At 45.4% G+C, this 230686-nt stretch carries 190 protein-coding genes, 1 other RNA gene and 1 other annotated feature (2 of these 192 cut by a window edge); of the genes, 97 read left to right on the top strand and 94 right to left on the bottom strand.

The annotated features are described in order from the left end of the window. Positions 1-106, bottom strand: the 5' end (the start) of a protein-coding gene (locus RJD38_RS12895) for a hypothetical protein (protein WP_065545399.1). It extends 245 nt beyond the left edge of the window; 106 of the gene's 351 nt are visible here — the first part of the coding sequence; its start codon is at positions 104-106; its stop codon lies off the left edge, out of view. Positions 107-331: 225 nt separating this feature from the next. Here RJD38_RS12895 and RJD38_RS12890 point away from each other — a divergent pair, with 225 nt between their 5' ends. The 4 genes from RJD38_RS12890 to RJD38_RS12875 all read left to right on the top strand — a co-directional run bounded on the left by RJD38_RS12890 (position 332) and on the right by RJD38_RS12875 (position 3807). Next, on the top strand, positions 332-1429 hold the full coding sequence (locus tag RJD38_RS12890; protein WP_197497791.1) for a substrate-binding periplasmic protein: 1098 nt from the start codon (positions 332-334) through the stop codon (positions 1427-1429). Between the two features lie 186 nt (positions 1430-1615). Continuing rightward, complete coding sequence (locus tag RJD38_RS12885; protein ID WP_065545401.1) at positions 1616-1858, top strand: hypothetical protein; 243 nt, start codon at positions 1616-1618, stop codon at positions 1856-1858. Between the two features lie 157 nt (positions 1859-2015). Further along, positions 2016-3224: an IS4 family transposase gene (locus tag RJD38_RS12880; protein WP_032073033.1), complete on the top strand. Its 1209-nt coding sequence runs from the start codon at positions 2016-2018 to the stop codon at positions 3222-3224. Positions 3225-3312: 88 nt separating this feature from the next. Then, positions 3313-3807, top strand: a complete 495-nt coding sequence (locus RJD38_RS12875; RefSeq protein WP_005596542.1) for a YcxB family protein — start codon at positions 3313-3315, stop codon at positions 3805-3807. A gap of 510 nt (positions 3808-4317) precedes the next feature. Here RJD38_RS12875 and RJD38_RS12870 read toward each other — a convergent pair. The 3 genes from RJD38_RS12870 to RJD38_RS12860 all read right to left on the bottom strand — a co-directional run bounded on the left by RJD38_RS12870 (position 4318) and on the right by RJD38_RS12860 (position 6855). After that, complete coding sequence (locus RJD38_RS12870) at positions 4318-4695, bottom strand: hypothetical protein (RefSeq protein ID WP_367971351.1); 378 nt, start codon at positions 4693-4695, stop codon at positions 4318-4320. 71 nt (positions 4696-4766) lie between these two features. Beyond that, a complete protein-coding gene (locus RJD38_RS12865) occupies positions 4767-6203 on the bottom strand; it encodes an ATP-dependent nuclease (RefSeq protein ID WP_367971350.1) in 1437 nt (478 codons plus the stop codon). A gap of 313 nt (positions 6204-6516) precedes the next feature. After that, the gene (locus RJD38_RS12860; RefSeq protein WP_065545976.1) at positions 6517-6855 is read right to left on the bottom strand and encodes a cytosolic protein; all 339 of its coding nucleotides are present in this window, start codon (positions 6853-6855) and stop codon (positions 6517-6519) included. A 941-nt stretch (positions 6856-7796) separates the two neighbouring features. Here RJD38_RS12860 and RJD38_RS12855 point away from each other — a divergent pair. After that, positions 7797-8507, top strand: a complete 711-nt coding sequence (locus RJD38_RS12855) for a hypothetical protein (protein ID WP_065545402.1) — start codon at positions 7797-7799, stop codon at positions 8505-8507. Between the two features lie 125 nt (positions 8508-8632). Here RJD38_RS12855 and RJD38_RS12850 read toward each other — a convergent pair whose 3' ends face one another. The 3 genes from RJD38_RS12850 to RJD38_RS12840 form a co-directional block, all read right to left on the bottom strand. After that, on the bottom strand, positions 8633-9523 hold the full coding sequence (locus tag RJD38_RS12850) for a leucine-rich repeat domain-containing protein (RefSeq protein WP_065545403.1): 891 nt from the start codon (positions 9521-9523) through the stop codon (positions 8633-8635). Positions 9524-9915: 392 nt separating this feature from the next. After that, on the bottom strand, positions 9916-11124 hold the full coding sequence (locus tag RJD38_RS12845) for an IS4 family transposase (protein ID WP_032073033.1): 1209 nt from the start codon (positions 11122-11124) through the stop codon (positions 9916-9918). Between the two features lie 308 nt (positions 11125-11432). Beyond that, positions 11433-12611, bottom strand: coding sequence for a flavohemoglobin expression-modulating QEGLA motif protein (locus RJD38_RS12840; protein ID WP_065545404.1), 1179 nt, complete (start codon positions 12609-12611; stop codon positions 11433-11435). 322 nt (positions 12612-12933) lie between these two features. Between RJD38_RS12840 and RJD38_RS12835 the strand changes: the two genes are divergently transcribed. Next, positions 12934-13668 carry an RNA methyltransferase gene (locus tag RJD38_RS12835; RefSeq protein ID WP_065545405.1) on the top strand — a complete coding sequence of 245 codons (735 nt, stop codon included), beginning with the start codon at positions 12934-12936 and terminating at the stop codon, positions 13666-13668. A gap of 126 nt (positions 13669-13794) precedes the next feature. Here RJD38_RS12835 and fdxA read toward each other — a convergent pair whose 3' ends face one another. Then, a complete protein-coding gene (gene fdxA, locus RJD38_RS12830; protein ID WP_005596535.1) occupies positions 13795-14118 on the bottom strand; it encodes a ferredoxin FdxA in 324 nt (107 codons plus the stop codon). A 242-nt stretch (positions 14119-14360) separates the two neighbouring features. Here fdxA and RJD38_RS12825 point away from each other — a divergent pair, with 242 nt between their 5' ends. The 6 genes from RJD38_RS12825 (at position 14361) to RJD38_RS12800 (ending at position 19358) form a co-directional block, all read left to right on the top strand. Further along, complete coding sequence (locus RJD38_RS12825) at positions 14361-15977, top strand: NAD(P)/FAD-dependent oxidoreductase (RefSeq protein ID WP_009386958.1); 1617 nt, start codon at positions 14361-14363, stop codon at positions 15975-15977. A gap of 180 nt (positions 15978-16157) precedes the next feature. Then, positions 16158-16658, top strand: a complete 501-nt coding sequence (locus tag RJD38_RS12820; RefSeq protein ID WP_065545406.1) for an opioid growth factor receptor-related protein — start codon at positions 16158-16160, stop codon at positions 16656-16658. 202 nt (positions 16659-16860) lie between these two features. Further along, positions 16861-17478, top strand: coding sequence for a tetratricopeptide repeat protein (locus RJD38_RS12815; protein ID WP_231893124.1), 618 nt, complete (start codon positions 16861-16863; stop codon positions 17476-17478). A gap of 207 nt (positions 17479-17685) precedes the next feature. Further along, the gene (gene def / locus RJD38_RS12810) at positions 17686-18189 is read left to right on the top strand and encodes a peptide deformylase (RefSeq protein WP_005596530.1); all 504 of its coding nucleotides are present in this window, start codon (positions 17686-17688) and stop codon (positions 18187-18189) included. 232 nt (positions 18190-18421) lie between these two features. Beyond that, positions 18422-18979 carry a hypothetical protein gene (locus RJD38_RS12805; RefSeq protein ID WP_065545407.1) on the top strand — a complete coding sequence of 186 codons (558 nt, stop codon included), beginning with the start codon at positions 18422-18424 and terminating at the stop codon, positions 18977-18979. A gap of 34 nt (positions 18980-19013) precedes the next feature. Continuing rightward, positions 19014-19358, top strand: a complete 345-nt coding sequence (locus tag RJD38_RS12800; protein WP_005596528.1) for a hypothetical protein — start codon at positions 19014-19016, stop codon at positions 19356-19358. A 44-nt stretch (positions 19359-19402) separates the two neighbouring features. On the opposite strand, the gene RJD38_RS12795 is transcribed toward RJD38_RS12800, so the two are convergent. The 6 genes from RJD38_RS12795 to rnm all read right to left on the bottom strand — a co-directional run bounded on the left by RJD38_RS12795 (position 19403) and on the right by rnm (position 30455). After that, the gene (locus RJD38_RS12795) at positions 19403-20929 is read right to left on the bottom strand and encodes a response regulator (protein ID WP_065545408.1); all 1527 of its coding nucleotides are present in this window, start codon (positions 20927-20929) and stop codon (positions 19403-19405) included. 1 nt (position 20930) lies between these two features. Next, positions 20931-22052: a response regulator gene (locus RJD38_RS12790; RefSeq protein ID WP_005596526.1), complete on the bottom strand. Its 1122-nt coding sequence runs from the start codon at positions 22050-22052 to the stop codon at positions 20931-20933. 87 nt (positions 22053-22139) lie between these two features. Continuing rightward, positions 22140-27590 (bottom strand): response regulator, encoded by a 5451-nt coding sequence (locus RJD38_RS12785; RefSeq protein WP_065545409.1) that lies wholly within the window; start codon positions 27588-27590, stop codon positions 22140-22142. Between the two features lie 257 nt (positions 27591-27847). After that, positions 27848-28816 carry a 23S rRNA pseudouridine(2605) synthase RluB gene (gene rluB / locus RJD38_RS12780; RefSeq protein WP_005596522.1) on the bottom strand — a complete coding sequence of 323 codons (969 nt, stop codon included), beginning with the start codon at positions 28814-28816 and terminating at the stop codon, positions 27848-27850. A gap of 128 nt (positions 28817-28944) precedes the next feature. Continuing rightward, on the bottom strand, positions 28945-29565 hold the full coding sequence (locus tag RJD38_RS12775; protein ID WP_005596520.1) for an L-threonylcarbamoyladenylate synthase: 621 nt from the start codon (positions 29563-29565) through the stop codon (positions 28945-28947). Between the two features lie 23 nt (positions 29566-29588). Further along, on the bottom strand, positions 29589-30455 hold the full coding sequence (gene rnm, locus RJD38_RS12770; protein WP_005596519.1) for an RNase RNM: 867 nt from the start codon (positions 30453-30455) through the stop codon (positions 29589-29591). A 243-nt stretch (positions 30456-30698) separates the two neighbouring features. On the opposite strand from rnm, the gene RJD38_RS12765 reads away from it, so the two are divergent. The 8 genes from RJD38_RS12765 (at position 30699) to RJD38_RS12730 (ending at position 39354) form a co-directional block, all read left to right on the top strand. After that, positions 30699-30824: a hypothetical protein gene (locus RJD38_RS12765; RefSeq protein ID WP_005596518.1), complete on the top strand. Its 126-nt coding sequence runs from the start codon at positions 30699-30701 to the stop codon at positions 30822-30824. Continuing rightward, positions 30771-30886 (top strand) — a sequence feature (Trp leader region). It overlaps the preceding gene by 54 nt. Before the next feature lie 126 nt (positions 30887-31012). Continuing rightward, positions 31013-32602, top strand: coding sequence for an anthranilate synthase component 1 (locus RJD38_RS12760; protein ID WP_065545411.1), 1590 nt, complete (start codon positions 31013-31015; stop codon positions 32600-32602). Between the two features lie 15 nt (positions 32603-32617). Beyond that, a complete protein-coding gene (locus RJD38_RS12755) occupies positions 32618-33208 on the top strand; it encodes an aminodeoxychorismate/anthranilate synthase component II (protein ID WP_065545412.1) in 591 nt (196 codons plus the stop codon). Between the two features lie 11 nt (positions 33209-33219). Further along, positions 33220-34218: an anthranilate phosphoribosyltransferase gene (gene trpD / locus RJD38_RS12750; protein WP_005596515.1), complete on the top strand. Its 999-nt coding sequence runs from the start codon at positions 33220-33222 to the stop codon at positions 34216-34218. Positions 34219-34231: 13 nt separating this feature from the next. Continuing rightward, positions 34232-35659, top strand: a complete 1428-nt coding sequence (trpCF, locus tag RJD38_RS12745; protein WP_065545413.1) for a bifunctional indole-3-glycerol-phosphate synthase TrpC/phosphoribosylanthranilate isomerase TrpF — start codon at positions 34232-34234, stop codon at positions 35657-35659. An 11-nt stretch (positions 35660-35670) separates the two neighbouring features. Then, a complete protein-coding gene (trpB, locus tag RJD38_RS12740; protein WP_065545414.1) occupies positions 35671-36861 on the top strand; it encodes a tryptophan synthase subunit beta in 1191 nt (396 codons plus the stop codon). Continuing rightward, positions 36861-37667 (top strand): tryptophan synthase subunit alpha, encoded by an 807-nt coding sequence (gene trpA, locus RJD38_RS12735; RefSeq protein WP_065545415.1) that lies wholly within the window; start codon positions 36861-36863, stop codon positions 37665-37667. Before trpB ends, trpA begins: the two co-directional genes overlap by 1 nt. A gap of 424 nt (positions 37668-38091) precedes the next feature. After that, positions 38092-39354 carry a dicarboxylate/amino acid:cation symporter gene (locus tag RJD38_RS12730; protein ID WP_009386974.1) on the top strand — a complete coding sequence of 421 codons (1263 nt, stop codon included), beginning with the start codon at positions 38092-38094 and terminating at the stop codon, positions 39352-39354. A gap of 72 nt (positions 39355-39426) precedes the next feature. Here RJD38_RS12730 and RJD38_RS12725 read toward each other — a convergent pair whose 3' ends face one another. The 4 genes from RJD38_RS12725 to RJD38_RS12710 all read right to left on the bottom strand — a co-directional run bounded on the left by RJD38_RS12725 (position 39427) and on the right by RJD38_RS12710 (position 46199). After that, complete coding sequence (locus tag RJD38_RS12725) at positions 39427-39963, bottom strand: RDD family protein (protein WP_367971349.1); 537 nt, start codon at positions 39961-39963, stop codon at positions 39427-39429. Positions 39964-40108: 145 nt separating this feature from the next. Next, positions 40109-40603, bottom strand: a complete 495-nt coding sequence (locus RJD38_RS12720; protein WP_065545417.1) for an outer membrane beta-barrel protein — start codon at positions 40601-40603, stop codon at positions 40109-40111. A 178-nt stretch (positions 40604-40781) separates the two neighbouring features. Then, positions 40782-44711 (bottom strand): ATP-dependent RNA helicase HrpA, encoded by a 3930-nt coding sequence (gene hrpA / locus RJD38_RS12715; RefSeq protein WP_065545418.1) that lies wholly within the window; start codon positions 44709-44711, stop codon positions 40782-40784. A 162-nt stretch (positions 44712-44873) separates the two neighbouring features. Continuing rightward, the gene (locus RJD38_RS12710; protein WP_065545419.1) at positions 44874-46199 is read right to left on the bottom strand and encodes a MipA/OmpV family protein; all 1326 of its coding nucleotides are present in this window, start codon (positions 46197-46199) and stop codon (positions 44874-44876) included. Positions 46200-46296: 97 nt separating this feature from the next. Between RJD38_RS12710 and RJD38_RS12705 the strand changes: the two genes are divergently transcribed. The 3 genes from RJD38_RS12705 to RJD38_RS12695 all read left to right on the top strand — a co-directional run bounded on the left by RJD38_RS12705 (position 46297) and on the right by RJD38_RS12695 (position 49246). Then, complete coding sequence (locus RJD38_RS12705) at positions 46297-46686, top strand: hypothetical protein (RefSeq protein ID WP_009386979.1); 390 nt, start codon at positions 46297-46299, stop codon at positions 46684-46686. Between the two features lie 44 nt (positions 46687-46730). Next, positions 46731-48644, top strand: a complete 1914-nt coding sequence (locus tag RJD38_RS12700; RefSeq protein WP_065545420.1) for a hypothetical protein — start codon at positions 46731-46733, stop codon at positions 48642-48644. A 149-nt stretch (positions 48645-48793) separates the two neighbouring features. Next, a complete protein-coding gene (locus RJD38_RS12695) occupies positions 48794-49246 on the top strand; it encodes a TerB family tellurite resistance protein (RefSeq protein ID WP_005594787.1) in 453 nt (150 codons plus the stop codon). 80 nt (positions 49247-49326) lie between these two features. On the opposite strand, the gene RJD38_RS12690 is transcribed toward RJD38_RS12695, so the two are convergent. Together RJD38_RS12690 and RJD38_RS12685 are read right to left on the bottom strand one after the other, a co-directional pair. Then, the gene (locus tag RJD38_RS12690) at positions 49327-49857 is read right to left on the bottom strand and encodes a 3'-5' exonuclease (protein WP_005594785.1); all 531 of its coding nucleotides are present in this window, start codon (positions 49855-49857) and stop codon (positions 49327-49329) included. 96 nt (positions 49858-49953) lie between these two features. Continuing rightward, complete coding sequence (locus RJD38_RS12685; protein WP_065545421.1) at positions 49954-51483, bottom strand: sensor domain-containing diguanylate cyclase; 1530 nt, start codon at positions 51481-51483, stop codon at positions 49954-49956. 290 nt (positions 51484-51773) lie between these two features. Here RJD38_RS12685 and RJD38_RS12680 point away from each other — a divergent pair, with 290 nt between their 5' ends. The 7 genes from RJD38_RS12680 to RJD38_RS12650 all read left to right on the top strand — a co-directional run bounded on the left by RJD38_RS12680 (position 51774) and on the right by RJD38_RS12650 (position 59850). Then, positions 51774-52406: a DUF2760 domain-containing protein gene (locus tag RJD38_RS12680; RefSeq protein WP_005594782.1), complete on the top strand. Its 633-nt coding sequence runs from the start codon at positions 51774-51776 to the stop codon at positions 52404-52406. Beyond that, entirely contained in the window at positions 52406-54370 is a 1965-nt protein-coding gene (locus RJD38_RS12675) for an Hsp70 family protein (protein ID WP_005594780.1), read from the top strand. Before RJD38_RS12680 ends, RJD38_RS12675 begins: the two co-directional genes overlap by 1 nt. Positions 54371-54559: 189 nt before the next feature. Next, positions 54560-57385, top strand: coding sequence for an Hsp70 family protein (locus tag RJD38_RS12670; RefSeq protein ID WP_065545422.1), 2826 nt, complete (start codon positions 54560-54562; stop codon positions 57383-57385). A 155-nt stretch (positions 57386-57540) separates the two neighbouring features. After that, complete coding sequence (locus RJD38_RS12665) at positions 57541-57906, top strand: hypothetical protein (protein ID WP_065545977.1); 366 nt, start codon at positions 57541-57543, stop codon at positions 57904-57906. A gap of 90 nt (positions 57907-57996) precedes the next feature. Further along, complete coding sequence (locus tag RJD38_RS12660; protein ID WP_065545423.1) at positions 57997-58617, top strand: thiol:disulfide interchange protein DsbA/DsbL; 621 nt, start codon at positions 57997-57999, stop codon at positions 58615-58617. Between the two features lie 90 nt (positions 58618-58707). After that, positions 58708-59403, top strand: coding sequence for a DNA-3-methyladenine glycosylase I (locus RJD38_RS12655; RefSeq protein ID WP_065545978.1), 696 nt, complete (start codon positions 58708-58710; stop codon positions 59401-59403). Between the two features lie 186 nt (positions 59404-59589). Continuing rightward, positions 59590-59850 (top strand): hypothetical protein, encoded by a 261-nt coding sequence (locus tag RJD38_RS12650; protein ID WP_005594772.1) that lies wholly within the window; start codon positions 59590-59592, stop codon positions 59848-59850. Positions 59851-59906: 56 nt separating this feature from the next. On the opposite strand, the gene RJD38_RS12645 is transcribed toward RJD38_RS12650, so the two are convergent. The 3 genes from RJD38_RS12645 to RJD38_RS12635 form a co-directional block, all read right to left on the bottom strand. Further along, complete coding sequence (locus RJD38_RS12645; protein ID WP_005594771.1) at positions 59907-60149, bottom strand: DUF6868 family protein; 243 nt, start codon at positions 60147-60149, stop codon at positions 59907-59909. Positions 60150-60287: 138 nt separating this feature from the next. Continuing rightward, the gene (locus RJD38_RS12640) at positions 60288-60716 is read right to left on the bottom strand and encodes a hypothetical protein (protein WP_065545424.1); all 429 of its coding nucleotides are present in this window, start codon (positions 60714-60716) and stop codon (positions 60288-60290) included. Between the two features lie 188 nt (positions 60717-60904). Continuing rightward, complete coding sequence (locus tag RJD38_RS12635) at positions 60905-61492, bottom strand: hypothetical protein (RefSeq protein WP_065545425.1); 588 nt, start codon at positions 61490-61492, stop codon at positions 60905-60907. Between the two features lie 237 nt (positions 61493-61729). Here RJD38_RS12635 and RJD38_RS12630 point away from each other — a divergent pair, with 237 nt between their 5' ends. From RJD38_RS12630 to RJD38_RS12600, 7 genes are read left to right on the top strand one after another with little or no spacing between them, the layout of a single operon-like run. After that, a complete protein-coding gene (locus tag RJD38_RS12630; RefSeq protein ID WP_005594767.1) occupies positions 61730-62380 on the top strand; it encodes a hypothetical protein in 651 nt (216 codons plus the stop codon). Between the two features lie 10 nt (positions 62381-62390). Further along, positions 62391-63089, top strand: a complete 699-nt coding sequence (locus tag RJD38_RS12625) for an ABC transporter ATP-binding protein (protein WP_065545426.1) — start codon at positions 62391-62393, stop codon at positions 63087-63089. Then, on the top strand, positions 63077-64342 hold the full coding sequence (locus RJD38_RS12620) for an ABC transporter permease (RefSeq protein ID WP_065545427.1): 1266 nt from the start codon (positions 63077-63079) through the stop codon (positions 64340-64342). Before RJD38_RS12625 ends, RJD38_RS12620 begins: the two co-directional genes overlap by 13 nt. Next, complete coding sequence (locus RJD38_RS12615) at positions 64335-65114, top strand: outer membrane lipoprotein-sorting protein (RefSeq protein WP_065545428.1); 780 nt, start codon at positions 64335-64337, stop codon at positions 65112-65114. The genes RJD38_RS12620 and RJD38_RS12615 overlap by 8 nt, the downstream gene beginning before the upstream one ends. Further along, entirely contained in the window at positions 65114-66397 is a 1284-nt protein-coding gene (locus tag RJD38_RS12610; protein WP_065545429.1) for a hypothetical protein, read from the top strand. The genes RJD38_RS12615 and RJD38_RS12610 overlap by 1 nt, the downstream gene beginning before the upstream one ends. After that, entirely contained in the window at positions 66397-67452 is a 1056-nt protein-coding gene (locus RJD38_RS12605) for a sensor histidine kinase (RefSeq protein WP_005594758.1), read from the top strand. Before RJD38_RS12610 ends, RJD38_RS12605 begins: the two co-directional genes overlap by 1 nt. Continuing rightward, positions 67449-68291: a LytR/AlgR family response regulator transcription factor gene (locus tag RJD38_RS12600; RefSeq protein WP_065545430.1), complete on the top strand. Its 843-nt coding sequence runs from the start codon at positions 67449-67451 to the stop codon at positions 68289-68291. Before RJD38_RS12605 ends, RJD38_RS12600 begins: the two co-directional genes overlap by 4 nt. A gap of 69 nt (positions 68292-68360) precedes the next feature. On the opposite strand, the gene RJD38_RS12595 is transcribed toward RJD38_RS12600, so the two are convergent. The 4 genes from RJD38_RS12595 to RJD38_RS12580 form a co-directional block, all read right to left on the bottom strand. Further along, complete coding sequence (locus RJD38_RS12595) at positions 68361-69038, bottom strand: ABC transporter permease (RefSeq protein ID WP_005594756.1); 678 nt, start codon at positions 69036-69038, stop codon at positions 68361-68363. A gap of 3 nt (positions 69039-69041) precedes the next feature. Beyond that, positions 69042-69782, bottom strand: a complete 741-nt coding sequence (locus RJD38_RS12590) for an ABC transporter permease (protein ID WP_005594755.1) — start codon at positions 69780-69782, stop codon at positions 69042-69044. A gap of 141 nt (positions 69783-69923) precedes the next feature. After that, complete coding sequence (locus RJD38_RS12585; RefSeq protein ID WP_005594754.1) at positions 69924-70691, bottom strand: ABC transporter substrate-binding protein; 768 nt, start codon at positions 70689-70691, stop codon at positions 69924-69926. 153 nt (positions 70692-70844) lie between these two features. Beyond that, positions 70845-71615 carry an ABC transporter ATP-binding protein gene (locus RJD38_RS12580; RefSeq protein WP_005594753.1) on the bottom strand — a complete coding sequence of 257 codons (771 nt, stop codon included), beginning with the start codon at positions 71613-71615 and terminating at the stop codon, positions 70845-70847. A 654-nt stretch (positions 71616-72269) separates the two neighbouring features. Between RJD38_RS12580 and RJD38_RS12575 the strand changes: the two genes are divergently transcribed. The 4 genes from RJD38_RS12575 (at position 72270) to pflA (ending at position 78596) form a co-directional block, all read left to right on the top strand. Continuing rightward, the gene (locus RJD38_RS12575; protein ID WP_005594752.1) at positions 72270-73817 is read left to right on the top strand and encodes a DUF3360 family protein; all 1548 of its coding nucleotides are present in this window, start codon (positions 72270-72272) and stop codon (positions 73815-73817) included. 301 nt (positions 73818-74118) lie between these two features. Further along, complete coding sequence (pflB, locus tag RJD38_RS12570; protein WP_009387010.1) at positions 74119-76395, top strand: formate C-acetyltransferase; 2277 nt, start codon at positions 74119-74121, stop codon at positions 76393-76395. A 259-nt stretch (positions 76396-76654) separates the two neighbouring features. Continuing rightward, positions 76655-77650, top strand: coding sequence for a lipid A deacylase LpxR family protein (locus RJD38_RS12565; RefSeq protein ID WP_065545431.1), 996 nt, complete (start codon positions 76655-76657; stop codon positions 77648-77650). A gap of 205 nt (positions 77651-77855) precedes the next feature. Beyond that, positions 77856-78596: a pyruvate formate lyase 1-activating protein gene (gene pflA, locus RJD38_RS12560; RefSeq protein WP_005594749.1), complete on the top strand. Its 741-nt coding sequence runs from the start codon at positions 77856-77858 to the stop codon at positions 78594-78596. A gap of 73 nt (positions 78597-78669) precedes the next feature. On the opposite strand, the gene RJD38_RS12555 is transcribed toward pflA, so the two are convergent. Further along, the gene (locus RJD38_RS12555) at positions 78670-79758 is read right to left on the bottom strand and encodes a linear amide C-N hydrolase (RefSeq protein ID WP_367971348.1); all 1089 of its coding nucleotides are present in this window, start codon (positions 79756-79758) and stop codon (positions 78670-78672) included. Positions 79759-80055: 297 nt separating this feature from the next. On the opposite strand from RJD38_RS12555, the gene RJD38_RS12550 reads away from it, so the two are divergent. Next, a complete protein-coding gene (locus RJD38_RS12550; protein ID WP_005594746.1) occupies positions 80056-80556 on the top strand; it encodes a YfbU family protein in 501 nt (166 codons plus the stop codon). A gap of 62 nt (positions 80557-80618) precedes the next feature. On the opposite strand, the gene RJD38_RS12545 is transcribed toward RJD38_RS12550, so the two are convergent. Further along, positions 80619-81347, bottom strand: coding sequence for a MipA/OmpV family protein (locus tag RJD38_RS12545; RefSeq protein WP_065545432.1), 729 nt, complete (start codon positions 81345-81347; stop codon positions 80619-80621). 358 nt (positions 81348-81705) lie between these two features. On the opposite strand from RJD38_RS12545, the gene RJD38_RS12540 reads away from it, so the two are divergent. The 3 genes from RJD38_RS12540 (at position 81706) to RJD38_RS12530 (ending at position 86555) form a co-directional block, all read left to right on the top strand. After that, on the top strand, positions 81706-83640 hold the full coding sequence (locus tag RJD38_RS12540; protein ID WP_005594744.1) for a PrkA family serine protein kinase: 1935 nt from the start codon (positions 81706-81708) through the stop codon (positions 83638-83640). Between the two features lie 95 nt (positions 83641-83735). After that, positions 83736-85007, top strand: coding sequence for a YeaH/YhbH family protein (locus tag RJD38_RS12535; RefSeq protein WP_005594743.1), 1272 nt, complete (start codon positions 83736-83738; stop codon positions 85005-85007). Between the two features lie 9 nt (positions 85008-85016). Further along, complete coding sequence (locus tag RJD38_RS12530; protein ID WP_065545433.1) at positions 85017-86555, top strand: SpoVR family protein; 1539 nt, start codon at positions 85017-85019, stop codon at positions 86553-86555. Positions 86556-86616: 61 nt separating this feature from the next. On the opposite strand, the gene kdsB is transcribed toward RJD38_RS12530, so the two are convergent. From kdsB to RJD38_RS12505, 5 genes are read right to left on the bottom strand one after another with little or no spacing between them, the layout of a single operon-like run. Then, positions 86617-87366: a 3-deoxy-manno-octulosonate cytidylyltransferase gene (gene kdsB / locus RJD38_RS12525; RefSeq protein ID WP_065545434.1), complete on the bottom strand. Its 750-nt coding sequence runs from the start codon at positions 87364-87366 to the stop codon at positions 86617-86619. After that, complete coding sequence (locus tag RJD38_RS12520; RefSeq protein ID WP_005594740.1) at positions 87366-87545, bottom strand: Trm112 family protein; 180 nt, start codon at positions 87543-87545, stop codon at positions 87366-87368. The genes kdsB and RJD38_RS12520 overlap by 1 nt, the downstream gene beginning before the upstream one ends. Beyond that, positions 87526-88533, bottom strand: coding sequence for a tetraacyldisaccharide 4'-kinase (gene lpxK / locus RJD38_RS12515; protein ID WP_065545435.1), 1008 nt, complete (start codon positions 88531-88533; stop codon positions 87526-87528). Before lpxK ends, RJD38_RS12520 begins: the two co-directional genes overlap by 20 nt. A 3-nt stretch (positions 88534-88536) precedes the next feature. Then, positions 88537-90288 (bottom strand): lipid A ABC transporter ATP-binding protein/permease MsbA, encoded by a 1752-nt coding sequence (msbA, locus tag RJD38_RS12510; RefSeq protein WP_065545436.1) that lies wholly within the window; start codon positions 90286-90288, stop codon positions 88537-88539. A gap of 32 nt (positions 90289-90320) precedes the next feature. Continuing rightward, a complete protein-coding gene (locus RJD38_RS12505; RefSeq protein ID WP_367971451.1) occupies positions 90321-92546 on the bottom strand; it encodes a DNA internalization-related competence protein ComEC/Rec2 in 2226 nt (741 codons plus the stop codon). A gap of 95 nt (positions 92547-92641) precedes the next feature. Here RJD38_RS12505 and RJD38_RS12500 point away from each other — a divergent pair, with 95 nt between their 5' ends. Further along, positions 92642-93169 (top strand): DUF2062 domain-containing protein, encoded by a 528-nt coding sequence (locus RJD38_RS12500; RefSeq protein ID WP_065430167.1) that lies wholly within the window; start codon positions 92642-92644, stop codon positions 93167-93169. Positions 93170-93362: 193 nt separating this feature from the next. On the opposite strand, the gene lolE is transcribed toward RJD38_RS12500, so the two are convergent. The 3 genes from lolE to lolC are packed head-to-tail and all read right to left on the bottom strand — an operon-like array spanning position 93363 to position 96494. Continuing rightward, positions 93363-94607, bottom strand: a complete 1245-nt coding sequence (lolE, locus tag RJD38_RS12495; protein WP_065545437.1) for a lipoprotein-releasing ABC transporter permease subunit LolE — start codon at positions 94605-94607, stop codon at positions 93363-93365. Next, positions 94607-95293 (bottom strand): lipoprotein-releasing ABC transporter ATP-binding protein LolD, encoded by a 687-nt coding sequence (gene lolD / locus RJD38_RS12490; RefSeq protein ID WP_005594731.1) that lies wholly within the window; start codon positions 95291-95293, stop codon positions 94607-94609. Before lolD ends, lolE begins: the two co-directional genes overlap by 1 nt. After that, the gene (gene lolC, locus RJD38_RS12485) at positions 95286-96494 is read right to left on the bottom strand and encodes a lipoprotein-releasing ABC transporter permease subunit LolC (protein WP_065545438.1); all 1209 of its coding nucleotides are present in this window, start codon (positions 96492-96494) and stop codon (positions 95286-95288) included. Before lolC ends, lolD begins: the two co-directional genes overlap by 8 nt. A 176-nt stretch (positions 96495-96670) precedes the next feature. Here lolC and RJD38_RS12480 point away from each other — a divergent pair, with 176 nt between their 5' ends. The 4 genes from RJD38_RS12480 to RJD38_RS12465 all read left to right on the top strand — a co-directional run bounded on the left by RJD38_RS12480 (position 96671) and on the right by RJD38_RS12465 (position 102242). Then, the gene (locus tag RJD38_RS12480; RefSeq protein WP_005594728.1) at positions 96671-97237 is read left to right on the top strand and encodes a hypothetical protein; all 567 of its coding nucleotides are present in this window, start codon (positions 96671-96673) and stop codon (positions 97235-97237) included. Between the two features lie 9 nt (positions 97238-97246). Next, positions 97247-100711, top strand: a complete 3465-nt coding sequence (gene mfd / locus RJD38_RS12475) for a transcription-repair coupling factor (RefSeq protein WP_005594727.1) — start codon at positions 97247-97249, stop codon at positions 100709-100711. A 36-nt stretch (positions 100712-100747) separates the two neighbouring features. After that, entirely contained in the window at positions 100748-101515 is a 768-nt protein-coding gene (locus tag RJD38_RS12470; protein ID WP_005594726.1) for a peptidoglycan binding protein CsiV, read from the top strand. A 187-nt stretch (positions 101516-101702) separates the two neighbouring features. Further along, complete coding sequence (locus tag RJD38_RS12465) at positions 101703-102242, top strand: GNAT family N-acetyltransferase (RefSeq protein ID WP_065545439.1); 540 nt, start codon at positions 101703-101705, stop codon at positions 102240-102242. Between the two features lie 65 nt (positions 102243-102307). Here the strand turns inward: RJD38_RS12465 and RJD38_RS12460 are convergent, their stop codons facing one another. The 7 genes from RJD38_RS12460 to hinT all read right to left on the bottom strand — a co-directional run bounded on the left by RJD38_RS12460 (position 102308) and on the right by hinT (position 108542). Continuing rightward, positions 102308-103597, bottom strand: coding sequence for an NAD(P)/FAD-dependent oxidoreductase (locus tag RJD38_RS12460; RefSeq protein WP_005594723.1), 1290 nt, complete (start codon positions 103595-103597; stop codon positions 102308-102310). Positions 103598-104064: 467 nt separating this feature from the next. Beyond that, positions 104065-104604, bottom strand: a complete 540-nt coding sequence (gene ycfP / locus RJD38_RS12455) for an alpha/beta hydrolase YcfP (RefSeq protein ID WP_005594721.1) — start codon at positions 104602-104604, stop codon at positions 104065-104067. 167 nt (positions 104605-104771) lie between these two features. After that, positions 104772-105623 (bottom strand): phosphotransferase, encoded by an 852-nt coding sequence (locus RJD38_RS12450; protein WP_065545440.1) that lies wholly within the window; start codon positions 105621-105623, stop codon positions 104772-104774. A gap of 45 nt (positions 105624-105668) precedes the next feature. Beyond that, positions 105669-106259, bottom strand: a complete 591-nt coding sequence (lpoB, locus tag RJD38_RS12445; protein WP_005594719.1) for a penicillin-binding protein activator LpoB — start codon at positions 106257-106259, stop codon at positions 105669-105671. A gap of 62 nt (positions 106260-106321) precedes the next feature. Continuing rightward, on the bottom strand, positions 106322-106711 hold the full coding sequence (locus RJD38_RS12440; protein ID WP_005594718.1) for a YcfL family protein: 390 nt from the start codon (positions 106709-106711) through the stop codon (positions 106322-106324). Further along, entirely contained in the window at positions 106711-108081 is a 1371-nt protein-coding gene (locus RJD38_RS12435) for a COG3014 family protein (protein ID WP_174269639.1), read from the bottom strand. Before RJD38_RS12435 ends, RJD38_RS12440 begins: the two co-directional genes overlap by 1 nt. A gap of 110 nt (positions 108082-108191) precedes the next feature. Further along, the gene (gene hinT, locus RJD38_RS12430; protein WP_005594716.1) at positions 108192-108542 is read right to left on the bottom strand and encodes a purine nucleoside phosphoramidase; all 351 of its coding nucleotides are present in this window, start codon (positions 108540-108542) and stop codon (positions 108192-108194) included. 221 nt (positions 108543-108763) lie between these two features. Here hinT and RJD38_RS12425 point away from each other — a divergent pair, with 221 nt between their 5' ends. The 5 genes from RJD38_RS12425 (at position 108764) to RJD38_RS12405 (ending at position 116903) form a co-directional block, all read left to right on the top strand. Further along, complete coding sequence (locus RJD38_RS12425; protein ID WP_065545441.1) at positions 108764-110755, top strand: HAMP domain-containing methyl-accepting chemotaxis protein; 1992 nt, start codon at positions 108764-108766, stop codon at positions 110753-110755. A gap of 150 nt (positions 110756-110905) precedes the next feature. Then, complete coding sequence (locus RJD38_RS12420) at positions 110906-112075, top strand: DUF1887 family protein (protein ID WP_009387029.1); 1170 nt, start codon at positions 110906-110908, stop codon at positions 112073-112075. Between the two features lie 163 nt (positions 112076-112238). After that, positions 112239-113798: a nitric oxide reductase transcriptional regulator NorR gene (norR, locus tag RJD38_RS12415; RefSeq protein ID WP_065545442.1), complete on the top strand. Its 1560-nt coding sequence runs from the start codon at positions 112239-112241 to the stop codon at positions 113796-113798. 206 nt (positions 113799-114004) lie between these two features. Continuing rightward, positions 114005-115666, top strand: a complete 1662-nt coding sequence (gene hcp / locus RJD38_RS12410; RefSeq protein WP_065545443.1) for a hydroxylamine reductase — start codon at positions 114005-114007, stop codon at positions 115664-115666. 160 nt (positions 115667-115826) lie between these two features. After that, positions 115827-116903, top strand: coding sequence for a hybrid-cluster NAD(P)-dependent oxidoreductase (locus tag RJD38_RS12405; RefSeq protein WP_065545444.1), 1077 nt, complete (start codon positions 115827-115829; stop codon positions 116901-116903). 83 nt (positions 116904-116986) lie between these two features. Here the strand turns inward: RJD38_RS12405 and fadR are convergent, their stop codons facing one another. Continuing rightward, positions 116987-117826, bottom strand: coding sequence for a fatty acid metabolism transcriptional regulator FadR (gene fadR / locus RJD38_RS12400; protein WP_367971339.1), 840 nt, complete (start codon positions 117824-117826; stop codon positions 116987-116989). A 636-nt stretch (positions 117827-118462) separates the two neighbouring features. Between fadR and nhaB the strand changes: the two genes are divergently transcribed. After that, on the top strand, positions 118463-120049 hold the full coding sequence (gene nhaB / locus RJD38_RS12395) for a Na(+)/H(+) antiporter NhaB (protein WP_005594710.1): 1587 nt from the start codon (positions 118463-118465) through the stop codon (positions 120047-120049). Positions 120050-120131: 82 nt separating this feature from the next. Then, positions 120132-120653 carry a disulfide bond formation protein DsbB gene (dsbB, locus tag RJD38_RS12390; protein ID WP_005594708.1) on the top strand — a complete coding sequence of 174 codons (522 nt, stop codon included), beginning with the start codon at positions 120132-120134 and terminating at the stop codon, positions 120651-120653. Positions 120654-121072: 419 nt separating this feature from the next. Here the strand turns inward: dsbB and RJD38_RS12385 are convergent, their stop codons facing one another. Both RJD38_RS12385 and lrp read right to left on the bottom strand, forming a co-directional pair. Continuing rightward, complete coding sequence (locus RJD38_RS12385; protein WP_065545445.1) at positions 121073-124114, bottom strand: DNA translocase FtsK 4TM domain-containing protein; 3042 nt, start codon at positions 124112-124114, stop codon at positions 121073-121075. A gap of 243 nt (positions 124115-124357) precedes the next feature. Continuing rightward, the gene (gene lrp / locus RJD38_RS12380) at positions 124358-124852 is read right to left on the bottom strand and encodes a leucine-responsive transcriptional regulator Lrp (RefSeq protein WP_006710825.1); all 495 of its coding nucleotides are present in this window, start codon (positions 124850-124852) and stop codon (positions 124358-124360) included. Between the two features lie 156 nt (positions 124853-125008). Here lrp and ald point away from each other — a divergent pair, with 156 nt between their 5' ends. Then, the gene (gene ald, locus RJD38_RS12375; protein WP_065545446.1) at positions 125009-126133 is read left to right on the top strand and encodes an alanine dehydrogenase; all 1125 of its coding nucleotides are present in this window, start codon (positions 125009-125011) and stop codon (positions 126131-126133) included. Positions 126134-126413: 280 nt separating this feature from the next. Here the strand turns inward: ald and yfbV are convergent, their stop codons facing one another. Next, positions 126414-126866: a terminus macrodomain insulation protein YfbV gene (gene yfbV, locus RJD38_RS12370; protein WP_005594701.1), complete on the bottom strand. Its 453-nt coding sequence runs from the start codon at positions 126864-126866 to the stop codon at positions 126414-126416. 362 nt (positions 126867-127228) lie between these two features. Between yfbV and RJD38_RS12365 the strand changes: the two genes are divergently transcribed. The 3 genes from RJD38_RS12365 (at position 127229) to RJD38_RS12355 (ending at position 131247) form a co-directional block, all read left to right on the top strand. Beyond that, positions 127229-128425: an acetate kinase gene (locus RJD38_RS12365; RefSeq protein WP_005594698.1), complete on the top strand. Its 1197-nt coding sequence runs from the start codon at positions 127229-127231 to the stop codon at positions 128423-128425. Positions 128426-128560: 135 nt separating this feature from the next. Further along, the gene (gene pta / locus RJD38_RS12360) at positions 128561-130714 is read left to right on the top strand and encodes a phosphate acetyltransferase (RefSeq protein WP_005594696.1); all 2154 of its coding nucleotides are present in this window, start codon (positions 128561-128563) and stop codon (positions 130712-130714) included. Positions 130715-130995: 281 nt separating this feature from the next. After that, complete coding sequence (locus RJD38_RS12355) at positions 130996-131247, top strand: DUF3081 family protein (protein ID WP_005594694.1); 252 nt, start codon at positions 130996-130998, stop codon at positions 131245-131247. Positions 131248-131352: 105 nt separating this feature from the next. Here the strand turns inward: RJD38_RS12355 and RJD38_RS12350 are convergent, their stop codons facing one another. The 3 genes from RJD38_RS12350 to RJD38_RS12340 are packed head-to-tail and all read right to left on the bottom strand — an operon-like array spanning position 131353 to position 135271. Beyond that, the gene (locus RJD38_RS12350; protein WP_065545447.1) at positions 131353-132198 is read right to left on the bottom strand and encodes a DmsC/YnfH family molybdoenzyme membrane anchor subunit; all 846 of its coding nucleotides are present in this window, start codon (positions 132196-132198) and stop codon (positions 131353-131355) included. A 1-nt stretch (position 132199) separates the two neighbouring features. After that, the gene (locus RJD38_RS12345; RefSeq protein ID WP_005594692.1) at positions 132200-132817 is read right to left on the bottom strand and encodes a DMSO/selenate family reductase complex B subunit; all 618 of its coding nucleotides are present in this window, start codon (positions 132815-132817) and stop codon (positions 132200-132202) included. A 9-nt stretch (positions 132818-132826) separates the two neighbouring features. Next, the gene (locus RJD38_RS12340; protein WP_065545448.1) at positions 132827-135271 is read right to left on the bottom strand and encodes a DmsA/YnfE/YnfF family dimethyl sulfoxide reductase; all 2445 of its coding nucleotides are present in this window, start codon (positions 135269-135271) and stop codon (positions 132827-132829) included. A gap of 308 nt (positions 135272-135579) precedes the next feature. On the opposite strand from RJD38_RS12340, the gene RJD38_RS12335 reads away from it, so the two are divergent. Together RJD38_RS12335 and napF are read left to right on the top strand one after the other, a co-directional pair. Continuing rightward, on the top strand, positions 135580-136164 hold the full coding sequence (locus RJD38_RS12335; RefSeq protein WP_065545449.1) for a TorD/DmsD family molecular chaperone: 585 nt from the start codon (positions 135580-135582) through the stop codon (positions 136162-136164). Then, a complete protein-coding gene (gene napF, locus RJD38_RS12330) occupies positions 136165-136704 on the top strand; it encodes a ferredoxin-type protein NapF (RefSeq protein WP_065545450.1) in 540 nt (179 codons plus the stop codon). It abuts the gene before it with no gap. A gap of 93 nt (positions 136705-136797) precedes the next feature. Here napF and RJD38_RS12325 read toward each other — a convergent pair whose 3' ends face one another. Both RJD38_RS12325 and RJD38_RS12320 read right to left on the bottom strand, forming a co-directional pair. Beyond that, on the bottom strand, positions 136798-139848 hold the full coding sequence (locus tag RJD38_RS12325; protein WP_005594686.1) for an efflux RND transporter permease subunit: 3051 nt from the start codon (positions 139846-139848) through the stop codon (positions 136798-136800). Then, the gene (locus RJD38_RS12320; protein WP_009387039.1) at positions 139848-140963 is read right to left on the bottom strand and encodes an efflux RND transporter periplasmic adaptor subunit; all 1116 of its coding nucleotides are present in this window, start codon (positions 140961-140963) and stop codon (positions 139848-139850) included. Before RJD38_RS12320 ends, RJD38_RS12325 begins: the two co-directional genes overlap by 1 nt. A gap of 188 nt (positions 140964-141151) precedes the next feature. On the opposite strand from RJD38_RS12320, the gene RJD38_RS12315 reads away from it, so the two are divergent. Further along, positions 141152-141745, top strand: a complete 594-nt coding sequence (locus RJD38_RS12315; RefSeq protein WP_005594683.1) for a TetR/AcrR family transcriptional regulator — start codon at positions 141152-141154, stop codon at positions 141743-141745. A 141-nt stretch (positions 141746-141886) separates the two neighbouring features. Here the strand turns inward: RJD38_RS12315 and RJD38_RS12310 are convergent, their stop codons facing one another. The 14 genes from RJD38_RS12310 to RJD38_RS12245 all read right to left on the bottom strand — a co-directional run bounded on the left by RJD38_RS12310 (position 141887) and on the right by RJD38_RS12245 (position 161792). Next, positions 141887-148786 carry a DUF6701 domain-containing protein gene (locus tag RJD38_RS12310; RefSeq protein WP_065545451.1) on the bottom strand — a complete coding sequence of 2300 codons (6900 nt, stop codon included), beginning with the start codon at positions 148784-148786 and terminating at the stop codon, positions 141887-141889. Next, positions 148783-149157 (bottom strand): MSHA biogenesis protein MshP, encoded by a 375-nt coding sequence (locus RJD38_RS12305; protein WP_367971336.1) that lies wholly within the window; start codon positions 149155-149157, stop codon positions 148783-148785. Before RJD38_RS12305 ends, RJD38_RS12310 begins: the two co-directional genes overlap by 4 nt. After that, the gene (locus RJD38_RS12300) at positions 149147-149995 is read right to left on the bottom strand and encodes a prepilin-type N-terminal cleavage/methylation domain-containing protein (RefSeq protein WP_065545452.1); all 849 of its coding nucleotides are present in this window, start codon (positions 149993-149995) and stop codon (positions 149147-149149) included. The genes RJD38_RS12305 and RJD38_RS12300 overlap by 11 nt, the downstream gene beginning before the upstream one ends. Further along, positions 149995-150453, bottom strand: coding sequence for a pili assembly chaperone (locus RJD38_RS12295; protein WP_231893127.1), 459 nt, complete (start codon positions 150451-150453; stop codon positions 149995-149997). The genes RJD38_RS12300 and RJD38_RS12295 overlap by 1 nt, the downstream gene beginning before the upstream one ends. Positions 150454-150547: 94 nt before the next feature. After that, a complete protein-coding gene (locus RJD38_RS12290; protein WP_231893128.1) occupies positions 150548-151048 on the bottom strand; it encodes a pilus assembly FimT family protein in 501 nt (166 codons plus the stop codon). A gap of 386 nt (positions 151049-151434) precedes the next feature. Next, positions 151435-152379: a glutathione S-transferase family protein gene (locus RJD38_RS12285; RefSeq protein ID WP_065545454.1), complete on the bottom strand. Its 945-nt coding sequence runs from the start codon at positions 152377-152379 to the stop codon at positions 151435-151437. Positions 152380-152570: 191 nt separating this feature from the next. Beyond that, positions 152571-153614 (bottom strand): histone deacetylase family protein, encoded by a 1044-nt coding sequence (locus RJD38_RS12280; RefSeq protein WP_005596062.1) that lies wholly within the window; start codon positions 153612-153614, stop codon positions 152571-152573. Next, complete coding sequence (locus RJD38_RS12275; RefSeq protein ID WP_065545455.1) at positions 153614-154642, bottom strand: ABC transporter substrate-binding protein; 1029 nt, start codon at positions 154640-154642, stop codon at positions 153614-153616. Before RJD38_RS12275 ends, RJD38_RS12280 begins: the two co-directional genes overlap by 1 nt. Positions 154643-154900: 258 nt before the next feature. Beyond that, a complete protein-coding gene (gene oppF / locus RJD38_RS12270; RefSeq protein ID WP_005596060.1) occupies positions 154901-155893 on the bottom strand; it encodes a murein tripeptide/oligopeptide ABC transporter ATP binding protein OppF in 993 nt (330 codons plus the stop codon). Next, positions 155890-156861, bottom strand: coding sequence for an ABC transporter ATP-binding protein (locus tag RJD38_RS12265; RefSeq protein WP_005596059.1), 972 nt, complete (start codon positions 156859-156861; stop codon positions 155890-155892). The genes oppF and RJD38_RS12265 overlap by 4 nt, the downstream gene beginning before the upstream one ends. A 29-nt stretch (positions 156862-156890) precedes the next feature. Then, a complete protein-coding gene (oppC, locus tag RJD38_RS12260; RefSeq protein ID WP_005596058.1) occupies positions 156891-157793 on the bottom strand; it encodes an oligopeptide ABC transporter permease OppC in 903 nt (300 codons plus the stop codon). A 15-nt stretch (positions 157794-157808) separates the two neighbouring features. Beyond that, the gene (oppB, locus tag RJD38_RS12255) at positions 157809-158729 is read right to left on the bottom strand and encodes an oligopeptide ABC transporter permease OppB (protein WP_005596057.1); all 921 of its coding nucleotides are present in this window, start codon (positions 158727-158729) and stop codon (positions 157809-157811) included. Between the two features lie 165 nt (positions 158730-158894). After that, a complete protein-coding gene (locus tag RJD38_RS12250) occupies positions 158895-160523 on the bottom strand; it encodes an ABC transporter substrate-binding protein (protein WP_065545456.1) in 1629 nt (542 codons plus the stop codon). Between the two features lie 549 nt (positions 160524-161072). Next, on the bottom strand, positions 161073-161792 hold the full coding sequence (locus RJD38_RS12245; protein WP_005596055.1) for an SDR family oxidoreductase: 720 nt from the start codon (positions 161790-161792) through the stop codon (positions 161073-161075). 257 nt (positions 161793-162049) lie between these two features. Between RJD38_RS12245 and RJD38_RS12240 the strand changes: the two genes are divergently transcribed. From RJD38_RS12240 to RJD38_RS12220, 5 genes are all read left to right on the top strand, one after another. Further along, positions 162050-162940, top strand: a complete 891-nt coding sequence (locus RJD38_RS12240; RefSeq protein ID WP_065545979.1) for a LysR family transcriptional regulator — start codon at positions 162050-162052, stop codon at positions 162938-162940. Positions 162941-163227: 287 nt separating this feature from the next. Next, the gene (locus RJD38_RS12235) at positions 163228-166677 is read left to right on the top strand and encodes an ATP-binding protein (RefSeq protein WP_065545457.1); all 3450 of its coding nucleotides are present in this window, start codon (positions 163228-163230) and stop codon (positions 166675-166677) included. Positions 166678-166679: 2 nt separating this feature from the next. Further along, entirely contained in the window at positions 166680-168419 is a 1740-nt protein-coding gene (locus RJD38_RS12230) for an EAL domain-containing protein (protein ID WP_065545458.1), read from the top strand. A 6-nt stretch (positions 168420-168425) separates the two neighbouring features. Beyond that, complete coding sequence (locus tag RJD38_RS12225; protein ID WP_367971331.1) at positions 168426-170042, top strand: response regulator; 1617 nt, start codon at positions 168426-168428, stop codon at positions 170040-170042. Between the two features lie 428 nt (positions 170043-170470). Then, entirely contained in the window at positions 170471-174898 is a 4428-nt protein-coding gene (locus RJD38_RS12220) for an SslE/AcfD family lipoprotein zinc metalloprotease (RefSeq protein WP_065545460.1), read from the top strand. 111 nt (positions 174899-175009) lie between these two features. Here the strand turns inward: RJD38_RS12220 and RJD38_RS12215 are convergent, their stop codons facing one another. From RJD38_RS12215 to RJD38_RS12200, 4 genes are all read right to left on the bottom strand, one after another. Further along, complete coding sequence (locus tag RJD38_RS12215; protein ID WP_065545461.1) at positions 175010-176065, bottom strand: leucine-rich repeat domain-containing protein; 1056 nt, start codon at positions 176063-176065, stop codon at positions 175010-175012. Positions 176066-176297: 232 nt separating this feature from the next. Then, positions 176298-176394: signal recognition particle sRNA small type (gene ffs, locus RJD38_RS12210), an RNA gene on the bottom strand. 156 nt (positions 176395-176550) lie between these two features. Further along, positions 176551-178590, bottom strand: coding sequence for a GGDEF domain-containing protein (locus tag RJD38_RS12205; RefSeq protein ID WP_406852543.1), 2040 nt, complete (start codon positions 178588-178590; stop codon positions 176551-176553). A gap of 157 nt (positions 178591-178747) precedes the next feature. Then, the gene (locus tag RJD38_RS12200; protein ID WP_065430128.1) at positions 178748-179488 is read right to left on the bottom strand and encodes a hypothetical protein; all 741 of its coding nucleotides are present in this window, start codon (positions 179486-179488) and stop codon (positions 178748-178750) included. A gap of 125 nt (positions 179489-179613) precedes the next feature. On the opposite strand from RJD38_RS12200, the gene RJD38_RS12195 reads away from it, so the two are divergent. Further along, positions 179614-179916, top strand: coding sequence for a DNA base-flipping protein (locus tag RJD38_RS12195; protein WP_065545463.1), 303 nt, complete (start codon positions 179614-179616; stop codon positions 179914-179916). Between the two features lie 41 nt (positions 179917-179957). On the opposite strand, the gene RJD38_RS12190 is transcribed toward RJD38_RS12195, so the two are convergent. Then, a complete protein-coding gene (locus RJD38_RS12190) occupies positions 179958-180389 on the bottom strand; it encodes a YbaY family lipoprotein (RefSeq protein ID WP_065545464.1) in 432 nt (143 codons plus the stop codon). Positions 180390-180614: 225 nt separating this feature from the next. On the opposite strand from RJD38_RS12190, the gene tesB reads away from it, so the two are divergent. Beyond that, positions 180615-181475: an acyl-CoA thioesterase II gene (tesB, locus tag RJD38_RS12185; protein ID WP_065545980.1), complete on the top strand. Its 861-nt coding sequence runs from the start codon at positions 180615-180617 to the stop codon at positions 181473-181475. A gap of 31 nt (positions 181476-181506) precedes the next feature. Here tesB and RJD38_RS12180 read toward each other — a convergent pair whose 3' ends face one another. Continuing rightward, positions 181507-181965 (bottom strand): Lrp/AsnC family transcriptional regulator, encoded by a 459-nt coding sequence (locus tag RJD38_RS12180; RefSeq protein WP_005596043.1) that lies wholly within the window; start codon positions 181963-181965, stop codon positions 181507-181509. Positions 181966-182091: 126 nt separating this feature from the next. Here RJD38_RS12180 and RJD38_RS12175 point away from each other — a divergent pair, with 126 nt between their 5' ends. Continuing rightward, on the top strand, positions 182092-183159 hold the full coding sequence (locus tag RJD38_RS12175) for a PLP-dependent cysteine synthase family protein (RefSeq protein WP_005596042.1): 1068 nt from the start codon (positions 182092-182094) through the stop codon (positions 183157-183159). Positions 183160-183291: 132 nt separating this feature from the next. Here RJD38_RS12175 and RJD38_RS12170 read toward each other — a convergent pair whose 3' ends face one another. Then, positions 183292-183612, bottom strand: coding sequence for a DUF1244 domain-containing protein (locus tag RJD38_RS12170; protein WP_005596041.1), 321 nt, complete (start codon positions 183610-183612; stop codon positions 183292-183294). A 114-nt stretch (positions 183613-183726) separates the two neighbouring features. Further along, entirely contained in the window at positions 183727-184605 is an 879-nt protein-coding gene (locus RJD38_RS12165; protein WP_005596040.1) for a Tim44 domain-containing protein, read from the bottom strand. A 208-nt stretch (positions 184606-184813) separates the two neighbouring features. Here RJD38_RS12165 and RJD38_RS12160 point away from each other — a divergent pair, with 208 nt between their 5' ends. The 3 genes from RJD38_RS12160 (at position 184814) to RJD38_RS12150 (ending at position 188374) form a co-directional block, all read left to right on the top strand. Next, positions 184814-185404 (top strand): TetR/AcrR family transcriptional regulator, encoded by a 591-nt coding sequence (locus tag RJD38_RS12160; RefSeq protein ID WP_005596039.1) that lies wholly within the window; start codon positions 184814-184816, stop codon positions 185402-185404. Positions 185405-185420: 16 nt separating this feature from the next. Continuing rightward, on the top strand, positions 185421-187295 hold the full coding sequence (locus RJD38_RS12155; protein WP_065545465.1) for an MFS transporter: 1875 nt from the start codon (positions 185421-185423) through the stop codon (positions 187293-187295). A gap of 155 nt (positions 187296-187450) precedes the next feature. Next, on the top strand, positions 187451-188374 hold the full coding sequence (locus tag RJD38_RS12150; RefSeq protein ID WP_065545466.1) for a YeiH family protein: 924 nt from the start codon (positions 187451-187453) through the stop codon (positions 188372-188374). A gap of 20 nt (positions 188375-188394) precedes the next feature. Here the strand turns inward: RJD38_RS12150 and RJD38_RS12145 are convergent, their stop codons facing one another. Beyond that, the gene (locus tag RJD38_RS12145; protein WP_005596034.1) at positions 188395-188568 is read right to left on the bottom strand and encodes a hypothetical protein; all 174 of its coding nucleotides are present in this window, start codon (positions 188566-188568) and stop codon (positions 188395-188397) included. A 90-nt stretch (positions 188569-188658) separates the two neighbouring features. Further along, the gene (locus RJD38_RS12140) at positions 188659-189537 is read right to left on the bottom strand and encodes a LysR substrate-binding domain-containing protein (protein WP_367971328.1); all 879 of its coding nucleotides are present in this window, start codon (positions 189535-189537) and stop codon (positions 188659-188661) included. Positions 189538-189745: 208 nt separating this feature from the next. Between RJD38_RS12140 and nagE the strand changes: the two genes are divergently transcribed. Further along, entirely contained in the window at positions 189746-191194 is a 1449-nt protein-coding gene (gene nagE, locus RJD38_RS12135) for an N-acetylglucosamine-specific PTS transporter subunit IIBC (RefSeq protein ID WP_175422486.1), read from the top strand. 197 nt (positions 191195-191391) lie between these two features. Here the strand turns inward: nagE and menE are convergent, their stop codons facing one another. The 6 genes from menE to RJD38_RS12105 form a co-directional block, all read right to left on the bottom strand. Beyond that, positions 191392-192801, bottom strand: coding sequence for an o-succinylbenzoate--CoA ligase (gene menE / locus RJD38_RS12130; protein ID WP_065545469.1), 1410 nt, complete (start codon positions 192799-192801; stop codon positions 191392-191394). After that, a complete protein-coding gene (gene menC / locus RJD38_RS12125) occupies positions 192801-193790 on the bottom strand; it encodes an o-succinylbenzoate synthase (protein ID WP_065545470.1) in 990 nt (329 codons plus the stop codon). The genes menE and menC overlap by 1 nt, the downstream gene beginning before the upstream one ends. A 173-nt stretch (positions 193791-193963) precedes the next feature. After that, positions 193964-194830 carry a 1,4-dihydroxy-2-naphthoyl-CoA synthase gene (gene menB / locus RJD38_RS12120; protein WP_005596027.1) on the bottom strand — a complete coding sequence of 289 codons (867 nt, stop codon included), beginning with the start codon at positions 194828-194830 and terminating at the stop codon, positions 193964-193966. Between the two features lie 21 nt (positions 194831-194851). Next, the gene (gene menH / locus RJD38_RS12115; RefSeq protein ID WP_065545471.1) at positions 194852-195643 is read right to left on the bottom strand and encodes a 2-succinyl-6-hydroxy-2,4-cyclohexadiene-1-carboxylate synthase; all 792 of its coding nucleotides are present in this window, start codon (positions 195641-195643) and stop codon (positions 194852-194854) included. Then, positions 195630-197369: a 2-succinyl-5-enolpyruvyl-6-hydroxy-3-cyclohexene-1-carboxylic-acid synthase gene (gene menD, locus RJD38_RS12110; protein WP_065545472.1), complete on the bottom strand. Its 1740-nt coding sequence runs from the start codon at positions 197367-197369 to the stop codon at positions 195630-195632. The genes menH and menD overlap by 14 nt, the downstream gene beginning before the upstream one ends. After that, positions 197366-198673, bottom strand: coding sequence for an isochorismate synthase (locus tag RJD38_RS12105; protein ID WP_065545473.1), 1308 nt, complete (start codon positions 198671-198673; stop codon positions 197366-197368). Before RJD38_RS12105 ends, menD begins: the two co-directional genes overlap by 4 nt. Positions 198674-199144: 471 nt before the next feature. Here RJD38_RS12105 and RJD38_RS12100 point away from each other — a divergent pair, with 471 nt between their 5' ends. The 3 genes from RJD38_RS12100 to RJD38_RS12090 all read left to right on the top strand — a co-directional run bounded on the left by RJD38_RS12100 (position 199145) and on the right by RJD38_RS12090 (position 202395). Continuing rightward, positions 199145-200359 carry a pyridoxal phosphate-dependent aminotransferase gene (locus tag RJD38_RS12100; protein WP_005596023.1) on the top strand — a complete coding sequence of 405 codons (1215 nt, stop codon included), beginning with the start codon at positions 199145-199147 and terminating at the stop codon, positions 200357-200359. Positions 200360-200451: 92 nt separating this feature from the next. Then, positions 200452-201036, top strand: coding sequence for a 5'-deoxynucleotidase (yfbR, locus tag RJD38_RS12095; protein ID WP_005596022.1), 585 nt, complete (start codon positions 200452-200454; stop codon positions 201034-201036). A 42-nt stretch (positions 201037-201078) separates the two neighbouring features. Then, positions 201079-202395 carry an anti-phage deoxyguanosine triphosphatase gene (locus RJD38_RS12090; protein ID WP_065545474.1) on the top strand — a complete coding sequence of 439 codons (1317 nt, stop codon included), beginning with the start codon at positions 201079-201081 and terminating at the stop codon, positions 202393-202395. Positions 202396-202460: 65 nt separating this feature from the next. Here the strand turns inward: RJD38_RS12090 and RJD38_RS12085 are convergent, their stop codons facing one another. Next, positions 202461-203066 carry a tRNA-uridine aminocarboxypropyltransferase gene (locus RJD38_RS12085; RefSeq protein WP_009387198.1) on the bottom strand — a complete coding sequence of 202 codons (606 nt, stop codon included), beginning with the start codon at positions 203064-203066 and terminating at the stop codon, positions 202461-202463. Between the two features lie 24 nt (positions 203067-203090). On the opposite strand from RJD38_RS12085, the gene rrtA reads away from it, so the two are divergent. Both rrtA and agaR (RJD38_RS12075) read left to right on the top strand, forming a co-directional pair. Next, the gene (rrtA, locus tag RJD38_RS12080; protein WP_190275921.1) at positions 203091-203618 is read left to right on the top strand and encodes a rhombosortase; all 528 of its coding nucleotides are present in this window, start codon (positions 203091-203093) and stop codon (positions 203616-203618) included. Positions 203619-203717: 99 nt separating this feature from the next. Beyond that, positions 203718-204491: a transcriptional repressor AgaR gene (gene agaR / locus RJD38_RS12075; RefSeq protein WP_005596016.1), complete on the top strand. Its 774-nt coding sequence runs from the start codon at positions 203718-203720 to the stop codon at positions 204489-204491. 56 nt (positions 204492-204547) lie between these two features. Here the strand turns inward: agaR (RJD38_RS12075) and RJD38_RS12070 are convergent, their stop codons facing one another. Continuing rightward, positions 204548-204757: a hypothetical protein gene (locus RJD38_RS12070; RefSeq protein WP_009387200.1), complete on the bottom strand. Its 210-nt coding sequence runs from the start codon at positions 204755-204757 to the stop codon at positions 204548-204550. Between the two features lie 512 nt (positions 204758-205269). Beyond that, positions 205270-205482 (bottom strand): cold-shock protein, encoded by a 213-nt coding sequence (locus RJD38_RS12065; RefSeq protein ID WP_005596011.1) that lies wholly within the window; start codon positions 205480-205482, stop codon positions 205270-205272. Positions 205483-206279: 797 nt separating this feature from the next. Between RJD38_RS12065 and agaR (RJD38_RS12060) the strand changes: the two genes are divergently transcribed. From agaR (RJD38_RS12060) to RJD38_RS12020, 9 genes are all read left to right on the top strand, one after another. Then, entirely contained in the window at positions 206280-207056 is a 777-nt protein-coding gene (agaR, locus tag RJD38_RS12060; RefSeq protein ID WP_065545475.1) for a transcriptional repressor AgaR, read from the top strand. An 8-nt stretch (positions 207057-207064) separates the two neighbouring features. Beyond that, complete coding sequence (locus RJD38_RS12055) at positions 207065-208372, top strand: D-tagatose-bisphosphate aldolase, class II, non-catalytic subunit (RefSeq protein ID WP_065545476.1); 1308 nt, start codon at positions 207065-207067, stop codon at positions 208370-208372. After that, positions 208372-209529 (top strand): SIS domain-containing protein, encoded by a 1158-nt coding sequence (locus RJD38_RS12050; protein WP_065545477.1) that lies wholly within the window; start codon positions 208372-208374, stop codon positions 209527-209529. Before RJD38_RS12055 ends, RJD38_RS12050 begins: the two co-directional genes overlap by 1 nt. A 22-nt stretch (positions 209530-209551) precedes the next feature. Next, entirely contained in the window at positions 209552-210025 is a 474-nt protein-coding gene (agaV, locus tag RJD38_RS12045; protein WP_065545478.1) for a PTS N-acetylgalactosamine transporter subunit IIB, read from the top strand. A 17-nt stretch (positions 210026-210042) separates the two neighbouring features. Further along, positions 210043-210825 carry a PTS N-acetylgalactosamine transporter subunit IIC gene (gene agaW, locus RJD38_RS12040; protein ID WP_009387204.1) on the top strand — a complete coding sequence of 261 codons (783 nt, stop codon included), beginning with the start codon at positions 210043-210045 and terminating at the stop codon, positions 210823-210825. Beyond that, positions 210815-211699, top strand: coding sequence for a PTS N-acetylgalactosamine transporter subunit IID (agaE, locus tag RJD38_RS12035; protein WP_005596001.1), 885 nt, complete (start codon positions 210815-210817; stop codon positions 211697-211699). Before agaW ends, agaE begins: the two co-directional genes overlap by 11 nt. A gap of 78 nt (positions 211700-211777) precedes the next feature. After that, positions 211778-212218 carry a PTS galactosamine/N-acetylgalactosamine transporter subunit IIA gene (gene agaF, locus RJD38_RS12030; RefSeq protein WP_009387205.1) on the top strand — a complete coding sequence of 147 codons (441 nt, stop codon included), beginning with the start codon at positions 211778-211780 and terminating at the stop codon, positions 212216-212218. Then, the gene (gene nagA, locus RJD38_RS12025) at positions 212208-213401 is read left to right on the top strand and encodes an N-acetylglucosamine-6-phosphate deacetylase (RefSeq protein ID WP_065545479.1); all 1194 of its coding nucleotides are present in this window, start codon (positions 212208-212210) and stop codon (positions 213399-213401) included. The genes agaF and nagA overlap by 11 nt, the downstream gene beginning before the upstream one ends. Continuing rightward, a complete protein-coding gene (locus RJD38_RS12020; protein WP_065545480.1) occupies positions 213392-214246 on the top strand; it encodes a tagatose bisphosphate family class II aldolase in 855 nt (284 codons plus the stop codon). The genes nagA and RJD38_RS12020 overlap by 10 nt, the downstream gene beginning before the upstream one ends. 191 nt (positions 214247-214437) lie before the next feature. Here RJD38_RS12020 and sohB read toward each other — a convergent pair whose 3' ends face one another. Next, positions 214438-215499, bottom strand: coding sequence for a protease SohB (sohB, locus tag RJD38_RS12015; RefSeq protein ID WP_065545481.1), 1062 nt, complete (start codon positions 215497-215499; stop codon positions 214438-214440). Positions 215500-215589: 90 nt separating this feature from the next. Between sohB and RJD38_RS12010 the strand changes: the two genes are divergently transcribed. The 4 genes from RJD38_RS12010 (at position 215590) to RJD38_RS11995 (ending at position 221641) form a co-directional block, all read left to right on the top strand. Beyond that, complete coding sequence (locus tag RJD38_RS12010) at positions 215590-216333, top strand: YciK family oxidoreductase (protein ID WP_005595996.1); 744 nt, start codon at positions 215590-215592, stop codon at positions 216331-216333. 121 nt (positions 216334-216454) lie between these two features. Continuing rightward, a complete protein-coding gene (gene imuA, locus RJD38_RS12005; RefSeq protein WP_065545482.1) occupies positions 216455-217132 on the top strand; it encodes a translesion DNA synthesis-associated protein ImuA in 678 nt (225 codons plus the stop codon). A 3-nt stretch (positions 217133-217135) separates the two neighbouring features. Beyond that, positions 217136-218542 carry a Y-family DNA polymerase gene (locus tag RJD38_RS12000; protein ID WP_065545483.1) on the top strand — a complete coding sequence of 469 codons (1407 nt, stop codon included), beginning with the start codon at positions 217136-217138 and terminating at the stop codon, positions 218540-218542. A 12-nt stretch (positions 218543-218554) separates the two neighbouring features. Continuing rightward, the gene (locus RJD38_RS11995; protein WP_065545484.1) at positions 218555-221641 is read left to right on the top strand and encodes an error-prone DNA polymerase; all 3087 of its coding nucleotides are present in this window, start codon (positions 218555-218557) and stop codon (positions 221639-221641) included. 310 nt (positions 221642-221951) lie between these two features. On the opposite strand, the gene RJD38_RS11990 is transcribed toward RJD38_RS11995, so the two are convergent. The 4 genes from RJD38_RS11990 to RJD38_RS11975 form a co-directional block, all read right to left on the bottom strand. Then, positions 221952-222899 (bottom strand): chemotaxis protein CheV, encoded by a 948-nt coding sequence (locus RJD38_RS11990; RefSeq protein ID WP_065545485.1) that lies wholly within the window; start codon positions 222897-222899, stop codon positions 221952-221954. A gap of 90 nt (positions 222900-222989) precedes the next feature. Next, the gene (locus tag RJD38_RS11985; protein ID WP_065545486.1) at positions 222990-224207 is read right to left on the bottom strand and encodes an ROK family protein; all 1218 of its coding nucleotides are present in this window, start codon (positions 224205-224207) and stop codon (positions 222990-222992) included. Positions 224208-224460: 253 nt separating this feature from the next. Next, positions 224461-225621, bottom strand: a complete 1161-nt coding sequence (locus tag RJD38_RS11980; RefSeq protein ID WP_065545487.1) for a patatin-like phospholipase family protein — start codon at positions 225619-225621, stop codon at positions 224461-224463. 12 nt (positions 225622-225633) lie between these two features. Continuing rightward, the gene (locus RJD38_RS11975; protein WP_005595986.1) at positions 225634-225726 is read right to left on the bottom strand and encodes a YnhF family membrane protein; all 93 of its coding nucleotides are present in this window, start codon (positions 225724-225726) and stop codon (positions 225634-225636) included. Positions 225727-225855: 129 nt separating this feature from the next. Here RJD38_RS11975 and RJD38_RS11970 point away from each other — a divergent pair, with 129 nt between their 5' ends. Then, a complete protein-coding gene (locus RJD38_RS11970) occupies positions 225856-226452 on the top strand; it encodes an outer membrane protein (protein ID WP_065545981.1) in 597 nt (198 codons plus the stop codon). A gap of 39 nt (positions 226453-226491) precedes the next feature. Here RJD38_RS11970 and RJD38_RS11965 read toward each other — a convergent pair whose 3' ends face one another. Continuing rightward, positions 226492-227013, bottom strand: coding sequence for a type II secretion system protein (locus RJD38_RS11965; protein ID WP_065545488.1), 522 nt, complete (start codon positions 227011-227013; stop codon positions 226492-226494). Between the two features lie 627 nt (positions 227014-227640). Here RJD38_RS11965 and RJD38_RS11960 point away from each other — a divergent pair. Both RJD38_RS11960 and RJD38_RS11955 read left to right on the top strand, forming a co-directional pair. Continuing rightward, the gene (locus RJD38_RS11960) at positions 227641-229107 is read left to right on the top strand and encodes a sodium-dependent transporter (protein ID WP_005595984.1); all 1467 of its coding nucleotides are present in this window, start codon (positions 227641-227643) and stop codon (positions 229105-229107) included. A 2-nt stretch (positions 229108-229109) separates the two neighbouring features. After that, the gene (locus tag RJD38_RS11955; protein WP_005595982.1) at positions 229110-229205 is read left to right on the top strand and encodes a MetS family NSS transporter small subunit; all 96 of its coding nucleotides are present in this window, start codon (positions 229110-229112) and stop codon (positions 229203-229205) included. Positions 229206-229315: 110 nt separating this feature from the next. On the opposite strand, the gene RJD38_RS11950 is transcribed toward RJD38_RS11955, so the two are convergent. Together RJD38_RS11950 and ptsG are read right to left on the bottom strand one after the other, a co-directional pair. Continuing rightward, complete coding sequence (locus tag RJD38_RS11950) at positions 229316-229735, bottom strand: hypothetical protein (RefSeq protein WP_065545489.1); 420 nt, start codon at positions 229733-229735, stop codon at positions 229316-229318. Positions 229736-230136: 401 nt separating this feature from the next. Further along, positions 230137-230686, bottom strand: partial view of a PTS glucose transporter subunit IIBC gene (gene ptsG / locus RJD38_RS11945; protein WP_005595976.1) — the 3' end only. Its footprint extends 878 nt past the window's final position; the window shows 550 of its 1428 coding nt (coding positions 879-1428); its start codon lies beyond the right edge, outside the window; the stop codon is at positions 230137-230139.

The following is a 230686-nucleotide window of genomic DNA, read 5'->3' as shown; positions in this document are numbered from 1 at the left end:
GAGTATGCTGAGCATGATCAATCATCGTAGAACCCGCCATTAGATTGTCCATCAGATCATCGGCGATCTGCCACACTCGCTCGTCTGACATGTGCGCAAAATTCATTCTCACGTCTCTGTTTTGGGATTTTCGCCAAGCCTGCCACTGTCGTGGAATAAGCACAACTCGCAAGTGAACGTCATTGACGAAAATAGTCAGCAATGCGCGAAGAGTCACAAAGGCTAAGCTATCGACAAAGCCAAAGCACAGCTGAGGTCGACGCCAGCGTAAGCAAAAGTACCGCTATACTGATAAGAAACAAAGTAAATAAGGAGCGATTGAGGCGTGATGATGAAAACAATAACAACCGCTAAACTCAGTTTGCTGCTTACGTTCCTCATGGTTTTCTCGGCCGCACCATCCATGGCAGAAAACAACACACTCGCCAACATTAATGTCGGGACATACAGTTGCCCACCCTTTGTGATCATAGAGGGAGATGGCAGTTACTCTGGATTAAGTCTGTTTTTGTGGCAAGAGATCGCCTTAGATCTCGGCGTAAGCTACAACATCACCGATCACGGCCTGAGCGAATTGATCGATGATGTTGCCAACGGCTCATTGAATGTCGGTGTATCCTGCTTGTCCATCACGCCACAAAGAGAAGAAATCCTCGATTTCTCCCATTCATTTTACGAAACCCATTTAGCCATCGCCGTTAAGCAGCAAGGCTACCTCGCTTCTATCGGTAACATTTTCACCAACACCAAACTGCTCTATATCATCGGTTTTGTGTTTGTGCTTGCCGCGATCGTTGGGGTTATTTACTACTTACTCGAACACCGGATTAACGACAAGCTCTACTCCATGCCGGGTAAAAAAGCGCAAATGGTCGAAGGCTTTATCCTTGGCTTATTGTTTATTACCAAAGGCCCCTTTAACTATTTTGAATTTAAGACCCTACCAGGGCGAATACTCACCGTCTTTCTGGCAATTTTTACCACCTTCTTTATTGCTAGCGTGACCGCCGTGCTCGCCAGTACCTTCACCTTGGGTCTGCTTAATAGCGACATCAAAAACGTTAACGATTTGGCCAACATGTCTGTCGGCGCGAAAAAATCGTCGACCTCTTCGGAGTACCTGATCTCTCAAGCGATTGTGCATCGTACTTACGCAGATATAGACCAACTTTTACAAGCACTCGACGGGAATGAAGTCGATGCCATCGTTGCCGACGACGCGGTGCTCAAATACCTGATTAAGCAAGCCAAAGAACAAGGCCAATACGAACAATTAACGGTGCTACCGTATCGATTTGAAAAGCAAAACTATGGCCTCGCGATTGAAAACAACAGCCCATATCGAGAACAGATTAATCGTGCGCTGCTCAAAATCCGTCACAGCCCAGAATGGCGACAAGTACTGCATGAATACTTTGCTGAAGAATGAAGATGACCACGAATTTAGCCATTTGCAGTTTGAGCGCTCCTTCCTTGCGTCATTCGTCCCGATGACAGACCATTGGATTGCTGTATTTACATTCACTTTTTATGGTTATAATGCCTGATTGGAAATAACGATAAATGCTTGCGAGCTTTGCCATAGAGACTCGCCATTCACACTAAAAGACTGACTATGAATTTTGATATCGATGCACTAAAACACCACCAACTGGTCGAAGATGGTCAACTAGAGGGGTGTTACATTCATCAGCCTGTACAGGGCAGTCAACCAAACGACGAAGCGGTTGTGGCAGAGCGCCAAGCGTTGGAGAAGATGGGGCACAAGGTAATGCAGGTTCAAACCAAAGGCGGCACAACAACGTTTGCCGAGGCAATGCAACAATTTGCGAAGAAGACAGGCCACCAGCCCCGCTAATTGTCCCAACATAGAATCAACCTTGTTAATGATAAGCTCGGCGCTGCGCGCTGAGGAATCCCCTAATGATTTTGATAAAAATCATAAATTTAAGGTAGATGCACATCTTGTCATGTGATCAAATGGTTCTGAGAAAAATCAATAACCAGACAACAAGATGTGCGAACTCGATATTTTACACGACTCTCTTTACCAATTCTGCCCTGAATTGCACTTAAAACGACTCAACAGTTTAACGCTGGCTTGCCACGCATTACTTGAATGTAAAACGCTCACTCTTACCGAACTTGGTCGTAACCTGCCAACGAAAGCCAGAACAAAACATAACATCAAACGAATCGACAGATTGTTAGGTAATCGTCACTTGCACAAAGAGCGACTCGCTGTATACCGTTGGCATGCCAGCTTTATCTGTTCAGGTAATTCGATGCCCATTGTTCTTGTTGACTGGTCTGATATTCGTGAGCAAAAACGGCTTATGGTATTGCGGGCTTCGGTGGCACTACATGGTCGTTCTATTACTCTTTATGAGAAAGCCTTTCCGCTTTCAGAGCAATGTTCAAAGAAGGCTCATGACCAATTTCTAGCCGACCTTGCAAGCATTCTACCGAGTAACACTACACCGCTCATTGTCAGTGATGCTGGCTTTAAAGTGCCATGGTATAAATCCGTTGAAAAGCTAGGTTGGTACTGGTTAAGTCGAGTCAGAGGGAAAGTGCAATATGCAGATTTAGGTGCGGAAAACTGGCAACCTATCAGCAACTTACATAGCATATCCTCAAGTCGCTCAAAGACTTTAGGCTATAAGAGGTTGACTAAGAGCAACCCAATTTCATGTCAAATTGCACTGTATAAATCACGTCCTAAAGGCCGAAAAAATCAGCGTTCGACACGGACTAATTGTCATCATCCGTCACCTAAAATCTACTCCGCTTCGACAAAAGAACCATGGGTTTTAGCGACTAACTTGCCCGTTGAAATCCGAACACCAAAGCAACTTGTTAGGCTCTACTCGAAGCGTATGCAAATTGAAGAAACCTTCCGAGACTTGAAAAGCCCAGCCTACGGTTTAGGCCTCCGTCATAGCCGAACTAGCAGCTCAGAGCGCTTTGATATCATGCTGCTAATCGCCCTAATGCTTCAACTGACATTTTGGCTTGCTGGAGTTCATGGTCAGAAACAAGGTTGGGATAAGCACTTCCAAGCTAACACTGTCAAAAATCGAAATGTACTCTCAACAGTGCGCTTAGGGATGGAAGTTTTGCGGCATTCTGGCTACACAATAACGAGGGAAGACTTGCTCGCGGCTGCAACCCTGCTTGCTCAAAATCTATTCAAACATGGTTGTGCTTTGGGGAAATTATGAGGGGATCCCTCAGCGCTGCGCGACCATGCCCATGTTGAACGCTCGCAACATGGAAAACTCATTCACAGAAACCTAGAAGTAATCATAGATGTCTAAAGATTTCGATTTCACTACAGAATATACGCTCGACAAGCCTTTCTTTGCTGAGTGTTATGATCAAACAAGCCAACCCGTTAAATTCCCACACGCGTATTTAAAAGGACTGCTCTTTCTTATTTTTGGTGTGGTTTTATTAGAGTTTGAGCTATTACCTAACGGTTATGTTGGTTGGTTCTTTATCGTATTGAGTGTTATTGAAGCCTTCAGTGTTTATTGCAAGCGCACATGGTGGTTATGGCGACAAACCATAAGCTCGAGCCGCATGAGAAAAGTGCAGCTGCAAGTGAACGCTGATGGTGTGACTTATAAAAGTGGTAAAATCAACCGCAAACTCGGCTGGAGTGAAATCGACCAACTTGAACAAACCGATTTAGGTTTCATCCTGCATATCGGTAAACAACGTCAATACGTGAGTAAATCTTGCTTAAATGAAGAAGTAATTGCGTTCATGGTTGAGCAGCACGCCGCATCTCAATCCAAGTAACCTTATTGCGCCTCGCGATAAGCTAGTATCTCAAAGCAAGTCATCACTTTCTCAGTAAACAAGGCGAATCGATTGGTTCGCCTTGTTTGATCTTGGGCTTGGTGAATTAAGAGAGGCTATCCCGCTGACTGACTTTATGGTTTTCTTTAGCCTTGTGAAAGCGAGAATCTAAGCCCCCTGAGGGCCTGTAACCCTCCCCATTCACCGTCATTCCCGCGAAGGCGGGAATCTAGTGCGTATCGAGTTATTGTTAGGCGAATGATTATTTAGGAAACACTAAAACCAAAAGCGAGATTCCCTTTTTCAAGGGAATGACAAACGAGGATCATATGAGTATTGATTGGTCTTCGTCTAACTCGTTAGGCACCGAAGTACGTTAAGGCGACCTAAAACCAGTTCTTGAATATCAATGTTTTCGATACTTAAACTAATCGAGGCAAAAAGAAAGACCAGATCCTGTTTGTTAAATTAATTCGAACGCCAAAATGTCAATAAGCATTGAGGCTATCTCTATGGTAAAATCTCAGATTCTTGACTCTCAAAATCGCCACCCTCTGCATTAATAGGTATTGTTATCTTTAATTTACCCATTATTAAGTCAATAACTGGTTGGAATGCTTCCAATAACCGGCACTCAACAAGTTGCTGATCAGTCATGCTCTCAATATAATTACTGACACGTCGCTTTCCGTCATGTGAGAATGAGTAATCTACGATGAACCGTTGATATTGACTCAAGTCATTCTTGTATTCAGACGGAGTTATATCATTATTAAGAAATTCATTACGCTTATTTTCAGTGAATTTTTTTTCTTCACCATCAATTAATTCGATCCAAGATTGCTGATGCGAGTGAGCCCAAATACATTCAGGATACAGATGTTCCAATTCAACTTTCCATACATAACCTTTATCTTTAAGTTGCTTAGGAATATCGTGAGGAGGATAAGTCGCAGCGCCTACAGAAGATTTCTGACCAGAAAAAAATCCGTAAGTTGCTTCTTAGCTTCCTTACCCGCATCATCATCATCTAGTAATAGTAACCCTAATATTTTATCTTTTTCGTGCTTTTGCAATAAATAGAAAGCTTTCGCTCGATCACTAGCAGCGTTTGCTCCATTGTGAGCGTCTTCAGGTGTATCAATAAAAACTTGGCTGTCTAAATCGTGATAACGCAGAATACGGGATATGACTACCTTATCGCTTATTCCTTCCAGAAATAAACGTGGCTTTGAAGATTCTGCTAATTGGCATGTTAAATCTTGTACTATTTGGTTGTACTGGATCTCGCGATCGCTCCACTCTTTGCGATGCTCTTCAATCATAGGCGTAACTAGGTTTAGAAAACCAGTATTACCATGTAACTCTTGTTCACTACATGAGATAATTTTCGTATCGTAACCTTGTTTTTCTACATAGTAGCTTGTACTTTTTATCCCTGCCGGGAGGGTATCATTAAATGATAGTGAATAAATTGCCGGAGAATGCGTAGTAATAAAGATTTGAGTATGCTTTTTGGCTGCCTCTATTAACTGATTATTAAGTTCAAAGCATGTTGAGAACTCAACGTTATTCTCTGGTTCTTCAAACCCCCATATTTGAGGTCGGATCGTAACTCTAGCACCAGCACCAGCATTTTGTTGTTTAAGAGCGATGAAAGAAAGCATCATAGGGATGTGTCTGATCTTTATTCCATCACCTCTACGAGACAAAGGTATGTTGTCCGCACTAAACTCTAATGCACCAAATATATTTCTGAGATTTTTAGGCAACTTAACTTCGTTATTACTATTGGCAAATGTCGCATCAATTTCACTCATTAACTCATTGATATGATTGCTAATTTCTTGCTCAAAACTATTTGCAGAAGCATGCAAACCTTGATCTGAAGCTGTTGCCAATACATCATATAATTGCCCCTGTAAATCTCTAAAGAAATTTGCGTCTTTGATAGCTGGAATATAAATGTAGTTAATGCTTTTTAATAGATATGGAATTCTGCTGCTCTTAGTAAAGTCAGTTTTGTTCTTAATACGACCATTACTTATGACACAATATTGTTGAACTTCATCATGATAACCTTCGGCTCGCCATGTTCTACTCCAATAAACGGTGTCAGGCTTGTTCGGCCTGCGATAGCTTCGAGGAAGTTTAAGAACAAGTTCAACTTTAATTTCCTTGGCTTTACGTTGCTGAATGGTTGCATTTATGTTGAAATCAGAATTAAAATTAAAATCACTCTCCGCATCTGTTTTGTTATTAAAGAAAAGATTTAATGCTCGGAGTAGATTCGATTTTCCTGCATCATTTTTACCAACAAAAGAGGTAATTTCTTCAGTTGAAACAATCTCTTTTCGTATCGAGCGAAAGTTTGTAATCGTAATTTGTCTAATCATAAATCATGCTATCGTTGATGTATCTCAGCTTATTGTATGGACCTTTATTAATTAAGCTATATTTTGTTACGATCCTATTTATTTCTGTGATGTGGGTCTTTTAGAGTAGAGGAACAATCAAATTTGGTGGGGGCGTGTCTTATCTTTTTCCTATCAAGGTTTCCCATACTTGAGATATTCCATAGAAGACTAAATTAGCAAAGCGCCTGACACACAACTGACCAGAACCTTCACCGCTGGCAGTTCGTAACTTCGAAGTGCCCTTGCCTTGTTAGAGATGCCAATTCGTCGATTTCAACTTACCGAATAATTTTCAGTCCATTCGAGTAATAAAAGTTTGCTCGTCATCGACAAAAGCGACAAAGCCGCCATGGTAGATAAACACCCGACCACGCCCCTCAACTAGGCAAGCAAGCTGTGGGTCTAAATCTTCTTCGTTATTCTTGCTTTGAAATGTGCCGACATCGGTGATTACGCCGCTGAGTGTCGGCAAATATCCATAACTGCGCTTGGCTTGATCAATCAGGCTCAATTCACTGCTGCTAGAGAAGCAAGACGGGATCGCCCCTGCATCTTCGATAAACATCGTTTTCAGTTCTTCAAAAGCGGTAATCACCAGCCAGTCGATGCCGTTAACATGATGGATAAACATAGGGTTTCTCAGTAATTCTTTTGCGGCGATTTTATCACTATCAGCGGCGAACGTCGTAAAGATTTCTTGGCTAAAATTGGTCATGAAGTGCCACCTTAGGATGTTCACTCCAGCCAACTTAAAACAGCTTATTGTTCCTTTTAGCGTTAGGCCTCGAAATGTGAATTCAGATAGTCAGCAATTTTAGACCTCCCAAAAGTAATGACTATTTAGGACACATAAAAAGCAAAAGCGAGATTCCCTTCTTCAAGGGAATGACTATTTAGAGCACACTAAAAGCAAAAGCGAGATCCCCTTTTTCAAGGGAATGACCAAGTCGCGTCGTAAGCTCTAATGCCCACAATAGCCATTCATTCACAGAACGGAAAACCTTCCCTTACGTCATTCTCGCGAAGGCGGGAATCTAGTGCGCATCGACTTATTGTTAAGCGAATGACTGTTTAGGACACACTAAAAGATTCCCTTTTCAAGGGAATGACCAACGGGAGCATATGAGTAGAGATTGATCTTCATCTAACTCGTTTGTGCCCCATTCCTTGTTTCGACTGATTCAACAACCACTCGACCAGAGTAAGGATTGACTCACTTTTCCTCATCTAACGCGGCCAAATTTACTACCCCACTACAATGGAATCCCTTGATCTTTTGCTGTTTGTTCTTAGAACTATCACGCTGATGGGGGCGGTATGGATGATTAGGTCGCCTTTAGAAAACTGTGCTCTCTTTCGTGCATTCATATGTGTCAAATGTAAGGGAGCTCTGCTTAACCCTCACCTGAGTAAATTTGATTTCTCAAAGCGTGATTTTCGGCGCATTTGAATACGCCAATTTACGCTAACAAGAGCGTATACTGGCATCAATAATCTATGAGTCGCTTGTGTAAAGTATTTGCGAATCAGCAATTTAACCTATTAATAATAAAAAGGAATGTGTTGTAAAATATGGCGTTTGTAATTAAAGATACCAAATTGAATGTAGCTGAAATAGATATTTTCCATGATGAAGCTGGTTATGCTGCATTTCCAACGGCTGAGTCTGTGGCTTTTGACCGTGAGAAATTAATTCCAATAGGGTTGTTGTCATTCAATATGTTTGCTGCAAGCGTTGACGACAAAATACTCATTGCACTTCCTAATCTGCAAGGCATTCCCGATGGTGATTATGGCCCAATCACCTATTCGTATATTGGCGAGCAACAAGGCTGGTGCTTAGATGACGAGTACGCCAATGATGATACGCTTGAAGAGCAAGACGAATACTTAGACAACTATCAGCAAGCGCAGGACGAATTTTCTGCCAATCAGTGTTTGATGCGTCGTGGCAAAAAGTTGCCATTAATCACTTTGGGCGGCCAACCTAGATTTGGCCAGAACTGGGCTTCATGTTTATATAATGAACTGGCAAAGAATCCAGAGCTGGATCATTACTATGAAGTGACCTGCAGCCTTAATCATCCTGAATTTGAACATATGAGCACTCGCGATATTGTTTATGTGGATGAGAAAGACAATAAAGAATATACCTTCATAGGCAGCTTTAAAGATGAAGCTTACTTGGTTAGAGATAGTGAGTATTTGGGCTTTGCCGGTGAGTTTATGGTGTTTTACCAGCCACAGTTAAAGAAAGTCATGCTCGTTGCTGAATACGATTAACTCGAAGCTATTTAGGCTATATAAAAGGGGAGTACAGTTACTTCTCTGCTGTAAACCTTGTGAGCAGTAAGCTCACAAGGTTACGCGCAATCAGATGTTAGATGTGCGCGCAGCAATGCTTTAGCTTATAAGTCACCAAAGACTTCGAGCCACTCTTCGTCAGTGAGCTCTCTGGGCGGCTTTTTCTCGCCAAAGCCTTTAATGATCCTGCCCCTTAATGGGTTATCGGTAAAAGCGCCATTACCCATGTAAGTGACCGAAGTCGGAATGAATACACTGGTTATAGCATTGTCTGCAAACGCTTCAGAGTCTATGTCAGTTACCGAGTCTGGAATTGTGATGCTTTGAAGTGCATTTCCCCTAAATGCGCCTAAGCCGATTTCAGTCACGGAATCAGGAATAGTGATGCTGGCTAACGCATTAAATTGAAACACTCGCTCATTAATTTTAGTCAATGAATTTGGCAGGCTCAGCTGAGTTAATGCATTGTTAGCAAATGCACTCTCAGCAATTTCAGTCACTGAATCTGGAATATCAACGCTGGTAAGTGCGTTTTCAGCAAAGGCCTTGTAACCAATACGAGTCACAGAGCTTGGAATCACTATCTCGGTAAGGGCGTTACGCTGAAAGGCACCTTCGCCAATTTCGGTGACAGTATTAGGGATCACCACGCTGGCTATTGGGTTCTGTGGGACCTCTTCGAATTCTTCGCTTAAGTCCTCAACCTCTGAAAAAGCATAATCCCAGATCTCGGTGACGGGGATCCCGTCAAAATTATCAGGGATGACAATGTGTTTATGCTTGCCCTTGTAAACATCAATCCTGCCTTGTTTTTTATCAAATGAGACGTCATCTAATGTCAGGGTATGTGGCTGGCTCACGGCTAATTCTCTTTTTGTTGTAGTTGTATTAGTTGCAGCTTTAAGTGCGAGGCTTGGGAGGAATTCGGTTTGCTGCGCTGAGCTTTCTATTATAGCAAGCCCAAACAGCGTGGCAAGGATAGCACCAGTTAACATGGGAGGTAAGTTGGTGCTAAAGCGATTAATAATGCTGATATTAAGCAGCTTATATTATGCCTTAATCGTAAGGTATGTTGCGTATTTGTTTGTATTTTTTAAATTGAGATACAACTATGACTTAAATAATAACAAGCTAACTAACGTTAATATGTCATATGAGACCCTTATCAGTGCGTCATTTTGGCTAGTTATATATCTAGTAATTGAGGTTATACAATCGATAATAGAACAAACTTACTCTAACCCTTCTATATATGATGCGATCTTGTATATCTGTTCATGGTGCAACTTCTCATACACATAAGTGATAACAATCAAATACATAAATCAAGAGCATTAATTTAGTCCAGTGCAGGAGTCAAAATGGTATTGAGCTCTGAGGGATCCCCTCATAATTTCCCCAAAGCACAACCATGTTTGAATAGATTTTGAGCAAGCAGGGTTGCAGCCGCGAGCAAGTCTTCCCTCGTTATTGTGTAGCCAGAATGCCGCAAAACTTCCATCCCTAAGCGCACTGTTGAGAGTACATTTCGATTTTTGACAGTGTTAGCTTGGAAGTGCTTATCCCAACCTTGTTTCTGACCATGAACTCCAGCAAGCCAAAATGTCAGTTGAAGCATTAGGGCGATTAGCAGCATGATATCAAAGCGCTCTGAGCTGCTAGTTCGGCTATGACGGAGGCCTAAACCGTAGGCTGGGCTTTTCAAGTCTCGGAAGGTTTCTTCAATTTGCATACGCTTCGAGTAGAGCCTAACAAGTTGCTTTGGTGTTCGGATTTCAACGGGCAAGTTAGTCGCTAAAACCCATGGTTCTTTTGTCGAAGCGGAGTAGATTTTAGGTGACGGATGATGACAATTAGTCCGTGTCGAACGCTGATTTTTTCGGCCTTTAGGACGTGATTTATACAGTGCAATTTGACATGAAATTGGGTTGCTCTTAGTCAACCTCTTATAGCCTAAAGTCTTTGAGCGACTTGAGGATATGCTATGTAAGTTGCTGATAGGTTGCCAGTTTTCCGCACCTAAATCTGCATATTGCACTTTCCCTCTGACTCGACTTAACCAGTACCAACCTAGCTTTTCAACGGATTTATACCATGGCACTTTAAAGCCAGCATCACTGACAATGAGCGGTGTAGTGTTACTCGGTAGAATGCTTGCAAGGTCGGCTAGAAATTGGTCATGAGCCTTCTTTGAACATTGCTCTGAAAGCGGAAAGGCTTTCTCATAAAGAGTAATAGAACGACCATGTAGTGCCACCGAAGCCCGCAATACCATAAGCCGTTTTTGCTCACGAATATCAGACCAGTCAACAAGAACAATGGGCATCGAATTACCTGAACAGATAAAGCTGGCATGCCAACGGTATACAGCGAGTCGCTCTTTGTGCAAGTGACGATTACCTAACAATCTGTCGATTCGTTTGATGTTATGTTTTGTTCTGGCTTTCGTTGGCAGGTTACGACCAAGTTCGGTAAGAGTGAGCGTTTTACATTCAAGTAATGCGTGGCAAGCCAGCGTTAAACTGTTGAGTCGTTTTAAGTGCAATTCAGGGCAGAATTGGTAAAGAGAGTCGTGTAAAATATCGAGTTCGCACATCTTGTTGTCTGGTTATTGATTTTTCTCAGAACCATTTGATCACATGACAAGATGTGCATCTACCTTAAATTTATGATTTTTATCAAAATCATTAGGGGATTCCTCAGTATTGAGCTGGTTCAGTCAAATTGGACATTTTACTACGCGACTTTTCTATACTAAAGGTTATCTGTATTTTCTAAATTAAATTAATATTCTAAGAAGGTTTTGTCCAAAAACTCACTAGATAACGCCTACTCTTTTGCTCCCAATCCTCCACCAACAAAAAAGCAGCCATTGGCTGCTTTTGTTCAATATCATCAGTGGCGTTACTTAATCGCGTGGGTAATAAAACGGCGCACATCATCGTTATCGGTTGGATTAACAAACGATGGCGTGATCTTAATTGGGGGATTGAATATCCCCTTCTCCACCAAACGATTAATTTGCGGTAAATGCATCAGCGCGGTTTTGCCGCAAAGTAGATTCAAGAACCCTTCTTGCTCTTCATAAGCGTGCAACACTTCGTGGAATCCACGCAAATACAAGTAATCTTTAGTAAAGCCACCGCCACGATAAACACGCGCAGTAATGGTGAAAGCGAGGTTCTTCTCTACTCCGAGTTGCTCTTTAAGCATCATAAACGTGGTGCGGAAGGACTTGTCTTTGATCATCGATTCTACGGCCAGCACACGCAGTGCAAGAATTTTGAGTCGCTTAATCGTCAGATGGCCTGCCAAATATTCACTTAAGATCGCCATGCCTTCTTGAGTCATGGTATTGACTGGGCAACCGAGTGACAGAACATGGAATGGCTGATTCATTGCGTTGATGGTAGTCGCAAGGTGCACACCCAATTCATGGTGCGCAAGAGCATGTGCTTCAATCTCTGGCACACTTGCCGCACTGTTGATCTTAACGGTGGTTTTGTTCACCAGCGCATTGGCGATCATGTCGTCGTCAATCACCAAATCGTATTGGTAGTCTTCCTGTTTGGCGAATTCAGCCATGATGGCTTGAATACCTTGAGCATCGATCAGCTTTTGATCATCTTCATCTGAATCCGGTAAGTGGAGGATAAAAGTCGCGTTGCGAATATCCTTCTCCGTTGGTTCACCGAAGTAACGTAAAGAGTTATAGAGAAAGTCTTGCGTGCCAATGGTTTGCAACTGATCGATTTTATCAACATAAGAAAGAATGACATCTTCATAAATTCTATGCAGATCCGCATCTTCTACCGACTCAAGCGGTAAATTGAACAGTTGGCGCTTTAACTGAAACGGGTTGTGAATGTTCTCTTTGTAGCGAAATTCAGGCTCAATAGAAAAGTGACGTTTAAAGAACTCGCTTTTCTGTTGATTATAATTGGTCGGCCCAACCGCACTGAGGATTTCAATTCCATTGACCAACTCAAACAAGGATTTATCCAGTGCTTTGGCGTGGCGAAGTTCGCTGTTATGTTGCGCTGTAAATTCATGATTATTCAAACGGCTTACCTCTTTCAACATTCCCTATCCTCTTTGCTTTGTCCTTTGAACTGACACCAAGATTGCTTGCGAATCCGTCGCGCATCGCTATGGGCATAATGAGCATTGCGAATCGCTCTCATGCACCTTGCTTGCTGCCTCTCTCGAATATGCGCTGCTTTAATAAAGGCAACAATTATCGATAAGTGCCTCATTCTCACTTAATGAGAAGAACAAGTGCATTGGTGGGAATTCAAACAACCGCAATACTCAAGCGCATAAAGGCATAAACGGAATTACGCTGTACGTAGCATCGAGTGACGACTGCGGTTATAATCGCTGCGTTTTCATCTGGGATAAAATAATGATTTCTAAAAACCAACTAAAACTGCTGCGTGCTTTAGGCCAAAAGAAACAGCGTAAAGCACTCGGCTTATTCCTAGTTCAGGGTGAAAAAAACGTACTTGAACTGGCAAGTAGTACGTTAACGGTAAAACACGTTTTCGCAACCGCCGACTTTTTGGAGCAGAATCAAGCGACGCTTGAGCGCTTTGAATGCATCGAAGCATCACTGGATGACCTAACCAAAGCCAGCACCTTGGTGAGCAATAACGCGGCGATTGCCGTGGTTGAGATCCCAACCTTTGAGGCGCCTGTTGCCCAAGGCATGATGATTGCGCTCGATGGCGTTCAAGATCCGGGTAACCTTGGTACGATTATTCGCGTCGCCGATTGGTATGGCATTAAGCACATTGTCGCCAGCCAAGATTGTGCCGATCCATACAACCCAAAAACCATCAGTGCCACCATGGGCAGCTTTGGCCGTGTGCAAGTACACCAATTGGATCTACCTAACTATCTTGAGCAAGCGAGTCTACCGGTTTACGGCGCGTTCCTTGAAGGTGAAAGCGTACATAAAACTGAATTTGCGGCTGAAGGTATTTTGTTGATGGGCAGTGAATCTCACGGCATTCGCGCTCAAGCAGCCGCGTTTGTGACCGATAAAATCACCATTCCAGCATTTGGTGGTGCAGAGTCACTCAACGTTGCGATGGCAACAGGCATCATCCTCGATAATATGCGTCGTCAGCACAGCTAATTCAGCGCTTGCGGAAGCGCTCCTGAAATTAAGCACGACATAGCGAACAATAAAAAAGCGTAACGACTGATTCAATCGTTACGCTTTTTTTAATGCTACCTATTGGTGTTACGGCCTAATCTGGTCTTAACGCTCTAACTTGTCGAGTTTATTTGGCACGCCATTCCACTGCTCAGCATCATCCATAGCAGGCTTAACTTCTGTTTGTACTGGCCAGATCTCAGCCAATTCCGCATTGAGCTCAATGAACACTTGTTGGTCGTCAGTAAGCTCATCTTCTTGAAAGATCGCCTGCGCTGCACATTCGTCCACGCATAAGCCGCAATCTATACACTCAATCGGGTTGATCACCATAAAATTTGGCCCTTCATGGAAGGCATCGGCTGGGCATACCGCGACACAGTCAGTGTATTTACATTGGATACAGTTATCCGTTACGACAAACGCCATGACAATCAACTCTTAATTTGGTCAAAAATAAGATGGGGATAATACTCATCCCAAATCAAAATTCAACATTATGCGCGGTTAATCTTCGGCAAAATGCTCTCCTATTCCTGATTTAGTATGACAGACAATTCAATTTCTCGTAAAATGCGCGCCATTGTGAGCGAGTCAACCGTCCTCAAACGACTGAGTGATGGCAAAGCTGGCTAAGACACCTACTGCAACATAAGTAACGAGATATCACTATGATACGTTTAACTGAAATTAAACTGCCTCTAAATCATGAGGAAGGCGCGATCTTAGACGCCATTACTAAAAAACTTGGCATCGCTGCTGACCAAGTTCTTTCTTTTAATCTGTTTAAACGTGGCTACGATGCTCGTAAAAAAGCCAACATCCAACTGATCTACACACTTGATGTTGAAGTGGCAAACCAAGCTGAAATGCTTGAAGCTTTTATTAGCGATCCACATGTCAAAGAAACGCCTGACATGGAATACAAATTTGTGGCTCAAGCACCAGCAAACCAAACTGAGCGCCCTGTGGTGATCGGTTTTGGCCCATGTGGTCTGTTTGCGGGCCTAGTTTTGGCACAAATGGGCTTCAACCCAATCATTGTTGAGCGTGGTAAAGAAGTTCGCGAACGTACTAAAGATACGTTTGGTTTCTGGCGTAAGCGTGCGCTAAACCCTGAATCAAACGTACAGTTTGGTGAAGGTGGCGCGGGTACTTTCTCTGATGGCAAACTTTACAGCCAAATCAAAGATCCAAATTTCTACGGCCGCAAAGTAACCACTGAATTCGTTGCTGCGGGCGCTCCAGAAGAGATCATGTACGTAAGCAAACCGCACATCGGTACGTTCAAGCTTGTAACGATGATCGAAAAAATGCGTGCAAAAATCATCGAACTAGGCGGCGAGATCCGCTTTAGTACTCGTGTTGACGATATCCATATGGAAGACGGTCAAATCACCGGTGTAACGCTTTCAAATGGCGAAGAAATCAAATCTCGCTATGTTGTATTGTCTGTTGGTCACTCTGCACGTGATACGTTTGAAATGCTGAACGAGCGCGGCGTTTACATGGAAGCAAAACCGTTCTCGGTTGGTTTCCGTATCGAGCACAAGCAATCAATGATTGATGAAGCGCGTTTTGGTAAAAACGCTGGTCACCCAATCCTTGGCGCAGCCGATTACAAGCTGGTTCACCACTGTAAAAATGGCCGCACGGTTTACAGCTTCTGTATGTGCCCAGGCGGTACTGTGGTTGCGGCAACATCAGAAGAAGGTCGCGTTGTGACTAACGGTATGAGCCAATACTCTCGTGCTGAGCGCAACGCAAACAGTGCTATCGTGGTCGGTATCGACCCTGAGCGCGATTACCCAGGTGACGCACTCGCCGGTATTCGTCTGCAACGTGAACTTGAATCTGGCGCTTACGTGTTAGGCGGCGAGAACTACGATGCACCAGCACAAAAAATTGGTGACTTCCTGAAAGGTCGCGATCCAAGTGCGATTGGCGATGTAGAGCCATCATTCACGCCGGGTATCAAGCTAACCGATATTTCTAAAGCGCTACCCGATTTTGCAATCGAAGCGATCCGTGAAGCAATCCCTGCCTTTGATAAGAAAATCAAAGGTTTTGCCTCTGAAGATGGCCTACTAACGGGTGTTGAAACTCGTACCTCTTCTCCAGTGTGCATCAAGCGTGGTAAAGATTACCAAAGCATCAACCTTAAAGGCTTCTACCCTGCGGGTGAAGGTGCTGGTTATGCGGGCGGTATCCTATCTGCTGGTATTGATGGTATCAAGGTCGCTGAAGCCGTGGCACTTGCTATGGTTGCAGACGCAGAAAACCGCTAATCACTGTGCTTTAAGCACCGAAACAGCGATTAATTTAGAGCCAGTTAACGAGTGTTGACTGGCTTTTTTATTGATTTCACTTCACGCTATCTAGCAGAAAATAAATATAATCAATCATTTAAACTATCTCGTATAAACTAAACTCGCCAAGATAGTCACAACAAATAAATGGAAACCATCATGAGTGATATCGCTAGCTTTATGCTAGGAGAAAAAGCCGATAGCTTAGGGCGACATATTGAACAGTTCTTAGCCTACAATCATTTCTGGTTAGAGCATGATCATAAATACATCCAAGTCTTATTTCCCATCGACCAAGGCACCAAATTCAATCGACATGCACCGCTCGTGACCGCAGCGGATCGCGCACTATTTAGCAGCGACCCTCGTTTACCCGCTGCGCATTTAAACGTGCTCGATTTAATGTTGCCGTTTTGGGGATTGACTCGCGATGGTGAGCAGATCAAATCTGACCTCCCTCTCAGCGCCAATAACCACGTCTGGTTAAGACACCAAGATCATAACCAACTGCGAATCACCCGTGCGATACGCAGCCTCGCACTATTAGGTAATCAGAACATTGCGCTCAATTTGGCTCAGTTTGTGGTCGAACACTCACAAGATTTCGATGCCGTTTCTGAAACGACACGCCAGTATTGGCAGCAAGCGCCGGTGGTATAGCGTTCGCCGCCCCTTGATTATTCGTTAAAATAATCAAGGCCACCCATGTTAAACGATCAAAGTCATGCTATTCTACGCCACCGAATTTGACCGAAAAACGGATCGATTCGGCTGTAGTGATCTTATTTATCCTTAACCACGTAATGCCATGAATCGCTTAAAAACTTTCCTTCACTTGTTAAAATCCTCTCCAACAGACTCGATGGCTTTATCAAGGCTTGAACAGCTAAATGCCATGATTGAATCCCACCCAGATTCGGCGAGTGCCTACTATCAACGCGGGATTTTATTGGCGGGCGATTATATGCTACCCGCTCAAGTTCATGGCAGAAGCGAACAGAACGATGTTCCACAAGCGATTGACGATTTTAATACCGCGATTGACTTAGATCCCAGCTTGGTTGACGCCTATTACCAACTCGCAAACCTCTATTTTGCACTCAGTATCGATGACCGTACTGCACAAGAACTGCTGGAGAAGGCATTGAATCTCGCTCCCAATAACATCGATTGCTTACTGCTGTACGCCGATCTTATTTGCTGCGAAGGTGTCAATGCGTACGCTATCGAAATATTGGATCGCGTCATCAGTGAGGACCCAAGTGCCAAACACTTTTTCTACAAAGCGAGAACCTTGATGGACAACGGTGAGATCGCGTGGAACGCCGACAACTTTGTGCAAGGCGGCAACTTATTCCAAGCTGCGATTGAGATTTTTCAGCAAGTCACTCTCATGGAAGATAATGACCTATATTTCCCTGAAGCTCAGGAATACATTAACCATTGTCAGAACGTTTTAAGCAGTCACGTTTGCCATTGATGGCTTGTGTTATCCATGGGAAGTATTCATAGCTCAATGGAACTCAAACTACCGATAAGTTCGCTGAGCAAATAATTATCACGCAACCAAACATCTCATACCAAGTTCGGTATATAATACCGCGCGCTATTTGAGGCGAGCTCAAACTTCAGATCGCAGCACCATTGCAACATCATTCAGCATGACCAATAAAATTAGAAGGTAATTATGGCCGTTTTAGACATTCTCACTGCTCCAGATCCAAGACTTAAAATCCCAGCAACAAAAGTGAGTGATATTGAATCAGTCCAAACGCTTATTGATGATATGTTGGATACCCTTTACGCAACGGATAACGGTATTGGCTTGGCATCAACGCAAGTCGGTAGCAAAGAAGCGATCATCATTATCGATCTATCGGAAGAACGTAATGACCCTCTTATTCTGATTAACCCTGAGATCGTAAGTGGCTCAGACAAAGCAATGGGGCAAGAAGGCTGCTTGTCAGTACCTGAGTACTATGCTGATGTAGAACGTTACACCTCTGTGGTTGTGACTGGACTCGATCGCCAAGGTAACCCTGTCACTATCGAAAACGATGAGTTTCTTGCCATTGCCCTGCAACATGAGATTGACCATCTAGCAGGTAACCTTTTCATTGATTATCTTTCGCCACTTAAGCGCAATATGGCACTGAAAAAAGTGAAGAAGCACCTAAAGCAAACCGCATAATTATTGATGCGTGAGCGCGGCGTGACAAGATAACTAATCAAGTTGAGTCTACGCCGCCTATTCTAAATTTCTCCTCTTTTTCCACCCATCGATATTTAATCACCTCCCTCACTATCGGTAAAAACATGAACTAAAACGGGTTTTTACGTCATGATTTGAGGTACTTTACTCTGCTTATTTCACTGATAGATTCGTCTAGCAACTCAGCACATCTTGATAAGAACCAAACACCATGTTTAGTAAGCTGCATTTTTATTGGCAACAACGCAAAGTGCTCTATAGTGGCAAAGAAGACATTACCCCAGCTCTTGGGCAAAAACTCTTTGCCAAGCTCAATACCGGCTATTACAGCGCGGATGAAGAAGCACTGATCCTGCGGCTGCTGATCAAAAAATCTTTCCTCAATAAGCGTCATGGTCAGTATGAATTCAGCAAAAAAGTGCCTGCTTACGTTGCCAATGAAATACCGCGACAAATGCGCAATTTATGGGCAGGTTTAGCGACGCTAATCATCATCTATGCCAGTCATGGATTAATCAATGGTGAGATTTATATTCCGGGTAAACGCAGTGACGGGATCACTTTTTCCGGTGCGCCTGTCGTGGTGGTATTCGCAGCTTGCTTCTGCCTTGCGCTAGCGCTGTTAGTGACCGTTATTGATCATTACGATAAACGGGACAACGAATATCTCTATAACATTGCAGAGAAGCTGTTGTGGGCCATGAGTTGTGGCTTATTTACTTGGGCGTGTGTTTGGGATTGGGCACAGAAATCTATCCTGCTTAACTGAAACGCCGACAATTCATCATGAAAAAGAGCCTTGAATGAACACCAGCAGATATCTGAAATGCAGTTTAATGAGTATTAGCATCCTGCTGAGCAGTGCGGCTTATGCGGATAATATGGCAAACACGTCCACTCAAGATGAGGGAGCGCCAAATCTTCCTCCGCCTGTCGCTTGGTACGATCAAAATGGTCAGCAAGTATCACAACAACGGCTCGAAAAAATCAGCACTGAGTGTCAGTTGGATAACGCAGCTGATGACATTGCCAATGCCACCAGCGAAACGTTTGAAAAGGCCTATCAAGATTTTTTACAAGCTGTCGCGTGTTTTAATCAATACAATTTCACCAGCAAACCACTCTCGCCTTCCTCCAGCGATGAATGACGTGAAACATTTTGAATTAAAACCGTCAACCTAAGCACGGTTCTTTACCCCTTCGCTTGCATCGATAGCGTGATGGTTGTGCCTTCTCCACCTTGCAAGTCCAGCTTGATATCACCTTGTTGCGCCTGGGCGCATAGCTTAGCCGAATACGCACCAATGCCTGTACCTCCTTGCTTTCCTGACGTCACAAACTTATCGAAGAATCTCTCACGAATTTCCTCAGGCACCTCGCCATCATTGTGCACGGTGATCAGCAACTCTTGTTCGATCTTACTCGCTTGAATGGTAATAGCAGAAGATACCGGAGCGGCATCAATGGCATTGGAAAACAGATTACAGAACAGGGTATAGCTGAGTAGCTCATCCCCCGTGTAACTCAGCGCGGGATCGACATCGAGGCTAAATCGCACTTGCTTTTGCTCCGCTTGCGCTTGGTAATTATCGATCACTTTCTGCATCACACTCTGCGCTGACACTGACGTTAATGATTGAGAATATTGCCCTTGCTCTAATTGCTTCAGCAAGCGATAGCTATCAATCATCTGCGCCAACATCATGGTGTTGCTTTTCACCACCTGAATATCTTGGTCTTCCGCTTTGAGCTGTTCCAGCGTGGTTTGAATCGCCGTTAATGGATTTTTCAGATCGTGGATGAACATTTGGTCGGCTTGATCTTGATCTCGCGATGACTCAATCAACTGATCGATCTGTTTAACCAACTTTTCTCTTTGAATCACGGCGTTAATGTGTGTTTCGACCCGCGCTAATACGATTTCAGGGATCACCGGCTTCATAATGTAATCCAGCGCCCCTAATTTAAGCCCTTTCACCACATCGTCCGTTTGCGATAATGCCGACACAAAGATGATTGGTATAAACTCTGTGTCCGGATCTGATTTAAGCGCCTTACACACCGCCAAACCATCCATCTCGGGCATCATTATATCGAGTAGAATCAAGTCTGGCTTATCGGCTTTACTGCAAATATCAATCGCTTGTGCGCCACTGCGGCAGGCTTTGATTTTATAAATCGGCTTCAACAGTTCGCCAAGCACTTGTAAGTTCGAAGGCTCATCATCGACTACCAAAATCGTACGTTTCACCTCAACATCAAGCTGCAGATCTTTATCGCTTGAACGATTAGATGAATGACTTCGAATCGGCGACACAAACGCTTTATGCACTCTTTCGCTCAAGGTAACTTTGGAAAAAGGCTTAACCAGATACTCAGAGACTCCCGCTTCAATGGCTTCCACTACATCACTTTGATGTAAGTTACCGGTCAGCATGATAAATGGCACACTCTTGTGTGCTTTGGATTGGCGAACTTTTTTCAGTAACTCTAAGCCCGTCATTTTCGGCATTTTCCAATCTGAGACAATGATATCAACCGAGTTGCGCTCTAAACTCTGCCACGCTTCACGCCCATCGCGCGCTTGATATATGGTCTTAAAGCCAAGTTGTTCGAAGGCGCTACATAGCGTGCGAGTAATAGCTTCAAAGTCATCGACGATAAGAACCGACATCCCTTTATAAGGTGAGTCATAAGCAACCCGCTTAAAATTGTCCATGCTATGCTCCTCCATGTAAAAGCGTTGTATTGTTTGAGGCGTCTTTGTACGTTTCGGCAATATCACGGATATGCTCGGCAATATCGAGGAAGACATCGACTAGCAGAGGTTCAAAGTGCGACCCTTTGTTTTCCAGAATAATTTGCAGCGATTTTTCATGACTAAAGGCTGGCTTGTATACCCTTTCAGAGATCAGCGCATCGTAAACATCCGCTAGCGCCATGATTCTTGCCGAGAGTGGGATTTCTTCACCAATGAGCCCTTCGGGATAACCGCTGCCATCCCATTTTTCATGGTGGGAATAGGTGATCTCTTTGGCAAATTCGAGAAAGTTGTCCGCAAATCCCAATGAGCCTTCCGCCGCTTCCACCGCATCACGCCCATAGGCTGCATGCAGCTTCATCTGATCAAACTCTTGCTCGGTTAATTTGCCCGGCTTGAGTAGGATGCTGTCAACGACACCAACTTTACCAATATCATGCAGTGGGGCTGATTTAGCCATCGCCGCGATGACATCGGGCGTTAAGTAGTCACGATATTTATCATGATTTGCCAGCTCTTGTGCCAACACTTCCACGTACTTTTGTGTTCGGCGAATGTGGTTGCCGGTCTCTGGATCTCGCGACTCCGCCAGCGCTCCCATCGCCACCAGCACCACGTTTTGCATATCATCAAGCTGCTGGGTACGCTGTTTAACTTTGTGCTCTAAAATTTCGTTTTGCTGAGCAAGCTGATCTCGCGCTGATTTGAGCAGCAAATGGTTTTTCACCCGCACTTTTAAGATGGCAGGGCTGATCGGTTTAGTGATGTAATCCACCGCGCCAAGAGAGAGGCCTTTTCTCTCGTCCTCTTCTTGAGACTTTGCGGTAAGAAAAATCACCGGTATATCTTTTGTCTCTGGAGATGCTTTCAATTGGCGGCACATTTCGTAACCATCCACTTCTGGCATCATGACATCAAGCAAAATTAAATCCGGCTTACGTTTATCAATAATTTTCATCGCCATTGGCGCACTGAGCGCCGCCTGAACCAAATACTCTTCTGACAACACACCTTTGACGACCTCAATATTGATCGGGGTATCATCCACCGCCAATATGATCGCTCTGTTATTTGTATCCATACGCGCATCTCTCTTTTCTATGCGTTCACTTGTGCTTTATTTATCTTCATTACTGTTGGTAAATTGATGATTCAGCCCTAGCTCCGTTCAATCCATTTCTTGTTTAAGTTGCTTAATGATTTCGGCCCCTTTATCAAAGTCGTAACTGCTTAATGGCTCCCGTAATTGTTCTAGGCGAGCTTTTAGCCAATCATCAATATCGCTCTCTAATACCTCATCAAGGCTATCCACCACCGTTGAATCAAATAGGTCTATCTTCTCCTTCATTGTGTTCAACCATTCGGTAAGATCAGGCTGTACAGACTGAGCTGATGACGGTTGTGATGAAGACGGCGACTGCGGTGAAGACAATGCTTGTTCCATCCGCTGAATAAATTCTTCTAACAACGGCAGTGCTGCATCAAAGTCATAATTCGAAATCGCAGTTGAGATTTGATTGGCTAAACTCTTATCGAGCTTGTCGCCGACAGATAGAAGCATCTCTTCAAAGGTATCAACCGCGGCGCTGTCAAAGTCATCGAGTTGCTGGCTAAGTTGGTGTGCCAGCTCTCTAAATCGATCGACATCAATTACTGTCACTTCTTTAGCACTATTGGCTTCGCTCTTTGCCAACGCGCTTGCAATGGCGTGAATCATTTTTTCGACCAAGGATGCGACTTCCGCGAGCATTTGCTGTTCCACTGAGCCTAATTCACAACGCGATTGGGTTTGCTGTTCAGCCAAAGCATGCTCGAGTTTCTCAGCAGGGGCTCGCAGATAATTCGCACCGATATTGCCAGCGATCCCTTTGAGGGAATGGACTGCAATGACGGCAGTGTTGATATCTTGTTGCGCTATCGCTTCGTTAACTCTTGTCACAACATCAGCTTCGCTATGCATCACGTTCGCCAGCGTCTTTTTGTAGGCTTTAAGATTGCCCCCCATCCGAGCGATTGCTCCCTCTGTATCAAAATCTTCTATCTCGATGGTGAGGACTTCATCTTCAATCATGACCGAAACGGATTCTCCGGTCGGTTCGATCCAATCCACCAGCGCTTGAAATACTTGGTTAGGATTGATCGGCTTAGGCAAGTGATCATTCATCCCTGCCGCTAAGCATTTTTCTTTATCGCCCGACATTGCATTGGCGGTCATGGCGATAATCGGCAGATCATCATATTGACCTGTATTACGAATCGCTTGTGTGGCTTGATAGCCATCCATTACCGGCATTTGAATATCCATTAACACCAAGTCAAAATCTTGCGAGCCGACCAAATCTACGGCCTCTTGACCATTGTTGGCGGTGGTGACATCCATTCCGACCATTTGCAGTAGCTCAGTGGCGATTTCTTGGTTAATCGCATTATCTTCCACCAAAAGGATGCGCGCTCCCGCAATGCCTTGCGCGATTGAGGTATCCAGCTTATTACTGGTGTTGGTCTTGCTCGTGATCCCCTCTTTGGTCATTACTCTTGATAGGGTATCGAGTAAGGTTGAAGAGCTGACTGGTTTGGTCATCGAGGCAACAATGTTCACCCCTTGGCGATTCGCCAGCATGTCATCCTTGTCGTAAGCCGTCACCATGACAAAATGAGGCAGTGTTGCTATCTCTTTGCTTTGGTGCATCAATTCAATTTGCTGTCCAAGCGCAATACCATCCATCTGTGGCATCTTCCAATCAGACAAAATGACATCAAAGTGCTGTTCATTGTTCTCGGCATGACGAATTTTCTCTAGCGCTTCTGCGCCAGAGCTCGCCACATCAGCGTTAAACTTCAGGCTTTGACATAAACTGAATAGAATTTCACGGGCAGCAACACTGTCGTCGACAATCAGTACCGACACTTCTTTCATACTTTCAGGCGCTAAAACGGGCTGCTGTGGAATCTCGCTCGATAGACCAAATTGCGCGGTAAAGAAGAAGGTACTGCCTTGGCCACTTTCGCTTTCAACCCAAATCGAGCCTTCCATCATTTCAGCCAACGTTTTACTGATCGTCAGGCCTAGCCCCGTCCCACCATACTTGCGCGTGGTTGACGCATCGGCTTGACTGAATGATTGGAATAAGCGCGCCATTTGCTCTTTGGTCATACCGATGCCGGTGTCACTGACGGAAAAACGCGCCTCTAGCTTGTCATCGCTTTGCTCGATGAGTTCCGCTTTGACAATAATTTCCCCTTGGTCGGTAAACTTAATCGCATTGTTGGCAAGGTTTAGTAGGATTTGCCCTAAACGCAGTGGGTCGCCAATTAGATGGGTCGGAAGTTGCGGGTCGAGATCGACCAACAGTTCCAGATCTTTCTCCTGAGTTCGCTGCGATACCACTTGGACTAGGTTGTCGATGGTGCTTTCTAAATCAAACTCCGTCTGCTCTAAATCCAGCTTACCTGCTTCTATTTTTGAGAAATCGAGAATGTCATTAATGATGCCTAAAAGTGACTCGGCTGAGGTTTGGATCTTATTAACATAGTCGGCTTGTTTTTTATTTAGGTCCGTTTGCATCGCCAAGTAACTCATACCTATGATGGCATTCATTGGCGTGCGGATTTCATGGCTCATGTTAGCCAGAAAATCACTCTTCGCTTGAGTGGCTTCCTCTGCTTTTTGTTTCGCGAGCATGAGTTCGCGTTCCGCTTCTTTTCGCTCCGTTGCGTCACGAACGATACCAGTAAACAACTGCTCACCAGAAATTTTCGCTTCACTAATTGCTATTTCAAGATCGACCTCTTCACCTGTCTTCTTATACCCAACAAATTCCATCAGTACATTGGTGTCGGTGTCACCTCTCTCTTGCATATCAAGGTAGACTTGGTGATACGGTTGAGACATCAAAGTGTCAATTTGTGTCGCTTCTAGAAGCACTTCTTTAGCTTGATAGCCAAAAATCTTCTCCGCTGCCGGGCTAAACTCAACCAGCGTGCCGTGGCTATTGACCACAATGATGCCATCAGAAGCATTATCAATAATGGTGCGAGTACGTTCTGCATTGATTTTTAGCTCAGAGGTGCGTTCTGCGACTTGTGTTTCAAGCTCGGCTTGTGAGCGTGCTAATGCTCTGGTTGCACGAGTCCCTAGCCTCAAGGTAAATAAGCTCGTGCCCATCATTAGCACCAGAGCAACGCCCAAGATCGACCATACGGTGAACTTAAAGGTGCGCAATAAAGCGAACGCTTCACCGCTATCCATTTCAGCGGCAATCCCCATATGCAATGTCTCATCCCACACCCAGTTACCGACGACCGGCACACCACGATAATCGTTATAACCCGACAAGTTTCTGCCTGATTTTCTTTCACTGATATTGCTCGCCATATAGGTCAACTGCCAATTCGGATCTGCTTCTACTTGACGTTTGGATATATCAGAACCTGGGTTGGCAATCCGCATGTTGAGTGATGAACGTTGCTCATCGGCTAACAAACCGATTTGCTTGAGTTGATCTTCAAAACGAACATTCGACAGTAACAAACCAGAACGGTCTAGGGCGTAGGTTTCTCCACTTTTGCCAATAAAACCGGCCGACAAAACCGAAGAGAACACCCCTTCAAAATTAACCCGTTTGGTTAAAATCGCAATCACCTCACCAGCACTGTTTTCAATAGGTGCGGCGAAAAACATCGTGGGAGGATTACGCTCTCCACCTTGTGTTTCAAGCATGACATCAGACTCAATCGGTGGAACAAAAACGCCATTGCCGTTTAAGACCTCTTGCATTAAATCAGGGCGTTCTAACTGGATAAGATTAAGACTACCGATGTTGGTATCACGGCGCGATGAAAGGCTGATCATGTCGGGAGATATAATAAAGAAACCAAACGAACCTGAGATCCCAGAATGGCCTTCTATAAACTCTCTTATCTGTGGCTGTAGAGGCGAGTTTTTTAAGGCTTGAGGCGTTCTGGCGACCTCAAGCAACTCTTCGGTCAAGCTAACTAACTGTGGATTGCGCCCCAATTGTTTGAGGTTATCGAGTTCTAAATCAACCCAACCGACAATGCGCTTGTGCGCGGATGCAAGTAAGGTTGATAAACTATCGTTAATAGACTCGACACTTTGCCGTTCGGCGTAGCGAGTGACGTTGAGCGCGGTGGCAATGAGAGCCACACATAAACCAACTTGTACGATAATGATGGAGCGCTTGAAGCTGACACTGCTGAATTTTTGCGCCAGCTCTTTATCGCTTGCTTTAAATACCCGTGAAATCATTAACATCAACAGAATAAGCAAAACAAAAACAGCGATAATCACATACTGTAAGGTTTGATTGAGGTTTATACTGCCACCATCAGTAAATACGGGTAACTGCTGTTGTTGATACCAATCATTCTTGGTCAAGATGAGGTTTCGTAAATCTAAGGTATCGAGCCCTTTCTGCATGATCGAACCCAGCAAAGGCACTTGATTACTTGTCCAGAGATGCAGCGATGAAGGCGTAACCACATCTTCATTGATAGAATGTAGCCCTGAGATTTGGTTTTGCACCAACCAGTTGTTAACGACTGTTTCAGCATCCAAGACCGCATCAGCACGACCATCCAATACAGCATGGATTGCTTCATCGATGCCTGACGTCTGTAGTACCTTAATTTTTGGGTAGAGCTTTTTAACCTTGTCTATCGTGGTATAACCAGCAGAAATGGCGACGGTGGCCTCGGCAAGATCGGCCGCTACACGAAATTGTTCATCTTGGTCTTTAACAAAGAACAGCTCGCGCACTAAAAAATAAGGCGTGGAAAACTCTCCAAATTGCAATCGCGATTCGTTTTTATACGCATGAGGTAATAAGTCAATGTCGCCATTTTCAAACTGGCGCAACAACTCACTCCATTCCCCTTCAACGATTTGAATCTTCAGCCCAGTTTTGGTAACAATTTGATTGACGATTTCACCCGATAATCCACCCATTTTTCCCAATTCATCGCGATATAACATTGGTGGCCAGTGCTCGATGCCCACTTTAACAACACGTTCGTTCAGCCATTGACGCTCGTCATCACTTAACGCTAAAGCGCCTGTGGTTTGACTTTGTGTCGCTCGCTGTTCAATACGTTCAGCCAGCTTGACCAATGCCGACATATATTGATTCTTATAGTAGTGATATTGCTCTTGGTTAATCAGATCCATTGCCGCGCGGCGCTGATCTTCTTGAACTAAATCGATGGCCTGCATATCAAGCACCGCAAGTTCAAAATGGGCACTTTCCATTTGTTCAACCAAGGTTAAATCGGTATTTGCTTGGCTCGCCAGTAGCGCATTAATTAACTCTGTTAGGCGAGGTTCATTTTCTAGATAGCGTTCGAGCCATTTGTCATCTCCCGAAAAGGCATAGCTCAGCACTGATGAGGTCAGCACCTCATCAAGGTATTTCAGTTCGACGGCAATATTTTTAGCTTGGGATTGGGTTAATTGACCTTGTAAGGAAGGAGGTAAGCCATTCAGGCTGGCTGAAGCAATAAAAGGAGAAAGGAAAAGAAGAGGATATAACAACGCGACACAAAATTTAGCTATAACTCTAGGCAATAATTGCCGCACCAAACCCAACCCTAAACTTATCATTTGCACTTCCTTGCATATACTACGATAGGTTTAACGTAGGATAGCCTCTAGAGTTCAGCAAGTTATTGGGTAGATTAGTTTTACACTTTGTGTGGATAAGCGTTATTTGCTTTCTTTGCTGTGAGCTTAGTTAAACTTTAGTACTAAAAAAGATTTTGTTGCAATCAATTTGGTTACTGCTCGCACGACCCTGATTACGAACGGCAAGTCACCGTGTTCAAGCAATAAAAAAGCAGCCCGTAGGCTGCTTTCTCGTTTTATTTTTTCGCAGGGCGGCTTGGGCGGCTCACTTGCGTTTTGGCACGAGCACCTTGCTCACCAGCCGCTTTTTTCGGCTTACGGCGACTTGGGTTGTTGCTGCGGCCTTTTGGCGCGCTTACACGCTCTTCGTGACGCTTAACTGCGCGACGAATCTTTTGGCTGCGTGAACGCTCACGACTACGTGATGTTGAATCCTTGCTTTCGTCTAGCATGGTTTCACGTTCTGGTTTCAATTCAACCAGTTCACGTAAGTAGTTAACGTCTTTCAGTTGCAGTTCCATCCAACCACCACGAGGCAGTTTCTTATCTAAGTAGATGTCACCGTAACGAACACGTTTCAAGCGGCTTACTGTTGTCTCTTGTGATTCCCACAAACGACGAACTTCGCGGTTACGACCTTCGTTAATCGCAACGTAGAAGGTGTGGTTCATACCTTCACCACCTGCGTACACGATGTCTTCAAAACGAGCCATGCCGTCTTCAAGTTGTACGCCGCGTACTAGGTTTTTCACTTTCTGTTCGTTTACTTCACCAAATACACGTACTAGGTATTCACGTTCTACTTGGCGGCTTGGGTGCATTAGGCGGTTAGCCAACTCACCATCGGTAGTAAACAGTAGTAGGCCAGATGTGTTCGCATCTAGACGACCAACAGAAATCCAACGAGACCCACGGATTTTAGGTAGACGGTCAAATACGGTACGACGACCTTCTGGATCGTGACGAGTACACAATTCACCTTCAGGCTTGTAGTAAGCCAATACACGACAGACCACTTCTTCATCTGCTTTAACAGACACAGTGTGTCCATCAATACGAACGATCGCGGTTTCATCTTCTAGGCGCTCACCTAGTTTTGCCACCATGCCGTTCACACTCACGCGTCCTGCTTTAATCAACGTCTCTAATTCACGTCGAGAGCCATGACCCGCTCGAGCCAATACTTTCTGAAGTTTTTCGTTCATCTAACTACCTATGTGTCGTCTTCGCAGACGTCGAATGAAATATGCGACCTAAATTCGCGGTCGCATAATATATCAAATATTAGCGGTGAAGACAGCTAATTTTGTGATCTCAGCACACCGATTGTTGGTTATTCAAATGGGGCAGGATCGCCCGCACCTAAACGCACCAACTCGGCTTCACCTTCACTAAAGTCAATCACAGTGGTTGGTTGTTCACCAAGATAACCACCATTTAAAATCACATCCACTGCATGTTCTAGCTTATCGCGGATATCTTCTGGATCCGATTCGGTCACTTCGTTGCCCGGCAAAATCAACGATGTTGACATCATCGGTTCGCCTAGAGCTTCTAATAAGTCTAGCGCAATACGGTTATCGGGCACGCGAATCCCAATCGTTTTACGCTTAGCATTCATTAAACGACGCGGCACTTCCTTGGTCCCTTTAAAGATAAAGGTGTAAGGCCCCGGCGTATTGTTTTTTAGCAAACGAAACGCGGCGTTATCAACACGCGCGTACAATGAAATCTCAGATAAATCACGACACAATAAAGTAAAATTATGTTTATCGTTAAGACGACGAATCTGACAAATACGCTCTAGCGCTTGCTTGTTTTCTAGCTGGCAGCCAAGTGCGTAACCGGAATCTGTTGGGTAAACAACGACTCCACCGTTACGAATGATTGCTACCGCTTGAGTGATCAAGCGAGCCTGCGGGTTTTCAGGATGCACGTAAAAAAACTGGCTCATGGTAATTCCTCATTAATCGAGCTTTATTCGCTCTCAGGAGTATCGGAATGTGAAGGCTCGATACCCCAATCTTTCCAAACTGGTTCAACGCCGGATGGCAACCAGAGGTTACGTCCCAGTTCCATCCATGGTGACGGATAGTGAAAGTCGCTGCCTTGGGACGCTAATAGGTTGTATTGTATCGCATAATCCGCCAAGTTGCGTCTTTCTTGTTGTGCTTGTTGTGGCTGAGCAACTTCCATTGCATCACCGTTCGCTTCAACAAACGCTGCCAGTAGACGCTTTATCCACTTCGCCGTCAAACCATAACGCGCTGGGTGAGCAAGTACCGCCTTACCACCAGCGGCATGAATCGCCGCCACCGCTTCCGACATTGAGCACCAGTTTGGTGGCACATAACCGGGGTTATTACGCGTTAAATATTTTTTAAACACTTGCTGCATCGTCTTAGCATAGCCATTGGCGACCAGCCATGCTGCAAAATGTGCACGGGTTAAAGGCGCACCATCGGCAATCGCTCTCACTTCTTCGAGCACGCCCTCTCGGGTGGCTTTTTCCAGACGAGCAGCCATGAGTTCTGCACGAACTTCACGGCGCTGCTTTTGCTCGGTGATCAAGCTTTGTAGCGCTGGATGTTCTGGATCTAAATTCAGCCCAACGATATGAATGTCTTTATTTTCCCATACCGTCGAAATCTCAATGCCATTGATAATGTGCAAATCAATATTGTTATCAGCAACATATTGCTTGGCTGGCGCAAGTCCATTCACGGTATCGTGATCGGTAATCGCCAGTACTTTTACATCAAAACCTACCGCGCGATCGACTAAGTCTTGGGGGCTAAATCTGCCATCTGAAGCCGTGGTATGGCTGTGTAGGTCTATTTTCATATCTATTTCTTTGTACCAATTATTTTGTTCATTCTCGGCTGCATATCTTCACCCACCACACTTAAATTCATGGTTAAAAACACGTTCTATGAGTCAATGACGTCTGTGGTGACTGGGCTTGTTAACCGTTATTCGGCGCAACTCAATAAAAAGATATTGATTAGTGTAGGTCGAAAGGTTGACACCAAGTTAAAATACTAGTTAACTAGTACGCAATTACAGGCGAGAATGTGAAGACAGGCTATGTTACAAGAATTTAACCAAAAGCAGAAAACAAAAGTGACTTTGCACTCACCTAAGCGTGAGCAAGCAGAGTTATCTTGGTGGCGCACTTGGAATAGTTCTTGGTGGGCTAGCGTGTATTTCTAAACTATCGACAGATTGAAAAAGAAGTCACTCGTAAAGCCCGCTAAGTTAGCGGGCTTTTTGTTTTGTTGTGCAGCTCACACCCAACTGTTTAAAGAATAAACAAATAACTGCCATCGCAGTTTGGGAGAACGTTTGCTTTGTGCGAGACTGTACGACAGGAAGGATACCGATAATAAAAAGGAGGTCTTGTGAACAAGGCCATTAAAATTAACGCACTGGCTAGTGTCGATGTGATCCATACTCAAGTACCGTATGCTCAAGACCCAACACGTCTTTTCCATACTTTATGCGAAAACAAGACAGACAGCTTGTTACTTGAGTCTGCTGAAATCGATTCGAAGCAGAATCTAAAAAGCCTACTGATCGTGGACTCTGCGGTACGCATTGTTTGTTACGGCCATCAAGTCACTATGACGGCACTCACCGACAACGGCCAAGCACTCCTTCGTCATCTCGTCAAAAATATCGCGCCGAGTATTGAGTTTGAGCTACTCGATAACTGCTTAACCCTGACTTATTCTGAACCCAATAATCAACTAGACGAAGATTCTCGCTTACGTGAAGCCTCATCATTTGATGCACTGCGCTTGATCCAACATAGCTTTTATCTCGCTAATCACGATAAATATGCGTTGTTTTTGGGTGGTTTATTTGCCTATGACTTAGTGGCAAACTTTGAACCACTTGGCGATGCCCAAGCCACCAATCAATGCCCTGATTACGTTTTCTACGTGGCTGAAACACTCTTAATTGTCGATCACCAAGAACAAACCTGCTTATTACAAGCCACTCGTTTTGATTCGTCTAGCAGCTCGGCAACCATCGAAAAGCGCTTAGTGGAAATTGCGTACGCATGTGGCGATCCGAAAACGCTACCTATGGCAACGCAACTTGACGAGGTCACGGTAACCCCGAGCGTGTCCGATCAAGATTTTTGCCAAACAGTGCGAGACTTAAAACAGTTCGTCATTAAAGGTGACGTTTTCCAAGTAGTGCCGTCACGCCGTTTTACTCTGCCATGCCCTTCTCCATTATCCGCCTATAAAGAGCTTAAAGTAAGTAACCCGAGCCCTTACATGTTCTACATGCAAGATGAGCTATTTACTCTGTTTGGTGCTTCTCCAGAAAGCGCGTTGAAGTATGAAACTGACACCAACCAAGTTGAGATTTACCCGATTGCCGGTACTCGACGTCGTGGTAAGCGTGCTAACGGTGAAATTGATTTCGATCTCGATAGCCGTATTGAACTAGAGCTACGTACTGACGGCAAAGAAAATGCGGAGCATATGATGCTGGTTGACTTGGCTCGTAATGATGTTGCTCGTATTGCCGAAGCGGGTACCCGCCATGTCGCCGATCTTCTCAAGGTCGATCGCTACAGCCATGTGATGCACCTTGTCTCGCGTGTTGTTGGACAATTACGCAATGATCTAGACGCGTTACATGCTTATCAAGCGTGTATGAATATGGGCACGTTAACGGGTGCGCCAAAGATTCGGGCAATGCAACTGATTCGCGATGTTGAGCAAGCAAGACGTGGCAGTTACGGTGGCGCTGTCGGCTACTTAACAGGTGAAGGCACGTTAGATACTTGTATCGTGATTCGTTCAGCGTATGTCGAAAACGGCATTGCTCAAGTGCAAGCTGGCGCAGGTGTGGTGTTTGACTCTGAACCACAAGCGGAAGCCGATGAGACTCGAGGTAAAGCGCAAGCGGTTATCTCAGCGATTCAAGCCGCCCATCAGCGTCATCCTCAAAACCATTCTCACAACGGGTAAGGGAGCAAGATTATCATGGCAAACATCGTCTTTATCGATAACTTCGATTCATTTACCTACAACTTGGTTGATCAATTTCGTACGCTTGGTCACCACGTGATCATCTATCGCAACCACATTGCTGCCGCCACGATTGAACAGGCTATCGAACAATTAGACAACCCGGTCGTACTACTATCACCGGGCCCTGGTGAACCCTCACAAGCAGGCTGCATGCCCGAGCTAATCTTACGCCTCAAAGGCAAAGTGCCGATGATTGGCATTTGTCTTGGTCATCAAGCGATTGTTGAAGCTTATGGCGGCAAAGTCTCTGGCGCAGGTGATATTGTGCATGGCAAGGTATCAATGATGGCGCATCAAAATCACGCCATTTATGCCAACCTGCCGTCACCACTTGCCATCGCGCGCTACCACTCGTTGGTCGCTAGCCATGTTTCTGCAGAGCTAACGGTGACCGCAGAGGTGGATGATTTAGTGATGTCAGTGGTTCAAGAACAAGACAAGGTGTGCGGCTTTCAATTTCACCCAGAGTCCATTATGACCACCTACGGGGCGACATTACTCGCCAATGCCATTGAATGGGCGTTAGAGCGAAGCAAAGGATAAGGAATATAATCATGGAACAGATTATTAATAAGCTTTACGAGCAACAAGCATTAACCGAACAAGAAAGCCAAGCGCTTTTCGACATCATCATTCGTGGTGAACTCGATCCCGTGCTGATGGCCTCCGCGCTAACCGCGTTAAAAATCAAAGGCGAAACGCCAGCCGAAATTGCCGGCGCCGCCAAAGCCTTACTCGCGAATGCGAACGCCTTCCCTCGCCCTGATTATGATTTTGCTGATATCGTTGGTACCGGTGGCGATGGGCACGATACCATCAATATCTCGACCACCGCCGCCTTTGTTGCTGCCGCTTGTGGCTTAAAAATCGCCAAACATGGTAACCGCAGCGTATCGAGTAAATCTGGCTCTTCAGACTTGCTTGATTCATTCGGCATTAATCTCGCCATGAGCGCACAAGACACGCGAGACGCCGTCGATGAACTTGGCGTCGCCTTTCTGTTTGCGCCGCAATATCACGGTGGTGTTCGCCATGCGATGCCGGTGCGTCAAACTATGAAAACCCGCACCATTTTCAATATTCTCGGTCCTCTGATTAACCCTGCACGACCTAATATCGAATTAATGGGCGTATACAGCGAAGAGCTCGTACGTCCTATTGCTGAAACAATGTTAAAAATGGGCATGAAGCGCGCCGCAGTCGTGCATGGCAGCGGTTTAGATGAAGTGGCGATTCATGGCGAAACCACTGTTGCTGAAATCAAAGAGGGTCAGATCCACGAATACACCTTAACGCCGGAAGATTTTGGTGTTACTCGCTTTCCACTAGAGGCGATCAAAGGCGGCGATCCGCAAGAAAATAAAGCCATCATCACCAATATTTTGACTGGCAAAGGCACTGAAGCACAGCTGGGTGCGGTTGCGGTAAACGTGGCTCTGCTCATGCGCTTGTTCGGCCATGAAGATTTAAAAGCCAATACACAACAAGCCATCGAGGCCATGAATTCAGGTAAAGCGTATCAGTTAGTTGAACAACTGGCAGCGCGTGGATAATTAAGGGATCACCATGACACAAGTATCCGACAATTTATCGCAGCATGTCTCACGTAAAGAGGCACAGATGGCGGAAGTACTGGCGAAAATAGTACGTGATAAATTCGAATGGGTTGCAGCGCGTAAAGCCACGCAACCGCTGGCAGAATTTCAATCGTCACTGACGCCCTCTGAGCGAAACTTCTACCAAGCGCTCAGTGGCAACAAAACCGCTTTTATCTTGGAATGCAAAAAAGCATCACCATCAAAAGGGTTGATTCGCGACGACTTTGATCTCGATTACATCGCCTCAGTGTATAACAACCATGCTGATGCTATCTCTGTACTGACCGATGAAAAGTACTTTCAAGGCAGCTTTGATTTTCTTCCACAAGTCAGCCGTCAGGTTCGCCAGCCGGTATTGTGTAAAGACTTCATGATTGACCCTTATCAAGTTTATTTGGCACGCCACTACCAAGCTGATGCCATTCTGCTGATGTTGTCAGTGCTTGACGACGAAGACTATCAACAGCTTGCTGAGGTTGCCCACTCACTTAACATGGGCGTGTTGACTGAGGTCAGTAACGATGAAGAACTGCATCGCGCGGTAAATCTTGGCGCGAAAGTGATTGGCATCAACAACCGTAATTTGCGCGATCTCAGCACCGATTTGAATCGTACCAAGCAGCTTGCTCCGACCCTGCGTGAACTGGCGCCGGACGCAACGATTATTTCTGAATCCGGCATTTACACCCACCAGCAAGTGCGTGATTTAAGTACCTATGCCGATGGCTTTTTGATTGGCAGCTCTTTGATGGCGGAAAGTAATATCGAACTGGCCGTGCGCAAGGTAACACTGGGGCAGAATAAAGTATGCGGACTGACCCATTGTGATGAAGCCGCCAAAGCCTATCAATCCGGTGCGGTGTATGGCGGTTTGATTTTCGTTGAGGCCTCTAAACGCTATGTGACACCAGAACACGCTCGCTTGGTGATGAGTGGCGCACCACTTAACTATGTTGGTGTGTTTCAGAACCACCCCGCCGAAATCGTCGCTGAAATTGCAGACCAGCTACACCTAACTGCTATCCAGTTACACGGTAACGAGTCGCAAGAGTACGTGGATGCCTTACGCATTCAATTGCCCGCAGAGATCGAAATCTGGAAAGCCTATGGCGTGAGTGATCAAACCGCCATTCGCCTGAGTCGCCATGTCGACCGTCACCTTCTCGATACCAAGGTTGGCAACCAAAGTGGTGGCACAGGGCAAGTATTTGATTGGTCGCTGATTGGCAACACTGAACAAGTGATGTTGGCCGGTGGTATTAGCGCCGATAACGCACAACAAGCAAGTCAACTTGGCTGCTTAGGATTAGACCTTAACTCAGGTGTGGAAAGCGCACCGGGTAAGAAAGATTTAGTGAAGTTGCAACAAGCGTTTGCTGCAATTCGACAATATTAAGGAAGAGAGCAATGGCAAAGTTAGATGCCTATTTTGGCGAGTACGGCGGTCAATACGTTCCGCAAATATTAGTGCCTGCGCTTGAGCAGTTAGAGCAAGCGTTTATTGATGCACAAGAAGACCCTGAATTTCGCAGTGAGTTCATGACCCTATTACAAGAGTACGCAGGTCGCCCAACGGCGCTTACTTTGACACGTAACCTCACTAAGGGCACCAAAACTAAGTTATACCTTAAACGTGAAGATTTGTTGCATGGTGGCGCGCACAAAACCAACCAAGTACTCGGTCAAGCTTTGCTGGCAAAACGCATGGGCAAAAACGAAATCATTGCAGAAACTGGCGCAGGTCAACATGGTGTTGCAACCGCACTAGCGTGTGCACTATTAGGCTTAAAATGCCGTGTTTATATGGGGGCAAAAGATGTTGAGCGTCAAAGCCCGAACGTTTTCCGCATGAAGCTGATGGGCGCGGAAGTGATCCCTGTTCATTCAGGCTCAGCAACATTAAAAGATGCCTGTAACGAAGCTTTGCGTGATTGGTCTGGCAGCTACGAAACCGCCCACTACCTTTTAGGTACGGCAGCAGGCCCTCACCCATTCCCAACCATCGTACGTGAATTCCAACGTATGATTGGCGAAGAAACCAAGAATCAAATTTTGGCGCGCGAAGGCCGCTTGCCTGATGCGGTGATCGCCTGTGTCGGTGGCGGTTCCAATGCCATTGGTATGTTTGCTGATTTTATTGAGGAAGAGAGCGTACGCCTGATCGGGGTTGAGCCTGCTGGTAAAGGGATTGACACCGACCAACATGGTGCACCGTTGAAGCATGGCAAAACGGGTATCTTCTTTGGTATGAAAGCACCATTAATGCAAGATCCTAATGGCCAAGTAGAAGAGTCTTACTCCGTCTCTGCTGGCCTTGATTTCCCATCCGTTGGTCCACAACACGCACACCTTAACGCAATTGGTCGCGCGGAATACGACAACATTACCGATGACGAAGCATTAGACGCGTTCCAAGAGCTGGCTCGTAGCGAAGGAATTATTCCTGCGCTTGAGTCCTCTCATGCACTTGCACACGCTCTGCATATGGCACGCAACAACCCTGAAAAAGAACAGCTACTGGTGGTCAACCTATCCGGTCGTGGTGACAAAGACATCTTTACCGTCCACGCCATTCTTGAAGAAAAAGGAGTGTTTTAATGGACCGTTATCAACTGATGTTTGAACGCCTAGACGAAGTCAAACAAGGCGCGTTTGTGCCATTTGTCACCATCTGCGATCCTAACCCTGAGCAGTCACTAGAGATCATGCGAACGCTGGTTAAGTCTGGTGCTGATGCACTCGAATTAGGCATGCCCTTCTCCGATCCTCTTGCGGATGGACCAACCATTCAAGGGGCCAATATTCGTGCATTAGATTCTGGTGCGACACCGGATATTTGCTTCGAGTTGATCAGTAAAATTCGTCAAGAGTATCCTGAACTGCCAATTGGTTTGCTGATGTATGCCAACCTTGTCTTCTCGCGCGGCATTGAAGACTTTTATCAACGCTGTGCCAAGGCTGGTGTTGATTCGGTACTGATTGCTGATGTCCCAACCAATGAGAGCGCTGAGTTTGTTGCGGCGGCAGAAAAATTTGGTATCCACCCAATCTTTATCGCGCCACCAACCGCCAGTGACGAAACATTACAGGCCGTTGCACAGCTAGGCGGTGGTTATACTTATCTACTCTCGCGCGCAGGCGTGACGGGCGCGGAAACCAAAGCGAATATGCCCGTCGGCGATCTACTGGCTCGCCTTAATCAATTTGATGCGCCTCCTGCGCTACTTGGCTTTGGTATCTCAGAACCAGCACAAGTTAAAGAAGCGATTGATGCGGGTGCCGCAGGGGCAATCTCTGGCTCTGCGGTGGTGAAAATCATTGAGTCAAATATTGACCAGCCAGCACTCATGCTGCAGTCACTTGGTCAATTCATCACAACGATGAAAGCAGCCACGCAAAAGTAGCTTTTTCAGCCTAAATGTGGGGTTATTGTTTTAATAGCCCCTACTTCCTTGCTGCGCCTATCGACACCTTGTGTGTTTGCGATCTCTCTTTACCCTCACAGCAACAACGTAACCATTCAGCCCAATTATCAATCAAGCTCATCACTTACAGCAATGCAACTAACTGGCATTAAATTATCAACAAACCGTCATATTCAACCCACTCGCTGTCACTCTTAACGCATCAGCCGCACAAGCAAACGTTTGCTCTTGAACAAAAATCACACTTCAACCGCAAAAAGTGACTTTTGTCGGCCGTTTTTAACGTGTTGCTTATTGCCAATTGTGAAAATTACGTGTACAAATTCACTCGAATTATTATCCATTCGTTGCAATATGCGCAGTGGTTAATACTAGGATTTTCAAATTTAATAGCACAGAGGTTATGGAAGTGTTAAAAGAAAAGAGTTTGCTAAGCAACATTGGTATTCAAGTTGTCATCGCAATGATCGTTGGTACTGCCGTTGGTGCCATGATGGGTCAAAGCGCGGTGATGTTCGCCCCACTTGGTGCTATTTTTATCAATCTAATCAAAATGTTGGTGATTCCATTAGTTGCCGTTGCACTGATTTCAGGTGCAGCAGGCCTAGGAAATAGCCAATCTGCAGGTAAAGTCGGCACCGTTACGCTCGGGTTTTTCGCGCTAACATCTGCGCTGGCTGTTGCACTTGCTCTCGTCATGGGTGCGGTCTTCCAACCAGGTATTGGTATCGACTTATCGGGTGTCGAAGGCATGTTCTCTGCTGAGTATGCTTCTAAAGGTGAACTACCTACTTTCTGGGCAACCATCACTGGTATGATCCCAACCAACGTTTTCCAATCACTGAACGAAGCAAACATCCTCCAAATTTTGGTTTTCTGCCTATTCTTTGGCATTGCACTGTCAAAGCAATCAGAAGAACGCCGCACGCCAATTATTAACGGCGTAAACTGCATCGTTGATTCTATGGTATGGATGATCAACAAAGTGATGATCATCGCCCCTATCGGTGTGTTTGGCTTGATGGCTGAAGCTGTAGGTACCTTTGGTTTTGGTGCACTGATGGTGGTATTCAAGCTATTCCTTGTTTACACCGCAGCAATCCTGATCTTCGGCTTTGTGGTTTACCCAGCGATGATCCACGTCTTCACTAAGACGTCAGCGAAGCAGTTTATTAGTGCGATGAAAAAGCCTCAAGCTGTGGCACTCTCAACCGCTTCATCAATGGCGACACTGCCTGTAACCATGGATACGGTTGAGCACGAGCTGAAAGTACGTAACTCTACAGCTTCTTTCGTATTGCCATTAGGCGCAACCATCAACATGTCAGGTAATGCAATCTACTATGGCCTAGTCGCTATCTTCTTTGCTCAGCTGTTCAATATTGATCTTGGAATGGGTGCTTACATCGCGATCATCGTAACATCAACCCTTGGTGCTGTAGGTCAAGCTGGTGTACCAGGTCCATCATTCCTCGTGGTTGCCGTTCTTCTTGCCGCTGGTATTCCAATTGAAGGTTTACCACTGTTGTTCGCACTTGACCGTATTTTCGACATGATTCGTACTGCACTGAACATCACTGGCGATGCAGCTTGTGCTGTTATCGTTGATGCGCTGATTGAAGATGAAGTAGCAGAACAAGTTGAGCTTGAGAAACAGCAAGCTTAATTAAAACGTTTAATTCTAAAATAGCCAAAGCCACTCAATTGAGTGGCTTTTTGTTACCGCTTACAGACCATTCTACTTATAAACTATCACCACGACAGTGCTGCCCAAATAGTCATGTAAGGTGCGCTTTTTCTCTGTCATTACCAAGGTAAAGAACGAAATCACAAACCACACACAAGACGCGATCATGACGTAAGACGACCAGCTTGGCACCCGACTCTGCACGATTTCATCACGTACATACCATTCTAAATGGGCATATTGGTCAGCAGGGATAGATTGAAAACCGATAATTTCCCAGTAACTGAAGATCATTGCGAAAACGAGATAAAAGCTGCCACGTAATAGCGCGGAACGGAAATTGATTTCTCGCTCATAGTATTCATCCACAACGCGTAAGCTTAATAAGCGCTTACCAACGGTTGCCCCATAACGCCAATGCATGATGATGTAATAGCTTGAAAACAGTAATGCGGCAGGAAGAGAGAGCCATATGCCCATCTCTTTCGAGAAGCCTTGCGCGTAAATTAGCAGTGCGGTGAAAGGTAACAAAACTAAACCATCAATTAGCGACGCGGCTGACCGACGCCAAAAACCTCCGTATCTCATAGGCAATCTCCTAAATAAAAGAACACAGCCTAACATTGGTCATAAAACCATCTGCGTACGCGCGCCAATTTTCAGATCGATTTCAAAAATGGCGGATAAAAAAACCCAGCACATTGGCTGGGTTCTTAAAATTAGGTATCGCGTATTACAAGAAGTGGAACGTCGCGTTGATAGAGAAGTTCTTCACGTCGTCTTCTTTCATAGAGAAAACATTGTAGCTCGCGCCTAGAGAAATAGGACCCATAACGAAGTATTCAGCGCCGATGCCGTACATTGTGTCGAATTCGTCTTCTTTGAAGTTAGTACCCTTCAACTCGTATGAGTGTACGCCCGCTTTTGCGTAAACGTGTAAAGGACCAAAATCAATGCTTGGTTTCGCAGCAAAGTAAACTGCTGAGCCGTTAACATCGAGGATAGTCTTGTTACCGTATTGAGTTGTGCCGAAATCACCAAAGTTTTGGTAACCCGCTTCTAGGCCGATGAAGGGTAGAATGCCGGTGCCAACGTGAACATTGTATGAAGTTGCAGACTCATTACCTAAATCCGCTTGGCCTGCGCTCGCGCCACCGTAGATCCATGAATCAGCTGAAGCGGTCGCAGATGCACCTAAAAGTGCTAGAGCGAGTAATGTCTTTTTCATAATTAACCTTCTCTTATAATTTTGTGAGCTCGGCAATGCTCTGCCGGATCTCTGACAGTTCTGCCATTGGGCTAAAATAATGCAAATTACATACCGTTGTGTAAACGGTAAGTAAAATAAGACCCACCAGAGCGAAATTCTCTAGTGGGCTTAATGGTTTACCTTGCTATTTTGTTGGCTAACAAGCGTTGATTGCGTTGATCACTCGCTTGTCAGAAACCGGATACGGCGTACCCAACTGCTGAGCAAACAAGCTAACACGTAGCTCTTCTATCATCCAACGGATTTCTTTAACGTTGTCCGGTACTGCCATGCCTTTCGGGATCTTGTTCAATAGTTCTTTGTAATCACTCACTACTGATTCAATTTTTAGCATATGTAATCGGTCTTTATTTGGATCGATTGGCAGTTTTTCCATGCGACGTTCAATCGCTCTCATGTAGCGTAAAATATCCGGTAGACGCTTCCAGCCACATTCGGTCGCGAAGCCTTTGAAAATCAAACCTTCGATTTGCGCCTTGATGTCTGACAAAGCAAACGCCATGGTAAAATCGATACGTCCTTTCAGTTTCTTATTGATGTTGAACGCAGTAGTTAGAATGGTTTCTACCTGCTGAGCAACATCAACCACCGTGTCACCGAGCTCTGCACGAATATGCTCTTTCATCTTTTCAAACTGAGCCGACTCCCAAACCAAACCGCCCTGCTCTTCGATTAACTTATCGATACCACAAGCAATACAGTCATCAATCAAGTCCATCACTTTACCGTAAGGGTTAAAGTAAAGACCCAATTTAGATTTGTTAGGCAAGTTCGAGTGCAAGTATTTCACCGGCGACGGCACGTTAAGTAGCACAAGACGACGCTGACCTGCGCGCATCGCTGCTACTTGCTCTTGCTCGGTTTCGTAGAGTTTGATCTCAACACTGTCTTTGTTATCAACAATCGCTGGGTACGCTTTTACTTCGTAGCCGCCACGTTTTTGTTGATAGACTTTAGGCAGTTCGCCGAAGCTCCAAGTATGCAGACCTTGTTGCTCAATATCTGAGTCCGCCACTTTAGATAAGGTTTCTTGTACTTTATCTTTGAGGCTTTCTTTTAGCTCATGCAGGTCTTTGTGCTCTTTTAGCTTGCGATTACGATGGTCGACCGCACGGAAAGTCACCTTCAAATGCTCTGGCACTTGTTCTAGTTTCCAATCTTCGCGGTACAACTCAACGCCCGTCATGCGACGCAACTCTTTTTCCAGCGCATCAAGCAGCGGCATTTCCATCGCAGTCACACGAGCAAGGAAAGCGTCAGCGTAATTTGGCGCAGGCACAAAGTTCTTACGCAATGTTTTTGGTAGTGACTTAATTAAGCTCATCACCAATTCATGGCGCAGACCTGGGATCTGCCAGTCAAAGCCTGCCATCTCGATCTGGTTTAAGATCGGTAACGGAATGTGTACCGTCACACCATCGTTATCATCACCCGGTTCAAATTGGTAACTCAGCTTCAACTTGAGGCCATTTTGATACCAGAAGTTCGGGTAATCCAAATCGGTTACGTGGCTCGCATCCCCTCTGAACAGCATCTCTTTTTCAAAATTAAGCAGTTCAGGGTTTTGTTTTGACGCTTTTTTCCACCAAGTATCGAAATGACGACCAGAGACCACTTCGGTGCCAACACGCTGATCGTAGAAATCAAACAGCTCGTCGTCATCGACCAAAATGTCGCGACGACGTGATTTATGCTCAAGCTCTTCAACTTCTTGCAGCAATTTACGGTTTTGCTTGAAGAAGGCGTGTTTGGTTTCCCAATCTCCTTCTACCAATGCGCTACGGATGAAGATTTCACGGCTAATGGTGGCATCAATACGCTCATAATTGACTAAGCGTTTTGGTACGATTGGCACTCCGTACAGCATCACTTTCTCGTGTGCCATGACCGCAGCGCGCTTCTTCGACCAATGTGGTTCGCTGTAGCTGCGCTTAATCAAATGTCCGGCTAACGGCTCGATCCACTCTGGTTGGATCTTAGCAATGATGCGTCCCCAAAGCTTCGAGGTTTCCACCAGCTCTGCCGACATAATCCACTTAGGCTGTTTCTTAAACAAACCAGAAGCTGGGAAAATGTGGAAGCGTGCATTACGCGCACCTTGATAGTCACTCTTCTCTTGGTCTTTGATACCAATATGCGACAGCAAGCCAACCAAAATCGCGCTGTGGACACTTTGGTAATTCGCCGGTTCAGAATTAAGCTTAAACTCCATTTCACGCATTGATTGGTGAATTTGGAAGTAAACATCCTGCCATTCTCTTACGCGTAAGTAGTTGAGATAATCAAGCTTACACTGCTTACGGAATTGGTTGCCTGACAGCTCTTTCTGCTGCTTTTGAATATAATCCCACAGGTTCACAAACGTCAGGAAGTCAGAATCTTCATGGAAAAAGCGGCGATGCTTATCATCGGAAGATTGTTTCTTATCACTTGGACGTTCACGCGGATCTTGAATCGACAGTGCTGCCGCAACGATCATCACTTCTTTTAGCGCACCATACTTTGGCGCTTCAAGCACCATACGCGCTAAACGTGGATCAATCGGTAAACGAGCAAGCTGGCGCCCTGTATTTGTAAGACGTTTTTTAGCCTCTTTAACATCACCATTCAGCGCACCTAGCTCTTCAAGCAGGCGTACACCATCTTGCACGTTACGTTTATCTGGCGCTTCGACAAATGGGAAGGCTTCTATATCGCCGAGGCCCAGAGCGGTCATCTGCAAGATAACTGAGGCTAAGTTAGTGCGAAGGATTTCTGGATCAGTAAATTCAGGACGGGAGTTAAAATCCTCTTCTGAATACAAACGAATACAGATACCTTCTTCAACACGACCACAACGACCTTTACGCTGGTTAGCACTCGCTTGAGAAACCGGTTCAATCGGCAAGCGCTGAACTTTGGTACGATAGCTATAACGACTAATGCGGGCAGTACCCGGATCGATGACGTACTTAATACCCGGAACGGTTAACGAGGTCTCAGCGACGTTGGTCGCCAGTACAATTCGACGACCAGCATGTGGCTGGAAGATACGGTTCTGTTCACTCGCAGACAATCGAGCGTACAGCGGTACGATTTCGGTGCCCTTTAAGTTACGTTTGCTCAGTGCATCTGCGGTGTCGCGAATTTCACGTTCACCGTTCATAAAGATCAAGATGTCGCCTAAGCCTTCATCACACAGTTCATCGACCGCTTCAAAGATGCCTTCTAGCTGATCACGATCGACATCATCGTAACCACTTAATGGGCGGTAACGAGTATCAACCGGATAGGTGCGGCCAGAAACTTCAATGATCGGTGCATTGCTGAAGTGTTTTGAGAAACGCTCAGGGTCAATCGTTGCAGAGGTGATGATGATCTTGAGATCAGGACGACGCGGCAACAACTCTTTGAGGTAGCCTAAGATAAAGTCGATGTTTAAGCTGCGCTCATGCGCTTCATCGATAATGATGGTGTCGTACTGATTAAGGAATCGGTCGTGTTGAATTTCAGCCAGCAAAATACCGTCTGTCATCAACTTGATTTGAGTATTCTCTGAAATTTGATCGTTAAATCGAACTTTATAGCCGACAAACTCACCCAGTTGGGTCTGCATTTCTTCAGCAATACGGTTTGCGACCGAACGTGCCGCTAATCGACGTGGTTGAGTATGACCAATCAGGCCAAATTTTCCACGACCAAGCTCGGCACAGATTTTTGGTAGCTGAGTGGTTTTACCTGAGCCAGTTTCACCAGCAACGATCACCACTTGGTGCTCAGCGATCGCTTTGGCGATGTCATCTTTCTTTTGGCTAACAGGCAGGATTTCAGGATAGTCAATGGTAATTCGCTGCGCGTGTCGCTGCTCGACTTCCATCATTGATTTGGCGATATCCAGTGCAATTTCATCGAACACCGCATTACGCGATGCTTCTTTATTGATTTTGCTTGCACCAGAAATACGCTTACTCAAACGGAAGCGATCTCGAATCATACATTGTTCAAGGGCCTTACGCAGAGACGCGGCATTGTTTGCATGCACTGCGGTCTCGCTAGGCTGAGATTTTTTCGGCTGTGACGAGGTCAAAGCGTGTCCTATTCTTTTTACTTATCAAAACTGCGCGAATTGTATCACAGAATAGCCCTAAGTAACTTGCCGTTGAGGACTGGGCTAATAAACAAATCAATAAGGCGAATCTGTTCTGCTTTCGCTTGAATAAACATAGTCGGAATTAGCCTGCAACACCGACTAAAAATCGAACTGTAAATAAACCGTATTGTAGTTACTGCCCCCCTTAATGCGGCCAAACTGAGAGGCTTTTTCAAAAATGGCACTACGATGATGCAAGGAGTAGCCAAACCAAACATGCTGCCATGAAGGTTGATTGACTAAGTCACCCACATTGATATCGAAGGAAAAATCCAAGTAGTTCAGTAGATGACTCGGCGTATAGCCTTTTCGGTCCATTTCGCTTTGTTCGATATAACTGATGTTATCGATGTAAGAGAGCCCTTCTGCGACACCAAAACGCCAGCGCGTTGGCCACTCGACCGTCACATAGGCTTTAATTGCCGCCACCCATTCAGTACTGGCATTTTGCACATCGGAAGACCAATGATGCACGATTCCGGGCGTGAAATAGAGATCGACTGGGTAGCCAAACAATTCATCGGTTAATGGATGGCCATAAAACAACGAAGTCAATTGGTTGTTGTACGGGTCTTTTTCGCGGTTAAGGGCAAAAATATCGCCAATATTAGACGGCGTCGCCCAGCCATGCGCCACTCTTAAATAACGTGAATTGGTTAACTGTGTTTTTTTAGGCGCACTGCTGTCATTAAAAAAGCCAAACCCAACAAACACTTCTCCCTGATAACGCTCTTCCACCGCTTGGGCATGATAAGCGTTATGATCTAAACGCGTGACGCTAGTCGAACCGAGTAAATACAAATTTGAGGCGACATGATAGCGAGCATCAACGCCGATATTAACATCCACTCCCGCACCTATTTTTTGCGCGGTATACTCACTAAATGCATAGTATTGACTATTAAAATCGGCGTCTTTGTAACGCAATGTCGCACTTGGCTTGAGGTTCCAGTCGCCCCATTGATATTCGGCACTAGCACGAAGGTTAGTATGAAAGCGAAAATCTTCATCGCTCATGACTTCCCAGTCTAGATGCCATTCATCATTCAATGATTGGCGTAGTTGCAAACCAAAATCGGCGCTATCACCTTGGTTAGCGTTTTGAATAGAAGCGGGAATATCCACAAAACGCATCCGCGTTAACGCATTCAACTGCAAGCTATCATCTTGCCATTGAGTCAGGTGAACGCCCCCTTCAAGACCGTCAATAAAGACCCAATCGTTGCTGAAATACATTAAGGGAACAAACGTCCCTACCGTTTGATCGCCACTTTCGGTTGCAAATGGCACACTGGCAATACGATACATTGCCGCCAACCCCCAATCTTGTTCTGCGATCGGTTCTGCTTGTTTCGCCACCACCAGAGAGGTGAAACTGGAGCTGATTATTGCGATAAAAATTGGTAGCCGGTTGTGAATTGTCATTTTTTTAACCAAAAGAAAATTAATTTACCCAGATCAGCGACTTTGCTCTTATGTTTCACTGACATTCGCCGTTAAAATAGAATGATACGATCTCTCGATGCTAAAAATTGTGAAAGTTTCTGAACTCAAGAATGTACTTAATGCCCTTCCAGCCGATTGCGACTTAAATGTCGTCACGGGTGATGAATGGTTACCAGAGCAATTAGTCGCTACTTCAACGGTAGACGATATGCTGTTTTTACAGTTTGACAATGCACCCGAAGATATTCAAGGTGAAGAAGCTCGCGGCTTCGTCGATCATGAAATTGACATGATTCGTCAGCGGTTTGAGCAAATTATTGCTGAAGATTCCGATAACAGCAGTAAAGCGGATGCGCTCTTGGCGCTATTTCTCATCGGCCACGAACAAAGCAGCGGCGAAGTAATTGAAATTTTAGAAAGCGCTGAGTATGAACAACAAGCATTTGAAGAATCAGTCAGCGAATAGCCTGTCAGCGAATAACTAAACGAGACCATATCATCGAATACCCTATGAGCGACACCCAATCTTTGCCGCTTATTCTAGCCGGCCCTATTTTGAGAAAAACCACACCGTCTGAATTAGTGCTGTGGTATGTAACCAGTCAACCGGTTTCCGGTGAATTTCAACTCTATGCTGACGCTGACAACGCGCTCATTTATCAAGCCCCGCTTAACGACTGCCAGTCATTGAAAGTCGGTGAACGCGCCTATGTCGTTTGTGCTCAATTCAAAGGGACGTTTCCGGCGAATGTCGCCTTAAGCTACGACCTGAAGACCTCACAAGGTAGCCTTGCTGAATTAATGCCTGACTTACTCTATGAGGATGAGATTAGGCCCACTTTCCGCATCAGCACCCAAGCCGATTATTTGCTTCATGGCTCGTGCCGTAATCCTCATCACGCGAGTAAAGATGCCTTAGTTCAAGCGGACTTAAAAGTCTCAACCCAAGCGCTTGAAGAACGTCCCGACCTATTGATGATGAGTGGCGATCAGATCTACGCTGATCACGTTGCTGGCCCAATGCTGGATGCGATTCATCAGGTCTGTGATCTGCTCGGTCTCAAACAAGAACGTTTCGTCGATGCTCCAATCCAAACCAGCCAAGCATTGTTTGAACACCCAAATTGCTACTACCAACGCGATCGACTTCTGCCAAACTATCTTGACCACAGCCACTGGCTCAACCGTTGGCTACACGCCAAATACAGCCCAATATTCAGTTCACGTGACTGTGAAAACCATCTGATTAGCTTTGGCGAATTCATCGCGATGTATTTATTGGTTTGGTCGCCGACGCTTTGGTCGCACGTTAATCTTAATCGGTTAGCAGAACAGGATTTTCAACACGCAGGAAACCGATTGGCGGCGGTGGACATCAAACAATGGCACCAAGAAAAAAACCATATTGAACAATTTGTTGCTGGTTTAAGCCACATACGGCGCTTAATTGCCCACATTCCCACTTACATGATTTTCGATGATCACGATGTTACCGATGATTGGAATCTCACCGTTGGTTGGGAAAAAGCGGCCTACGATAATGTGTTTGCCAAACGTATCATCGGGAATGGTTTGATCAGCTACTGGTTATGTCAAGGATGGGGGAATGAACCCGATAGCTTCCCACTTGAATTACTTACCTTAGCGCAACGATTCAGTGCTAGTGAACAAGCACAAGCGCAAGATGATTTAATTCAATACCTGTATAGCTTTGAACAGTGGCACTACACCATTCATAGCTCACCAAAAGTCGTGGTGTTGGATACGCGTACTCGCCGCTGGCGCTCAGAATCACGGATGAACAAACCATCCGGACTAATGGATTGGGAAGCTCTGATCGAATTTCAGCAGCAACTCATGCATCAAGATAAGGTGATCGTGATTTCGGCAGCGCCAATGTTCGGCGTCAAATTCATCGAAGCGTTACAAAAAAGCATGACATTATTGGGCCAACCGCTTTTAATCGATGCCGAAAACTGGATGGCGCACCCCGGCAGTGCCAATACCTTGCTGAGTATTTTTACTCACACTAAGACACCAACTAATTTCGTTATTTTGTCGGGAGATGTGCACTATTCCTTCGCCTACGACATCAAACTAAGATTCAGAAAGTCGAGCCCAAACATCTACCAAATCACCTGTAGCGGGTTTAAAAACCAATTCCCAGAGCCGTTATTAGCGATTTGTGACCGTTTTGACCGAGCGCTTTATTCGCCGCGCTCGCCGTTAAACTTTTTTACCAAGCGTAAACGGTTGAAAGTGTTTAAGCGCGACCCTGATATCAAAGGTTCTCGCCGCTTGGTCAATGCCAGTGCAGTGGGTGAATTAAAGCTCGATAGCCACGGAAAACCCAGTGAAATTGCGATTTTAACCGCAGAAGGTAAAACGGTTCGTTTTCCACCAACCGACCAAGAAAGCTTGTGATCTGAATGGAAAGCCACTATCTATAAAAAGAGAGCGCGATCAAACGAGAGCGATAGAGAAAAACCAAAACGCTGCAAAAGTGCGATAGGCACAAAAGAACTCGAAACGCTCTAAAATCAGTCACAACAGAACCAAGCAAGGCAACGAAGATGCTCAATTCAATCAGTAAACTATTTAAACAACTCTTAGAAGGTCATGACCTTAGTAACCAAAATAAAGCCGACCCAAACTTGGCTATTGCCTGCTTATTGTGCGAAGTGGCGGGCGCTGATCACCAAATAGAGCAAAGTGAAGTAGAAGCAAAGCAACAACTGATTGCCCGTCTGCTAGGGCTCGATGCAACTCAAGCTCAAACCTTACTAAGCCGTGCAGAAGCTAAAGTAAAAGACGCCGCCTCTTTGTACGAGTTCACCACCCAATTGCGAGAGTTAAGCCAAGAGACACGCTATAACTTGATCAAAGCCATGTGGGAAGTGGCCCATGCCGATGGGGAAATCGACCCACAAGAAGACGCGGTGATCCGTAAATCAGCCGAACTGCTCTATGTTGACCATCGTGATTTCATTCGCGCAAAAATTTCGGTGACCGATCAGAAAAAATAGCGTGGTGAATCGGCCTAGCACGACATCAGATAACAAAAAAGCGAGCTTATAAGCTCGCTTTCAACCGGTATGAACATTGATTACAGCATGGTTAGCGCCAGTTTCGCCAAGTTGTAGGCATCAACATAACCGGAATGCTGACGGCCTTCCCACTCAATGCCTTTCGCTTCTTGTGCGGCCTTGTGACCAATACGTTTTTCTTTTAAGCGGTTTTGAATGCGGTAAATAGTGGCGAGGTTCACATACTCTTTAAACGGCATTTCAATGCCTTTGTCTGCGCACTCTTTCGCTAACACCAAATCATCACGTCCCCATGCAGCGTAAATTTTGTTGTTGCCCCCAAAATTCTTGATCATCGATTTGATCACTTCCGCTAATGGTCGCCCTTGTTTTTCCACTTTACGTGGTGTGATGCCCGTTAACTCTGCACAAAATAGGGAAACTTCATCGTGCTCGGGCTTAACGTAATACTGAGCACGCTTGACGATTTCGCCTTTAACCAAATCAATCTCTGCTAAGCCAATCTCGATAATTTCGCCAGTCGTGCCGACGCCATCGATATTCCAGCAGCACATTTCTAGGTCAAAACAAACGATACGATTATGATTCATGACTCGCCCAACAAGAGATAACTAAAGCGCGAAATTCTACCGTAAAGCTCGCGCTAACCCAAGTAACCCATCACAACTCGAGTGCTGTTCGCTGAGTTATTCAGCAATCGATACAGTATTTCTACCAGCATTTTTACTTTTATACATTTGTGCGTCAGCAGAATGAATCAGTTGCTCGACCGAATCATGATCTCGAATCGCCGCGCCAATACTTAGAGAACAACAAACCGCCTGCTCTGCTATCTGGATGTTACTGGCAAATACCGTGGAACAAATATGATTGAGATAAGTGTTCAGCGTATCTCGTTCAATCACATTACTAATAATGCCGAACTCATCGCCGCCAAGACGAATAAAGATATCGCCTGGCTCTAAGCACTGCTCTACCGTGCGAGCGACATGAATCAACATTTTGTCGCCCCCTGCGTGACCGAAGTTATCGTTAACTAACTTAAACTTATCAACATCAAAACCAATCAGAGTAAAACGGCGATCTTCTGCCACCATTGCCGCAATAAATTGGTTAAACGCATGGCGACTATAAAGCCCTGTCAATGAGTCATGCTCAACCAAAAACTGTAGTTCTTTGGTGCGCTGAGCCAATTGATGCTCTAGGTTAGATTTGGCTCTGACTTGCAGATACGCGATATAACTCAGCAGACAAGCAATCACAAAACCGCCAAAAAGAATGCCATGCACAATCAACAGGTCATTGGCGGTCACTTTATCCCCAAGCCTGAAATAGATAGCCCATTGTCGATTAGGTAAGTCCAACACTTTGCGTACTTCTAACCCATCCGTCGTCGCCCAGTTATCGCTCTCAAATAGCACTGGATCATCTTCAGCATCGAAACCAAGATCGACCACTTTCACTTCAAGTTTTTGCTCGGCAGCGGTGCGCACCATTAAACCGTCAAAATAGTGTGAGGTGCGGATGACACCAATCACAACACCAATCAAGCGCTGATTCGTCTCCATATCAAACACCGGGTGGTACACCAAGATACCATCGCGTTCTAAGCTACTATCGAGGCCATCTTGAATTAAGCGAACCTTATCTGACAAGCTTGGTTTATGGTGAATGCGCATATTATCCACCACCAATTGGAAGCGTGGACGTGAAGAATAAAAGCCCAATACACTTTCGTTGCTGGCATTGCGTGGGTAGATATCACGCGCAGCAAAAATAGGCTCTTCGGCAGGCATGATGTAGCCGAGGGTTTTCTCGCCGCCTTTTGGAATCGTATAGATTTGATAATTTGGGTATTGAAGACGGGCATTGGCAACAAACTGATCGACTTGCGCTTCTTCGACTCGCTCCATCCACTGCAAAGTGACCAGCGTTTGCGAAGCACCTACTACCTGTCGAGCGAAAATAGGAAAGTGATCCCATTCATCACGATCTGTTGCGTGAAAGAAATTGGCTCCCGCACCAATGTGGTCAAGATCACTGCCAATAAACTCCGCCAAAACTTCAGTTTGTCGCTCAGCTAAGTTCTCAAATAATGTCTGGCTATAGCGCTGCTGGGACAAGTAAGAAAAATACCCCACACACAACGCAATCAGCGCCGTCACGGTAAAGGTGATTAATGGATAGAGCCATTTTTTCTCAAGCGTTAAAGTCATTCAATCATTTATTTTATCGTTCTAGTCTTCTCATACTACTCCTTCTCCCGTTAGGACTAAAACTTTTCTTGCGCACTTATCAGCCTTTTTCATTAGATTAGAGTCCGATTTTTCTGACAGGCACAAAAACCTGCTCAAAAACAGACCAACCAGTAAGGTCTATAATGCTTTACAAGCGTTTTCTACAAGCATCCATACTTGAATGTGATAACATTCATCCCAATTTATTTGAGATTACCCCAAGGGCCGTATCATGCGGAACTTGAACTGAAACCTATAAGAGAATTGTCATGACGTTCGATTTACAAATGATTCCTCACACCTTTGACATGCTGCATGCTGGCCTTGCGGTTTCTAGCATCCTATTACTTCTGATTGCGGTATCGCGTAAATCTAAAGTGATTGAGAAAGTGATCGAAAAACCAGTTGAGAAAATCGTTGAGGTTGAAAAACCGGTCGAAAAGATCGTTGAAGTTGAAAAAATTGTCGAAGTTGAAAAAGTGATTGAGAAGGTGGTTGAAGTTGAATCTAAGCTTGCCACTGCATCAACCGACTCAGCGATGCAACTGCTTTCTATCATGCAACAAGAAGCACGCTTAATCGACTTCCTAAAAGAAGACCTGACTTCATTCTCAGATGAAGAAGTGGGCGCGGCTGCACGTGTTATTCACACTGGCGGTCAGAAAGTATTGGCTGACTACGTAACGCTTGAGCACATCCGTAACGAAGATGAAGAAACTCGCATTACCGTTGAAGCTGGCTTCAACCCTCAAGAGATTCGCCTAACAGGCAATGTAACAGGTCAAGCACCATTTAGCGGTACATTGGTACATAAAGGTTGGAAAGCAACTGACATGACCCTGCCTAAACTGGCTGAGAACTACAATGCATCAGTGATTGCACCAGCTGAGGTAGAGCTGTAATGGAACACCAACAAAGCCAGTCTACAGACGCTACGCTACTAGAAAGCAGCCAACCTGCATTCAGTGTCGGTATCGACTTAGGTACTACTCACTGCGTACTGTCATACCTTGATACCCGTGATGAAAACGCCAAAGTTGAAGTGATGCCAATCGCTCAACTGACCGCGCCAGGCATGGTAGAAACCCGTGATCAGCTTGGTTCATTCCTATACCAACCACATGAAAACGAGATGGATAGCGCATCACGTGTGTTGCCTTGGTCAAGTGAACCTAAAGCATTAGTGGGTGCCATTGCACGTAACTTAGGTGCGAAAACCCCAATTCGTTTGATTGCAAGTGCAAAATCATGGCTTTGCCATGCTGGTGTAAACCGTCGTGATGCTTTCTTACCAGCCGGTAGTCCAGAAGAAGTAGAAAAAGTATCGCCACTGCGTGCTACCGAGTTGTATCTAGAGCACCTAACCGCGGCATGGAACCACACTCATCCAAATGCACCACTGCAAGAGCAAGATGTGACCATCACGGTTCCAGCTTCGTTTGATCCTGCTGCGCGTGATCTAACCGCAGAAGCGGCGCGTAACGTTGGCTTGACACATCTAACCTTGCTAGAAGAACCACAAGCAGCATTGTATAACTGGATTGATAACAGTAACGATGCATGGCGCGATCAAGTAACGGTGGGTGACATCGTACTGGTGGTCGATATTGGTGGTGGTACAACTGACCTTTCTTTAGTTGAAGTGACTGAAGAAGACGGCAACCTAACACTCAACCGCATCGCTGTAGGTGAACACATCCTACTTGGTGGTGACAACATGGATCTCGCGCTTGCTTACCGCCTAAAAATGAAGCTGGCGCAAGAAGGCAAAGAGCTACAGCCATGGCAAGTTCAAGCGATGACTCACGCTTGTCGCGATGCAAAAGAAGCGTTGCTTAACGATGCTGAACTGCAAGCGGTACCGATCGTGGTCCCAAGCCGTGGTTCTAAATTGCTTGGCGCAACACTGAAAACTGAATTGACGCAGCAAGAAGTCCAACAAACTCTGGTTGATGGCTTCTTCCCAAAAGTCGCGGTAACTGAGCACCCTGTACAACGTAACCGTGGTGCATTGACTCAAATGGGTCTGCCTTACGCACAAGATGCGGGCATCACTCGTCATATCGCGGCATTCTTGTCTAAACAAGCGAATGCCCTTGCTGTGTCAGGAAATGGTGGCGCTTCAACGCCAGCACAAGAATACAACCCATTTGCTGGCATGCCAGGCATGGGTGGCGAAACCGTTTCTGCGGATTTCATCAAGCCAACAGCATTACTGTTTAACGGCGGTGTGTTGAAATCAACCCTATTGTCTAATCGTTTAGAAGAGACCATTGGTGAGTGGCTCATTGAAGCAGACGCGGAGCTGCCAACCCGTTTAACCGGTACGGATCTCGATCTTGCGGTAGCAAGTGGCGCATCATACTACGGCTCAGTTCGTCGTGGCCAAGGTGTGCGTATTCGCGGTGGTATCGCATCAAGCTACTATGTGGGCATTGAAAGCGCGATGCCAGCGATTCCGGGTATGGCACCACCAATGGAAGCACTTTGTGTTGCTCCATTTGGTATGGAAGAAGGTTCAAGTGTTGATGTTCCAAGCCAACCATTTGGTTTGATTATCGGCCAACCAGTTAACTTCCAGTTCTTTGGTTCAACAGTACGTCGTGACGATATCGCAGGTACTCACTTAGATTACTGGGCACCAGAAGAACTAGAAGAGCTACCTGAAATTCAAGTCACGCTGCCGGTTTCTGAAGGCCGCCGTGAAGGTGAAGTGGTACCCGTAACCCTCGCCTCTCGCGTCACTGAACTTGGCACGCTTTATCTTGAGGCTATCGCCGCCGACAATGGCCAGAAATGGCATGTTGAATTCGATGTGCGCGAAGATGCGAACAGTGACGCAGACGCAGCAAGCGAAGCAGAATAACTCGTGAGTCAAACGGCATCCAAATGGATGCCGTAATTATATCGTTATGTCCTTCCCTAGCGCGAGGTACGAGCAAGTTAGGGAATTCTATTTTTAACTGCAGTGGCGAGATTCTCGATTCAGTCGTACCTTCTTTTCGAGAACAACAACAATAATAATCCGTCACCTCATAAGCAGCAGAAGGTTTGTATGGCATCTCCTCGTTTTCTTGTTGGTATTGATTTAGGCACCACCAATACTGTGGTGGCTTACTGTGAAATCACCGACAACCTTGAACAATCCCAAGTTTCCCTATTTGAAATAGACCAGTTGATCGGTGCAGGTGAAGTCGTACGCAAACCTCTTTTACCCTCATTCCGTTATCACCCTGCGGCAGGGCAAGTTTCTGCCAATGATCTTACTCTACCATGGCAAAATGAAGCGGTTCCTGGTGACAATAACAACATCATCATCGGCGAATGGGCACGCGAACTGGGGGCAAAAGTAGAAGGTCGACAGGTTTCTAGCGCCAAAAGCTGGCTGTCGCATCAAGCGGTTGACCGCCGTTCGGAGATCTTGCCTTGGGCGGGTGCGAGTGATGTTGAAAAAGTCTCACCGCTGATCGCCAGTGCCAGCTACCTCAACCATATCCGTCAAGCATGGAACTACCGGAACCCTAGTAATAAGCTTGAAGATCAAGACGTCGTGGTCACCGTACCGGCCTCATTCGATGAGACCGCGCGTAAACTGACCTTAGAAGCCGCTGAACTGGCTGGTCTGACTAACATTGTGCTGCTTGAAGAACCACAAGCCGTTTGTTACGACTGGTATGCACGCCACCAGCAAACCGCAGCACAAGAGCTCAAAGCACTGCCATTGATTCTCGTGTGTGATGTGGGCGGTGGTACCACTGACTTGAGCTTGATTGAAGCTCGTTTTACCTCAGAGAATGGCAACACTGACGAGTTAGCGCTCGATCGTATTGGGGTCGGCGAGCACCTAATGCTGGGTGGTGATAACCTTGATTTAGCTTTAGCGCATTTAGCCGAAACGCGCTTTGCCCAATCAAGCCAAAACAAAAAACTCAACGCGGCGAGCCTAACCAAGTTGATCCAACAAACGCGAGCAGCAAAAGAGAGCCTACTATCAGCTAACGCACCTGAGCAGGTAAAAATCACCATGCTAGGCAGCGGCTCTCGACTACTCGGCGGCACTAAAAGTATTGATTTAAGCAAACAAGAAGTACATCAAATTGCGTTAGATGGTTTCTTCCCAATCAGTGAATTTAACGAACTGCCAGATAAGCGCCGCAGCGCTGTGGTTGAATTTGGCCTGCCATACGTTGCTGACCCTGCCGTCAGTAAGCACGTTGCCGAATTTTTAACTCAACACCAGCAAGTCTCACGCGCTGCATTAGGGTTAGACGATGCACAAAATGCGATTCCGGTTGCTTTGCTGCTTAACGGTGGCGTCTTCAATAGTGAACTGATCACCGAACGAGTCACCACGCTATTAGAAAACTGGCGCGGTGGTGAGATCACCGTATTAGATAACCCACACCCAGACTGGTCAGTAGCGCTAGGCGCAGTCGCCTTTGGTAAGGCTCGACGTGGGGCGCAATTAAAAATTGGTGGTGGTGTTGCCCGTTCTTACTTCCTGCATCTACAAGAAAAAAACAAACTTGGTAAAGCCTTATGCCTACTTGCCAAAGGGACAGAGGAAGGCCAAGAAATTCGTTTGAGTGGTCGCCGATTTTCACTCACTCTGGGTGAACCGGTACGCTTTAACTTACTCACCTCAACTCACGATACCTTGCACAATCACACCACGGTACAAAATGGCATGATGGTGGATGTGGATCCGGACCTCTTCCAGCCACTTCCGCCGTATATTTCAACCCTTGATAGTGAGGGAGCGGAGCTGCAAGCCAACCAAAAAGAGCGCGTGGAAGTATTGCTCGCCTGTCAATTGACCGAAGTCGGCACGTTAAAAATGGAGTGCGTATCTAGCCAAGATGACAACAAACGTTGGGCGCTAGAATTTGAAGTTCGCAACCAACAAACCGACCAGCAAGAGCAAAATATCCATCCTCGCTTAGAAGAGTGTAAAGAGCTTGTCAGTCGCATCTATAGCGCCAACAAGAAAAGTGCCGAAGGTAACGAAATAAAAACGCTCGCGAAAGGGTTAGAGAAGCGCCTTGGGCCACGAGATGATTGGGATTTTACCACTCTTCGTCAGTTATTCGATGCCTTTGCAACTGGCCGTAAGCGCCGTCGTCGTTCTGAGCAACACGAGAAAAACTGGCTGCGTTTGGCCGGTTTTGCTCTGCGTCCCGGCTTTGGCGATGCCACTGATGGCTGGCGAATTGAGCAAGTATGGAGCTTATACCAACAGGGGATCCAGTTTAAGAATCACCAAGGCTGGACCGATTGGTGGGTATTCTGGCGTCGTATTGCTGGGGGCTTGAACCAAGAACAACAAGAAACCATCTTGGCTGACATTGCCAAATACTTACACCCAGGAGCGATGAAGAACCCTCAATCGGCTAAAGCCGCCCAAGAGATGGGTTATGAATCTATGGTGCGTCTATCCGCGTCGCTTGAACAACTGGATGTTGAAGATAAGGTGCTGTTAAGCACTTGGTTCCTAAGTAAAGCGATTAACCACAATCAATATCAACAAGCACACTGGTGGGCTTTGGGCCGTCTTGCTTCTCGTACCCCTTTGTATGGCAGCCAACATAATGTGGTTAGCCGTGAGCAAGCTGAACAGTGGTTGCCTAAGTTACTTGAACAAGATTGGCAGAAAGAGCCGATGGTGGCTTTCGCTACTGTGATGATCTGTCGTAAAACTGGGGATCGCCAATTTGATATCTCTGAGGATTATCGTCAGCAAGTACTCGATAAATTGAAACAGAGTAAAGTACCAGATTCATGGTTAGAGTTAGTTGCCGAAGTCAAAGAGCTGTCAGCGAGTGAATCTAAACGTATATTTGGTGACGCACTGCCTCACGGATTAACACTGGTAAAAAGCTAATATTGCCGTTGTTCGCCTAACATCAGTACGACACATTTAGTTTTAGAGCTATAACTGCCCTCTTGCTGTTCCAGCTTGGGGGCATTTTTTAACACTACCCTCTCAATCAAGCTTGGGGTAAGATGATCGGCAATGAGGAAATAGGTAGCCCATTGATGCCACAAACAAATCGTCAATTACTGGTCGCTCTATTCAGTGCTTTTTGCCTACTATGGCTGAGCGCGTTTAATTCCGTACAAGCCAATACTGCCCTTCCTGATCAAACCAACGACAATATTCACCATAATCAAATCGCGGTTTCTGCGGTTGAATGTCCTGATAGCAATCGCTCAGTTAACCTCGATCATCATGCTAAAGTTGAGCATCAGAGCTGTTCGTCATTCTGTGTGATGAAAATGCCTTTTGAGCCGCTCAATTACGCATTACAACTTTCCCCTTCTGCTATTGCGCCGATCGGGCATGATGTAGTGGGTAAAGCAATTAGCCGAACCCAAACACTTTTTCGTCCTCCTATCTCCTAATTTTAGACTTCGTTAATCCGATCAAACGATCGCTCTCGTGCGGTATGCACGCGTATTACGTTTAAAGCGACACCATTAGGAAATAAGAATATGAACAAGATTTTTGCACTTTTCGCCTCATTGATGATGGCATTTTCAGTACAAGCCGCCACTGCCGAGCAACCAAAACCGACCTTTACTGAAGGCGACTACTACACGGTTATCGACGGGCCAAAAGCCGACACTCCCACCGTCACTGAATACTTTTCATTTTATTGCCCACACTGCTACAAGTTTGAATCGATCGTGAAGAACTTAAAACCAGCGCTGGCGGACGATGTGACGTTCGAAAAAGTGCATGTCGGCTTTATGGGCGGTCCAATGGCATCTTCCATGGTGAAAGCCTATGCCACCATGGTGGTACTGCAAGTAGAAGATCGCATGGTTCCTGCGATGTTCGAACAAATCCATATTTTGCGTAAAGCGCCTCAAAGTGAAGCGGAAATTCGCCAGTTATTTATCGATAAAGGCGTCAGCGCTAACGCGTTCGACTTGGCATACAACAGCAAAGCGGTAGAAGCCAAGCTAAAAGAATACGATGAAAAATTCACCAACAGCACACTACGCGGTGTACCTGCGGTGGTGGTGAATGACAAGTACATCGTTGTCGCGAATAAGATCACCAGTTACGCCGAGTACAACCAGTTGGTTAACTACCTACTGACGCTATAGGCGTTACACTCGCCATTTTCCCTACACTCCACTAGCCAGAGCCCATGTTCTGGCTTTTTTATTAGGATTCAAACCATGCCGATTGAAGCGATGAACTTAGAACACTTCACAGCTATCTACCAACGCGCTGCGGAGCGTAAAGGCGGTGAGCAAGCGCTTGAAGCTCTGCTGTCCACGCCTCTCAGCCGCGAAGAGATCGCGGCGATTAGCGATGACCGTTGGCTCTCTGCATTTTCAATGAAGGTATTTCAATGCGGTATGGCATGGAAAGTAGTGCGCAATAAATGGCCTAATTTTGAAGAGCTCTTTTTTGGTTTTAAGATCGATCCATTACTCATGCTCTCTGACGAGCAATGGGAAGCAAAAGCAAGCGACAAACGTATTATTCGTCACCATAGCAAAGTCATGTCGATTGCTGCCAACGCGCAAATGATTCACGAGGCGCGTATTGAGCATGGCTCATTGGGCAAGATGATCGCTAACTGGCCAGCGGAAAACCTCACCGACCTATGGCTCTACCTGAAAAAAAATGGGCAACGTTTGGGTGGTAATACCGGCCCTTATGCACTGCGCCAAATGGGGGTGGATACCTTTATTTTATCCAGTGATGTGGAAGCGTATTTACGTAGCTACAAGATCATCGAAGGCGGTCGAGATACTAAGCGTTCCCTTAGCCAATGCAATCAAGCATTTATGCATTGGCAGCAACAAAGTGGGCGTAGCCTCACTCACATTAGCCAAATCATTGCGTTTAGTTGCGGTGACAATCGTATTGTTAGCGAATAAAGCCACATTTGCACTGTTACTTTATCCTGCTCGTGCAAAAACACACTGATTCTTTTCAAATAAAAACAGCTTGAACGCAATGGATTGCGCTCAAGCTAACTTACTATTTTCAATGATTTTTCTTGCTTACAGAGTGTCATTCCATTAACTTCGCGGCCGAAATATAACTCTATGGATTTACACACTATGTACAAAGGCTTATTCGCTTCAATCATCGCTGTTATGTTAACGGCTTGTTCTGGTGCTAACGTGACCAGCCAAATGCGTGATTTTGACGCGACTAACTCAGAAAAAATGTTTCGTTGCGTAACAGTGGAAACTGGGTCTTCAGATACCAACGAAGAACTTGCGGCTTATGATGGTTGGACAATGGTTTATACGTCAGAATACACAACTGACAACAAATCAACCACTGAGCTAACGGTTTGTTTCGAGAAGAAAAACTAATAAGAATTAGCAGTGGGGCGACGGCCCCACTGCTACCGAATAGTAAACATTCAATCCTAAGCGATAATGTATAGCGCCACATAAGGCACGACATTAAACACTAAAATTAACAGCTTATAGGTTGCTAGGTAACGAAAATACTGCGCTTTTAATTCATCATCAGATAAAGCGATAAATTGACGGTGGATACTCATAATACGTTCTTGACCATTGAACAATGAAAAACCCGCCACGATTAACACCAGCAAATTTAGCACTGAACACCAACCAAAAAACGCTCTCAACACTTCAATATCCATCACACGCTCCTCTGTATTTACCTATCGCATAGCCTATCATTGTAAAACTCATACTAGCGCTAATCTTGGTTACATCTGTGCGCGCTGGCCAGCCAAAATTATCTCTGGCTTTCCCACATTAAATCGCTCAAACACTCACTATGCCTGTTGCTGCGCGTTTACCTTGCGAGTTTTCAAAGAAATATAGGCAAATAAGAACAAATATACCAACAATTGAGCGACAACAATCGTATTGACCAACTGATCAAAACCGAAGGAAATAACAATATGACGAACAATTAAAATTATGGCGAGATAAAGCAATGAGGTTGATAGAAACAACGTTTGCGCTGGTGCAGCCTGCTTGTAATGTGCCGCGACCCTGCCACTAAGAAACAGCACGCAAACAATCCCCGCAATAAACGCGGCGCTGCCTATAGGGGCCTCATCACCGTAGATGTTGAAGACATCCTCACAAAGATAAAAAGTCACAAACCCCATCATCACGGCCATCACATTGAAGATCACCAGTCCAGCAACCGTGATCGCCACCATTTTTAAACCGTCTTTAAACTTACTATTTTGCACGTTAACCTTTCCTTGTCGTATTTCTAATATCTATTGTTGTCAATCATCCTAGATCTTCCCATAAAGCGGTTATATACCGTTATCCTTTCTCACGACACATAAACCAGCATGAGACGCACTCGTGATTTTCTTCATCACAAAAAAAAATCCCTCGATAAATCGAGGGATTTCTAAATACTTCTATTCTTTTAAAAGGTCATTGCTCTGACTTTTTCATCCAAATCAAATAGATGCGCGGCCGCTTCAACGTGCTGCGGATACTCATGAAATTGAGACCGACAACTTTCATTCATTTGATTAAGTTCTTCCGCTAGCATCAATTTCCAATAGAGTGGCGAGGTTCTTAGCATCGCTAATAAAGGTTTAAGCACTTCTTTCTCGTAGGCTTGCATTAACCACTCTAGGACTTCTTCGCGCATCGCTTCACTATCAATTGACTGAGACATCGCGCTTAGTGCTTTCTGATAGCTTAGATTGTTCGCTAAGTCATCCATCACTTGGGTATTCTCTTTGGCAAGTTCATGCAGTGCTTGATCGATAACATTCCGCCAATGAGCTTGGCTAATATCAATCTCACTCAGCGTATCAGGCTCAGTGCGAATACTATTCTCAATCCCTCGCTGTGCTTTCATCACGACAGAGCGCACCGTTTGAAAAGGCAATTGGTACTTTTTACTCAGCTCGACAATCAATGCATAGAAGCCACCATGTGGTAGATGAAGATTCGCTTTGAACGTAGCGAGAGCCGTTTCTTGCTGAGGATTCAGTTCGCTCATAAAAGTTATGTTCCTGTATTTTTGGTCACGTCTACAGCTCAGGATTTACCTCATCACTAAACTGAGCGGCCACTTTATACCAAGCGCAGTACCGAAGCGAGCGAACCTTTTGTCATCACAATTCATCCGAGCCACTGACCATTTATCCCAGTAAATGACCGTTTGTCTCATCAACCAACACCACTTAGTCGTTACGCCTATTCTGTCATCATTCACATAGCGACAGGGATTCACGCAATGACAACATGCAAAATTTTACTTTTAAGCGCAGTTCTGGCCACGTCAATTGGCAGTACTCACCTTTATGCCAACCCAACCGCTGACATTCTAGCCAGCTATTCACAAGCCGCCGATGGCGATGAAGCCATGGTTGAAACCGTCTACGACCAACTCAATTCACTGATTGAACAACAAGGCGCTAAACCACTCACCATGGTCTATTTAGGCAGCACACAAACACTGCAAGGCCGTGATGCCTTTATGCCATGGAACAAAATGAAGTACACCGAGCAAGGATTAGCCACCATGGCGAAAGGGATTGGCTTACTTGATACCTTACCTGAAGATATCAACCAACAAGAGCGCATCCAAGGGTTGCCGGAAGCGTATTTAGCGCAGGCAATGGCAGCGGTCACTTACACCTCCCTACCCGACATGTTCAATCACTTTGAGCGTGGTTATGACATCTACCTTAATCTGCTCAACGACGAGAATTTCGTTCAGCAACCTTTTGCGGCATCGGCATGGATTTATCACACTGGCATCGTTGCGGCGATTAGAGCGGAGGATTTGCCTCAAGCACAAGCTTGGTTAAGCACCATGGAAGATTTTGATGCGAATAATCCACAAACTCAGGCCGCAAAACGCCTTGTCGCAAGCCAAGGTTGAGGGACGCGTTATGCTCATTTTCAACCACATCGAACGTCATTACCAACTGGGTAATCAATCCGTCCCCGCACTCAAAGATGTTTCGGGCGAGATTTTAGCCGGCGAAATGGTCGCGCTGTGCGGCCCCTCAGGAAGCGGTAAGAGCACTTTACTCAACATCTTAGGTTTGCTGGATATGCAATACCAAGGTAGCGTCAGTATGGATGGGATTCCACTTCCCAAAAATGCCAAGCAAGCCGCTATGCTGCGCCGAACCAGTTTAGGCTTTATTTTCCAACGCTTTAATCTAGTTCCTGTCATGAACGCAATGGAGAACGTCGCCTACCCTCTGTTACTTAATGGCTTTAGTCGCAAGGAGCAACACTATAAAGCGGCGCAAATGCTCGAACTCGTTGGGCTTGAGGACTACCACCACCATCGCCCTGATAACCTATCTGGCGGGCAACAACAACGCGTAGCGATTGCGCGAGCGTTAGTCCATCAACCAAGATTGGTGATTGCCGATGAGCCGACCGCCAGCCTCGATAGCCAAACCGCGAATAAAGTTATCGATATTATGAAAAACCTCGGTCATGAAATGAACACTACTTTTGTGGTCGCCACTCATGATGCACGTATGGCCTCTCGTTGTGATCGCACCATTGAGCTCCTCGATGGCAAGTTGCATCAGCTTGAACAAAATAGTGAGGTGATCTCATGGGCAAGTTAATCTCGTTACTGATACCTGATTCAATGCGACTTGCATGGCTCAACTTGCGCCGTAATCAACGCCGTAGTGCCATGTCGATGTTGATTATTAGCATTGCTATCTTTGCGCTCACCGCCACTGGAGGCTTTGGCTTATACACCTATCAAAGCCTAAAAGAATCGACAGCCCGTGACATTGGTCATTTGATAATCTCAACGCCTGATTACTTTCAAAAAGATGAAGAGATGCCACTCTCCAATGGCCTAGAGCAACCCGATGATCTGGTGAAAAAGATCATCGCCCTAGATAGCGTGCGAGGCGTGCAGCCAAATATTGCGTTTACCGGTTTGATTTCCAATGGCAATAAATCTGCGATTTATATCGGTAATGGCGTTAACGAACGCGAATTTGACATGAAAGGCCCGTTCTTAGATGTTCAGCAAGGTAAAACACTCTCTAACCTGCGCTCATCTCGCTATGACCCAGCAGAACCAGAAGTGATGTTGGCGGTTGATCTGGCACGCAATCTCAACGTGACCATTGGTGACTGGGTAACGCTACTCGCCACCACAACCGATGGTGCCCTCAATGCCTACGATTTTAAGGTGCATGGCATCTATTCAACTGGCGTACCCGAAATGGATAAACGCCAACTGTTTGTCCATATCGATAGCGCACAAGACCTACTTTATAGCGAGAAAGTCAGCACCATCTCTGTATTCTTGTTTGATTTAGAGCAGACTGAAGTGGTGTCACAGGCGATTGACCGATTGATCGCCCAGCAAGCTCAGGCACTAGAGATTACACCATGGCACGAACGTGCGTTTTACTATCAAAACGTTAAAAATCTCTATGATCGCATCTTTGGCATCATGGGACTCATCATGGCGTTGGTCGTGTTTGTTGCACTTTTCAATACCATGACAATGTCGGTCACTGAGCGCACCCGCGAAATTGGCACCCTCTCCGCTTTAGGCAATTACCCCAACGAAATCATTGGTGGATTTATGCGTGAGGCGGGATTACTCGCGGTAATCGGCAGTCTATTCGGCGTGCTCGCCACGGGTATTTTGACCCTCTTTTTAATGGTGGTCGATGTGCAAATGCCGCCGCCACCGGGTATGACGCAAGGTTATCCATTGACGATTTATTTCTCGTTTTCATTGGCCGTATGGGCACTGCTTGGCGTACTCGCCATCTGCCTAACCGCTGCGTTTTTCTCCGCCCGTAAAGGGGTAAATAAACCGATCACTGAGGCGCTAATTCATGTCTAATTACAAATCTATATTAACCACATTCGTAATGAGTCTGGCCTTGCTTAGCTTAACGGCACAAGCCCAAGCCTTGAATGATGGCCAAGTCAGCCAACTGGTAAAACAAGCTGACGACTATCGCATGGATGATGTGTCAGCACGTGTTATATCGTTGGTTCACTTATACAAAGGCGGCGAACTGGAGAAAACCCGTCAATACAATGTGTATTCACGTCCTGATCGCGAATCTTTGGTGGTGTTCAAATCTGCTGTCGAAGCGGGGCAAAAAATGCTCATGCTACAAGACAACTTTTGGCTGCAAATGCCAAAAAGTCGCCGTCCTATTCGCATCACTCCAATGCAAAAACTACTCGGTGACGCTTCTGTTGGTGACATCAGCACCCTAACTTGGAGCGAAGATTATCAAGGCCAGTGGTTGAGTGACGAGTCCGTCAATGACGAAAGTCACAACCGATATGCGACACATCTGATTGAGTTAACAGCAAAAACCACTGGGGCAAGCTATCAGAGGATAGAGCTGTGGCTTGAGCAAAAGACTGGATTTCCAATCAAAGCCAACCTTTACCTGCGCTCGGGCAAGTTGGCTAAACAAGCCACTTTCTCGCGCGGAGAGCGTAATGATGCACCAGCAGTCACGGCAATGACATTGGTCGACGCAATACAAACGGATAAGAAAACCGTGATTGAGTATCAATCGATCACGCCATGGCAATTGGAAGACAAGTTTTACAATCCAAGCTTCCTTGCTCGTAATAGCACTTCGGAGCTGTAATGATGCGCCTAATTCCACTCTATGCTCTACTCACTGCGGCCACAACGCTTCCTGCACAAGCTACACAGTGGCAGTTTGATTGGGATTGGGCCGTATCCGCTCAGCACCACCAGCGACAAAGCAGCGATTTTATCCAACCACGTTACGACTCAGCATCCCATCTCGATGGTTTACTTGATGTACAAATTGGCTATGGCCAATGGAGTGGGCTTTTTGCGCTATACAGCCAAGATATTTATCACAGCCAACCGCAGGGCTGGTTTGATGGCGTCGATAATCAATGGATTGTCCGTGAACTTGCATGGCAAGGCGATGTTGATATTGGCCAACATAATGTTGATGTAAGCTTGGGGAAAATTCGTCTCGATTATGGGGTGAGTTACGGCTACCGACCGCTAGATATGTTCAAACCTTACCGACAAAACCCGATTGGCTTAAGTGTCGAAGAAGGCGCAACTGTCGCGACGATTTCACAGTTTGATGGCGATGGAGAATGGAGCTTGATCTACACCAACTCGCACTGGAGTGATGCAAGTATCGATGCGTTTGATGAGGCCAATCAACAACAAGGCGCTGGCCTACGTCACTATGGGCTACTCGCCCAACATGAATATCAGCTCATCGCTTATTACGATGATGTTCGTCGAGGCGCACTTGGTGGGAGTTGGGTCAGTGTAATTGGGGATGCGTGGGAGCTGCATAGTGAAGTGTTGTGGCAACACAAAAGCGTGGGCTATGAACTACCGAACTCTCAGTATCAAGCGGTGGGTATAAAAGAGCAAGGTAATGCATGGCAGGCACTTGCTGGCTTTACTTATACATCGATGACTGGCCATAGCCTAATTGGGGAATATTGGTACGATAGCCGCGCCTGGAGCACCAGTGAGTGGCAAGAGGCGAAAACACGTGCCAACCAACTTCACTCCAATCCAGCCACTGCACCACTCGCAACCTCCTATGCTCAAGGTTTGAGGCACTATAACCTCACCCAACATAGCCTTATGATCCACTGGAGCTGGGACACCCAAGCGTGGTTACAGTGGCAATCTGACACCAACTGGCACTGGCTAAGTAATGTAACACCGAAGCTAGATCTATTAATTGCGCCACAAGATGGCGGCGTCATCGCGACACAATGGCTCACTTATCAATGGATAGATACCGGAGCTGCATCGGTAGATTTGGAATTTACTGCACGATTTTTGACCGGAAAGTCGGATTCTGCTTACGCGCAGATCAACGATCGCCGTACACTAGTCTTTACGATTAAAGGGAAGTTTTAATGACCACCTCACGCGATATCCTCTGCCCAAAGTGGCGCAACTTAATTATCACTAGTCTATTTTGCTTATTGGTTGCACTCACCACGTATACCGTCTGGGGAGGCCCTTGGTATGTACACGTTTTTACCAGTTTAGGGTTTGGTTATTCCGCTCTACTTTCTTCGCTTTTCCTTGAGCACTGTTTCCCTAATATCCCGCGGCTCATGGAAATTACGATTTCACTCACTAGCTCGGTACTGCTTGGGTCGCTAAACGCTTGGTTATGGCTAGATGGGTATTTAGGTGAAAGCTTAAATGACCTGTTGCCCGTCGTCATGTTAGGCGTAATATTTTCCGGTATGTGCTTTTATTATTTCTATAACCGAGAACAACAAGCCATTGCGGGTCAGTTACTTGAAGAAACCAAGCGCAAACAGGCTGAGCAAGAAAAGGCACTGATTCTCAGCCAATTAATGCAGATGCAAAGCCAAATTGAGCCGCACTTCCTCTTCAACACACTCGCCAATATCAGTGCCCTTATGAGCCAAGATGTCACGAAGGCGCGTATGATGCTTGATAAATTAACGGAACTACTGCGCACCACTTTAGCCAACTCGCGTCTAGCCGAGACCACAGTCAATGATGAAATTAGACAGTTGAGCGCCTACCTTGCGATTCAAAAAGTACGTCTCGATGAGCGGCTCAATTTCACTATCAACGTTGATGACAAACTGACTTACGCCTTGATTCCACCCATGCTGATCCAACCTTTAGTCGAAAACGCCATTAAACATGGCATTGAACCCAAAGGCGCTGGCGGTACGATTGATGTCTCACTCTCGCAACATCAACAACAACTTAAAATCCAAGTGAAAGACGACGGTATCGGCTTAAATCAATCAACCGATACAAAAGGACACGGTGTCGGATTAAGCAACATTAAACAGCGAATCAAAGGCCTATATGAGCAACTGGGGAGTGTTGTCATCACTCAACCTCAATGTGGTGGATTTTGTGTCACCATCTCTATCCCAATGAGTCAGTCCTTAAACAACAAGGAGACGCAATTGACATGACCGTTATCACCGCCCTCATCGCCGATGATGAACCTCTACTTCGTCATCATCTTGATCGTAGCCTTGCTGAAGTGTGGCCAGAATTAGAGATTGTGGCTACTTGTGGTGATGGCCAACAAGCGCTGGACCAAATTACCACCTTACAGCCCGATGTGGTCTTTCTTGATATTCGTATGCCCGAACTTGACGGTATGGCTGTGGCGAAAGCGCTTAGCCAGCCACATCCGCAATCAAACAAAAAACCGAGTGTTCTATCAAAACCCCAAAACCGCTACCAGCCATTAGTCGTCTTCGTTACTGCCTACGACGAATATGCCATTAAAGCATTCGAGCACAATGCGGTGGATTATTTACTCAAACCACTCAATGAAGATCGCCTTGCGGCATGTTGTGAAAAGCTAAAACAGCGACTTGAATCTATTCAACAAATCGATAATCACCTCTCCGTCGCCAGCCAAACGCCTGACATCAATCAACTGCTTGCTCATATTAGTCAATTACCCCCAAAACCAAGTCAGTATCTAAGCTGGATCAAAGCCTCACGCGGCGAAGATATCCACCTAATTTCTGTCAATGAGGTGCTTTATTTCAAAGCAGAAGAAAAGTACGTTTCAATTTACACCGACGACAATTGTGAATATCTGATTAGGACGCCAATCAAAGAGCTATTGACTCAACTTGATCCGGAAGAGTTTTGGAAGATTCATCGTTCTACCGTTGTCAGAGTGGCATCGATTGAAAAAGTATCGAAAGACTTTACCGGACGAATGTTTGTCACCATGCAACAACACAAACTGCCAGTAAGCCGCGCTCAACAAAGTTTGTTTAAAGGCATGTAAAACCAAAGAGTCCCATTTTAAGGGACTCTTTTATTAAAAAATAATGCGTGGTTAATTAATAAAAATCGCTCACGATAACGGACGCATGTAGGCCAAAAATCTCTTCTCGGCATTTTTGAACACCCACAAAATAATGAATGTCAGCGCCATATAAAATAGGCCGGCTGTTAAGAAAGATTCAAACGGTGCGTAATAACGCGAGTTCACCAAACGGGCGGCGCCAGTCAAATCCAAGATAGTGACAATGCCTGCGACGGCGCTGCCATGCAGCATAAAGATCACTTCATTACTGTATGCAGGTAATGCTCGGCGCAACGCACTCGGCAATATGATACGTCGGTAGGTTTTAGCAGGGCTCATACCATAGGCTTTCGCCGCTTCAATTTCGCCTTTTGGCAAACCGTTGATCGCGCCACGAATAATTTCAGCGGTATAGGCAGAGGTATTAAGCACAAACGCCACTAACGCACAAAACCATGCATGTTCCCACAAGGTATCTTTAACCGGGAAAAACTGATCCATGCCGTAATAAATTAAATAAAGTTGAACCAGTAGTGGTGTGCCACGGAAAAAATAGATAAACGCCCAACTCGGCGCGATGAGCAAGTAGTTGTGACTATTGCGTGCAATCGCCAGCGGAATCGCAACGCTTAAACCAATGATCAGCGCTAACCCCACTAACCAAGTGGTGGTCCATAGTCCTTCAAAGTAGATCGGTAAGCTTTCAATAATGAGTGAAAAATCCATTCCCTACCTCGCGTGAATACTAAACTTGCGCTCAACTAGCTTAAGTAAGCCTGTCGAAACACTGGTAAAAAACAGAAATATCACCGCGACTGCCATATAAAAGGTAAATGGCATCTTGGTTGATCCCGCAGCTAACGCACTTACACGTACCATGTCCTCAAGGCCAATGATAGAAACTAAAGCCGTGGTCTTAAGTAGCACTAACCAGTTGTTACCAAAGCCGGGTAACGCATGGCGCACCATTTGTGGAAACAAAATACGGCGAAACGCCAACGCTGAGCTCATTCCATAGGCTTTGGCTGCTTCAAGTTCGCCTTTATCCACGGCCATAATTGCACCACGGAAGGTCTCAGCCATATAAGCGCCAAAGATAAATCCAATCGTCAAAACGCCAGCCACAAACGGGCTGACATCAATGTAATCTGGTAAGTAGGCCGTCCACTCATGGTTTGGGTCGCTTGAGGTAAACCACTCATTGAGCCATTCGTTGATGGAATACAAACTGTTGTTAAGAAGAATTTGTCCACCAAAGAAGATAAGCATCATCAGTACGAGATCAGGAATGCCGCGAATGATTGTGGTGTAAAGGGTGGCAATAGCGCGGGCGAAACGATAAGGCGCTAATTTGGCTAATGCGCCAAGCATGCCTAATATCATCGCAAGCAACAGTGATAGTAGCGCGACTTGTATGGTAACCAAGGCCCCATTTAAGATTGAGGCTTCATATCCTTGAAGATCCAGCATAGGTAAGTTCCTGTCCCTAAACTTGAAACCGACCGTTGACTACTTCTAGGAACAAGCCAACGGTCGCTGATACCATTCTCAGTGAACAATGACATTATCTATCATTACTCATCATTGAGAACGGTATGTCTAGACGAGAAATTACTCGCCGTATACATCATAGTTGAAGTACTTAGCGGCAATCTCTTGGTAAATACCTTTTTCACGTAGTGAAAGGATCGCTGCATCAAGCTTTTTGGTTAAGTCTTTATCTTGCTTACGAACCGCAATACCGAAGCCTTCGCCAAACCACTGTGGATCGGTTAATGAAGGGCCAACAAACTCGTAGCCATCACCACCTTTAGCATTCAATACACCTTCTTCAAGCGCTGATGCATCGCCCAATACCGCAGCAATACGACCATTGGCGAGATCTAGGTATGCTTCATCAAATGAACCGTAACGAACAATTTCAACATCTTCGTAGTTATCAGTTAGGTACTTATCGTGCGTCGTTGCACGTTGAACACCGATTTTTACTCCAGCAAGGTTATCGAAGTTCAAACCTGCGTCTTTCTTGGCAATAAAGTTGTTTGGAATAAGTGCGTATTTGCCCGTGAAATCGATTTTCTTTTTACGTTCTTCGGTGATCGACATTGCCGCGATAATCGCGTCGTATTTACGAGCCAATAGTGATGGAATAATGCCATCCCAATCTTGCGGTACAATTTTACATTTCACCGCCATCTCGGTACACAATGCGTTGGCCATATCGACATCAAACCCTTTCAATGAGCCATCCGCTTCAGTCCAGCTAAATGGAGGGTAAGCACCTTCAATACCAAAACGAACGGTTTTCCATTCTTTCGCTTGGGCCATACCAGTCAAGGTTGTAGCTGCCAGTGCTGCTACGACTAACCACTTTTTCATTTCCATACTCCTGTGATTGTTTTACTTGTAGATGTTATGTTGCTTTTTATAGTGTTACTTATGTTGTGTTCACTTTCAGTCTTTAGCACCGAATTCGTCACAACCGAACGGTGGTGTGACGGTTGATGTGGCGCCTTCGGTGTTACTCAACGACTAATAAATTGAAGAGATAAACTGTTTGAGACGCTCTGATTCCGGATTAGTAAACAGATTGTCAGGATTGCCCTGCTCTTCCACCAATCCTTGATGCAAGAACATCACGTGATTAGAAACATCACGAGCAAAAGCCATTTCATGTGTCACGACGAGCATGGTGCGGCCTTCTTCGGCGAGATCACGCATAACCCCCAACACTTCACCCACTAACTCGGGATCAAGCGCAGAAGTGGGTTCATCGAACAACATCACTTCAGGATCAACCGCTAACGCACGTGCAATTGCCGCACGTTGTTGCTGACCACCTGAAAGATGGCCGGGATAATAATCTTTACGCTCATAAAGCCCGACTTTCTTTAAGATCAACTCGGCGTTTTCAATCGCTTGTGCTTTAGGCACACCCAATACATGAATGGGTGCTTCAACCACATTTTCAAGAACAGTCATGTGTGACCAAAGATTAAAACCTTGAAACACCATCGCTAAGCGGGAGCGAATACGTTGTACTTGCTTGTCATTAGCTGGAATCGCTTCACCTGCACGATTGTTTTTCATTTCGATCAATTCGCCATTGACCCAAATCTCGCCAGCGGTTGGCGTTTCAAGAAGGTTAATGCAACGTAGGAAAGTACTTTTACCTGATCCGGAAGAGCCGATGATAGAGATAACATCGCCTTTATGAGCTTCTAAAGATATGCCCTTTAATACTTGGTTTTGACCAAAGGTTTTATGCAGATTTTTGATATTAAGCGCTGGTACATCATTCATGCGCTGTCACTCCCTGTACTTAATTTAACCAAACGCATCACGACACGTTTAGTTACATGGGCTCCTCCCACAATGAACTTGAAACTAGCACTAACACCAAAAACATGCAACAAATTATTAACCTAGATAAGTCCGATATTTAATCAATATGAGTGAGTATTAATGCATCACGCAGTGTAATAAACTTATTTCTTTGCATATTAACCATAAATCAATCAAGCCAACCTCCCGCAAAAAGATTAACAATAACGTCCACAATCTCACTTTTTACTCAGCAACCATCGCAACCACGCTACCTAAATAAAACAATTCAGATACGTCTAGTAAAAATTACATTATGAAACCTATTTTCAGCACTGTGATTTCACTTAGTCAAAGTTTAACCATTCTGCGTAGTTTTCTTTCACATTCTTTCATAAAGTGATCTAAATCAATCACTGCTCAGGATTAGCACGTTAAACTCCCGAGAGATAAAAGCCCCAATAGGATCTTTTGTTCGGATCTTCGTCTATTTTAAAGCACATAGACTTCGTGCTACGTAGGCGGTATAAAGATCTCAATGCAGGAAGCTTAACGTTGTTACGCAGTCGCTTAGAACACAATTAAAGACAAGCGACTTTAAAAAACCATTAACTTTTATTATATGAGGAATCTATGTCAGACGCAGTCAATAAGCCGCACTCTGATTCGGATATCGAGAACAAGAGCTACCAAGAGCTGCACCGTCCAGCTTCGGAGTTCGAAACCCGTTCAGATTACCTAGATCACGAACTACAAATTATGAAGCCTCGTCGCTTCGCTCTAAACCTTCCTGGTCGTGATTTCCGTTTCGAATTAGAAGACCTTGTTCCAGCACTAGCTGGTACAATCGGCATCATCGCGATGTACTCAGCGGTAATGATGTCTTGGGCAGAAGGCTTATCAGCCGCTTGGGATCACGTAAATCTTGGTAAAGAATTCGCGATCGAAGTTGCTCGTGTAGAAATGCTTATCCCAGCATTCTTGTTCTGTGTTCTAGCCTCTGGCTTTATTAACCCGAAAGCGAACCTTGCGGGTAACCACGGTCCAATGATCCCACTAATCGGTACGATCGCTCTTGCCGGTGCACACCCTCTTGCGTTAGCAATTTTGATTGGTATCTTTGGCCTGATTCTTAGCTTCCTTAAAGGTGGCTCAAAACTGGTGAACCTCACCTCAGAAGGTACAGCCGGTGGCTTGCTAATCTTCCTAGGTCTAACAGGTACCATGAGCCAAATCACCTCTATTCAAGAGTGGGCGGTTGGTCTGCAATCTAGCACCGTTGAAGCGGGTAGCATGGGTTATGTTGGTCTGATTGTTCTTGCTGTGACGATTGCTCTTTACGCTTTACTTGCAAAAGTGAACAAGCGTTGGTTGGCAATTCCAGTGTGTGCATTTACCGGTCTTATCATTGCTCTAATCCTAGGCGCAGGTTTCGATATTAAATTCGTAACTGAAACTGGTCTTCCTAACCTAAACCCAGTTTACTGGTGGGGTAGCACAGACGAAGGTTGGATGCTTGGTCTACCAAACACGCAACACTTCATCGCATCTCTACCGTTTGCTATTCTAGCGGTTGCAATGTGGTCACCAGACTTCCTAGGTCACCGTATCTTCCAAGAACTGAACTACCCACGTAAGACTGAAAAAGTACTGATGGACGTTGATGATACAATGACCATGTGTTCTATCCGTCAGATGGTTGGTACTGCTGTTGGTGGTGGTAACATTACTTCTTCTTGGGGTACATACATGATCCCAGCAGCGATTGCTAAACGCCCTATCCCTGGCGGCGCAATCTTGCTAGGTCTATTGGTTATGATCATCGCAATCCTAGGTTTCCCAATGGATATCGCGGTATGGCCACCAGTAATGCGTGTTGCTCTACTTGTAGGTGTATCTCTACCTCTACTTGAAGCAGGTATGCAGATGGTTAAAGACTCTAAAGATTCACAAGCTGCAGGTATCTGTATCTTTGGTTCTGCAGTTGTTAACCCTGTTCTTGCTTGGGCACTAACTATGCTTCTTGATAACAACGGTCTAATCGGTGATAAAGAGCGTGCTGCTCGTCTATCATTCGTGGATAAGATTGTTATCCCTGTAGGTGTTCTTGTAATCTGTTTGGTTGCAATGCTTGCAGTTGGTATGCTTGAAGGTCAATACGGCATCAAGGCATTCCTATAATTTTTAAGCTATAACTGTGGGGGGCAAACATATATGCCCCCTTTTTTATCAACATTTTTTAGGATTTATTGATTTAGTTTAAGGTTTAAAAATTTTTTTAGTGTAACCTTGAAAATGAACTGGTAAGATTCCACATAAAGAGTAGTGACAATATTTATAGGTTTGTGATCGGTTTCAATACCGAAACGGTACAGGCTATACATATTGTTATTAATTAGAGTGTACTGTTCCCGATCCTCGGGATAGCTGGCTCAACAGCGAAACCAGTACGTGTTTTTTCTACTAAAAAGGTAGGTATGTCATGGCAGAGCAATTTGCTAAAGCTTGGGAAGGTTTTGCTGCAGGTGAGTGGCAAAGCGAAGTAAACGTTCGTGATTTCATCCAAAAGAACTACGCTCCATATGAAGGCGACGAATCTTTCCTAGTTTCTGAAGGTACTGAAGCGACTAACACGCTTTGGGCTAAAGTAATGGAAGGTATCAAAATTGAGAACGCAACTAAAGCGCCTCTTGATTTCGATACTGACGTTATTTCTACCATCACTGCTCACGATGCAGGCTACATCGAAAAAGATCTAGAAACTATCGTTGGTCTACAAACTGAGAAACCACTTAAACGTGCAATCATCCCTAACGGTGGTGTACGTATGGTTGAAGGTTCTTGCAAAGCATACGGTGAAACTCTTGACCCTATGATTTCAAAAATCTACTCAGAGTACCGTAAAACTCACAACGCTGGCGTATTCGATATCTACACTCCAGATATCCTAGCTTGTCGTAAGTCCGGTGTTCTGACTGGTCTTCCAGATGCTTACGGCCGTGGTCGTATCATCGGTGACTACCGTCGTGTTGCACTATACGGTATCGACTTCCTAATGAAGGACAAGCTAGCTCAATTCAAATCTCTTCAAGAGCGTTTTGAGAACGGCGAAGACCTAACGGCTACTATGCAACTTCGTGAAGAAATTGCAGAGCAACACCGCGCTCTAGGTCAAATCAAACAAATGGCTGCTAAGTACGGCTACGATATCTCTGAGCCAGCTCAAACTGCTCAAGAAGCTATCCAGTGGACTTACTTCGGCTACCTAGCTGCTGTTAAATCACAAAACGGTGCTGCAATGTCTCTAGGTCGTACTTCGACTTTCCTAGACATCTTCATCGAGCGTGATATCGCTGCTGGCAAGATCACTGAAGTTGAAGCTCAAGAAATGATCGACCACTTCGTAATGAAGCTACGTATGGTTCGTTTCCTACGTACTCCTGAATACGATGAGTTGTTCTCAGGTGACCCTATCTGGGCTACTGAGTCAATGGGTGGTATGAGCCTTGACGGTCGTACACTAGTTACACGTACTAACTTCCGTTTCCTAAACAGCCTATACACAATGGGTCCTTCTCCAGAGCCAAACATCACTGTACTTTGGTCTGAGCAGCTACCTGATGGCTTCAAACGTTTCTGTGCTAAAGTATCTATCGATACTTCTTCTATCCAGTACGAAAACGATGATCTAATGCGTCCTGACCTACAATCTGACGACTACGCAATTGCATGTTGTGTATCTCCAATGATCGTTGGTAAGCAAATGCAGTTCTTTGGCGCTCGTGCTAACCTTGCTAAAACTATGCTTTACGCAATCAACGGCGGCGTTGATGAGAAGCTGAAAATGCAAGTTGGTCCAAAAGAAGCTCCAATGACTGACGCTGTTCTTGATTACGATAAAGTAATGGATCGTCTAGATCACTTCATGGATTGGCTAGCTAAGCAATACGTGACTGCACTAAACAGCATCCACTACATGCACGACAAATACAGCTACGAAGCGTCTCTAATGGCTCTTCATGACCGTGACGTTCGTCGTACTATGGCATGTGGTATCGCAGGTCTATCTGTTGCAGCTGACTCACTATCTGCAATCAAATTCGCAACTGTTAAACCAGTTCGTGACGAAGATGGCATTGCAATCGACTTCGAAATCGAAGGTGATTACCCTAAATTCGGTAACAACGATTCACGCGTAGATGACATCGCATGTGAACTAGTTTCTACGTTTATGGGCAAAATCCGTAAACTTAAGATGTACCGTGATGCAATCCCAACTCAGTCTATCCTTACTATCACTTCAAACGTTGTGTACGGTAAGAAAACTGGTAACACTCCAGACGGTCGTCGTGCTGGCGCTCCTTTCGCTCCTGGTGCAAACCCAATGCACGGTCGTGATGAGAAAGGTGCTGTAGCATCACTAACTTCTGTAGGTAAACTACCGTTTGCTGACGCTCAAGATGGTATCTCTTACACATTCTCTATCGTGCCAAACGCACTAGGTAAAGAAGAAGATAGCCAACGTTCTAACCTTGCAGGCCTAATGGATGGTTACTTCCACCACGAAGCTGGCATCGAAGGTGGTCAACACCTAAACGTGAACGTTCTTAACCGTGAAACTCTAGAAGACGCAGTTAAGCACCCTGAGAAATACCCTCAGCTAACAATCCGTGTATCTGGTTACGCTGTACGCTTTAACTCTCTAACTGCAGAGCAACAAGCTGACGTAATCGCACGTACTTTCACTGAGTCTCTATAATTCTCGGTTGAATGATTGATGAAGCCCCGCTTTTTAGCGGGGCTTTTTTTTGCCTGCATTTCAATCTGCACTCGTGTGTTTATTGCCTATTTCAATACGCAATACCACCACATTTAGCCACTGAATGACTCTGCAAATTAGATCGGATTAAGCGCACAACCTTGACGCTTAATCGCTTCCTATCACCGGGCTTGTAGTAACATAATCTCCTATCTTTATGAGAGCTCTACTCTCGTTGTTTGTGCATGGAAGTTGTCTTATGAAAAGAGTCCACATTGTGTCGATGAACATCGTGACATTGATGTTGTTAACCTCGTCGATTAGCTATGCTTCCGAAAGGTCTACCCTCTCGTTTTCTATTGATAACGATGGTGTCTTCGGTGTCGATCAAGACTACACCAATGGGCTTTTTCTCTCCTACACGTCATCGGCCATCCAACCTAACAGCCTTTTAAAACCTCTCAGCTTATCGTTTTGGGGGGCCTCATCTTTAGATAAATATGAGATGACTCTTGGCCACAAAATGTACACCCCTACCGATATTGAAGCCACAGAACCTCTCGCCGATAACCGCCCTTATGCTGGATTTCTCCATGCCGAGTTAAACTACATCAGCTTGCACCCTCAGCAAGCCCAACGCTTCAATTTCACCTTGGGTACCACGGGAGAAAACTCTCTTGCAGACAAGGCTCAAGACATTGTCCATGGCATTACCGGCTCCGATGATCCGCAAGGTTGGCACTACCAAGTTGGTGATCAAATCGTCGCTAACCTCGGCTATCTCAGTCACTTTAACTGGTATCGCGAACGCATTAGCAGCAATACCGAATTTGAAATTGCCAATGTATCAGAGCTTAATGTGGGTAATTTCCGTAGTGATGTCTCAACTGGCATCATGTTTCGTTGGGGAACGGATTTAGCTGGCAACATGGGAGCGGCCAATATTGATAGCGAAAATCCATTTCGAGCCGGGATGATAGGGGCCTCCAATGGTGGTTGGTTTGTTTACGGTGGCATCGAAGCGCGTTACCGGTTTAACGATATCACCATTGAAGGTGATCGCCCTGGCTTACCAGACCCCGACTTATATGAGGTTTCACTCGCACACAACCAAGCAACAGCTATTGTTGGCGTCGCATGGTACAACGCCTCTTATGGCCTCAGTTTAGCCACCACCATCAAAACCGCCGACTACAAAGACGCTCCTGACGATATCTATGGTACCGGCAGTTTATCGCTGTTCACTTTCTTCTAAACTTCATTCCGATAAACCAATTGAAATCCACCCTGTTCAATTGGTTTAAAGGTGCTTTTCTATACCTATCACGTACACACTTTTATTCTGCTATTCGAATGTCAGTATCTCCGCCATTTATTTGCCCTCACCGACCGCTAACCCCTATTTAAAAAGGTGTTTTTGTAATAAAATAACAGGCAAATAATTTATAAGAGATGAGCTCATGTCTACAACTGGTCGTATTCATTCTTTTGAATCATGTGGCACTGTCGATGGTCCTGGAATTCGCTTTATTGTCTTCCTTCAAGGCTGTTTAATGCGTTGTATGTATTGTCATAACCGTGATACGTGGGATACCCATGACGGTAAAGAAGTGACCGTTGAAGAGATCATCAACGAAGCAAAAAGCTATCGTCACTTCATGAAAGCATCTGGCGGTGGTATTACTTGTTCAGGCGGTGAAGCGATGCTGCAGCCAGAATTTGTCCGTGACTTTTTCCGCGCGGCTCAAGCAGAAGGCATCCACACTTGTCTTGACACCAATGGCTACATTCGCAAACACACCGATGTGGTTGACGAAGTTCTTGAAGCGACCGATCTGGTGATGCTTGACCTTAAGCACATGAAAGATGAAATCCACCAAGAATTTATTGGCGTTTCCAACCGTCGTGTATTGGATTTTGCTCGCTACTTACAAAAAATTGGTCAAAAAACGTGGATCCGTTACGTGGTGGTTCCAGGTTACACCGATGAAGATGAAGCGGCTCACATGCTTGGTGAGTTCATCAAAGATATGGATAACGTAGAGAAAATTGAACTGTTGCCTTATCACAAACTTGGTGCTCATAAATGGGAAGCACTTGGCTTTGACTATCCACTTGACGGCGTACAACCGCCATCAAAAGAGACGATGGAAAACATTCAATCCATCCTCAGCCAATACCACTCAAATGTGAAATACTAATCTATTTCAAGTCGATTTAAAAAGGGCGCTACCCAATGGGAGCGCCCTTTTTGTTACACAACAAAAGCCTTATCTATGGCTTAATCACCACATCTTGATAGCTGAATGAGCCGCTATCCAGTGCCTGTTTGGTTTCTGCTTTGGCATCAAAGTTAAGCGTATTCAAATCCACTCGACGAATGGTGCTATCGTGCATGGTTTTGTAGAACAGTAAGCCGTTACTTTGATCGATAACCGATGTCCATTGTGTGGCACTCGGCAAGTCGGGAATATGTGATTTGTCATTAAACTCACTGCCCAATGGAATATCAAAATTGTTCAGGATATGGAACGCCTGTGATACCGCTTGCTCGCCATTTTTTAACTCCGGAGCTGAGTTAACATAAAACGCAGCACGCACAAAGCGAGACGGAGGCGAGATGTCACCTGGTAAGCCGACAAACGCTGAACCGACCCCAAACGATTGTGCATCAACGCCGTTAAACTTTTGATTTGGACTAGAGCCGGGATGTAAATTAATGTAGTTGTTTAAGTTGGTGACATGCCATGAATAATCTGGCGAGTTAGTCAGAACTTGAGCGGTATTTTTGTGAATATTGATTTTACCGTGATCCATTATTTCAATCACAATACTGTTGCCTTGCTTATCCGACACACGCCAGTGCGCCGTTGGTGACGGATTACCTTGCTGATCAAAATAGACGGTCACAATCTTAATTTTACTCAGCGCAGCTTCAACCTGCTCGACCGTTTCAAACTGGCTCAGCATCCAACGCACAAAGTCCATGTCGGTGATATTGTTGCTGGTGTCTTGCGGGTCATAAGTTGCCAAAGAACCGTAATTGCGGAAATAGAACAATCCCGCGCTCAAGCCCTTTTCATTCACTCCTTCCGCGATAAATTTGTCATCACTAACAGAAATACCCGCAAAACCGTACTTACTCTGCCAACTCAACCCTTGTTTTTGATCTGGCATGGTTGAGGTATAGCGATAATCGCGCGGAGAAACGATCAGCTTACTATTAAGATCACTGTGTCCCCACTCAATCGTACGTGCTTGAATGTAATCATCATTGGTTGTGGAAAGAGAAATGCCCGTACAGGCATTGGCAGCATAACTAAAACAAGATGCGCAAATTAACGCTAGTATCGATTTTTTCATAATTCAATCACACTCGATGTTATCGATTTAAACTCTGCTCGATGGCAGCTTAAGTTGTCTGTTTAAAACTACACCTATCCAGCCAAATAAACAAAGCTATCCGCCACATTTCATAAGCCTCGCCCCCCGATTTCTCGCCTAATTTCGATCTTGATGATACATAAGATTAAATACCGATATATTGAGATAAAAAGTTTTCATTTTTGCTCACAAACCTGTGTTGAGATCATGTTTCATCTCACAACAAAAGGCTAACCTAAGCACAATAAAGATGTATTAGAACTATGAGGCCATCCAATGGAAATGACAAACGCTCAACGTTTGATCCTATCTAACCAGTACTACTTAATGTCGCAAATGGATCCAACAAATGCGGCAAAATACAAACGCTTACAAACGATTGTCGAACGCGGCTACGTAATGCAAATGCGTGAGTTAAATAAAGATTTTGGCTGTATTGAAGAAGATGAATGTCGTGAAATTACTGACATCATGGAAATGTATCATGCGATGCAAGAATCCAACAACATGCTAGAAGAGCACGAACGCAAAGAAGTCGATCAGCGCCGCTTACAGTTCCTTGGCTTTGACTGTGGTACTGAGTGCAAATTAGTACACTACGTCCGTTTCCTAGTGGAATCTGAAGGTCTTTACCCGCAGTTTGAAAAAGGTGAGCACCACTTCAACGCACAGATGCCAATGCTGGAAAAATATCGCCGCATGCTCGCGACATGGCGCAAGTGTCCGCGTCAATACCACTTGTGCGCCAACGAATTAAAGCAAATTTTTAACGCTTAATAATATTACGCTTATCTTAGGGTTGCACTTGCAACCCTTTTTATACGCATCTATCTTCTAGACTAAAATACGTAAGCAATACCGATATTACCCGTGGTGTTAACACCCGATTCAATCAATGGGCTTTTTTCTATCTCACCTTCTAAATTGGTATAACGAATACCACCGGTGACGCGAATGTTCGGTGTTAGGTGCATGAAGGCCGATGCACCAATGAAATACTGACCATCCCAGCTAGGATCAAAGTGGTCAATCCCGGCGCGAGCCGCTTCACTCTTACTCACCCCGTATAAATGCTTATTGATCTTGTCGCTGTTGTAGGCATAACCAATACCCGGCGTGATAGCCCAACCTCGCCCTCTAATGGGTAAGCGCCACGCCGCTTCAGCATATAAGCCGTTGTGCTTACCGCCAATATCACTGCCTGCCGTTGCTTCAAACATACCCACCATGGTAATCAACTGATAGCTTACGCCGCCTAATATGGTGCTTTTACGTTCGTCCATTTGTTGTACAACAGCGTTATCCGAATCTTGTGGCTTGAGCGTTCGAGGATCATAAACAGCGCGAAAAACGATATTGTGTGTAGAACCAATTGGATTCAAACGGTAACCAGCACTAAAGCCGCGCATAAAGAAATGCTCACCTTCATAGCCAATCACAGGAATCACCGCCTTATTGGCCGGCGTATCTTTATACACGGCTGGAGAATAAGAAGCCGCGACACCTAGCGACCATTGTGAAATGTTTGCTAGCACAAGTGTCGGAGACATTGCGTAACATGCAAGCATCGTGACCAATAATTGTTTTTTCACGGTATACCCTAATCTCTGTTCAAAATTCATTCACCGGCACTATACAGAATGATGTTCTATAATTCAAATCATCCACCATGAAGATCAATGCGTTGCGATCAGCTACCTTTCGCAAGGTGGCTCGTTTGATTGCTCAGCGCTTTATTCATCACGTCACATACTCAATATCAGTCACTTATTTCTTCCATTCGTCACTTCATTAATCGCAAATAACGCAAATAAATCCATATTTTTTAAGCAATATTAGAAATCCACACTAGGCTTAATTAATGAGGGATTAGTTATTTATTAGCGAGTTGTATGTCAGTTAGACAGGTTCAGAGGGGAAATCATTATGAGCATTTTCGACCATTTCCAAGCGCGCTATGAAGCGTCTAAGGATGAGGAGCTATCTTTACAAGATTTCTTAGCATTGTGTAAAGATGACAAAAGCGCATACGCAAACGCGGCCGAACGTTTACTCATGGCCATAGGTGAACCAGAAGTCATCGACACGGCTCAAGATCCTCACCTAAGTCGGATCTTTTCAAACCGCGTCATTTCGCGCTATGAAACATTCAAAGACTTTTATGGCATGGAGGATGCGATTGAACAAATCGTCTCTTATCTAAAACATGCAGCTCAAGGATTGGAAGAGCGCAAACAAATTCTCTACCTACTTGGTCCTGTGGGTGGTGGTAAATCATCTTTAGCTGAAAAACTAAAAGCTTTAATGCAACAAGTACCTGTTTATATACTCTCTGCTGATGGCGAACGCAGCCCGGTGAATGACCACCCGTTTTGTTTGTTCGATGTAGCAGAAGATGGCGAATTGCTCAAACAAGAATACGGCATTGAAAAGCGCTATTTGCGGTCAATTATGTCGCCTTGGGCAGCCAAACGATTACATGATTTTGGCGGTGATATTACCAAGTTCAAAGTCGTTAAAGTTCGCCCGTCGATTCTTGATCAGTTAGCGATTGCGAAAACCGAGCCGGGTGACGAAAATAACCAAGATATTTCATCACTTGTGGGTAAAGTCGATATCCGCATGCTAGAGCATTTCTCACAAGACGATCCAGACGCTTACAGCTACTCAGGTGCACTGTGTAAAGCAAACCAAGGTGTCATGGAATTCGTTGAGATGTTTAAAGCACCGCTCAAAGTTTTACACCCGCTATTAACTGCAACGCAAGAAGGTAACTACAACGGTACAGAGGGACTTTCAGCATTGCCATTTGATGGCATGATCCTAGCTCACTCGAATGAGTCGGAATGGCAAACCTTCCGTAACAACAAAAACAACGAAGCATTCCTAGACCGTGTTTATATTGTTAAGGTGCCTTACTGCTTGCGTGTTTCTGAAGAAGTTAAGATTTACCAGAAACTACTCGACCACTCAGAGCTCTCTAATGCGCCCTGCTCACCAAGTACGCTTGAGCTGCTATCGCAATTTAGTATTCTGTCGCGTCTGAAAGAGCCTGAAAACTCGTCGGTTTTCTCAAAAATGCGTGTTTACGATGGTGAAACACTGAAAGATACCGATCCAAAAGCGAAGAGCTATCAGGAATACCGTGATTACGCTGGTGTCGATGAAGGTATGTCAGGGCTTTCTACCCGTTTTGCCTTCAAAATCCTTTCACGTGTGTTTAACTTTGATCAAACCGAAGTGGCTGCGAACCCAGTGCATCTGTTCTACGTTATCGAACAACAAATCGAACGCGAGCAGTTCCCACAAGATGTTTCTGAAAAGTACCTAGAATTTCTGAAAGGTTACCTCGTGCCTCGTTATGTCGAGTTCATTGGTAAAGAGATTCAAACTGCTTACTTAGAGTCCTACTCTGAATACGGACAAAATATCTTTGACCGTTATGTTACCTATGCCGACTTCTGGATTCAGGACCAAGAGTACCGTGATCCTGAGACTGGCCAACTGTTTGACCGCTCAGCCTTGAACAATGAGCTAGAGAAAATTGAGAAAACCGCTGGCATCAGTAATCCGAAAGATTTCCGTAATGAGATCGTCAACTTTGTTTTACGTGCTCGTGCCAACAACAACGGCTCTAATCCGGTATGGACCAGCTACGAGAAGCTTCGTACCGTTATTGAGAAGAAAATGTTCTCGAATACCGAAGAGTTGCTGCCAGTTATCTCATTCAACAGTAAAACCTCTTCTGAAGATCAGAAGAAACATGACGATTTCGTCGCTCGTATGATGGAGAAAGGCTATACCGAGAAACAGGTACGCCTGCTATCTGAATGGTATCTACGCGTTCGTAAGTCCTCATAAGGACGATAACCCGCATTGGCGCTATGTCGCCAATGCGGGCCGTCAATGATTACCATCAACGATGGACGAATAGCATGGTAAATAAGGGGTGAGTCATGGCGCAATTTATCGATAGACGACTGAACGGAAAGAATAAAAGTGCTGTAAATAGACAGCGTTTTATTCGTCGTCATAAAGAGAAAATCAAGGAATCGGTAGCGGATGCCGTCAATCGTCGTTCTATCACCAATACCGAAACAGGCGAAGACGTTGCGATTCCGCATAAAGACATCAATGAGCCTATTTTCCATCAAGGTCAAGGCGGCTTAAAAGAACGTGTGCATCCCGGTAACGACCAATTTATTAAGGGTGATAAGATTGAACGCCCGAAAGGCGGTGGTCAAGGTGGCGGTGCGGGTGAAGGTGAAGCAAGCCCAGATGGCGAAGGGCAAGACGAATTTGTGTTTCAAATCTCTAAAGATGAATATCTGGATATTCTCTTCGAAGACCTCGCTCTACCCAATTTAGAAAAAACACAAGTAAACAAAATCACCGAGTGGAAAACCCATCGTGCGGGTTATCAAACCGCTGGGGTGCCCGCTAATATCGCGATCGTCAAATCACTGCAACAATCTTTAGCACGTCGAACCGCCATGACTGCGGGTAAACGCCGTATGATGCATGAACTCGAAGAAGAGTTAAACCGAATCCAAAACCAAGAGCCTGCGCAACTGATTGAAGAGCGCCGCTTGAAAGAAGAGATCCAAGCGCTACGAAAAAAAATCGACAGCGTTCCGTTTATTGATACGTTCGATTTACGCTTTAAAAACTACGAACGCCGCCCTATCCCATCCAGCCAAGCGGTGATGTTCTGCATCATGGACGTTTCAGGTTCAATGGATCAAGCGACTAAAGATATCGCTAAACGCTTCTACGTATTACTTTACCTATTTCTTACCCGTACGTATGAAAACGTCGAGGTGGTCTTTATTCGTCACCACACACAAGCGAAAGAAGTCGACGAACATGAGTTTTTCTACTCACAAGAAACGGGTGGCACCATCGTATCCAGCGCCCTGCGTCTCATGAACGAAATCGTCGCGGATCGATTCCCTGTCGGACAGTGGAATATCTACGCAGCACAGGCTTCTGATGGGGATAACTGGGCGGATGATTCACCTCGCTGCCGAGAATTGATGCAAGAGTCACTGTTACCGCAGTGCCAGTATTTCTCTTACATCGAAATCACCCGTCGCTCTCATCAAACCTTGTGGCACGAATATGAAAAACTCGAGAGTGCATTTGGTAACTTTGCCATGAAAAACATCCGCAGTGTTGACGATATATTCCCTGTGTTTAGGGAACTATTCAGCAAAGAAAACGCTTAGGGAGGCAATATGACAACAAAGACAAAGCAGCCGACTAACAGCAAGTTACTTCCCGACGGTCCCGATTGGACCTTTAACCTACTTGAACGCTATCACGTTGAAATCAAACGTGTCGCTGAACACTACCGCCTCGATACTTACCCCAATCAAATTGAGGTGATTACCTCCGAACAAATGATGGATGCTTATTCAAGTATTGGCATGCCGATTAACTATAATCACTGGTCATTTGGTAAAAAATTCATTCAAACTGAACAAGGTTATAAGCATGGCCAAATGGGCTTAGCTTACGAGATTGTTATTAATTCTAACCCGTGTATCGCTTATTTAATGGAAGAGAACACGGTCACCATGCAAGCTTTGGTGATGGCACACGCCTGCTACGGGCACAACTCCTTTTTTAAAGGCAATTACCTATTCCAAACTTGGACTGACGCCGGTTCGATTATTGATTATTTGTTGTTTGCTAAAAAATACATTGCTGAATGCGAGGAAAAGTATGGCGTCAATGAAGTGGAAGATTTACTCGACTCCTGCCATGCCCTGATGAACTACGGCGTTGACCGTTATAAACGCCCCGAGAAAATCTCGATTGCCGAAGAAAAGCTACGCCAAGACGAACGTGAAGCTTACTTACAATCTCAGGTTAATGACTTGTGGCGCACTGTACCGAAATCAGCTGAAAAAGAAGAAGATGCCAAGGTACGCTTCCCTTCTGAACCACAAGAAAACATTCTCTATTTTATCGAGAAACACGCACCGCTACTGGAATCATGGCAGCGTGAGATTGTCCGTATCGTGCGCAAAGTAAGCCAGTATTTCTATCCACAAAAGCAAACACAGGTAATGAACGAAGGTTGGGCTACGTTCTGGCACTACACCATTTTGAACCACCTGTATGATGAAGGCGTGGTTTCTGAACGCTTCATTCTAGAGTTTTTACACAGTCACACCGCGGTCGTCGCTCAACCCGCTTACAACAGTCCTTACTTTAGTGGCATCAACCCTTATGCGCTTGGTTTTGCTATGTTCCGCGACATTCGCCGAATTTGTGAAGAACCTACAGATGAAGACCGTGAGTGGTTCCCGAATCTTGCCGATACCGATTGGCTAGAGGCCGCCCATTTTGCGATGAAGAACTTTAAAGATGAAAGCTTTATTAGCCAATATCTGTCACCAAAGTTAATCCGTGATTTTAAGCTGTTTTCAATCGTCGATGATGACCGTAAGAACTATGTTGAGATTAGCCATATTCATGATGACATGGGCTATCGGGCGATACGCGAGAAGTTAGCTGCGCAATACAATCTCAGCAACCTTGAACCGAATATTCAGGTGTTCAATATCGATGTGCGTGGCGATCGCTCAATGACATTGCAGTATGTACCTCATGACCGTATCCCACTACATGAGAGCTCGTCTGAAGTGTTAAAACATCTCTACCGACTATGGGGCTTTGATATTATTCTTGAGGAGCTCAAAGACACAGGCCGCAGAGAAATCATCGGCTCTTGCCCACAGCGCAATAGTTATGATTCTGGTATTTAGCATCAAATAACAAGTAATAAAAAGGGGCTCTGAGAGCCCCTTTTTCTATGCGGTGATCTTATTATCGGTTAGCGATAATATCGCGCACCGCTTGAAGATCTTCTGGTGTATCAACCCCTGCTGCCGGTGCTTCTTTCGCAACGGCAACATGAATTTTTTCACCGTACCACAGCACTCGCAACTGCTCTAAGCACTCAATTTTCTCAAGCGAACTAGGCTGCCAGTTAATGTAGGTATTGATAAAGCCTGCGCGATAAGCATAGATACCGATATGGCGCAGTAATGGCTGAGCAATGGTATTGTTGTTAGCAAAATTGTCGCGATCCCAAGGAATCGTCGCGCGACTGAAATACATCGCGTAACCATCTTTGTCAGTCAGTACTTTAACCGCGTTCGGGTTAAAGACTTCCGCTTCATCGCTAATTTCTACCGCCAAAGTCGACATCGGTGCTTGGCTATTAGCCAAGTTGTCTGCCACTTGAGTGATGATTGATGGCGGGATCAGTGGTTCATCACCTTGAACGTTAACGATGATGTGGTCATCGGCAATGCCCATCAGCTTAACCACTTCTGCCAAACGTTCAGTACCCGACTCATGATTCGGTGACGTCATGCACACTTGCGCACCAAATGCTTTGGCAGCTTGTTCGACACGCTCATCGTCAGTCGCGATGATCACTTGGTCGGCGCCCGCTTGCACCGCTTGCTCATATACCCATTGCACCATCGGCTTACCACCGATATCAGCAAGAGGCTTACCCGGCAAGCGCGTCGATTGATAACGAGCTGGAATAACAACCGTAAATGACATTATCTGCCCTCATCCATACTCATCGAGCGTGCTTCAGGCTCGAGTAGCATTGGAATGCCTTCTTTAATTGGGTAAGCAAGGCGATCCGCTTTACAAATCAACTCTTGTTTATCTTTATCGTAAGTCAGTTTGCTTTTGCACACAGGGCACGCAACGATTTCAAGCAGACGGTGATCCATAATGTTCCTTTATTTGGTTAATTCGTTCTAAGATGCGCATTTCATCATCATGAGAGAAAGTCGCAGATACGGGTAAATACCACCAGTTTTCTTGCGCTTCTTTCGCACATTTGACGGCATCTTTTTCAGTCATAATCAGATGTGTACCGCGAGCGGCTAACTCGTTCAATTGCGCAATCGCAAAATCTTGGTGATCGGCAAAGCCTTGGCAGTGAACTAAATCCGCCCCCAATTGCTCCAGTGTATTGAAGAATCGCGGAGGATGACCAATCCCCGCCATCGCAACCAGCCCCTTGAGTTGGCTCACTGGAATTTGCTCACGAGTTTTCATATTTACGGCTAAGCTCGGTGTTAGCGTCATCGCGGCTTCGCCTTGCTGCGCTTGACCACCGTTAGTCACAATAAAATCGACCTCGCTTAAGCGATCCACACTTTCGCGCAAAGGACCTAGAGGCAATAGCTGTTGATTACCAAAACGGCGTTTACCATCCACGACTGCAAATTCAATATCACGCTCTAAAGCATAATGTTGTAATCCATCATCGGTGATAATAATGTCCACACCCAGTGGCAATAATGCTTTAACGGCATCTGCGCGCACTGGATCAACCGCTACAGCGGCTTGAGTGCGCTTAAAAATCAGTTTCGGTTCATCGCCACAATGAGCGGTGGAAGTCTCCGCGTTAACCACTAACGGGTAACTGGGCGCTTTTGCGCCATAGCCACGTGAAACAACGCCCGGTGTATAGCCTAGCGCTTGCAGCTTTTCCACCAGCCAAATCACCATTGGTGTTTTGCCGTTACCACCTGCGGTAATGTTACCAACTATAATAATCGGCACCGGAGCACGATAAGCACTCTTTTTACCCGATTGATAGTCTTGACGGCGAGAGCGACTAATCCAACCGAATAGCTTACTGAGTGGCCATAATAGCGGCCACAGCAGATACTTAATTGGATGATTCTCAAACCAAAGCTTTTCAATCACAGCTTAACCACCAAATTGAATGCGGTGTAACTGAGAGTATGCACCATCTTTAAGCGCAATAAGCTCTTGGTGGCTACCACGTTCAACAATCTCACCTTCGTCAACCACCAAAATCTGATCGGCTTTTTCAATCGTTGAAAGACGGTGTGCAATCACCAATACGGTCTTATCTTTTTGTAGCTCATCCAGCGCCGCTTGAATCGCTTTTTCAGATTCAGTATCCAGCGCGGAAGTTGCCTCATCAAGAATCAGTACCGGCGCATCACGCAGCAACGCGCGTGCAATCGCAATACGTTGACGCTGACCGCCGGATAGACTGGCACCATTCTCACCGATAACGGTATCAAGCCCTTCATCCATCTTATCGATGAAATCCATCGCATGTGCAAGACGGGCGGCATGTTCAATCTGCTCACGACTGTATTTTTCTGTCGCTGCATAAGCAATATTGTTGGCGATAGTATCGTTAAACAAATGTACGTTTTGCGAAACCAAAGCGAAGTGGCTGCGCAAATTCTTTAGGGTGTAATCGCGCACATCGTGGCCGTCTAGGCTAATCGAGCCTGAGTCCACGTCGTAGAAACGATTGAATAGATTCGCAATGGTACTCTTACCTGAACCAGAACGGCCAACAAGAGCCAATGTTTTACCTTGTGGAATGGTAAACGACACATTCGACAATGCTGGTTTCTCTTTGCCACCGTATGTGAACGTCACGTCTTTTACTTCTACATCACCACGCACATTTTGGCTTTCAAATTTACCGTTATCCTGCTCAGTATCTAAATCAATCAAAGCGAACAAGGTTTGGCTCGCTGCCATACCACGTTGGAATTCAGAGGTTACGTTAGTCAGTGCTTTCAAAGGGCGCATCAAACCAAACATTGCTGAGAATACGACAGTGAATGTACCAGGCGTTAAGGTTTCACGAATCGAATCAACACTTGCAAGAAACAAAACCGTCACCAACGCAATTGACGCGATCAACTGAATCACTGGGTTGGCCACGGCTTGTGCAGAAACTAACTTCATTGATTGTTGACGCATTCTGTTGCTCACGACATCAAAACGCTCACGCTCAACTTCTTGACCGCCATAACTGAGGACTACTTTGTGACCTTTAAGCATTTGCTCTGCAGAAGAAGTGACATGACCCATGGTATCTTGCATGTTTTTCGATACTTTTCTGAAGCGTTTCGAAACCACGCCAATCGCCCACGCCACGACGGGAGCAACCACGATCAGAACCAATGACAGTTCCCAGCTATTCCAAAACATCAGCGTCAAAAGGCCGATAATACTCGCACCTTCACGAACGATGCTCACTAGCGCACGGCTCGTCGCACCGGCAACCTGCTCTGAGTCATAAGTAATACGTGACAACAGGCCACCCGTCGATTCTTTATCAAAGTAAGCGACTGGCATGTGCATGAACTGACTAAAAATAGCACGACGCATTTGCATCACGACGTTGCCCGATACCCAACTCAAACAGTAAGTAGATACGAATCCACTTAAACCACGAACGATCATCATACCAAAAATAATAAATGGCAGAATTTTCAAAAAGTCGGATTCCGTATTGCCAAAGCCTTCATCCAATAAGGGCTTTAACAATGAAACCATATAAGTGTCAGCGACTGCATTAATGATAAGAGCTATAACGGCAACAAATAAACCCTGCTTGTATAAGCGGATATACGCCCACAAACGTTGAAAGGTTTGCCACGTTGTTTCATCTTGATCTAGAGACATAGAAGTGCTTTATTCTTTTTACAATAATCCTTCTATTCTACTCGCTTACGCAGCATCTGCCTATACCATGCCAGACCTTTGCTTGAACGCATTGTTATTAATCGGCGATTTTTTCCGCGATAGAACAACGTTACCTGCCCAGAACTGCCCGTATCAAGCCATTGAGCGTTGGCCGCCAAATAGCGAGCTTTAACGGCAGGGTCGGGCAACTGCCAACGACCTTGAAAAGCACTCGAAGACAGAGCCAACTGAGGCGAGACTCGGTTAATAAAAGCGGTGGAAGAAGACGTTTTGCTGCCGTGATGTGGCACCACGATCACGTCACTGTGTAAAGGCTCTGTTCCTTGCAATAACATCCATTGCGCGACAGCTTCAATATCCCCAGTCAGCAACACCGTATGTCCATATTCTCGATCATGTACACGTACCACACAGGAGTGGGGATTATAAGCACGAGAGGTTAGTTTTGGCGGCCACAATACCTCAAAGTCAATCCCCTGCCATTGCCAACGCTGCCCTTCGATGCATGGCTCATTGACCGTGGTCATTCGATTCTCTGTTTGGCTCGACCAGACTTTAGCCTCAGGCCAACGACGCCTTATTGCCGCTAATCCACCAACATGATCGTTATCGAAATGACTGACAATAACGCCATCGAGCATCACTCCACGACGACTCAACCAAGGGATAATCAACTGCTGCGCATAACTGCCTTGCGATATTCGGTCGTCAACACCATCTTGATTCAAATTGAGGCCAGCCCCCCGGAAGGTGCGCTGCCATGCCGCGCCTGTATCGTAAAGTAATGCCCGATTGTTTTTCTCTATCACCAGCGCAAGCCCGTGGCCTACATCAAGCAAATCCAGCCGCCAAACACGCTCATCTTTGCGCACGTTTAAGGCCAAGATCATGCTTAAGAACACGATCAACAGCGGTTTTCTACGCACGAACAATGCAAGTAGCAACACAAACAGAACCACAATAGGCAACAACACCTGTTGTTCTGATAATTCAAACCATAACCAATGACTGAGTGGTAGTGCCAAACTCAGCGGCAGGAGTAGCAGATCAATAGTGCTTAGTAGCCACTGAATGAGCGGTGGAAAAAAAACGGCGAACACCACGGTAAACAGCAGCAAGGGAATAATGACAAAACTAAACCAAGGCACAAAAATGAGATTGTAGAGCAATGCATGCAAACTCAGACCGTTATAGAGCCATGCCACCAGCAACGCCATCACCACCACCAAACAGAGTTGCATCAGTAGCGCCTTAAGCAGTACAGAGCGCCACGGTAATCTCAACGACAGAAATAAAAAGATAATCGCGACCGCTGTAATCGAAAGCCAAAAGCTGCTGGCATAAGCCGCTTTTGGGTCGGTGAATAGCAAAGCACAAACTACCAACAGCCAAGTAAACCGATAGGAGGTATGCGTACGTGTCAACTGCAGCGCCATCAGTACCGCGACCATCCACATTGCACGCTGTGTCGGAATCGCAAACCCAGCCAACCAAGTGTAAGCCAATGCCCCAACGCCCCCACAGATCACGGGTAAATAGACTTTTTTACAACCGAGTAGAACTAAGCCTAAACCAACAAACCACCCCACTGAAAATGCAATTCCGACATGTAAGCCTGAGATAGCGATCAAGTGACTAAGACCACTTTGCTGCAATGCCTGCCATTGTGACGGTTCAATATGGGCTCGTTCACCAAAACTAAGCGCTAACAGCAAGCCTTGATTCGCCAGAGAATTCGATGCTTGAAACATCCGGTTAAATAAAATTTGTCGGAATGACAACTGACTTTCGATGAAATATGAATGATTGCGGTTAATAGAAACAATGCCCACGACACCTTGGCTCATTGCGTGCTTTTCTCGATCAAACCCCACCTCATTAAGCACGCCAATTACGGGCTTTAATCGAGCTTGTGCGGTTATCTGATCACCCAACTGTAGATTTTTAGGAGCAATTAAGTAGACTTTAGGGCGAGAAAGGTAGTTCAATCTTTCACCATTGATTGATCTAACCGAGGCTATGCCTTGAAAGCCATGGTTACTTGGCTTAAAAAGACTGTCAACTTCGGCATTTATGGTAACATTCGAACCGGCTTGAAACAGGGTGTTTGATTGATGGTGTAGCAGATTGCCGCTAGTCAAAATCACGATTAGTGCCGCGGCAACTCCACAGCCCCATCGAAGCCTTCTACAATAGAAACTAAGCAATAGCCAAACTAGGCAAGGAACTGACCACATCCACGACGGCATATTAGGCCAGTGTGATGCGGTTATGATCAAGGTAGCGAATGACGCTAATGTCCAATAATGAAGAAAGAGAGACATAATTTCCTATGCCAAGAAAATTCATAAAACGCTTTATGCCTGATCATGAGATGATCAAACGTCAAAAGGCACTAAAGGTTTTTGGCAACGTACTTTATAACCCAAACTTATGGTGCCTTAACCGCCGCTCAGCAGCAGGAGCGTTTGCAGTTGGTTTGTTTATGGCTTTTGTGCCATTACCAAGCCAAATGATCATGTCTGCAGGGCTTGCGATTGTCTGCGGTGTTAACCTACCTCTTTCCGTCGCCTTGGTATGGGTAAGCAACCCAATTACCATGCCGGTACTGTTTTACTTTGCCTACAAACTGGGCGCTTTAGTCATGCATGTTCCTCCACAGCCGTTCCACTTTGAGCTATCTTGGGAATTTATCCTGCACCAAATGAGCACCATTGGTCCTCCGTTCCTGTTAGGTTGCATGATCTGCGGTGTCACCTCCGCTATGATCGGCTATTTCGGCATTAAAGGACTTTGGCGTTATTCAGTGGTCCGAAGCTGGCAAAAGCGTCGTTTCCGTTTACCTAAAAAGCTAAGATAGACTCAGACACAACGACAAACGAATAATTTATAGCAATATAAAATGGCCATCATTTCATCAAGAAATTGGTATGTTGCTTGAGTATGAATATTTGCTTTAAAGGCTAAATAATCACACTCACGTTCGAACATAAAAAAAGGACCTTTCGGTCCTTTTTTGTTTTATCACTCGTCATGATTATTGCAGCAAACAACTATTTGGCACTTAATACCGCCGCTGGGTTCAATTGACTGGCACGAGAAGCTGGATACCAAGTCGCAAGCAAACTCAAAACCACCGCCGTACCCGAGACTAACAGCACATCACTCGGCAGCACTTGTGAAGGCAAGAAATCGACAAAGTAGATATCTCCAGAGAGAAATTGATGGCCAATCAGTGCTTCAAGGCTTTTAATGATAGGGGTGAGATTCAGCGCAACCAGCACGCCAACCACACTACCAAAAAGACTGCCTAATACGCCCGAGAAGACGCCCTGCCAAACAAAAATGCGCTTCACTAAACCATCGGTGGCACCCATGGTGCGCAAAATGGCGATCTCTGCGGCGCGGTCTTTTACCGCCATCATCAAGGTAGAGACAATGTTGAAACTGGCAACACCAATCACCAGAACCATCACCAAGTACATAATGGTACGAACTAACTGGATATCACGATAAAGGTAACCATATTTGCTCTGCCAAGAACGTAAATAGACCACTTCATTTAAGGTATTACCCACTTCACGAATGATTGGCAAGGTATCTAATACATCAGTCACGCGTACCGAAACACCCGAAACACCATTGCCTAATTTGGCATAACTTTGCGCGTCCGCGAGCGGGATCAAAGCAAGATTATGGTCTATCTGACCATTCAACTTGAGTAACCCCACCACCTTCACGCGCACGCGTTTCGGTGTTTGTACTTTACTGGCGCTGCCCGACGATGGGATCAGTAGACTAATGTAATCGCCTACTTGCGCATTTAATCGCTCTGCGACACCTTGACCAAGGATCACTTGTTGTTGTCCAGCTTGAAATGCCTGCCAACTCTTTTGATCGATAAACTGACTCAAGTTAGAGACCAAAGACTCTTTATCAGGATCAATACCACGTACTTCAATCGCTTTAAGCTGCTGGCCACGCTCAGCAAGTGCGGTCAGTTTGACATAAGGCGCTGCCGCTTCAATTTGAGGATGTTTTTCTGCTTGGTTCAGCAAGTTCTGCCAGTTTTGAATTGCGCCATGCACCCCTTCAAATTCGCCATGGGGAATCACGGATAAAACGCGATCTTTCAACTCACGTTCAAAGCCATTCATTGCCGATAAACCAATGATGATCACCGCCACGCCTACCGCAATACCAATGGTCGATGAGAGTGAAATAAACGACACCATTTTATTGCGCTGCTTAGCACGGCTAAAACGTCGACCAATAAACAGGGAAAGTGAAGAGAACACTACACGCCCTCCACATCAACCAACAAACCATCTTTCATGTGCAATTGGCGATCCATCTTCCCAGCTAACTCACCATCGTGAGTCACGACTAAAAACGCGGTACCGGACTCCTGATTTAACTCTCGCATCAAATCGTAGATCGCCAGCGCGGTTTTATGGTCAAGATTGCCAGTCGGCTCGTCCGCTAACACTAGGTCAGGGCTATTCACCAAGGCTCGGGCAATCGCGACACGTTGGCGTTCACCACCTGACAATTCCGATGGGCGATGCTCAACGCGATGAGAAAGACCGACTTTATCGAGCAACGCGAGCGCTTTTTGCTTCGCTTCAGCCACTTTCATACCACCAATCAACAAAGGCATTGCGACATTTTCTAACGCGCTAAAATCGGCCAACAAATGATGAAACTGGTAGACGAAGCCTAAGTGCTTATTACGCAACTTGGCTTGTTTATTTGAGCTGAGCTTGGACAATTCTTGCCCTAAGAAAGTCACTTGTCCAGCACTGGTGTCATCTAAAGCGCCTAACACATGCAGTAAGGTACTTTTACCCGAGCCAGAGGTACCAATAATTGAGACCAGTTCGCCGCGTTTCAAATCAAAGCTGACGCCTTTCAAAACTTGAGTTTCCAGCGCCCCTTCATGATAAATCTTGGTTACATCACGACACTGTAGTAAATCACTCATATCTTAATGCCTCAGCAGGTTTAACAGACGATGCTCGATAAGAAGGAAACAGTGTTGCCAGTAGGCTGAGCATCACAGCCAAAGAAACGACAACCAATATTTGCAGCGGATTAATCACCACAGGCAATGAACCACCAAATGAAAACAAAGCAATACCCGCACTCTCTAATAAGCTATTTAGATTTGCCGAGAGGAGCACACCAAGTCCGCCACCAATCACGGCACCGACCACACCACTGCTCGCGCCTTGCACCATAAAAATGGTCATCACTTGGCGATCGGTCATGCCTTGAGTTTTCAAGATAGCCACTTCGGCTTGTTTTTCCATCACCACCATGATGAGTGCAGAAACAATGTTAAATGCTGCGACGCCGACAATCAGGCCAAGCATCAAGCCCATCATGTTTTTCTCCATGCGTACTGCTTGGAACAGTTCACCTCGTTGCGCACGCCAATCTTGCCACTGCCACCCTTCTGGTAGTGGCTGTTTACTCATATCGCTGACCACAAATGGGTCATCAAAGAATAAACGCCATCCCGTCATCGTCTCTTTATTCAAACGCATCAAGCGCGCAGCATCATCCAGATGAGTTAGCATCAACTGACCATCAACATCAGAACCCGTATTGTAAATCCCCGCGACAGTGAAAATACGCTGGCTAGGAATACGGCCAAGAGGGGTAAATTGACTGGCGCTGGTCACCATCAAACGCACTTTATCGCCCAGCGATAAGTCCATTGAACGTGCCAGTGAACTGCCGAGAAAAAGTTGGTACTTACCCGCTTGCAGATCTGAAAGGCGACCTGCAATCAAGTGTTTTTCAATCGGGTCATGTTCGCCAGGCTCAATGCCAATAAGCAAACCTGCGCTAAGTTTTTTAGCACTTTGAATCACCGCTTCACTTTGCACAATCGGCTCTGGATGGCCGGCGCTCGACATCGCTTGAATAAATTCCGGTGCGCTCTCAGTGCGCGGTGTTTTACCACCATCATGAGAAACAATTGCCTGCGGCAGAACACCAAGGATGCGGCCTTTAAGTTGGCCTTCAAAACCATTCATGACCGAGAGCACGGTCACCAAAGACATCACACCAATCGTGATACCGGCCGTCGACATATAAGAAACAAAACGGCTAAACCTATCACCAGAGCGGCCACGTAAGTAGCGCAATCCAATATAGGTCGACACTGGATGAAACATAACAAAAACCAAAGCCAAATAATGACGAATACTGTAACGGTTAATTTAAAGGGCTGATAGCGTTAAATTGCCATTTCACGGTTAAATTTAGCAATTAAGTCGCCGATAACAATGACATACCTTGATTAGTTGCCGTGTATGACGATAATCAGAACATCAATAGAAGGAAAAGTTGCATGTCTGACCAAGAATATTTCTCCGTTCATTATCAAATGATCGCCAACGTCGAAGCCTTGGCAGAAGATGCGCCTTATCCGACCTTCGACCAATTTGAGTCTGAAATCCCCGCACCATTTCTGGTCGCCAGTGAGTTCAGTTTTCTAGACCAACTGAATGATGCCGCTCGTGCAGAACTTAAAAGCAATGATTTTAAGCACGTCATTCAATTGTTAGACACCCAAAATAGTAAGCTCAATCTTCTGCTAACCTTTATGTTATCGCAGCAAGATGATCCTACGCTTCGTCATCAAACATTAACCTTTGGTGCCAGCCAGTTTAGCTATCAAGCCGAAAACGCTTTAAACATCGGCCAGAAGCTGCGCATTAAATTGTTTCTCGACCATCCTGCTGCCGCCATTTATTGTTATGGCTCCGTGACTCAATGTACGCAAGAAAACCAGCAGTATGTGATTTCCGTCAAGTACGACCTACTCCGCGATTTAGACCAAGATTTGTTAATAAAGGCCGCCCTTTATCAACAACAAAAATTGCTAAGACAGCGCTCTCTAAACCGCGAAAAATAGCGTAACAACATGTCAAAACCATCATTACTTAACCTTGTAAATCCACAAGGTGCTGGCGATAAGAAATTCGTTGGCAATTTACCAGGCTCAGCACTGGCTTTAGCCATTGCTGAGTTAGCAGAACAACACGCTGGTCATACGTTGTTAGCGACGCCAGATCCGCAAAGCGCACTAAAACTGCAACAAGAGTTGGAGCAGTTCACTGAGCATACCGTGCGTCTATTCCCTGACTGGGAAACCCTGCCATACGATAATTTTTCTCCTCACCAAGAGATCATCTCTGATCGTATAGCAAGACTCTATCAATTGCCGACCCAAAGTGACGGCATCACCATCGTACCGATTAATACGCTGTTGCAACGCCAATCGCCACGCGATTTCTTAATGCAGCACACATTAATGGTAAAAACCGGTGATCTATTCTCACTTGAAAAGCTGCGTCTACAGTTAGAAAAATCGGGTTACCGCCATGTCGATCAAGTCTTTGGTCCCGGTGAGTATGCTAGCCGAGGTTCAATCATTGATTTGTTCCCGATGGGGTCAAATGATCCCTACCGTATCGACTTCTTCGATGACGAAATTGATACCATTCGCACCTTTGATCCCGAGAATCAACGTTCTATTACTGACGTTAGTGAAATTCGCTTGCTACCTGCTCATGAATTTCCGACCTCTGAAAGCGCGATTGAAGATTTCCGCATTCGTTGGCGTCAGCGATTCGAAGCGCGCCGTGAACCTGAATCTGTCTACATGCAGGTTAGCAAAGGCACTTGGCCTGCAGGCATCGAATATTGGCAACCGTTGTTCTTTGAGCAAACGGAAACTCTGTTTGACTATATCCCCGACAACAGTCAGTTAATAGCGGTAGGCGATATTGAAGCAGCGATCGACCAATTCCTCACTGATGTTGACTATCGCTACGATCAACGCAAAGTCGATCCATTACGTCCATTACTTCCGCCCCATGAATTGTGGCTGAAAAAGGACGAGTTATTCGCCCAATTTAAAGCACTGCCACAAGCACTGCTTAGCGTTGACACGGTTAAGAGAAAACAAGGTCGCCAAAATCCAGACATAACGGCACTACCTGAACTCACCGTTCAACATCAAAATAAAGAGCCAATGGCCACGCTGCGTCAATTTAGTGAAGGCTACAACGGTAAGATTATCTTCTCGGTAGAATCTGAAGGTCGCCGCGAAGCGTTGTTAGAGCTACTACAGCGTATCAAGCTGCGCCCGATTGAATGTGCCAGCTTCTGCGAGGCTCTCGCACACAAAGAGAAATTCACCCTCGTCATTGGTGCTGCCGAACATGGCTTCCTTTATGGCGACAATCAAATTGCCTTCATCTGTGAAAGTGATTTGCTGGGTGATCGCGTTATCCAGCGCCGCCGAAAAGATCGCAAAGCGACCAATAGCGATGCCGTTATTCGCAATCTTGCTGAGCTAAAACCCGGCCAACCTGTGGTACATATTGATCACGGTATCGGCCGTTATCTTGGTTTACAAACGCTTGAAGCGGGCGGCATGATCACCGAATACGTGACGCTTGAGTATCAAAACGAAGCCAAACTGTACGTTCCTGTTGCATCACTGAATCTAATTAGCCGTTATTCCGGAGGGGCTGAAGACAGCGCACCTCTGCATAAACTAGGTGGAGAAGCGTGGACCAAAGCGCGCCGCAAAGCAGCAGAAAAAGTGCGTGATGTAGCGGCCGAACTGCTCGATGTGTATGCCAAACGCGAGCTCAAGCCTGGCTACAAGTTTGCGTTAGATCGAGGCCAATACGCGACCTTTAAAGCCGGCTTCCCCTTTGAGGAGACTGATGACCAAAGCATGGCCATCAATGCTGTGATGTCAGACATGTGCCAAGCCAAAGCCATGGACCGCTTAGTGTGTGGTGATGTTGGTTTTGGTAAAACCGAAGTCGCAATGCGTGCGGCATTTGTCGCCACCGACAACGGCAAACAAGTCGCGGTACTCGTGCCGACCACACTGCTTGCCCAACAGCACTTTGAGAACTTCCGTGACCGCTTTGCCAATTTACCAATTCGCGTCGAAGTACTGTCGCGCTTTAAAAGCGCCAAAGAGCAAAAGCTGGTGTTGCAAGACATTGCGGATGGCAAAGTCGACCTTGTGGTTGGTACACACAAGCTACTGTCCAATGACATCGTCTTTAAAGATCTTGGCCTGCTGATTGTTGACGAAGAACACCGCTTTGGTGTTCGCCAGAAAGAGAAAATGAAAGCGATGCGTGCGGATGTCGACATTCTGACGTTAACCGCAACACCAATCCCACGTACGCTCAACATGGCGATGAGTGGCATGCGCGATCTCTCGATCATCGCCACACCGCCTGCACGCCGTTTAGCGATCAAAACCTTTGTCCGTCAACGTGAGGACACTGTGATCCGCGAAGCTATTTTGCGTGAAATTATGCGTGGTGGCCAAATCTACTTCTTACACAATCAAGTGGAAACCATCGATAAGGTCGCCGAGGATTTAGAGAAGTTAGTCCCAGAAGCTCGTGTCACCGTCGCTCACGGACAAATGCGCGAACGTGAACTAGAAAAAGTGATGAACGATTTCTATCACCAACGCTTTAACTTGCTCGTATGTACCACCATTATCGAGACGGGTATTGATGTACCTACCGCCAACACCATCATTATGGATCGCGCGGACAACCTTGGTTTGGCGCAGTTGCACCAATTGCGCGGCCGTGTAGGACGTTCACACCACCAAGCGTATGCCTATTTGCTCACACCTCATCCTAAAGCGATGACCAAAGACGCAATCAAGCGCCTTGATGCGATTGCTTCATTGGAAGACTTGGGGGCTGGCTTTACTCTGGCAACCCACGATTTAGAAATTCGTGGTGCGGGTGAACTGCTTGGTGACGAACAAAGCGGTCAAATCCAATCGGTCGGTTTTACCCTCTACATGGAAATGCTGGAGCAAGCGGTAGAAGCACTACGTGAAGGCAAAGAGCCGTCACTCGATGACTTACTGCGTGAGCAAACAGAAGTTGAAATGCGCATCCCAGCCTTGCTGCCTGAAGACTATATCCCAGATGTGAACACACGCTTATCAATGTATAAGCAGATCGCAAGTGTGGCTGATAAAGATGATCTCAACAACTTAAAGGTAGAATTGATTGATCGCTTTGGTTTACTGCCCGATGCGGCGAAAAATCTACTCTCCGTTGCTGAGCTTAAACTGGCCGCAGCGCAGCTAAAAGTGAAGAAAATTGAAGCTCATGACAAGGGCGGCTATATTGAGTTCTATCCTGATGCTGACATAAATCCCATGTATTTGGTTAGACTGTTACAATCTCAGCCACAGAAATTCGCAATGGAAGGACCAACTAAGTTCAAGTTTATTGTATCATTAGCGGATAGACGGCAAAGAATTCAATTTGTTACTGACATGCTGGCTGAATTCCAGCAAAATTTATTACCAAAACAAGATTAGATATTTTGGGTAAAGTTACCCAAATACGGAGTTGTGATGAAAAAGCTGATCGCACTGCTTCTCTTCTTTGTTGCTATGCCAAGCTTGGCGCAGCGACAATTTGATGTCGAAGTGATCATATTTAAACGCGCAGTGGATGCAGAGAAAGTTACTGAATCGTGGCCAAACACTCTGCCTGAGATCACTATGGATAAAGTAGGTAGCTTTGGTGACACCAACTACCGCGCTCGTAAAGGCGTTCAGATGCTTTCTCGTGCAAACTATAAGCTCGATGCTCAAGCACAAAAACTGCGTAATCACGCTGGTTTTCAAGTGTTAATGCATAAAGCGTGGCGCCAAGGTGATAAAGGTCGCTTATCAGCCCCGATATTCCATATCACGGCGGGTAAAGACTACTCTGGTCAATTTAATCCTGATGGTTCACCAATTGGCCTAGGCAATGAATCCGTCATTGATGGCGTAACCGAGCACACCATCCCTAAACCGCTTTATGAGCTAGATGGTAAGTTACAGATTTACGTTGAACACTATCTGTATGCTGATGTTCAAATGGACTTAAAAGAGCCAAGTGTACGTGACATCATTCTTGAAGATCGCGAAATTGAGATTGGTGAAACCGCAACTTTTAGCACAGACAACACGGTTCAAGCGGGTTTGATGACTGAGATTACACCGACAGTGCATACCGAAGAGTTTCTTAAAAGCTATCGCATGGATCAAAAACGTCGCATGCGCAGCGGTGAAACCCACTTCCTTGATCACCCATTACTGGGCATGATCATTCAAGTGCGTCGCGTCAACTGATGCAACGACTCTTAGTCGCTTGATCTAACACGCAGTAGCAATATCAAATAACGCCCTCTACCTTAGAGGGCGTTATTATTTTTCCAAAGCGTATAACTTGCGCCAAACACGAACAACGAGCGCTTCACAACACCTCTCTCTATTTCGGTATATACTCACCATTCACTGCGGTTAATTGTGATCACCTATGAGCCCTGACTACCAAATTATTACCACTGAGTTTACGTTACGCTTAATCGATGCCGAAGAGAGCCGCCAGCTTGAGCGACTCATTGTCCGATCCCCAAACCTTCACCACTGGGTGGATTGGTGTCATAGCGATTTTAGCGCCAAAGAAGCAGAACGCTTTCTATTAGCGACGCGTTTAAATTGGGTTAAATCGGATGCGTATGGTTTTGGGATTTTCCGACGCAGTGACGATGTGTTAATTGGAATGGTGGCGATTAATGAGTTTTACCAAACCTTCAATATGGCCAGCCTAGGTTATTGGATTGCAGATGAATTTCAACAGCAGGGCTATGGCCGCAAAGCGCTCGACGCATTGATTGAGTTTTGTTTTGGTATTTTAAAACTGACTCGGCTGGAAGTGGTTTGTGACCCAAATAATCTTGCGAGTCAAAAATTAGCACTTGCCTGCGGTGCCAAATTTGAAACCTATGCTGAGAACCGTTTTATCTTTAATGGCAAACCCAAGTGTGGAGCGGTCTATTCTGTTATACCCAGTTGATCCCCATCATTTAGACATAAAAAAAGAGTGCCATTGGCACTCTTTTTTATGTCTAGAACATCGGCTTAGTGAAGCTTCAAGTTCGGGCGTAACACGCGGTTAATACGGCCCATCAAGATAATCAGGGCGGTTTTAAACACACCGTGCAGCGCCATTTGGTGCATACGATACAGAGAAATATACACCACGCGAGCAATACGTCCCTCGATCATCATCGATCCTTTGGTCAGGTTGCCCATCAGGCTACCCACCGTCGAGAAACGACTTAGTGAGACTAAAGAACCATTATCTTTGTAGACATACGCTTTCAGCTCACGACCGGTTAGTTTAGCGACAATATTGCTAAACGCACGGCTAGCCATTTGGTGCGCAGCTTGAGCGCGTGGCGGTACAAATGAACCATCAGGTTGCGTACATTGCGCTAAATCACCGATAACAAAAATGTTGTCATCACGAGTGGTTTGCAAAGTATCTTTTACCACCAATTGGTTAATACGGTTACTTTCCAGACCACCAATTTCTTTCATGAAATCAGGTGCTTTAATACCAGCAGCCCACACCATGATTTGCGCATGGATCTTTTCACCATCTTTGGTTGTTAAGCCATCTTTGTCCGCTTGAGTTACCATGGTCGCGGTGCGTACATTCACACCAAGCTTCGTTAACTCTTGATGCGCCGCACCAGAGATACGTGGTGGCAATGCAGGAAGGATACGCTCACCGGCTTCCACAAGGCTCACATTTAGTTTGCTTGAATCCAGGTCACCAAAACCGTAAGTGCGTAGCTCTTTCACGGCATTATGTAGTTCAGCCGATAATTCAACACCCGTTGCACCCGCGCCAACAATCGCAATATCCACTGTGCCTTGACCATTTTTGGCGTGCAGCTTAAGGAACTCATTGTTCATGTTTGTACGGAAGCGATGAGCTTGTTCAGGGCTATCTAGGAAGATACAGTTTTCACGGACACCCGGCGTGTTGAAATCATTCGATGTTGAACCGATCGCGAGTACCAAAATATCGTACTCAAGCTCACGGCTTGGCATTAACAACTCACCTTGCTCATCTTTCAATTCAGAAAGGATGATCACTTTGCGCTCGCGATCGATGTCTTGCAGACTACCAAGCTGAAAATCAAAGTGGTGATTTTTCGCATGAGCACGGTAGCTCAATGCATCAACCCCTTCGTCTAACGAACCGGTCGCCACTTCATGCAACAGTGGTTTCCACAAATGGCTCGCCTTACGGTCAACCAAAGTAATGTTCGCACGACCTTTGCGGCCAAGTGTACGGCCTAGTTTGGTCGCAAGCTCTAAACCGCCTGCGCCGCCACCTACTACGATAATTCGTGTCACAGCAACTATCCTCTAAAATAATAAAACTAAGAAATTGAGTCAGTTCGCACTGCAAACTGAAGAAATATTTTTAGCTCGCGCTTACGCCGCGATAGAGGTTCACTCAATGAAACACGTATTTGGATTGAAAGACTGTATCAGTCGCTTGCTCATCGGGCAAAAACACGCCTCAACCAGCAATATTGGGCAAGTTTTTTCACTCGCTCTCAATTTTTTTTGATATTTATCAAATAAATTTTATTTTACTCATTATATAGAGCAAAACGCACTGCGCAACTAGAGAATGAGAAAAACTCACTATAATCTGTATGGTTTTATGTAACGAGGTGCTTAAATTTTACGATTATCATCGCTGAGACGACAATCTGAGGTATCTGGTTAAGGCCTCTTTTTAAGGTATAGAAAAAACAAAAACGACGTTGAAGCAACGTCGTTTGATTCAAGCCAAACTTTAAATAACGGTAGAATCAGCTCTCTTTGAAAGCCTTGATCGCTTGTAAGTGCTGCGAGATTTTACTGAATTTGTGACTCTGTTTTTCATCCCAGATGACATCGTAGTACCCATCCAGCTCTTGCGCTGTAATTTGGTTATTATGAATTTCATCTTCGCGTGACAAAATCACTAAACAGCGTTTGTTATTTTTAACGCGAAACTCTTGCACACATTTGGTCGCAATATCATCATACTCTTCAGGACGATCAATACGGCCTTGCATTGTGCGTTCTGGATGCAAGTTTGGGTTGAAAATGACCTGTTTAATACCGCATAAGAAACCAACGCGTTCAGACCAAAAGCCCCCAAGCCCTACCCCACAAATAATGGGATTTTTATCGTCTGACTGCTCAATCACTTTATGCACTTCTTTGAGTAGATGCTGCATATCATGCTTAGGGTGAAGCGTGCTGTAATTGATGAAACGGACATCATCATCAATAAACTGCAATTGAAGAATTTTTTCGTGGTTACCTGGGCTGGTAGAGTCGAAGCCATGTAAATAGATGATCATGTTATTTCCTTATTCTAATCGGTTTGTTTAAACGCCAGCTCACGAAAAGCTCACTTAAATGCAACAAACGTAATTTAATCTAACACGAAAGCTAAGGTTTTAAAGGGAGAGAAACCATATTCTTGCTTGCCTACTACGAAACAGTGATCTCAACAGCAAAACTGTGGTTAAGCGAACTGCTGTTTAAGGATCTCAGCCTGCTGAAAATAATGCTCATCCCCCCACAATTGATACGCAAGTAAGTACCAAAGCATCGCCATCATGGTCGCACGAGGTCGCCACGCTCTCACGCCTTCAACCCAGTCGTCGATCCCTTCTAGCTCACGTTGCTGGCAATAGCGTTGAATTGCATCCATTTCGTCAACGCCCGCCACATCGATACTTAAAGTAAGATCTAAGCGCGGATCGCCAATCGTCGCGTATTCCCAATCAATGATTTTTGCCCCCTGCTCACTCGCCACCATGTTGTAACCAGCAAGATCAAAATGGCATAAGGTGTGGCCAACATCGGCTAAACTCGGCGCATTGCGCCAGTCACGGTAGATGGTTTGATATACTTCGGTCTTCAACTCTGGTTTCAGTTGCATCCAATAATGATCAACACGAGCGGTAAAACTAAATGGAGCGACAGGAATACGCGTAGTTGATAAGGAATGGACAGCGACAAGGGCGTCAAGTAACTGATCAACGCTGAGTGTATCAGTGAGAGCTTGGCCTTCTAACCATTCAACCAACAGACCTTGGTCATTGATATGGATTGGTTTTGGGCTAATCCCCGCGGACTCGATTGAAGCAAGAATCTGATATTCTTGAAAACGTGAAATTGAAAAAGCTTTAGTTATATGTGTATTTGGCCGCCAAACATAGGCCTTTCCACTATCCTCTACCACTTTCCAACAACGATTGGTTAAGCCCCCTGTTAGGGTTTGCCCATAGTTAGGAGGCATAGCAAAGAAACGATCTAATGACAGCAATGTGCGGTCTAGCTGACAAGCTTCATTCCATGACATTCGTGCCATAAGTCGTTCCTTGCTCTTTTATGCCAATCGTATATTGGCTAGTAACTACAAGCCCAAAAAGCTTTTTGATTCTTGTTTACGGATTTCTGTTTCATCCGCCCATTCAATCAGGCCAGACTCAAGATCCATCAAACGCATGGTCATTTTGTAGTAAACGTCTTTATCACTGCCTGCTGATTTCGCAATGCTTGAGAGGTTGCCATACAGCATGTATTGCGCGCCGACCATTTTACCAAATTGAATCGCATTACTTTGATTGACTAACTCATCGTTGTTTTGGAAGTTTAGTTGGTCACGTACCGCTTCTACACGATCCATGTCGACAAAACGGAATTTACCCGAGTTAAGCATTTTAGTGCTGATACTGTCGGTGATCGACTCAGTATCAATATGCTCACTGGTTTTATTTTTAATACGCTCAACAAATACGATAGGACGCGAATCACGAGTAATCGCAGCAACAGAACCTGAGTTCAGCATGCTATCCACCATTTCTCCAGCGATGGTTTGTAAATCTGTTGAGCCGAAATCGATGGTAGTGGTCTCTACAGCTTGTGCATCACCATAGCTAACTTGGTTTGAACACCCGCCCAACACAACCGCTAAGCCCAACAGTGCAATGACACTTTTTTTCATGATACTTTCCTTCATTATTTTTCAGTTTGACCAAAGCGTTAGCACTTTAGTTCCCACCGTTTTCAATCGTTGTTTCTTCGAATTTGCACGCGAAATTGCGTCGCGTCAGGATTGACCGACACTTCAGATATAGAGCGCGTCTCGGCACCGCGAATAATCAAACGTCGCCAGTTTCCCACCTTGGTATTGACCTCTAAACCTTGATCGTTATACCAATAAAAGCGGTATAGCAGGTCAAGATCGCTACTGAGATTATTCGTTAAACTCACGATACCTTGCGCATGACCATCTACCGTTGTGGTCGTGATGTCATCCACGTTCAAGCTGCGTGACATGGATGAATCAGCAAACAGAACTCTGTGCGAGCCACCATCAATACGCAGACCTGATGTATTAGTAGTACAAGCTGCAATGGCAAACATTGATAAGATCACTAAAACGAATTTCTTCATTACAATCTTCCTAGTTGCTTATGCCACAGTGTGGCGTTATTTCCCTGACGAGACAGCCATACCAACGCCGTTTGTCCTTGCGGCACATTGAAGTTGTATAACTGTCCATTGATATCAAGTTGCTGATCGCCGGCATTTACCACCGTCGAACTGCTATAAACTGAAGCTGGCAAGGTTTGCCAACTGCGCGTATCTGGCTGCTCAGTGAGCGTGTTCCAAACATTGAATATTAAGTTACCCACGTCGTCGCCTTGAGCAGCTTCTTTACGTAATTGATCTTTAGCCACCACACGTAATGCTTGGCGAATCACGATATTTGGCATTCGTTCTGACAAATCACGCTGAGCCATTAAATTCACATCGGTCAGTAAATCTTGTGATAACCCTTGTTGATTCAATCTTGGCGTTACAAAACGTAGCGCATTGTTCGATGGGTAATAAGGTAAAGCCAAAGAATACAGTGCGCCATTACCGCGACTGTCATAAAGCGGTAAAGATAATTTCCAGCCTTGCAGAGCTTCGACCACATCTTGCTCTTGTAAGACGATCACTCTCGCTTGTCCTTTAGCTAAGTTCTGCGCTTTACCATAACGTCTTTCGAGTTGACGTAAATCATCCCGCATCCCTAAACGTTTTGCCACACGCATCGTACCGTCAATCACACTGCGATTATCTGGCATCACAGCCAATGCACGGCGATAATCAACATAGGCGCTATTTAAGTCATTGTCGGCTTCATACAACAGGGCCGACACATACATTAAATAGGCGTTTTGTACTGCCTGTAGCGTTTTGCCCGCATCAGGATAATTCGCTAACACGCTACCAAGATTAGGAGTGAGGCCTTGCGACTTCATCTCTTTTTCCGCTGACTCTAGTGCTCTTTCACGCTCTTTACGCGCCTGCTCTTGCACTTGATTGGCACGGCGCATTTCCACTAGCGCGTCATCAAGTTGATTCGCTTTAACGTAATTTAAACCTAAGTATAGATGGAGAAAGCCTAATTCATAATCAGCAGGTTGGTAGATTTTGAGATTATCGTTGACAGCTAATGAACCGACACTCGACGCCGTGTCCGAGAGTGATATCACCGCTTTGTCCTGCTCAACTCTCACCGCGCGATCACTTAACTCTAAAGCGTCTTGGCTTTGTTGATAATCTTTGTTAAGCAGGTAAACGCGGCCTTTTTCGAAATTATCTAGGATCTCGCCAGCGATATCTTCCGGCAGTTCTTCTTTCGCTTGGAGGTAATCACCGCGCTTAACAGATTGATACACAGATTCATTTTGCGCGCTATAGTGGCTAAATAAATTACCGGCTGAGAAGTTAGCACAAGCGGAAAGCAGAACAGAGCTGCTGATGACCAGCATGAGTCGAACTGGCTTGAGTCGAAAAGTTAGTTTCAATTCGCACTCCATTTTATTAAAAGAAAAAGCACGTCGTTATGTCGTGCTTTTTGGTAGACCACATAAAGTGCAGTTTAGTTCATCAAAAGAGGGCCTAATGGACAACCGCCCACTAAATGCATATGAATGTGATACACCTCTTGACCACCGTGTGAATTGCAATTCACGATTAAACGGTAACCGTCTTGATCGATACCTTCTTCTTTCGCCAATTTTTTAGCCACGGTAAACATTCTACCCATCGCCATTTCATCGTCGGATTCAATATCATTGACCGTTGGGATCAGCTTGTTTGGCACGATTAAAATGTGCTTAGGTGCGCGTGGATTAATATCACGAAACGCCGTCACTAATTCGTCTTGATAAACGACATCGGCAGGAATTTCTTTACGAATAATTTTGCTAAAAATGGTCTCTTCGGCCATGGTGGCTCCATAAACTTACTTAACTAAATAGTCGAATGAGTATGCGCCATGCTTCGCAAAATCACAATAAAAAACAACGTTCATTTAACCTAAACCACTCAAATTTTGTTACCAGAAAATTTTTTTTGTCTTGTGCGTCATAAAATGCGTGTCTCGATATCAATACAAGTGTCCTAAGTCTGATAATTTTCATAATAAATTATTCAAACAAGGAGAGGTCTATGAAAGGTTCAGTGATCAGGAGGATGTACGCTGGCTTTGCATTGATCATTTTGATGTTCGCAGTATCCACCATTTTAGCATTACGTGGAATGGAACAAATTCATCAAAATTTCGCGAGTGTCACCAACACATCTTTGCCGCTGGTTTCAATGTCTAACAGAACCAATGTGGCGTTACTAACAGCTGATAAACTTTTCAAAGACTATTTAACCACGCAGAGCTTTGAACGCATGGACGTCATTCGTGGCGAATTTATCGATGCCAAAGCCCACTTCGATCAAACTTTAATCGATCTTGAACAAGCAAGTGCGACTAGTCCTGAGCTCATCGAACGTATCGAACAAGTAAAAGCGATGGAACAGCGTTACTTTGCTGAAGCGGCGGATGCGATGGACAACTATCGCAATATGTTTGAAGCACAAGAATTAGTTCAACAGTCAACACGTCAATTCCAGCGCCTACATGCCGAGCTTAGCTCAGGAATGAAAGAGTATGTGGATGACCAAGATAAGATCGCTGTTAAGGTAATGGCACGCAGCTATTTTGAAAAATTGAAAGACGCAGAAGTGATTACTTCTGATGCATTGGCAAGCAGTGACACCGAATTTGTGGCCAAAGCCGTCGCGAAAAACAAAAAAGCGGTGACACACCTTAACTATTCATACCGCGGCCTGTTAACCCAACTGCCATCACTGAAAGAGAAGTTTGATGCGCCTGTCAATCAGTTCACTATTGATATTGGCCAAAAAGGTGGCGTACTCGATCAACACAATAACTACCTGCTTTCCCGTCAAGCGCTATACAGCAACATTGCCAACCTAACTAAAGAAGTCGACACCTCTATGGCGCTGTTGAATTCATTCAGTGAAACCGCGCAGAACGGCCTAAATGCTTCTTTGATTGAAGCGGGCAAGGTTTATGACTCAGGCTTAGTTCGTTCCATTTTCCTCTGTCTGGTTGTCGTTGCCCTTGCTGCGGGTATCGGTTACCACATCGCACATAGCGTGCGTACTCCACTCACTCGCATCCTAAAAACGTTAGAAGCGCTTAGCGGTGGAGATATGACTCAACGCATCGAAATTCGTTACAACAACGAGTTTAGCCGTGTTAGCGGTCACATCAATGACTTGGCTGATAACCTGCACAATATACTGGTCCGTTTGAATGAAGCATCTGATGACCTTACTCATACCGCCAATACCAACCAAGAAACACTGACTGGAACACAATCACAACTCAATCAGCAACGTCAGCAAACCGCCAGCGTGGCAACAGCGATGAACCAGATGTCGCACTCGGTTGAAGAAGTGGCTCAGAGCGCTCAAAGCTCACTCGAAATGGTTGGACAAGTGGAACTGGCATCTGAACAAGGTCGCCAAATCATGAGCACCAACATCACCACTATCAACCAATTAGAAACACGCTTAAACCAGTCCGTTGACGCGGTGAAAGAACTACAAAACATGAGTAGCCAGATCGGTTCTATTCTTGATGTCATTCGTAACATCGCAGAACAAACCAATCTGCTGGCCTTGAACGCGGCAATTGAAGCAGCGCGTGCGGGTGAACAAGGCCGTGGTTTTGCCGTGGTGGCTGATGAAGTCCGCGTGCTGGCACAACGAACCACAGAATCCACCTCTGAAATCGAAAACATGATCAGCGCGCTACAAAGCAGTTCAACGTCTGCCAACAGTGTGATTCAAAGCTGTATGGATGATATGACTCTGTCTGTTGATCAAGCTTCTAATGCCAATAGTGCAATGGAAGAGATTCAATCTCTGATTTTGGAAATCAGCCATATGAGTGCGCACATTTCCAGCGCTGCGGTTGAACAAAATCAAACGGCGGCTGAAATCGCGCAAAGCATTGAAGAGATTAACGGCATTGCAGATTCCAGCTATCACGCTATGGCTGAGATTGCGAACACCAGTAGTAGCCTAACCCAATTGGCAAATCAACAAGGCGAATTGGTACACCGATTTAAGGTGTGATTGTAAATTTTTGGCTAAATAACTGAACAAGGGCGATTAAATTGATTAATCGCCCTTGTTTTTTTGAGGCGGCAACATTATATGGTAAGAAGGCTTGCTAGTTTACCCATATTAACTTTCCGTTTCGCAAGCCAAACATGAGGAACAACTATGGCCGTTCATGTTGGCATTATTGACCAGGATCCAATTCGACTAGTCACGCCACTACTCGATAATCGTACTATCAGTCAGCACATCGTTTTTATTGGTGTGAGAACTCAAGAAGAGATGTACCACCGTCTTCATAGCGTGCTGGCTAAACGCAACATCAGCTCAGAATTTTTTGAAATTCCTAATGTCGCTAACGTTGCTAAGATCAAACAAGCTGTTTGCCAACTTGCCAGTGACCTCAAGTCTCGTGGTGAAGAAGTGAAACTGAATGCCAGTTGTGGGCTTCGTCACCGCCTACTCTCGGTATACGAAGTTTTCCGCAGCCTACATTGGCCTATTTTCGTTGTCGAACCAAACAGCGACCGGCTTTGCTGGTTATACCCAGAAGGCAAAGAAGATACTCAAGTTGAAGATCGCATCACCATTGATGATTACCTAACCGTGTTTGGTGCACGTGGTGAGTTCAACGATCATGATCTCCCCCCTCAGCTTGACCAAAAGCTGTACGAACTAGGTGAACGTTGGGCAAGTAATGCATTAGAGTTAGGCCCTGGCCTCGCAACGCTAAACTACCTTGCAACAACTTGTCGTAAAGAGCAGCGCCTGAGCGTTGAGTTATCGGAAAAGCAACAAGGTTACCGTGAGCTCAACATGCTACTCAGCGACTTGGTTGAAGCGGATATCGCCACCTACCAAGCCGGCATTCTAACGTTCGCCAGTGAAGAAGCTCGTCGCTTCTCTAACGGTGAATGGCTAGAGACTTTAGTGCACAGCACGGTACGTCAAATTCAACAAGATATGCCGACCATCCAAGATCACTCACTCAACGTACAAGTTTATCGCCAACTCGGTGAACGTGAAGTACGTAACGAGCTGGATGTCGCTTCAGTGGTCAACAATAAACTCCACATCATTGAATGTAAGACCAAAGGCATGCGTGATGATGGCGATGATACTCTGTATAAATTGGAATCGCTGCGCGACCTACTCGGCGGCCTACAAGCCCGCGCGATGTTGGTGAGCTTTCGTCCGTTACGTTATAACGACATCACCCGCGCAGAAGATCTTGGCCTCGCGCTCATTGGCCCTGAAGAACTCAAAGATCTTAAAACATACCTGACCCAATGGTTTGTGGAAGCTGGCGGCTCAGAAGACTGTTCAGATTGCTAAGCTGAATCGATTTACAATCGTTATGCAACCTCATCAATAGCCTCGATATATTCGAGGCTATTTTTTTGATCGAAATCAAACGTACGCCATCCTTAACATTCGCACGATGTACTTTTGACATCACACCGTTAGCATAGCCGGGTTACTTTATTTGAGCGCCGCTATGTCATCTTTACCTACATCCCCTTTTGCACAAACCCTACTCAACATTGCTTTAAATTTAAGTTCTAACCTAACCAGTGATGAGCAGTATCAGCATCTTGTGGAAGGCGTGAGTACCGTTTTTCCTTGTGATGCTGCGGCGCTGTTTATTCTCGATGAACAAGGCTTTCTTACTCCTGTCGCAGTTAAAGGACTTTCCACCTCAATCCTAGGACGCCGCTTCTACCCTAGCGCCCACCCACGCCTTGAACAAATTATGCATAGCCGTGAACCGGTGCGGTTTGATGCCAATTGCTCACTGCCTGACCCCTTCGATGGAGTACTGCTAACTGAAGAGCAAACCATTGATGTGCATGACTGTCTGGGCTGCAGCTTATATGTAGAAGGCCAATTAGTTGGCGTGTTAACTATGGATGCGCTCACCGTGGGAGCCTTTGATTATTTAGATCCGGTTGAAGTGGCAACCTTTGCTGCCTTAACCGCGGCGACGTTACGTAACATCGCCCAGTTTAAAAGCCTCAAAGCGCAGAACCGTAGACACCGCAGCGTAACACAAACGCTGATCCACCAAGCTCGCTCGCAACAAGGTGAGATGATCGGCCTTAGCCCGCAGTTTGAGCGCCTAAAAACCAATATCGCTACCGTCGCACAATCGGATTTTGCCGTGCTTATTAGTGGTGAAACCGGCACAGGTAAAGAGTTGGTCGCGCACAACCTGCACGCGCAGTCTCACCGCGCGGATAAACCGATGATTTACGTCAACTGTGCTGCATTGCCTGAAGGTTTGGCCGAGAGTGAACTGTTTGGCCATGTAAAAGGGGCATTCACTGGCGCAAACAACCATCGATCTGGTAAATTTGAATTGGCCGATGGCGGGACTATTTTCCTTGATGAGATCGGTGAACTGCCGCTGACCTTGCAAGCCAAGTTACTGCGAGTAATTCAACAAGGAGAACTGCAACGCGTCGGGAGTGATCAGCATTTAACGGTTAATGTCCGTATCGTTGCCGCAACCAACCGCCAGTTGGAACAAGAAGTTGAACAGGGTCGCTTCCGCGCTGATCTCTACCATCGTCTCAACGTTTTTCCAATTCACGTTCCTCCACTTCGTACGCGTGAGGGCGACATAGCGGTGCTGGCTGGTTACCTGCTGGAAAAAGTACGTTTGCAATTTAATTCTCCGAACCTACATGTTCACCCGAAGGCACTACAAGTACTAGAAAACCAAGTTTGGCCAGGCAATATACGTGAGCTTGAACACTGCTTAACACGCGCGGCCTTACATGCCATTCAGCAGGATAAAACCACAATTCAACTCGACCATTTTGACGAATTAAAAAGCCAATTTGATACAGAAGAGAGAGGTGATGTAAAAATCACATCGCGCTATTTTCCTACTGAAAGTCAACCAATGCGATTGTTGGTTGAGCAATACCAACAAGATTTAATTGTGCACGCCTTAAACAAATCGTCGAATACATGGTCACAAGCTGCTGATTTTCTTCAAATGGATCGCGGCAACTTATATCGAATGGGAAAAAAATTCTCGATTAAATCCTAACGATCAGCCACGCCACGTTGTAATAAAGACATCAAGGGCGTTGTCTTTATTACAACAAATCTGATTGGTGAGATTCTATTTATACAATAAAATCAACAAGATAACTTTTGGCACACTCTGTGCTCTATAGGCTTCATACAACAGATGTGTGAGCCAACAATTGCTGACCCACGCAATTATTATTTAGAGTAAACTGGAGAGCCCTTATGTTCTGTATTCAATGTGAACAGACGATTCAAACCCCAACCATCAAAGGCTGCTCATTTGCCCAAGGCATGTGTGGCAAAACCGCTGAGGTCTCTGATCTTCAAGATGTTCTCGTTTACCTACTTCAAGGTGTTTCTTACTGGGCTTCTCAAGCACGTCGTTTTGACATCGTTGACCAAGAAATTGATATGTGGGCACCACGCGCTTTCTTTGCCACATTGACTAACGTAAACTTCGACCCAGAGCGTATTTTGGAGCTAACCAGCCAAGCGGCACTCTACAAAGATCGTCTTAAGCAAAGCACCATAGCGGCGGCAACGCTGGCCAACCAAACCCTTGAATCTGCGCCCCCAGTTGCGAACTTTGAGCTACCTGAAAACGCAGAGCAGATCCTCGCTTTTGCACCTAATGCAGCGGTTAACCGCGGTAAAGAGCAGGTCAACGAAGATGTCGTAGGCTTACGCCTTCTTTGCCTCTATGGCCTCAAAGGCGCGGCGGCTTACATGGAACACGCTCGCGTACTTGGCCAAACAGACACCGCTATTTTTGCGCAGTACCATAAAATCATGGCATGGCTAGGCACTGAACCGACTGATCTTAATGAGCTACTTGAGTGCTCAATGGAAATCGGTTTGATGAACTACAAAGTCATGGAGATGCTTGATCTTGGTGAAACCGAGACTTTTGGTCACCCAACCCCAACCAGTGTGAACGTAAAAACTCGCCAAGGTAAATGTATTTTAGTCTCAGGCCATGACTTGCACGACCTAGAGAAAATTCTGCAACAAACCGAAGGCCAAGGCATCAACGTTTATACCAACGGTGAAATGCTTCCTGCGCACGGTTACCCAGAACTGAACAAATACCCTCATCTTGCAGGTAACTACGGAAGCGCATGGCAAAATCAGCAAAAAGAGTTTGCTAACTTCCCAGGCGCAATCGTGATGACATCAAACTGCCTACTTAACCCAGATGTGGGTCAATATGCTGACCGTCTATTCACACGCAGTATCGTCGGTTGGCCTGGTGTTGCTCATCTTGAAGGTGATGATTTCTCAGCAGTGATTGCATGTGCTCTAAGTCAACCAGGTTTCCAGCACAACGAGATCGAGCAGATGATCACGGTTGGGTTTGGTCGCAATGCGCTTATGAATGCGGCACCTGCCGTTATTGATCAAGTGAAACAAGGTAACATTCGTCACTTCTTCCTAGTTGGCGGCTGTGATGGTGACAAAGCAGAACGCAGTTACTACACCGATTTTACTGCTAGCGCACCAGAAGACACGCTGCTCCTAACGCTTGCTTGTGGTAAGTTCCGCTTCAACAAAAACCAGTTTGGCGACATCAACGGTATTCCTCGTCTACTCGATGTGGGTCAATGTAACGATGCCTATTCAGCGATCCAACTAGCATTAGCCCTGGCGAACGAGTTTGACTGTGGTATCAACGAGCTTCCGCTTACCTTGGTACTTTCGTGGTTTGAACAAAAAGCAATCGTGATCCTACTTACCCTATTCGCTTTAGGTGTAAAAGGCATCTATACCGGTCCAACCGCGCCAGCATTCCTCACCGACAACCTATTGGCCATCATCCAAGAGAAGTTCGATATGCGTTCTATCTCAAACGTTGAAGATGACCTACAAGCGATTCTAGGCGCTTAATCCAGTAGCCTGCCCTCATTCGAGGGTAGGCTTTTTGGTCCAATTTCAATCCATCACACCACTGCGCTTGTCGTTATGCTGCTAATCAGCCATCCGGCCGAGTTTCATTTTAGCCATAACGTTAGCCACCACTACGTGAAAATAGTTAACGAGATCAGATATGTACTTTGAATGGCAGGGAGCTCATCCCGTCCAATTACGTTGCATCGACAAGTATGTTGAAACACCCGATACCATGAGCATTAAACTTGCGCCGCTAGAAAGCCAACTTGCCGCGCTTGACTCCATCCAGTTCGATTTTAAACCCGGCCAATTCATTACGGTTGGTGTAGAAATTGAGCAAAAAATGGAATATCGCGCGTATTCACTTAGTTCGATCGCTGGCGAATCTCATTTACAACTCACCATCAAGCGAGTGGAAGGCGGTAAAGTGTCCAACTATTTACTTGATACTCTTCAAGTCGGTGACTCCCTACTCGCCCTACCGCCAAGTGGTGAATTCAATACGATTGATCATCCACCAGTGCGCATCAATGATAATAAAAAAGCATTACTGCTGAGCGCAGGTTGCGGCATCACGCCCGTCTATGCAATGGCCAAGCAGTGGCTAGCCAATGGTGCTGATGTTGATGTTCAGTTTTTGCATGTCGCGAAGTCGGCTCAACAAACCATCTACTTTGATGCACTTGAGTCAATGGCTGCAACCGAAAAACAGTTCACGTTGTCACTACTACTAAAAGATGCCAGCGGAACAACGCATCCACAAGGTCGTTTAGACAAAGAATGGCTTTTGCAATTGGTGCCAGATTTAATGCAGCGAACAGTCTATCTGTGCGGCCCAAGCCAGTTTATGCAAGATACACACGATAACTTGCAGGCTCTGGGGTTTGATATGAACAATTTCTTTCAAGAAAGTTTTACACCTGTTAGCTCAACAACAGAGTCAGAACGAGACGATCAAGTGGAAGATAAAGCGGTATCCGTTGCTGTCGAAGCGTTCGGCAAAGAAGTCGTTGCCCAGCAAGGCGCGGTGTTAGCTGACACATTAGAGGCTGCAGGACTGCCCCTGATTGTTGCCTGTCGTAGTGGCATTTGTGGTTCATGCAAATGCAAGGTGACATCCGGCTCTGTGCGCAGCACAAGCCTTGAGACATTAAGCGCCGAAGAAATTGAACAGGGCTATGTTCTGGCCTGTTCGTCAACCATTGAAAGCGATCTTGCTGTGCAGATTGGCTAGCAATGCGACTCTTTTGCCATTAAAAAGCCCATCATATTGCTATGATGGGCTTTTTATTCAACTTAATTCGCTAAAGCGACTTACTAGCTGTCATCTTCAGTAAAGTTGGTTGGCAGTGTCGTTTTCATTTGGTGCCAAATGTGGCCACTGTCGATACCATACTGACGAACAATCGCTGGGATCTGTTCACGCTCACCCGTTTCACAAACTTCGTACAAGTCACGGTAAAACTTCAACGCCAACAGTCGCGTTTGTGGGTTTGAGAAGTAGTAACTGCCGACACGATCATAAAGCTTTTTCAGACCATTGAAGATCAGACCGTAAATCTGGTTGCCTGAATGGAAAGCGAGGCGTTGAAATAGCATGTAGTCGTAATAATTGAATGTCTTCGCAATCAAAATAGCTTCACGCTTAAGCGGATCTTTTTCACCGTCATCTTTAATATGTTGACGAATCTTGTCAGCATATTGTGAATCGGTCATAAATGAATCCCATGATTCTGCGGTTGTAAGCGCCTCACAAGATTCAATAACATTTTGCATCGTACGCATTGAGCTTTCTTTATTTACTTTGAAAGCGTAACGCATAAATATCGGGCTGATATTAGTACGTGCTGCAAGCAAATCTTCTACGATAGAAGTCGCATTCTCAGCATCTAAGGTCATCATAGTGTCGAGAATATGCAAACCTGAAGTTTCCATAAACTGGTTTACTTTGGTCGGTTTACCGTGCTGGATTGTCAACCAACCATCTCGTGCAAGTCGCTGAAGTACTTCACGTAGTGTGGTTCGAGTGACACCAATCAGCTCTGAAAGCTCACGCTCAGCAGGAAGAATGGAACCAGGAGGGAAGCGCCCTTTCCAAATACTTTCGATTATGTATTTTTCTGCTAATCCTGCAGGGCTCTTTGCCTTTATGACCATTGAGTTGTTCCAATATTCTATTTATAGGGGGATCAGATAAACTCATCATACCACTACTTATTACGTATCGGAAACAAACAGACTGTAAAGTTCTCGCAAAACAATAATAGAGTAATAACACTAATCCAGGTAAGGCTGGGTCATTATTTCTTTATAACTCTAAACTAAAAAAATAGTACTTTAACCTCTGCTAAAATATCTGAAACGCCCATAAACAAAGGGATTTCTATTAAATCTTATTTTGCAAAAACGCAAAAACCCAGATATATAAGGGGTTATTTCACTTCAATAGAACGTCATATTCTTGGCTTTCGCACGACGTGAGACAGCAAACAGAATTTATCACAACTCGTATGCTAGCCTTACGCCACTTCGCTCGCGTTTTTTACAATTAATTGCCGCGTATTTTGTCAATATAAACATAATGATTGACTAAATAGCGCTGAAGAGTAGAGTGACGACCGAAGTTAAAAGTGCTTGTCTTTCTCAGGGAGTGACTTGGCAAGACCACATGACAGTTTTCGGAGTGTTGTTTTTCTAAGTCGCTGTTTCATCGGTATGCCATAAGTTTACCGACCACGTGAATTCAAGCGTGCGCAGTGTCTATTCGTAACAACATATAAGAGTAATTGAATCATGCCGATGTCACTCGGAAATGCATTTATTAAGAACTTTCTTGGTAAAGCCCCTGATTGGTACAAAGTTGCCATTTTCTCATTTCTTATTATCAACCCGATCGTATTCTTTTTCATCGATCCGTTCGTTGCAGGTTGGCTATTAGTTGCAGAGTTTATTTTTACTCTTGCGATGGCATTAAAGTGCTACCCTCTTCAACCTGGTGGTCTACTGGCAATTGAAGCTGTCGCCATTGGAATGACCAGTGCCGATCAAGTAAAACATGAACTGGTGGCGAACATCGAAGTTCTGCTATTACTCGTTTTCATGGTTGCTGGCATCTACTTCATGAAACAGCTACTGCTGTTCATCTTTACTAAACTGCTGCTTGGTATTCGATCAAAAGTTCTGCTTTCAATGGCATTCTGTTTTGCCGCGGCATTCCTTTCTGCCTTCCTTGATGCACTAACCGTTATTGCGGTTGTAATTAGTGTTGCAGTCGGTTTCTACTCTATCTACCACAAAGTGGCTTCTGGTAACCCAATTGGTGACCATGACCATACTCAAGATGAAACCATTACAGAGCTAACTCGTGATGACCTTGAGAACTACCGCGCATTCCTTCGTTCACTACTGATGCATGCAGGTGTGGGTACCGCCCTTGGTGGTGTAATGACCATGGTAGGCGAACCACAAAACTTGATCATCGCAGACCAAGCTGACTGGTTATTCGCTGAATTCCTAATTCGTATGGCGCCGGTTACCATCCCAGTATTCTTCTGCGGCATGCTCACCTGTGCAATGGTTGAAAAGTTTAAAGTCTTTGGTTACGGTGCAGAGCTGCCTGATAGCGTGCGTCAAATTTTAGTTGATTTCGATAACGAAGAGCGCAAAACGCGTACTAACCAAGATGTAGCAAAACTTTGGGTTCAAGGTGCGATTGCAGTATGGCTAATCGTTGGCCTTGCACTACACGTTGCTGCTGTTGGCCTAATCGGTCTATCCGTGATTATCCTTGCAACCGCATTTACTGGCGTTATCGAAGAGCATTCGATGGGTAAAGCGTTTGAAGAGGCGCTGCCATTTACTGCACTACTTGCCGTGTTCTTTGCGGTTGTGGCTGTAATCATCGACCAAGAGTTATTTAAACCTGTTATCGACGCGGTACTTGCCGTTGAAGACAAAGGTACTCAGTTGGCTCTGTTCTACGTTGCTAACGGTCTGCTATCGATGGTATCGGATAACGTGTTCGTCGGTACGGTTTACATCAACGAAGTGAAATCTGCACTGATCGATGGTCAAATTACTCGCGATCAATTCGACCTACTAGCGGTTGCTATTAACACGGGTACTAACCTACCTTCTGTTGCAACACCAAACGGTCAAGCTGCATTCCTATTCTTGTTAACTTCAGCACTTGCACCGTTAATTCGTCTATCATACGGACGCATGGTTATCATGGCTCTGCCATACACCCTAGTACTAGCACTAGTTGGCCTAGCGGGCATCGTGTTCTTCCTAGAGCCTGCGACTGCGTGGTTCTACGATGCAGGTTGGATCAGCCAACACGTTGGTGAAGTGAGCGCTGCTGTCACAGGCGGTCACTAAATTTCCCTTGATTAGGGAACTGTTACACGTTAAAAAGCTCTGAGTATTCAGAGCTTTTTTATTTCTGTAAAGGACATTACTCGTGAATTTTCTCTCAACACTCAAAACATTCTCGCAAGGGCGACTCTCTTGGTCTCTTTTGTTGCTCGCCATCGTTCTCTTTGAAGCCTGTGCACTCTACTTCCAACATGTTATGGAGTTAGCTCCTTGTGTGATGTGTATTTATGAGCGCGTGGCAATGATGGGTATTGGTGGCGCAGCGATTATTGGCTTAATCGCACCGCAAAATCCGTTCGTCCGCTGGCTGGGTCTTGCGGCATGGGGAGCAACAGCTTACAAGGGCCTAGAGCTTGCTCTACAGCACGTTGAGTACCAGTTTAATCCATCCCCTTTTGCTACTTGCGATCTGTTCGTGACCTTCCCTAGCTGGGCACCACTGAACCAATGGATTCCAGGTATGTTTGAAGCCTACGGTGATTGCGCAGAAGTGGTATGGCAATTCTTAACGCTTTCGATGCCACAATGGCTAGTGGTGATTTTTGCGGGTAATCTGGTTGCACTGGCGTTTATTGTTGTTGCACAGTTTGCTAAGAGCGAGAGCTAGAAGCAAGGGCTAGATGCGAGAGCGCTTTGCTTTGAGAATCGAGAGGTGAAGAGCAAAAGCTAGAACGCTGCGCTTTGAGAATCGAGAGACGAAAAGCAAGAGCTAGAATGCTGCGCTTTGAGAATCGAGAGACGAAAAGCAAGAGCTAGAACGCTGCGCTTTGAGAATCGAGAGGCGAAAAGCTAGAGCTAGAACGCTGCGCTTTGAGAATCGAGAGGCGAAGCTAGAAGCGAAAGCGCTTTGCTTCGAGTATCGAGATTAACGGTCTGCGATGACTGATAGGGTTGGCGATATGCCAGCCCTTTTTTACATCGATAAAAAAGCGCAGGAATAACCTGCGCTTCTGCTATCGTGTACTTTAACTCTCGTCCACATTTTCACTGACGATAGTTAAAAAGCAGACTTTCGCCTGCTTTGTTCTAGTTCATGTCGCGCCCTGGCGCTGGTGCTAACACTTCACGGTTACCATTGTGGCCTGGTGCACTCACGATGCCTTGAGCTTCAAGTTGTTCGACAATACGTGCCGCGCGGTTATAACCAATTTTGAAGCGGCGCTGAACACCTGAAACTGAACCTCGACGTGATTGCACAACATGCTCAACCACTTGGTCAAATAGTGGGTCAGTATCCTCATCCGCTTCCATCGATTCGCCTGGTAACAGGCTTTCAGGCCCCTGTTCACCACTGATGATTTCTTCGATGTAATTTGGCTTACCACGTGCTTTCCAGTTATTCACTACGGCATGCACATCATCATCCGAAGCGAAAGCACCGTGAACACGTTCAGTATGGCTTGAACCTGGCGCTAGGTAGAGCATATCACCCATACCTAACAATGATTCCGCACCGCCTTGATCAAGAATCGTGCGCGAGTCCGTTTTGGTTGAAACGGTAAAGGCAATACGGGTTGGAATGTTCGCTTTAATTAAGCCAGTAATAACATCAACCGAAGGACGCTGAGTAGCCAAAATTAAGTGGACACCGGCTGCACGTGCTTTTTGCGCCAAACGAGCGATCAGTTCTTCAACTTTTTTACCCACCACCATAATAAGGTCGGCAAATTCATCGACCACCACCACGATATAAGGCAATTTTTCTAGCAATGGCGCTTCTTCATCCATGCTATCGCCCGGTTTCCACAATGGGTCATGGATTGGGTGACCAGCATCGGCTGCCATTTTCAGCTTGTCATTGAAGCCTTTGATGTTACGTACACCGAGTGCCGACATCAGCTTATAACGACGCTCCATCTCACCCACACACCAACGCAGTGCATTGGACGCGTCTTTCATGTCAGTAACCACTTCGGACAATAGATGTGGAATACCTTCGTAAATCGACAACTCCAACATTTTCGGGTCGATCATGATAAAACGCAGATCTTCCGGCGATGCTTTATACAGCATGCTTAGAATCATCACGTTTACACCGACCGATTTACCAGAACCGGTTGTACCCGCCACTAATACGTGTGGCATTTTTGCGATATCGGCAATAACCGCTTCACCGGCAATGTCTTGACCAAGGACGACTGTCGTCGGTGACTTAGCATCAATAAAGGTTTGGCTTCCCACTACATCAGAGAAAAATACCGTTTGACGGCTCATGTTCGGCAACTCTAGACCGACATAAGGCTTACCAGGGATCACTTCAACCACACGCACTGCCATCGCAGATAGGGAGCGAGCTAAGTCCATTGAGAGGCTCGAAATACGGCTTACTTTGACACCCGGTGCTAAATCAAGCTCAAAACGGGTGATCACAGGACCTGGGAAAATATCAACCACGGTCGCTTGAATTTTGTAATCAGCCAATTTGGATTCAACCAAACGAGCAATATTTTCTAACGCTTCACGATCGATAAAGTTTTCACGCTTCTCTGGATGGTAAAGCAACTCTAAAGTCGGCAGTGGTTCTGTCGGCTTAGGTAAATTCAGTTCTTGTTGTACTAAGAACGGGTTTTGTTTCGCAACTACCTTCGCTTGAGCATCAGCAACAATTGACTGGAATGCTGAAACATCTTCATCTTGATTGTCATGTTCAAGCGTCACAGGCTCGGTCATTGGCACGTCAACGGCTGCAGGTTTGGCGGTCGGTTGTTCGCTCGGCTCTACGACATCAAACGAGCTAATGGTTGGTTCAATATGGGTAGAATTGGGTTCTACTTGCTGAGTAATTTCATCCAACTGCGTTTGATCAATCTCTGGTGCAGTTTGTGGCTCAACTTGCTGCCAAGGCGCTTCGTTCGGAGCTTGATTATGTTCTGTAGGCTGAATAACAGCAGCACCTGCCGGCAGTGTCTCTTGCTGCCAAGGAGGGATGAACTGTTCGGCCATATCATCCGCTTGAGTCGCATCCTGCTCTAGTTGTTCAATCGTCGCTTCAAGTTGGCGCGTACGCTCAACTTCACCATTCGAAACCGGATCATAGTGAGGGGCTTCTTGCGGAGCGGCTTCCTGTGGGGTGAAATCTTGTTGTGTATATGGTTGATCCTGCTGCTCGTTATAACCCACAGCGCTCGGCGCCTCGTGAGGTTGATACGTTTCATGCAACGGATCTTCCGACACTGTTGACGCTTGAGTCTGATACCCTTCTTGCTCTTGCGGCGAGACAGAAGTACTTTCCGCGGCAATATTCGCAACACCACTTGTTGCTACCGCACTGACCGCTTCTGGCATATGAATATTGTAACGACGTGGCTGCTCATGATCCTGCTCACTGTTCTGATCATGATCCGCTTGAGCCGTTGCTTTAACAGATGCGCGTTCAAACTCATCCGCCTGTTTGAGCTGTGGTTCCATCACTTCATCTTGTTCACCACGAACACGATTAAATAGGCGTGTGAATGCCTTAATCGCAGAATCGCCAAGCCAATCAACTATCGTTAACCATGAAATGCCCGTGAGGAGGGTAAAACCGGCGCCCCAAAGAAACAGTAGTACCAATGTCGTACCGAGGGCATTAAGCGTCGGAAGCGCCAAACTAGTCAGTACATCGCCAATCACACCACCAGAGGAAAAATACCAAATATCATCAAAGTTGATATCGGCAAGAGCGCAACTGGTCAGAACTAAAATCGTGAAGCCAAGGAAACGAGTGCCCCAAAGCATCAAATCAAGTGGATCATCTTCATCACGCTTACGTAAGCAAACCCAAGCGGTGACGACAATTAACAAAGGAATAGTGTAAGCCAGTGATCCAAATGAAAAGAACAGAGTGTCGGCAAACCAGGCACCAATGATACCGCCAGCGTTCGCAATATCTCCCGCCCACGCCGTTTGCGACCAGGATGGATCAGCAGGACTGAAGGTTAATAAGGCAACATAGAGCAAAATAGACGCCAGTACTGCCACAATAAGGCTGCACTCTTTCAGGCGTTCAGGCCCCGATAAACGGGTAGACTGAGGCTCTTCCCCGGTTTTTATAATTGTTTCGACTTTACTGCTGTTCTTTTTGAACATAACTTACTTATCTTTATTAGGAAAAAAATAGCCCGAGCAGCAAAGCTACTCGGACTATAGATTTAACCATATCAAAGCTAAAAACCCAATTGTCTAACGTCAGAATATCGAAAGGGATTCCACCTCTGTCACTCTGCGCACATAACAATCTAGGAGATTGACCAAAAAAGACCCTAGTTAACGGCACCAAAGGCTCACTAACCAAATGTTGTTAGCTTGGTCTCATCTCCTCAATGACTATAATTAGCGGGTTTTGATCACTAGCTGATTAGTTTGTTTTACTTCTTCCATTACTACGTAAGTACGTGTGTCGTTTACACCCGGTAAACGCAGTAATGTATCGCCAAGCAGCTTACGATATGCACCCATATCAGCTACTCGCGTTTTTAATAGATAGTCAAAATCACCTGATACTAGGTGGCACTCTTGAATGTCATCCAGTTTTTGTACCGCGGTATTAAACTGTTCAAACACATCTGGCGCACCACGATTTAACGTAATTTCAACAAACACCAATAGAGACGCATCAAGATACTGTGGGTTAAGTAACGCAGTGTAACCCGTGATGTACCCTTGGCGTTCGAGACGACGAACACGTTCTAAACATGGTGTTGGTGACAAGCCCACACGCTTTGATAATTCTACGTTTGAAATTCGACCATCTTTCTGCAATTCATTAAGAATATTGCGATCGATACGGTCTAGATCCTTGGACGGCTTCTTATTGTTGTCTGCCATTTTTTATTCCACCTTATTACTTCCTTGCAAAAATATATACTACATCTTTTTAATATTTAGTATCAAATGTTAAACATTTGCTCTTATACTAGATATTAATTCGACAATACTACCCTACACACAGTTATTACAACCAAAAAAAAATGAGGAGTCAGGATGATCATTGGCGTACCAAAGGAAATCAAGAACCACGAATATCGCGTCGGCATGATTCCAGCCAGCGTTCGCGAGCTAGTGTCTCAAGGTCACCAAGTTTTTGTTGAAACCCTAGCCGGATCCGGCATTGGATTCTCAGACGATGATTACATCGCTGTAGGCGCATCCATTCTTCCTACTGCTGCTGACGTTTTCTCGACAGCAGAAATGATCGTTAAGGTAAAAGAACCTCAAGCTACCGAGCGTTCAATGCTCCGCGAGGGGCAGATATTATTTACTTATCTACACCTAGCCCCAGATTTTCCACAAACTGATGAGCTAATCAAGAGTAAAGCCGTCTGTATAGCATATGAGACTGTAACAGATAATATGGGTCGCTTGCCACTACTTGCACCAATGTCGGAAGTTGCTGGACGTATGTCGATTCAAGCTGGCGCCCAAACGCTGGAAAAATCCCATGGTGGCAGTGGTTTATTACTTGGCGGTGTTCCAGGGGTCGAACCGGCCAAAATCGTAGTAATTGGTGGGGGTGTGGTCGGTGCGAACGCTGCCAGAATGGCCGTCGGCATGCGTGCCGATGTAACGATTCTCGATCGAAACATTGATGCGCTTCGCAAATTGGACGAAGAGTTCCAAGGGCGCGCAAAAATGGTGTATTCAACTGAAGACGCCATCGAAAAACACGTTCTATCTGCTGATCTTGTTATTGGCGCGGTATTAATTCCAGGCGCTGCGGCACCAAAGTTGGTGACGAAAGCGCACATTGCCAAAATGAAACCCGGCGCTGCCGTTGTTGATGTCGCCATCGACCAAGGCGGTTGTTTTGAAACGTCACATGCTACTACTCACGCCGATCCAACTTATATCGTCGATGATGTCGTGCACTACTGTGTCGCCAACATGCCGGGCGCGGTCGCGCGTACCTCAACCTTTGCACTGAATAATGCAACGCTTCCTTATATAGTCAAATTAGCCAATAAAGGCTACCGCCAAGCTCTGTTGGACGATAAAGGCTTCTTGGAAGGTCTCAATGTGATTCACGGTAAAGTCACTTGTAAGGAAGTGGCCGAAGCATTTGGCCTTGAATACATCGAGCCAGAGCAAGCGATTAAGATGTTTAACTGATTAAAGAGCATCGAGAGTCGAGAAGCGAGAGTTTAAGACTTCTCAACGTTGACCACTAAACACTGGCCAATAAACATTGACGACTGAAAAGACAAAGGGTTGGCGCAATGCCAACCCTTTTTGTTCGTCTTTTTGTTCATATAGCGATTTCAATAACCACTCACTGAAACATCGTTGAACAGTTAAATTTCGTCAACCGCCTTCACGAGTCACAAACTACAGCTATCTCGCCTCTCTATATGGGGCAAAGCTGAAAGCTTTGATGCTAAAAGCTCGTTTTTTAGAACCAACGCTCAAGTGACGTTTTATCTAAGTGACGAAACGCGCGATTTAGAATGCGAGCCAACTCTTTATAGCGAGGCTTCGCTTTTAGTGGTTCTAGAGCATAACCACTTTCAATAATTTTTTGGTGCAACTCACGATACCAGCCAGCAAGCGATGGTGGTAATTGTGTATTAGCGCGATTGCCTAGCCACCACATACCTTGGATTGGCATGCTGATAGCAAACAGAGCCACTATCACCGCTTGCGGTAACGCTTGGTGATTGGTAAAGACCATTTGCGTAAGCACACTAATAGCTGCAACGGCTGGCATTACCTTCATACCAAAACGTGTTGCCTTTATAATGCGCTGCTCTGGAAACAGTGGCGCGAGTTCTTTGCGCACAGGCCAAGTATCCATGTACTTTTGACCATCACGTAAGCTGTGAACGAGACCGACTTTATTATTCATATTACTCTCTCACTTCCGGTACAAGGCACTTAACTTCAAAATAAGTTGAAACTTTCAACTAAACGCGTAAAAAATTGACGAAAGTTAATATTCTTTCAAATTTTTTTTGTTATATTTGTCTATTATCGCTATCCTTGGCACGCCCTCAATCTCATTGTTGCTCTTATTTACAATTTAGGCAACGTTGAGAGATATCTGCAAGGATTGCACAAGTTGCTTTCATGGTAAAGCGACCTCTTTTTATACATGGATTTAAGCGCTTTTTAAGCAAGAATGGTACGCAGTTACACTAGACTCGACTATTCTTGTGGTTAAATTTCATCCTAACTGATTTTTATCAGACGATTAACAGGTAGTCATACATGTCAAAGCTAGTTTTAGTTTTAAACTGCGGTAGTTCTTCTCTTAAGTTTGCAATTGTTGATGCAGAGACTGGTGCTGAGCACCTAACAGGTCTTGCTGAGTGTCTTGGTCTTCCAGAAGCTCGTATGAAGTGGAAACTTGATGGTAAGCACGAAGCTCAACTAGGCGCAGGCGCAGCACACGAAGAAGCACTATCTTTCATGGTAGAAACTATTCTTGCTTCTAAGCCAGAGCTTAAAGCTAACCTAGGCGCGATCGGTCACCGTATCGTTCACGGTGGCGAGCAGTTCACTCAATCAGCACTTATTTGTGATCAAGTTCTTAAGGGCATCCAAGACGCTGCAACTTTTGCACCTCTTCACAACCCAGCTCACCTTATCGGTATCGAAGCTGCTAAACACAACTTCCCTGAGCTACAAAACGTTGCTGTATTCGACACTGCGTTCCACCAAACTATGCCTGAAGAGTCGTTCCTATACGCTCTTCCATACAACCTATACAAAGAGCACGGCATCCGTCGTTACGGCATGCACGGTACTTCACACCTATTCATCACTCGTGAAGTTGCAGGCCTACTAAACAAGCCAGTTGAAGAAGTTAACATCATCAACTGTCACCTAGGTAACGGCGCATCTGTATGTGCAATCAAGAACGGTCAATCTGTAGATACTTCTATGGGTCTAACTCCTCTTGAAGGTCTAGTAATGGGTACTCGTTGTGGCGATATCGACCCTGCGATCATCTTCCACCTACACGACGCACTAGGTTACTCTGTTGAGCAAATCAACAACATGCTAACTAAAGAGTCTGGCCTACAAGGTCTAACTGAAGTGACTTCAGACTGTCGTTTCGTTGAAGACAACTACGGTGAGAAAGAAGAAGCAACTCGCGCAATGGACGTGTTCTGTCACCGTCTAGCTAAATACGTAGCTGGTTACACTGCTTCTCTAGAAGGTCGTCTAGACGCAATCACTTTCACTGGCGGTATCGGCGAGAACTCTGGCCCAATCCGTGAAATGGTTCTTAACCGTCTAGCTATCTTCGGTATCGAAGTAGACAGCGAAGCAAACCTTAAAGCACGTTTCGGTGGTGAAGGTACTATCACTACTGCAAACAGCCGCATCCCAGCAATGGTTATCTCTACTAACGAAGAGCTAGTTATCGCTGAAGACACTGCACGTCTAGCAGGTCTGTAATTGACTCAACTGGCTAGCCTTCGGGCTGGCCAGTTTTTCTATAAATAGAAATTTAGGGGCTCAACTCCTATTCCATGAACTCTTCAGGGAATACGTAATTGAGCTTTTAATCCAATAATGTAAGGTAATTAGTCGATGTCTCGTACTATTATGCTTATCCCTACTAGCGCTGGTGTTGGTCTTACTAGTGTTAGCATGGGTGTTCTGCGCACTATGGAGCGCAAGGGCGTTAAAGTTTCTTTCTACAAGCCTATCGCACAACCACGTTCTGGCGGCGATCAGCCTGATCTGACTTCAACTATCGTTGGCGCGAACAGCGATATGAAGATCGGCACTCCAATGCAAATGTCTGTTGCTGAAAGCCTAATCGGTAACGACAACATGGATGAGCTTCTAGAAACTATCGTTGAACGTTACAACCAAATCAACAAAGATGCGGACGTAACCTTGATCGAAGGTCTAGTACCAACTCGTAAGCACCCATTCGCTAACCAAGTGAACGCGGAAATCGCGGCAACGCTTGGCGCAGAGATCGTACTTGTTGCGACTCCTGGTCTAGACAACCCAGCTCAGCTTAAAGAGCGTATCGAAGTAGCATGTTCTAACTTCGGTGGTACTAAGAACAAAAACATCTCTGGTGTTATCATCAACAAGCTTAACGCTCCTGTAGATGAAGCTGGCCGTACTCGTCCAGACCTATCAGAAATGTTTGACGATGCAGACAGCGCACAAACTAACGAAATGAAAGTGATGGAAATCTTCAACACTTCTCCAATTCGTGTACTTGGTTGTGTGCCTTGGTCAATCGATCTAATCGCAACTCGCGCGATCGATATGGCTCAACACCTAAACGCTGACATCATCAACGCTGGTGATATCAACACTCGTCGCATCAAGAGCATCACGTTCTGTGCACGTTCACTACCAAACATGATTGAGCACTTTAAACCAGGTTCTCTACTTGTTACTTCTGCTGACCGTCCTGACGTTATCGTTGCAGCGGCACTAGCAGCAATGAACGGCGTAGAAATCGGCGCAATCCTATTGACTGGCGGTTACGACATCCCTCAAGAAATTGAAGGTCTATGTAAACCTGCATTCGATACTGGCCTGCCAATCTTCAAAGCACAAGGTAACACTTGGCAGACTTCGCTGAACCTACAAAGCTTCAGCATCGAAGTTCCAGCGGACGATAAAGAGCGCATCGAATTCATTAACGATCACGTTGCAGGTCACATCGACGGCAACTGGATTGAGTCTATGACTGAAGGCACGCAAAAGTCTCGTCGTCTAAGCCCACCAGCATTCCGTTACCAACTTACTGAGTTCGCTCGTAAAGCTGGTAAGCGTATCGTACTTCCTGAAGGTGATGAGCCACGTACAGTTAAAGCTGCGGCTATCTGTGCTGAGCGCGGTATCGCTGAATGTGTGCTGCTAGGTAACCCAGAAGAAATCCGTCGCGTTGCAGCGCAACAAGGCGTTGAACTAGGTGCTGGCGTAACAATCATCGATTCAGATGCAGTTCGTGAAAACTACGTTGCTCGTCTAGTTGAACTACGTGGCGCGAAAGGCATGACTGAAGTTGTGGCTCGTGAGAAGCTACAAGATTCAGTATTCCTAGGCACAATGATGCTTGAGAACAACGAAGTTGACGGTCTAGTTTCTGGTGCGGTTCATACCACAGCAAACACTATCGTTCCTCCGTTCCAAATCATCAAAACTGCGCCTGATGCGTCAATCGTATCTTCTGTGTTCTTCATGCTACTACCTGACCAAGTATTGGTTTACGGTGACTGTGCGATCAACCCAGATCCAACGGCTGAACAGCTTGCTGAAATCGCTATCCAATCTGCTGACTCTGCAGCAGCATTTGGTATCGAACCACGCGTAGCAATGATCTCTTACTCTACTGGTGAATCTGGTAAGGGTGCAGACGTTGATAAAGTACGTGAAGCAACTAAACTCGCTCAAGAGAAACGTCCTGACCTAATCATCGACGGTCCTCTACAGTACGACGCAGCAATCATGGAAAACGTAGCAGCTTCTAAAGCTCCTAACTCTCCAGTAGCTGGTAAAGCGACTGTATTCGTATTCCCAGATCTAAACACTGGTAACACGACTTACAAAGCAGTACAACGTTCAGCTGACCTAGTTTCTATCGGTCCAATGCTGCAGGGTATGCGCAAGCCTGTAAACGACTTGTCTCGTGGCGCGCTAGTAGACGATATCGTGTACACAGTTGCACTAACGGCTATCCAAGCAGATCAAGCTGAGCAAGCGAACAAATAATCGTTACCTAATTCACCGATGAATTAAGTAATTAAAAGCCTCCAACTTTGGGGGCTTTTTTGTACCTGTATTTTCCCCCTTATCCACTGTCACCCTTTTCCCTTCCCACGCAAAACTCAGAGCGGTTTAGCTACGTATAAACTTAGGCCAAGTAAAAGCACCGAGCACTGATATTGCTCGTTAGGCTGGTAGGGTTTGCGCTCGTTAGCCATACTGATTTGAACAGCGAAACATTTATAGTGGCCAACTAAAATTAAATTTAACTTTGTTGGGAGAGCACAATGAAGAACGACCTCGACTCCAATGTGATTTTATTAGCGTATGAATGTGTGATGCGTAACGGTTGTAAAACGGAGCTTGGAAAAAGCTACTTAGGCATCGAAGCATTTTCCGATTACGATGGGTATAACGTCTATCTAAAGGGCAAAGGCGTTGAGCTTTCGATGGGCTTTCACAACACCTATCAGCTCAATTATGACCAAGAAAACCACAAATCATCCTTTCTACGCCAACTTGATATTTTAGCGAAATAAAAAGCCCCGCGAGATTGCTCTGCGGGGCTTTGGGTTCGTGTATATTGTTTTGTGTATATTGTTTAGTGCTTAAAAGCTAATGCGTTAGCTCATCACGGCTCGAGTTTATACGCCAGCGGTGATATGCATGCCGTAAAACACACTACGACCTAGCAGTTCAGCAACCACAATAAGTGCAAAAGCAATCGCCATTGGACCCACGGTCACTGGCTTGCGGCGAATGATTGGTAGTAACCATAGCAACATGCCAATCGAGAGCAACACTAAGCGTGTCGCTTGTACGGCAGCATAATCAGGAAGAACGGCCAATGCTGAGGTTACACTCGTTTGTACTTCTCCAAGATGAACTGACAATTGCATTGCCACAATCACAACCGCAAACAAGCCAATAAGACCAGCTACTGACAGCGCTTTGTCAGCACAATCATTGTCATGCTTTGCAGCCGCTAATAGAGTATGCGCCAGTGCCAAACCGCTCACAACCATGGTCAAGCCAAACGCTGCTGGCGTTAGCCATGTGAACCACGTTGGTACCGTATCAATCATGTACACCATCGTCATTGAGTACATGAAGATCACGCCAACCACCATCGCACCAATCATCAGAGCTTTACGTAGCGCGACACTGCCTTTGTCCAATACGGACAACAGCCAGAACAGACCACCGAGAGCAAAGAACACACTGCCAGACGCGATCTCATTAGATAGCCAAGAGCTGCCCACCATATTCAAAGCGTTCATTGCACGGAAAGGGCTACCAAGGTGCATAACTGAAGCTAAGAAGCCTAAACCCATAATTGCCCATAGGCCAAACATCGCTTTATGTAGACGAGTTTCCGTCGGCTCTGACAAACGCTTAAATAAAAGCATTGCTGCTAACACCAAAAACGCACCTACCGAAGTTTGCGCTAACACCGTAAATACGATGAGCGGCCATTCATGCCATGCCATATTAAACCTCCTTCGGGTTAGCCAAGTGGCCTGTGGTATCCCCACAAGGACGCGCATGGCGGTTTGGTTTGATGATAATGTTTGGTTGCGTTAACGATGCTTTCGGCAGTGGAGCCACTTCAGCAAAGTCACCGTATTTAGCACGCAGCTCGGCAATCGGGCCAAATTCCAGCGCACGCAGTGGGCAAGAGTCAACGCAGATTGGTTGCAAACCCTCAGCGACACGCTCGTAGCAGCCGTCGCACTTAGTCATGTGACCTTTTTCTTTGTTGTATTGCGGAGCGCCATAAGGACACGCCATGCCGCAGTACTGACAGCCGATACACTTCTCAGTGTCTACGACGACAAAGCCATCTTCTGCACGTTTATGCATTGCACCACTTGGGCAAACCTTAGTACACGCAGGTTTCGTACAATGGTTACATGCCATTGATACGTAGTAAGAAAATACGTCCTGACGCCATGTACCGTTATCTTCTACCCAGTTACCGCCAGCGTACTCATATACGCGACGGAAGTTCACACCCACATCGAGATCTTTGTTGTCTTTACAAGAAAGCTGACACGTTTTACAACCGGTGCACTTACTTGAATCAATATAAAAGCCGTATTGTTTCATGATTTAACCTTATGCCTTCTTCACCAGTTGAACGTCTACTAAGTTAGTGTGCTGAGGGTTACCCTTAGCCAGCGGACTCGGACGCTGAGACGTCAAAACGTTAATACAACCACCTTTATCCACTTTATTCTTATCTGGTGCGTACCAAGCCCCCTCGCCTAGCGCAACCACGCCCGGCATCATACGTGGGGTGACTTTAGCCGGAATATGGACTTCGCCACGGTCATTAAAAATACGGATCAAATCACCATTTTCAATGCCACGAGACTGCGCATCTAACGGGTTAATCCACATCTCTTGTCGTGCCGCTTCTTTGATAATATCAACGTTACCGTAAGTTGAGTGACAACGAGCTTTGTAATGGAAACCGGTCAATTGCAGTGGGAAGGTTTGACGCTTTTTAGAGTCCCAACCATCAAAAGTTGACACGTAAATTGGTAGAGGGTGAATCACTTCATCTTCTTGCAATTCCCACGTAGCAGCCAAGTGTGCCAAGCGCTCTGAGTAAATCTCAATTTTGCCTGATGGCGTTGTGAGTGGATTCTGCTCTGGATTTTCACGGAACGCTTTGTAGGCAACAAAGTGGCCATTAGGATCACGACGCTTGTAGATACCCATTTCACGCATGGTTTCAAAATCTGGTAAGGTTGGGTCTTGTTCGCGAGTTAGTGCGTAAAGATGACGCAACCAACCTTCTTGATCACGACCTTCAGTAAACGCTTCCCCCACACCCATTCGCATGGAAATTTCAGAACAGATCTCGTAGATGCCTTTTGCTTCAAACTGAGGCTCAATCGCCTTATCAGCGAAGATAAAGTAAGGCATGTTGGCCGCCTTAGTATCCATACAGAAATCGGCTTGCTCAGATGTTGTTAAGTCAGGCAGAACAATATCAGCGTATTTCGCCGAAGAAGTCATATGGTTATCGATAACAACGATTAGTTCACACGCTTTATCATCTTGCAGAATATCGTGAGTTTTGTTGATATCTGAGTGCTGGTTAATCAAGCAGTTGCCTGCATAGTTCCAGATCATCTTAATTGGCGAGCGTAGCTTCTCAACACCACGAACACCATCACGTAGATCAGTCATTTCCGTGCCGCGAACAATCGCATCTGTCCATAAGAACATCGGGATTGAAGCCGCAACTGGGTTAGTTAAGGTAGGGAAACGAACAAACGGAATATTGTAATCTGACTCACGCGCACCAGTACCACCACCGTGAATACCTACGTTACCAGTCAAGAGCGCTAACATTGCGATAGCACGAGATGCAATCTCACCATTGGCAGTACGTTGAAGGCCCCAGCCTTGAAGCACAGCACAAGGCTTAGTCGAACCAATTTCACGTGCGGTTTTAATGATGGTATCAACTGGGATGCCTGTGATTTTCGCCGCCCACTCTGGTGTCTTTTCTATGCCATCTGGGCCTTCACCTAAAATGTACGACTTGTAATCACTTTTAGCCGGCGCTGATGCTGGTAGGGTTTTCTCATCATAACCAACACAGTATTTATCAAGGAATGGCTGATCAACCAACTCTTCTTTGATCATTACGTAAGCCATCGCAGCAATGAATGCAGCGTCGGTTCCCGGACGAATTGGGATCCATTCATCTTCACGACCACCCGCGGTATCAGTGTAGCGAGGGTCAATCATGATCATACGAGCTTGTGAGCGCTCTTTAGATTCCATCAAATGGTGAATCAGACCGCCGCCCGACATGCGTGTTTCAGCAGGGTTGTTACCGAATTGCACGATAAGCTTGGTATTTTCAAGATCAGAGAATGAGTTACCAGCGCCCCAACCACCATAGGTGTAATTAAGACCTTCTTTGATTTGCGCAGTTGAATAATCACCGTAATGGTTTAAATAGCCGCCGCTTAGGTTCATCATACGCGCGATCAAAGAGCCTGCCGGTGGCCACGACTTAGTGACGGTACCGCCTAGCGTACCCGTGCCGTAGTTTAGGTAAATAGCTTCGTTACCGTGCTCTTTAATGATGCGTTTCATGTTGTTGGCAATTTCATCGTACGCTTCTTCCCAAGTGATGCGCTTGAATTTACCTTCACCACGATTACCAACACGTTTCATCGGGTACTTTAATCGATCCGGATTGTAGACACGACGTCGCATTGAACGACCACGTAGGCACGCACGTACTTGGTGATTACCGTATTCATCATCACCGGTATTATCGGTTTCAACCCATTTAATTTCGCCGTCTACAACATGCATACGTAAAGGACAACGGCTACCACAGTTTACCGTACACGCACTCCACACAATTTTTTCTTCAATCGCGTCGTTAGTAGCGGCAGCAACAGGGCTAGATTTAAAAGGAAGTGAGATTGCACTGGCTGTGGCAGCCAGACCACCAACAGCACTTGAAGACTTGATAAAATCACGTCTCGTCAGGCCACCAGTTATTAATGCTTTCAGTGTTTTTTTCATAGGACAATTTCTCATTGGTTGTGAGAAAAGACTCTTTGGTCTTTGCTGCCCTTCTTTTACCCCTTAAGTAGTAAGGTTAATATTGCGCTTAATCAACTATTTTTGCGTGCTACTCACAAAACATCCCACCCTGATTCAAAAATGAGACCCCGATCATATTTTTGAACTAGTTAACATTTATTGAAACATAATATCGAAATGCTTCGCATTATTAGGAGCAAATTATTGCATTTGATTTATTGATTAAGCGCATTTCATTATGAAGCGTAACTCGCTATTCTCTGCGAAAACACTCAGAAACTTATCCTATGCACAATGAATCAACCCTTTTTCGCTTAATCGGCGGTCTACTTTTTCACTCACCGACTTCAGAAACCGCGCAAAGCATCCTCAATAGCTTCTCAGCTCAAGATGACAAAATATTAAAGAATATTGCAGAGTCATCACAGCAATGTGAGGCCGATTTACTTGAAGCGGATTTTTTTCAACTACTACAAGGTAGTGGTGATATGCCCTCTCCTCCATGGGGATCAGCTTATCTCGATAAAGAGAACGCTTTATTTGGTTCATCGACTTTAGAATTTCGTGAGTTTATTCGCGATAAAGGCCTACAATGTGACACAGGGTTAAGAGAGCCAGAAGACCATATTGGCCTAATGTTCATGTTAACTTCTCTGCTTTTAGAACAAGATGATGTAGCTGGTGCGAACCAAATACTCAGTCAACACCTTATGCCGTTTGCACCTTATATGCTTACAGCCATGCAAAATAATGCCGAAACGGCTTTCTACGCGCAGCTGGCTGAATTCTCATTAGGGTGGTTAGAGTATTACTGTGAAGATCAACAATTGGTGATTGCTGAGCGCCGTAACTACTGGCAAGAGACGGAATAAATGAGCACAAACAGTGACGAGGTAATGGCAGAGAAAAGCGATATTGATACCAGTCGCCGTGGTTTTTTTAGAGCTGCGACTCGCGGCGTCAGCCAAACATTTGAAACACCAGACGCTCCCGCCATTAACGTTGGTCGCCCACTCGGAGCGGTGGAAGAGTCGCTGTTTGACCGTTTATGTAATCAATGTGGCGAGTGTGCAGCGGCTTGTCCTCAAGGCGTGATTAACCTCTCTTCTCGTGGACCAGAATTGGATCTCAGCTTAAATCACTGCACATTTTGCCAAAAGTGTATTCATGCCTGCGACACGCAAGCACTAAATCCTCTCAATACGATTGATACAGGCTTGAGGCCTAAATTCACTAATAGCTGCAATGCCCGATTATTCGGTAATTGTGAAGAGTGCTATGAAGACTGTCCTCGCAGTGCCATTGAGCTGCAGCCAAATCAGTTGCCTACGCTAAATGATAACTGTAACGGCTGTGGGGAATGTGTCTCTAGTTGTTACATCGGGGCAATTTCTCTCTGCGCAAGCCATTAGCCTTGCTAACATAATACCGATTCGTAGCCAAAGAAAAGCCTCCAAATTTGGAGGCTTTTTTATCGAATCTTTTTATAGAAAGATACCGTATGGTTACTCTTGTACGACTTTCACTCTGAAAAACAGGGCGTAGAACAGAGGGATAACAATCAAAGTCAGGATGGTTGCGAACAACAAACCAAACATGATAGTCACCGCCATACTCTTAAAGAACGGGTCAATCAGCAGTGGTGCGACACCGAGAATCGTGGTTAGCGCCCCCAGCAATACAGGACGCGCACGGCTAGTTGCAGCATCAATAATCGCAAAATAGGCTGCTTTGCCTTGGGCGATTTCCACATCCGCTTGATCCACCAAAACAATGGCGTTCTTCACCATCATACCGATAAGGCTCAAGAAGCCGAGAATCGCCATGAACTCAAATGGGGTTTGGAATACGATCAAGCCGACCGTCACACCAATGACGGCAAGCGGCGCAGTTAACCAGATAACCAAAGGTTGACGCACCGCGTTAAACATAAAGATCACCGATAAAATCATCGCCGCAAAACCGTATGGCGCTGAAATCGCAAGACCTTCATTGGCATCTTTTGACGCTTTATATTCACCGTACCAAATCAGCTCATAACCTGCAGGCAGTTCAATCGCTTCAATCTTATCGCGTACGTTATTAAAGGCATCCGACGTGAGTACGCCCGGCGCGGGGTCAGCTTGCACCATAATCGTTGGCATGCGGTTAACACGACGCAAAATGGCATCTTGCCAAGCCACATCAACCGAATCGACTAATTGGCTCACCGGAATGTAACCACCCGCTGTTGCACTATACACTTCAGTATTTTCTACCGCACGTTGGTGGTTACGCTCATTCTGTGGTGAACGCACGACGATTGGGATCAAATCATCCCCTTCACGGTAAACACCCACATTACGGCCAGATAACGTCTGGGCAATCGCTAGGTTGATCTCTTGCGTTGTCAGACCAAAGCGCTGCGCTTTCTCGGCTGAATAAACTGGACGAAGCACAGGTACTTGTTGGCGCCAATCATCTTGCACAGCAATTAGATTGCTGTCAGCTTGCATGATTGCCTTTGCTTGTTCCGCAAGTTGACGTAACACGGTACTGTCTGGCCCTTTAAAGCCCGCTTCAATCTTCTTACCGCCGCCACGACCTAGCATGAATTTCCATACTTTGATCGACGCATCTGGGTATTTCACCGCGAGTTCATCTTGCAGTTCTACTAATAACGGCGCGATCTTTTTATAGTCATCGATATCAATCAATAACTGACCATAGCTGGTATTACGTGCTTCTGGTGAATAGGTCAGCATAAAGCGTAAACCGCCGCCACCAATGAAACTCGCAATATTGGTCACGCCTTCTTTGGCTTTAACGTCTTGTTCAATATTCGCAATCATGCGCTCAACACGGCTGATATCCGAACCTTGCGGCAAGTAAACATCCACCACGAACTGCGGGCGCTGTGAATCAGGCATAAAGCCCGGAGGCACATATTTCAAACTGTAGATCGCCACAGTCATCAAACCCAGCAACATCATCATGCTGGCCAAACGGTGTCTTAGTACCCAAGCCAATAGCGCTTTGTACATCGACATCATACGGCCAACTTTGATTTCCCCTTTGCTCGCTTTTACTTTTAAGAAATCAAAGCAGAGCATTGGCGTAATCGTCACCGCAAACACCCAGCTCAAGAACATTGAGTAAAGAATTACCCAAAACAATGAACCTGCGTATTCACCCATATCCGACGGTGACAAACCAATCGCACTGAACGCACAGATACCCACAACGGTACCACCAAGCAGCGGCCATTTCGTCGCATCCACCACTTCTGAAACGATGGTCTCTTTGTCTTCCTCTGGGTTTTGTTGCAAACGGACTAAAATGCCATCAGTTACCACGATAGCGTTATCTACCAACATACCCAGAGCAATAATCAATGCGCCCAGCGAAATACGCTGCATGGCGATATCTTCGATGAACATGATGCATAACGTGGCGGCAACCGTCAGCAATAATACAAAGCCGATGATGATGCCCGAGCGTACGCCCATAAACAGCAGCAATACGATAAATACAATCGCTACCGCCGCAATCAGGTTATCGATAAAGTTCGCCACTGAAGCACGAACCGAATCTGACTGCATCGAAATAACGTGTAATTCCATTCCCAAAGGACGTTGGTCTTCAAGTTCAGCAAGGCGTACTTTTACCGCGTCGCCCATATCCACCACGTTACCGCCAGTGACATTCGAGATACCAAATCCAACCGCGCGTTGACCGTTATAACGCATCAACATGCTTGCAGGCTCTTGATAGCCACGAGTCACCGTGGCAATGTCGCCTAAGCGCATCACTGTATTGCCTTGGCCGACACCCACTTGCAGATTACGCAGATCATCAAACGAGCGAATATTGGAATCTGGGATCACCGGGATACGCATATCGGTGGTTTCGATCGCACCCGCCACCGTCACCACGTTTTGCTTTTGCAATACTTGGAACACTTGCTGTGCCGAAACGCCAAACTTCGCTAAGCGCTCACTCGAGATCTCAACAAAAATGGTCTCTTGACGCTCAGCTAGCGTCGCCGTTTTTGCGACGCCCGGTACAAGCACCAACTGACGACGTAGGCCATCAACATAATCTTGTAACTGCTTGTCACTGTAACCGTCACCGGTTACCGCAAAGAACAAAGCATAAACATCGGAGAAGTCATCATTAACAATCGACGGCCCTGCTCCTGGAGGTAATTGACGCTGCACATCGGCAATTTTACGTCTTAACTTATCCCACACTTGTTGCAGTTCTGCTGAGCTCTTGGCAAATTCCAATTTGATCTCAACCGTGACTTCCGACATGCCTTGTTTGGAGACTGATTTAACCTCTTTGAGCTCTTGCAGCGATTGCACCGCCCCTTCGATTAAATCGGTCACTTCATCCGAAACTTCTTGCGCTGTCGCGCCTGAGTAAGCGGTATTGATCACGGCTTGGCGAATGACAAATTCAGGGTCTTCAAACCGGCCCAGTTTTAAGTAGCTGATGTAACCACCCAGCAAAATCAGGGCAATCATCACCCACACACTGGTGCGTTTTGCGATGGTATAGCGAGCAATATTCATCAGTGCGCCTCGTTATTGCCTTGGGCATCATTACTCATTGGGCGGATTTCCATTCCCTCTAATAAGCTTGATACGCCAGCGATCACCACTTTATCGCCTAACTCAAGGTGGTCGTTGATCACGACGCGATCACGGCTTAATGCCCCAACCTCAACAAAGCGTTTCTCTACGGTGTTATCGGCTCCAACTAGCCAAACAAACTGCTTGCCTTGGTTATCCGGCACAACCGCGGTAATTGGCAGTGTAATCAAAGGATTCTCAAGATCATTATCTTGCTCGGCAGGTAATACTTTCACCGTCATACCCGGCAATACGCGATAACCATTAAGATTTTTAAACCCTAATACCACGGCGTAAGTTTGCGAGATTGGATCGGCTTGAGTCGCGTAAGAACGTAAACTCAAATCAAATAACTGACTTGGAATCGCACTGATTTCCGCTTTCGCTTCTGTACTACGCAAGCCCGAAAGCATCACGCTATCAGGAATGTGGATGACCACTTCCATATCGCTCAAATCATGCAAAGTGAACACTGGCGCATTTGCTTGGATTTGCATGTGATTATCCACCAGCTTGCGGCCGATAATGCCGGCAAATGGCGCTTCAATACGAGTGTAATCAAGCTGACGTTGCGCTTCATCACGACGGTTTTTCGCCAAGTTATAACGGGTAGTTAGCTCATCGAGACTGCTTTTTGAAATCGCCTTGCTCTTTTCGTATATCGCCTTTGCGCGTTGGTATTCGGCTTCAACGTTATTTAACTCTAAACGAGCTGACGCTAATGCAATCTCCGCATCTCGAGAATCCAAACGGGCTAATAGCTGACCTTGAATGACACGATCACCCTCTTTCACCATGATGTCAGTTAAACGGCCACCAATACGAAACGATAGGTCTGCACGCTCTGCAGCACGGACCACACCATTAAAGCTCAAATTGTCGCCACGACTTGCCGTTACGGTTTCCGTTAATGCCGGCTTAACCGATTTTTTAACCACTGGCGTTTCGGCTTCAGCACCGCAGCCAGTCAACATTACACCAGATAAAGAGATACCTATCGCCAATGCGAGTGATTTTAACTTCGCAGAAGTGGCGGTATTGTGCGCTTTTTTCACGTTGTTCTCCTAAGAGGCAAAGATTGCATCTGCCCTAAATTAGAGCGAATAAATGTAAACTCATGAGTTTATTTTTTGGGATTTTATTGGAGCTTTCAAGCAAAGTAAACTCAAAAGTTTACCTTCGCGGCGCATATTGCTAGACTAGTGATATTGCCCGCGTCACATCGCACTTAAGGAGAAGCTAGATGACCCGTTCAGAACAAAAACGGCTTGCTATCATTGAAGCCGCAAAAGAAGAGTTCATTCAAAATGGGTTTTCAGCCGCGAACATGAACAATGTCTCCGCTGCAGCAGAAGTTTCTAAACGGACTTTATATCGCCACTTCGAAAGCAAAGAACTGTTATTTGAAGAAGTTCTGGTTGATATTCAAGAAAATATCGTGCGCAATGTCGATTATCCATTTGATGAAAACGCACCACTCGAAGAGCAGTTAAGGCTTGTGACATTACGTGAAATTGATGTGATGTATAACACTTATGGTATCGCTCTATCACGTACCATTGTGATGGAATTTTTCCGCCAGCCTGATCTAGCCAAAAGCATTACCCAGCGCCTCTATCGTACTCGCGCAGTCAGCGCCTGGTTTAGCAAAGCACTCGCAAGCGGCAAGCTGGTCGCCGACGATGAACAAACCATTACCAGTGTTTATGTTAGCGTGTTCCAAGGACTGCTTTTTTGGCCTCAAGTTCTCGATATTCTTCCTCGCCCTGAAGCCGAGGAACTGGAACATAAGGTATCAACCATCGTGACCACCATTGTGCGAGCCTTTGCCCCTTAATCAAATGGCTTATTTGTCGCTTATCTAACACTCGAAACTAGCCATGCTGCACAACTAAAAAAGCCCCAAATTTTGGGGCTTTTACTTATAGATTAAATCTCGTTTTTAATCGCTACTTTTTCACCGCTAGATAGCGCTTCACTACTGATATTTTTCCATAAAATAGATCACGTTATTCGAGCCAGCCGATACCCCAAATGTTGCGAGAGCCTCAGGGGCTTGCCAGTAATCCACTTGGCGACGACACTCGCTTGACGCAGATGTCGATGCATCATCAATTAACCAACAATAACCGAGCCATTTTTCAGCGCCGCCACTAAAGGTTAATGGCACGCGAGCGTACCCCGGCGCATTGCCGCCGATATGCGTGGTCACTTGGCCATTACTGATGCTATTTGTCTCCATTGATCCCGCCATGATGACTGGGGCCGCTTGTCCATCTTTGGCTGGAGAGGTTTTTATGTGCTCCATCGTCGGTAAGTTGGCAATACCGCTTTGGCCAATCTGAGACCATTGATCCCACTCATTATTGATAAATCGGCTACCTTGCCAATATTCTGCACGTATCGCCATCGGTAATAACTGATCAATCGGGCCTGACGCGTTATTAACCACTAGGCGACCAAATCGAACATCGACAGATTCACCAAGCGGAATAGTTTCACCACTGAGATCGGTGTCCATATCGCTATTTTGGTAAATGGGAATCGTACGTCCCGCCACATTGCTAGACACTGACGCCTGCAATGCCACATCACTCAACGGCTGCTTACATCCCACATCTCGATAAAACATCGCGGTGTAATCTTTTAGCTGCCACTGGCCCTGACTCCATGACTGAGCGAAATCAAGTGGCTGATTATCCTCATCAACCAACAGTTGTTGATTGCAGCTTGGCATTGCTAAGTTACCGTAATCAAATTTCATACTCGCAAGCAGTGGCTTCTCAGCAGCACTTAGTACACTCGCGTCATAAAAACTCAAATCACGATGATTGGCACTTTTTGCACTAAGCGAAAATGCGAGAGCCACATCCGGCTTACCGAAATATGTCCACGGTTCACCATCGTGCGTCATGGGCACTGAGAATTGACTCGATAGCAACATATAGTCAGGATAAAAATATCCGACTTGGTCGTAATTATCCAACGCGTCACTGGTTTGCTGCGTATCGAGGAAACTGGTTAATCCTGTTTGCCCTGCATAGCGGTCTACCGCCCAATGAGTACTTATCGACCCAACGTTGTCATATTCAAAACGGTTGGTTAATAGCCCGTTGGTAAAAACGCGATTCAATCCATTCGGTGCACTTAATAGTGGTGCGTTGCTCGTTTGGCTCAAGGGCACCACAACACCGCTATCAAACCCTGTTTTACCACTGGCTAGCGAAGCATTGAAATTACGGGTAATCGTGCCATCTTTTGCTACCGCCGCAACCTCAACCATAAAAGGAGTGCCAGCCGAGACAAAAGGCTGCTGAATACCCCTATTTTCCAGTTTGCTCTCGTTAGCACTGTAATTACGTTTTACCACCAGCGCATAAGGATTAACGCTCAAGCTTATATCCGCCGATTTTGGCAACCCTTCTGCTAACTGGTAATCCGCTTCAATATTCAAGCTACCTGATTCTGTGTAGCTTGCTGGCAACACTTCACTCACGCCATTGGAGAACGAAACCGTGCGCTTTTCACCTTTGGCATTGAGCGTTTTACCTTGCATAGACATTTCACCCAGAACAGGCTCAAGGCCTTGGTTATAGCGCCATGTAAATGTTTTATCCCCTTGGTAGTCGGTATCAATCGCGCAACTGGTTTGATCTTCTAGAGCGACTTTACGAGCCAGTTGCAGAGAAAATTCTTGTCCGGCTTTATAATATTGAGGCGCTTGATATGGCACGATCTTAAAGCCCGTTTTACTAAATTGCGCCGAATCTTTATCAAAACCAACATCTTTAGCGCTAGCTTTTAATGTGACCGGACCTAATTCAGAATCGGTCGCGACCCAAATTGAACGATTCAAACTGCCATTCTTGTTGAACAATATTGTTTTGCTGTTACCTGAACATCGAGGATGCGAAGCGGCATCTGCACGGCCAAATGGCGATGCGTCAAACCAGCAGCCACTCGGTGGATTTTCAAAGCTGACATCAACATTGAGATCTTGTGATAACACGCCGCCTTCCACGTCGAGAAGAATACGATATTCCGCCACTTCACAGGTCAGTGGTGAACCGGGCGCGGTCACCTTGATACCTTTAATTGGGTTACCAATCGCAAAACTGATGTCTTCAACTTCACCCGAAGGCGCTTCCCCATAAGGGCTGGAGACAGCACGATCGGCGTAGCGAACACGTAAATAACCTCGAGCTCCAGCATTAAGGGGCACATCTATGCCCTTATTCAAATTGACGCTGTGCCATTGGGTATCATTACCCCAGTTAACCCATGCCGTCGCTTGTCCGCCACCGCGCTTATCAAGCGAAATCGCATAACTTCGCAGTGGCAGCAGTGCTCCGTTCGGCAAACTTATTTCGCTGCCGCTGGTTTTGTCACGAATGATCACACCATCATCGGAAAAATCGGAATCAGCATAGCCATCATGACCCGGGCCTATATCCGCCGACCAGTGATGACCCAGCTTAAGTAATTCACTTGAACCTAAGTGGCGCGCAGGGTTACCGCCTTCAAGCACTTCAGGCACATCACCGTAATCGGCATGAATCGCACAACCACCCGCATCGTTACTGGTCGTCGACTCTTCCACACCTTGTAGCTCAAAACGAATTTCTTGTTTTGCAATATCAATCGAATACAGTGCCGTCGTTGGCGTCTCTCGCTCTGCTGAATCGAGTCGGCCATTTTGGTTAAGATCATGCAAACCGCCATTCGTCATCGCAAAGACAATGCCGCCTTTGTTGATACCAACACCACCAGAAGCTAACTTACCGCTACGATCTTTTATTGGCCATTGCGGATTGTTTACCGATAAACTGGAATTGAGCACTAACGTCAACGGTAAGCGAGAATAGCTGCCCGCTTTTTCACGCGCAGAGATATCGACAATAGCGATTCGATACAGTGACTTGAGGTCCCCCGATAACCCATACACGTAACGGCTGTCGCCGAACTGCGGATTAAACGCAAAATCGGCGCTCCATGGCGTACCTTCTCCCTGTGGAATATCAAGTTGAATGGTATCAAACACACCCGTCTTCAAATCGATACGAACTAAGCTACGCCATACTCCGCGGCCAATCACTAAGTAGCGCCCATCCAGACTGACATCACCGGAATTGGCACGAGATAGTTTTTTCGTGCCATTGTTAGCACTCTTTTGCGTATTAAAGATTTCATCAGCACGGAATGTATAGCGATGCCCCTCTTTATCAAGGATAGTCACACCATCATGTGCCGCACGCAACGGCACTAAATGATGAAACTCAGCAGCCGGATTACGACTTTGGTCTGCAACAAATAAGTGCACTTCACAGCCAGATCGACTACCAGATGTACAACCATAACGGCGATCAGAGCCCACTCCGTAGGTTAAACCATCAATGGGATTTTGCCCTACCACCTTAATTTCATCAGTCGCAAGTGCGGGGTTAATGCTTTCAATCGCTAATTGCCCGCCACTAGCGACCCATTTTGCGTATTGATAACGGCCACGACCTTGTGGATCTTTAACCTGAATAAATCCATCGCAGCGACCCGGTTGTGGCAAGAGATCATCATTTATGAAATAGACCAGGTGATCTTCTACCTCACCATTTCGACGGCGAGAAGAGGAATCTTGTGACAACACTAAGCGTAAGAATGAAGAGTCTTGCGTGGTCCATTTATTTGGGTTGATACCGTTCCAAGTCAAAGTCACGTTTTGCGCGCCATGTTTTGATTGAATCGTATGCGGCGTGGCGCGCTCTTTGTCTTCCATCACCCCATCGCGATTGAAATCAATCCATGCATCAAGTTTGGCGGCTTTCCCAGTGCTGTTGATCACTTTCAAGTCTGCTATTTCTACCTGATGTTGCTTTTTAAGTATTACAGGGCTAGCAAAGGTACGTTCATCGTTAAAGCCCGTTTGATCATCGCCACTAGCAGACTCAGAGATCTGAGCCGCTAATTCGGTATCAGGCGCTTCTTCACCGATATAAAGGTTCGGCACGACTTCATAACGAGTTTGATTTAATTGACCATAACGACCGGGTAAATCACCATAGTCATAGCCAATTTCACAACCAAATTTAGCGTTATCTAAGATATTCCCCGACGATGCCACCGTAGGATAATTAGATCGAAACGCAATACGTGTAACGTACTGACCAGCAGGTACTGTATAAACGCCGGTATATTTAACCCAACGATCTTGACCATCAATCACACGGTCTTCAACCAACTGGCTATTTGGGCTACCAAACAACAGCGAAATCTGGTCATTTTTGCCATCGTTAGGCACTGTGCGGTTAGAGTAATCAAATGACCAACGAATTTTATCACCCGGTTTCGTCACAATATCTTGGTACATCATGGTTGGGTTATAAACGTTCATTTCCGCCACATTAAGACTGCCATCAGACGAAGGTTGCTTCACATAATAGTCATAACGATTAAACTCAATATTGCTCCGGCGCGGTTCGACTGGAAAATAGTCTTGTGGATTGAGTGTCGGATCAAGTTGCTCAATCGACCAACCGGCAACCGAACTTTCTGGTGTATCCCAGCCATTATGTTCTTTCTCAATGAAGAAGTGTTCAAATGAGCCGTTTTGCAGCCCGGCTTCACAGCCTGCAACTTCGAGTGAAGGCGCTGCAATCCAAACACGGTAATCTTCTACCTCACCATCAAGGGCGACACCCGTTGGTTGTGCCACAGCGTTTTGATCGGTCGAGTAACGAATACGCAGCCAACTCTCACCATGTACGTCGTAAGGCGAAAGATAAAGCCCATTAATCACGTTTTCACCGGCGTTAACTGGATAACGGTCAAGTAGCATTTCTGACACTGGACGAGTATTGCGCTCAAATCCTTGCCAACTGCCATCTTGGTTTTTATCTAACCACACCGAGATATAACCAGCCTTCGATGCATTAACCGAAATTTGGTTGTCGACACGTTGCTCACGTCCATCACGATCCAGATAGCCCGTCATAAGAACCGGCATCGCTGCGTTGCTTAATTCGCTGTTATTTGGATTGATTTTTACGCCATCATCTTCTTGATCTGCACTCGCATAACGTGACGGCTGGCCCTCTTTCTCTTCATCCACATGAAATGCGCACTCACTAGCCCCAACGGGTAACAAACACGTATTGGCTTTCACGCGATGTCTGGCGCCATTATCGGCTTTAAGTACTGGAAAACGAGCCTTGCCCCAACCGGTATGCAAATCTTGGTTCGGCGCATCACCGTAATCATAACGACCATCGTCTTCACTGGTGATCACTTGACCCATTTCAGAGGTATTACCGCACTTATCAATCGCGATTGAGGTAATTGGATCACCGGCAGCAAAGCGAGAATGGTCTAAATTACAACCCGCGATAGCGCCTTGGGAATTTAACCGACAAGAGCCTATAAACGCAGTACCTTCAATGGTCGAATCACTTACTTGACCATCAGCTTTATACAGTTCTACCGAAACATCACTGATGGTTTGGCGACACACCGCACTCCCGTCACCAATGTTTCTAAGTGTCACCGTGCCAGATGCGGTGCCATCAAGGTTTACGGCTTGCAACATTGGGTAATCAATCCCGTTATTACTGGCACCTGCAGACCAGTCATAAAGCCCATTATTGCGTGTAATTTGCCCAGCATGCTCGACCGAGCGTAAGTCAATCGCTAACCCGCGGGTATTAGAAAAAGTGTTCTGGCTTATGAGGTTCTTATTGCCGTAGTAAACACGTACCGCTGAAACGTGCCAACGAAATAGGCTGTCCGATTGGTGATCATCACCGGTGTCATAAAACGCATTTCCAGTTACTTGATTTTCTGAGGAATACTCTAAGAAAACGGCGGCCGCCTCTTCCTGATTGGCCTCTTTGTTTACCGTGTCGTTAAACATATTGCGTGAAATGATGTTCTCATCACTGCGTACCAACTTAACACCGGAATCGCGGGTATGATTGAAACTGTTATCGGTAACTTCGACCTCTTCACTATGATCAAGATAAACCGCATCATCAAAATAATTCCAGTTCATTCCTGCAATCCGAAGCTCTTCACTGTTGGTGATTTTTATCCCGTAATCACCTTGTTGAGGTTTGTTTCGACGGTTATTGAGTGTAAGTGGTCGCCCACTTCCTAAACGAACACGAGCATCAACATAAGTGTCTTCGGTATCGTAAATTTCCAGTGGTGATTGCAGAACGATGTCAGCCAGTTGACGAGTAAAAATCGCATTGTCGACCCCACTTGGGTGCCACTCTTGACGCAGATTTTCTTTCTCTAAGCGGGTAGGATGACGCCCAGTGGTTAAGTAACGCGTATTGAGCAAAAACTGACGCAATGAGCCTACGCCGGAGTCGTTATTATTGTTCACCACACTATAGCTAAAACCGATGTTGGCATCGTAAACATTACCACCATTAACGACCACTGTTCGCTGATAGTGATCGCTTACATATGGCCATACCTGAACAGGTAGACACTCATTACAGTCGCCACGCTCAGAATAAATTTGACCATCTTTATCCGCGCCCATCGGGCGAACATAGGGCAACGTTAATATGTACGTTCCATTGGGAATCCGATTAAACCAAAATTGGCCTCGCCAGTCCGTGCGAGCGGTGTAGACTCGATTCTGATTATTGTTGCTGCTCAACCTGACATCGATTGGCGTTCTATCCATCGCCACCATGCCACTAGCTCCGGGGAAAAAGTCACGTGAGTAACCACCAAAATTGTAGTGTTCGAAGACAAAGCCAGAAACTGAATAACCATGAGGATGACGATTACCATTACCTTGATTATGACCATTTTGGGCAGATGCGAATGCGGAGAAAAACAGCGTCAACATCAATAAAAATAGCTTTTTACTCACGGTCTAACCTCTACTTCAAACTTACGGCTCACTCGATACGCCTGCTCAGAACATATGGCGGTAGAGGTAACTATCGTCGCCTCACCATTAGGGGTACAACTCGCCTCAAAACGGCAACTTGGAAATGCTTCTATCTGGTATGAAGGCAAACATGATGCTTTTTTCGTTCCCGCGACGGGGGTAATTTCATACACCAACCTTTCTACCAATGAGCGAGCGCCCCAGTAAGCACGGGTACTAAGCACTTCATAAGTGTTGGCTTGGTTAGATTGTTTGGTTAACTGAAACAACTGCGCGGCAAAGAAGGTGGCGATCACTATCACAAACAAAATCACCAAAAGCGCACTGCCTTGCTGTCGTTTATTGACCATTGAGGATTTGTGCATTTTGCATAAACTCCACTGTTTCTGTGCCTTGATTAACCTTCAACGAAAACTTCATACTCGCGGTGCTCGAATAGGTACCATTAAAGCCGAGAGAAAAAACAGGTTGGCTCCCACTCAACTGCTTGGCAAAGGGCGTCCACTCTTCTGTGTTGACCACACCTTGTCCTGCCTCTTTCAAGGGATAGTTGGGGTAATAACGCATTTGCTGCGCTGTTGCGCACATTTGTCGTGCAAAGGGCTGATAGACAAATAGTCGATTTGAAGGGGTTAACGGCCTTCTCAACATACTTTCATCAACGGTTAAAGACTGATTCCCTACCGACTTTAAAGTGTAAATTTGGTTATCTACGTTCGCTCCAAGATATAGTTCTTGTGATTTTCTCGGATAGATACTGACTAAACAGGGCTGCTTAGCATCAATAAAACACTTCGCGAGCAACGACGCTCGAATAGGATGAGTGAGAGGAATGACCGTTTCAGTGTGCTGAACACTAAGATCTAACTGGTCAGGCAAAAACTCACCCACATAAAGCATGGGGATATATTCAATGCACTCACCTTCACCGAGTATTCTTGGACTCATCGGCACCGAATTGGGCAATTCACGACCAAAACGGGCAAGAAGAAAACGCGCCTCTTCTAATGCTGATAAGCGGTATTTTGAGTCCATATACAAGGTGGAACTAATAACGCCATAATTGATCAGTCCAATACTAATGATGCCAATAATGACCATGCTCACCACCATCTCAATCAGCGTAAAGCCGAAGCTTGGGCGTGTTTGTTTCGTCGTTAACATCGGGGCAATCGTCTGTTTCAGCATTAATAATTACTCCGAAACGCATTAAACGTCAGCGCTTGTCCATCTTGACCGCGTTGAATCGTCAAAGTAACTATTTTGGTCGGCGTGGGAGCACTTCCAAGCGGTAGAGCTTGAAATTGGTCATTTGCATAACGAACCGCTATTGTGACCAAAAAGCCTTGATACGCACCATCAATGTTTAACCCAAACTCGCTAATGGGCATAGCGACACCATGGGTATCGTAATCATCAAAATCATCACGAAGGTTATTCATATCATTGCTGTCTATTCCTACCTCACTAGAGCAGGCAAGAGAATCACTACCACATCGCTCAATATGCTGAATATTGACCTCGTCAAATTCACGCGAATACATCTCTTGTAGCAGCCAAGTAGCAAGTTGTGATGCTCGTTGTTGAGTTAAAGCATCGGCACTTTGCACCGCCGCAGGGGCCAGCAACGAGGAAAAGGCAATCATCAAAAATCCTGCCAAGCAAATCGCGATGACATTCTCAATTAGACTAAACCCGTGCTGATGGGAACGGTGATGACTCTTTAGTGAACAAAGGGGGTTATGAGCAACCATCAACGTATCCTTCTCGGTAGACGATGATTTGCTTACTGGCTTCTCGCGGTGATGAAAGCTCTATTAACGCTTGGTTGTTACTGCTATGAGCGGCACTAACAAAGCGGCCCATGGTATCAAACGAGAATTGTTGTGGTGAAAAGCGAACCCCACGCTGAAGATCTTTCTCACTGATCGCAACCAATCGACTGCAAAATGAACCACTACAGTTTGGACTATCGTTGAGATCAAGGCTCGCATTATGCCAAGTCAATTCAGTGGGTGTGACGATGATTTGATAAGCAGAGCTACTCGCAACATCATTCATCGCTAGGGTTTGCACGCGGCGCACCGCCGACTTCGCCACATGGCAATAGCTTGGTAAGGTAAAACCCGAGATAGACGGAAACCTCGTGTAGGCCACGGCTCCTAGAATTGAGAGGATAATGATGGTCACCACCAGCTCAACAAGAGTAAAGCCAGTGTAATTTCGAGATTTAAGCAGCATAAGCAATAAAAAAGTCAGCAAACTATTTAATTTTTATCACTTTATTCTAACGCTATTTATGTTTTGTTACACAAGTAATTTGGACGCAAATCACACTTTACTGCATGTATTGCATCATTTAAGTGAAAACTTAGATTTATCGATGATTATCTCGCCAATTCAGCCCAATTAACTCACAGAACAACAACAAACGTATAAATGTAATTTCATATATTAGCTCGTGCCGCTTAAATTGCGAATATTTGCTATATCGGCGAAGATCAGCATCTAATCACTGCAAAAAATGCTGTCGAAATAAACCTACTTTAAACCTGAAAAACTTGAGCTCAATTGCGGATTGAGCACGAGAAATTGATTTTATCGCCACTGACAATAAAAGTTTGATCCTACAGATGCATCCGCCCGTGAGGAGATTCCAAATCTAATTGCGGCCCTTGCGGCACAATTTGAGTGGGATTAATACTGGTATGGCTAAAATAATAATGGCGCTTGATGTGGTAAAAGTCTGTCGTCTGCGCGATCCCCTCTACCTGATAGAGCTCTTTAAGGTAGCCATTTAGATTCGGATAGTCTTGGATGCGCTGCTTATTGCATTTGAAATGACCAACATAGACCGCATCGAAACGAATCAATGTGGTGAACAAACGCCAATCCGCTTCGGTTATTTGGTTACCCGCAAGGTAACGATGCGTTTCAAGATGGCGATCAACTCGATCAAGCGCCTCAAACAACTGCTGATACGCTTCTTCATAAGCCTCTTGGGTAGTCGCAAAACCACACCGATACACGCCATTATTAATGGCCGGATAAATATAGTCATTCCACTCATCAATTACGCTACGTAGATGCTGCGGATAGTAATCATCCACATTACCAGTAAGGCGATCAAACTCGCGGTTAAACATGCGGATGATCTCTGATGACTCATTACTCACAATCGTTTGGGTTTTCTTATCCCATAAGACGGGCACCGTCACTCTGCCCGTGTAATCGGCCTTCGCTTGGGTGTAAATTTGATGCAGCCGGGTATGACCAAATAAGGGTTCAGGCAAGCCCATTTGCCAGCCTTCACTGAGCATATCAGGGCAGACAACCGTCACATCGATGTGTGGCTCTAGCCCTTTCAGCATTCGTAAGATAAGCGTGCGGTGAGCCCAAGGGCAAGCAAGGGAAACATAAAGATGGTAGCGACCGGATTCTGGTTGAAACTTGGCTTGTGGGTTGTCCTGCACCCAATCACGAAAACCCGCGTCTTCACGGACAAACTTGCCGCCATTATTTTTGGTGTCATACCAGGTATCGTGCCAAACGCCGTTAACCAATTGTCCCATTTTATTCGCTCCTTAATCGTATTCACTATTAATCAGTATAATCAGCGAATCACGATAGATAAGCGGAAGAAATTGCCGAAGATGGTCAGTTTTTTCAAATGAAGCTAGGACAAATAAATCGTTAGGTCCTCAGGTAAAAAAACGCCCACTTAAAGTGGGCGATTATCATGCATTCCGTATTCAGAACTGACTTACGCTGGAGAGTTCATATAACCATCTAATACTGCGACTGTATTATGGCCAAGGTCATCCACCGCATAACCACCTTCAAATACAAACAAGGTTGGCAATTGCAACTGGCCTAATTGACGACCAATTTCAGCATAGTTATCGCGATTTAGTTTGAAGTAACTGATTGGATCGTGCTCGTAGGTATCCATACCCAAAGAGATCACCAAAGCATCCGCGCCAAACTGTTGGATTTTTTCCAACGCGGTTTGTAATGCTGGGCCATACAACGTCCAGTCGGTTTTACCTTGTGGTAACGGCAGATTGAGGTTATAGCCTTCACCTGCCCCTTCTCCCACTTCATCAGCAAAGCCAATATAGTGCGGGTAATCGTAGTCAGGGTCGCCATGAATCGACACAAACAACACATCATCACGTTCGTAGAAGATGCTTTGCGTACCATTACCATGATGGTAATCAACGTCCAAAATCGCGACTTTCCCTTTGCCTTGACGACGCAGTGATTCAGCAGCAATCGCAGCATTGTTGATGTAGCAGTAACCGCCCATTAAATCAGGCGCTGCATGGTGACCCGGTGGGCGGCACAGTGCGAATACTGCTTGCTCACCTTGCATGATCAAATCAGCAGCGGTTAAAGCACAATCTGTTGCAGACTGAATCGCTTCCCAACTGGTTTTGGTGATCGCAGCCGTCATGTCGAAACTGTAATAGCCCAACTTTCCTTCGATATCTTTCGGGATACGATGGCGCAAATGACGTGGGCTAATAAAACAATAAGGCGAAGCATCGTGTTCGCTACCAAAACGCGCTTCCCACTCTGACCAAGCCGATTGCAGGAACTCAACATAATCAGCGGTATGAACCCACTGCATTGGTTCGGTGCCATAACTATTAGGCGCAATCACACTAAAACCACCATGCTGATCAATCGCGTTTAGCACCATGTCAGCACGTTCAGGTTTTTCAAAGCACGCGGTTGGTTCACCGGAAAGAAACTCATACTTCACTCGGTGTAAACGCTGCTTCTCGCTGTAAATAACTTTCACTACTTTTTGAGCTCCATCCAGTAACGCTCATAAGATCCTACTGCGTCACCGACACTACCAAGAAATTGGCCTTTTTGTTTAACGTCCGCTGGCGGGAAAATGATTTCGCTATCGCGAATTTCTGTCGGCAAATGTGCCAGCGCCTGTAAATTTGGCACAGCATAACCGATCTCTTTTACCACCGTCGCCTGATTTTCTGGCTCAAGTAAGAAGTTAATGAAAGCGTAAGCCGCTTCTTTATTCTGTGCTTTTTCTGGAATCACGATGTTGTCCATCCAGAAAATCGCCCCTTCGCGTGGGTAAACAAAGCGAATCGCTGGATTTTCTTGCTGGGCGCGGTAAGCCGTACCGTTCCACTGCATACCAACATTCACTTCACCGGTGATCAGTGGCACGTGTGGTGCATCAGAGTTAAACACCATAACGTTAGGTTTTAAGCTGGTTAAGCGCTCATACGCTTGTTGCAATTCATCGGCATCTTGGGAGTTCACGCTATGACCGCCTAAGATCAATGCCATGCCCATTACATCACGCACATCATCCGTAAGCAGCAGTTGGCCTGCGTACTCACTGTTCCACAAATCAGCCCAGCCAGTCAGTTGACTACCGTCGACCACTTCAGAATTATAACCGATGGCAGTACTGCCCCACATATAAGGCAAAGAGTAGTTGTTCTGTGGATCAAAGCTTTGATTCATGATGCTTGAATCTAGCTGTGCGAAAGTGTCGATTTTCGATTTATCAATACGATGCAATAGTCCATCGTTCGCCAGTTTGGATACATAGTAGGTCGATGGCACTACGATGTCGTAACCTTCACCATCGATAAGCTTAAGCTTAGCGTACATGGTTTCGTTACTTTCAAACGTAGCGTAATTAACTTTAATACCGGTTTCTTTTGTGAAATCTTCAATGATCGATTGAGGAAGATACTCAGACCAGTTGTAGATATTAAGAGTGGTAGCGGACCAAACAGGAGAAGAAGAAAGAAGGCCGACTAGGGCCGAAGCAACAAGAGTATTTTTCATTTACGTTAACATGCTATCAATGTGTCATAACGCGATATTGCGCGCGCGGATTAAATAGCAGTCTAAGAGTGAGATCAAGCGCACGCCATGCAGTTTATTGATATAGTTCACAATTATAATAAAACCACAATTTAATAGTGGCTTTTAGTGCCAATTTAACGTTTGCATTCTCATCAGATAAAAAAAGCGCGACCTACAAAGAAGCCGCGCCTATGCCTGTCACAGGCGAAATCATCACAATGATTTAATGCAAACCACCTAGACGCTGACGTTCAAACAAGCCACAGCGTGAACATCTGAACCTTGTAATTGTGGCTTTTTCTGCGCACAAATCTCGGTAGCTTGTGGACAACGGGTGCGGAACACACAGCCAGATGGAGGATTGATTGGCGATGGCAAATCACCTTCCAACATTTGTATTGTCTTCTCACGTTCCAATTTTGGATCAGGGATTGGTACGGCCGACATCAAAGCGCGCGTGTAAGGATGCTTAGGATCAGCAAATAGCGCGTCCGATTCACCCAACTCCACTTCATTACCTAAATACATCACCAACACGCGATCAGAGATATGCTTCACCACGGATAAGTCATGGGCAATAAAGACCAGCGACAAGCCAAGCTCTTTTTGCAACTCTTTCAGCAGGTTAACTACCTGAGCTTGGATTGAAACGTCCAGTGCAGATACCGGTTCGTCACAAATGATCATTTTTGGTTTTAAGATCAGTGCTCGTGCGATACCAATACGCTGACATTGACCGCCAGAAAATTCATGCGGATAGCGGTTAATCACGTTCGGTAGTAGGCCAACCTTAGTCATCATCTCTTTTACGCTGTCTTTGACCTGTTGCTTGGACAGCTCTGGGTAGAAGGTTTCTAGTGGCTCAGCAATGATGTCGCCAACGGTCATGCGCGGGTTGAGTGACGCCAGCGGATCTTGGAAGATCATCTGGATTTCTTTGCGCGTTTCACGGCGTTGCACACTGCGCATTTTAGTCAAATCTTGACCTAGCCACACCACTTCGCCTTCCGTCGCTTCAACCAAGCCGATAATGGCGCGAGCAAAGGTGGATTTACCACAGCCGGACTCACCCACAACGCCTAAGGTTTCACCCTCATACAGGCGAACATTGACGCCATCCACCGCTTTCAAGCTGGCCGGTTTAGCCCATGGCCATGCCGATTTAGAGGCAATGCTGAAGTGAACTTTAAGATCTCTAACGTCTAGTAGTAATTTTTTATCTGTGCTCATCGGTTCCAAGCCTCCCAATCAGAAAAACACGCGCGCTGACGATCATCGCCAAATGGCAACAAGATAGGCGCTTCTTTAGAGCAACGCTCGGTAACTCGGTGACAACGCTCTTGATACGGGCAGCCAGTTGGCAAACGTAGTAAGTTTGGCGGGTTACCCGGGATGGTTGGGAGTATTTCACCTTCCGTATCTAAACGCGGGATCGCTCTTAACAGACCTTCCGCATACGGGTGGCTTGGGTTGTAGAAAATATCATCCACCGAGCCATATTCCATGGTACGGCCAGCATACATTACCAGTACTTTGTCACATGAACCGGCAACCACACCCAAGTCGTGCGTGATCATGATAATCGCCGTGTTGAACTCTTGTTTCAGCTCATTAAGCAAATCCATGATTTGCGCTTGAACCGTCACATCCAGTGCGGTGGTTGGTTCATCGGCAATCAGCAACTTAGGGCGACACAGCAGTGCCATTGCAATCATCACACGTTGGCGCATACCGCCTGAAAACTCGTGCGGGTACATGGTGATACGTTTACGCGCTTCAGGGATTTTTACCGCTTCCAGCATGCGTACTGATTCTTCAAACGCTTCTGCTTTCCCCATACCTTTATGCAGCATCAGTACTTCCATAAGCTGGTCACTGACTTTCATGTATGGGTTAAGTGAGGTCATTGGATCTTGGAAAATCATCGCAATTTGCTCAGCACGAACTTTGTTTAGCTCTTTTTCTGGCAAATTAAGAATTTCACGACCTTCAAACTTAGCACTACCGGAAATAATGCCGTTTTTCGCTAGCAGACCCATAATGGCAAACACCGTTTGTGATTTACCAGAGCCTGACTCACCCACAATACCAAGGGTCTCACCTTGATTGAGTGAAAAATTCAAATCGTTAACTGCGGTTACAATACCATCTTGAGTGGTAAACTCGACGCGCAGATCTTTGACATCTAATAAGCTCATCTTCGCTTCCTTATCATCGTTATTATTGATTATCTGTCTTTAGGATCCAGCGCATCGCGCAGGCCATCACCAACGTAGTTGAAGCAGAATAGAGTCACAACCATGAACGAGGCTGGGAACGCCAGCTGCCAGATTGCAATTTCCATCGTTTGCGAGCCTTCTTGTAGCAGCGCGCCCCAACTTGTCATCGGCTCTTGAACACCAAGACCAAGGAATGAAAGGAAAGATTCCGTCAAAATCATACTTGGGATAAGTAAGGTTGAGTAAACCGCTACAATACCCAAAACGTTCGGCACAATATGACGAGTGATGATTTTCCAATTACTGACACCACACACATGCGCCGCTTCGATAAACTCTTTGCTACGTAAACTCAGTGTTTGACCACGTACAATACGCGCCATGTCAAGCCATGCAATCGCACCGATCGCAACGAAAATCAGCACGATATTACGACCAAAGAAAGTAACCAAAACAATCACAAGGAACATGAATGGTACGGCGTACAAAATCTCGAGAATACGCATCATGATGCGGTCCACTTTACCGCCGATAAAACCAGAAGCAGCGCCGTAAAGGGTACCAATCAATACCGCCACAAAAGCGCCCATCACACCGACCATCAAGGAGATGCGACCACCCACTAACGTACGTACGTATAAATCACGGCCTAAACTGTCGGTACCAAACCAGTGTTCAGCATTCGGCCCAACGTGCATCGCATACCAATCAGTATCATCAAAGGCATACGGTGAAAACATTGGCAAAAAGACTACTGCCAATGTCATCAACACTAAAATAAACAAACTCACCATTGCCGCTTTGTTACGCATAAAGCGGATACGAGCGTCTTGCCATAAACTGCGACCTTCAATTTCTAAGTTCTCTGAGAACTTTTCGATCGCTTCAAGGTTTTCTTTTTTCGTCAACATAACCATACATCCCTGCTAGTAGCGAATTTTCGGGTCGATCATTGCTAGTAAAATATCAACGATGGCGTTGAATAAAATAAAGAGGAAACCAATTAAAATGGTGACACCCATTACTAGCGAATAGTCACGGTTGAAGGCAGCATTCACAAACAGCTTACCTATACCTGGCAGACCAAAAATGGTTTCTACCACAACCGAACCGGTGATAATGCCGACAAACGCAGGCCCCATGTATGACACAACAGGTAACAATGCAGGTTTCAGAGCGTGTTTCACCACGATATACGGGTAGCTCAAACCTTTCGCACGTGCGGTACGAATAAAGTTACTGTTTAAGGTTTCAATCATTGAACCACGCGTAATACGAGCGAAGGTTGCAACGTAAAGTAAAGACATGGCGATAACAGGCAGAACGAGATATTCGAAACCACCATCTTGCCACCCACCAGCAGGGAATATTTTCCAATGCAGTGAAAATAGATAGATCAGTGCCGGCGCTAATACAAAGGAGGGCAATACCACCCCAAGCATCGCCGTCGACATAATGGCGTAGTCGACGATGCTATTTTGCCGCAGGGCAGCAAAAGTACCGATCGAGACACCAAGAATAACGGTGAAGATAAAGGCAATCACCCCCACTTTCGCCGAGACAGGCAGTGCATCCGCCATCAACTCGTTAACTGAGTAATCAAGGTATTTAAAAGACGGGCCAAAATCACCTTGGATAACGTTTGTTAGGTAGGTGAAATATTGCTCAGCGACCGGCTTATCTAGGCCGTATTTCGCTTCAATGTTAGCCATGACTTCTGGTGGTAAAGGACGTTCGCTTGAAAATGGGTTACCCGGTGCGAAACGCATGAGAAAGAAAGATACTGTGATCAACACCAACATAGTTGGGATCGCTTCAAATATCCTTTTTGCGATGAATTTAAGCATAAACTCACTCTTTCAGTCTGTGACAGTAAAATGTATGAATGTGTACCTGGCGACAGGCGCAGCTATCCTGCTTAGCCTCTCGATAAACCAAGGTACAATTGGCCACTGCATGCACTTAACGCGTTATGCAGTGGCTCTATTTTTATAGTTCTATCGGGTGAAGAATTACTCGATGATGTACAGATCTTTCGAGTAGATTTTCTCTTCTGGGTTGTTTGCTGGGAAGCCACCAACCTTAGGAGAAAGTAGACGTGATTTCACGTACTGGTAGATAGGAGCGATAGGCATGTCTTTCGCCATCAACTTCTCAGCTTCACTATAAAGGGCTTTACGCTCTTCTTCAGATGTTGAGGTGATCGCGCGTTCCATCAAATCGTCGTACGCTTTGCTATCGTAGTGAATACCACCGGTCGTGTTACCACTCTTCATTAGAGTTAGGAACGAAGACGCTTCGTTGTAGTCACCACACCAGCCAGCACGAGCAATTTCGAAGTTGCCTGAATCTTTAGTTGATAGGTAAGTTTTCCACTCTTGGTTTTCAAGCGTAACATTAAGGCCCAGTGATTTTTTCCACATAGAACCTAATGCGATCGCCACTTTTTTGTGGTTCTCTGACGTGTTGTAAAGCAGAGTGAATTTCAGAGGGTTATCTTTTCCGTAACCCGCTTCTTCCAATAGACGCTTCGCTTCTGCGTTGCGCTCTTGTTGGCTCATCTGACCGTATGCTGGCATTTCAGGATCAAAACCAGCAGTGATTTCAGGTGTTAGGAAATACGCCGGTTTTTGACCTTGTCCCATGATCGCATTCGCAACGATGTTACGGTCGATGGTGTAAGAAACTGCCTGACGAACGCGAACGTCATCAAACGGGGCTTTCTTAGTGTTAAATAGATAGTAGTAAGTACAAAGGTTACCCACGACAGAAACAGACTCTGGGTGCTCTTTGCTTAGGCGTTTGAAATGCTCCAACGGCAGTTCGTTAGTAAAATCAATTTCGCCTGACAAGAAACGGTTCATCTCCGTTACTTGGTTTTCAATTGGCAAGAATGTAACTTGGTTCAGTACGGTCTTATCGTTATCCCAGTATTGTTCGTTACGCTTAAGAACTAGACGCTCATTCACAACCCATTTATCAACGACAAATGCGCCATTACCAACAAAGTTTTCTGGCTTCGTCCATTGATCACCAAACTTTTCAACGGTTGCTTTGTGAACCGGTTTGGTTGTGGTGTGGCCCATCATCATTACGAAGTATGGTACTGGCGAGTCTAACTCAACCACTAAGGTTTGATCATCGAGCGCTTTCACACCTAAGGTGCTCTTATCGGCTTTACCTGCAATAATATCCTTTGCATTCTTCATCTTGGTGTATTCCATATACCAAGAGTAAGGAGATGCGGTCATAGGATCGACAGAACGCTGAAAACTGTAGACAAAATCGTGCGCGGTTACTGGATCACCATTTGACCACTTCGCATCTTTGCGTAGGTGGAAAGTAAAGGTCTTGTTGTCTGCCGTTTCCCAACGATCGGCAACACCAGGAATAATATTACCATTTGCATCTTGACCCACTAGGCCTTCAAGCAAATCAGCGATAACGTGAGACTCTGGTACACCTTGAGATTTATGTGGGTCGATCGTTGCAACTTCAGTCCCGTTACCACGAACCAACTCTTGTACTTGCGCAAGTTTAGTACCAGCAGGAACATCTGCCGCGATTGAAACAGTCGAAGTGGCAGCTACGGCCAGACCAGCGCCTAGAAGAAGGGCTTGGGTGATTTTATTCTTATACATGTGTAAAAACTCCAAGTTTTTTTATTGCATCCATGACTCCTTTGCAAGTCCACCTGAACGATAGTGGTTTAGTTTTAAATAGCTCAATAAACAAGCATAAATAACTAAAACCTTACAAAGGTTGTGGCACACATTAGCAATCCCCAAAGTAATTTTCCATAAAAATGTATTAAAAAATTGAATAATTCCTCACAATTCGTTAATGACCACAACAAACAACCACATTAAACCCAAAAGTAGGCATATAACTCCGACTTACACCGGAGTTACAGCTTGAGGCTCTAAAATCACCTGTTTTGTTGAGATTTTTCGCACAAACCACAACCAAGGTCCAACAGGTATTAACATCAGGCTTACAAGGCATTCATCAATCACCGTCATTTCTTTAAAGTCAGCTAGAATTGGCTGATAAAAACGAAAATAAAACCAAAGTATATAAATCCTATAAATGTATAATTATTTAGATTTAGTCACTAATTACTCACAAACAAAAAAGCCCCTCATATTGAGGGGCTCAATTTTAGATCTCTCATTAACTAGAGCGATCGATTAAGGTTGTTGACGTGTTGGCGCGATAACTACTTCACGTACACACACGCCTTGCGGCTGTGCATAAGCATACTCAACAGCACGGGCAATATCGTCAGCCGCGAGTACACCACCCATCTCTTCTTTCCAGTCACCATAACCATCTTTGATCTGTTGATTACTCGTGTGTGACAGTAGCTCTGTCTCAACCGCTCCTGGAGCGATAGTGGTAACACGTACATCGAAATTAGCCACTTCTTCGCGCACATTTTCAGAGATAGCATGTACTGCAAACTTGGTTCCACAGTAAGCTGCATGATTAGGGAAGGTTTTGCGACCAGCCACAGAGCTAATATTAATAATCGTGCCGCTACGACGTGCTTTCATTGGTGCCAATACCGCTTGCATACCATTCATCAAGCCGATCACGTTCACATCAAACATGCGTTTCCATTCATTAGGATCTTGCACATCTAATTCGCTCAACAGCATCACACCCGCATTATTAACAATACAATCTGCAGGACCAAATTGCGCTTCCGCTTTAGTGATCGCCGCTTCAAATGCAGCTTTATCGAGTACATCGACTTTTTCACACAGAGTATTCGGAAGGTTAAGAGACTCTAAGCGTTCCAAACGACGCGCAATCAACAACAGTGGATGGCCAGCATCGCTCATGCGACGTGCGATTGCTTCACCAATACCAGAACTTGCACCTGTAATAACAACGAGCTTTTTCATGTTGTTCTCCAATGAGTTAAACCATTTTAATAAGAAGTCAGGGCTTATCCCCTGCTGATGGCGCTATATTACGAAAGCCTTTATCGTTGATATATAGCATTTAAGTTCACTCACTGTTGCCACTGTGCAACAATAAGAGAATAACGCTATTAAACGAAAGACTTGCTGAACTGCCTACCGCTGCTATGTGCCCAGTGATAGGCAGCTATTGCTTTGCCATTAAAAGCGTCCGTTACCACTAAATTTAGGCCAATATGATGCTCAATCAAATTAACCTTGCCGATATCCGTTCGTTCGTACTTATTGCGCAGCTTGGCAATTTCACCAAAGCAGCCGATGCCTTGGCTGTTTCGCGCTCACATGTTTCGCGGCAAATTACCGCGCTAGAAAAACAGATGGGAGTAACACTTCTCACACGTACCACGCGGACTTTACGTTTAACACAAGCCGGTGAACGTTTTTATCGTCAATGTGAAACGGCGTTACATCAAATTGATCAAGCCTTAATTGCCGCGATTGACGACACTGAACAAGTGCAAGGCTTATTGCGCGTTAACTGTGTGGGTGGCTATTTAGGAGAAGAAGTGATCGCGGCAGCCATTGCTGATTTTCTCTCGCTCCATCCTCAGGTAACGATAGATTTAGATTTTTCCAGCCATCGGATTGATCTCATTGATGATCAATTTGATATCGCTTTTCGCATGGGCAATTTGGAAGATGCGGGTTTCGTCGCCAAGCATTTAATGGATATCGACATGGTGACACTCGCAAGCCCTGAATACGTCACCAATTACGGTGAACTCACCCATCCTAAACAGCTCCAACAACATCGAACACTTACTGGCTCTGTCACCAAGTGGAGCTTTGTGGACCCTGAATCCACCAATAAATCAGTTGAGATTCACGTTAAAGGAAAGCTGACCTGTAAAAATGGTCGCGCCTTAATTAAGGCGGCCAAAATGGGTAACGGTATTATTCGAGTTCCTAAGGTGTATTGCGAGAAAGAGATTGAAAGTGGCGAACTCATTGAGCTCATGCCAGAGTGGAAAATCGCCTCCGTGCCTTTTTCAGCGATTTTTCATAAAGACCGCTATCAACCTAAACGTTTGCGATCATTCCTCGATTTTATGCGCCACCGATTTCATTAAGAGCAACTTGAAATAAATCTATTCGCTTGCGCAACAAAACAGCAGAACCAGGACGTGTAAGTTAATTCCTACGAACTATAAGTCACTGTTTTTAAAGGTTAAATTTAAGCTTCAATTTTCCTTTGCCCTTGGGGTATTAGCTGATAAAATCGCCGACCGAATTTATCCTGAGTACCCCCCTGAACGTGTTTCGATCTGTCTTAATTTTCTTCACCATTTTATACTCCATCATACTGACTACTCCAAGTTATGCAGACGACGTTAATAGCGATCGTTTGGTAGTTGGCATGCCCGAAGCAAAGTGGGCTCCTTATTGGGGGGGAATCGATAAACCATCAGGGCTATACCATGATTTTCTCATCACTTTAACGGAGGTATTGAATCTCGAGTTGGTCTATCGCGGCTACGATGATTTTGAGCCGCTTTTTAGTGCATTAGATAATCATGAGGTTGATGTCACCATTGGGTTTGCGAGTAGCGAATTACGTCGGAAACACTTCCAATTCTCCGAACCTCTGATCTCCCTCAAGAAAATAATCTGGTTGGCAGATGAAAAACTGCAAGATCAAGACCCAGCTTCGTGGACTTGGGTTTGTGTACGTGGCGGTGAAGATTGTGAAGCATTAGAAAAGTTTGGTGTAACCAAATTCGTTACTTCAAACAAATTAAATGTCGTGGCTCAGATGTTACGCCACAACATGGCCGACGCTACTATTACGACATTGACCGAAGTGAATCAGTACATTCTTGACCCTCGACATTCTAGCGGCCGTATTTTCCTAGATTACAATATGGGCAGTGCTGATATCGGCCTAATGATGGCAAAAGATCGCACAGAATTAAAAAGGACGCTTGATGATGCGATTGAAAATCATCAACTCGCGCTCACTAACATCAAGTTGTCAAACCTCTATGTGCTTAACGAAATAGCCCATTGGCAACTACTACAAAACCAACAAAAAAATTCAACGATTCGCTACACAATTCAAGAGCACAGTTATCCTCTTTCATACCTAGATGAGCAATCAGGTGACATTAGAGGCTATGTGCATGATTTAACCAATCTTTTAGAAAGAAAAACACTCTTTGAGTTTGAATATGTACCGGCTAATGGTCGAAACATAGATGAGATGCTTGAACAAGGTTTGGTCGATGTATTGCCTGGGAAAAATATTTTTAGTGTTGACCTTGAAACACAACTGATGACTGAACAGTACACTGCCGTAGAATACGGCTTAATCAAAGCCAAAAACTCCGGCACCAAAAGAATACTGGCAGTATTAGATCGTACTAATACACTGCAACCGCAAATTGCCGAAATTGAGCGACATGAACCCGTTATCGTTTATTCGAGTGCAGCGGATATGTTGGTTGATTTTAACACCGGTAAAATTACGCATCTTTTGTTAGACCGCGAAATCATAGAAGACTATTTGTACAGCAATGGTACGAGTACAAGTCATCAGTTTGAATCGTTACCAAAACCGAGCTACATGGATTTTGATATTCCATTGGTGATGTCGGTTAGAAAGGACTCCGCGCTACTGCTTAATATGCTATCGCGCATGTTGGTTATTACTGACCAAAGCGAAATTGAAACGCTCAAACAGGGCCATAGTAAGCTATTTGTAAACTATGGATACAGCAAAGATATGGTCAATTACTATGTCGTTTTGGCGTTAGTACTGGTGACTGTCTTTGTCCTCATTGGTATTGCTGTCCTTGGGGTATTGTCAGGCCGCCTTAAACGTACCCAGAAAATTAACCAATTATCACAAAGTGAAATCAGTTGGCTTTCGACGCTACTCGATAATATGCCCAGCATCATTTTCATTACCGATGAGAATGAAGAGATTGTTTTTACTAACTCCGTTTACAGTGACAAAGTAAAAGATTGTCAGATGAACGCCACCAATAGCCCCGTAACACCCTGCGGTTTTACTCGTGATGTACTGAGCACCGAAAGTAACGAAGTTTTGTACTACGACGTGAGCGACGGCTCGTTAAGTGGTCGTTATTTTCATATTCGTCACCAAGCGATTATTCATCCTGAGTTGGGCTCAAACCACCGTATGACGATAGTCGATGATATTACCGTCGAGAAACAGTTCGAAGCTGATCTACAACTCTCAAATCAGCAAGCAATGCAAGCCATCGAAGCAAGAAATCATTTCCTTGCAGTGGTTAGCCACGAACTACGCACACCGATTGCTGCGATGCTCGGATTGATGGAGCTACTGCAATTTAACTTAAAGAAACCACAAGATGCGGAGCTGCTCAAAAACGCCGTTCATTCTGCGCAACGTTTAAAAAGTCAGGTCAACGAGATCCTTGATTTTTCGAAAATCGAAGCTCGACAACTGCAAATCGATGTTCGTAGTCATAACGTTTACCAAGAGCTGTGCCCTTCGCTACGGAGTTTTGAGACCGTCGCAAAAGTGAAAGGCTTAAATTTCGTTTTAGATTGGCACCCATCGGCCATCCATCAAGTTGAAATGGATGCGATGCGCGTCAATCAAGTGCTGGCTAACTTGTTGTCAAATGCTCTCAAGTTTACCAAGTTTGGTTCGATCACTGTCTGCATCAGTAACACTGAAGAACTGATGACGATCAGTATCGCCGATACTGGCTGCGGCATGACCAGCGCACAGCTTGAAACGGTATTTGAACCTTTTGTCCAAGCAGATAAAGATATTTCACGTCGCTATGGTGGTACAGGACTTGGTATGAGTATTACCAAGAACCTGATTGCTCTCATGGGTGGCGAGATAAATATTTACAGTGATTTTGGCATTGGCACTACCGTGATGTGTATGATCCCAATCATCAGTAAGCCAAGCACGATCCATTTGGGTGAAAACTTGCTAGCTGATACAGAGAGAGAAGCACAATGGCTATCAGCCTGGCTAGGCAAACGTGTGAACGCGACTAATGAGCACAAATGTTTGGGTAATATTTATCCTGACCGACTCTTTGAACGCTGGACAGCAATGACACGTCAAGATGATATTGTCGCAACCAAAGCGATCGAAGACGCTCAAGGCTTAATCCTCGTCGCTGATGACGATCTGATCAACCAGATGCTACTGCACAAACAATTGGCGCGGCTTGGGGTTGAGTTCCACATCGTCAGCAATGGCCAAGAAGCTCAGGAATACTTAGAGCAATTTACTGAGCACGTCTCACTAGTATTAACCGATTGTCATATGCCACTGATGAGTGGCTTCGAGCTAGCCAAATCGATTAAAGCGCAGCCTGATAAGTTTGGCTCGCTGCCCATTATTGGATGTACTGCGGAAGATTCTCGAATTATTGCAGAAAAAGCACAGGCTTGCGGTATGAATGATGTACTATATAAGCCATACACGCTCAATGAACTTAGCCAAATATTGACTCAATATATTGTGGCTAAACCGCCTACAGCAGACTCGAGTGAAAATATGAATTGGTTGAATTCTGGCGGCGAAAAAGAACAGATGGAAATGGCTTTGGTGGTTTTTGAAACCTTCCAGAAAGAGATCAAAGCACTAGAAAAAGGAAGCATGGATGACAAAGCGATCATTCATCGAATAAAGGGGTCATCCGCTTTACTTGAGATGAATACGCTTACTGAAGCAGCAAAACAGTACGAAGCAACGGATATTGTAGAAGATAAAGCGGATTTAAAACAAAGCATTATCGAAGAATTACAAGCTATAAATAGCAAAGTAAAATTGTGGCTAGAAACAAGGCAATAACCATGCAAATACTTATAATTGAAGACGACATTATTCAAGCAACTAAGCTTAAGTTGTCACTCATGGCGCTAGGATATCATCACATTGTACTCACTCGTGATGCTCAATCAGCGCTTGAGATCTGTCAGCAACAGAACATCGAATTCATTATTTGTGATATCAACTTGCCAGACATGGATGGTATTCAATTTCTCGCAACGCTCTCTAATCACTCGCTCAATATTGGCATAGCGATCCACAGTGCTATGCGTGAGGATGTGATTGAGTTGACCAGCAACATGTGTATTGCTGCTGGTTTTAAGTTTGTCGATACCATCAATAAGCCCCATTCAGTCTCCGCTTTGCAAGCCATGTTCGAGCGCTACGAAAGCCGTAAGCTACTATCTACTGAAGATGCCAATCATATTTGCTTGAGTGAACAAGAAGTCATTGATGCTTTCGAACAAAATTGGTTCGCTAACTACTATCAACCGCAATTCAGTGTTCATAGCAAACGTATCATCGGTGTAGAGTCACTGATTCGCTGCTTACACCCGCGTTTTGGGGTACTCACCCCTGCCAGTTTCCTAACGACCATTCATAAAATGGGCCTAAGTGACCAATTGTTTTGGCACGTAGCAGAAAAAGCGATCGCTGCTGTGGCACTGCTTCAGCAAGACATCAGCCTATCAATCAATGTTAGCCAATCTAATTTTGAAGATGACATGTGCGACCGCTTACTGGCGTTATGTGAACGATACCAATTCTCGCCAAAACGCCTCGTACTCGAACTAACCGAATACGAAGTGTATGATTACTCACGCAATTCACTGGCCAACTTGGCTCGTTTGCGCATGCATGGCATTTGCTTATCGATCGATGATTTTGGCACTGGCCATGCCTCGCTTAGTCAGTTGGCGTTATTGCCTTTCACCGAACTCAAAATTGATCGTAGCTTTATTAAGGATGTAACGAGTAACTATCGTAATCAACAGTTGACTAGCATGTGTGTGCAATTAGCCAATTCACTTGGCTTACATTGCGTTGTCGAAGGTATTGAAGACGAAGCAACACTGCAATATCTCAACAGTTTAGGGGTCGACAGCTATCAGGGCTTCTTTGCCTGTAAACCACTCCCTATTGCTGCCTTATGGGAGTTTGTCTCGCATTATCAGGACTTTGAACGTGAAGCGGAAGATCTGCAACCATTGCATGATGCCGTGATTCTTAGCCCAAACACCTCATCCTCTCACGCCATTACCAAAGCGATGGGTAAGGATGCGATCTTCGGCCGAATCTTTACTTACAAAGGTATCAATCAATTACTTGAAAATGACGAGATACAAAAAGTCAGCTTATTAGTGATTGATATCGATTTTCTTGATTGTGACGTTAACGAATTACTCGCCAACTTGAACTCCACCAATTTCATTGGTTCTGTATGCTTGTTGGAAGGCAACAACCCCGTTGAAATCACGATCACTAATCACAATTACCATTGCTTTAAAGCTAATAAAAATCCGCGCTACATTCAGACAATCGCATCGATATTAAGCGACCGTGATAAAAGCAGTATTCAGAAAATCTATCAATTACTGTCGACGCAAGAAATCAACGTCGCCAATTTATTGCTAAAAGGCTTTAACAACAAAAAAGTCGCCACCACGCTCGACATCAGCGAGAAGACGGTGAGTACTTATAAAAATAGAATTTTCAAAAAGCTGGAAATTCAATCTATTGTCGAGTTGGCACAGTTTAGATAAGAACCAATGAACCACTTTTCCTCCTTAAAGGTACTGATTGTTGATGATGCCTCAATTGTCGTCGTCACAGTAAAAAGCATGCTACTCAAGCTCGGGTTTCATGACCGCAACATTACTTACTGTTCAAGCGCCAAAGCGAGTATTCAACTCGCTCGCCAAGAGCAATATGATCTGATCTTGTGTGATTACAACTTAGGTCGTGGCATCAACGGCAAACAAGTGTTTGAAGAGATGAAACACTACAATTTACTGCATGAAAAAGCGGTGTTGATCCTAATTACTGGTGAGAGCTCTTCAACTGTCGTCCATTCAATTATCGAATTGAAACCGGATGACTACTTACTCAAGCCGTTTAATATCATGTCGCTTAAAGAGCGTATTCATTCTGCCGTCGCTCGTAAGCATGCCTTATATCAACTCTATACCGCGCAGTTGACCCATCAATATCAAAAAGGCATTGAGCTGTGCGACGAATTATTACCTTTCTACCCTGAATATCACTTTACTATTTGCCGCTTTAAAGGCGATTTTTTAAGCCGTTTGCAGCTACACGAACAATCTAAAGTTCTGTATGAAAACATATTGATCCGTAAAGAATGTGACTGGGCAACGATTGGTTTGGCTAATTCGCTGATGAACTTAGGGGATAAAAAAGCGGCTAACGTAATGATCAATAAGCTATTAGCAACGAAGCCTAATAGCACTTTGGTTCGCACCGCTGCCGCCAGCATCAGCTTAATGAACAGCGAGATACCCACCGCTATTCGCCACTTTGAATTGGCGAGTAAAATGGTGCGAGGCAACTCAGAGCGCGAACTGGTTATTTCCAACCTGTGTATTTCAGTTGGTGACTATCAAAACGCACTGGATCACTATCGTGTCTATATGGAAATCAACAAAGACACCTATCGCAACACTATCTTTGCCAAAATCAACTTGGCTCGCATGATTCTCTACACTTGTTTTAACTGCGAACCAGGGCTTAAAGTCGCCCGACTGAACGAGGCAAAGAGCCTTTATAGCCAAATTATTGGTATGCGAGAGGCGGCGAAACTCGAAGCTGAGTTAGACCTATTGCTCGCGCATATTGCATTGGAAGAAAGCCAGTATGCCTTGGCCGTTAGCAAGCTCAATGAAATTCATCGAGGGGCATCATTTAGCCACTTCTATCCATTGCATCAGTTTGCTTGGATATTAAATCGCATGAATTTTGACAGCGAGTTTGCTCGCCTTATTCCTAAATGTACTGAAGCCATTCATAGCCATCAGCATGAGCATATTTTTTCCAGCCAAGTCACTATGCTAAAACAGATCCAACAAGCAAATATCGAAAAGTTGGAGTGGCTCGAGAGCAAACACAAATACATTCAAGCCAACCGTATGACACTAAGTGAATTAATTAAAATATACATTGAAATTAATCAACGCTGCCCGTTCTTACAATCAGTTTGCATGAGTATTATCAAGCTACTTGCGCGCCGTTGGCCCAAAGATGCTGATATGGAATTTTTACTCAAAGTCGTTCATCAGTGTGACACCGTGATTCGTCAGATGATGGATGAACAAGAGCGTGAAAAAGCCAATTACGAACAGCTCTATCAAAATATTTTGGAAGCAAACTGACACTTTTCGCCCCACTCTCTGTGGGGTGATTTGTATCCCACCTGAATGCTTTTTGAACACCCCACCCAGCATTGTAAAATAATTCCCCACCACCCTCTAAATTTGTCAGTTATTTCCGACAAAACACGCCTACATCGAAATTAATTCATTATCGATACGGCAAATTATATTAATTGGTTAACTGTATTCCACACACTTAATATTCATTAAAATTAGATACTTATTATATTAAATGTCATTGCTGAAAATTGAGCAATACGGACTCAATGATAAGCAATAGAGCCGTCAAACAGCGGATATTTAGCGCTACTTATGTGAGACAAACAACCACCGTTTGCTCTCCAACACTGGCTAATTTCCAACCATCTATCCCACCAACATTTGACCTAAATAAGTATCGCAGCCCTTAAAAAGAGAAACTATAAATAATGAGAAATAAGCTATTTCTAGCGACGATGGTGTCACTTGCACTCGCAGGATGTAATGATGACGAACTAGTGTTAATCGGATCTGATGAGGGAATCGATCCACCAACAGATGTGATTCCACCTACTACGTACTCCGCGATGCTCATTGCATCAAGTAAAACCATTATCGGCGAAGTCGATTGTAATGGTACTCGCATAGAGAATGGGACTTTTGATGTACTACAAGGAACACCTTTTGTTTGTAATTTAGGTCATGTTACTCTTGGGGCGTTCGTTGCACCTACTCCTAAAGAACCAACAAAAAGCATCAATACAGTTCGCCCTAATGCATCATTTGATCTTCTTTCCACAGAACATGGCGAAAATGCAGCTAGGGTTATTCAATCGATAAGTAATTGTAAAGCTGACAATAAAATCTGCTTAAAAGAAATTGATGCACTCGATATCGAAGATATTTACCAAAATCTTGATGATGAAAATGCCGTCACAAGTTTTATCGATGCTAAGCAAGAAGAAGCGACAGATGACGTGGGAAAAGCACCAAGCTCACACGTCGACGATAAAGTTGTCCCAGCCGTTGACCCTGAAGCCGATAGTAATCTCGGCTCTGACTTCGTTTCTGCCAATGCTGAAGCCACTTACGCTTATAAACCAAGTTCTGAAGGTAAGGTTCTTACTCGTAGTACGTTAACCGATGCTAACGGCAATGCCATTTCAGGTATGAGCTTTTTCTCGGCAAACTCGATTGGTACAACAGATGAAAACGGCGAGTTCGAGTACCTATGGGGAGATACCCTAACGTTTGGTATCGATACTTTCGAGTTTGGTAAAGTGACGGGAAATCAAGTTGACTACAAACTAACCGACGTTTCAAATAACCCAATAACAAAAGCAAATATTCAAGCTCTGATTGAACGTTATGCAGAACGTCAAAATAACACATTTATCGTCACCAACGACATTCAGAGTACTTTCGCTCTCTATCCAAACGTAATTAATGAACTGATCAATCTTTCTCTGCCGAACGGTGGCAAGCTTGATGGCTCAGACTTTAGTCTTCCGAATGAATTTGAAGCCCAATTTAGCCAAGGCCTCACCTCGGTGATCGATCAAGAATTACGCCAACCTGCGACTTTTAGCAGCCTAGTACGTCAACCAGCGGTGTTATCTCTGGATAGCGGAAAATACGTCACTGAGTCATTAACGGCAATATTCCGTAACGTAGAAACATTCCACGTATTCAATGATAACGGTAGCTTTTATGGTTCAACTGGCTACACACGCGGTATGCGGGCGCTGAACATATCAAACCGTGCGTTCCCAATCATGATGCCTCGTGCAGATAAAAACCGTGAGATACCTTTCGGTCAGGCACAAGCTTGGACTCGAGAAGGTAAGCCTTACGTAGCTGATTGGCCGGGTATTGATATGCCAGCAATTCCAACTGTTAATGAAGATAATGCCACTTTCGGTTTCCCATTTGTAACCGCAGGGGAAATTGGCGCAGGAAAAGTCGTCTTCATGGGCAACGGGATGTACCCAAGCATTCTTTCATGCCCAGATAATTACTGGAACAACCGCTCTGTCACTATTGATAGCCAAGCTCAAATATGTACGTCATCCAAAATTGAAAACCCTCAGCACGATGACAACGGCAGTATGAAGCTGTTTTTCTCAAACCTATTCCAATGGTTTAACGATAAAGCGCCTACCGCAGGTCTCAAAGTAGCCACCAACATTGATAAAGCCTACTTTGCTCACCATAACTCTCACTCTGGTTTTGAGTATGATTTCTTTGTGAGTCCAGAGTTCGGTTTCGACAAGAATGTTACTCACCTAATGAAAGATGGATTTGATGGCATCAATCCGTCTGACACTCCAATTTTACTACTGCAAGCCTACCCGCCTAAAATCATCGGTGACGGTATGACTCTTAACTTTGTCGCGGATATAGAGAACCCTAACCTAAGTCAAGACGACATCACTGCATTGATAAAATACATCAGCGCAGGTGGTAATGTATTGTTTATGGATGCGATTCAAAGTGCCAATCCAGAACCGATTGGTCGTCTTGCTGATGCAGCTGGCATGTCTGTAGGTGGGCAAAACGTCACACCAACCAATCAAGCGTTTTGTGGCAGTTCCTACTACTGCCAGACTATGTACCCGAACTTACATGTTAGGGGTGGTTCGGATATGGTTGTCCTTGAACGCTTCCAGGATAATCAAGGCGAACAACCTTTTACCGTAAATCAAGACGGTACTGTTGAATGGATTAAAGACGAAACAAAAATTAAATTTGAAATACCACACTATGAGGTCGTAAAACGAGATAGTGAAGGTAACCCTGTCATAGGTGGAGACGGCGCACCTCAAATGGTCACCAAACAAGCTCGCATCTTTGTCAACACCCCAGAAGAGCGTCAAGCGGCTATTGATGAACTAAAAACGGCCTTTGTTGGCACGCCGGTTTGTAACAACGACTATCAGTGGGAGTTTAACTGCATTGAAACTCGTGATGGCCATGGTGAAACCGTTCGTGGTAACTACCATCGTCCTGACTTCGACCGTTATGAAATAAGTCAAACTGTCGTTGATAGTATGGTTAAAGCCGCTAACCTTGGCTCTAATTTCACTGCTCTTTACCATCATGAGCTCTACTACCGCACAAAAGGTACACAAGGCAAACGCCTATCATCAGCAGAACTGAATCAAACGTTTGATAATCTTTCAATTTGGATGTGGAATGACAACCCATATAGATTCGAAACCAATATCCAAGACGAGCTTGGCTTCAAACAAGCAGTACAATTTCTAAACTGTTACACCGACGGTCAACACCAACAAGATACCGAAGAAGCTCTCTGCCCCGTGGACTTAAAGGCATCGCTCATTAGCAACGGGATGATTCATGGGGAAGGTGAACTTAGCGGCCAAATGAACCCGAGTTACCCACTTAACTATATGGAAAAACCATTGACTCGCATCATGCTGGGGCGTTCATTCTGGGATCACGAAATCACTGTAGATACCACCATGTACCCTGGTCGAACACCAGGTAATGGCGAATCAGTTTCGGCTACAATTCAAACCAACGGCCAAGCGGTAAGTTACTCAGCTGGTAACAATCAATCTACCGGTCTTTGGGCCCCTCAACTACAAGAGGTTTCAGTAAGTAAAGGCGTAAAAGCAACAATCACCGTGATGTTTGCTGATGATCTGACCGGAAAACCTAACCACGAAACCAGTTTGAAACGCCCACCGCGTATGCAAACAAGCTACCAATACGACGGTGCAAGCCTAACATTTAAAGTCCCTTACGGCGGTTTAATTTATATTACACCAAAAGAGAAAGGACTTGGTGAGGTGAGCTTTGATCTTTCCGGTGTTGAATATGCCGCTTGGTGGAAGGAAGGACGTTGGATTAATCACCCTAACGATTCAAGCGCACCGATTGCCGAAATTGATACTGGATCATTTATCTACACCACCCCAGTCAATAATATTCAATCAATTGACCTTGTGAAGTTTGCCGCAGACATGAATCGTTTCGCTGACGCTGCCAGTGATTTTTACGGCCGCGATGAAGTCACGGAAGATGGCCAACATCGTCGTTTCACATACTCAGCGCTAAAAGAGTTCCGCCATCGCTTCGTCAATGACGTACAAATCTCGGTTGGTGCTGCTCACTCTGGCTACCCTGTCATGAACTCAAGCTTCAATGCCGACCGCACTAGCGTTCCAACAAACGCGTTAAATGATTGGCTATTATGGCATGAAGTTGGCCACAACCTTGCCTCTGCACCATTCTCTGCGGAAGGCAGTACAGAAGTAACGAATAACTTATTAGCGCTATACATGCAGGAACTGGAAGGACGCAATGACAATCCAGAAATGGACCGTATTAAGATTGATATCCAAAAAGCGCCAATTTGGTTAACTTCAAATAACCAGCATGCTTGGTCACATGGTGATGCAGGTATGCGCCTAGTCATGTTTGGCCAACTAAAAATCTGGGCTAAAGCGCATTTTACTATCGATCGTTGGTATACAGATACAGTAAAACCATCCATCTATGGTGCAGACGAAGGCTGGAACATGTTCAAGCTTATGCACCGTAAAGCTCGTGGTGACAAACAAGGCGACCAAAGCACTAACTACTGTAGTTCAAACGAAACAGGTTTAACTGGTGGAGACTTGCTTATGGTGTGTAGCTCTTACGTATCAGGCTACGACCTAAGTGATTTCTTTACCACTTGGAATGTCGGAGAAACCTCCATGACAAATCCTGACAACACCAAAGTATATAACGGTGGTATCAGTAACCAAGGCTTAAACAAAATGGCAGCGCTAGTCAGTGAGTTAAACCTCGGAAAACCTTACAATAGCCCGCTCAAGGTGAACTCAATCTACTACACCAATGAGTAGCTCAGTGACCCACTAATGATAGCTTGTAGGTAAACAAAAGGCCGATAGATAATTCTATCGGCCTTTTTATATCAATGCTATTGGCGGAGTTTCTTTGGTTATTCACTTAGCCTAGTTAAAAATCCCACTAAACCATGACGTTTCGACAACCTCTACCTCTTCGTCAAACACGTAGCGGCTTTCTTCTATCATCGCTTTTGGTACAGCAACTCGGGTTAACGGATTATCCTTAAATGCAGAAGGATAGATCTCGGTCACCGACTTTGGAATGGTCACAGTGGTGAGCTTGTTTTTATAGAAAGCATACCGACCTATCGTTTCCAGCTTGTCATTCAACATCACGGTTTCTAACTCGTTTTCAGCAAAGACTTCATCTTGGATATAAATAAGCTCATCAGGTAACTCTACGTTAACCAGTTTATTTTGATAAAAAGCGCGAAAACCAATCACTTTCACAGAATCAGGAATCACAACACTCGTGAGATCATTTTCAGAAAAAGTATAATTATGAATATGTGATATCGAGTTAGAGATAGTCACACTGGTGAGCTTATTTTTAGCAAACGCTCGGGTCAGTATCGTCTTAACCGAGTTAGGGATGACCACATGGCTCAGCTTATTTCTCTGAAATGCGTAGTTATCTATCAATTCTACGGAGTCAGGAATAATGACTTCCGTGAGTTCATTGTCAGCCAACATTCCGTGGCTGATCGCACGTAGTGAGTTTGAGAGTTTGATGCTCTTGAGATCATTTTGAATAAAAGCCCCGTCCCCGACAAAAGTGACTGAATCGGGGATATCCAGATGAATAAGATTATTGTTTTGAAACGCTTGATGCCTTATTGATGTTAGAGAATCCGGCAGGATAATATTGGTCAAGTAGTTATTGGCAAAAGCCTCATCATCGATTTTCTTGATCGTCTCAGGCAAAACAACCTTGGTGAGCCCTTGATTTCTGAACGCCCTTTTGCCAATGATCGCCACTGGGACACCGTCCAAATGAGTCGGAATGATGATATCCCGATACTGAGCTAGATACGCCCTTATCGTACCTTTCGACCTATCAAACTTAACATCGTCTATCGTCAGTACCTGTGCTTGCACACTGCCAGTGGCAAACGCGACCATGACTATCAAGAAGCTCCACAAAGAATGAGGCTTTTTCATCTGTTATCCTTAACTCAATCAAATCGAAAGCAAAATTTGCGGCAGTATAGCACTGGCAAGAAAAACTGCGGCCTATCCGCTTGAGTTAATTGAATATATAAGGAATCAGTCGCAAACTGTTGTGGTGAATAACAATAATGGCTAATTGCAAGGTGATAGATTCATGATTAAAAATCATAAATGTCAGATAGCAAAAAGCCGCTCATAGAGAGCGGCTTTTCTAAATTGGGTGGAGACCCAGCCACATCCCGGCACACAAGTCACTCGCTGCGGCTGCTTCCTTCCGGACCTGACCGAGTTCACGAGTTATTGTTGCGGGAGGACCAGGCCTCCATTGAGCATCTCTGTTGTTCCAGAGAGTGCGAGAATTATCAGGCATAGCCGTTAGCTTTGCAACCCTATCTTATTAGAAAACTTCCAATTTCGAGCCAAGTGAACACAGAACAACCAACAACCACCAAAAACGTCGCTTTTACCATCACTTATTATGGTTGAATCATATTGAGTTCTTGTTCTATCTGCTGTTTGGCCACGTTAATCTCACGTTCCGTCACTTTACGCTTATGCGAATACATTGAAAGATCGGCTTGATGCATCACATCTTCTAACGTCATTGCCTCCCGTCTTGGCTTGGAGACCCCAAAAGCAACCGAGACATCTAAAGTGATACGATGATCTTGTGAGGTGAATTGCAGCTTCTGTAAATTCAATAACGCATAACTGAGCGTAACACTGTCGACGGAGCCGATCAGAATAAACTCGTCACCACCAATGCGGTAGCTCTGGCCTTTCCAATAGCGCGATATTTGCTTGGCGATGTGCTTTAACACTTGGTCGCCGATTTCATGGCCAAACGTATCGTTAATCGGTTTGAAGTTATTAACATCTAGGTAGACCAAGGTTAAATGCGGACTGATATCTTTGCTATAGCGACGCTGCAATGCACGGCGATTCTTTAATCTCGTCAAGTTATCTGTATTGGATTGATGGTGCAGATACAAACTGACGAGAATCGAACCAATCAGTCCCAATGCGACCACGGCAATACTTCGACGAGCTAAGCGCTGTTCACTCTGTAAGGCGGCTTTCCAATCAGGTTGAACGTAGTGCGTATTGGTGATTTTTTCCAAATCGAGCATTTTAATCGCGCGATCAAACAGTGGTACGAGAGCTTTACCACGCGCATTCTTGGTAAAGCCAATGGCCACATTAGAAGTATAAAATTCACCAATCAATTTATCTTCAGCCAACGGCAACAAGGTTTTCGATTCACGCAGTATCTTGTTATAGCTTGAGCGAGTGATAATTACATAATCAATTTCTTTTGCCAGTAGCGCAGCAATTTGCTGTTCAGCATTACGGTAGGTAATCAGTGTTTTCTGGGGTAGCAGACTTTCTAATAACTCTTGATAAAAGTCATCTTTTACCACGCCAATACGTTCAACAATTAATTCCGACACATTGCTGTAGACGTTATTTTTATAACCTTCACGCTTGATCATGATTGCCGTGGATTGATAATACGGCACACTGAAATAGGCGAATTGCTTCCGCGGTTCAGATTTCGCAAATGGCGAAATTAGATCAATTTCTTGTGCAAGAAAATCAGCATACATATCTTCCCATGTTTCATCACCACGACTGACCAATTTACAATTAAGCATCAAAATATCACATGCAGAAAAAAGCACATCAGGAGTAATACCAGTGACCTGACCATCGTTATGGTAAGTGGCATATTGACCCGCGTGTTCAATTTTAACTTTTATCGGGCGGTTACGATCAATCCCGCTCTCTAACACCAAATCACGCAACGATTTTTGGCGAATATCAAACTGGTATTGATTCACTGTTTCACGCAATAGCTTTTGCACTGGCGCACTGTGTAAATGCTGCTCGAAGGATTTGAGCTGCGATTGAAACTTGTCTTTGGTACCGATCAAGGATACGGGCTTAATGGATATTTGATGATTAAGGAGTTGTGCATCCAATCCAGCCAACAACATCGGCTTAAGCTGGTTAATGGCATCGACAACACCATCAACCTGACCACTATCAAGGAGATGGCGCGCTTGTTGATGACCGCTATATTCTATTTGAGTTAACGAAGGAAAATACTTCTTGATCAGCTCACCATAAATAGTCCCTTTGGGGATCCCAACTCGCTCAATTGTTTCTAATGTGGCATTGGTATAGCTGTAGAGGTAGGTATATTCGATATTGGTCGGGCTAGAATAATCAAATCGTTCCGCACGCTGCGGTGTATAGGTAACGTTGGCAGCAAAATCACTCTCGCCACTTTCAACTGCCGTGAGAATATCATTAAAGCTTGGGTAGTAGACGTAGGCAATATCTACCTCAAAGCGCTGAGATACGGCATCAAATAAAACGCGAGTGACTACATCATCCGCTTCTATTGCGACTCGATATTGCTCATTCGCATACGCTGACACGCTCAAACAGCAAGTCGCAAATACAGAAACAATCGCGAGAATAAATCCTCGAAGTAATCCTAACCTAACCATAAATTTTTGCTTTTGGTTACCCTGTTGGTATGGTCTTACACTTCTTATTTAAGCCGTCGCCAAAACAGCATAAAGTAAATGCAACATTCCATTGAGCATTAATCAAACAATTCTGTCATATTCTTGTCACCATTCCAATTATTGACAGCAATACGATTCATATTTCTTCGTTATATTCGACGCTCTGCAAGATATAGTCAGTAATCCATGCCGTACCAAGTAAACACAACCAAACCACAAAAACAGGATTGGGGACTTCCACATGAGGACTAATCACCAAGGCAGCAAAGGCGACCGTAGGCAGAGTCCAACACAACAATTTACCCCAACGAAAATCTTTTAGTTTGGATAAATTTTCTAACGCACCCACAATACCAATCACCGCCAATGCAAACAGTACCGCGTAAGCCATTTGGGTAATCCATAATGGTAAGAGCAACAATAATGCCCACCAGCGATGTTGTTTGATTGGCTTCCAATGACTCATTGACCACCAAATCATCACTACCGCGACCGTTTGAATAGCAGTCAACGCAGCATCGCCTTCAAGCTTGCCTGCATTTTGCGTAACCATAATGCCTACTTGTAAGGTGATTACGATCAAGGCAGCAACAAACACGACCCAAAAGTGACTTCGTCGTGAAAACGCGACCATCATGAGTGGAAATAATATCCACACACTGACCGATAAGGTGATGGGTTGATGAGGCAGCGTTAATCCGTACGCCAATACGCTGACGAGAAAAACCGCTGAGGCAAAACCTCGTTGAGGAATAAACCAGAGAACTGGCGCAACCATGGCTATTAGCGGTATATCACCCTCGCTAAAACCAATCACCCGCGCACAGATGACCGCCAATAAAGTCGCAATAAAAAATTGTAAGGTAGAAAATAGCATTCCTGCTCCTTATTCCATCCTGGAATCGACGAGTTAGGATATGATGACCATAAATCACAATTATCGCTGCTGAAAGTCATCCTGCTAACAGCAACTATCGAAAACTAAATTATCAATAAATGAGTATGGACCAGTTTTTAGTGCAAATCTTTGCTGTAATTCACCAAATTCCGCATGGAAAAGTCACAAGTTATGGTGAGATCGCAAAATTAGCCGGTTATCCCGGTTATGCCCGTCACGTTGGAAAAGCGCTTGGCAATTTACCTGAAGGTTCAAAATTACCTTGGCACCGAGTTGTGAACAGCCAAGGGCAAATCTCTCTCAAAGGAGAGGATTTACAAAGACAACGCCGTCAGTTACTGGCGGAAGGAATAGAAGTGAGTGATGGCGGGCGAATTAGCCTCAAGAAACACAAATGGCAGCCCTAGAGCTGCCATTAACTTATCCTAATTATTCTTAGGCTATTTGATTAGCGCGTACCAACCAACATTAGGTTTAGTTGCTGAGTTTGATTCTCGTCGGTAATTACCGCATTCATCGTATCCGTGATGAAACGTAGCTCACCCGCAACTTCAATGCGTGCGCTTACACTGTAACGGTGGCCAGGTTTGATATCGTTTGGATTGTAGCTTAACTCAAACGCAACAGGCACTTGTGCGCCGTTGGTTTCGATCACTTGCTCAGAAATCAGCTTAGCAGGCGCATCCATTAGCGACACATCTTGCAGACGAACCGTTACCACTGCGTTATCAGGCAGCATAATACGTTCGCGGTAAGCGACATTACCGGTAATGGTTTGCTGTGCTTGTACTTGTTCCTGCTGTGCTGCAGGCTCATTTTGACAACCCATTAAAACAGCCCCAAATAAAACCGACGTTGCTAACATCAGTGTCTTTTTCATAACGCCTCACAATGAGAATAGTATAATTAACTTGCTGAATTATAGTCGTAGTTTTGCATACTGTCATGAGAGGGAATTCACTCTTGACCAATTTCTGACGCAACGCCGTTATAATGAGCTTTTACTCTATACTGGTGTTAACCGTGAGTGGCTTTAGCCATGATCATTGCGTGCAATAATGACACTACGTAGAATGCTTAAAGAATTAATTTTGGATAATACATGATGAGTAAACCACTGAACGAGCTGCTAAATCTTCTGAAACTTGAAAAGCTAGAAGAAGGATTGTTTCGCGGCCAAAGTGAAAACCTAGGCTTGCCTCAAGTTTACGGGGGCCAAGTCATTGGCCAAGCGCTCTCTGCAGCGCGTTATACCGTCGACGACGAACGCACCGTCCACTCATTTCATAGCTACTTTCTCTACCCAGGCGATCCGGAAAAGCCGATTATTTATGATGTAGAAAATCTACGTGATGGTCGTAGCTTCAGTACTCGACGCGTTAAAGCGATTCAAAATGGCCGTCCTATTTTCTACCTCACCGCCTCTTATCATGGCGATGCGCCTGGTTTTGAGCACCAAAACACCATGCCAGATATCCCTGGGCCAGAAAATTTCGCATCAGAATCAGAGCTCGCAGCACGCGTTGCCGACTTCTTACCCGAAAAATTACGCCAAACCTTTTGTGGCGAAAAGCCCATTGAAATGCGCCCTGTCGTCGTGGTAAATCCGCTAACACCAGCTAAGACAGAAGCTAAACAATATTTGTGGATCAAAGCGAATGGCGCGTTACCAGACAATCAGTTGATTCATCAATACCTGTTGGCTTATGCGTCAGACTGGGGCTTTTTGACAACTGCACTTCATCCTCACGGCGTATCGCTACTCACGCCTAAATTCCAAGTTGCGACTATTGATCACTCAATCTGGTTCCACCGCCCATTTAAGATGGATGAATGGTTGCTGTATGCGATCGATAGCCCAACCGCAAGCAACACTCGCGGCTTAGTCCGTGGTGAGATTTATGATCGTCAAGGCAACTTGGTGGCCAGCGCAGTACAAGAAGGTGTGATGCGCTTTATTGACTAAATCAGTACCTCGTACCACAGCGTCTACCGGATTAAATCGGTAGCGCTGTGGTGTATTTTAAAGGTTCCATCGCAAACGTCGACGTCACATCCGAAATCCCTTTCACTGAGTTAACCAGTTTTTTGTAAAAACGGTCAAAGCTTTGCATATCTTTCACCAGCACTTTCATCATGTAGTCGTACTCACCCGCCATACGATAAAACTCCATCACCTCAGGGAATTCAGTCGCAGTGGCAACAAATTGGCTATACCACTCATGAGAGTGATCACGCGTTTTTATCATCACAAAAGCATTAAATGATAAGTCGAGTTTATCTGGATTGAGCAACGCTACCCGCTTTTGGATCACCCCGCTCTCTTCCAGCTTTTTGAGCCGCTTCCAACACGGTGTCGTGGTTAGATTCACAGCATCGGCCAGATCACTTAAAGACAAGGTGGCATCACGTTGCAGCAAAGCGAGTATTTTTCGATCAATTCCATCCAATTCCATTTCACAACCCAATCAATTTGGAGAAAATATTTCTCTAATATAAGAAAAATAGAACAAAAAATGCAAAGGTTTTCTCCCTAATTGTAGGTAAATTATCAGCATAACGATATTTAAGGAGATAGCCTAATGTGTACCGATCATGATTGGATTAACAATGCGGTTAGAAAAATCGAAGCCGACTACCAACGCTCAGCAGATACCCACCTAATTAAACTCGACCTACCAAGTGTTGAGGGTATCGACATCTATCTAAAAGATGAAAGCACTCACCCAACCGGTTCACTAAAGCATCGCCTTGCTCGTTCCCTGTTTCTTTATGCCATTTGTAACGGCTGGGTTGGTCCTGAAACAACCATCATTGAATCTTCATCAGGTAGCACGGCCGTTTCTGAAGCCTACTTCGCTCGCTTGTTAGGATTACCGTTTATTGCTGTTATGCCAAAAAGCACGGCATGTAAAAAGATTGAACAGATCGAATTTTACGGCGGTAAAGCGCACTTGGTTGAGCGTTCAGATCAAATTTATGCGGAATCACATCGCCTAGCTGAAGAGCTAAACGGCCACTATATGGATCAGTTTACTTACGCAGAACGCGCAACTGACTGGCGTGGTAACAATAACATTGCCAATTCCATCTTTGACCAAATGCAACTGGAAGATCATCCAGTTCCAGCATGGGTTGTGATGAGCCCTGGTACAGGCGGTACATCGGCAACCATCGGTCGCTTTATTCGCCATCAACAGCACGATACCAAATTATGTGTCGTTGACCCTGAAAACTCAGTGTTCCACGAATTTTATCGTACCGGTAACAAGGCGATCACGGGCGAAAACGGCAGTAAAATTGAAGGTATTGGCCGCCCACGTGTGGAGCCAAGCTTTATCCCTGGGGTAGTGGACGAAATGCGCACCATTGAAGATGCAGCTTCAGTAGCGACGGCCCATTGGCTAGAAAAAATTCTCGGCCGAAAAGTCGGAGCCTCAACAGGTACCAACTTATATGGTGTATTACAACTTGCCGGAGAGATGAAACTGCGCGGCGAGAAAGGGTCAATTGTCACGTTATTGTGTGATAGCGGCGAACGTTACCTAGACACCTACTACAACCCAGAATGGGTACAAACAAACATTGGTGATCTACAACCGTTTATGGCAAGACTTGAGCGCTTTGAGGCTACTGGCCAGCTTGATTAATTGACGCGATATTCCAAGCTCAATTAAACGCAATGCAGCAAGGTGGGCGGGGAAACTAGTACAAAATAAAATGGCACTCACAGGAGTGCCATTTTTTATCTCTGTCGTGCAAACACCGCAGCTATCGGTTAACTACTTTGCTTTTTCACGCGCTTCAAATGCCGCGAGCTGCTCTGGAGTTGCAGCGGGTTGATGGTTCTGTTTCCACTCATCATATGTCATGCCATACACACGCTCACGCGCATCATCAATATCCAGATCTAGCTGCTGATTTTCAGCTTCGGCTTTGTACCATTTACTAAAGCAGTTACGGCAAAAACCCGCCAAAATCATCAAATCGATGTTTTGCACATCTTTATTATCATCAAGATGCGCGAGCAAACGGCGAAAAACCGCGGCATCGAGTTTGTCTTGCTGTTCTTGCGTCAGGTTTTTATGTTTGAATTCAGCCACTTTACTTTCCTTATCTTTCTAATTCTTCAGAGAGCTAGTATACGCGATAGATAAAAAAACGCCCAAGCGTTCGGCTCGGGCGTTTTTGAAAACTGTGCTCTCAGTAACGAAGGATTATCCTTGGATGCCCACAATCAACCATGGTGCATTCTCAACCGTTAGGTCACGCTCTAAGTGCCATACGTCTTCGATATCTTCTTCAATACCTTCCGCAGCATCACGGTAGCGGCCACTAAACTGTAGGCTTAGCTGTGCTTTGTTTGCATCGTAATCAGCACGAACAATTTCTGCATCGACGTACATTACGTCGGTGTGCTGTTCGCCATCCAATTTTGCGCGCTCTTCTTGCAGGTCTTGATACAAGCTCGGAGAAACATACTCTTCGATCGTTTCAAGCTGGTTATGGTTCCACGCACCTTGGATAATACGGTAGTGTTCACGAGAACCGTTTACAAATGCCGCTTGATCAAAGCTTGGTGGAAAGTTATGTGGTACGTCTGTTTGCGCACCAAAACCACCAAAGCCACCTTGGTTTACGTTCTGTGGTTGCTCAAAGTTATGAACATTTGGCTGTTCAAACTTAGGCGCAGAACTACCGAAAGCCGGTTGCTGTCGATGCTGATTCATACTACCCTGCTTCGCCCCCAGCATACCGCGCATGAGTTTGAAGATCACAAAGGCAATAAGGCCGATGATCAGAATATCCATGAACTGGATACCTTCGAATGCGCCACCGCCAAGCAACGAACCAAGTAAACCACCAACCAGCAAACCACCTAGAATGCCACCCATCAAACCTTTTTTGCTTGATGACTGCTTCGCTGCTTGCTCTTTACCAATGGTATTGGTGTTCTGTTTTTGCTGTTTAGGCGCTGGTGCTGTCTTAAAGCTTTTACCGAAAGACTTGCCACCACCAAACTTCTTAGCTTCCGCTACAGGCGTGATGGCTACAGAAACCATCAATAACGCCACTAGAGAAAAAAGTCGTTTCATGTTTTTCCTTTAGGGTACTTTATTTAGTTTAATATCCAGCCCATTGAAGGCTCTGGTTCTTTAATCTTAGCGCTCTCTACAAGAGAAAGATACATCCCACAATCGAATTCATGTATCAGAATATTGCAAATTTGATAATTGAGGTTGTTGACGCTTGAGGTAGTAGCTCATTAGAATATCGAACAATGTTCATTTTTGATTTTCCATTATGGCACGAAGAAACGATCACACACGCGAACAGCTTATCTCACTGACCTTAGAGACGGTAAAGCGTTTTTTGGACGAGCACTCTTATCATGAGCTAAGCTTGCGCAAAATCGCCAACATGATTGGCTATGTACCGAGCACGCTGGTGAATGTGTTCGGGAACTACAACTTATTGCTACTTCATGCCGTAGCACAAACGCTGGATGAACTGTCAGCGGAAGCAAAAGCGGTGGTGACGAAAAGCCAGGATCCGAACCAAGCTCTGTATGAGCTCGCTTATTGCTATCATGAGTTTGCTCAGCGCCATCCACATCGTTGGCAGCTTATTTTTGAGCACAACATGAATGGAGAAGTACTGCCAGAGTGGCAAAGTGCGCGTATTGATAATATGACCGGTATGCTCGAGCATTTATTACGTACCCTCGCCCCTGCGCGCAGCGACACAGAAGTTCTTCAAGCTAGTCGTGTTCTATGGTCGGGTGTGCACGGCATTACTCTGCTCAGTGTCGACGACAAATTTTTCGCCGCGGAACCGATTGATGGTAAAGAGTTGATTGAAAATTTACTGTCGAACTACTTGAAAAACTGGTAACGCACAAGGATCTGCAATGCCACAGCAAAGCCAAACCTCACTGCTGACTCAACGTCGCTTTTTGCCCTATTTTATTACCCAATTTTTTGGCGCATTTAACGACAACATTTTCAAAAATGTCCTGCTGTTGTTTGTTGCGTTCGCAGGCGTTGGGGTTCTGCCCGTTTCAAGCCATCTGTTTATCAATCTGGCTGCTGGTCTGTTCATTTTACCGTTTTTTCTGTTCTCGGCCTCCGCTGGAGTACTGGCCGATAAGTATGAAAAATCGGGCTTTATTCGTAAGGTAAAACTGGCTGAAATTGGCATCATGTTGCTCGGTGCTATTGGCTTTATTACCGAAAGCTATCTGGTACTGTTGGTGCTGCTATTCCTAATGGGCACCCAATCGGCCTTCTTTGGTCCAGTCAAGTACGCCCTCTTGCCACAGCAACTCAAAACTAAAGAGCTAGTCCCAGGCAACGCGCTGGTTGAAACCGGTACTTTTTTGGCCATTTTACTCGGCACGCTAGGCGCAGGGGTGATTGCCTCTGCTGACAATGCTAACTACCTTGCCGCCGGCTGTGTGGTGCTATTCGCCTTGTTGGGTTATTTCGCCAGCCGTTCGATTCCCGAAGCCGCCGCTTCAGCGCCAGAACTAAAATTTCGCTGGCAACCGATTAAGCACACAAAGAAAACCATCGCTATCGCCAAATCGGATCGCATCATATTTCAATCCATCATGGCCATCAGTTGGTTCTGGTTTTTAGGCGCAGCCTACCTCACCCAGTTCCCTAATTTTACGAAGATCTATCTCAATGGTAGTGAAAGTGCCGTTTCCTTTCTATTGGCACTGTTCTCCGTTGGTATCGCCTTTGGCTCATTGGCGTGCGATAAGCTCTCTAATCACCGAATTGAAATCGGCATCGTACCGCTGGGCAGTTTAGGAATCACTATTTTTGGTTGGTTGATGGCCAGCTCAGTACCAGCCTCGTTACCTGCCTTCGACAATTTTAGCGCGTTTATTACCTATCAACCCTTGTGGCCTGTCTTTGCCTACTTGCTGCTACTTGGAGCTTCTGGTGGGATATTTATCGTACCGCTCTACGCCATGATGCAAAAGCGAGCCAAAGTGACTGAACGGGCTCAAGTGGTTGCGGCATTGAACATCTATAACTCATTATTCATGGTTGGCAGTGCCATCTTAGGCATTGTCTGTCTGAGCATCATTGAGTTATCGATACCACAGTTTTTCCTGCTTTTGGCGGCGTTAAACTTATTGGTTGCGTTCTACCTATTTGCTCAAGTACCGATTTTTGTGGTGCGCTTTTTGGTTTGGATCATCACTCACACCATGTATCGCGTCACCCATAAAAACTTACACAACTTACCAGAACAAGGCGGTGCACTGATTGTTTGTAACCATGTCAGCTATATGGATGCACTGCTACTTAGTGGCGCTTATCCACGCTTGATCCGTTTTGTGATGCAAGAAGAGTACGCCAATTTACCGCCAATTCGTCGTTTTTTAAAACGAGCTGGCGTGATCCCTATCTCCTCGACCAATCGTGGTTCGATTCGCCGTGCATTTAATCAAGTAGAACAAGATCTCAATAACGGTCACATCGTATGTATTTTCCCTGAAGGGCACCTCACCAGCAGTGGCGAAATCGAAGAGTTTATGCGCGGAATGGACATTATTTTGCGTCGTAGCCCAGTCCCCGTCATCCCGATGGCGCTTAAAGGCTTATGGGGTAGCTATTTTAGCCGCTACAAAGGTCACGCTTGTAAGGGGCGACCAACACGATTTTGGTCTAAGGTTGAGATTGAAGCGGGAGAGCCCGTCATGCCCGAGCAAGCAACAACTCAAACAATGCATCAAAAGGTCAGCCAGTTGCGTGGCGATTGGCGCTAATCGATAACCAGTGATTGGATAGTTGTTTGGTTTTTCTGAACAGCTGTTCAATTCATTCAGACTTACTGACCGAGCGCGATTATGTAAAATGGCGTTCTTTATAAGTGAGCAATGATGTTCACTGCCCCCTTTAGACGCATAAGCGCACATAAACCATGAAACCATATCAACAAACTGTCCCTTTTATTATTGGCCTGCTTGCCTGCCTAACCCCTTTCGTTACATCACCAACCGCCTTAGTGATTGGCTTTCTATTGGCTTCCTTTGGTTTAGTCCCAAGCCACGTTAATCTCGCAAAAATCACTAAAAAGCTCTTAGCTTATTCGATTGTCGGCCTCGGTTTTGGGATTCACTTTGAAGAAGCTCTCGCGGTTACCTCCGATGGTATTGGCATTATCATTACCACCATTGTCAGCACCTTAGTTGTCGGTTGGTGGCTAACCAAATTATTGAAACTGGATAAGAAGCTCGGCTATTTGATTTCAGCAGGCACAGCCATTTGTGGCGGTAGCGCGATTGCGGCTGTATCGCCCGCGATTCAAGCAGAAGATGAAGAGATTGGCCTCGCTTTAGCAACGGTCTTTGTGCTCAACTCTATCGCTCTGTTTATCTTCCCGGTAATTGGCCATGCGCTTAATTTGGATCAGCACACCTTTGGCACTTGGGCGGCGATTGCTATCCACGATACCTCATCTGTTGTTGGTGCAGCCTCTGCCTATGGTGAAGAAGCACTTACCACCGCGACAACCTTAAAGCTGGCGCGCGCATTGTGGATCATTCCCGTTGCTTTCGTTAGTGCGGTTATCTTCCGTAGCGATTCGAAAAAAATCACCATCCCATTCTTTATTCTTTTTTACTGTCTAGCGATTGGGGTTAGTGACGCTCTACCGCAATTTGAGGCGATCTATAACGTTATTTTTGATGTCGCTAAACGCGCGTTGGTGGTGTGTTTGTTCTTGATTGGTTGCGGGATCTCAGTCAGCAAGCTCAAAGCTGCGGGAGCAAAACCGTTACTCTTTGGTGTGACCTTGTGGGTATTGATCTCGACCAGTTCACTAGCTTGGCTAACACTGGCATAGAAAAAACACTCCCAGAGCCCTTAAATATCTTCAGGCTCAATCGATATTTTTTGGCGTTTCTCTTTGCGGTAATGAATCACTAGCGCTGCCACGAAGAGAAACGCAGATAACTCGGCTAACGCTCGATAGAGTCCTTCTACTTGCGTTGCCGTAGCAATCAGTAACACCGCACCTACTGTCAGTATCAACTTCATTTTTATATCCTTATCGCTATCCATCGGGTTTTATTATGAGTCAGCGTTATAAGGTTGAGAAATTCGGTTTTGTACTATGACATTGCTAAATTAACTAAGTTGGCTTTCCAACCACTTAATGAAGGTGTGCACTTTCGGTCTTTTCTCTGCGCCTAATGGGCATAACACATCATAACTCATCTCAGTTTCCATACTCGGATAAGGTGTCACAAGCTCGCCAGTATCAATGTACTGTTTCACAAACTGATAGCGCCCCATCGCCACACCAACGTCATGCAGTGCACTTTGTACGCCCATATCACGGTGACTTACGCAGTAGAAATGTTTGAATAGATTAACGTCCAGATCAAAGTGCTTAACCCAGCGTTGCCAGACATTCGATTCTAAGGCGTGAATAAAATTCACTCGATGCAGCGAGGCTAATCCATCGTCATAAATCTTAAGCTCTTTCGCATAAGCTGGAGTGCATACCGGAACATATTTCTCGCCAAACAGTCGCTGGCGATACATATCTTTTAACTCACTTTCACCATAGTAAATCGCCACGTCTAAGTGATTTTTATGAAAGTCTTGCTCCTCTTGAGCAAAAATATTGAGATTAAATCTAGGATAACGGCGCTTAAAATCCGCAATCCGAGGTAATAACCAGCCATTGGCAAATGCCGGGCTCATGCCGATGTTTATTTTGCCATGCAATTCCGTGCAATTAATGTCTTCAATTTCGCCAAAAATAGAACTGAGCGACTTCGACAAGGTGTACTGAAAACGTTCGCCTTCAGCGGTTAGCTCCAGCTTGCGAGTGCCGCGCACAAACAAATTAAATCCAAGTTCATTCTCCAACACTTTGATGCGATGACTCACTGCCCCTTGTGTTAAGTGCAGCTCTTTTGCCGCCAAGGTAAAACTCATGCTTTTCGCGGCGACATTAAAAGTATGTAGGTTGCGCAGCAACAGTTGTTGGTTAGCCATTTTAATCCATGCATTAAAAATTTTAATTCATGCTACTAGCCAATTGGTTTGTTTGCAGTAACAAATAAGTTTTAAATATACCCAGTTGCTTAAATTGTTAGCCAGATCAATTAATGACTTACAGTTCGATTTGGCCATTAGATTAAAAATTTTGATTTATTAAACACTTTCTAAATTACTAGGGGCATACATGAATATACTCGGATATATGCAAAAAGTCGGTAAAGCACTGATGGTTCCAGTGGCAACCTTACCTGCCGCTGCGATCCTTATGGGGGTTGGCTACTGGCTCGATCCCGTCGGTTGGGGTTCAGAGAGCATTCTCGCGGCATTTTTGATCAAATCAGGCAGCGCCATCATCGATAACATGGCGGTCTTGTTTGCCGTCGGGGTCGCTTTTGGTTTGAGCCGCGATAAAAATGGTTCTGCGGCGTTGTCAGGCTTTGTGATGTTTCTCGTTGTCACCACGCTACTTGCGCCCGGTTCGGTAGCGCAGTTGATTAACGTGGAGTTAAGTGAGGTGCCAGCCGCTTTTGGTAAGATCAGTAACCAATTTATCGGCATTATCGTCGGTATTATCTCGGCTGAAATTTACAACCGCTACTCAACTGTTGAACTACCACAAGCGTTGGCGTTCTTTAGTGGTAAGCGCTTAGTGCCAATTCTTACCTCGATTGCTGGCATGTTCTTATCGTTTGCGCTGCTTTACGTTTGGCCTGCAGTATACGATGCTCTGATCCTACTCGGCATCAAACTGGAAAGTATGGGCGCCATTGGCGCGGGTCTATTTGGTTTCTTTAACCGCCTATTTTTAGCCGTTGGTATGCACCATGCTCTATACCCTGTGTTCTGGTTTGATGTGGTGGGTATCAATGATATTCCTAATTTCCTTGGTGGCGCACAGTCTATTGCCAACGGTACCGGTATTCCGGGTAAAACAGGCATGTACCAAGCCGGTTTCTTCCCAATCATGATGTTTGGTTTACCGGGTGCGGCATTGGCGATGTACCACTGCTCAGATGCGAAAAACAAGAATCAAGTATTTGCTATTATGTTGGCAGCCGCGATGGCTTCATTCTTCACTGGCATCACTGAGCCACTTGAGTTCAGCTTCATGTTCTTAGCACCACTGCTGTTCCTATTGCACGCAGTACTAACAGGCCTTTCTCTTTACATCGCAGCGAGCATGGAATGGATGGCAGGCTTTGGCTTCTCGGCAGGATTTGTTGACTTAGTCCTATCAAGCCAAAACCCATTGGCGGTGAAATGGTACATGTTGATTGCACAAGGCATTGTCTTCTTTGCGCTTTACTATGCGGTCTTCCGCTTCGCAATTATCAAGTTCAACCTCAAAACGCCAGGGCGTGGTGAAGAGATGGAAGCGGAGAAAAAAGACGCGACACCTGAAGCACTCAATGGCCTGGCTTATGACTATATCGAAGCTGTTGGCGGCGCAGACAATATTCTTGAAGTCGATAACTGTATAACCCGTTTACGCTTGAGCGTTAAAGATTCAGCCAAAGCAGACAGCGCGAAACTAACCCAACTAGGCGCTATGGGTGTGGTGCCGATTGGCAAAGGCGGTTTGCAGGTTATCGTTGGTCTAGGCAAGGTGGATAAAGTGGCTGAGCAAATGAAGAAGGTGCTCGCCAGCTAAAGAAAACAAGTGATGACTCACCATCATCACGCCCCCCCTAAGTGCAGAGCGATTAGTCACCGCATCTGCACTTTTTTTCGTCGCTATGTTTGTCTCAACATTTTTCCGGGGCATATAGCAAGAAGAAAGGTTATATGATCAGCCGTTGCATATGGGGTTATTTAGCAAGCGTTGCCGATTAACCACAGAGATTGAAATTAGCGACTGCCTTTTAGCTGAGTGGCAAGCCAATCTTTAACTTGCTTACGCGAAACTTTAATCCCACTACCTAATAGAGACTCGGGCAGCAGAAAGTACGCGACTGGCCATTTAAATTTCACTAGCTTTTGCTCAAGGTGCTGTTCAATGCGCTTTTGCTCTGGAAGCCCATCAGTTTGCAATACGGCGACTGGCCGTTGACCAAATTCTTCATCGGCAACAGGCACGACAATTGACTGCGTGATCGCCTCCATCTGATTAAGTACCGCTTCAATTTCCTCGCAGTGAACGTTCTCTCCACCAGAGATGAATTGATTGTCTGCCCGTCCTTTGATCACCAGTTCGCCATTAACAAGTTGCTCGCCGAGATCTTTGCTGTCAAACCAGCCCTGTGCATCCACTATTGGGGTTACAACACCTTGTTCAAAGTAACCACTGGCCAGCGTTTCACCACCAATGTAAATTCGCCCGTCTCTTAATTCTAAACGACGATTAGGCAATACCGTTCCAGCACTGTAGGTCGCATCAATTTGCTTTGCGGTCACGGTGGAGGCCGCTTCCGTCATGCCGTAACCGAGCCAAGTTTCAATCCCTTGCTCAGCCGCTTGCTGACTTAACGTCAATGGCACATGGCTACCACCTAACAATACATGGCTTAAATCAAGCGACGTGGCTGAATTCAGTAATCGATCTAATTGAGTAGCAACGAGAGAGGCGTGCGTCACACCTTGAATATCTTGCAACAGGTCACCACCACCTACTTTTAATTGTGCCCCCGCAGCCAACCAACGATAGACAATGGCCAAACCAGAAACGTGATACATAGGTAGGCTGAGTAACCAGCAGTCTGAAGGCTTAAAGTGGAACTTTAGCAGCAATCCTTTAGCGGAGGCGAAATGCTGAGCATGAGTGTGGACTACAGCTTTGGGTTTACCCATTGAGCCGGAGGTAAAGATGATCGAGGCAAGTGAGTCAGTATGGTAGCGACAGGTTATCTCTGCTTGAGAACATGATTGCACCGTTTCTATTTGAGGGACTGCGATTTGAGTCGCCTTCAGTAACGAGTCATCGATCCCATCACTGGCGTCATGCCGCCAAACTTTGGCTGATTGGCTCGACGAATAGAGCGTACCCAACTTGCCATCAAGAGCCAACTGAGGTTGTGGCATGGTGAGCGCACAAATCGCTCCAAGCTCAGCGCAAGCTAGATAGATCAGCAGCATCTCTGGGCTGTTTTTCCCCACGCAAGTAACGACACTGCCTTGGGTGACTTGTTGATCAACTAACGCTTTAACATAAAGGGAGACCACTTGTTCTAATTCAGACCAAGTATAACAACGCTGGGGAGTCATCAGCGCTAAACAATCTGGGCTCATAAGAGCCCAGTATTTTAAAGGTGAATCGTGCATTATGCCTGCCAAATCAAAGCCTGTTCGGATAGCTTTTTCAGTGGTAGTGGGCTATCAGGCCAAGGCACTTCCAACTGTTCAGCGTATAAGCCGATAGTATCTAAACCGGGTACTTCGTCAGGTAACTGCCACTTGGCAAAGCGCGCTAACTGAGTTAAACCTAAACTCGTTTCAATACTTGAGCTGATCACCGTTTTGATGCCTAGGAGTTTCGCCGCCGCAATTAGCCCAATACAAGTTTGTACAGAACCAATTAAGGTTGGCTTTATCACGATGGTTTTCACACCGGTAAAATCCGTCAGCTTAAACTCAGGTTTACGTACTGCATGTTGCAGCGTCTCGTCCCATGCTAAAGCAATTCCCGTATCGATAGCAAAAGAGAAACTGTCACCCGGAACTTGGCACGGTTCTTCGATAAATTCAATGCGTTGACGATAAGAAGGTGTCACGTAGCTAGCAAACTTGAGTGCCTTCTCTTTGGTCCATGCACGATTGGCATCTAGACGTAGATTCAAATCTGGGATGGATTCTAAGAAGAGGTTCACCAGCATGCCATCACGAATCGGTTCGTAAAGACCCACTTTGATCTTAGCGACCTTTTTACCTTCCATTGCGTTTAGTTTTGGCAATAGCTCATCAGGATCGCCGCTGCACAATGGCGCGGAACGATACATACCTTCGCTCGGTAAACCACCCTCTAGCTCTAGTTGTGCCATAGAGAGACCAAATGCCACTGAAGGGTACAGTTCGCTTTCATCAAGCGCAGGCTCACCATTTTTCCAACCATTTAACTGCTCGATAAGTTGAGTGTAAACCTCTTCCATCGTTTCACAGCTAAAGCCCGGTAGAGGTGCCACTTCACCACGACCGATACGTCCATCTTCAGCAAGTTCGATAACAAAACCTTCACGCTCAGTCAGTCGACGTTCACGCAAAATCACCCCACTGTCCATTGGCAAAGCGTAGCGATACAGTTTGGCTGATCTCATACCCATATTCCCTTGTTTATTATTTTTATAACTAGCCGATTGTAACCACGTTGAATGTAGAGTTGGCTTGTAGGCCATTGTTGGAAGAACGAGGAACAAGCGCGCAACTTATCAATATAAATGCGCACTTGTGACGCCGCTATCGCAACAATGACAGCCAAGACAACACTAGATTATGGGTTGCGCGGAAACTTGTTGAAGTCTGGACGGCGCTTCTCGTTGAACGCATTGCGACCTTCCTGACCTTCTTCAGTCATGTAGAACATCATCGTTGCGTTACCCGCAAGCTCTTGTAGGCCCGCTTGACCATCACAGTCTGCGTTTAATGCAGCTTTCAAGCAACGCAGAGCCATTGGGCTGTGTTGTAGAGTTTCACGAGACCAACGAACCGCTTCTTTCTCAAGATCTTCAACCGGTACTACCGTGTTCACTAAGCCCATATCCAATGCTTCTTGTGCATCGTAGAAACGACATAGGAACCAGATTTCGCGGGCTTTCTTCTGGCCGACGATGCGAGCCATATAAGATGCGCCCCAACCACCATCAAATGAGCCCACTTTAGGACCTGTTTGACCAAATTGTGCGTTTTCCGCAGCGATGGTTAAATCACACATCATATGGAGAACATGACCGCCACCGACTGCCCAACCCGCAACCGCTGCGATCACTGGTTTTGGACAAGTACGAATTTGACGTTGGAAGTCCAATACGTTTAGGTGATGTGTACCGCTGTCATCTCGGTAACCGCCGTAATCGCCACGGATTTTTTGGTCACCGCCAGAACAGAAAGCTTTTTCACCAAGACCAGTCAAAATAATCACACCAACACTTTCGTCGTAACGCGCGTCTGCGAGTGCATTGATCATCTCTTTTACAGTATTAGGACGAAACGCATTGTGAACTTGTGGACGAGCAATGGTGATCTTCGCGATGCCATCTTCTGATTTATGGTATTGAATATCTTCATATTCACCGCTGCAGTCATTCCAGTTTACCGGTGCGTATAGTTCTTCTTCTGAAATACCTACTGTTTTAGCCATGGTGATTCCTACTTTTATTTATCACTCACTCTCGTGAGTTTGGATTAGATTTTTTATTACACTAGCAAAAGCGTGCGGCTGTTCGTGATGTACGTTGTGCCCCGCTTGCGCTACTTGACTGAAAGACAAGCCACTTTGCTCGGCCAACTGGCTGAACTTGCTGTCTTTCTCGCCGCAAATATAGTGAATAAGTACTGCGCTACGAGCGAGCGGCTCAAGTAGCGCTTGTTGCTTCGCCAATGAAGTGGCAAGTAACATCTGACTGATTGCAGAGCCAAGATTAGCACTGCGCTTAGCGATCAGAGTTTGTCTTTGCTCATGATTTAATGAAGAAAATACCGCTTGCTGATACCAATCGTTCAATACCTGCTCAATTGGCTCGCTTTTGAACCTTATCGCCCAGCCCTGATCATGTTGCCAACGCGCTTTTCGGGCAGATTCACTGGCAAGGCCAAAATTGCCACCTTCAATGAAGGCCATACTAAGGTTTAGTCGATCAAAGCGATGGTTGGCAATGCCATGCATCGCAATTCGACCACCTAAAGAGTAGCCGACCAATATCAATTTTTGTTGGGGAGGAAGAATAGATTGAAGCGTAAGGGTAATTTGTTGGCAGGTATCATCAAAACCATCGGTGCTGATGGCGATACTGCGTCCATGGCCGGGTAAATCAAGCGTCACCGTCGAGTAGTCACTCAGAGCTTCAATACACGCTTGCCAATCTTCACCGCTGCCCAGCAAGCCATGCAGAAATACCAATACTGGCATTTCTGCATTCGCTGAGTCTGACTCTCGGTGGCTATAAGCTAGCATGGAAGCGGTTAACAACCTCTTTGATGTGCGCTGAAGCTTGCTCTGGTGGCGTTGTCACTTCAATAAGTAAACAGCCTTGCCCTGACGTCAGATGCTGCTCTAGCTTAGCTTGGTAGGCTTCCTGTTGGTCAGCTTGATAGTAAGCCAGTTTAAATTGAGCGGCTGCGGCAGAAAAATCATAACCATGAGGCATTTGATAAAGTTGCTGCTTTTGCTGTTCAGGAACCGGTAGCAAACCAAAAATAGCGCCGCCATCGTTATTAGTCACCACAATCACACATGGAGTTTGTTGATGGGTAAACAGCGCCAATGAATTGAGATCATACAACAACGATGTATCACCAATATAGAGCACGGTTGGCTGATTGGTGGCTCTCGCCGTCCCTGCGGCCGTCGCTACTAGGCCATCAATGCCCGATGCTCCACGGTTAGAGTAGACTTCATGAGCCACTTCGCCAAACATATCAACTAAACGCACAAATAAGCTGTTGCCTAAGAAGATATTCACCACAGAAGGCAGTTGGTTTAACGTGGTCGCTAACGCAACTTCGTTCAGTTCCACCGATGCTTCAACATGCCACTTAGCGGCACGATTCACGGCACCGCTAAACTGGCTCAGCTCATTGGCCCAATCACAAAGCGGTTCATCCGATTCAAACTGTTTAATAGCATGCGTTAACCAAGTGGAGGTATCAGCATGATGATGAATCTGCATCAAATGATCTTGGTTATTACGATCAATACTTGGGCTGAGATAGTGATACTCAAATGGCGCTGTAGTTAAGGCATCAGTACCCAATTGAGTTTGCGATAGCCAGTGATTCAAACGCTTAGATATAACGCGCGAACCAACTTGTAAAACCAATTCAGCTTCACTCAGCGCCTTTTGGCCTGCTTCGCTTTGCAACCAAATATCAAAATGCGCCCACGCACTGCTCGTACCCGATTGGACATCGCATAAAATAGGCCAACCTAAACGCTGGGCGAGGGTGTGCGCTAATTTCGCTTCCGCTTGCGATACACTGCCAACCACGATCAAGCCTTTGCGCCCACGCCATGTTTGACAATCAAAGTGTGCTCCAGCACCAGATAACTGTTGGCTATAGCGTTGATTGCTTTGCTGCCATAAGGCAACATCATCGAGATAACTCTGATAGATCGACTTTGGTTGCTTGGAATAAAGCGGCTCAGGGAAAGCACAATTAATATGCACTGCACTACCATCACGATCTTGACGATACATGACATCATCAATCGAGGTTAACAACCAACGCAGCGAGACTTGCTCATTTGGACTAGGAAGGTTGAGAGCCGCAGTCACATGGCTAGAAAAAATACCTTGTTGCACGATCGCTTGATTGGCACCACAAGCGACAAGCTCTACCGGGCGGTCTGCAGTGAGCACCACCAGCTTTTCATCCGTCAGTTTTGCTTCAGCTATCGCAGGCAATAAATTAGCCACCGCGGTGCCGGATGTTACAACAATAGCAACGGGCTTATGGCTCGCTTTGGCAAGACCTAAAGCCAAAAAACCAAGCCCACGTTCATCATAATGTGTGTGCAGGGTTAAATTCGGGTTTTCATCGGCTTCAAGCGTTAGCGGCGTAGAACGAGAACCTGGTGCGACACAGATGTGTTCAACCTCAAAACGGGTCAATTCTTCCAATAACACCTGACACCAAATACGGTTCATCACCGCTTGGTCACGATTGGCAATACTGTTCATGACGCAACACCTAAAGGAGGATGGTCGGAAATCAGTGACAGCAGAGTCGACATTTTCTTGTCCAACTCCTGCCATTCATGCTCTGCAATAGAACCGGGAACGATCCCCGCGCCAGCATAAAGTTGAATCACTTCATCAACGATCTGAGCACTGCGTATCGCCACACAAAATTCCGCACGTTGTTGGCTAATAAAGCCCATAGAACCGGCGTACCAGCTACGTGCAAAAGGCTCGTGTTGCTGAATAAAATCCATCGACTCTTTGCGTGGCAAGCCCGCAACCGCGGCGGTTGGTTGTAGAGCAGACAATAGCTGAACGCCATTAACACCCTGATTCAAATGCGCGTGAATACTGCGTTTTAAATGCTGCACTTTACGTAAGCGAACTAAACGCGCTTCCGATTCCACTTCAACTAAATCAGAATAAGGCTTGAGGCGATCGATAATATCATCCACCACATATTGGTTTTCATTCAGGTTTTTGCTGTCTTGCGTTAACCAGTTCGCCAACTCCATATCTTGGCTGGCATTGTTACCACGGCCAATCGTTCCGGCAAGTGCTTCAGTATAAAGATCTTTACCTTGACGAGAATACAGACGCTCAGGCGTTGAACCAATAAAACTATGGCGTTCATTTTGAGCCAGCATAAAGTGAAAACTGTGTTGGTTATGCTCTGCGCTTGCCTTTAGTAGCTGAGCTGCGCAAATAGCGGAATCAAGCTCAAGCGTCGTTTCGCGAGCTAATACCACTTTCTTAAATTGATTATCAGCAATGCCAGTGAGCACCTTTTCAACCAAACTCTCCCATTGAGGTTGAGTCGGGGTGTGCTCAATATGCTGAATGTGCGCAGAAACAGGTAATAACTTAGGAATCACCGTTCTTAATTGCAGTAAACTATCAATCGTTTGTTGTTTACAGCCACTAATATTGGCGGCAATCACCCACTGCTGATCTTGACGGCAGAGCTCGACTTTAGGCAAAAAGAAAAAAGACGCTGGGCAGCGCGGGTTTTTAGCACTTTGGCCGTCGAATGAGCGCCCACCCCAGATCCGTTGTTCACCTTTTAGAAAAGCGTATGCAGGAGCAGGATCGTTAAACGTACTCAATTGACCAAGCGCAACCACTTCTTCACGCGTATCGCGAGATTGCCAATAAAACTTGGGGAAAATAGGCTGAGCTTGCAACCAATCGATGAAAGCAAAGTCAGGCTTTGTCGGCAGAACTTGAACCAAACGAGTCACCTCGTCCGTTGCATCCTTTACACGTTCAATCAGTTCGGTAATGGCTTGCTGAAAATATGACAAATAAACCTCGTATAACTAGAACCAATAGGTCTTACGCTTGCGCTGCGTTGAAAATAACGTGCTTTGATGTCGCTAAGAGTTAACGCCAAACTATTGTAACGAAAACAAGCACAACAAAACACTTTCATCCAATCCGAAGATTTGCATCTATCACTTTATTCTACGCTTTTATTACTGTGATATGCAGAGGATTCAACGTATACGTGTGCTGTCTGTATAAAAAACCGACGGATAGCGACAAATCTTATTGCAAGCTCACAAATCGATTCAACCGGTGAACATACAATGCGCGGGCTAATGTATTTCTAGCGCGCAGCCAAATCAAGGTTGTGGCCCATCTTTTACGTAATCCTGTGATTGGCATCTGAAGTGTAAAGTGGAAAAAAAGCCACAATCATAGATTTTTATTCTACCAAACGTTATTTTGGTGTACTTTAATAAAGAAATTCAATTATTTTTAGGTTTTACACAATGCAAAATATCGGGATGTCGTCAAAACTCGACAATGTCTGCTATGACATTCGCGGACCAGTACTCAAACATGCTAAGCGCATGGAGGAAGAGGGGCATAAAATACTAAAACTCAACATTGGTAACCCTGCCCCATTTGGTTTTGACGCCCCTGATGAAATTTTAGTCGATGTAATCCGTAACTTGCCAACATCGCAAGGTTACTGCGACTCAAAAGGCATCTACTCTGCGCGTAAAGCCGTCGTACAGCATTATCAGAAAAAAGGCATTCGCTCACTCGACGTTGAAGATGTTTACATCGGCAACGGCGCCTCTGAACTCATCGTTATGTCAATGCAAGCGCTATTAAACAATGGCGATGAAATGCTCGTACCTGCACCTGACTATCCATTGTGGACAGCATCTGTCGCGCTATCAGGTGGCAAAGCGGTACATTACATCTGTGACGAAGAAGCAGATTGGTATCCAGATCTCGACGACATCAAGAGCAAAATCACACCAAAAACACGTGGTATTGTACTGATCAACCCGAACAACCCAACGGGCGCAGTTTACAGCCGTGATTTCCTACTAGAAGTCATTGAAATCGCTCGCCAGCACAAACTGATTATTTTTGCCGATGAGATCTACGACAAGGTACTTTACGATGGCGCAACGCATACTTCAGTGGCAACGCTTACTGAAGATGTTTTGGTTGTGACGTTTAACGGCCTATCAAAAGCGTACCGCGTTTGTGGTTTCCGTGGTGGTTGGATGTTCCTAACCGGACCTAAGCATCTTGCTCAAGGTTACATCGCCGGTTTAGAGATGCTCTCTTCAATGCGTCTGTGTGCCAACGTGCCAATGCAACATGCTATTCAAACGGCGCTGGGTGGCTATCAAAGCATTAATGAGTTGATTCTACCGGGTGGTCGCCTGCTTGAGCAGCGTGACCGCGCTTGGGAGTTGATTAACCAGATCCCAGGTATCTCTTGTGTGAAACCAAAAGGGGCAATGTACTTGTTCCCGAAAATCGACACTAAGAAATACAAAATCCACAATGACCAAAAAATGGTGCTCGATTTCTTGATTCAAGAAAAAGTGCTATTGGTACAAGGTACTGGCTTTAACTGGCCAAAACCAGATCACTTCCGCATTGTGACTTTGCCACACGTGGAAGATTTGGAAACGGCTATCGGTCGTTTTGAGCGCTTCATTTCAACTTACAGTCAGTAAGTAGCATTTCGCTCTCAAGTTTCATATTCTTAAAGGCACTCTAATGAGTGCCTTTTTTATTACGACTCTCCTCATTGGAAAAGGATGTAGCTATGAAAGAAAGTCATTTTTTTGCCCATCTAGCACGCATGAAGCTTATCCAGCGCTGGCCTCTGATGCGCTCTGTCTCAAGCGAAAACATTTCAGAACACAGCCTGCAAGTCGCTTTTGTTGCGCATGCTCTGGCACTGATCAAAAACAAAAAATTCGGCGGTAACTTAAATCCGGAGCGGATTGCTCTGTTGGGGATGTATCACGATACCAGTGAGGTATTAACCGGTGATCTGCCCACCCCGGTGAAGTACTACAGCCCAGAAATCGCTAAAGAGTACAAAAAGATTGAAGCGGCGGCGGAAAAGAAACTGCTGGCCATGTTGCCAGAAGAGTTTCAGCAAGACTTTGCCCCATATCTGATCTCAGAAAGTGCCCACAAAGAAGATGAAGTGATCGTCAAACAGGCTGACACCATCTGTGCTTACCTGAAATGCTTAGAAGAGCTCAGCGCAGGTAACCACGAATATGCGCTGGCAAAAAAACGCCTCGATATCACCTTGAAAGAGCGCTATACACCGGAAATGGATTACTTTCTCAATACTTTCGCACCGAGTTTTGAATTATCACTGGACGAAATTAGCTAACTGGCAGTAGTGTAAGGGATAAAGCGTAGAAAGGAGTGCAGAATGACATTTGAGATCAGTGAGTTATGGCAACAGCGCCATGATGATGAACACAAGCTTCGCCGCGATGATCACCGCAGCCCTTATCAACGCGATCGCGCTCGTATTTTGCACTCCGCAGCCTTTCGCCGCTTACAAGCCAAAACCCAAATCCACGGTACCAGTATCGATGATTTCCACCGCACTCGCCTGACCCACTCATTAGAGGCGGCTCAGATCGGTACTGGCATTGTGGCGCAAATCAAGAAAAAACAGCCAGAATTTCACAGCCTATTACCGACGGATAGTCTCATCGACTCTCTTTGCCTTGCGCATGATATTGGCCACCCACCCTATGGTCATGGTGGCGAAGTAGCACTCAACTATATGATGCGTGAGCATGGTGGTTTTGAGGGCAATGCACAGACGTTTCGCATTGTCACTCAGCTTGAGCCTTACACCGAAAAATTTGGTATGAACCTCGCCCGTCGCACATTATTAGGTTTACTAAAATACCCAGCATTACTGAGTAATACCTGCGCTCAGCAACAAGCGCCAGCGGTCAGTCATCAACGTAAGTTACGTGCCAAAGATTGGGCTCCGGCAAAAGGCATTTATGACTGTGACAAAGCCCTGTTCGATTGGGTCATTGCGCCACTCAAAGACGATGAAAAAGCGCTGTTTTCACAAATGCGTAGTGAAGATGTATCCGTCACAAAGCATAAGAAAACTCGCTTTAAATCACTAGACTGCTCAATCATGGAGTTAGCGGACGACATCGCCTATGGCGTGCATGATCTCGAAGATGCCATCGTGCTGGGCATGGTGAGTCGCCATCAATGGTTAGAAGCGGCGGCGAGTCAATTAGCAGAATGTGGCGACGCTTGGTTTGAACAAAATATCGCTTCCGTCAGCGAAATGCTCTTTGCTGGGCCGCACCACAAACGTAAAGATGCCATTGGCGGTATCGTTAACGCATTGTTGACCAGCATCTCCGTTAAACCGATTGATGCACCTTTCACTTCCCAGCTACTCGCGTTTAACGCGGTACTTGAGCCAAGCATGGCAAGAGCACTAGAGATTTTAAAAACATTCGTCAGCCAATATGTCATTCAAGCCCCCCACGTCCAATTGATGGAATACAAAGGGCAGCAGATTATTATGGATATTTTTGAAGCGCTTAGCGCTGACCCAGAACGTCTATTGCCGATTGAAACGCGCCAAGCATGGCAGATGATTGACTGTGAAGCGCAAGGGATGCGGATCATTGCTGATTACATATCATCGATGACAGATGGCCATGCGAAACGCTTCCACCAACAGCTTTTCTCTTCTCATTAAAACGCAAAACCGCCATGCTTTATCAAAGCGATGGCGGTCATCTAAATTCTTGAGCCAATCTTACATCATTCGTTGCGGTAGTTTTTCTCAAACACACCGGCTGGCATTTGATCAATTTGAAATTGAATCATGCGCTCAAAAGCGTCGATAAGCGGCGAAAAATCATTCTCCGGCTGCATAATGGAAAGAATATAATACCCTGCCTCAACCGTTGATAATGCATTGTCACTCGGCGCTTTGCGAATACGATAGTTGCCCTTCAGCTCTATCGGTAACCGCAACAATGGCAATGAATGCAAGTTGCTCGAAAGCTGCCACATTTTAAAGGCTTTCTTCCAAGTGCCATCCAATAGGATCACTCGCACCTTACCTTCACCACTAACCATCTCCGGCTGTGCTTCAATCGAACCTTCACCTGGGTACAAGACAAAATGGCGCACATCAGGCTCATTGAGTAACTGATTCAGTTCATCATGATCGGAGAAGTTTTCCCCTTCAAAATAGTGGCTGCTTGGTAGCGAAAGCGTCAGAATGCGAGCGGTCCCCATTGGGCGTTTTGCTTCTGATGGATGTTGAAGGATGATTAACTCAACATTCGATGCTAGGCTATGTATCCACTGACAAATACACGCTTTGAGTGATTTTCCGCATTGAGAACAATATCGAGACATGACGTGCAATTAATCTTCCTAGTAATGGGCGTAAGTGTATTGTGCTTCGGACTACAATTTGAGCCTTTGGCTTCACTCTCCGCCTGGCGATACGATTTAATCCCGGCGGGACAATGGTTGCGCATCCTAACAGGAAATTTCACTCATACCAACTTCAACCATCTGGCGATGAATTTAGCTGGCTTATGGATCATCTGCTTTATCTTTCGACCCAGTGTCCGTTCATTAAGTACATTACTCATTTTCATCAGTCTTAGCGTCGGAATTGGAATGCTATATAGTGATGTTCAAAGCTATGTCGGCCTATCTGGTACACTGCATGGACTCTTTGCTTATTACGCTTTGCGTGAAGCGTTGCAAGGTCGCTCATCCAGTTGGTTATTAGTCGTGGGAGTGGTCGCAAAAGTGAGCTGGGAGCTGACTATGGGGGCGAGTCAGTCCAGTATGGAACTGATCGGAACCCGCGTCGCCGTCGAGGCTCATCTCTTTGGTGTGATAAGCGGTATTGTTTTCGCGCTTATCTCCTATCCACTGTATAAAAATGCTCGCTAGCTCGCACTCACTCAGCGTCTAGTTGTTGCCTAAAAGCAAAAGCTTGATATGCTCATGATCTCGTAATTAGCCATACATAAATATAGTTATACACTCTCAATGACTACTACCGCTCAACGCCGTGAAGAGATCCTTCAACACATTCAAACTCATCAGAAAGGTGAAGTAAATTACTTTGCGCAGCATTATCAACTGTCTGAAGTCACTATACGTAACGACCTTAATTATCTAGAAAAAACCGGCTGTGTCACACGCTGCTATGGCGGTGCATTGCTCAATAATACATTTGCCTTTGAACAACCGCTTAATGACAAAAAACAACTCAACTGCAATATCAAAGCAAAGTTAGGTGAGTATGCAGCCTCGTTGATCCATGATGGCGACAAAGTGATTCTCGATTCAGGTTCAACAACCGAGCAAATTGCTCATCATTTAGCGCACAAGCAAGACGTGACGGTAATGACCAACGGTATCCACATTGCTTACCACTTAGCCAATAAACCCAACATCAGCGTGATGCTTACCGGCGGAGTGATTCGCGATAACTCTTACTCACTCCATGGCAAGAGTGCCGAGAGCCTTCTTAACGAGTTTCGCTTTAACACCTTGTTTATTGGCGTCGATGGCTTTGATATAGAGAGCGGCATTACCACGCCCCATCAAGGTGAAGCAGATATCAACCGAAAAATGATTGAAGCGGCTCAAACCATCATTGCAATCACCGATTCTTCGAAGTTTAACCGACAAAGTTTTTGCATGATTGCGCGACCAGAGCAATTGGATATGTTGATTACTGACAGCGGTATTCCACCGCATTATGTCACCAAGCTAACAGAGCTGGGTGTGGATGTGAGGATTATCGATGCTGGATAGAAAATATAAATACCGCAGATCGATTGAATGAAGTGACTGGAACAAGATGAGGAGAACTAGAAACTTACCTCAAAGTCACCAATAACTTGTTGATGTCTATTGATGATTTCTCCACGAGCCTGCCTCTCATCATAAGTAAAACCAATATCAAAATCAGAGACTTGACCTTGTACCAATACGTTTCTTAGTAAAATATCACTGTTGATTTGATGAGCCGTTGCTGACCAATTTCTGCTGTTTTCAAAAATTGTAAATTCTATTCTCATTTCGTACCTTGTGATTTGTTGAACGAAGCAGTTTTAACTTTGGCTTTGTGGAACCAAAAGCGATGACGACCAGATGAACGAGACATAATGTTTTTCCTTTGATTTATAATATGCACTTAAGCGTATAATTGTTTTATTACAAAAAAATTATGCTAAAAAGAAAAGTAATGAGAGCGAGTATGACGTTAGAACTTGATGAAAGAAGGCTCAACAAACGCAGATATTGATTGAACAAATCACGATGGAAGACAATCTGGCCAAGATTACTGATTGATTAGCTCATTTGACGATTCGTTAAATAGCGAATATTTAATGCCGAAAATCAAATACAGAGAATTAAATACAGAGAGTTAAATACAGAAAGTGGGATGCAGAGAATGAGCTCATAAGCTGTGAACAAATGAGTGCGAGCATCATATTAAAACAGTTGAAACGAAAGTGAGGAGGTTTACAGATACTTAGAGGTAAGATAGACACAAGCTGAACGAGTCAACTTGTGTCTGATCAAAAGATTACAGAGCTGTCACGTTAGACGCTTGTGGACCTTTTTGACCTTGCTCAACTTCGAAAGACACTTTTTGGCCTTCAGAAAGAGTTTTGAAACCTTCAGATGCGATAGCACGGAAGTGAACAAATACGTCTGCGCCGCCGTTGTCTTGAGAAATGAAACCGAAACCTTTCTCTTCGTTAAACCATTTAACGATACCAGTAGTTTTGTTTGACATGAGATGTCCCTTTTTAAAATTGTTTGTAATTTCGCTAAACGCGAGGACACTGTCTGATAAATTATTTAATCGCACGATGAAGCTAAGGGAATAACAGAGGTTTACAACACAAGAAGTATTCTGAAGATTTGCTTTACTAAATTGTTTCTTAAATAACTCTATCTAACAGAGCTGCGTGCATGATACATGAGAAAATCAGCTTGTAAAGCATTTTTAACCTTTATTACACTCCAATACGCCCCCTGAGCTGCACTTCAGCCCTATCATTTACTATTCATACTTAGCTGCTCATTTTCTCACAAGCGCTAGCCAGGATCATCGATAGCGACTGGGGCTACGGGCCTACACACCCCAGTACAAATGCAACCTGCATCATAAGCTCACACTACCATACCGTTCTGAGAACCCTAACATGCCTTTAGTTAGACTAAGTCATGAATTTTCAGCTCATCTCGCAATAAAAAATTAGCGTAATTTAAAGCGTAAATATTTTTTTGTGATCTCACGCACTCTTCACTTCGAAACCCTTTCGTTTTATCACTTTTATCACCCCCTTTCGGTTTTCCAATCAATAAAGTTAACACCCACAACCCTCTAGCCGCTCAACTCACGCTTTCAATTGAAAGAAATCCCTTTCACTTTACGCAAAGCGAAAGAGAAAAGAGCCGTAAACCGAAAGGTTAGTAGCTGTGATCTAGCTTTCACTTTTATTTTTCCTGCCCTGCTTTAATACCAATCAAAAGGAATCGAAGTGTTTCCATTATGAAATGAAACACAACGAAAGAAGAGGTGGTTCAATGACCAGTGCAGAGCGAAGACAGAAAATCATGGCGCATATCCGTAACCACGGAACTGGCAAAGTGGATGAATTTGTCAGCCAATTTAATGTGTCTGCAGTGACCATTCGTCATGACCTTAACTTACTGGAAAAAGAAGGCTGCGTTTTTCGTTGTTATGGTGGCGCCAATCTCAACCCCAACTTTGCCTTCGATCAACCACTTTATCGTAAAGACCAACTCAATCGCACTGCCAAACAATCCATCGCACTGGCTGCGGCGAATTTAGTTGGCGATGGTGAAGCGATCATCCTCGACTCCGGAACCACCATTGGCTTGATGCCGCAATACCTAACCAATAAGAAGCAATTGGTGGTAATGACCAACGCGCTCAATACCGCGTACCAACTCAGCAGCATCGAGACCATCGACTTACATGTCGTTGGCGGCAGCTTACGTCGCGCATCGTGTTCTTTAATTGGCCATCACGGTGAACAACAGATTCGCTCTTATTTGTTCGACAAGTTGTTTTTAGGTGTTGATGGCTTCGATCTTCAGACCGGCATTACCACCCCAGACAATCACGAAGCACAAATCAACCGAGCGATGTGTGACGTTGCGCGACAAGTTATCGCCGTCACAGACTCCAGCAAATTTGGCCGTAAGAGCTTTTGCATGATCCGCGCCGCCAATCAAATTGATGTGCTCGTCACTGACAGCAATATTCCACACGCCACTCACCAAGCCCTGCTTGAAATGGGTGTCGACGTCATTCTCGCCGACCAAACCGTAAATTAGGAATCATCATGAAATCGTTACTTAATCTAATAGAACAGCATAAACAAGGCCAATCGATCGGCATTTACTCCGTCTGTTCTGCGCACCCACTGGTTTTAGAAGCCGCGATTAAACAAGCAGCACAAGACCAACAACTGGTGCTGATTGAAGCGACATCAAATCAAGTGAATCAGTTTGGTGGCTATACAGGCATGACGCCACAAGATTTCGCCGACCATGTTTTTGCTTTAGCTGAACGTCTAAGTTTCCCAGCAGAGAAGATTGTCTTAGGTGGCGATCACCTTGGTCCTAACTGCTGGCAAGATCTTCCTGCACAACAAGCGATGGATTACTCAGAGCAAATGATCCACGACTACGTCTGCGCTGGCTTTAAAAAGATTCACCTTGATTGCTCAATGTCATGTGCCGACGATCAAACCCCATTGAGTGAATCAGTCATGGCTGAGCGTGCCGCTCGTCTGTGTTTGATTGCTGAGCAAGCATGGAAGAAAACGGGCGGAGAAGCACCACTTTATGTGGTCGGGACCGAAGTTCCTACACCTGGCGGTGCATTAGAGTCTCTCGAAGAAGAAGCGCTTGAGGTTACCAAACCCGAACAAGCATTAGCGACATTAGATGCCCATCACCAAGCCTTTAGCGATTTAGGCCTTGGCTATGTGTGGCCTCGCGTTATTGGCCTAGTGGTGCAACCGGGGGTCGAGTTTGATCATCACAACGTGCATCACTATGAGAGTGAAAAAGCACAATCGCTAAGCCGCATGATTGACAGCCAGCCTCACCTTGTCTTTGAAGCGCACTCAACCGATTACCAAAACCCAAGCGCCTACTCGCAGCTTGTACGTGATCATTTTGCGATTTTAAAAGTGGGCCCAGCTTTAACTTTTGCTCTGCGAGAAGCGTTATATGGTCTTGATCGTGCAGAGAAAGAGTGGCTAGGGACGCATCATGCCTCTCACCTGCGTGACACCATTGAGCAAGTCATGCATGAGCAACCTAACTACTGGCGCTCACACTATGCCAGCAAAGGCCATCAACAATTTCTTGATTGCAGCTACAGCTTAAGCGATCGCATTCGCTACTACTGGACACATCCAGAAGTTCAAGCTGCACAACAAGCCCTATTTGACCATTTAGCCGCTAAGCCATTACCGGTCACGCTACTGAGTCAGTATTTACCAAATCAGGCGAAAGCCATTTCTCAACAACAAATTGAAAACCAGCCCGCTGACATTGTAATTCACAAGATTATGGAAGTGACTGAGGTCTATTCCGCAGCCTGTTATTCAAATGCAGTGGTTTGCAAGGAGACGATGTAATGAACCTATTTCTAGGCTACGAACAGCCATGGTTAGAACAACATAATGGCATTCATACTGCAAAAGAAATTAGCCACCAGCCACGTCTATGGCGCGCATTGGCGGATATTTTAGAGCAGCAATACGATGCCGTTAGTGCCTTTTTAAATCCACTGCTCGCTCAACCAGAATTGCGCATCATTTTAACCGGTGCAGGCACGTCAGCCTTCGTCGGTGACGCCGCTGTTCCGTTTATTCAAGCCGGGTTACGTTTCCAAGTTGAATCGATTCCAACCACGGATATTGTCTCAAATCCAGAACAGTATCTAGATAGTAATCGACCAACCCTATTGGTTTCCTTTGCTCGTTCTGGCAATAGTCCAGAAAGCGTAGCTGCCGTAGCATTGGTCGATCAACTGGTGCCAAATTGTCACCACCTCTTTTTAACCTGTAATGGCGAAGGTGCATTGGCCCGTTATGCAGAAAATGCCGATAACGCCCACTGCCTGCTGATGCCTGAGGGGTCAAACGATAATAGCTTTGCCATGACATCAAGCTTCACCTGTATGTTGATGTCGGCATTCACCCTCTTTAGCGGTCAAACGCTCACGCAATGGCGCGATCAAATTGAAGCCACTGCCCGCTTATGTGATAGCAAACTGCAACAGTGGCCGCAAGCCATCAAACAGTTAGCTAAACAGCCTTATGAGCGTTTAATTGTACTTGGCAGTGGCGGCTTTGCTGGCCTTGCTCGTGAAGCTTCGTTGAAGTCTTTGGAATTGAGCGCAGGCAAAGTGATGACTACCTTTGATTCTTCCCTAGGTTTCCGTCACGGACCTAAATTCAGCATCAATGATAAGGCGCTGGTAATCCAACTATTTTCTAGTGACGAGTACACCCGCCAGTACGATTTAGATCTGTTCAATGAAATCCGTCGCGACAAACAAGCACTGGCTCATATCGCGATTTCAGAAAGCGCACTCAATGAAGAGGACGTCTTTGAGCTTGGCCAATTAGGTTTGGGCGATCAATGGCTCTGCTTCCCATACGTACTGTTCTGTCAAATTTTGGCGTTTGAAAAGTCACTCCAACTGGGTTACGGCCCTGACAATCCATGCCCAACCGGTGAAGTCAATCGCGTTGTGCAAGGTGTCACGATTTACCCATTGAATAAATAACCGATTTTATAAGGAATTTACCATGCCAAATATCGTATTAAGTCGCATTGATGAGCGTTTAGTCCACGGCCAAGTCGGCGTGCAATGGGTCGGTTTTGCTGATGCAAACATCGTGGTTGTCGTCAATGACGAAGTAGCTGAAGACTCCATCCAACAAAACCTGATGGAAATGGTGCTGGCAGATGGCATTGCCATTCGTTTCTGGAGCGTGCAAAAGACCATCGACACCATCCATAAGGCTTCTGATCGTCAACGAATTCTTCTTGTATGCCGCACACCAAAAGACTTCCGTCAATTGGTCGAAGGTGGCGTAGCAATTAGCAATATCAACGTAGGTAACATGCACTACATCGAAGGAAAAAAACAAATTGCCAAAACGGTTTCAGTGGGAACTGAAGACGTCGCGGAATTTGAAAAACTAAAAGCACTAGGGGTGAAGTGCACCATGCAAGGTGTGCCGACCGAAAGTGCAACAGACCTCTTTACTCTTATCTAATAATAAGGACACCAACCATGGAAATAGGACTCTTACAGGCAGTAATGCTCGGCATTCTCGCCTTCTTTGCTGGCCTAGATATGTTCAACGGCCTGACTCACTTCCACCGCCCAGTGGTACTTGGTCCGCTCGTTGGCCTAATTTTAGGCGATGTGCAAACCGGTATTCTTGTCGGTGGTACGCTGGAACTGATTTGGATGGGGCTTGCACCGCTTGCCGGCGCTCAACCACCAAACGTCATCATCGGCACCATCGTCGGAACGGCTTTCGCGATCACAACCCAAGTCGAGCCTAACGTTGCCGTTGGTGTTGCTGTACCGTTCGCCGTCGCTGTTCAAATGGGGATCACCCTACTCTTCTCAGCAATGTCTGCTGTGATGTCTAAATGTGATGAATACGCACAAAACGCGGATACCGATGGTATTGAACGTGTTAACTACATGGCGCTTGCTGTGCTGGGTAGTTTCTACTTCTTATGCGCATTTTTACCCGTCTACCTTGGCGCAGAACACGCAGGAAGAATGGTCGAAATTCTACCAAAAGATCTGATTGATGGCCTAGGCGTTGCGGGCGGCATTATGCCTGCGATTGGTTTCGCTGTTCTGATGAAGATCATGATGAAAAATGCCTACATCCCTTACTTCATCCTTGGTTTTGTTGCAGCCGCTTGGCTACAACTGCCAATCCTAGCGATTGCTGCAGCCGCAACTGCAATGGCAATTATCGACTTCATGCGTAAATCAGAACCAACTCCTGCACCAGCAGCGGGCTCAGCAGAGGACTTTGAAGATGGAATCTAATGTAAGCAAAGAGCTAAACCTAAACGTCACAGATCCTGCAGTACAACCTGCACCTGGTGTTTCTTCTGATGAATATGAAAACAAGGAAATTGGCGCTGAATTAAGTAAATCTGACATCAATAAGATGGCGTGGCGCTCACTACTACTCCAAGCCTCTTTTAACTATGAACGTATGCAAGCATCAGGTTGGTTATACGGCCTACTGCCTGCACTGAAGAAGATTCACACCAATAAAGCCGACTTATCTAAGGCGATGCAAGGCCACATGGGCTTCTTCAATACTCACCCATTCTTGGTGACCTTCGTGATGGGTATCGTACTGGCGATGGAACGTTCAAAACAGAACATCAACAGTATCCAAAGTACCAAGATTGCCGTGGGCGCACCAATGGGTGGCATCGGTGATGCGATGTTCTGGCTGACCCTATTGCCTATCTGCGGCGGTATCGGGGCTGATCTTGCGTTGCAAGGCTCAATCATGGGTGCGGTGTTCTTTATCGTCCTATTTAACGTGGTGCACTTTGGTCTGCGCTTTGGTCTTGCGCACTACGCCTACCGCATGGGTGTGGCGGCCATTCCAGTGATTAAAGCCAACACTAAAAAAGTTAGCCATGCCGCCTCAATGGTCGGTATGACCGTCATTGGCGCACTGGTTGCGACCTATGTTCGCTTATCAACCACGGCTGAAATTACAGCGGGCGACGCGGTAGTGAAACTACAGGCAGATGTGATTGACAAGCTAATGCCAGCCTTCCTACCACTGGTATACACGTTAACGATGTATGCCCTTGTGAAACGCGGTTGGAGCCCACTAAAACTGATAGGTCTAACCGTAACGCTCGCCATTGTTGGTCGCTTTATGGGCTTCCTATAGCGCTTAGCCACTTTCTGTAAACGAGAATTTAAAACGATAAAAGGGGCTGGCACGCCAGCCCCAAATAAGGAACGACAAATGATTGCTGTAATTTTATCTGGTCATGGTGGGTTTGCTTCTGGTATCGCGCAGGCGATTCATCAGGTGATTGGCGAGCAAGCTCAGTTCAAATTTATCGACTTCCCAGAAGAGTCAACAACCCCACAACTGGAAGCACAAATGCGCCAAGCCATCACGGATATCGATTCGGGTGAAGGGATTGTGTTTCTGACAGATTTATTAGGTGGAACGCCATTTCGCACCGCATCACTCCTGAGCCAAGAGCGCAATGATATCCAAGTGGTGACAGGAACTAACCTACAAATGGCGGCAGAAATGCTGCTCGAACGTGATGAACTCAATCTACTCGAATTTCGCGATCAAGCATTAGAGTGTGGCCACCGTGGTATCACTTCTTTAGCCGCTGAAATGGCATTACGTAATGAAAAAGAAGCCGTGGTAGAAGACGATGGAATCTAATCCCCGCCATTATCGAGTTCAGCGCCTACTGAATGGTGAAACTTGGCTCAATGATGCCGTTATCTCCGTCAATAGCGATGGCGTAATTAGTGCGATTGAGGCCTTTGATGTCGCCAAGCATTCAAGCGTGATTCACTTAGGTGACGTTAGCCTAATGCCCGGCATGATCGATAGCCATGTGCATGGTGCGAAAGGCTGTGATGTTATGGATGCAAACCATGACTCACTCAACACTATGTCTGAGTTTTTTGCCAGCCTTGGCGTCACCGCCTTCGCGGCTACCACAGTGACGGCGCCAGTTGCAAAAATTCGCGCAGCTCTAAAGCAAGTAGCCAAAAGCAAACAACAAGGGGTCAATGGGGCAGAAATTCTTGGTGCGTATTTAGAAGGGCCTTACTTCACCGAGAAAAACAAAGGTGCACACCCAACGGAATGGTTTCGTGAACTCTCGGTTGAAGAGCTTGAAAACTGGATTTCGTATTCTGATAACCAATTAATCACCGTCGCACTTGCGCCAGAAAAACACGGTGCGATTGAAGCCATTCGCTACTTACATGAGCAAGGTATCAAGGTCATGCTAGGTCATAGCGACGCCAGTTACGACCAAGTTAAACAAGCACTTGATGCCGGTGCAAGTGGCATTGTGCATTGCTACAACGGAATGCGTGGATTGCATCACCGCGATCCGGGAGTGGTTGGCGCAGGGCTTCTTCATCCAAACAGTTATGTAGAAATGATTGCCGATGGTCATCATGTTCATCCGGCGGCTATCGAAGTGGCTCACCGTTGTTGTGGCGCCCGTATGACACTCATTACTGATGCGATGTGCGCTGCGGGCATGCCCGATGGTGAATACACCCTCGGTGAATACCAAGTGCAGATGCAAGATGGTGTCGTCACCACTGATTCAGGCGGTTTGGCAGGCAGCACGTTGACCATGCTAACTGCGGTACAAAACATTCAACGTTGGCTCGACATTCCTCTTGAGCAAGCGTGGCTGATGGCGTCTTTGACCCCAGCAAAATCCTTAGGCTTACAACATCAATTAGGCACTTTAGAAGTCGGTAAACGCGCTTCAATGGTGGCTATTCATTCAGATTTTTCAATTGCAAAAACTTGGGTTAACGGACGTCTCGTATTCGATGCCATTGCAACACCAAGTCAGGAGGCTTTATGTATCTAATCTCTTCTCGTGAAATGCTTAAACGTGCTCAACAAGGCGGCTACGCGGTTCCTGCATTCAACATTCATAACCTTGAAACCGTTCAAGTGGTCGTCGAAACGGCTTCAGAAATGGGATCGCCTGTAATTCTTGCTGGCACGCCTGGCACCTACGATTACGCTGGTACAGATTATCTGATCAGCATCTGTAAAGAAGCGGCGCACAAGCACTCGATTCCTTTAGTATTGCACCTTGATCACCATGAAGATCAACAAGATATTCAACGTAAGGTACAACAAGGTATTCGCTCAGTCATGATTGATGGCTCGCACTATGCCTTCGACCAGAATATCGATATCGTTCGCTCTGTGGTGCAATACTGTAACCGTTTCGATGCCAGTGTCGAAGCAGAGTTAGGCCGCTTAGGGGGTCAAGAAGATGATTTAATCGTCGACAGTGCTGATGCCTTGATGACCGATCCAGCCTCCGCGGCAGAGTTCGTTCGCCGCACTGGTATTGATTCACTTGCAGTGGCGATTGGTACCGCGCATGGTCTTTATAAAGCAGAGCCAAGACTCGACTTTAATCGTTTAGAGAAAATTCGTTCCGTCGTCGATATTCCATTGGTATTGCATGGCGCTTCTGGCGTACCCGATGAGATGGTGCGTCGCTGTATTGACCTTGGTGTTTGTAAAGTGAACGTTGCTACTGAGCTCAAAATTGCTTTCGCTGATGCGGTAAAACAGTACTTCGTGCAACACCCTGATGCGAATGACCCTCGTAAGTACATCATTCCCGGTAAAGCAGCAATGAAAGAGGTAGTGATGAGTAAGATTCGTGTCTGTGGTAGTGAAGGTAAACTTTAAACCTAGCTCAAACGGCTTGATGTGATTAGACGCCGAATCGATATATCGCTCCTGAATATATAGACTCGTTATCACAGTGCATCAAGTAGGTAAGAGTAACACCATCCCCCCTATAGTCGGTGTTATAACAGGGAGCCTCTAGTCAAGGCTCCCTTTTTATTCTGTTGCTGATTTAGCGTAGAGATAAACCATTAAACAATCGGGCGTTGACCACGGTCGATAAGCTTCATCAGTACGTTGTCTGCCGCTTCGCCCATTAACGCTGCCAGTTTTGAAGTGATCTTTTTCTTCTCAACATAGTGCAGCGCTAAGACAGTTTTGTCTTTGCATGCTTCAACGACGATGTCATCAGAGGTTTTGATTTCATCAACAAGACCAAGAGTTAGCGCTTGGGTACCGAACCAATGCTCACCCGTTGCCACGTTTTCAAGATCAAGTTCTGGGCGACGTTCACGAATAAAATCTTTAAACAATACGTGGGTCTCTTCCAGTTCTTGCTTAAATTTATCACGCGCTTTATCGGTGTTTTCACCAAACATGGTTAGGGTGCGCTTAAACTCACCCGCGGTGATTTGCTCGTATTCAATATCGTATTTTTTCAGCACTTTATTGAAGTTAGGCAGCTGAGCTATCACGCCAATCGAACCGACAATCGCAAACGGAGCCGAAACAATCTTATCAGCGATACAGGCCATCATGTAGCCACCACTGGCTGCCACTTTATCAACGGAAATCGTCAATGGTAGACCAGCTGATTTAAGGCGATCCAGTTGAGATGACGCAAGACCATAGCCATGCACCATGCCGCCACCAGATTCAAGACGAAGCAGAACTTCATCACCTTCACGAGCTACGGCCAAAATCGCCGTCACTTCTTCACGTAGTGACGCGACTTCTTTTGCATCGATGCTGCCTTTGAAGTCAAGTACAAACAGATGAGCTTCACGTTTGCTTTCTAGCTCACCCTCTTTCACTGCTTGTTTGATCTCTTTTTCGCGCGCTTTGTGCTTCTCTTTCTCTTCTTTCTTTTCCGCTTTGTCACGCGCTTTTAGAAAGGCTTCATCATGTAAATGATGCTCTAATTGCTCAACCGTGTGTTTGTGTTGCTCGGTTAAATTAGTGATTTCTAGTTCGCCTTTCGACGCACCACTTTTACCACCAACACTTTTTACAATGATTAAAATCGCCACCAATGCGACTACCACAGTCACAATCTTGGCCAAAAATAGGCCGTAGTCCAACAAAAATTCCAAGCTGAATATCCTCTCACTGTGCGAATTGCTGTATTGTAACCATCTTGTCACGAAGACATAAAGCAGTTCATAACAATAAGGAAGCATAGCGTGGATTATTCAGTAGCTGACAACGCCTTAAAAGATAAAGTCATTCTTGTTACAGGCGCTGGCGCTGGTATTGGAAAACAAGCCGCCATCAGTTTTGCCCAACATGGCGCAACCGTCATATTATTAGGGCGTACCGTTAAAAAGCTTGAACAAACCTATGATGAGATTGAGCAAGCTGGCTACCCACAACCGGCCATCATTCCGCTCGATATGAAAGGCGCCAGTAAGCAAAACTACTTGGATATGGTCGATACCATTGAAAGTCAATTTGGCCGACTTGATGGCGTACTGCATAACGCCAGTATTCTTGGTGTGATTAGCCCATTTGATCAAATTGGCGAAGACAGCTTTGATGACGTAATGCAAATCAACGTAAAAGCGCAATTTCTTCTCTCACAAGCGGTACTACCATTGCTACACAAAGCATCGGATGCACGCATGGTGTTCACTTCATCCACTGTGGGTCATGTCGGTCGTGCTTTCTGGGGCACTTATGCGATGTCAAAATTTGCCACCGAAGGCATGATGCAAGTTCTCGCAGATGAGCTCAGCGATACGAACATTCGCGTCAATGCGATTAATCCGGGCGGCACTCGTACGGGTATGCGTGCAAAAGCCTTCCCCGCAGAAGATAGTGATTTACTGAAAACACCGTTAGATATTATGCCACTCTACCTCTATTTGATGGCGCCTGAGGGCAAAGCGATTCACGGTCAATGCATCGATGCTCAACCGAAAAAATAACTAGCCTGACTTCAACGCCTTGTGATCCCACAAGGCGTTTTTCATTCTATCCCCTCTTGCAGTGTTTACAGGATAAATTATACTGTATAAGTATACAGGTACATTTATTCAACAACTGCCTATGTCTGAACTTATCGAACACCTAAAACAGAAACACGGATTGTGGCAAGGTAACGCCCAACATCAGCCTATAGACGCTCACTCAACGGGATTTGCGTTGCTGGACTGCAAATTAGAAGGTGGCTTTCCAAAACAGGGCGTCATTGAACTGCAAAGCGTGACTGGTATTGGTGAACTGAGGCTACTATTGCCGCACCTGTTAAACAGCAGCAAAGAGCGTATGAGTGTTTTCATTCAGCCGCCTGGCTACCTCTGCGCAGAAATGTTGGTCGAGCAAGGTTTCGATCTCGACCAGATATTGCTCATCTACCCAGACAACCCACAACATGCGTTATGGGCCGCCGAGCAATGCCTCAAAAGCGGCGCTTGTAGCAATGTATTACTTTGGCAATCTGAGCTGGAAGTACACCAAGCGCGTCGTTTACAAGTCGCCAGTGAAACCGGCCGCTGCTTGCACTTTTTATTCAAACAGCCACAACAACACCTATTCTCTCTTCCTGTGAGTTTAAGTATGCGCTTAGAGCCGCATCATCACGGACTAACCGTGACTATCACCAAACGTAAAGGGGGTTGGCCACATGGCAGTTTTGTCCTCGATATGCGTTCGCGCTGGTCGCAATTAGTGATTGCAGAGCCACAACCGGTCGTGATCCCTTTCCCGCTGCGCAAACAAGGCTAAACGATGCAATTATGGCTTTACCTACATTTTCCAACCCTGCAGTTGGATGCCCTCTTTGCTGAGCAAAACGGCCAAGCGATGGTGATCGTGGATGGGCAGCACTTTCAAATTGTGCAAGTCAACCCAGTCGCATTAGAGCTTGGCATTAAGGCCGGGATGGGGCTTGGTAGCGCCAGTGCCCTTTGCCATGAATTACAAGTACACCCTTATGATGCAAAGCAAGAGCAGCAAACCTTGGTCGATATCGCTCAATGGCTCTACTTGGTCACCTCCGATATTGTGTTACTTCCCCCGCAAGGGCTGTTACTCAAGGTTACCGATATGCTGTGCCTGTATGGGGGCATTGAGGCTTATTGGCAAACTTTATCGCAACATCTGGATAAGCTGGGCTATCGCTACGACTATTCCACTGGTTTTTCTCCCTATTCGGCGATGTTATTCGCCAAATCGGCCACCATGCTTATCTGTGATGATAAAGAACAGCTCATGGCGAGCTTGCAACCTTTCTCGCTCACTTGCACCGAACTGGCTGAGAAACAAGTCACCGCTTTGCAACGAGTAGGCGTAAATACCCTCGCGGATTTACTGAGCTTACCCATGTCTGAGTTAGCGCGCCGCTTTGATATCGATTTAGTCAATTACGTCGGTAGATTACTGGGGCAATTCAAACATCCATTGGCCTTCTATCATCCACCAGAGAAATTTCATAGCTATCTTGAGTTACTCTACGAGATTGAGAATATTCAGTGGTTAGAAAGACCACTCAAAAAGTTACTTGAACGCTTAGAGCTGTTCTTAACTTTGAGAAATCATATCGCCTATGAGTTGCAACTCACTTTGCATCAACGAGATAAACAAAACGATACCATCATTTTTACCTCGGCCTGTGGCGATGCAATGGCCAAACATTGGCTGAAGCTGTGCCAACTCACATTAGAATCACTCAAACTCACCGCACCAGTACAAGGCTTAACCTTAGCGATCGTGAGGGGTGGCGCGTTAGAAGCCACCAGCAAAGATATGTTTAACGGTCCACAAGGCCAGCAGTCACCACTGGAATTGGTTAGCCTATTGCAAGCCAAGTTAGGCAAAGAGAAAGTTCGTAAAGTGGCACTAAGCCAAGATCCGCGTCCAGAAAAGGCAACTCAACTGTGTGACCCAACACAATCAACACCACCGATTACTCGTCGTCATATTGCACGTTGCCGCCCCAGTTTTTTATTGCCTGAACCCGCGCCTTTGCAAGAAAAAGTCTCCATCATTCAAGGCCCTGAACGCTTTGTCACTGGCTGGTGGGATGGTGGCGACATCACCCGTGATTACTTTATTGTCCGTAGTGAACAAGGTCGCTGGTTATGGGTTTTTCGCAATCAAGACAAACAGTGGTTTCTCCACGGTCAATTCAGTTAAACGGAGAAAACCATGGCCTATGCTGAGCTTTTTTGTCAGAGCAATTTCTCATTTCTTTGTGGAGCTTCACACGCTGAGGAACTGATTTTACAAGCGGATTTTCTCCGCTATCGCGCACTCGCCATTACCGATGAATGCTCGGTCGCAGGCGTAGTGCGAGCGCATACTGCTATCAAAAATCACCAACTTGGCGTGCAATTAATTATTGGCAGTATGTTTTGGCTTAACGAGGAGTGCCAAGTGGTGCTGATCTGCCCTAATCGACAGGCCTATGCCGAGTTATGCCGCATTATTACCAATGCCCGTCGTCGCAGTGAGAAAGGCCACTATCAGCTTTCTGAGTGGGATCTGATGTCCATTCGCCACTGTTTCATTCTCTGGTTGCCCGCTCCTCCACAGCCGGAGCATAAACAAACCGACCTCAAGTGGGGTCAATGGCTAGCTCAGCATCATCAGCATCGCTTATGGATTGGTGTACAACGCCATCTTGGCAGTAATGATCACGCCTACCTACAACACTGCCAATACTTAGCGGCCGAATTGCAATTACCTATCACCGCTTGTGGTGGCGTATTAATGCATACTGCCACTCGTCTGCCTTTGCAGCATACGCTCACGGCCATTAAACATGGCGGCAATCTTGATACTATTAGCGGTCATCTTTTGGTCAACACAGAGCGCTCACTGCGCAGCATCGATAAACTCAGCAAATTGTTTAAAGCTGAATGGTTGGCAGAAAGCAGCCTCATTGCTCAGCGCTGCAATTTCAGTTTGGCCGAACTCAAATATGAGTACCCCAGCGAACTGATCCCAGATGGTGAAACCCCAATGAGCTATTTGCGTAGATTAGTTAACGATGGCAAGCGACGACGCTTTGTTGATGGTATACCCAGTGATATTGAACAGACGATAGAAAAAGAGCTGAGCTTAATCGAAGAGCTCAACTATCCTTTTTATTTTTTAACCATTCACGACATTGTCATGTTTGCGAAACGGAGCAAAATCCTCTATCAAGGCCGAGGCTCTGCGGCCAACTCGGTGGTCTGTTATTGCTTAGAGATCACCTCAGTTGATCCACGCCAAATATCAGTATTGTTTGAACGCTTTATCAGTAAAGAGCGCGATGAGCCGCCAGATATTGATGTGGATTTTGAACATCATCGACGCGAAGAAGTGATTCAATACATTTATAAAAAATATGGTCGAGAACGTGCAGCACTTGCCGCTACCGTCATCTCATATCGTTTTAAGAGCGCAGTTCGTGATGTCGGCAAAGCGCTGGGGATCGAAGAGAGCCAACTTGATTATTTTATTAAAAACATCAATCGCCGCGATCGCGCTCAAGGCTGGCAGGCACAAATCGTTCAACTTGGTATCGAGCCAAGCTCACTCAAAGGCGAGCAGTTTATCGGGTTGGTTAACGAAATCATGGGCTTTCCTCGCCACCTATCTCAGCATGTGGGTGGTTTTGTCATCTCTTCAGGGCCTCTCTACGAGCTTGTGCCTGTTGAGAATGCCTCTATGCCTGATCGCACCGTTATTCAATGGGATAAAGATGACCTCGAAAGCCTTTCCTTACTCAAGGTCGATGTTTTAGCACTTGGTATGCTCAGTGCAATCCGTAAATGTTTTGCACTCATAGAGCGCTTTCATGGCGAGTCGTTGTCGATCGCGGAAATCACCCGTCGCCAAGATGATGCTAACGTTTATGGCATGATCCAACGCGCCGATACCGTTGGCGTCTTCCAGATCGAGTCACGGGCACAAATGAGCATGCTACCAAGGCTCAAACCCGCCAGTTACTACGACTTAGTGATTCAAATCGCCATTGTGCGGCCGGGGCCAATACAGGGTGATATGGTACATCCATTTTTAAAACGTCGCCGTGGTGAAGAAGCTATTAGCTATCCATCAGAAGAAGTAAAACAAGTGCTTGAACGCACCATGGGCGTCCCTATTTTCCAAGAGCAAGTGATTAAACTGGCGATGGTTGCCGCCGGCTTTTCCGGTGGTGAAGCGGATCAACTACGCCGCGCCATGGCCGCTTGGAAGAAAAATGGCAATCTGGTTAAATTTAAAACCAAACTGATTAACGGCATGATCAGCCGTGGCTACGAATTGGACTTTGCTGAACGCCTCTTTGAACAAATACTAGGCTTTGGTGAATACGGCTTTCCAGAGAGTCATTCCGCCTCCTTCGCGGTGTTGGCTTATTGCTCTGCATGGCTCAAATTTTATTATCCTGAAGCCTTCTATACCTCGCTACTCAACAGCTTACCAATGGGGTTTTATAGCGCCTCACAGCTGGTGCAAGATGCACAGCGCCACGGCCTCACTATTTTGCCAATCTGCATTAATCATTCACTCTACGATCATCAAGTGATCGCACAATCGCAAGGGTTGGCTATTCGCCTTGGTTTTCGCCAAATTAAAGGGCTAAGCCAAACCAGTTGTCAGCAATTACTCAAAGCCCGAGGGCAAGGACACTTTAGCCATCCGCAGCAGCTAAAACATATTGGACTGAATAAGCGAGACATCGAGTTACTAGCGTCAGCCAATGCATTTCATACCATCGCACACAACCGTTATCAAACTCGTTGGTCGATGATGGACTCACTTTCTGATTTACCGCTGTTTCAACACATTGAAGATGCCACGACGACCCATATCAGTGCGCCTAGCGACACACAAACCTTGATCGAAGATTACTCTGCTACGGGGTTATCCTTAACTCAACATCCGATTAGTCTATTAGATCAAGCGGGCGTATTGGGCCGCTTTACTCGCATGAATCAGCTCGCCAATAAAACGCATCAATCATTGGTAACGGTCGTTGGTGTTGTAACGGGGAGGCAGTCACCAGGAACAGCCGCTGGCGTCACCTTTTTCACTCTCGAAGATGATACTGGCAACATTAATGTCGTGGTATGGCAAGCTACCGCAAGAGCGCAACAACAGGCATATTTGGCCGCGAAAATTTTACGGGTGAAAGGCACTTTAGAACGCGAGGGCAACGTAATTCATGTCATTGCAGGCCGACTGGAGGACTTAACCAATCAACTCCATGAACTCGATAGCCGATCTCGTGATTTTCATTAATATCATCAGCAAAAAGCAAAAAGCAAAAAGCAAAAAGGAGCCAAAAGGCTCCTTTTAAAATTACCTATGACAAGTTACAACTCGTCGTCAGCGTCCGTACTTCTTTTCTTGTATTCCCTATACAATAACAAGCCTAAGGTCATCACAACCTTCGACGTTAACCATATCATGCTTAGGAACTACCTTAAGGTTTCTGATGAAAAGTTGAATTTGATAGTTACACTCTATTTTAAATAACAAAATAGAAACCAAATACTACCACAAAATCAACCTAACTGCATGACAAATGGCCAAATAAGGAAAAATCAATCTAGAGGCCGAGCACTTCTCTTAGACGGTTCTGCGTTACTTCAACCAGAAGATCGGGCTGGAATTTAGAAATAAAGCGATCACAACCGACTTTTTTCACCATCGCCTCGTTAAAGCTACCACTTAATGACGTATTCAGAATGACATGCAAATCCTTCATTTGCGGATCATTACGAATTTCATACGTGAGTTTGTAACCATCCATCTCTGGCATTTCAGCGTCAGTAATCATCAATAGTAGTTCTTTGGTGACGTCTTTGCCTTCATCTCTCCATGACTGAAGTAATCTGAGTGCTTGTAAGCCATCACAACATTCAATGATGTTAAGACCTAGTTGGGAGAGCGTTCCCTTTACTTGCGCACGTGCTGTTGAGGAATCATCGACGATCAGAACATTACGTCCAACCATTTCCACGCTCAAACGCTCGTCTAATACACCTTCAGAGATCGACACATCGTAGTCGATGATCTCAGCCAAGACTTTCTCAACATCAATGATTTCGATAATACCGACCTCATTGTTGTCTTTAAGCTGAGTAATCGCGGTAAGGTAATTTGAACGACCTGCGGTTTTTGGTGGTGGTTGAATATCACTCCAAGTGGTATTCACGATGTTACGCACTTGGCCAACCAAAAAGCCCTGAACAGTACGGTTGTATTCGGTAATGATCAGGTTTTCTTCTTGATTTTCAAGACGAGATGGTGGAAAACCAATCGCCGCGCGCAAATCAATAACAGGCACAGATACACCACGTAGAGAAGCCACGCCGGTGATATTGTAATGAGCACCTGGCAATTTGGTTAGAGGAGGGACTTTTATCACCTCACGAACCTTAAACACATTGATTGCAAACATTTGTCGGCTGTTCAGGCTAAACAACAACAGTTCCAAACGGTTTTCACCCACCAGCTTGGTTCGTTGGTCTACAGTGTTTAATACTCCGGTCATAACAATTCTCTACAGCAGTTATTTACGTCACACAAGCCTTGGTTAGTAAGGCTCAGTTGATTCATCCAAAAGTGCTAATATAGCAGCGTATTACCCTTCTATCACTTTCATAAGCAATAAGCCATCATATAGTGCCTGTTTTACGAGAGCCGCACCAGTCATTGTTGCTTGTTTATAAAAGCGTGACTCAACTAACTCAAGGTCTTGATGGTAAACAGGTAAGCTCTGCTCTCTAATGCATTTTTGAATTGCCGGATAAAGAATCTCTTTGGCTTGATTGATCGCCCCACCAATCAAGACTTTTTCTGGATTGAAAAGGTTAATTACTAACGCAATGGCGAAGCCTAAATGTGCGGCCAATTTTTCAATCACATCTATTGCTAGCGGATCACCATTCGCTGCCGCTTCACAAATATCTTCAACCGAGATTGATTCGATATCGGCCAATGGTGATGCTTCTCCGCGGGCAATGCGCTCGGTCACTTCAGTACGAATGGCTTGCGAGCTTGCCACCGTCTCTAAACAGCCGCGATTACCGCATTGACACATTTTCCCTTGTGGATCGATTTGAATATGCCCTAACTCACCAATGTTGCCATGTCGCCCTTGTAACACACGACCATCAAGAATAATCCCCGCACCCAAACCATGGTGAATCGAAATCAAAACGGAATTTTCGTTCTCTTGCGAATGGCCAAATAACTTTTCAGCAAGCGCCCAAGAACGGGTATCGTTGGCAATGAAAACCGGTAATCCCGTGGCCTTATAAATCTCAGGACCCAAAGCGAGATTTTCAACATTGTAGTGCGGCATTTGCAATACGATACCTTCCTCGGCATTGACAAGGCCAGGTAAAGTAATCGCAATACTGGTGACACGATCGAGCTGATCGGAATAGGTTTGAAAGAACTCATCGATTTCATGCAGCAGACGAGCAAGTACATCTTCTTGATCAATTTCATGAATATCGATTTTGGTATCGATAAGCACGTCACCACCAAGCTCGTGCAGTGCGATCGTTAAATACCCACGTCCAAGACGCATCGACAGGAATTGCCAACCGTCATTGTTAACCTGTAGACCAACCGCAGGACGTCCACGACTGGTGGCTTCTTGCACTGTCGTTTCATGGATAAGATGGGCATCAATCAATTCACGGGTAATCTTGGTGATACTCGCAGGTGCAAGTTGGCTCTCTTTCGAGAGATCAATACGGGATATTGGCCCTTTTTGGTCGATGAGTTTATATACACGGCCAGCATTGACTTGCTTGATATGATCAATATGGCCAGGTTGAGCCATGTACATAAGGTAACTCCAATATTCAACAACTAAGTAATTTTTTTACTTTGCGAAGTAATTGTGAAGCCCCTTGATAAATCGCCGTGACAACCGTCACGTATAAACCGAATTGTTTGTGTGCCCTGTCATATAGCGCAATGATATTTGCCAATAATAATCGGTTATTTTGCGATGATAAAAATCAAGATATTTTGACTTAGCTCACGAGTAATCTAAGCGAAATACTAAGCATTCTCATAATAACCTCGATGAGGTCGCGCTAACTTGCCCGATTGAGGCTGGCATTAAATTGGGTCAAACCACAACGATCAAAGGCAGCGACACAGCGAAATCCAGCATCAAGGCCTAACTGGTAGTCATGCCGCAATTCTTCTTCACTGCTCATTAACGAACTCGACAATAACGGTTGTGCTGGCTTGATCTGAACAATAAAACAATCGTCTGGTGGCTGGTTGAGGAAATCTTGAGTCAGTGAATAAGTCTGATAATGCACCATCAGCATATCCGCTAAGCCCGAATCAAAATTGTCACCTAACAAATGACTAAGTCGGTAGATATCATCGGCGCCAAATAACCAGCGCCCACCATTAAGAGAAACAAGATGATGATCTTTCAGTTTTTGCAACTGAGATCGGCTAATACGTTCGTTTAAGAACTGGTTCCAATCAAGTTTCCACTGAGTCAATTTTTGCTGCCAGTGTTCTTGCGCTACATTAAGCGAATCTCGATACCACTCAACCTCTGAACGCTCTGAAACCAATGGTTCCGCGTCTGGCACATCATCGCTTTCAGTACGAATCACCACAATACAACGTGAACCTTGTCGCCATGCTTCTTGCACCGGAATTGAAGCGGATACTCCACCATCAATATAACGGCCATGTTCAAACGCTACTTCATGTTCATATAGACGAGGAATAGCACAACTGGCAATCAGCACTTTCTTCCAATCATCATTCAGCATCGGTAAATAGCAATCAATCAGACGGCTACTGTCGGTAACAGCAGCAAAAGCCTGCCGATTCCCCAACGTGCGACGTCCCATATCGATATCAAGCTTGTAGGGATATTCACTGATCTTGTCCAACGCCCAATCAAGTCCTAAATAGCGCTTACGACGGATATAGCTAAATAAGTGAAAAAATTCGGATGACGTCGTGAGATCGAGGATAAAAGAGCGGCCAATGCCTTTTTGTCGACAAAGAAAAGCCGATAAGTTTAGCGCCCCTGCTGAGGTACCGTAAAAACGGTGAAAAGGGTCAAAATCAGAGAGTAGGAAGGCATCCAATACACCGGATGTAAAAATGCCTCTCTGGCCACCGCCTTGTGCAACAAGTGCGTTTAAGCCACCGGTGTATTTAGACAGTCGCTCAAGGTCGACTAGGCTTGCAGTGTTTGTAATGACACCGCTGTTATTCATTACAACTGCGCCTTAAGCGGTCGCAATAGCAATAACACCAAAGCCGATAATTACAGCAAAAATAGATGCGGTAATCAGTAAGGCATACTTCAATTCAAGTTCCATAAGCACCTCCATATACGCTTAACAAAAAAATAACACTCGTTCGAAAGATAATCAATTTATCCGTTTTTTTCGTGCGTGAATATGGTGTTAGTGTCACACTTAAGCAAAAGAAACGACTATGGTGCGGATATGACGATATTGGACAGTTCGGTATTTATTGCTATTGGCGTATTAAGCGTGGCATCAACAGCCAGTGCTAATATCCATATTACACCGCAGCTCGGTTTTACGGGTGGAGGAATCGTAAAAAACAGTAATGACGAGAAATTTGATATTAAGCCAAGTGAGAGCTTTGCGATATCGATTGAAAGTGATCTCCAAACCAGTCGCTTAGGCCTGTATTATTCACATCAATCAAGCAACGTCGAATCCGAAAACTTAGACAGTACAATCCAGTACCTAATGTTCCAAAGCAGCATATATTATCCGTTAGCCAACCAATCCTTCACTTACTTAGGCATTGGTATTGGGGGCTCATACATCAATGCCGATTGGAGTGATAACCACACTGGTTTTGCCGCTAGCCTATTTGGTGGCTTTGAATATCCCATTAGCGATAACGTCAGCTTCACCTCTCAAGTTCGTTGGCTTGGTACCGTGGTTGATAACAATACCACGACCATTTGCAATCTGCCCTCCAGCCATTCAACCGATTGCCGTATTCAATTTGACACCGACTGGATGAACCAGTTCACAATGAGTGCCGGTATGGTCATGACCTTTTAACCTCATAATGATCCGAGCATCTTCCTGAGCTATCCATCTCTAACATCCCGATGTCTCCGTGCTATAGATGGGAATGTCCCTTTCATTACGTGGTTGTTGATAGTGAGCCCAACAATTCCCCGGTAACACTAAGCCACTGCCATCTCGATCGTAACCAATATATAAACTAGAATGCCCGACGAGCTGCAGAACGAAGCTATCATCAATAACAATAGCATTGGGCATATGGGTATTATCTACGTGATTCCAAACCAGATCCCACTCACCTTGATCTACCTGTTGGATACCATCTCGATTTAAATCAAGAAAACGTAAACGGCTATCCGAACTTTGTCCTGTTCGAGCAATCACGTAGTTTAAATTAGACATAAGATGCACCTGCTCATTAATCGCACGCATACTCGCCATAATGGTTTCAACCACAGCAATGCGAGCCTCTTTCTGAAAATTCAGATAGCGGCTTGATGCGGTCATAGCCAAAGCACCCAGCACCACGATGACAATCACCAGCTCAATTAAGGAATAACCACGAACGCTCTTTGAATGTGACCTTCTGATCATTTTTTCTCTCGTACAAACAACACACTAGGCAATGATGAAAAAATTCAAAACCAGCCAGCAGCATATCAAGCAACAAAAAATCAAAAAGATTACCATCGCACAGGAAAGTAACAAATTGTAAATCTAGGTCGCAAAATTTTGATTGTTTTTCTATTTTGCGACTAATCAGTAAAAACGAAACCTCATTGGGTGTTTTTTAGTCATACCGCCTAATTTTTACAAAAAGTTGATCAAACCGACATTTTTAACTTATAAAGAATCATACAAACAAACAACGCCAAATAAACCGTACAAAACACTACTCATACCCAGAAAACACATCAATCACACCAACATTAAACTTATCACTAACATTTACAATCTATTGCGTTAACCATTTTAAATCGTTAGTCTCTTTAGCATGCGTAGCTGAAAATGTCAGTTTCCGCAAACACACATCGTAAGTTCAAGAACAATATTCTGAGTTTTCTTTAGGCTGACAATATTTAAATCTAAACTTTTGCCAAGTCACGGATGATAGCGCAAAGGACAACGCTTGCTAAACAGCACTTTGCCCCTTCATCCCTTTCTGGCGAATAAGCCAAAGAAAAGCTTCATACCTCAGGGAGTTGTATACAGGAGTAATCTATGAAGCGAGAACAATGGGGATCAAGAGCTGGGTTTATCTTAGCTGCTGTAGGATCGGCGATTGGATTGGGTAACATTTGGCGTTTCCCATACATGGCCTATGAGAATGGTGGTGGCGCCTTTTTCATTCCTTATCTATTTGCCATGATCACTGCGGGTATTCCATTTATGATTTTGGAATTCAGTATGGGTCAAAAATATCGTGGCAGTGCACCAAAAACCCTCTCTAAAATCCACGCTAAATTTGAGTGGTTAGGCTGGTTCCAAGTGGGTGTCGCTGCGGTTATCGCCGTTTACTATGTGGCGGTTATTGGTTGGGCTATTTCTTACTTTGGTATGTCGTTCAGCCAAAGCTGGGGCACTGATACCAACGCCTTTTTCTTTAGTGAATACCTAAAGCTCGGTGGTGACAATTCCCCGACAGCATTAGGCAGCATCCAATGGAATATTGCAGGCGCTATGTTGCTAGCATGGGCGATTACTTACGCGGCAATCGTCGGTGGGGTTAAAGCAGGCATCGAACGCGCTTCAAAAATCATGATGCCAATTCTTTTCATCATGGTGATCTTGCTGATTGGCCGCATGATCTTCCTTCCTGGTGCTCTAGACGGTGTGAACTACATGTTCGAACCGGACTTCAGCAAAATCTGGGATGTCAAAGTTTGGGCTGCTGCATATGGCCAGATTTTCTTCACTCTAAGTATCGGTTTTGCCATCATGTTGGCCTACTCTAGCTACTTACCAGAGAAGTCAGACATCACCAACAACGCTTTCATGACGGTTTTGATCAACTGTGGCTTCTCTATCCTAGCCGGTATTATGATCTTCTCTGTATTAGGCTACATGGCGCAAGAACAAGGAAAACCAATTACAGAGGTCGTTACCGCGGGCGTCGGTCTGGCGTTTGTAACGCTACCAGCAGCGATTAACTTACTGCCAGCACCTTATATCCTTGGCCCACTGTTCTTCTTCGCTCTAGTCGTGGCCGGCTTAAGCTCTCATATCTCAATCATGGAAGCGGTAACCTCAGCCATCATCGACAAGTTGAACTGGAGCCGTAAGAAAGCCGCCAACATCGTTATCGGTACAGGTGTCGTGGTTTCAATGGCCTTTGCTACTAATGGTGGTCTACTGCTCCTTGACTTGGTGGATCACTTCGCCAATAACATCGGCATCATGTTTGGTGGTCTGGTTGAAATTGTACTAATGGCATGGTTGCTGAACAAAGTACCTAGTGTCCGTGAATACGTAAACTCAACCTCAGATTTCTCTATCGGCCAATGGTTTGATATTTGTTTACGCTTTATCACTCCAGTTATGCTGGCAGTGATTCTAGCAACCAAAATTCAGGCGCTATTTACCGATGGTTACGGTGGCTACGACCTAACACTAGGTTGGGCTGTGATGGGTGCACTATTGGTGTTCGGTCTTATTCTTAACGCTGCGAGCAGCAAGCAGGAGGCATAATCATGACAACTGGTGCAATTATCATGTTAGTTCTTGGTCTTGGCATTACTTGGGGTGGCGCGGCCATCTGTATTAAGCGAGCAATGAACAAGCAATAATGAGTCAGCAGTCACGACTGCATCATTCATTCACAATGCCGGCCTCTGAGCCGGCATTGTTTTCTCGGGTGTCGACTCGAAATAGCAGCGAAGCTAAATAAGTGCTGCGCCTAAAAATGATATTTAGCACCAAGGGCGGCACCAATTTCTAACTCCCATCCTCTATGCATATTCAGCTCAGGGTGAACTTGTCCATACACTTGCCAACCTTGACTCACCTGATAGCTGACCCCCAATGGTACTCGCGCTCCAAAGTCACCATCCCATTCACCCCAGCCACCAACACCAACGTACCAATCGATCGGTTCTTCAGTGTTAAATTGACCTCGCTTTGCAATGTAATCAAACGCACCACCTTGGTTGCCGATAATAAAACGATACTGATTGTCCAGTTCAACGACGACACTAAGCTGTTGATCGACAGCCATGCCAACCGAAAGATCTGTCGGTTGTTCGCTGCTTGCCAGCGCTTGAGCGCTTAACGCTGTCGCTCCTAAACCCATCACCAAGCGATACCACTGCTTATTCATACCCCTACTCCAAAATTTGTCAATAAAAGACCTATTGTCTTAAAAGCCCACTTTCGAACGTCAACACAAGGTTAAGTGGCGGCTAGAATCGTGACAAACGAGTGGGAAGCGAGAAAGCGAGAAAGCGAGAAAGCGAGAAAGCGAGAAAGCGAGAAAGCGAGAAAGCGAGAAAGCGAGAAAGCGAGAAAGCGAGAAAGCGAGAAAGCGAGAAAGCGAGAAAGCGAGAAAGCGAGAAAGCGAGAAAGCGATCATTAGGGTGGTTTGGTTGCCCCTACGGAGTCAACTCAAAATAACAAAAAATCGCATTTTCCACGACAACAAACGGCAATCTCCAGACGTAAAAAAAGGAGGCTAAAGCCTCCTTTTATATTGATACCTATAGGGGAAGGTATTGATATCGATTAGTGGTTACGAATCCACTCATCCATGTCAGTTTTTAGGTTGTCAGACTTAGTACCGAAGATAGCCTGAACACCACCAGCTACGACAACAACACCTGCTGCGCCTAGCTGTTTAAGTTTGTCTTGGTCAACCGCTGCAGTATCTGCAACAGCAACACGTAGACGAGTGATACATGCATCAAGACCAGTGATGTTTTCTTTACCACCGAACGCTGCAACAAGCTCACCAGCCATTTCTGAACCAGTTACTGCTACTGCTTCTTCTGAATCATCTTCACGACCTGGAGTTTTTAGGTCAAGTGCTGTGATTACAGTGCGGAATACGATGTAGTAAATCGCAGCGTAAGCTAGACCACAAGCAACCATCAGACCCATTTTTTGAGCGTGACCAGATAGTACAAGGAAATCAATCAAACCGTGAGAGAATGAAGTACCGTGTACAAAACCTAGCGTGTTAGCCAATACGTATGCAGAACCCGCTAGTAGAGCGTGGATTGCGTATAGGATTGGCGCTACGAATAGGAATGAGAATTCGATTGGCTCAGTGATA

It is taken from the genome of Vibrio scophthalmi (assembly GCF_040869025.1).
GTDB classification, from domain to species: domain Bacteria; phylum Pseudomonadota; class Gammaproteobacteria; order Enterobacterales; family Vibrionaceae; genus Vibrio; species Vibrio scophthalmi.
The sequence above is the reverse complement of the archived record's forward strand: the minus strand, read 5'-3'. Positions and strand labels throughout refer to the sequence as shown.

Excerpts from the sequence above, each read along its gene's own strand:
- RJD38_RS12890 (WP_197497791.1), top strand. The coding sequence starts at position 332 with ATGAAAACAATAACAACCGCTAAACTCAGTTTGCTGCTTACGTTCCTC.
- RJD38_RS12885 (WP_065545401.1), top strand. The coding sequence starts at position 1,616 with ATGAATTTTGATATCGATGCACTAAAACACCACCAACTGGTCGAAGAT.
- RJD38_RS12880 (WP_032073033.1), top strand. The coding sequence starts at position 2,016 with ATGTGCGAACTCGATATTTTACACGACTCTCTTTACCAATTCTGCCCT.
- RJD38_RS12875 (WP_005596542.1), top strand. The coding sequence starts at position 3,313 with ATGTCTAAAGATTTCGATTTCACTACAGAATATACGCTCGACAAGCCT.
- RJD38_RS12865 (WP_367971350.1), bottom strand. The coding sequence starts at position 6,203 with ATGATTAGACAAATTACGATTACAAACTTTCGCTCGATACGAAAAGAG.
- RJD38_RS12860 (WP_065545976.1), bottom strand. The coding sequence starts at position 6,855 with ATGTTTATCCATCATGTTAACGGCATCGACTGGCTGGTGATTACCGCT.
- RJD38_RS12855 (WP_065545402.1), top strand. The coding sequence starts at position 7,797 with ATGGCGTTTGTAATTAAAGATACCAAATTGAATGTAGCTGAAATAGAT.
- RJD38_RS12850 (WP_065545403.1), bottom strand. The coding sequence starts at position 9,523 with ATGTTAACTGGTGCTATCCTTGCCACGCTGTTTGGGCTTGCTATAATA.
- RJD38_RS12845 (WP_032073033.1), bottom strand. The coding sequence starts at position 11,124 with ATGTGCGAACTCGATATTTTACACGACTCTCTTTACCAATTCTGCCCT.
- RJD38_RS12840 (WP_065545404.1), bottom strand. The coding sequence starts at position 12,611 with ATGTTGAAAGAGGTAAGCCGTTTGAATAATCATGAATTTACAGCGCAA.
- RJD38_RS12835 (WP_065545405.1), top strand. The coding sequence starts at position 12,934 with ATGATTTCTAAAAACCAACTAAAACTGCTGCGTGCTTTAGGCCAAAAG.
- fdxA (WP_005596535.1), bottom strand. The coding sequence starts at position 14,118 with ATGGCGTTTGTCGTAACGGATAACTGTATCCAATGTAAATACACTGAC.
- RJD38_RS12825 (WP_009386958.1), top strand. The coding sequence starts at position 14,361 with ATGATACGTTTAACTGAAATTAAACTGCCTCTAAATCATGAGGAAGGC.
- RJD38_RS12820 (WP_065545406.1), top strand. The coding sequence starts at position 16,158 with ATGAGTGATATCGCTAGCTTTATGCTAGGAGAAAAAGCCGATAGCTTA.
- RJD38_RS12815 (WP_231893124.1), top strand. The coding sequence starts at position 16,861 with ATGGCTTTATCAAGGCTTGAACAGCTAAATGCCATGATTGAATCCCAC.
- def (WP_005596530.1), top strand. The coding sequence starts at position 17,686 with ATGGCCGTTTTAGACATTCTCACTGCTCCAGATCCAAGACTTAAAATC.
- RJD38_RS12805 (WP_065545407.1), top strand. The coding sequence starts at position 18,422 with ATGTTTAGTAAGCTGCATTTTTATTGGCAACAACGCAAAGTGCTCTAT.
- RJD38_RS12800 (WP_005596528.1), top strand. The coding sequence starts at position 19,014 with ATGAACACCAGCAGATATCTGAAATGCAGTTTAATGAGTATTAGCATC.
- RJD38_RS12795 (WP_065545408.1), bottom strand. The coding sequence starts at position 20,929 with ATGGACAATTTTAAGCGGGTTGCTTATGACTCACCTTATAAAGGGATG.
- RJD38_RS12790 (WP_005596526.1), bottom strand. The coding sequence starts at position 22,052 with ATGGATACAAATAACAGAGCGATCATATTGGCGGTGGATGATACCCCG.
- RJD38_RS12785 (WP_065545409.1), bottom strand. The coding sequence starts at position 27,590 with ATGATAAGTTTAGGGTTGGGTTTGGTGCGGCAATTATTGCCTAGAGTT.
- rluB (WP_005596522.1), bottom strand. The coding sequence starts at position 28,816 with ATGAACGAAAAACTTCAGAAAGTATTGGCTCGAGCGGGTCATGGCTCT.
- RJD38_RS12775 (WP_005596520.1), bottom strand. The coding sequence starts at position 29,565 with ATGAGCCAGTTTTTTTACGTGCATCCTGAAAACCCGCAGGCTCGCTTG.
- rnm (WP_005596519.1), bottom strand. The coding sequence starts at position 30,455 with ATGAAAATAGACCTACACAGCCATACCACGGCTTCAGATGGCAGATTT.
- RJD38_RS12765 (WP_005596518.1), top strand. The coding sequence starts at position 30,699 with ATGTTACAAGAATTTAACCAAAAGCAGAAAACAAAAGTGACTTTGCAC.
- RJD38_RS12755 (WP_065545412.1), top strand. The coding sequence starts at position 32,618 with ATGGCAAACATCGTCTTTATCGATAACTTCGATTCATTTACCTACAAC.
- trpD (WP_005596515.1), top strand. The coding sequence starts at position 33,220 with ATGGAACAGATTATTAATAAGCTTTACGAGCAACAAGCATTAACCGAA.
- trpCF (WP_065545413.1), top strand. The coding sequence starts at position 34,232 with ATGACACAAGTATCCGACAATTTATCGCAGCATGTCTCACGTAAAGAG.
- trpB (WP_065545414.1), top strand. The coding sequence starts at position 35,671 with ATGGCAAAGTTAGATGCCTATTTTGGCGAGTACGGCGGTCAATACGTT.
- trpA (WP_065545415.1), top strand. The coding sequence starts at position 36,861 with ATGGACCGTTATCAACTGATGTTTGAACGCCTAGACGAAGTCAAACAA.
- RJD38_RS12730 (WP_009386974.1), top strand. The coding sequence starts at position 38,092 with ATGGAAGTGTTAAAAGAAAAGAGTTTGCTAAGCAACATTGGTATTCAA.
- RJD38_RS12725 (WP_367971349.1), bottom strand. The coding sequence starts at position 39,963 with ATGAGATACGGAGGTTTTTGGCGTCGGTCAGCCGCGTCGCTAATTGAT.
- RJD38_RS12720 (WP_065545417.1), bottom strand. The coding sequence starts at position 40,603 with ATGAAAAAGACATTACTCGCTCTAGCACTTTTAGGTGCATCTGCGACC.
- RJD38_RS12710 (WP_065545419.1), bottom strand. The coding sequence starts at position 46,199 with ATGACAATTCACAACCGGCTACCAATTTTTATCGCAATAATCAGCTCC.
- RJD38_RS12705 (WP_009386979.1), top strand. The coding sequence starts at position 46,297 with ATGCTAAAAATTGTGAAAGTTTCTGAACTCAAGAATGTACTTAATGCC.
- RJD38_RS12700 (WP_065545420.1), top strand. The coding sequence starts at position 46,731 with ATGAGCGACACCCAATCTTTGCCGCTTATTCTAGCCGGCCCTATTTTG.
- RJD38_RS12695 (WP_005594787.1), top strand. The coding sequence starts at position 48,794 with ATGCTCAATTCAATCAGTAAACTATTTAAACAACTCTTAGAAGGTCAT.
- RJD38_RS12690 (WP_005594785.1), bottom strand. The coding sequence starts at position 49,857 with ATGAATCATAATCGTATCGTTTGTTTTGACCTAGAAATGTGCTGCTGG.
- RJD38_RS12685 (WP_065545421.1), bottom strand. The coding sequence starts at position 51,483 with ATGACTTTAACGCTTGAGAAAAAATGGCTCTATCCATTAATCACCTTT.
- RJD38_RS12680 (WP_005594782.1), top strand. The coding sequence starts at position 51,774 with ATGACGTTCGATTTACAAATGATTCCTCACACCTTTGACATGCTGCAT.
- RJD38_RS12675 (WP_005594780.1), top strand. The coding sequence starts at position 52,406 with ATGGAACACCAACAAAGCCAGTCTACAGACGCTACGCTACTAGAAAGC.
- RJD38_RS12670 (WP_065545422.1), top strand. The coding sequence starts at position 54,560 with ATGGCATCTCCTCGTTTTCTTGTTGGTATTGATTTAGGCACCACCAAT.
- RJD38_RS12665 (WP_065545977.1), top strand. The coding sequence starts at position 57,541 with ATGCCACAAACAAATCGTCAATTACTGGTCGCTCTATTCAGTGCTTTT.
- RJD38_RS12660 (WP_065545423.1), top strand. The coding sequence starts at position 57,997 with ATGAACAAGATTTTTGCACTTTTCGCCTCATTGATGATGGCATTTTCA.
- RJD38_RS12655 (WP_065545978.1), top strand. The coding sequence starts at position 58,708 with ATGAACTTAGAACACTTCACAGCTATCTACCAACGCGCTGCGGAGCGT.
- RJD38_RS12650 (WP_005594772.1), top strand. The coding sequence starts at position 59,590 with ATGTACAAAGGCTTATTCGCTTCAATCATCGCTGTTATGTTAACGGCT.
- RJD38_RS12645 (WP_005594771.1), bottom strand. The coding sequence starts at position 60,149 with ATGGATATTGAAGTGTTGAGAGCGTTTTTTGGTTGGTGTTCAGTGCTA.
- RJD38_RS12635 (WP_065545425.1), bottom strand. The coding sequence starts at position 61,492 with ATGAGCGAACTGAATCCTCAGCAAGAAACGGCTCTCGCTACGTTCAAA.
- RJD38_RS12630 (WP_005594767.1), top strand. The coding sequence starts at position 61,730 with ATGACAACATGCAAAATTTTACTTTTAAGCGCAGTTCTGGCCACGTCA.
- RJD38_RS12625 (WP_065545426.1), top strand. The coding sequence starts at position 62,391 with ATGCTCATTTTCAACCACATCGAACGTCATTACCAACTGGGTAATCAA.
- RJD38_RS12620 (WP_065545427.1), top strand. The coding sequence starts at position 63,077 with ATGGGCAAGTTAATCTCGTTACTGATACCTGATTCAATGCGACTTGCA.
- RJD38_RS12615 (WP_065545428.1), top strand. The coding sequence starts at position 64,335 with ATGTCTAATTACAAATCTATATTAACCACATTCGTAATGAGTCTGGCC.
- RJD38_RS12610 (WP_065545429.1), top strand. The coding sequence starts at position 65,114 with ATGATGCGCCTAATTCCACTCTATGCTCTACTCACTGCGGCCACAACG.
- RJD38_RS12605 (WP_005594758.1), top strand. The coding sequence starts at position 66,397 with ATGACCACCTCACGCGATATCCTCTGCCCAAAGTGGCGCAACTTAATT.
- RJD38_RS12600 (WP_065545430.1), top strand. The coding sequence starts at position 67,449 with ATGACCGTTATCACCGCCCTCATCGCCGATGATGAACCTCTACTTCGT.
- RJD38_RS12595 (WP_005594756.1), bottom strand. The coding sequence starts at position 69,038 with ATGGATTTTTCACTCATTATTGAAAGCTTACCGATCTACTTTGAAGGA.
- RJD38_RS12590 (WP_005594755.1), bottom strand. The coding sequence starts at position 69,782 with ATGCTGGATCTTCAAGGATATGAAGCCTCAATCTTAAATGGGGCCTTG.
- RJD38_RS12585 (WP_005594754.1), bottom strand. The coding sequence starts at position 70,691 with ATGAAAAAGTGGTTAGTCGTAGCAGCACTGGCAGCTACAACCTTGACT.
- RJD38_RS12580 (WP_005594753.1), bottom strand. The coding sequence starts at position 71,615 with ATGAATGATGTACCAGCGCTTAATATCAAAAATCTGCATAAAACCTTT.
- RJD38_RS12575 (WP_005594752.1), top strand. The coding sequence starts at position 72,270 with ATGTCAGACGCAGTCAATAAGCCGCACTCTGATTCGGATATCGAGAAC.
- pflB (WP_009387010.1), top strand. The coding sequence starts at position 74,119 with ATGGCAGAGCAATTTGCTAAAGCTTGGGAAGGTTTTGCTGCAGGTGAG.
- RJD38_RS12565 (WP_065545431.1), top strand. The coding sequence starts at position 76,655 with ATGAAAAGAGTCCACATTGTGTCGATGAACATCGTGACATTGATGTTG.
- pflA (WP_005594749.1), top strand. The coding sequence starts at position 77,856 with ATGTCTACAACTGGTCGTATTCATTCTTTTGAATCATGTGGCACTGTC.
- RJD38_RS12555 (WP_367971348.1), bottom strand. The coding sequence starts at position 79,758 with ATGAAAAAATCGATACTAGCGTTAATTTGCGCATCTTGTTTTAGTTAT.
- RJD38_RS12550 (WP_005594746.1), top strand. The coding sequence starts at position 80,056 with ATGGAAATGACAAACGCTCAACGTTTGATCCTATCTAACCAGTACTAC.
- RJD38_RS12545 (WP_065545432.1), bottom strand. The coding sequence starts at position 81,347 with ATGCTTGCATGTTACGCAATGTCTCCGACACTTGTGCTAGCAAACATT.
- RJD38_RS12540 (WP_005594744.1), top strand. The coding sequence starts at position 81,706 with ATGAGCATTTTCGACCATTTCCAAGCGCGCTATGAAGCGTCTAAGGAT.
- RJD38_RS12535 (WP_005594743.1), top strand. The coding sequence starts at position 83,736 with ATGGCGCAATTTATCGATAGACGACTGAACGGAAAGAATAAAAGTGCT.
- RJD38_RS12530 (WP_065545433.1), top strand. The coding sequence starts at position 85,017 with ATGACAACAAAGACAAAGCAGCCGACTAACAGCAAGTTACTTCCCGAC.
- kdsB (WP_065545434.1), bottom strand. The coding sequence starts at position 87,366 with ATGTCATTTACGGTTGTTATTCCAGCTCGTTATCAATCGACGCGCTTG.
- RJD38_RS12520 (WP_005594740.1), bottom strand. The coding sequence starts at position 87,545 with ATGGATCACCGTCTGCTTGAAATCGTTGCGTGCCCTGTGTGCAAAAGC.
- msbA (WP_065545436.1), bottom strand. The coding sequence starts at position 90,288 with ATGTCTCTAGATCAAGATGAAACAACGTGGCAAACCTTTCAACGTTTG.
- RJD38_RS12505 (WP_367971451.1), bottom strand. The coding sequence starts at position 92,546 with ATGTGGTCAGTTCCTTGCCTAGTTTGGCTATTGCTTAGTTTCTATTGT.
- RJD38_RS12500 (WP_065430167.1), top strand. The coding sequence starts at position 92,642 with ATGCCAAGAAAATTCATAAAACGCTTTATGCCTGATCATGAGATGATC.
- lolD (WP_005594731.1), bottom strand. The coding sequence starts at position 95,293 with ATGAGTGATTTACTACAGTGTCGTGATGTAACCAAGATTTATCATGAA.
- lolC (WP_065545438.1), bottom strand. The coding sequence starts at position 96,494 with ATGTTTCATCCAGTGTCGACCTATATTGGATTGCGCTACTTACGTGGC.
- RJD38_RS12480 (WP_005594728.1), top strand. The coding sequence starts at position 96,671 with ATGTCTGACCAAGAATATTTCTCCGTTCATTATCAAATGATCGCCAAC.
- mfd (WP_005594727.1), top strand. The coding sequence starts at position 97,247 with ATGTCAAAACCATCATTACTTAACCTTGTAAATCCACAAGGTGCTGGC.
- RJD38_RS12470 (WP_005594726.1), top strand. The coding sequence starts at position 100,748 with ATGAAAAAGCTGATCGCACTGCTTCTCTTCTTTGTTGCTATGCCAAGC.
- RJD38_RS12465 (WP_065545439.1), top strand. The coding sequence starts at position 101,703 with ATGAGCCCTGACTACCAAATTATTACCACTGAGTTTACGTTACGCTTA.
- ycfP (WP_005594721.1), bottom strand. The coding sequence starts at position 104,604 with ATGATCATCTATTTACATGGCTTCGACTCTACCAGCCCAGGTAACCAC.
- RJD38_RS12450 (WP_065545440.1), bottom strand. The coding sequence starts at position 105,623 with ATGGCACGAATGTCATGGAATGAAGCTTGTCAGCTAGACCGCACATTG.
- lpoB (WP_005594719.1), bottom strand. The coding sequence starts at position 106,259 with ATGAAAAAAAGTGTCATTGCACTGTTGGGCTTAGCGGTTGTGTTGGGC.
- RJD38_RS12440 (WP_005594718.1), bottom strand. The coding sequence starts at position 106,711 with ATGAAGAAATTCGTTTTAGTGATCTTATCAATGTTTGCCATTGCAGCT.
- RJD38_RS12435 (WP_174269639.1), bottom strand. The coding sequence starts at position 108,081 with ATGCTGGTCATCAGCAGCTCTGTTCTGCTTTCCGCTTGTGCTAACTTC.
- hinT (WP_005594716.1), bottom strand. The coding sequence starts at position 108,542 with ATGGCCGAAGAGACCATTTTTAGCAAAATTATTCGTAAAGAAATTCCT.
- RJD38_RS12425 (WP_065545441.1), top strand. The coding sequence starts at position 108,764 with ATGAAAGGTTCAGTGATCAGGAGGATGTACGCTGGCTTTGCATTGATC.
- RJD38_RS12420 (WP_009387029.1), top strand. The coding sequence starts at position 110,906 with ATGGCCGTTCATGTTGGCATTATTGACCAGGATCCAATTCGACTAGTC.
- norR (WP_065545442.1), top strand. The coding sequence starts at position 112,239 with ATGTCATCTTTACCTACATCCCCTTTTGCACAAACCCTACTCAACATT.
- hcp (WP_065545443.1), top strand. The coding sequence starts at position 114,005 with ATGTTCTGTATTCAATGTGAACAGACGATTCAAACCCCAACCATCAAA.
- RJD38_RS12405 (WP_065545444.1), top strand. The coding sequence starts at position 115,827 with ATGTACTTTGAATGGCAGGGAGCTCATCCCGTCCAATTACGTTGCATC.
- fadR (WP_367971339.1), bottom strand. The coding sequence starts at position 117,826 with ATGGTCATAAAGGCAAAGAGCCCTGCAGGATTAGCAGAAAAATACATA.
- nhaB (WP_005594710.1), top strand. The coding sequence starts at position 118,463 with ATGCCGATGTCACTCGGAAATGCATTTATTAAGAACTTTCTTGGTAAA.
- RJD38_RS12385 (WP_065545445.1), bottom strand. The coding sequence starts at position 124,114 with ATGTTCAAAAAGAACAGCAGTAAAGTCGAAACAATTATAAAAACCGGG.
- lrp (WP_006710825.1), bottom strand. The coding sequence starts at position 124,852 with ATGGCAGACAACAATAAGAAGCCGTCCAAGGATCTAGACCGTATCGAT.
- ald (WP_065545446.1), top strand. The coding sequence starts at position 125,009 with ATGATCATTGGCGTACCAAAGGAAATCAAGAACCACGAATATCGCGTC.
- yfbV (WP_005594701.1), bottom strand. The coding sequence starts at position 126,866 with ATGAATAATAAAGTCGGTCTCGTTCACAGCTTACGTGATGGTCAAAAG.
- RJD38_RS12365 (WP_005594698.1), top strand. The coding sequence starts at position 127,229 with ATGTCAAAGCTAGTTTTAGTTTTAAACTGCGGTAGTTCTTCTCTTAAG.
- pta (WP_005594696.1), top strand. The coding sequence starts at position 128,561 with ATGTCTCGTACTATTATGCTTATCCCTACTAGCGCTGGTGTTGGTCTT.
- RJD38_RS12355 (WP_005594694.1), top strand. The coding sequence starts at position 130,996 with ATGAAGAACGACCTCGACTCCAATGTGATTTTATTAGCGTATGAATGT.
- RJD38_RS12350 (WP_065545447.1), bottom strand. The coding sequence starts at position 132,198 with ATGGCATGGCATGAATGGCCGCTCATCGTATTTACGGTGTTAGCGCAA.
- RJD38_RS12345 (WP_005594692.1), bottom strand. The coding sequence starts at position 132,817 with ATGAAACAATACGGCTTTTATATTGATTCAAGTAAGTGCACCGGTTGT.
- RJD38_RS12340 (WP_065545448.1), bottom strand. The coding sequence starts at position 135,271 with ATGAAAAAAACACTGAAAGCATTAATAACTGGTGGCCTGACGAGACGT.
- RJD38_RS12335 (WP_065545449.1), top strand. The coding sequence starts at position 135,580 with ATGCACAATGAATCAACCCTTTTTCGCTTAATCGGCGGTCTACTTTTT.
- napF (WP_065545450.1), top strand. The coding sequence starts at position 136,165 with ATGAGCACAAACAGTGACGAGGTAATGGCAGAGAAAAGCGATATTGAT.
- RJD38_RS12325 (WP_005594686.1), bottom strand. The coding sequence starts at position 139,848 with ATGAATATTGCTCGCTATACCATCGCAAAACGCACCAGTGTGTGGGTG.
- RJD38_RS12315 (WP_005594683.1), top strand. The coding sequence starts at position 141,152 with ATGACCCGTTCAGAACAAAAACGGCTTGCTATCATTGAAGCCGCAAAA.
- RJD38_RS12305 (WP_367971336.1), bottom strand. The coding sequence starts at position 149,157 with ATGGTCAATAAACGACAGCAAGGCAGTGCGCTTTTGGTGATTTTGTTT.
- RJD38_RS12300 (WP_065545452.1), bottom strand. The coding sequence starts at position 149,995 with ATGCTGAAACAGACGATTGCCCCGATGTTAACGACGAAACAAACACGC.
- RJD38_RS12295 (WP_231893127.1), bottom strand. The coding sequence starts at position 150,453 with ATGATTGCCTTTTCCTCGTTGCTGGCCCCTGCGGCGGTGCAAAGTGCC.
- RJD38_RS12290 (WP_231893128.1), bottom strand. The coding sequence starts at position 151,048 with ATGCTGCTTAAATCTCGAAATTACACTGGCTTTACTCTTGTTGAGCTG.
- RJD38_RS12285 (WP_065545454.1), bottom strand. The coding sequence starts at position 152,379 with ATGGGACAATTGGTTAACGGCGTTTGGCACGATACCTGGTATGACACC.
- RJD38_RS12275 (WP_065545455.1), bottom strand. The coding sequence starts at position 154,642 with ATGAAAAATACTCTTGTTGCTTCGGCCCTAGTCGGCCTTCTTTCTTCT.
- oppF (WP_005596060.1), bottom strand. The coding sequence starts at position 155,893 with ATGAGCACAGATAAAAAATTACTACTAGACGTTAGAGATCTTAAAGTT.
- RJD38_RS12265 (WP_005596059.1), bottom strand. The coding sequence starts at position 156,861 with ATGAGCTTATTAGATGTCAAAGATCTGCGCGTCGAGTTTACCACTCAA.
- oppC (WP_005596058.1), bottom strand. The coding sequence starts at position 157,793 with ATGTTGACGAAAAAAGAAAACCTTGAAGCGATCGAAAAGTTCTCAGAG.
- oppB (WP_005596057.1), bottom strand. The coding sequence starts at position 158,729 with ATGCTTAAATTCATCGCAAAAAGGATATTTGAAGCGATCCCAACTATG.
- RJD38_RS12250 (WP_065545456.1), bottom strand. The coding sequence starts at position 160,523 with ATGTATAAGAATAAAATCACCCAAGCCCTTCTTCTAGGCGCTGGTCTG.
- RJD38_RS12245 (WP_005596055.1), bottom strand. The coding sequence starts at position 161,792 with ATGAAAAAGCTCGTTGTTATTACAGGTGCAAGTTCTGGTATTGGTGAA.
- RJD38_RS12240 (WP_065545979.1), top strand. The coding sequence starts at position 162,050 with ATGCTCAATCAAATTAACCTTGCCGATATCCGTTCGTTCGTACTTATT.
- RJD38_RS12235 (WP_065545457.1), top strand. The coding sequence starts at position 163,228 with ATGCCCGAAGCAAAGTGGGCTCCTTATTGGGGGGGAATCGATAAACCA.
- RJD38_RS12230 (WP_065545458.1), top strand. The coding sequence starts at position 166,680 with ATGCAAATACTTATAATTGAAGACGACATTATTCAAGCAACTAAGCTT.
- RJD38_RS12225 (WP_367971331.1), top strand. The coding sequence starts at position 168,426 with ATGAACCACTTTTCCTCCTTAAAGGTACTGATTGTTGATGATGCCTCA.
- RJD38_RS12220 (WP_065545460.1), top strand. The coding sequence starts at position 170,471 with ATGAGAAATAAGCTATTTCTAGCGACGATGGTGTCACTTGCACTCGCA.
- RJD38_RS12215 (WP_065545461.1), bottom strand. The coding sequence starts at position 176,065 with ATGAAAAAGCCTCATTCTTTGTGGAGCTTCTTGATAGTCATGGTCGCG.
- RJD38_RS12205 (WP_406852543.1), bottom strand. The coding sequence starts at position 178,590 with ATGGTTAGGTTAGGATTACTTCGAGGATTTATTCTCGCGATTGTTTCT.
- RJD38_RS12200 (WP_065430128.1), bottom strand. The coding sequence starts at position 179,488 with ATGCTATTTTCTACCTTACAATTTTTTATTGCGACTTTATTGGCGGTC.
- RJD38_RS12195 (WP_065545463.1), top strand. The coding sequence starts at position 179,614 with ATGGACCAGTTTTTAGTGCAAATCTTTGCTGTAATTCACCAAATTCCG.
- RJD38_RS12190 (WP_065545464.1), bottom strand. The coding sequence starts at position 180,389 with ATGAAAAAGACACTGATGTTAGCAACGTCGGTTTTATTTGGGGCTGTT.
- tesB (WP_065545980.1), top strand. The coding sequence starts at position 180,615 with ATGAGTAAACCACTGAACGAGCTGCTAAATCTTCTGAAACTTGAAAAG.
- RJD38_RS12180 (WP_005596043.1), bottom strand. The coding sequence starts at position 181,965 with ATGGAATTGGATGGAATTGATCGAAAAATACTCGCTTTGCTGCAACGT.
- RJD38_RS12175 (WP_005596042.1), top strand. The coding sequence starts at position 182,092 with ATGTGTACCGATCATGATTGGATTAACAATGCGGTTAGAAAAATCGAA.
- RJD38_RS12165 (WP_005596040.1), bottom strand. The coding sequence starts at position 184,605 with ATGAAACGACTTTTTTCTCTAGTGGCGTTATTGATGGTTTCTGTAGCC.
- RJD38_RS12160 (WP_005596039.1), top strand. The coding sequence starts at position 184,814 with ATGGCACGAAGAAACGATCACACACGCGAACAGCTTATCTCACTGACC.
- RJD38_RS12155 (WP_065545465.1), top strand. The coding sequence starts at position 185,421 with ATGCCACAGCAAAGCCAAACCTCACTGCTGACTCAACGTCGCTTTTTG.
- RJD38_RS12150 (WP_065545466.1), top strand. The coding sequence starts at position 187,451 with ATGAAACCATATCAACAAACTGTCCCTTTTATTATTGGCCTGCTTGCC.
- RJD38_RS12145 (WP_005596034.1), bottom strand. The coding sequence starts at position 188,568 with ATGAAGTTGATACTGACAGTAGGTGCGGTGTTACTGATTGCTACGGCA.
- RJD38_RS12140 (WP_367971328.1), bottom strand. The coding sequence starts at position 189,537 with ATGGCTAACCAACAACTGTTGCTGCGCAACCTACATACTTTTAATGTC.
- nagE (WP_175422486.1), top strand. The coding sequence starts at position 189,746 with ATGCAAAAAGTCGGTAAAGCACTGATGGTTCCAGTGGCAACCTTACCT.
- menE (WP_065545469.1), bottom strand. The coding sequence starts at position 192,801 with ATGCACGATTCACCTTTAAAATACTGGGCTCTTATGAGCCCAGATTGT.
- menC (WP_065545470.1), bottom strand. The coding sequence starts at position 193,790 with ATGAGATCAGCCAAACTGTATCGCTACGCTTTGCCAATGGACAGTGGG.
- menB (WP_005596027.1), bottom strand. The coding sequence starts at position 194,830 with ATGGCTAAAACAGTAGGTATTTCAGAAGAAGAACTATACGCACCGGTA.
- menH (WP_065545471.1), bottom strand. The coding sequence starts at position 195,643 with ATGCTAGCTTATAGCCACCGAGAGTCAGACTCAGCGAATGCAGAAATG.
- menD (WP_065545472.1), bottom strand. The coding sequence starts at position 197,369 with ATGAACAGTATTGCCAATCGTGACCAAGCGGTGATGAACCGTATTTGG.
- RJD38_RS12100 (WP_005596023.1), top strand. The coding sequence starts at position 199,145 with ATGCAAAATATCGGGATGTCGTCAAAACTCGACAATGTCTGCTATGAC.
- yfbR (WP_005596022.1), top strand. The coding sequence starts at position 200,452 with ATGAAAGAAAGTCATTTTTTTGCCCATCTAGCACGCATGAAGCTTATC.
- RJD38_RS12090 (WP_065545474.1), top strand. The coding sequence starts at position 201,079 with ATGACATTTGAGATCAGTGAGTTATGGCAACAGCGCCATGATGATGAA.
- RJD38_RS12085 (WP_009387198.1), bottom strand. The coding sequence starts at position 203,066 with ATGTCTCGATATTGTTCTCAATGCGGAAAATCACTCAAAGCGTGTATT.
- rrtA (WP_190275921.1), top strand. The coding sequence starts at position 203,091 with ATGGGCGTAAGTGTATTGTGCTTCGGACTACAATTTGAGCCTTTGGCT.
- agaR (WP_005596016.1), top strand. The coding sequence starts at position 203,718 with ATGACTACTACCGCTCAACGCCGTGAAGAGATCCTTCAACACATTCAA.
- RJD38_RS12070 (WP_009387200.1), bottom strand. The coding sequence starts at position 204,757 with ATGAGAATAGAATTTACAATTTTTGAAAACAGCAGAAATTGGTCAGCA.
- RJD38_RS12065 (WP_005596011.1), bottom strand. The coding sequence starts at position 205,482 with ATGTCAAACAAAACTACTGGTATCGTTAAATGGTTTAACGAAGAGAAA.
- agaR (WP_065545475.1), top strand. The coding sequence starts at position 206,280 with ATGACCAGTGCAGAGCGAAGACAGAAAATCATGGCGCATATCCGTAAC.
- RJD38_RS12055 (WP_065545476.1), top strand. The coding sequence starts at position 207,065 with ATGAAATCGTTACTTAATCTAATAGAACAGCATAAACAAGGCCAATCG.
- RJD38_RS12050 (WP_065545477.1), top strand. The coding sequence starts at position 208,372 with ATGAACCTATTTCTAGGCTACGAACAGCCATGGTTAGAACAACATAAT.
- agaV (WP_065545478.1), top strand. The coding sequence starts at position 209,552 with ATGCCAAATATCGTATTAAGTCGCATTGATGAGCGTTTAGTCCACGGC.
- agaW (WP_009387204.1), top strand. The coding sequence starts at position 210,043 with ATGGAAATAGGACTCTTACAGGCAGTAATGCTCGGCATTCTCGCCTTC.
- agaE (WP_005596001.1), top strand. The coding sequence starts at position 210,815 with ATGGAATCTAATGTAAGCAAAGAGCTAAACCTAAACGTCACAGATCCT.
- agaF (WP_009387205.1), top strand. The coding sequence starts at position 211,778 with ATGATTGCTGTAATTTTATCTGGTCATGGTGGGTTTGCTTCTGGTATC.
- nagA (WP_065545479.1), top strand. The coding sequence starts at position 212,208 with ATGGAATCTAATCCCCGCCATTATCGAGTTCAGCGCCTACTGAATGGT.
- RJD38_RS12020 (WP_065545480.1), top strand. The coding sequence starts at position 213,392 with ATGTATCTAATCTCTTCTCGTGAAATGCTTAAACGTGCTCAACAAGGC.
- imuA (WP_065545482.1), top strand. The coding sequence starts at position 216,455 with ATGTCTGAACTTATCGAACACCTAAAACAGAAACACGGATTGTGGCAA.
- RJD38_RS12000 (WP_065545483.1), top strand. The coding sequence starts at position 217,136 with ATGCAATTATGGCTTTACCTACATTTTCCAACCCTGCAGTTGGATGCC.
- RJD38_RS11995 (WP_065545484.1), top strand. The coding sequence starts at position 218,555 with ATGGCCTATGCTGAGCTTTTTTGTCAGAGCAATTTCTCATTTCTTTGT.
- RJD38_RS11990 (WP_065545485.1), bottom strand. The coding sequence starts at position 222,899 with ATGACCGGAGTATTAAACACTGTAGACCAACGAACCAAGCTGGTGGGT.
- RJD38_RS11985 (WP_065545486.1), bottom strand. The coding sequence starts at position 224,207 with ATGTACATGGCTCAACCTGGCCATATTGATCATATCAAGCAAGTCAAT.
- RJD38_RS11980 (WP_065545487.1), bottom strand. The coding sequence starts at position 225,621 with ATGAATAACAGCGGTGTCATTACAAACACTGCAAGCCTAGTCGACCTT.
- RJD38_RS11975 (WP_005595986.1), bottom strand. The coding sequence starts at position 225,726 with ATGGAACTTGAATTGAAGTATGCCTTACTGATTACCGCATCTATTTTT.
- RJD38_RS11970 (WP_065545981.1), top strand. The coding sequence starts at position 225,856 with ATGACGATATTGGACAGTTCGGTATTTATTGCTATTGGCGTATTAAGC.
- RJD38_RS11965 (WP_065545488.1), bottom strand. The coding sequence starts at position 227,013 with ATGATCAGAAGGTCACATTCAAAGAGCGTTCGTGGTTATTCCTTAATT.
- RJD38_RS11960 (WP_005595984.1), top strand. The coding sequence starts at position 227,641 with ATGAAGCGAGAACAATGGGGATCAAGAGCTGGGTTTATCTTAGCTGCT.
- RJD38_RS11955 (WP_005595982.1), top strand. The coding sequence starts at position 229,110 with ATGACAACTGGTGCAATTATCATGTTAGTTCTTGGTCTTGGCATTACT.
- RJD38_RS11950 (WP_065545489.1), bottom strand. The coding sequence starts at position 229,735 with ATGAATAAGCAGTGGTATCGCTTGGTGATGGGTTTAGGAGCGACAGCG.